Genomic DNA, 177,921 nt, shown 5'->3' with positions numbered 1-177,921 from the left:
CGGGTCTCGGCGAGTACGTGATCAATCAGCGCATCCGAGAACACCTCCCGGCGAAGCCCAGCAGCATCTGATACATCCGTAGCGTCGTGGTCGTCAACAGCCATAGCGTTCATGATTCCTCCTCCGGCTCAACTCACACAGACCATCTGACACGCCCCGTCCGCATCAGGCAGCCAGCCCCACCCCTCGTCGTCGCCGCGTCGTTTCGCCTAGATCCGCACCGGCGTCGCGTCGTCCAGTTCCGCGCCGAGTGCAACTAGGAAGGGGATCCGGGCAAACGCGAACACCGAAATATGCTGGACGGACTCGCTGGCGATTCGGGCACTCAGCAACCGAAGCCGGTCCTTGATCATCGCGACTCCAGCCAGCCAGTACACGTCTGCGGTCTCCGCCTCCCCGGGAAGCTGCCGCAGATCGACCTCCAGCTCGTCGATACCGATCAAACTGTAGTCGGGGTACCGCGAGTCGGACAGCAAAGTGGCCGCCACGGTCTGGGGATTGACGGTCACGCCTGCGCCCCGGATCGCTCCTACAACACGCAGGACGGCCGTTCGATCCTCATCACGTAGGGCGGTCAGCTGTCGGATCCGCAGTTCATGCTCACGCTTGATGCGGCGCAACATGTCGACGTCGTATCTGTCCCACATGCTGGCGTTGTCAATGACTCGATGCTGGTCGTAACAGAGCAACATTAGGTTGTCTTCGCTGTTGCGGTCATCGGCTGGCAAAGGATCGCCTCCTCGCGGCGAACCGGAGCTCGTGGACCAACCGACGATGTGAGCAAGCTGTCCGACCGAGACCCCTACACCGGTGTACTGATCGTCGAGCAACTGCTTATTGCACATAGCGCACCGGCCACCAGCGGCTACCCAAACGCGCAACCCGATCCTGTCGGGGATGGTTCGAGTCTCATTGTGGGGTCCAATCGCACGGTATGGCGAGCTAGACCGTGTTGCATCTGGATGGGGCGTCACGGATGGCCTTCCCTCGAACGGACTGAGCTAGCAGATCACACTGGTCCGACAACGCCGAGCCTCTGGTTGTTGGGATCTAATCAGAGGGGCCACTCAAGGACGCATTTAAGTGGCATTGATTAGGCACTTGAGCGCAGACGTGCCCCACGCGAAGTACTGCGTGATGAGTGACCTAACGGGACGTGTCGGTGCCACTCACTTCCACGCGCTGAAGTGCCCGGTACAGCGTAGATCGACCCACGCCGAGATCTCGTGCGATCGCTGACGGCCCCTCCCCCGCGTCGATGCGGGCGCGGGCATTGTCGACCTGCTCGTCGGTCAGGGCGCGTTTGCGCCCCTTGTACTTGCCTTTCGCCTTGGCGATGGCGATGCCCTCAGCCTGGCGTTCGCGAATGATGGCCCGCTCGAACTCGGCGAACGCCCCGAGCAGTGACAGCATCAGATCCGCTCGAGGATCCTGGGCGCCGGCGGCATACGTGGCCCGCTCGTGAACGAACTCCACTCTCGCACCCTTCGCGGTGATTTCACCAACGATCTGCTTGAGATCCACCAGGGAACGGGCAAGCCTGTCCATCGACGCGACAACCAGCTCGTCACCATCTCGTAGGTACCTGATGCACTCTTCGAGCTTCACGCGATCCGCTCGCGATCGAGCCGACTGTTTCTCGACGTAAACCCGGTCGCACTCCCCCACCGACTCGAGCTGACGCGCCTCATTCTGATCAGCGGCCGACACCCGCACATACGCCACCCGCTGCCCACGCGGACGCGACACCCGGCGAACCGGATCCGACTTCGGGTCCGTCCTTGGCTTTCGCTTCGGGTTCCGCTCGATGACGTTCTCCGAGTCCGTCGACTCCACCCGAAAGTTCCAACCCAACTCGTCCCGGCGACGGAACCGAGTCCGCACGCTCCCGCGGCTGACGATGAGCACCTCCTGGCCACCGTCACCAGAACGGTTGAGCAACGTCCCGATCCGTTCAGCCATCGGAAGACCCTTTCGCCCGGAATCTGTATCAATAGATACCAGACCCCACGGGACGACGATTCATAACTGACAAATCCGACCCTGCGACACAGCGGCGATGTCGGATCGCCCGTCGTCCCGCACGGGTGTACTTCATCGGAACAGATGCGCCCCCAGCCAGCCCGCGCTCACCAGCTGATGCGCTCCGGGCGGGCGTCGGCGAGAATCTCCGCGCGGTCGTCGGCCAGCAGGAAGCCCTCCGCGATGAGCCGGTCCGTGGCCTCCTCATAGGCGCGCAGGTACTCCTCGCGGCCCGACCACCGCTGACGCAACTGCTCCTCGGCCACCTCCTCCGTGCGACCGAGGAGCATGCAGAACGGCGCGGACTGCGGGTACGGCGCACCGACCAATCTCTCGACCGGCGCCTCCACGGCCGGGGTCCGCACGCCACCCCGGCCGATGCCCAGATCGCCGGGGACCACCTCCTCGTCGTCGAGCTCGACCGGCGGCGCGGCAGGCGGGCGCGCCCCGCCAGCCACCCACGACACCAGGTGACGCAACGCGGCCCGCACCACGAACACCTGCTGGCCACTGTTGATGGCGCCCCCGCAGTCGACCAGGCCCGCCAGCTCGCCCAACTGGTAGGCGTCCGCGTGCGCCTGGCCTGCGATCTCCCAGGTCACCACGTTCTCCGAATCGGGCTGGCGCGAGCGGGCCGAGTCGAGCAACCCGCCCAGGTCACCTTCGGCCTGGACGACCAGCACGGGGGTGTCGAGATCGTCGCGCAGGAGCATGGTGGACGAGCGGACGGCGGTGGCGATGCCGGCCGCGCAGCCCCGGTCGTCGAACGGCAGCGCGCCCCCACCACGGCTGTGCAGCAGGAACCCGTCGAACACGCCGACCAGCGGGTGCACACCGTCGATGTAGGAGGTCAGGGCGATCGCCGACTGCGACTCCCCGATCGCGAGCACCGTATCCGGCACCAGCCCGGCCAGCGGGCCGTCGTCGCGCGCCTCGCGGCAGAACCGGCCCACCTGGGTCACGATGTCGTACGAGTACGCGTCCCCCGGGTGGCGGAGCTCGCCGTAGCGCTCGGCCCGCTGCGCCCGCAGGCCGACGGTCTGCCCGCCCATCCCTACGGCGGCGTCGCCACCCTCCACGCCGATGAACTGCGCCGACACCCCGACCCACGCGTGGCCGGCGCGGACGATCTCGTCGGCGAGGTAGGTGTACTCCGGCGCGGCGTCCTGGCCGCCGCTGACATTGAGCCACTCCACCAGCACCACGCCGCTGAACCGGGCGGCGTCGGGGCGGCGGACCAGCACCCGGGTGGCGAACGGCTCCGAATCGGCCTGAGCCAGCTGGATGCGCCCGTCGGTGGGCAGTTCGCCGACCGAGTAGGACACCGCCTCACCGGCCGCCGCCCACTCCGACTCCGTGAACCCCGCCGCCGCGAGGTCCGGGCCCGGGCGGGCGGCCATGGGCGGGGCGATCCGCCCCTCGGTGAGTTCGGCGAACGTCGGCGTCTGGACTGGCTGCATGATCCAGATTCTCTCCCGACCGACGCCCGATCCGGATCCCTTTCGCGTCGCTACCCGCCGTCCGCGGCCGCGTCATTGCCCGGCGAGGTGGATGTCGGCACCTGGGTGGGCGTGGAGGACGCCGGCGTGGTGGCAGTGGTCCGCGTGGTGCTGGCCGGCGATGATGTGGACTCTTCCGACGGCGACGCGGTCCGCGTACTCGTGCGAGTCGGGGAGGTCGCGGCCGGGGACACGGTCGTCGCGCGAGGCGTGGGCGTGGACGCGACCGTCGCCGCCCCCAGCGCCGGCGGGGCGCTCCGGCCCCGTGACGAGCAGTCCCCCAGGTGCTTGCTCGCCATCCACGCCGGGGCGCCCCGGGCGATCGCCTCGTCCGAGCAGGTTCCCGCGTAGATCGATATCCTCCCGACCCTGCGCCACCTGCCGTCCGAGTACGCGACCCAGTAGGGGTCGCCCGACACCGCGCTGGCCATGACCGCCCACCCGGACCCGCAGTCGATGATCCGCGCGCCGCTGTTCGGGTACAACAGGTCGGAGTTGATCACCCCGGCATCGCACTCCGGCCCCGACACCTCGAGCATCCCGGTGACCTCCGGCGCCGAGGAGCGCGGCGCGAGCTGCGACATGCGGGGCGACGAGGGAGAGGTCTCGGGGGAGGACGTCGTGGCGTCGGTGGCCACCGGTTCCGAGCGGTCGCCTCCGGGACGGACCAGCGCCACCACGCCGAACGCCACCACGAGCACGGCGGCGAGCGCCGCCACGGCAGCGATCAGCGTTCTCGAGGCGGCGAACTTGGGCAGTCCGGTCATCGCGCGTCTCCTGCACGCTCGGAGCCACACCCATTGTGAGGTCATCTTTACTATATAAACGTCGTCAAGGGCGTCAACGGGTTTCACCCGCCCCACCTGCGCGGCCGCTGCCTCGTAACCCCGAGAAAAGCCGGACGATCCCCGGTGGCGGGCGTTCCTCGTCGTCGTCGCCCCTCTCCTCGGTACGGTGAGCCCGCGCCCATCCTCGCGCCCACCCCCGCGCCCATCCCCTCGCCCCACAGGAGGTCCCGTGACCGGTCAGGACGCCCCCACCCACGTGTTCGACGAGGCCGTCGCGCTGGAACCGATCGGCGAGAACCGCTTCCGCGGCCGCACCCACGCCGCGTGGGCCAACATGGTGGGGCCGTTCGGCGGCATCACCGCGGCCACCATGCTGGGCGCGATCCTGCAGCACCCCGACAAGCACGGCGACCCGCTCGCGCTGACCCTCAACTACGCCGGGCCCGTCGCCGAGGGCGAGTTCCAGATCGAGGCCCGCCCCGCCCGCACCAACCGCTCCAACCAGCACTGGTGGGTGGAGATGCGCCAGGGCGACGAGGTCGTCACCACCGCCACCGCGATCACCGGCCTGCGCCGCGAGACGTGGTCGGAGACCGAGACCGCCCCGCCGGCCGTCCCCGCGCCGGAGGAGCTCACCGCCGCGGCGTCGGACCGCGGCGTGCGGTGGGTCGACAACTACGACATGCGGTTCGTCACCGGCGGGTGGGACGACGTGGCCTCCGGTGAGGAGCAACCGGAGTCGACGACGACGATGTGGATCCGCGACGTCCAGCCCCGCGGACTCGACCATCTCGCACTGGCGTCCCTGTGTGATTCGTTCTTCCCGAGGTCGTTCCTCCGGCTCGGTCGGCCGGTCCCGGCGGGCACGGTGACGTTGACGATCCACTTCCTGGCCACCGCCGACGAGATCGCCGCCCAGGGCACGGACTTCCTGCTCGGCAGCGTGCACTCGCACCGGTTCCACGGCAACTACCACGACGAGGCCGCGCGCCTGTGGAGCCGCGACGGCACGCTGCTCGCCACGGGCACGCAGCTTATGTATTTCAAGAACTGAGTATTTCAAGAACTGAGCATCTCAAGAACTAGAGGGGAGCACCCATGTCCTCGACCCGACACCGCAGTACCCACGTGGTCCTCAACCAGGCGCCGCCCCGCGTGGACGTGGACGAGTACGCCCTCAACCCGGCACTGCAGGAGGCCGTCGCGGTGTTCTCGCCGCACGCCCGCGTCGAGAGGTTCCACGAGATCGGCCGCCACGTGGGCACCGAGCAGTACCAACACGACGCGGAGCTGGCCAACACCCTCACGCCGGTGCACCGCGCGCACGACCGGTGGGGCAACCGGGTCGACGAGATCGAGTTCCACCCCGCCTACCACCGGATCATGGAGTACTCGGTGTCCCGCGGGCTGCACACCTCGGCGTGGGCCGACCCGGGGCCGGGGGCGAACGTCGAGCGGGCCGTGGGGTTCATGCTGGTGTCGCAGATCGAGGCCGGCCACGGGTGCCCGCTGTCGATGACGCACGCGGTGGTCCCGTCGCTGCGGTTGAGCCCCGAGCTGGCCGCCGAGTGGGAGCCGGCGCTGCTGTCGACGGTGTACGACCCTGAGCTGCGCGACCCCGCCACCAAGTCGGGCGTGCTGTTCGGGATGGCCATGACCGAGAAGCAAGGCGGCTCGGACGTCCGCGCCAACACCACCACCGCCGAGCCCGTCGGTGACGGTGACTGCCACGTCCTGCGCGGGCACAAGTGGTTCTGCTCGGCCCCGCAGTCGGACGCGTTCCTCGTCCTGGCGCAGGCGCCGGCCGGCCTGAGCTGCTTCCTCGTCCCGCGGGTCCTGCCCGGCGGCGAGCAGAACCCGTTCCTCGTGCAGCGTCTCAAGGACAAGCTGGGCAACAAGTCCAACGCGTCCTCGGAGGTGGAGTTCGACGGCACGCTCGGCTGGATGGTCGGCGAACCCGGCCGCGGGGTGCGCACGATCATCGAGATGGTCGGCCGGACCCGCCTGGACTGCGTGCTCGGCGCGGCGGCGGGCATGCGCCAGGGCGTGGCCGAGGCGGCGTGGCACGCCCGGCACCGGGCCGCGTTCGGCGCGACGCTGGTGGACCAGCCCGCGATGGCCGCGGTCCTGGCGGACCTGCAGCTCGAGGCGGAGGCCGCGACGTGGACCGCGCTGCGTCTGGCCTCGGCCTACGACGACGAGGAGTTCGCCCCTTACCGCCGGCTCGCCACCGCGGTCGCCAAGTACTGGATCTGCAAGCGCGGGCCGAACCACGCCTACGAATCGCTGGAGTGCCTCGGCGGCAACGGGTACACCGAGTCGTTCCCGCTCGCCCGCCGCTACCGGGAGCAGCCGGTCCTCGCGGTGTGGGAGGGCTCGGGCAACGTCATCGCGCTCGACGTGCTGCGCGCGATGGCCCGCGAACCGGAGTCCGTGGCCGCGTTCGACGCCGAACTGGCCGCGCAGCTGGGCGGTCACGAGCTGTACGACCGGCACGTCGAGCGGGTGCGCGCGCTGATCGGCCGCGCGGCCGCCGACCCGGGCGCCGCCCCCGGGATCGCCCGCCGCCTGGTGGAGGCGATGGCGCTGGCCCAGCAGGGCGCGGTCCTGCTGGCCCACGCACCGGCCCCGGTCGCGGAGGCGTTCTGCCTGGCCCGGCTCGGCGACGACCGCTCGGCCGAGTACGGCGCTCTGCCCGACGGCGTGGACATCGACGCGCTGGTCGCCCGAGCCTGAGTCGGGGGGCGGCCGGCCGGCGGTGTCACGGCCGGCGGGACTGCCGGCTGGCCGGGCCGGGTGAAAGAAACGACACCGCCGGTTTCGGTAATCGAGTGACAACTAGTGACGGCTGTCACACACTGGGGTCACCCGACAACGAGGTGCCTGATGTCCATCCCTGGTGATCCGCGGGAGAGGGTCTACCGACCCGGCCCGGCCCCACTGCGCTCCAAGCTGCCGATCCTCGGCGGCACGCTCGAATACGTCCACAGCCCGCTGGCGACCATGGCCCGCCGCTATCGCGATCACGGCCCCGTCTCCGACCTGAACTTCCTCGGCGCCACGTGGACCGCCCTGATCGGCCCCGACGCCTGCCAGGCCGCCCTGCAGAACGCGGACAAGGCGTTCGCCAGCGGCCCCGGTTGGGGATACCTGGTGGGGCCGTTCTTCAACCGCGGGCTGATGCTGCTCGACTTCGAGGAGCACCACCACTACCGGCACATCATGCAGGAGGCGTTCACCCGTCCCCGGCTCGAGGGCTACACCCGCGGGCTCGCCCCGCTGGTCGACGAGGGCATCGGCGCCTGGGGCCCGGACCGGGCGTTCCAGATCTATCCCGCGCTCAAGACGCACACCCTCGACCTGGCGACCGAGGTGTTCATGGGTGGCGCCGAATACGCCGCGCCCGGGGAGCTCGACAAGGTCAACACAGCGTTCGTCGACTGCGTCCAGGCCGCGAACGGCTATGTCCGTTCCACCGCGGTGCCGTTCACCAAGTGGGGCCGAGCGGCGCGGGGGCGCCGGCTGCTCGAGGAGTTCCTGCGCCGCCACCTGCCGGCCCGGCGCGCCAACCCGGGAGAGGACCTGTTCTCCGCCCTGTGCCAGGTGGCGGACGCCTCCGGCGGGATCGACGACGACGACATCATCAACCAGATGATCTTCCTGCTCATGGCCGCGCACGACACCACCACGAGCACGGTGACGTCGATGGTCTACGAGCTCGGCCGCGACGTCCAGTGGCAGGAGCGGCTCCGCCGCCAGTGCCAGGACCTGGGTCCGAACCCCACCATGGCCGAGCTGGAGGAGCTGCCCGATCTGGCGTTGGTGATGAAGGAGTCGCTACGCCTGCACCCGCCGGTGCCGGTGATGGCGCGCAAGGCGGTCAAGGACACCGAGATCCTGGGCGTGGAGATCCCGGTCGGACGACTCACCTCGATCATGCCGCTGTACTCGCACCACATGCCCGAGTACTGGACGGACCCGGAGATCTTCGACCCCGAACGCTTCTCCGACGAGCGGCGGGAGGACAAGTCGCACCGCTTCGCGTGGGAGCCGTTCGGCGGCGGGGTGCACAAGTGCCTCGGCATAATCTTCGCCAACCTCGAGTCCAAGCTGGTGCTCAGCGCGCTGCTACGCCACTTCGAGTGGTCGGTCCCGCTGGCCTACGTGCCGCCCATGAAGAACGACTCGCTGCCCTACCCCGCGGACGGACTGCCCGTCTCGCTCCGGCCGCTGGCACGCGTCGCCGCGAACTGACCCGCCGCCCGCCCCGCCTCCGCCGTCCAGAGGATTTCGCCTGTATCGCCCGAGTGGGTCTGAGCGAAATCCTCTGCTCGGCGATGATGCCGCGACGGCGGGGGGGCGGGACGGCCAGCGTGTCGGCCGGCGGGACGGCCAGCGTGGCGGCGGCCAGCGTGGCGGCGGCCAGCGTGGCGGCCGGCGTGGCGGCCGGCGGGACGGTTGGCACCGAGCAGCCAGTAGCGCAGAAGCAGGGCCCGGGGGCGGTCATACCGCAATCCCGGGCCCTCCGCTGGCCGACGACGCGTTCCCGCGTTCGACCTTCCGCCTGCCTAGTTCTCCAGGGCGTTCACCACGGTGAGTTCGCCGTCGGAATGCGAGACGCGGATGCGCTTCTTGTCGAGCTTGCCGACGGAGGTCTTGGGGATCTCGTGGACGAACGCGAACTTCTCGGGCACCTGCCACTTGGCCATCCGTTCGGCCAGGTGATCGCGCAGCTCCTCGACGCTCGGGTCGGGCACACCGTCCTTGACGACGATGGTGGCCAGCGGCCGCTCGTCCCACTTGGGGTCGGGGACACCGATCACGGCGGCCTCCGCCACGGACGGGTGCTCGAGGAGGTAGTTCTCCACCTCGACGGACGAGATCCACTCGCCACCGGACTTGATGATGTCCTTCGCGCGGTCGGTGAGCTGCAGGAACGCCTCGGGCTTGATATACCCCACGTCGCCGGTGCGCAGCCAGCCGTCGTCGAAGGAGTCCGAGGCGTCCACCTTGTAGTAACTGCCGGTGATCCACGGGCCGCGGACCTCCAGCTCGCCGACGGACTCGCCGTCCCATGGCAGGGCCTGGCCGGAATCGTCGACGATACGGGCCTTCACGCCGGCGATGAGTCGGCCCTGCGTCATGCGGAGCTCGAACTGCTTCTCCTCCGGCAGGGAGGCCTTCGGGCGGGACAGGGTGCCGATGGGCGAGGTCTCGGTCATGCCCCACGCGTGGACGATGTTGATCCCGTATTTGTCCCGGAACTTGCGGATCAGCTCCGGCGGGCACGAGCTGCCGCCCACGACGACCGCACGGAAGCTCGACATGTCGATGGGGTGGTCCACGCTGTACGCGTCCACTGCCTGCCAGATCGTGGGGACGGCGGCGGCCAGCGTCGGACGCTCGGAGGCGATCATCGCGGCCAGCGGCTCGGGCTGTAGGAAACGCTCCGGCATGAGCAGCGAGGCGCCCACCATGAACGCGGCGTACGGCAGGCCCCACGACATGGCGTGGAACATCGGCACGATCGCCAGCACGTTGTCGTCGAGCGAGATGTCCATGCCGTCGGACATGCACACCTGCATCGAGTGGAGGTAGATCGACCGGTGCGAGTAGACGACGCCCTTCGGGTCGCCGGTGGTGCCCGAGGTGTAGGCCATCGCGGCGCCGGAGTTCTCGTCGACCTCCGGCCAATCGAACTCGGTGGGCTGGGCGGCGAGGAGCGCGTCGTAGTCGTGCACCTGGATGCCCTCGGGAGCCTCGAGGTTCGCGGCGCCCCCACCGGTGACGATGACGTGCTCGACCGTCGAGAACCGGGGCAGGAGCGGCTGCAGGAGCGGGACGAGGCTCGGGTCGACGATCACGACCTTGTCCTCTGCGTGGTTGGCCACGAACTCGAGCTGGTCCGGGAACAGCCGGATGTTCAGCGGATGCAGCACGGCGCCCATGGACGGGATCGCGAGGTAGGCCTCCAAGTGCTCGGAGTTGTTCCACTGGAATGTGGCGACCCGCTGGTCACCGTCGACCCCCAGGGAACGCAGCGCGTTGGCCAGCTGCGCGGCGTGCTTGCCCAGATCGCCGTAGGTGATCTTCCGTGGTCCCTGATCGGTCCAGGTGGTGACGACCGCATCGGAGTGGACGGTCGCACCGAACTGCAGGATCGTGCTGATGTTCAACTGCTCCGGCATCATCGTGCTCTTCATGAGGGGCTCCTTGATCGAGGGGTGGCGTCTGTCACTCTCGTGTCGAGACTACCTGACGTCCATGACGTCCTTGGGCCGTGTGGGCGATCACCCGTCGAGGTCGTCGAAGACGGTCTGGACGGTCCTCGTCGCCGCGAGGGCCGCCGGCGCGCCGCAGTACTCCGAGGCGTGTATGACCGCCTCGGTGATCTCCTCGCGGGTCAACCCGTTGGTCAACCCGCCGCGTACATGCCCCGCCGGCTCGGCGTCCGCGCGCAGTGCCACGAGCATCCCGATATTAAGCAGGCTGCGATCCCGTCGGTCCAACCCGGGCCGGTTCCAGATGTTGCCCCACACGTTCTCTGCGACCACGTGCTGGATCGCCTCCGACTCCGTCCCGACAGCCCGGTCCATGGCCCGGTCGACGAAGTCGTCGCTCATCACCTCGCGCCTGGTCGCGAAACCCTGCTCGCGCAGATCCGCGGCCGAAGGCCCCTCGCCTGCAGAACTCGTCGTCGTCGTCATCTCCACGGTCCTCTCCCACTGCCGACAGGTATCGCGATCCATCCTCCCCGACCGTCGTCACCAGCTCCGCGTGACCTCGCCCCGCCCCGGCCAGGCGCGGGGACGGCTCGGACAGGGGCGACAGCGGATGTATGGGATGGGCGGACGCGACGACGGGTGGGATACCCTCGACGGGTCCGGCCACCAGCGTCGGACCCCGCGGCAACTCGGCGGAAGTCGGTGCGAATCCGACGCTGTCCCGCAACTGTGATCCCGTCTCAGGACGGGCGAGCCAGGTCGGCCGGTTCCGCGGCAGCCGTACGTACTGACCTCGGACGAAGGACGGTCGCGTGCAGCGGCCCAGGCCGCGGCCCGAGCTGTTTTCTTCCTCCGAATCACGGAGGATGCCATGCACCATCCACGAGCCCGCTCGCTGCTGCTCGCCCCCCTGGCCGCCCTGGCGCTGGTCGCCACCGCGTGCAGCGGCAGCGGCACCGGCGGCGACGAGCCGGCCCCGGCCGACCAGACCTCCGCCGCGGCGGAGGAACCGCAGGCGATCGTGTCGCTGGCCCCCACCACCACCGAGATGCTCTACGCCGTCGGCGCCGGGGACAGCGTCGTGGCGGTCGACGAGCGGTCCGACTTCCCCTCCGACGCCCCGGTCACCGACCTGTCCGGGTACACGCCCAACCTCGAGGCGATCCTGGGATACGCGCCGGACCTCGTCGTGCTCACCGACGACACCGGGGACATCGTGGCCGGCCTCGAACGCTCCGGCGTCGAGGTGCTGCAGCTGCCCGCCGCGCAGACCCTCGACGACACCTACACCCAGCTCGAGCAGGTCGGGGCGGCCACCGGGCACATCGGCGAGGCCGCCGAACTCGTGTCGCGGATGCAGAGCGAGATCGACGAGATCGTCGCCTCCGTGCCGGAGCGCGAGACGCCGCTGACGTACTTCCACGAACTCGACGACACCTACTACACCGTCACCGACGACACCTACGTCGGCGAGATCTACTCCCTGCTCGGCCTGACCTCGATCGCCACGGGCGACAACCCCTACCCGCAGCTGTCCGAGGAACTCATCCTCGAGGCCGACCCGGACCTGGTGTTCCTCGCCGACGGCCAGTGCTGCGGCATCACGCCCGAGGTCGTGGCCGAGCGACCGGGCTGGGACGGGCTCACCGCCGTGCGCGAGGACCGGGTCCACGTGGTGGACGAGGACCTCGCCAGCCGCTGGGGCCCGCGCATCGTGGACTTCATGCGCGAGGTCGCCGCGATCGTCACCGCGGTGCCCGACGCCGCGCCGGAGACCGCGGAGAGCCCCGCGAACCAGCCCGCCTCGTGACCCGCCCGTCGCCCCGCCGCGCCCTCGTGCTGGGCGGGGCGACGCTGTTGCTGGCCGCGGCGGTCCTGCTCGGCACCCTCATCGGCCCGGCCGGCCTCACCCCGGGCGGCGTGGTGCTCGAACTGGTGGGCCGGCTGCCGCTCGTCGACATCAACTCGGGGTTCACCGAACGTCAGCAGGTCATCCTCTGGGAGATCCGCATCCCACGCGTGGTGCTGGGCGCGATCGTCGGCGCGATGCTCGCGATCGCCGGGGCCACCTACCAGGGCGTGTTCCGCAACCCGCTCGCCGACCCGTACCTGCTCGGGGTGTCCAGCGGGGCGGGGCTGGGCGCCACCCTGGCGATCGTCGTGGGCGGCGCGATGGGCTCGGCGATGGTGCCGCCCGCCGCGTTCGCCGGCGGCATGATCGCGGTGCTGGCCACCTACACGCTGGGCCGCAGTGTCGGCGGTGGACGCAGCGAGGTGGTCATCATCCTCGCCGGCGTCGCCGTGGCGGCGTTCGCCAGCGCCATCCAGACGTTCTTCATGCAGCGCCACGACGAGACCCTGCGGCAGGTGTACTCGTGGACGCTCGGCCGCCTCACGACCAGCGGCTGGACCGACGTGCGGACGGTGCTGCCGTACGTGCTCGTGGCGGTGGCCGTGATCGCCCTGTTCCGCCGCACCCTCGACGTGATGGCGGTCGGGGACGCCGAGGCCGCGACGCTGGGGATCGCCCCGGCGCGGGTGCGCCTGGTCCTCATCAGCGTGGCCACCCTCGGCACGGCGGCGGTGGTGTCCGTGTCGGGCCTGATCGGGTTCGTGGGCATCGTCATCCCGCACGCCGTGCGGATGCTCATCGGGCCGGGGCACCGCCTGCTGCTGCCGGTGTCGCTGCTGGTAGGCGCGGCGTTCCTCATCCTGGCCGACGTCGTCGCCCGCACCGCGATGAGCCCGGCCGAGCTGCCCATCGGAGTGGTCACCGCCGCGATCGGCGCCCCGTTCTTCCTCATCGTCCTGCGCCGCAGCCGGGGGCACATATGACCGCCACACCACCGGCGTCACCCGCGGCGGCCGCGTCACCCGCGCCGGTCGCCCTGGCCTGCCGCGACCTGCGCGTCACCCGGGACCGCACGGCCATCCTCCACGGCGTCGACCTCGCCGTGGACGCCGGCTCGTGGGTGTCCCTGGTGGGCCCCAACGGCTCCGGCAAGACGACCCTGCTGTTCGCGCTCGCCGGGCTCATCCCCGCCGCCGGTCACATCGAGGTCGACGGGCTGACCCCGCGCCGCGCGGGTCGCCGCAGGGTGGCACGGACCGTGGCGATGATGCCGCAGCGCCCGGTCGTCCCCGAGGGGGTCACGGCGCGCGAACTCATCGGGCTCGGCCGCACCCCGCACATCGGCCGGTTCGGCACCGAGAGCGCCGACGACCACGAGGTCGTCGACCGCGTCATCAATCGCCTGGACCTGCACGACCTGGCCTCGCGCACCGCCACGACGCTGTCCGGCGGTGAGCTGCAGCGGGTGGTGTTGGGCCGCTCGCTGGCCCAGGAACCGCGGGTCCTGCTGCTCGACGAGCCCACCAGCGCGCTGGACATCGGCCACCAGCAGCAGGTGCTCGACCTGGTGGACTCCATGCGCCGCGAGACCGGCCTGACCGTCGTGGCGGCGATGCACGACCTCACCTCCGCCGCCCACTACGGGCAGCGGCTGGTGTTGCTCGACCGGGGCCGTGTGGTGGCCGACGGCCGGCCCGAGGAGGTCCTCACCGTCGAGCGGGTGGCGCAGGTCTACGACGCGCGCGTGGAGGTCCTCGACCGCCGCGACGGCCGCGCCGTGTTGCCGCTGCGCGAGGCGGGCCCGGATCCCGCGCCCGGGTCGGCGCCCGGCGCGGCGCCGGGGGCGGGCGTCTGATGGAGGTCGTCCTGCTGGGGACCGGCGCCGCGGACGGCTGGCCCAACCCGTTCTGTCGGTGCCCGTCATGCGACGAGGCACGCCGGCTCGGCGTGGTGCGCGGCCAGACCTCCGCGCTTGTCGACGACGAGCTGCTGATCGACTGCGGACCGGAGGCGCCCGGCTCGGCCGTGCGGCTCGGACGGTCTCTGGCGGCGGTGGGACATCTGCTCGTCACGCATGCCCACGCCGACCATCTCGGACCCCAGGTCCTGCTCTTCCGCTCGTGGGTCCCCGACGCCGGCGAGCTGGAGGTGGTCGGCCCCCCGGACGCGCTCGATGCGTGTCGGCCCTGGGTGGGCCCCGACGACCCGGTGCGCTTCGTCCCCGTCACCGCCGGCGACCGGCTCAGGGTGGGCGCCTACGACGTACGCGTGTTGCCCGCCCGGCACCGCGTGTTCCGCGACGGCGACGCGGTGCTCTACGACGTGACCGGGCCCGGCGGCGCCCGCCTGCTGTGGGCGAGCGACACCGGGCCGTGGGACGACGAGTGGTTCACCGCGGTGCGCGGCGCCCGCTACGACGCGGTCTTCCTCGAGGAGACGCTGGGCGACCGCGAGGAGATCTCCCCCGCCCACCTGGGCCTGGACCGGTTCGGGGCGATGCTCCGGAGACTCCGGGACATCGGGGCGGTCGACGAGCGGACCGACGTGGTGGCCGTGCACCTGGGCCACCACAACCCGCCGCCCGACGAGCTGGCCGCGCGCCTGCGGGAGCACGGCGCGCGGGCCGGTGTCGACGGCGAACTCGTCCGCTGCGGGGAGGCTCCCCGGCTGTACTGACCCAGTCGCGCTGTTCGGTCGTGCTGCTCAGTCGCGCTCGAGGAACCTCGCGGCGCCGTGTTGGAGGAGATCGAACGCGTCGTCCAGGTAGGACTCGGCGGAGTCGGCGGGCCCGGCCCCACCCGGTCGGTGCCTGAGCACCGACGCCCCGGCGGCGAGGCTCAGGTCGACCATGACGCGGACCCGGAACCAGTTGAGCTGCGGTGCGCGGCGGCCGACCGCCTCGTAGAGCGGATCCAGGATGTTCTCGGCGATGCTGGTCCAGGCGTCCGGGCCCAGCATGAGGCCGATCTGCTCCCCGGCCACCAGCAGGTTCTCGGCGGCGTCGATATCGTCCGCCGAGCGCCCGTAGAGCTCGTGGAAGGTCGAGCGCAGGACATCCAGTGGCGACAGGTCTGCCGGCGCCTGCTCCACCTGCCGCACCCATTCGGCGATCTGTTCGCGCAGGAAGTGCACGAACGCGTCCTCGCGGTGGGCGAAGTAGTTGTGGAACGTCCGGGTCGAGACACCCGCCCTCCCGGCGATGGCCGAGACCGTCGCCCGCTCCGCCCCCTCGGCGACCAGCAGTTCCACTGCGGCCGCCGAGAGGCGGGTGCGGGTGTCGGCCTTCTTGCGCTCACGCAGGCTAGGCATCGACGCGGGCCTTCTCACCACCGTCGGCGGATGCCACAGCGGAGCTCTCCTGCTGCCCGGTCTCCAGGGCGGAGCCCTCCACGTCGACGGTGGGGAGGATCTTGTCCAACCACCGCGGCAGGCCCCAGGCGCGCTCGCCGAGGAGGAACATCACCGCGGGGATGATCGTCATGCGGACGACGAAGGCGTCGAACAGCACGGCGACCGCCAGGGCGAAGCCCATCACCTTGATGAACTGCTCGTCGATCAGCATGAACGCGGCGAAGACGCTGATCATGATCAGGGCCGCCGCGGTGACCACGCGGGCGCCGTGCTTGAAGCCGTTGGCCACCGCGTTGTGGGCGGTCTTGCCGTGGACCCAACCCTCACGCATGCGCGAGACCAGGAATACCTGGTAGTCCATGGCGAGGCCGAACACGATGCCGATGAGCATGATGGGCAGGAAGCTGATGACCGGCTGCGGATCGGAGATGATGCCCAGCCAGCCCTCCTGCCAGATCGCGACCGTGATGCCGAAGGTCGCCGCCACCGACAGGCCGAAGCCCAGGGCGGCGATCAGCGGCACCCAGATCGACCGGAACACCAGCATGAGCAGGACGAACGCGAGCGCGAGGACGATGCCGACATACGGCAGCAGCACCTCGGTCAGACGCTCGGAGATGTCCTCGTAGATCGGGGTGACGCCGGTGACGGAGTAGGTCCCCCCGGTCTCCTGCTCGAAGCCCTCGGCTCCGGACCGGATCTCCTCGAGGACGCTCGCGGCGCGCTCGTCGGTGGCACCGTACTCGGGGGTGATGAGCACCTGGGCGGCGTCACCGGCCTCGTTGGTTTCGATGATCTGCGCGTTCTCCACCCCGTCGAACGCCTGGATCTGATCCACCGCGGCGGCCCACGCCGCCGGACGCTCCTCCTCCGGCACCTGCAGGGTGTCGACGAGCGCGATCATCGGGGCGTTGCGGCCCGGGCCGAACGCTTCCTCCGTCATGTCGTACGCCATACGGTTCGGGGTGTCCGGGGCCATCGTGCCGTCGGACGGCATGGCCAGCCGCAGCTGCGCGGCCGGGATGGCCAGCAGGAGGAGCAGCAGGACACCGGCGCCCGCGAAGAGCACGGGACGGGCACGGATCCGGCGGACCCACGCCAGGCCCATCGTCGGCTTCTCGTCCTCCGGGTCGGGCGCCTTGACGCCCTTGATGCGGGCGGCGAAGAGCTTGGTGCCGACCGCGCCGAGGATGGCCGGCAGCAGCGTGATCGCGACCAGCACGGCGATCGCCACCGTCGCGGCGGCGGACAGCGCCATCGCGGTGAGGAACGGGATGTTGATGATCGACAGCGCCGCGAGGGCGATGAGCACAGTCAGTCCTGCGAAGACGACCGCGGATCCGGCCTTGCCGACCGCGAGCCCGGCGAGGTGTGCACGCTTGTGGGCGTCGATCGCCTTGAGTTTCTCCGCGAGTTCGGCGGGCTCGAGATCGTTGCCGCCGATGTGTTTGACCAGCTCGGTGCGGAAGCGCGACACGATGAACAGCGCGTAGTCGATACCCACGGCCAGGCCGATCATGGACGCCAGGGTCGGCGTCATGGTGTTGATCGTGTCGGTGAAGGCGGTGGCGGCGAAGATGCCGCCGATGCCGATCCCGACGCCGATGACGCCCGTGAGCAGCGGCATGCCGGCGGCGATGAGCGAACCGAAGGTGACCAGGAGGATCACGGCGGCGACCGCGATGCCGATGATCTCGCCGACGGCGCTGATCTCGGACATCTGGAAGGCGTTGCCGGAGTACGCGATCGTCAGGTCGCCCTCGTGCTCGGCGACGACCTCGGCGAAGGCCTCGCGGTCCTCGGCCTGCACGTCCATCGTGCTCTCGGCGTCGAACCGCACCTCGACCGTGCCGGTGCTCTCGTCCGGGCTGAGCGGGCTCAACGCGGCGATATCGGCCGCGATCTGCTCCTCGGTGATGCCCTGCTCGGCCTTGGCCGCGGTCAACTGCTCCGACAGCCCCTCGGCCGCGACCACCGGGCTGACCAGCGCGTCGGTCCCGGCGAGGAAGTCCAACTCGCGGAGATCGGCGAGGAAGGCGTCGACGTCCTCGGACACCGCCGGGTCGGTAAGAGTGCTGCCCTCGGGCGCCCCGATGACGACGGTCCCCGTCGGGGCGTCGAGCTGGCTGCCCGCGCCGGCGAACCTCTCCTGCATCTCCTCCTGGGTCTCGATCGACTCCAGTCCCGGGATCGAGAAGGTGGTGCTGGTCTGCTGGGTCAACGTGGCGGCGGCCGTGCCGACACCGACGATCAACAGCATCCAGGCTGCGATAAACCGCCATCTGAACAGATAGGCGGACCGCCCGATGCGGTAGAGGAATGACGCCATGCGCTGGCTCCTGGTGCGTAGGTGCGATTCGCGAACCCTCGAAGTCTTGCACGGTATCTGCACGATTGCACAACCCGTGCAATCTTTTGTGACACAGGACACCCCCGGGCGCCACGCGCGGCGGCAGAGCAGCTGCAACGGCATACCCCCCAGGGTGTCTTGCGCATACCCCTCGGGGTATGTATTGTCGTGGCACACCCCGAACAGGGAACCCGATCGACAAGGAGAGCAGCATGCTTCTCGAGCGCATCTACGACGAGGACCTCGCCCAGGCCGGTTACTTCATCGGCTGCCAGGCCAAGAACGAGGCGATGGTGGTGGACGCCCGCCGCGACGTCCGCGAGTACCTGGACCTGGCCGCGCGCCACGGCATGACGATCACAGGCGTCACCGAGACCCACATCCACGCCGACTACTTGTCCGGCACCCGCGAACTCGCGGAGGCCACCGGGGCGACCGTCTACGTCTCCGGTGAGGGCGGCGAGGACTGGCAGTACGGCTTCGAGGCCGAGCGGCTGCACCACGGTGACCAGATCAAGCTGGGCAACATCACCGTCGAGGCCGTGCACACGCCGGGCCACACCCCCGAGCACCTGTCGTTCCTCATCACCGACGGCGCATTCGCGGACGCCCCCGGGTACATGCTCACCGGCGACTTCGTCTTCTCCGGAGACCTCGGCCGACCGGATCTGCTCGACGAGGCCGCGGGCGGGGTCGACACCCGCTTCGAGGGCGCCAAGCAGATCTTCCGCAGCTTGAAGAACCAGTTCGTCACCCTGCCGGACCACGTCCAGGTCTTCCCCGGCCACGGTTCGGGCAGCGCCTGCGGCAAGGCCCTCGGCGCGCTGCCGTCGACCAGCGTCGGCTACGAGCGCCGGTACGCCTGGTGGGCCGGATACGTCGAGCGTGACGACGAGCAGGGCTTCGTCGACGAGATGCTCGAGGGCCAGCCTGACGCGCACGCCTACTTCGGCCGCATGAAGCGGCAGAACAAGGAGGGCCCGGCGGTCCTCGGTGCACTGGCCCCGCTCCGCGAGTTCGGCACCACCGAGCTGGCCGACGCCCTCGAAGCGAACGAGGTCGTCGTCGTCGACACCCGTGGCCAGGACGAGGTCCACGCCGGCACCGTCCCCGGGGCGCTCAACATCCCCGGCGTCGACAAGGCCGCGTCCTTCGGCGCCTGGGTCTACGACCCCGAGAAGGAGGACACGCCCCTGGTGGTCCTGGCCGAGGACGTCGAGATGGCCGAGGCGCTGCGCGATCACCTGCTGCGCGTCGGAATCGACACGGTCACCGGCTACACGACCAGCTTCGAGGGTCTGCCGATGACGACCCCCGAGATGATCGGGCCGGACGAGCTCGCCTCGTTCGACTCCGCGATGGTGCTGGACGTGCGCAACAAGACCGAGCACTCCGACGGCCACATCCCGGGCTCCGAGCAGCTCAGCGGCGGCCGGGCGCTGTGGAACCTCGACCGGCTCCCGACCGACGGACCGATCGTGACCTACTGCCAGAGCGGCGTCCGCAACTCGGTCGCGGCCAGCGCCCTGCGTCGCGCCGGTTACCGCGTGGTCGAGCTCGAGGGCAGCTACGCCGCCTGGTCCGAGCGCAACCTCGCGACCGTCTGACCGGTCGCGCCCACACCCGGGGGCCGGACACCCGTCCGGCCCCCGGGTCCGGTGGCGCCCGGCGCCACCACCCCGACACCCCCACACACCCCGAACAGTCAAAGGACATCGCTTCACCCATGCTCTCCACGCTGACGAACGCCCCGACCATCGCTCCCGCCGATCTGCGAGAGGCGATGGACTCTGACACCCCGCCCACCGTCATCGACGTGCGCTCCGGGGCCGAGTTCTCCTCGGTGCACATCCGCGGCTCCTACAACGTGCCGCTGCCCCTGCTCGCCGAGCACGGTGAGGAGTTCGCCACCCGCCTGCCCGGCCAGGTCGTCCTCATCTGCCAGTCCGGAAACCGAGCCCGCCAGGCGAACGAGCGGCTCGAGTCCGTGGGCGTCGACCCCGACTCGGTGACCGTGCTCGACGGCGGCATCGCCGGCTACGAGGCCGCCGGCGGCGAGGTCGTCCGCGGCAAGGGCGCCTGGGCGATGGACCGGCAGGTCCGCATGGTCGCCGGCTCGCTCGTCCTGGCCGGCGTCACCGCCTCCAAGGTCGTCTCCCCCAAGTTCGCCTACCTCGCCGGCGCCATCGGAGCCGGGCTGACCTACTCCGCGGCGAGCAACTCCTGCGCCATGGCCGCGGGCCTGTCGAAGATGCCGTGGAACCGTTTGGCCGACGAGCCGGGCCTCGGCGCCGTCCTGGACTCGCTGCCCGCCCGCTCCTGACCGATCCCACCCCGGCGCCCCCGCCGGAGAAAGGCACCTGACATGGAGATCACCACGATCATCGTCGTGGCCCTGGCCGTCCTGGTCGGACTGTCCCTGGGCCTGCTCGGCGGGGGCGGATCCATCCTGGTCGTCCCACTGCTCACCTACATCGGTGGGCTCGACCCCAAGGAGGCGATCGCGACCTCCCTGTTCGTCGTGGGCGCCACCTCACTGGTCAGCCTCTTCGGCCACGCCCGCAAGGGCAACGTCCAGTGGCGTACGGGACTAATCTTCGGCGCCGCCGGCATGGTGGGCGCGTTCCTCGGCGGACTGGCCGGCGGCTACATCCCCGGCACCGTCCTCATGGTCGCCTTCGCGATCATGATGATCGCCACCGCCGGCGCCATGATCAAGGGACGCAAGGACCGCGACGGGCAGAGCAACGATCACCACCACCCGCTGTGGCGGATCCTGCTCGACGGCCTCGTCGTGGGCGCCGCGACCGGTCTGGTCGGTGCGGGCGGCGGCTTCCTCGTCGTCCCGGCCCTCGTCCTCCTGGCGGGCCTGCCGATGACCGCCGCCGTGGGCACCTCGCTGCTGGTCATCGCCATGAAGTCCTTCGCCGGACTCGGCGGCTACCTCACCTCGGTGTCGCTGGACTGGCCGCTCGTCGCGGCGGTCACCGCCGCCGCCATCGCCGGCTCCTTCGTCGGCGTCCGCCTCACCTCCGTGGTCCCCGAGAAGGCGCTGCGCAAGGGCTTCGGGTTCTTCGTCCTGCTCATGGGCGCCTTCGTCCTGTCCCAGGAACTACCCTTCCCCGCCGCGCCGATCATCCTCGGCATCGTCGTGGTCGTGGCAGGCGCAGCCGCGATCTGCGCGTTCGGGTTCAGGGAACGCTGCCCTCTCCGGTCCCCGCAACCGGCCGCCGCCAGCGTGGCCTGACACCGGCCCGGCCCGACGCCGGAAGACGATCCACCCCGGCCGTGCGGTCGGGGTCGTTGGCCGAGGCGCCGCGGCGGTAGGTCCTGCGGTCGCAGCTGTTGGCCGTGCCGGCGCGGCGGTCGGCCGACGCGCCGGTTGCCCTCCCACCGACGAGCCCGTCGGCGAAGCGCTTCTCGTACTCGGCCCAGGTGGCCGGCCATCGCGCCCCGGGGACGTTGAGCGTCGTCCCCGGGGGTCGCGCCATCTCGATGATGCGGTCCAGCTCGGCCTCGGTGAGCGGGGCCCCCCTCGCAGCGCCCGGAAACATGCAAGGATAGGGTCACCTAACTAACCCAGGTCGAAGGAGAATGACGTGACTCGCCCCCAGACCCGCCCGCCGCTCACCCTCACGGTGCTGCGCACGGAGCCGGTGACCCCGCACCTCGTACGGGTCGTCCTCGGCGGGGACGGCTTCGACTCGTTCGCCGCCCGCGCGGAGACGGACAGCTACGTCAAGCTCGAACTGCCCCACGCCGGGGAGACGGTCGTGCGCACGTACACCGTCCGACGGGTCGACGCGGACGCGCGCGAGATCTGGATCGACTTCGTCGTCCACGGTGACGAGGGTGTCGCCGGTCCGTGGGCCCGGTCCGTCGCACCCGGCGCCCTGGTCGCGGTGCGCGGCCCCGGCGGCGGGTACCGGCCGGACCCGAAGGCGGATTTCCACCTGTTGGCAGGTGACGAGACCGCTGTGCCGGCGATTGCGGCGGCGTTGGAGTCGCTGCCGGAGAACGCTATGGGTGCCGTGTTCCTCGAGGTGCCCGACGACGACGACGAGATCCCGATCACCGCGCCGGCGGGCGTGGAGATCACCTGGGTGCACCGCGGAACCTCCTCGGCGGACGCCGGCCCCGGGATGATCGACGGCGAGGCACCGCTGATCGACGCGGTCCGGGGCATGCCGTGGCCGGACGGGGACGTGCAGGCGTTCGTCCACGGCGAGGCCGAGACGGTGATGAAGCACCTGCGCCCCTATCTGCGCACCGAGCGCGGCATCCCCGCCGCGCGGGCGTCGATCTCGGGATACTGGCGGCGCGGGCGCTCGGAGGAGAGCTTCCGCACCTGGAAGCGGCAACTGGCGGAATCGGAGGAGGCGCCGCAGCAGCCCGTGAGGTGAGTCCGGGCTCACCATGACCGGGCGACCCGGTAACCTCATGTGCCAGCACCGTTCGCATCCGGCCCCTCGCGTGAACACCGTGAGGCCCAGAAGGCACAGACAAGGGCATGGCATATGGCATTCTCACGCGCGAAGCTCATCACCGGACTGGTCGCCACCTCGGCACTCGTCCTCGCAGGTTGCTCGAGCGGTGGTGAGGACGACGCCGCCGGTGGTGGCGGCGAGTCCTACCGCATCGGCATCAACCAGCTCGTCCAGCACCCGGCCCTCGACTCCGCCACGGCCGGCTTCAAGGAGGCCTTCTCCGAGGCCGGCGTCGAGGTCGAGTTCGACGAGCAGAACGCCAACGGCGAGCAGGGCACCGCACTGACCATCGCCCAGCAGTTCGCCTCCGACGACCTGGACCTGGCCCTGGCCGTGGCCACCCCGGCCGCCCAGGCGATGGCTCAGAACATCACCGACGTGCCGCTGCTGTTCACCGCGGTGACCGACCCGGTTTCGGCGGAGCTGGTGGACTCGATGGAGGAGCCGGGCGCCAACGTCACGGGCACCTCGGACGCCGCCCCGATCGAGAAGCAGCTCGAGCTGCTCAAGGAGATCGTCCCGGACGCCGAGCGCATCGGCATCGTCTACGCCTCCGGCGAGGTCAACTCGCAGGTCCAGGTGGATCAGGCCCGTGAGGCCGCGGGCCCGCTCGGCCTGGAGATCGAGACCCAGACTGTCACCACGGTCAACGAGATCCAGCAGGCCGTCGAGGCCCTCGGTGACGTCGACGCGATCTACGTCCCCACGGACAACATGGTCGTCTCGGGCATCGCCTCGCTGGTCCAGGTCGCCGAGGGCAAGCAGATCCCGGTGATCGCCGCGGAGTCGGGCACGGTCGAGGGCGGCGCCGTCGCCACCCTCGGCATCGACTACACCGAGCTGGGCCGCCAGACCGGCGAGATGGCCCTGCGCATCCTGCGCGACGGTGAGGACCCGGCCACCATGCCCGTGGAGACCGCCACCGAGTTCACCTACGTGGTCAACGAGGACGCCGCCGAGCGTCAGGGCGTGACGATCCCCGAGGACATCCTCGCCGAGGCTGAGAAGAAGTGATCGGGACCGTCGAGGTAGGCCTCATCTACGGGGTCATGGCGCTGGGGGTCTACCTGACCTTCCGCGTGCTCAACTTCCCCGACCTCACCGTCGACGGCAGTTTCACCACGGGCGCCGCGACGGCGGCCATGGGCATTCTCGCCGGCTGGAACCCGGTGCTCGCGACCCTCGCGGGTTTCGGCACCGGGTTCCTCGCCGGCACGGTCACGGGATTGCTGCACACCAAGGGCAAGATCGACGGCCTCCTCGCCGGTATCCTCACCATGATCGCGCTGTGGTCCGTCAATCTGCGGATCATGGACGGCGCGAACATCCCGCTGCTGCGCAGCGACACCGTGTTCACGCCCCTGAAGGACGCCGACCTGCTGGGCGAGTGGCCCGGGGTGGCCATCCTCGCGGTCGTGGTCCTGCTGCTCGGGTTGGTCGTCCTGTGGTTCCTCACCACCGACCTCGGTTTGTCCATCCGTGCCACGGGTGACAACGGCCCCATGATCTCCTCGTTCGGCGTCTCGACCGACTTCACCAAGACCCTCACGTTGGCCCTGTCGAACGGGTTCGTGGGCATGTGCGGCGCGCTCATCGCCCAGTACCGCGGTTTCGCCGACATCTCGATGGGCATCGGCCTCATCCTCGTCGGCCTGGCCTCGGTGATCATCGGGCAGGCCATCCTCGGCCAGCGCAAGCTTCTGCTCGCGGTGCTCGCCGTGATCCTGGGCGCCCTGCTCTACCAGCTCATCATCTTCGCGGCCCTCCGCGTCGGCCTGGATCCCAACGACATGAAGGCCGTCACGGCCATCCTCGTCGTGGTCGCGCTGCTGCTGCCCCGCTGGAAGGGCGCGGGCGGACGCTTCGGACGCAAACCCACCGCCCCGGTCGCCGCCAACGAACGTGCTGCGGCGGGAACCGGGACCGCCGTCGGCGCGGGACCCGAGTCCGCCGGCGCCGCCGCGACCGGCACCAAGGAGGCGTGACGATGCTGACCGTCACGGGAGTGTCCAAGACGTTCTTCCCCGGCACCGTCAACGAGCGCCGGGCGCTGCACGACCTCAGTCTCACGCTCGCCGAGGGCGACTTCGTCACGGTGATCGGTTCCAACGGCGCCGGCAAGTCGACACTGCTCAACGCCGTCTCCGGGCGGTTGCTCGCCGACAGCGGGAACATCGAGATCGACGGCACCAACGTCAACCGCCTGCCGCAGCACCGGCGCGCCAAGTACGTCGGCCGCGTCTTCCAGGACCCGCTCGCCGGGACCGCGCCCAACCTCACGATCGAGGAGAACCTGTCGCTCGCGCTGCTGCGCGGCCGCCGGCGGGGGCTCGGCCCGGGTCTGAGCAAGAAGCGCCGTGGCCGGTTCGCCGAGCAGCTCTCCATGCTGGAGCTCGGTCTCGAGGACCGGCTCACCGCCAAGGTCGGCCTGCTCTCGGGCGGCCAGCGGCAGGCGCTGTCCCTGCTCATGGCCGGGTTCACCCAGCCGCGCATCATGCTGCTCGACGAGCACACGGCGGCTCTCGACCCGCAGCGTGCGGAGCTGGTCACCACGATCACCGAGCGCATCGTCCGCGAGGGCGGTCTGACCACCCTCATGGTCACGCACAACATGGAGCAGGCCATCCGCCTGGGAAACCGGCTCATCATGATGCACGAGGGCCGGATCGTCTACGAGGCCGACGCCGTGACCAAGTCCGCGCTCACCGTGCAGGACCTGCTGCGCGAGTTCACCAACATCAAGGGCGCGACCCTGTCGGACCAGGCCTTCCTCGGCTGACCCGCCCCACCCGCCGAGCGCGCCCGCGCCGGCGGCGGCCCGACCAGGCCCCGCTGGCCGCCACCCCGACCGGGCCCCGCCGCCGACCGCCCGGCCGCCCGTCGAGCAGAGGAATTCGCACACCCGCTTCTCGGGCGATACGCGCGAGATCCTCTTCTCGGCGCGCGTGGTGCTGTGGGCAGGGGTGCGACTCAGCGGTCGACGGGGGCAGCGGCCTCCCAGCCGTCGCCGCTGCGGCGCACGAGCCCCATCTGCTCGAACTCCTCGAACCAGCCCGGGGCCGGCCAGTCACCCCAGCGCTCGGCGTAGTGGGCGCCGTTGCGCAACAGGTCGGCAAGGTGGTCGACCGGCGGATCGGCGACCGGGTGCCACCGGTGGTAGGCATGGGCGCCGGCCACGAGCAGCACCGGCACGCGGCGGTACAGCAGCCTGCGCCCGAAGTCGGTGTCCTCTGCGCCGTAACCGGTGAAGGCCTCGTCGAACCCGCCGAAGTCCGCGCGTAGGCGCGCCCACAGCGCCGGGCGCAGAGCGAACGACAGGGACCAGAACATCCCGAACTCGTCCGGCTCCAGCGCGCGGGTGCCCCGGGCCGGGAACGGGCGTGCCGGGTGCGGGTCGGTGAAGGCCGGCAACTCGGCGGGGTCGGGGGCACCGGCGGACTCGGGCAGGTAGGTGACCGGGCCCAGGCCCACGGCGCCGTCGGGCAGTTCGGAGTAGTACCACCCCAGGTCGGGGCCCGGCATGCAGTCGACATCGAGGAAGACGATCAGCTTCGCGCCCAGCTCGGCCGCTCTGTCTCCGCCGAGATTGCGGCTCCGGGCGACGGGCAGGTCGGGGCCGGCCTCCAGCTCCACGACCTCGACACCGTCAGCGGCGAGTTCCTCGGCGAGGTCGGCACTGCCCGGCCGCTCGGGCAGGACCACGACGTGCCGGGCGCCGGGCAGGTTCTGGGCCATCGCCCGACGTTGTGAGCGGAGGTGCTCGGCGCGACCGGGCGTGCAGACGGTCACCACCGCGATCGACGCGGCGGCGGTCACAGCGCGGCCTCCGCCGCGTGACGGGCCCCCTGGCCCGCCGCGTGACGGGCCCCGTGACCGGCCCCCTGGCCCTCCGGCTCGTGACCCGAGGCGACCGCGGTGAGCACGCCGGCCAGGCGTGCGGCCGCACCGTCGACCTCCCACGCCTCCCGCAGGCCCGACCCGGCACCCGGGGTCGAGCGGGCGCGCCCGAGCGTGCGCCGGATCGAGTCGACCAGCTGCTCGACCGGGTCGTCGCGGCCCACGACCTCCGCCAGCCCCAGCGTCCGGAGGGTGTCAGCGGTGGCGTCCTGCTCGCCGAAGGGGCGCTCCTCGGGAGTCACGACGACGTGGGCGTCGGCGGCGGCGAGGTCGGCGATCGAACTCTGCCCGGCGGCGGTGATCACCACGTCGGCCCGGCACAACTCCTCCCACGGGTCGGCCACCCAGCGTCCGCCCGGCCCGCCGAGCGAGATCCACTCGACGTCGCCGAGTAGCCCGGGAACGGCGTCCCAGCGGGCGTCGTTGCCGGCACCACCGGAGCCCCGCAGATGCAGGATCCTCGGTCGGCCACCGCCCCGGGCGCCCGGGTCGGGAGCGCGGTCGGCGAAGCGCGAGACCCCGCCGACGGGCACCAGCGGGCGGTCCGCCCCTGCGGGGGCCGGCGCACCGGCGGCGCGCGGCCACCCGGCGACCAGGGCCGAACACACCCCGTGCGCGAGGACGTGCGGGGCGTCGTCGCGGCGCCCCGGCAGCACGGTGGCGACCACGGGAGTCCCGGTCAACCGCGCGGCCAGGGTCACCTCGACGGAGATGTCGCTCCAGAACACGTCCGGCGCGGTCCGGTCGATCCACCCGGCGATCATCGCCATGCGCTGACGGAGCCCGGTCTGCCCCAGCGGCACCCAGTGCAGCCTGCCCCCGGCGGTCGGGTCCGCCACCGGCCCGGCCTCGTCGTAGTCCAGTGGGAGCGGGAGGACCCGGATCCGCCCGGGGACGGGATTGGCGTCGTCGCGGATGCGGGCGGAGGTGAGGACGGTGACCTCGTCGTCCAGGTCGGCGGCGACCGAGAGCGCCCGCTGCACGTGACCGTTGCCCTGGTGGTGGGCGTAGATCCCGATCACGACGCGGCGCCCACCAGCAGCCCGCGCAGGCGGGCTTCGAGCAGGTCGATGCGGACGTCGTGGGAGAACGCGGCGGCGGCCGCGCGGGCGGTCGCGGCGCGGTCCAGCGTCAACGCGGCGGGGATGCCGGCCGCGAGGGCGGACGCGGGGTCACGGCCCGGTTCGACCAGCACCACGCCGGGTTGGCCGCTGAGGATCTCCCGGATGCCGCCACGCGCCAGGGCCACGACCGGGGTACCGCAGGCCAGCGCCTCGACGGCGGTGAGCCCGAACGGCTCCTCCCAGCACGGGGTCACCAGTGCGACCGCGGCCGAGGCGACGAGCGGGACGAGCGCGTCCCGACCGAGCGGACCGTGGTAGCGCACGCTGTCGCCAGCGTCGCGCAGCCGGGGCGCGAGCACCCGCTCCATGTACCGGTCGTCGCCGACCCGGCCGGCCAGGTCGAGCCGGAGCCCGGTGCGCCGGGCCGCCTCGACCGCCAGGTGCGGGCCCTTCTCCGGAACGATCCGGCCGGTCCACACGGCGCGGGGACGGTCGGTGGGCCGGAGGCCGACCCGGGAGGTGCGCCCGGCGACCGGTCGGGCCGCAGCGGCGGTAGCGGCGGTACCGGCGGTACCGGCGGCGGCGGGCCGGAAGGCGGAACGGGCGGCAGTCCGCCCGCCGGCGCCTGCCCGGGGGCGCCAGATCTGCAGGTCGACCCCGTTGGGCAGCACCTCGGCACCGTGGGGCACCCGCCAGGACCCCAGGACGGAGTGACTCACGGCGAGCACCCTGCCGGTCGCCGACCCCAGCCGGTCGAACGCCTCCTGCATGGGCGCCAGCTGCGGGCAGTGCAGGGTCGTGATCATGGGCGTGGCCATCTCGGCCGCGCGGACGAGCGGGACGTGCGACAGGCTGTGGTTGAGCACCACGTCGAACCCGGACACCGCCACGTGGTCCATGAGTCGCTCGAACTCCGCGGCGTCGGCCTCGTACCCGCCGGGCGGGTAGTAGCTGTCGCCGCGTCCGGTGGCGGCGGCCAGGGTGGTGAACTCGTGGCGCCGGTCGTGACCCTCACTGCCGGCGGCGGCGTAGAGCGTGACGCGGTGTCCCCGTGCACGCAGGGCCCGCACCTCCTTGGCCACCACGACCTCGAGCCCACCGGCGTACGGCTCCCGGATGGGGAACCGCGACGGGCCGATCACCGCGATGTCGAGTAGATCTTCGTTGCGGGCGTCCACGGGCCCCCTCTCGTCTCGTCGCCCCCGGCGGTTGCGGAGGATGTCGGAACCTCTGATAGTGGCCCCCCGGGGGGCCCTCCGCCACCGCTGGCCACCCCCGGCACTCACCAGCCGCCGAGCACCCTCTCGAGCCGCACCCCCGCGCCGTCGTCGTCGATGCCCCGGACGCCGGCGTGCGACGCCGTGACCGCGGTCGGCTCGGGTGGCTGCTCGCCCCAGTGGAGTTCGCGTGCGAGCGCCCGCGAGCTGCGGACCTCCGCGAGGCTGTAGCCCTCGTCGTCGTCCAGGGTCACGCTCCCCACGGGTGGGCACAGCGCGCGCAGGCGCCGCGGGTCGAGCGCCCCCAGCGCGCAGGGACGGAGGATGTCGACGAGGACGGGGGGACGACGACGAGGGCCCGCGCCCGGCGTCCCGGGCCGCCACCACCGACCGCGCGTCCCGAGGGTCACCCGGGGGTCGTCGGCGAAGAGTCGGGCGATCACGGCGGCGTCGGGTGTGGCGGGGTCGACGGTCACGGCCACGTCGGCCCAGGCGAGCAGGGAGAGGCAGGTCGCGGCGGTGGAGCCGGTCCCGGCGAACTCGGGGCTGCCGGCGTGGACGTGGACCGCGACCGACGGCAGGGCGAAGATCCCGGCGGCCGGCCGGGTGAGCGGTGAGGCGATGAGGCCGGCCAGGAGGGCGGACTCGGCGTTCTTCTGGGCGAGTTTCCGGGCGAGCCGGTCCGACTCGTCGCGGTGACCGTCCGCCTGACCGCCGTCGGTGTGGTCGGCGTCGGCGCGGCCGGCCCAGTCGGGGCCGTCGTGCCAGGCCACCGCGTCGGGCAGGTAGCGCAGGCGGCCGCCGGCCTGTTCGCAGCGCCACGCCAGGTCCCAGTCCTCGCCGCCGTAGCCGACGATGTCCGGGTCGAACCCGCCGGCGAGGTCGTAGAGGCGGCGGTGCAGGCCGCACGCCGCGGACAACACCCCCCGCCACAGGTCCTCGCCGCGGGTGAGGTCCGCCGTGTCCGCGTAGAACGCCGCAGGCCAGGCGGGGTCGGGGAGGATCTCGTCCGGTTCGACGGCCGGTTCGGCCCCGGTCCGGGTGACGGCGAACCGGCCGTACCGCCGGCGGCCCACCGCGAGCAGGTCCGGGTGGCCGTCCAGCGCAGCGCACATCGTCGCCACGAAGTCGGGCCCCGGGACGGTGTCGCCGTCGAGGAACAGCAGGAGGTCGCCCTCGCCCGCGCAGGCGCCGAGGTGGCGCGCTGCCGAGGCGCGGAAGCCGCGATCGTCCTGGCGCACGACCGTGACCTCGGGCGGGACCACCGGCGCGGTGCGAGAGCCGTCGTCGGCGACGATGACGCGCACGGTCCGTCGGGGGTCGCTCTGGTGGCGCAGCGCCGTGAGGATCCGGTCGAGCATCGGCTGGTCCTCGTAGAACGGGATCACCACGTCGACACTCTTGGGGACGTCACTGTTCGGGGTGCCTGTCATGCGAGCCATCCCTCCCACGCCCGGCGGTACGCCCGGCCGAGGTCGGCCATCCCCGACGGCGCCGCCTCGCGACGGGTGGGGGACGGGTCGTCGAGGAGTCGGCGCAGGTCGCCGGCGAGATCCGCCCCGTCGGTGATGAGCAGGGAGCCGGGATGCCGGCGCTCCATCTCGCGGGTGTAGTCCGAGTCGTAGACCAGGGGGCGTCGCCCGGCCGCGGCCCAGGTGTTGAGCGACCCCGACGCCGACACGTTCCGGAACAGGGCGACGGGCACGGTGACCTCGCCGAGGACGCGGGCGAGGTCGTCGTCGTCGATCCGTCCAGTCACCTCCACGCCGCCACCGGCGGCCCGGACGGTCTCCAGCGCGGCGTGGACGTAGTCGTCGTGCCCCTCGGCGGGCGTCCCCAACAGGCGTAGTGACACGGCCTCGTCGCCGGCGTCGGCGAGCGCGGCGACGGCGGCGGCCACCACGTCGACGGCCTTGCCCGGGTGCAGGAATCCGAACACCCCCACCGACCGGGCGTCGGGGGTCAGGTCGGCGGGCGGCGCCAGGTCGGGGACGGGCAGCGGGATCACCGCGTCGACGGCGATGTCGGCCACCGCGCAGAGGTGACGCTCGTGCTCGGAGCTCACCACGACGAGCCCCGCCGCCGCCGCGATGCGCTGGTAGGCCCGCGTGCGCCGCCGACACCGCTCAGCGCCCTCTGCAGGCTGGGGGACGTCATGCAGGGTGACCGCGATGCGGCGGCCGCGCGCCAGATCCTCCACGGTCATCGCGGCGTCGTCAGCGGTGGCGCCGAAGAGGGAATCGTTGATGTGCAGGTGGACCGGCGCGCCGGGTCGGGCGTCGAGTACCTCGCGTACCCCGGCGACGTCCGCGACCTCGAGCACCTCCGTCCCGGCCGCGCGGGCGCACTCCACCGCGAACCGGGTCACCCCGTGTTCGGGCGGCCCCAGGGCGAGTGTGATCGGTGCGATCGTCAGCGGCGCGCGCTGCTCGCCGGCATGCCCTCTGCTCACCTCAGCCCCAGCATCTCGATGCGGGCGGCGTGCCGACGCAGGCCCTCCTCCACCACTCCGGGCGTGGCCGCGTACCAGTCGAGGTGGGCGTCGACGATCTCGCGGCTGGGCACCGGGACGCCGTCGACCAACCACTCTCCCGAGCGGGCGCCCCCGGCGACATCACCGGTCTCCACGCCGAGCGCCCGTGCGACGGTCGACTCCACCGGCGCGCGCGTGCCGCCGAGGGGCTCGCGGTCGCCGATGCGGGGCGGGTCGGTGAGCAGGCCTGCGGGCAGGCGCTCGATGATGCGGTCGAACACCGTGGCCAACGTGTGCCGGTCGGGGTGGTTGATGGTGTGCCAGCGCGGGGCACCCTCGAGGAGGTCCGAGGCGACCAGCGTCCCGTGGGCCTGCTCGCGCACGCGCAGCGCCTCCACCGACTCGGTGGCCGAGGCCCGCGCCTGCTCGGGGGTCGGAGCGGCGTCGAGAACGCTCCGGTCGCCGGTCGCGGCGGCGACGATCGCCCGCAGGTCGTGGTACGGCGCGATCGGCGGGACCAGGGAGCGGTCATGGGGTGGGCGGACCAGCACCTGGTACGGATGCAGTCCGGCGTACCGCAGGACGGGGGTCAGCACGACCGTGGCCGAGGCCGGCAGGCGCGCGGCGAGCTGGCGGTGTCCGAGCGGCAGGTCGCGGTAGTCGTCGCGAACGGGTTGGACGATCAGCACGTCCGTGCGGGCGAGGTCCGTCTCCAGGCCCGGCAGGTCGTCGGCCGTCATCTCGTACACCGGCCGCACGTCCACCACCCGGACCTCCGCGGAGGTCCGGAGCAGGTCGCGGTAGACGTCCGCCTGGCAGTTGCCGATCACCATGACGGTCGGGAGGTCGGGGGTGCTCACCGGGCCGAGCGTATGCAGGGGCCCAGGTGGCGGCAACCGGCGGGCGTGGCACGGTGGCGGGGTGAACACTGGCTCCTCTCCGACCCGGCCGCCGGTCCGGGTGCGCTCCGTGCCGGCCGGGCACGACTACGTCCGCCACGCCATCTCGCCCGCGGCCGACGTCTCGGTGCTCGCGGACCCCGTGTTGGATCCGGCCGAGCCCGCCCGCTGGTGGCCGCACCCGGCGCTCGAGGCCGCCGACCGTCCCGAGGTCCTCGACGGGGCCGACGTCGTGCATGTGCACTTCGGTTACGAGCACCGCTCCCCCGGGCAGATCGCGGAGTTCGTGGCGGCGTTGCGGTCGCGGGGCCTGCCGCTGGTGGTCACCGTGCATGACCTGACCAACCCGCACGAGCCCGACCCCGCCGCCCATCTCGAGCGCACCGGCCACCTCGTGCGGGGCGCCGCCGCGGTGATCACGCTGACCCGCGGCGCCGCCGCGGAGATCCGCGAACGGTGGGGCGCCCGCGCGCAGGTCCTCCCGCATCCCCGGCTCATGGCCGCGGAGGTCACCGAGCCGTACCGGCTCGCGCGGCTCGATCGCTCCGGAGGCAGACGCATGGTCGGTGTGGTGCTGGGCTCGCTGCGCGCGGGAGTCGCCGGCGAGGAACTCCTGGCCCCGCTGGTCACCGCGCTGTCCGAGGGTGCCCACCTGACGGTGATGGTTCGCGCGGACGCCCTGGCCGCCGCGCGCGATCCGGAGCATCCCCGCCACGCGGCCGCGACCGCGCTCGACCGGCTCGACGCCCATCCGGACGTCGAGGTCCGTGCCCACGACCACCTGGCCGACGACGAACTGTGCGCGGCCCTGGCCGGATTCGACGCGCTCGTCCTGCCCCACCGCCACGGCACCCATTCCGGCTGGCTGGAGCTGTGCCGCGATCTGGGGCTGCCGCCGGTCATCCCGCGGATCGGGTACCTGGCCGAGCAGTGGGACCCCGGCGTGCTCGGATCGGGGTCGACCAGATCGGGGTCGGCCGGATCGGGCACGGCCGTCTACGGCCCGGGCCACCCCACCGCCGACGACCTGCGCCGGGCGCTGATGGCCGCCCTCGACGGCCCGCCGGTCCCGGCGCGCGCTCCCGCGTCCGAGGACGCCGCGGTCGCCGCCGCCCACGCCCGGATCTACCGACACGTGCTCTCCGCTGCGGCCGAGAGGTAGTGCAGCGGGGCGGACCCGGTCGGGTCGTCAGGCCTCCTGGCGACGGACCATCTCGCCGATCCACTCCGGCGCGTACGGCGAGGTGCAGTTCGGCGGCGTCGGGTAGTCACGCAGCACACCCAGGCGCTCGCCGATCTCCAGTGCGCGCGCCCGCAGATCCGGATGCTGGATCCCGATCTGGGCCAGGCACGTGTTCATCTCCCACTGCAGCCGTTCGTGGGCGCCGGCCATCTCGGCCTCGATCACGTCCAGCAGCGCGGGCAGGTCCAGCCCCTCGGGCTTCTTGACCACCCGGTCGGCGGTGAGCGCCCAGCCGGCGGAGGCGACCACCGGGTCGGCGTCGTCCACCCACGCCACGCGCAGGTCCTCGGCGTGCGGGCCCTTCATCACGACGTAGCCGACCAGCCAGTCGTGGACCTTCCGGGTGCGGGCCTCGCGCAGCATCGTGTCCAGCTCGGTGGCCGAGAACTCCTTGGGCCGGCAGACGAGCAACGCGAGCAGCCTCGCCGCCGAGTCGCCCGTGTCCCACAACTCCAGCGCCAGCGGATGGTTCTTCTTCACCCGCTTGGCGACCGCCCGGAGCGAGGTGAGGTTGACCGCGTGGTCGTCGCCGTGCCGCTCGTTGACCTCCAGGATCCGTGCGTCCTCGAGTTCCGCGAGTTCGGCCATCACCTCGTCGCGGGTCGGCGTTGTCGTCGTCGTCATCATCGTCTCCTCGTCCGCGCCTCCCGGCGGCGCCGTGCGCACCTATACTCGCCGGGTGCGCCTGTGGAGCATCGATCCCGTCCTGCTCGACCGCGCCGCGCTGGTCGCCGGGTGGCGCGAGGGGCTCCTGGCCCAGAAGGTACTCCGCGGGCTGACCAAGGGCTATCGCAGTCATCCGCAGCTCAAACGCTTCCGCATGCTCCCCGACCCGGTCGCGGGGGTCGCCACCTGGCTGCACGGGCTGGCCGACGCCGCCGAGGTGCGCGGCTACCGCTTCGACCGCACGCGCGTCGTCCTGCCGCCCGGGGCGGAGCGCCTGCCGCTCACCGACGGGCAGCTCGCGCTGGAGTGGGCGCACCTGCGGGCCAAGGTGGCCGAGCGCGACCCCGCGTGGTTGGACCGCCTCGTCGCACCGCGCCCGCACCCGATGTTCGACATGGTCCCGGGGCCGGTGGCCGCCTGGGAACGCGCACCCCTACCGGAGGCCTGACATGCCGAGACCGTCCGCCCGCGTGCCCTTGCCCGTGCTCGTCGCCCCCGCCGCGGTCTCCACGGCGCTGGCGTTGTGGCCGATCCGCCGACCGTTCGTCGCCGCGACCGCCGGCTGGGTGTGGAGCCTGCCCGCGCAGGAACTCCCGCTGCACGTCGGGGCGCTGGTCGGGGCCGCGACCGCGTCTGCGCTGGCCGGTCGGGGCGGTCGGGCCGCGCGTCCCTCCGATCACGTGGGGGTCGGCATCGCTGTGCTGACCTGGGCGGGTCTGGGTGTCGTGGTGTCGCGGCACGTCGCCGCGGCCGCCGTCCTCGACCGCGCGCTGGCCGAGGGGCTGGGCGCCGGGCTGGGCGACGGGCCGGGCGAGGGGCTGGGCGAGGGGGAGACGACGACGAGCCCGTCGGCCCTCCACCGCGCGCCGTGGCCGAGAGTGCTGTTCCGCCCGTGGCCGCTGCGGCCGCGCGGGGTGCGGGCCCGCCGGGGCATGGTCTACGGACCGGATCCGAAGACCAACCGCTTCGATCTCTACACCCGTACCGGCTCGTCGCGGGCCGGCGGTGGCAACGCCAGCGGCGGCAACAGCGGCAGCAGCGCCAACAGCGGCAACGGCGCCGGTGACGTGCGCGGGGTGCTCGTCCACATCCACGGCGGGCACTTCCGGGCGGGCGGCCCGAGCCGCGAGTCACGGGCGATGCTGTTCGACCACGCCGCGCGCGGGTGGGCGGCGATCAGCACCACCTACCACCTGTCGCCGACCCCGGAGTCGGGATTCCCGCAGCACCTGGTCGACGTCAAGCGGCTCCTGCGGTGGATCCGCACCGAGGGCCCGTCGCACGGCATCGGGGCCGACGCCCCGATCGTGGTGGCGGGCAGCTCCGCCGGCGCACATATCGCGATGATGACCGCCCTGACCGCGGGAGATCCCCGATTCCAGCCCGGCTTCGAGGACGCCGACACCGCGGTCGCCGGCGCGATCGGGTTGTACGGCTACTACGGTCGCCTGGGCCTCGAGACCCGGGACATCTCCGACCCCGTGCGCCACGCGGCCTCCGGCGCCCCGCCGGTGGCGATCATCCACGGCACGCACGACACCTACACGCCGGTGAAGGGGTCACGCCGACTCGTACGGCACCTGCGCGCCGGGTCGCCGAACCCCGTCGTCTACGCCGAGCTCCCCGGCGCCCAACACGGGTTCGACGCGGTGCGTTCGCCGCGCTACCTGGCGGTCGTCGACGCGGTCTCGAGATTCACCGACCGACTCGCCTGATGTCGGCAGCAAGCACGCCTCGGCGGGCGTAGTGTCGCCCTCAGCCGACGGAACCCCATCACCGAGGAGCCCCGATGCCACTGTCCGGCGAGTACGAACCCAGCCCGAGCGAGTGGGTGCGGACGCAGGTCGAGACGTACGAGCAGACCGACGGCGAGGAGGGCGGTGACCTCGCGGGCATCCCCGTGGTGATCGTGACCACCGTCGGCCGGAAGTCCGGCAAGCTGCGCAAGACCCCGCTGATGCGCGTCGAGCACGAGGGGTCGTACGCGGCCGTCGCCTCGCAGGGCGGCGCTCCCACCCACCCGGTCTGGTACTGGAACATGAAGGCCGATCCCCACGTGGAGGTCCGCGACAGGGACCGGGTCGGCGACTACACGGCCCGCGAGCTCAGCGGCGCCGAGCGCGACCGGTGGTGGGAGCGGTCCGTCGCCGTGTACCCCGATTATCGCGACTACCAGCAGAACACCGACCGGACCATCCCGGTGTTCGTCTTGGAGCCGCGCGATTAGGCTCAGCGCGGGGAATTCCAGAGCGGAACACTCCGCGATACACCAGGAGGGCGCCGGATGAGCCGAATCGCTCTCGTCCTCGGATGCGGGGGCACGATCGGCGGGGCCTGGATGATCGCCGCCCTCCACGCGCTCACCGAGCAGACGGGATTCGACCCCCGGGAGGCGGACGTCCTCCTGGGGACCTCGGCGGGCGCCGAGCTGGTGACCATGCTCGCCGGCGGCATCGGGGTCGACGAACTGGTCGACATGCAGCGCGGGCAGGCCTGCGACATGCGGCTGCGCGAACACATCGCCTCGACCCCGCCCGGGCGGCCGCCGCTGCCCCGGCTCCCACTGCTCAACCCCGGTCTGCTCCGCACACGGTCCGGGCTGGGCGCCCTCACCGGTATCGCCCCCACCGGTCGCGGCGACGCCAGCTGGTTGCAGCGGCTGGCCGAGGGCTTCGAGGTGGCCGCCTGGCTCCCCCACACCGGTGCCCGGATCGTCGCCTATGACGTCCTCGCCGGGGAGCGCGTCCTGTTCGGCGCCCCGGGCTCGCCGATGGCCACCGTCGGCGAGGCGTTGCGCGCCTCCTGGGCGACCCCCGGGTGGATGCCACCGGTGCCCGTCGGTGACCGGATCTTCGTCGACGGCGGCATGGGTTCCACCGCGTCCGTGGACCTGATCGGGCCGGAGGACGCCGACCTCGTGTTCGTCCTCGCCCCGATGGCCTCGGCGCCCGGCGTCCGCGTCCCCGGCCGGGGCGGCGGGATCGAGTACCGGCTGATCCGCCGCCCGATGTCCACCCAGCTGCACGACGAGGTCGCGAGCGTCCGCGCCCGGGGTACGACCGTCGTCCCGATCCTGCCCACCGTCGTCGACCTCGCCGGCCTGGGCGCCCACTTCATGAACGCCTCCCGACGGGAGGCGGCGTTCGAGTCGTCCATGGTGACCGCGCCGGAGACCGTCCGCGACGCGCTGGCGGACAACGCGGTCGACGTGTGAGTCCGGGTCGATCGCGCGAGCGGCGCGAACCACGCGTGGTGATCGTCGGGGCCGGGGTAGCCGGCATCACCGCCCTGCACGTCTTCCGCGAGCGGGGCTTCACCGACGTCACCGTGCTGGAGAAGGGCTCCGACGTCGGCGGGGTCTGGTACTGGAACCGCTACCCGGGCCTGACGTGCGACGTGCCCTCCCAGCTCTACCAGTTCCGGTTCGCGCCGAAGCTCGACTGGTCACACGTGTGGGCCGACGGTCCCCAGATCCAGCGCTACCACCGCCGGGTCGTCGACGACCTCGGCCTGGCCGGGCACATCCGGACCGACACCGAGGTGGCCGCCGCCCGCTGGGACGAGGGCACCGCGACGTGGGAGCTGACCCTCGCCGCCCGGGGCGACGGCGACGACGACGGCGACGACGACGAGACCATCACCGCGGACGTCGTCGTGTTCGCGACCGGGGTCCTGCACCACCCGACATCCCCGACATCCCCGGACTGGCGGAGTTCCGTGGCGGGGTCGTCCACACCGCACGCTGGCCCGACGGGTTCGACACGACCGGTCGCCGCGTCGCTGTCCTCGGCACCGGCTCGACCGGCGTCCAGGTGGTGTCCGCCCTCGTCGGTGAAGCGGGATCGGTCACGCACTACGCCCGCACGCCCCAGTGGATCCTGTGGGCCCCGATGCGGATGCGACAGCTCGTCGTCGTCGGCTCGGTACTGCGACGGTTCCCCACCGCGCGCTGTACGCCGCGCTGCAGTGGGGATCCGGCGTCCTCGCCGACATCACCACCAGACCGTCGTGGCGGCGGCGCGCGGTCCAGGCCTACGCGCGGCTCTCCCTCCGGGCGCAGGTCCGGGACCCCGACCTCCGCGCCCGGCTCACGCCGGAGGACGAGCCGCTGTGCAAGCGGCAGGTGGTCTCGGGGACGTACTACCGCGCCATCCAGCGCAGCGACGCCGAGCTCGTCACCGACGCCATCGCGCAGGTCACCCCGGACGGGATCCGCACCGCGGACGGCACCGAGCGGCCCGCCGACGTGATCGTGCTGGCGACCGGCTTCCGCGCGCACGACTACATGCGTCCCATGGAGGTCGTCGGACGCGACGGCCGCACCCTCGAGCGCGAGTGGGCCGACGGCCCGCGCGCCTATCGGATGACCGCCATCCCGGGCTTCCCCAATGCGTTCACCGTGCTGGGCCCCAACTCCCCCACCGGCTCGATCTCACTGCAGCACACCGCCGAGCTCACCGCCCGGTACATCGCCCACTGGATCGAACTCCTCCGCGAGGGCGCGATCCGGTCGGTGGAGGTGACCGAGGAGGCGACCGCCGAGTTCAACGACGACGTCGCCGGGGCGATGGGGCCGACGGTCTGGAACACCGGCTGCCACTCCTGGTACTTCCACGACGGCGGCACGATCGACCTGTTCCCCTTCGACCGGGCTCGACTGGCCGAGCTCATGAGGGAACCGGACCACTCGCACTTCCGGGTGGGCTGAGTGCCCGGTGCCGCTGGGTGCGCCGGGCTGGCGCGCCCGGGCTAGCTAGCGGGCCGCCCGCCGGTTGACCGGCCGGGTCCCGTCGCCCAGGTCCGGTCGGGGGAGGCGCCGGCCCGGGTCGGCCAGACCGACGACGTGGCCGTCCGCCGACAACCGCGTCATCGCCTCGAGCAGCATCCGGCGCGCGCTGGCGTTGACCGAGGACACGCGGCTGAGGTCCAGGGTCACCTCGCTCGGCCCCTCGGGGATCTCGGCGAGACGCCGCAGGACCTGCTCGGCGCTGGCGAACGTCATGGGGCCCTGCAACCGGAAGGTGCGGCGCCCGGAGATCTCGTCGAACCGCACCGAGCGAACGGCCTCCACGTCCGTGACGGTGGTATTCATCAGGTGTAACTCGAGATCGTGGGACAGCCGCTCGAAGGTGCGCACACCCTCCACACTGTGGCCGTGCTCGTCGAGCCGCGGGGAGAACACCCCGAGCCCGACCTGCCCGGGCAGGGCACCGAAGATCCCGCCCGACACCCCGCTCTTGGCGGGGATCCCCACGGTGGACATCCAGTCCCCGGCGGCGTCGTACATCCCGCAGGTGGCCATCACGGCGAGCACCTGCCGGGCGACCGGCGCCGACACCACCCGCTCCTTGGTGACCGGGTTGATGCCGCCCGTCGCCAGCGTCACCGCCATCACCGCCAGGTCGCGCACGGTCACCCGGTAGGCGCACTGCCGGGTGTAGCCGCGCACCACCTCGTCCGGGTCGTTCGCGATGATCCCGCCCGCGCGCACGAGGTTGGCCATGGCCCGGTTGCGGAACGCCGTGCGCAGCTCGGAGTCGAGCACGGCGTCGTCCACTCCGAGCTCGCGGCCCGCGAAGGCGGACAACCCCTGCCTCACCGCCTCGTCACGGTCGTCCTGGGTCGCGTCGGGCTCGCTCACCAGCGTGTGCGTGGTGATGGCCCCGATGTTGATCATCGGATTGCGCGGCCGGCCCGTCTCTCGGTCCAGGGAGATCTGGTTGAACGCGTCCCCGGACGGCTCCACCTCGACCTTCTCCAGGACCGCCTCGATTCCCCGGTCCCGCAGCGCGAGCGCGTAGACGAACGGCTTGCTCATCGACTGGATGGTGAACTCGGCGTCCGCGTCCCCGGCGGTGTAGACGATGCCGTCCATCGTGCAGGCGGCCACCGCGAACCGGTCGGGGTCCACGGCCGCGAGTTCGGGGATGTAGTCGGCGAGCCGGCCGGCGTCACCGTTCGAGCAGGCGTCGCGGATCTCGAGCAGATAGTCAGGTACCGGCGTCTTCACGCCACCAGCGTGTCATGCCGGAGGGCCCGGGGCGGCGTGTGCACCGCCCCGGGCCCTCCGGCACCGCGAACCGGTCGCGGCCATGATCGTCGTCAGCGCTCGTGGTAAGTGGTCGTCAGTGGTCGTGCTCAGTGATCGTGGTGGTCGTCCGCCTTGGTCGGGTGGACGGTCCCGTGCTCGTGCTCCGGCGGACCGTACAGCGAGTACACCTTGAGGTCCTCCTCGCCGGTGTTGGTGACGTTGTGCCAGCTCCCGGCGGGCACGAGGATGACCCAGTCGTCGGAGACCTCGCGCACGAAGTCGAGCTGATCCTTCGCGGGGCCCATCTCGACCCGGCCCTTCCCTGCCTCGACGCGCAGGAACTGGTCGTGGTCGTCGTGGACCTCGAGACCGATGTCGTCCCCGGGCTTGATGCTCATGACGGTGAGCTGCATGTGCGATCCCGTCCACAGCGTGGTGCGGTAGTTGTCGTTGGCGAGGGTGGCGTCCTCGATGTCGACGACGAACGGGTTCGGACCCTGATCGGTGGGACTCATCGATGCTCCTGCTTCTTCGTAGACGGGTGTACGCGGTGGCCGGCGGCCAGCGTTCCGTCTCGAGTTTCGACGACTCCCGGGACGCTCGCAAGCAAGGGCATCCTCCCGAGGCGCGGCCCGGGGGACCTGTCCCCATCCCGTCACGGGGCCACAACGATCAGGCCACGGGGGTTCACGTACCCCCTGTGCAGTGCGGACACTGACGAGCAACCCCGACGAAAGGAAGCTTGATGAAGCGGACGATCGCAGTGACGGGAGCCATCGGTCTCGCGGTGTTCATGGGAGCGTGCGGCACCGACGATGACGGTGGCACGACCACGGCCGACGAGACCACCACGGAGATGATGACGGAGGAGACCACCACCGACGAGACCACGACGGACCAGACCACCACCGAGGAGACCGGCGCTGCGGCCGAGGACGACATCGTCGACACGGCGAACGCCGCGGGCGACTTCACCACCCTCACCCAGGCCATCGAGGCCGCGGGCCTGACGGAGACCCTCAAGGGGCCCGGTCCGTTCACGGTCTTCGCCCCCACAGACGAGGCGTTTGACGCCCTGCCCGAGGGCACGCTGGACGAGCTGCTGGCCGACCCCACGGGCGACCTGGCGCAGATCCTGCAGTACCACGTGATCGAGGGTGAGGTCCCCGCGGCCGACGTCCTCGAGATGGACGGCCAGACGGTCGCGACCCTCCAGGGCGGGGAGCTCACGGTCGAGGTGGAGGGCGAGAACGCCGCCCTCGTCGACGGCAACGGCACCCGCATCAACGTCGTCCAGACCGACGTGGACGCCACCAACGGCGTCATCCACGTCCTCGACGGAGTCCTGATGCCGCCCGCCTGACCCGCCGGTGACACTCGCTGCGCCCCGACCCGGCCCTTCCCCGACCGGCCGGGGCGCGGCTCATGTCAGCCGGTCGTGTCAGCTGCGCGCGCCAGCCGGTCGGGTCAGCGGGGCGTGTCGTACCTCGTGAGGTCACTGGTGGCCGGGCCCTCGATGAGCTCGCCACACGCCGAGAAGCGGGACCCGTGCCAGGGGCAGTCCCACGACCGCTCCACGTCGTTCCACGTCAGCGCGGCTCCCATGTGGGGGCACAGCAGGCCGACGCGGCAGGTCTCGCCGTCGTCGCCCGTCGCCTCCCCCATCGGTCGGATACTCGGCCGTGGCTTGCGCACGATCGCCTGCGCCGCGGTCGCCGCGAGCTGGACGGGCACGTCCGCGAACAGGGGCACGGCGTTCTTCGCGATGCCCGTGATGCTGGGCTTGCCGAACGACACCCGCGGGTCCACGCCCTCGAGCCGGTCCACCATGATCCCGGCCGCCGCCGGCGCGCCCGTGAGGCCCCACTTGCTGTAGCCGCCCGCGAAGTGCACGCGCCCCTTGCCCCACGGCAGGGGCCCGGACTTGGGCAGCATCGTCACCGGGTGGAAATCCTGCGCGGACCAGCCGTGGGTCATCGTCGCGCCGGGGAAGTACTTCTCCGCGTACTCCCGCAGCGAGTCGATCTTGGACGCGGTCCCCGTGGCGGTGCCGGTGCGGTGCCCGTTGCCGCCGACGAACAGCACCTCACCGCCGGGCGAGGGCACCGTCCGCAGCGAGCGGACCGGGCTCTCGACCGAGCCGTACATCCCCTCCGGCAGACCTCCGGAGTAGTCGAACGCGCAGAGGTAGGACCGCTCGGGTTCCATCGTCGCCACGGTCGGGCCGCGGTCCAGGGCCGGGGACGCGGTCGCCAGCACGACGTCGCGGGCGGTCATCGTGCCCGGATGCGCGGTGACCTTGACGAACGCGTCCTCCCCGGTCCCCTGCGCTGTGAGTCCGGTGACACGGGCGTGCTCCACGATCCGCACGCCGAGGGCCGTGGCCGCGCGGGCCAGCGCCGCGAGCGCCTCCACCGGGTCGATCTGCATCTGATCCGGCAGTTCCACGGCGGCCCGGGCCGGGAACGGGACGTCCACGCGGTCGTACCAGCGGGCGGGCAGACCCAGGTCGACGAGGGTCTTCATCTCCTTGCGCAGGGTCGACGTGCCCATCCGTCCCTTGGAGAACGTCACCGCACGCCGACGCTGGGAGTCGACGCCGTGGGTCTCGCAGAACTCGGCCCACCAGTCGAGTCCGTACCGGTTGGCGTCGGCGTACGCGCGCGCCGTTTCCAACCCGTGCTTGGAGCGGATGCTCGACAGTCGGGTGCCCTGCAGGACCGAGACCTTGGCCGTGGTCGCGCCGCTGGCCCCCGCGCCCACCGTGTGCGCCTCCAGGACCACGACCGCCTTGCCGCGCGCGGCGGCCATCAGCGCCGTGATCAGGCCGGTGAACCCGGCCCCCGCGATCACCAGGTCGACGTGCTCGCCGTCCGGGAACTCGGCCGCCGGGGAATCGATCGTCGTGCGTCGCCAGAATGAAGTGCCCATCGTGCGCCTCCTGGAGGGTGCTCACCGCGGATGTCGCTGGCGCTCACTGTAAGACCGGTCACGTCCCCCCGCATCCGCTCCTCCGGCCGCCGGTCTCCCCACCGGCGGCCGGCCGGCTACTTCGCGGTGAACCCCGCGTCGACGGGCATCGTCACCCCGGTGACGTGGCGGCCGGACTCCTCCACCAGGTAGAGAACCGCCCGCGAGATGTCGATGGGCTCGAGCATCGGCACGGGCAGGGCGTTGCCCATCGTGTGGCCCTCGGGGTTGTTCGCGAACCACCTGGCCATCTCGTCGTGCGCCACCATCGCCGTCAGGACGCCGGCCGGGTGGATCGTGTTGATGCGGATGTTGTGCGGCGCGAGCCAGATCATGAAGCTGCGCATGAGCCCCACCACCCCGTGCTTGCTGGCGGTGTACCCCGTGACCGCGCCTGACCCGTCGCCTCCCCGCCCGGACAAGCCGTTGGTCGACGAGATGAGGACGATCGACCCGCCCTCGCCGCGCTCGATCATCAGAGGCGCGATCGCGTGGACCGTGTTCCACACCCCCACGAGGTTCACCATGATGGTGTCCACGAACGCCTGCTGGGCATCCGGCTCCTCGCCGCGCTGGGAGTTGATCCCCGCGTTGGCCACCACGATGTCCGGGACGCCGAACCGCTCCCGGCAGGCGTCGACCGCCGCCGCGACGTCCGCCGGCTCGCGCACGTCGCCCGTCACCGCGACGATGTCCCCGCCGACCGCCTCGACCTCGGCGACCGTCTGCTGCAGGTCGTCGGCGGTTGCCAGCCCGTAGGGGACGCTGTCGATGTCCTCGCAGATGTCCATCGCGAGGATCCGCGCCCCCCGCCGGGCGAGTTCCACGGCGTGACTGCGCCCCTGCCCCCTCGCCGCGCCGGTGATGAAGGCGACCTTGCCCGCCAGTGGCTGTTCCTGACCCATGTGTGTACCGCTTTCCGATGCGATGAGTTGACTACCGTCAGGATTCGAGCACCGGCCGGGCGTCCGCGGACGGAGATCATCCGGATCCGAGCCGCTCCAGTACCCGTCGGAGCTCCACCGCGAAGTCGGCCGCGTCGCGCGAGGAGAGCCGCGCATAGCTCAGCACCAGGCCGGACACCGCGTGCTGCGCAGCCTGCCCGCCCAGCGATCGCGTGCGCCACCCGGCCCGCTCGAGCGCGCGCACCACCTCGTCGTCGTCATATCCGGGCAGCGCCACGCACAGGTGCAGGCCCGCCTCCACGCCCGTGACCTCGAGGTCCGGGCGCTCCCGGCGCAGCGCCGCCACCAGCCGCGAACGGCGATCGCTGTACACGCGGGCCGCCCGCGCCAGGTGCCGGTCCATCGCGCCCGAGGTGATGAACGCGGCCAGCGCCTCCGCCGGCAGTGAGGACGGACCCCGGCGGTGGACCGCGAGCCAGCGCTCGACCTCGCGGCGCATCGCCGTCGGCGGCAGGCACCACGCCACGCGCAGGTCCGGGGCCACGGATTTGGAGGAGGTGCCCACGTAGGCGACGTGGTCGGTGGCCGCGGGGAGGCCGACCAGCGCGGGCAGCGGGGCGACGCCGTAGCGGAACTCGCCGTCGTAGTCGTCCTCGATCACCAGCGACCCCGTCCGCCCCGCCCACTCCACGAGCGCGACCCGGCGGTCCACACTCATGCGGTGGCCGAGCGGGAACTGGTGCGCGGGCGTGGTGAAGACGATCGCCGGCTCCGACCCCAGCCGCGCCGCGTCGAGGCCGCCGGGCTCCGCCGGATGAAACCGCACCTCCAGGCCCTGCTCGCGGGCCATGAGCACCGCACCGCGGTACCCGGGGTCCTCGGTGTGGAACCGCACGGTCCCGGACCCGGTCCGCCCCTGCTGCCCGGCGACGAACGCCGCGCACAGGGCCGCGATCGCCGACCGCGAGCTGTCGAACAGCAGCGGGTCGCCCGCGGCGATCCCCCGATGCCGGCGGAGGTGATCGGCCACCGCGACGCGCAACGCCGGGCTCGGTTCCTCCCACGGGTTCAGGCCCGCCAGACCCTGCGCCGCGGCGGCGCGCACCGCCGAGCGCCAGGCACGATCGTCGACGAGGGAGGCATCGGGGATCCCGGGACGGAGATCGCGCGGCGACCGGCCGCGGCGCGGTGCGGGTGGGACCGGCGCCGGGGGCGCGGGCGCGGGCGCGGGTGACGCAGTGGTCGCCGCCGGAACCTCCGGTGACGAGGTGCGGGCGCCCTGCCGCATGAGTGGCGACGACGACGAGGTTCGGCTGACTCCGCGCGTCCGCGCCCCGGCCCGTGCAGCCTGACCGGCTCCGGCGACGACCCGGGTCCCCGACCCCTGGGTGGAGACGACGAAGCCGGCCGCCGACAGTTCATCGAACGCGCGAACCACGGTCCCACGGGAGAGTCCGGTCTGCTCGGCGAGCGCGCGCGTGGAGGGCAGCCGGTCGCCGTCGGCCACGGATCCGCCGGCGACCAGGTCGATGATCGCGTCGGCCAGCTCCGCAGCCCCCGACACCTGCCCCACCGCCAGGGATCCGGGGCGTGCGGTACGGGCCATGGGGTGAGCGTAGGCCACGACACCGCAAAGTGGTCTCACGCATCTGCGCAAAATGGACCTCCCGGGGGCGCCACTTTCGGGGTGGGATGGGTCCCATGACGACCTACCGCCAGTCCCGACGACTCCGCGACGTGCGCTACGACGTGCGTGGCCCGATCCTCACCGAGGCGATGCGCCTCGAGGCCGAGGGGCACGACATCCTGCGGCTCAACCTGGGCAACATGCACCCCTTCGGGCTCACCGCCCGGCCGGAGCTCGTCGACGCGGTGGCGGCGGGACTCGCCGCCGGGCAGGCCTACTCCGACTCCCGCGGCATCCCCACCGCCCGCGAGGCCGTGGCGGACTACTACCGCCGACACGGGATCGGTGGCGTCTCGACCGAGAACGTCTTCCTCGGCAACGGCGTGAGCGAACTCATCACGCTGGTCCTGCAGGCCATGGTCGACCCCGGCGACGAGATCCTGGTCCCCGCCCCCGACTACCCGACCTGGACGGGCGCCGTGAACCTCACCGGAGGCGTGCCCGTACACTACCTCGCCGACGAGACCGACGGCTGGAACCCGTCGCAGGAGGACATCGAATCCAGGGTCACCCCACGCACCACCGCCCTGGTGATGATCAACCCCAGCAACCCCACGGGCGCGGTGTACAGCGAGGACACCGTCCGGGGGATGGCCGACATCGCGCGCCGCCACGGGCTCGTCCTGCTGTCCGACGAGATCTACGAGAAGGTCCTCTTCGGCGACGCCCGCCACCACCACGCCGCGTGGGCGGCCGGCGACGACGTACTGTGCCTGACCTTCGGCGGGCTGTCCAAGGCGTACAGGGTGTGCGGCTACCGGGCCGGCTGGGTGGTCGCGACCGGCCCGATCGCCGACGCCACCGACCTACTGGAGGGACTGACCCTGTTGTCCAACATGCGGGTCTGCCCCGGCGTCCCCGCGCAGCACGCGATCCCCGTCGCCCTGGCCGAGGACTCACCGTGGGGCCACGACGTGGTGGACCCGGACGGCCGACTCGAGCGGCAGCTGGCCCGGACCGCCGAGCGCCTCAACGCCATCCCCGGCGTGAGCTGCGTGGCGCCGCGGGGCGCGCTGTACTGCTTCCCGCGCCTCGACCGCGAGATGTTCGGCATCTCCAGCGACGAGCAGTTCGCCCTGGACCTCCTTCGCTCCGAGCACGTGCTGGTCACCCACGGCACCGGCTTCAACTGGCCCGAACCCGACCACTTCCGCATCGTGTGCCTGCCGGAGGCGCCGGTGCTCGACCGCGCGCTCGACGCGATCGCCCGGCACCTCGACCGCCTTCGGCTGGCCGCGGCCTGACCAGCCGCCACATCGACTCCGTCGACTCCATCGAAAAGACAGTTCCGCACACGTCGCGCGAGAGGCGGGTGTGCCGAACTGTCTTCTCGACGGGCGTGCGCGGGGGATTCCCGCCGTCGCTCAGTTCTGCAGCGCAGGCTTGATGTGGTTCCAACCGGGCGTGATGTAGTCGACGAACGTCTGCCACCCGTGGAGGCCCTCGTCGCCGTAGTCCACGCGATGCGCGATGCCGTGGCGGTCGAGTTCGCGGGAGAAGCTCCTGGCCCCCTCGATGACCCCCTTTTCCAGCACCAGGCCCTGCAGCATGGCGAAGTAGTCGTCGCCGTAGTTCCGGAGATCCCCTTCGGACACCGCCGTGCCCCCGGTCGCGAAGTACACCGCGGTGCCCTCGAGACCCTCCGGGTGGGAGATCGTGTCGTGGTACTTCCACAGATCGCTTCCGCGCGGGCCCCACATGTTGGCGGAATCGCCGCCGCGCCCATCCACCGAGCCACGGACCGACTGGTAGCCCAGCTCGTCGGTGGTCGAGTAGTAGCCGGAGAGCGCCATGACGCCGTCGTACAGCTCCGGGTAGGTGGCCGCCAGGTGCATTGCGGCCTGCGCACCCATCGACGCGCCGGCGATTCCGTTCTTGCCGTTGTGCTTCGTGCCCCGGGTCGCCAGTTCCGCCTCGACGAGGTCGGGCAGCTCCTCGGTGAGGAACGTCTCCCACTTGTTGTAGCCGAAGACCTCGTCCTCGCTCAGCCAGTCGGACCAGTACGAGGAGGGGCCTCCCGTGGGTGTCACCAGGTGGACGTTCTCCTCGGCCATGCGCGCGGGCATGTTTCCGGCCCGCTTCCAGCCCGAGTTTCCTTCGACCGAGTCGACCCCGTCGAGGAGATACAACACGGGCGCCGACCCCTTGTCCGTCACGCGGGACGGGAGCACCTCGAGCACGATCTCGCGCTGCATGGCGGCGGAGGTGACGAGCCAGTGCTCGTACTCTCCGTGCTGGGTGATGGCGCGGAGCTCGACCGAGTCGATCGAGTCGTCGCGCGGTCGCGGCGGGTTGGGAAGCTCCACGTATGACCCGGTGCCGCCGAGCGGGATGTTGGTGGAACCGGCCGACCCGAGCGACCCGAGTGTCGAGCCCAGCGGAAGGGAACCGGCCGCAGACCCGATCAGCTCCACCTCCTCGAGTCCCAGGGACGAGGTGTCGATATCGCCGCCGATCTGGGCAGAGGCGGGCGCGGCGAATCCCAGGGACAGGATGGCCGCGAGGACGGTGGCGGTGACGGTTGCGCGGCGACGGACGCGGGTGTTCATCGGGGTCCCCTCATTGTGAGTGTGGCCGAGGTGGGTGCGGCCGAGCGATACAGAAGCGGTCCCGCGCCCCGGTGTGGGAGCGCAGGACCGCTTCTCGAGAAGGTCGATCAGGAACCGGTGGACCCGGAGGAGCCCAGGGATCCGGCTGAGCCGGATGCACCCGGGGTGCCCGTTCCGGGCTCGACGTCTCCGCCGTACAAGGCGGGCTTGATGTAGTCCCATCCGGACTCGAAGTTCTTGAGGAAGTTCGGCCAGTTGTGCAGGCCGGTGTCGGCGAAGTCCACCTTGTGCTCGATCCCGGCACGATCGAGTGCCTTCTCGAAGGCCTTCGAGTTCTCGTACACGCCCATCTCCAGCACCAACCCGATTATCAGGTCCTGGTAGTTGGCACCGTACTGCTTGACGTCATCGGGACCGATCTCGGCGTTTCCGGCCGAGAAGTACACAGCCTTGCCGCGCAGACCCTCCGGGTGAGAGATGGTGTCGTTCTCCGCCCACCGCGCGCTACGGTGCGGGCCCCACATGTTCTCGACGTCTCCACCGCGAGTCTCAACGGAGAGCCGCACGGTCTGGTACCCCAGGGCGTCCATGGTCGAGTAGAAGCCACTGAACGACATCACGGCGTCGTAGACATCGGGGTGTGTAGCCGCAAGATGCATGGCCGCCTGAGCGCCCATGGAGATGCCGCCGACGGCTGCCTTGTCATTCGTGTTGAGCCGCTCATCGACGATCGCCGGCAGTTCCTCGGTGAGGAACGTCTCCCACTTGTTGTTGCCCAAGACCGGGTCGATCTCCTCCCAGTCGGTGTAGTACGAGGCGTAGGCACCCGCCGGGTTCACCACGTGAACGTTCTCGTCCTCCATCCGATCAGCGATGTACGCCTGGTGAGCCCAGCCGGTGCTGCTGATCGGCGCACCCACGCCGTCGAGCATGTAGAGGACGGGCGCCTCGCCCGTGCCGCGCGAGGGGACGACCTCGACGGTGATCTCACGCTGCATTGCCTTCGAGGCGATGGTCCAGTACTCGTACGCCTGATCGTTCCCGGCCTTATCGGCGCGGTAGCGCTCGATTCCACGAAACTCCGTCTTGGTGATCGACTCGTCGACCGGAGTGGGCGTGCCGACGGTTTCCGAGGACCCTTCCCCGAGTGGGACGTCGGCCGAGCCGACCGATCCGAGAATCCCTGCGGCCGAGCCGATCGGCACGGAGCCGACGGCGTCGATGATCGCCTCGAAGTCCTCCTGGCCGAGCGCCGACGGGTCGATGAGCGTCGAGGGGTCGATGCTGGCGGTCTGGGCGAAAGCGGGAGTGGCCGACCCGAGGGTCAGGGCGACGGCGAGTGCGCCGGCGGTCGCAGCCGCGGCGCGGCGGAGTCCGAAGGACATGAAGCTCCAAATGTTGTAAGTAGTGACTTACGAAGCTTAATCCGTTCTCAGCTCAAATCGTTACTCACGCCGTGCGAGTCGCTACCCCCGCAGTGCCGCCTCGACCGCCTCGCGCAGGTCCTCGGGCTTCCGGTTGGGTCCGAACCTGTCGATCACGTGGCCGTCGCGACCCACGAGGAACTTGGTGAAGTTCCATTTGATTCGCCCACCCAGCACCCCGGACTTCTCGGACTTGAGCCACTCGTAGAGCGGGTGGGCGCTCGATCCGTTGACCTCGATCTTGGAGAACAGCGGGAACTCCACGCCGAAGTTGCGCTCGCAGAACGCACCGATCTCCTCGTCGGAGCCCGGCTCCTGGTGCGCGAACTGGTCACACGGGAACCCGAGCACTACAAAGCCCTCGTCGCGGAACTCCTCGTACAGCTTCTGCAGCCCCTTGTACTGGGGTGTGAACCCGCACTTGCTCGCGGTGTTGACCACCAGGACGACCTGCCCGGCGTAGTCGGACAAGTCCTTCCCGCTCCCGTCGAGCAGGCTCGCCCGGAAATCCGCGAGAGTGGTCTGGTCGTGGCGCATGGGCACTCCTCGTCGTCGTCCCGACCCCGGTCGGCCGGCCCTCGACGCCATTGTGACCGTTTTCAGGCGCCGCGTGCGGGCGTACTCTGGCAGACCCGCGCGTGAGGAGCCCGCCCGTGAGCCGATTGATCTACACCGCCTTCGTCTCGCTCGATGGCGTAGTCGAGGCCCCCGGCGGCGAGCCCGGGTACCGCAACACCGGCTGGACGTTCGCGGTCGACTTCGACGAGGACGTCTACTCGATCAAGGCCCGCGAACAGGACGAGGCCGGCGCGATGATGCTCGGCCGCGTCAGTTACCAGGCGTTCTCCGCCGTGTGGCCGCAGATGGACGACGAGTTCCCCCGCTACAACGCCATGCCCAAGTACGTGGTGTCCACGACGTTGGCCGAGAGTGACCTCGTCGAGGGATGGGGGACGACGACGATCCTGCGCACGCTCGACGAGGTGGCCGCGGTGAAGGAGGCCGAACCGGCGCCGATCCTCGTGCACGGGTCGGCGACGCTGGCTCGGACCCTCTCCGACGCCGGGCTCATCGACCGTTATCACCTGCTGGTGTTCCCGTTCGTCCTCGGCGCCGGCAAGCGCATGTGGAGCGAGACCGACAAGCCCCGGCAGAAGCTGGAGTTGGTCGAGAGCGAGGCGTACCCCAACGGTGTGCAGAAGCTGATCTACGACGTCGGCGGATTCGACCCGGGCGTCTGAGATCTAGCGGGCCGCGCCGCGGGAGACCTCGGGCATCGTCACCGCCGACACCGCGCCGATCACCCCGAGCACCGCGAGGAAGATCAGCGACCACTGCACGCCCAGCACCGCGAGCGCCGAGCTGATCCCGCCCACCACCAGCAGGATGATCCCCATGGCCGTGTTGCCCACTGCCACGTAGGTGGTCCGGAGATCGCCCTCGGCCACGTCCACCACGTAGGTCTTGCGGCCGACGCGGACGCCGGAGTGCAGCAGCGTGAGCAGGAAGTAGGCCCCGACGAACACCGTGGCCCCGAGTGCCGACCCGCCGTCGAAGCCCGGGATCGAGACCGCGAGCACCAACGCGACCGCCACCGCCGACGCGGCCGTGGCTGCGCCCGCCATGAGCAGTCGGCTCGATCGGTCGGCCAGCCGCCCGAAGACTCGCCCCCCGATGAGGGACGCCACGCCCGAGGCGAGGATGAACCCACCCAACCCGGCCAGCGCCCCGGTGCCCGAGGCGACCGACATCGACACGATGAACGGCGGGCTGAGCGAGGACACCAGCAGCAGGCCGCGGACGGTCACGAACTTGCGGAACGTGGCGTCGTCCCGGAACAGTCGCGCCGCGTCCGCGAACCACGTCGACGACTCCTCCGACGCACCGCCAGTGGCCGCGCCGTGGCCCTTCGTCGCGCCGTGATCCTCCGTCGCGCCGTGGTCCTTCGCTCCCCGGCGGGCGCGCCCGTCGCCGGCCGGCTCGACCACGCGGGAGTACGTCGACGCCGAGAGCAACCACAGCACCGCGCCCGCCACCAGCAGGAACGCCAGTTCGGTGCTGTCGAGGTCGCCGCCGCCTAGGATCCGGATGGCCAGGCCGAGCGTGATCGCGACCAACCCCGCCGCCGACGTGGCCAACCCGATGATCTGGCCGCGCTCCCCCGACGGGATGGTGCGGCCCTGCACGTCCTTCGACGCGATCGAACACAGGCAGCGGCCCAGCGAGAACACCACGAGCGCGACCAGGATGCCGACGCCCGCTGCCGTCCCGTGCCCGAGGGCGGCGATCGCGGCCATTGCCGCCACCGATGCCGCCTGCACCAGCGCGCCCGTGACGAACACCCACTTGCGGCGGCGCACCCGCACCACCAGCGGCGTGAGGAAGGCCTGCGGCAGCATCGACCCGGACTCCCGGATCGGCACCAGCAGACCGACCAGCGCCGCCGGCACCCCGAGCACGTGGAACAGCCACGGCAGCACGGTCGATGCGTTGACCGTCTGGTCACCCGAGGACTGCAGCGTGTTGGCGGCCACGAGCCTCAGCCCGTTGCGCGGAAGCTCGCGGCGGACGACGTCGGGGAGGTCGCGCTCGGCGTCGGCATCGCGGGTGACGAGGCGAGAATAGAAGCGTTCGGCGGTGGTCACCATTCAAGAGAATAGCGGCCCGCCCGCCGGGGCATCCGGGCCCCTTCGCGGCCGCGCGCAGATCAGGCGAGCGGGCCGCCGCAGTTCGGCCACGCGCCCGGGCCCTGGCCCGCGAGCACGCGTTCGCCGATCTGGATCTGCTGCTCGCGCGTGGCCTGGTCGGCCGTCGCGGCGAACTCGCCGCCGCCGTAGCCGCTCCACGTCTGGGCCGCGAACTGCAGGCCGCCGTAGTAGCCGTTGCCGGTGTTGATGTGCCAGTCGCCACCGGACTCACACTGCGCGACCTGGTCCCACGTGCTCGGCGGGGCCGCGTTCGCCGCCGGAGCGGCCAGTGACGCGCCCCCGGCGGCGATACCGCCGGCCATGATCGCGCCGGTCAGGGTTCGTACGAGCTTCTTCTGCATCCCTCGTGACCTCCTGTGGGTCTCGTATCGTGAGTCGATCTCTTGTCGTGCGTCGATCTACTGTCGTGGCGGCCGACACTACGAACCGACCGGCGGGCCCCCCGCAACCCCCTCCGCGGGTCCGGGGCCGGGGCCGAGCAGCACACGGGGGCACGGCGGGGACGGATCATTGCTGGTCACCGCACCGGTTCGGCGGGATCGACGCCAGGCGGGACCGGTCGCGTGAGAAGGCTCACCTCGTCGTCGTCGACCCGCCGGATGTCCAGGCACCCCTAGGCTCGTCGACATGACCGAACACCGGGTGGACATCGACGGCCGCACGGTGGCCGTGCACGAGTGCGGAGATCCCGCGGGGGCGCCGCTCATCCACTTCCACGGCACGCCGGGATCACGGCTCGAGGCGGACTTCGGGGCTAGGCTCGCCGAACGGGCCGGCGTCCGCGTGATCGGATTCGACCGACCCGGGTACGGCCGGTCGGACGCAGGGCCGATCAGCCTGGCCGGCGTCACACGTGATGTAGAGGCGATCGCCGACGCCCTGGGCCTCGGGCGGTTCGCGGTGTCGGCGTGGTCGGGGGGTGGGGCGTTCGCGCTGGCCACCGCCGCGGCGCTGCCCGGGCGGGTGCTGCGGGTCGGGGTCTGCGGTGGTCTCGCGCCGTACGAGGGCAGGCCGGGCGCGCGGGAATCACTCACGCCGAACGACCTCGACGCGCTGTCGCACCTGCCCGACGACCCGGCCCGGGCGGCGGAGGTGTTCCGCACCGGCAACTCCGACTTCCTCGACGCGATGCTCTCGGTCCGCGACGACGAGGCGACGCCCTGGGTCGACTGGATGTTCGCGGCCAGCGACCCGGCCGTGGTCGCGGACCCCGACGCCCGACACGCCCTGTTCGTCAACTTCCGCGAGGCGCTGCACCGGGGCGCCGACGCGATCGCGTGGGACAACGTCGCGTTTGTGGGGCCCTGGGGTTTCCGGGTCGAGGACATCGCCGCGCCGGTGCTGCTCTGGTACGGCGACGACGACGAGATCGCCCCACCCGACCACGGGCGATGGCTCGCCGCGCATCTGGCCTCGGCCCACCTGACGGTCTACGAGGGCCAGGGGCACCTGCTGCCGCTGGCCCACTGGGACGAGATGCTGCGCGCGCTGACCGCGCCGGCGTGAGGTCGCCCGTGTGAGTTCGCCCGTGTGAGCTCGCCCGCTCGAGCCGGCGGGAGAGATGGCCGTGCACTCCCGCCGCCCGGCGCACATACTGGCCGCATGAGTGACTACACGAAGGGCGACCACGTCGAGTGGAACTCCGAGGCCGGGATGGTGCGCGGCGTGATCCGCGAGATCCACACCGAGGACGTCGAGTTCAAGGGGCGCATGCGGCGCTGCAGCACGGACGAACCGCAGTACGAGATCGAGAGCGACAAGACCGGCCACCAGGCCATGCACAAGGGCTCGGCGCTACGGAAGATCGACTAGCCGGGGCCGGCGCGCGCGGGGGGCCGGCTCGCGCACAGGCAGGAGCAGCCCGCGCTGCGGCGGGGGCTGCGGCGGGAGCAACCCGCCACGATTGGCACATCCACGTGCGATCCACCGACGGAGGCCCATCGGTGGATCGCACTCGGATAGGTGGATTTCGGCTGTTACGGACGCGGGCCGGCGGTCACGCCCGAGCTCAGCCGGAGACGGCGGAGGCGAGGTTGGACAGCGAATCCTCCATCTGCTGCTCCGACACCAGTGGGAACGACACCTTCTTGAGCACGTCCTTGTCCGTGACCTTGGACCAGTCGTAGGTGTGACGCACCAGCGTGGAGTCCGGGCCCTGCGCCTCGAGCTCCCAGACCCACTCCCAGCCCTTGGGGTCGGTACCGGCGGGCGCGGGCTGCCACGCCAGGATCTTGTCCTTGCCGAATCCGGTCACGTGGTTGTCCATGCGGTACTCACCGCCCATGTGCTCGCCCTCCATGTCCATGGAGAAGACGTCGCCGACCTGCTGGATGCGGTCGGACTTGTAGTCGCCCCGGACGAAGCCCGACCCGTCGAGACGGGCGTGGTTCTCCGGGTTGGAGAGGAACTCGAAGATCTCGGCCGCCGAGTGGTCGATCACGCGCTCGACGGTGATGGCAGTGGAATTACTCATGACCCCACCGTGCACCCCGGGGCAGCGGAACGCATCCGGTCGGTCGTCCGCTCCCAATTCACCGTGGATTCACCCCGATAGCCCTAGCCCGACCGATGCGGGTGCCAGGATGGGATATCGATTCGAAGGTCCTAGATTGGGAGTGGTCGCTGTGTCGAGGTCTGTTGGTCGCCGGGCGGTTCTGGCGTCGGTCGCGGTGTTCGCGGCCGGCGCCCTCGGATTGGCGGGCTGTTCCGAGCCCGCCACCACGGGCTCCGGCGCGACGTCCGACTCCGCGGCCGCGTCCGGGGAGGTCACCCTGTACACCTCGGAACCCCAGGCCAAGATCGACGAGATCATCTCCGCGTTCAACGAGGAGCAGCCGGACATCGAGGTGAAGGTCTTCCGTGCGGGCACCGGCGACCTCAAGGCCCGCATCGAGGCGGAGCGGAGCACCGGCGCGGTGGCCGCCGACATCCTGCTCGCGGCCGACGTCCCGACGTTCGAGCAGTACAAGGACCAGGACCTCTTCCAGGAGTTCGAGCCGAGCGAGGCCGACGCCATCGAGGATGTCGCCGTCGACCCGGACGGGTTCTACGTCGGCACCCGCATCATCCCCACCGTGATCGCCTACAACACAGGCGACGTCACGGACCCGCCCACGTCCTGGGCCGAGCTGGCCGAACCGGAGTACCTCGACCGGATCATCCTGCCCAACCCGGACGTCTCCGGTGCGGCCGCCTTCAACGCAGCGGCGTGGAGCCTGCAGCCCGACCTCGGCGAGGAGTGGATCAACCGGCTCGGCGCCAACAACCCGCAGGTCGCCGAGTCGAACGGCCCCGTCTCCCAGGCCGTCGCCGAGGGATCCAAGCCCGTCGGCATCGTGGTGGACTACCTGGTCCGCGATCTCGCCGCGCAGGGCTCGCCCATCGCCGTGAGCTACCCGAGCGAGGGCGTCCCCTACATCACCCAGCCCGGCGCGGTCTTCGCCGACGCCCCGAACCCCGAGGCCGCCAAGCTCTTCCTCGACTTCATCGTGTCCCAGAAGGGCCAGCAGATCGCGGTCGAGCAGAACTACCTGCCCGTCCGCGACGACGCCGGAACCCCCGAGGGCGCCCCGGCGCTCACCGACATCACGCTGTTCGACCAGGACCTCGAGGCGATCGCCGCCTCCCAGGACGAGGCCGTGGCCGCCTTCAACGCCGCCGTCCGGTAGGTGACGCTCCCCCTCCGGCTGGCACTGTGGGCGTCCCTCGCGGGCGTCATGGTGCTGCCCCTGGCCCTGGTCATCTCCCTGGGGCTGGGGGCGAACCACCTCCCTGAACTCATCGACCAGGGCCTGCTCCGCGCCACCGCCAACAGTCTCGTCAGCTCACTGCTCTCGGCGATCGGGGCGGTCATCATCGGCACGCTGATGGCGTTCCTGCTCGACCGCACCGACCTGCCCGGTCGCGGCGCGCTCCGACTGTTGCTGCTCACCCCGCTGTTCATCCCGCCGTTCATCGGCGCCATCGCGTGGAGCGGCCTGCTCACCGACGGCGGCCTGGTGGACCGGGTGCTGGGATTCTCCCCGTGGAACTTCTACGGCGGGCCCGGGGTGGTCTTCCTCCTCACCCTGCACGCCTACCCGATGGCCTACTTCGTGGTGGCCGCGGCGCTGCGCAGGATCCCCGCCGAACTGGAGGAGGCGAGCCGCCTCTCCGGTGCCCGGCCGTCGCGGACGCAGGTCGACATCACGCTGCCGCTGATCCGCCCGGCCATGGCAGCGGCGTTCACCCTGACCTTCGTCAGCGGGATCGGCGACTTCGGCATCCCCGTCATCGTCGGCCTCCCGGCCGGGTACGAGACGCTCTCCACCATGGTCTACCGGTTCCTCGAGTCGGGTTCCGTGGCCTCACCGCTGCAGACCGTCTCCCAGATCGGGGTGGTGCTGCTCCTGCTCGGCGTCCTGGGCACGCTGCTGGACCGGCAGGTCACCAAGGGGTCCGTGGAGTTCGGCGGCACCGGACGTCCCGCCGACCCCCAGGCCCTCGGCCGTGCGCGCGTCCCGCTCGGGGTGATCGCGTGGGTCGTCAGCGTCGTGGTGACCCTCGCCCCGCTCGTCGGGCTGGCCGTCCGGGCGCTCCTGCCCGCCCCGGGGGTCCCGCTCACCCTCGAGACCGCGACCCTGGACAACTTCCGCCGCGCGCTCACCGCCTCGACCACCATCGACGGCGTGACCAACTCCGTGGTGCTCGCCCTCGGCGCCGCCGTGGTCTGTGGCGTCCTCGGCCTGCTCGTCGCGCTGTTCACCACGCGGTTGGCCGGTCGTGACCGGGAGCCGATGCTCCTGTCGGTGCTGCTCCCGCAGGCCGTGCCGGGCCTCGTGATCGCCACCGGGTGGCTCATCCTCGGCCGCTACACCGGGCTGTTCAACACCCGCTGGGTCATCCTCGGCGCGTACGTCACGGCGTTCACGGCGATCGTCGTCCAGACCGTCCGCGGACCGCTCGCGGGGATCCACTCGTCGATGGAGGAGGCCGCGCGGATCGGCGGGGCGAAGGCGCTGCGCTCCCGCCTCGACACCAGCGTGCGCCTGGCGTTGCCGTCGGTCGGGATCGGCATGATCATGGTCGCGGTGACGGCGGTCCGCGAACTCACGCTCTCGGTCCTGCTCGTCGCGCCCGGCACCCAGACCCTCGGCGTGGTGATCTTCCAGTACCAGCGGGCGGGGGACTACAACGCCTCCTCCGCCCTGTCCGTGGTCCTCATGGTGGTGGGCCTGCTGGTCCTGGCCGCCTTCGGCGCCCGCTACAGCCGACCCGCCACCGGGTCCGAATCCGCACCCAGGAGTATCCGTGCCTGAACTCGTCGCCCACGGCGTCGGCGTCCGCTTCGGCGAGACCGTCGCCCTCGACAACCTCGACGTGCGGGTGGACTCCGGCCGGATCCTCGCGCTCGTGGGGCCGTCCGGGTCCGGCAAGTCCACCTTCCTGCGCGCCATCGCCGGATTCGAACGCCCCTCCGCGGGAACGATCCGGGTCGGCGACAGGACCCTGGTCGGTGACGGCATCCACCTCCCGCCCGAGGAACGGGGTCTCGGTATGGTCTTCCAGCACCACGCCGTGTGGCCGCACCTCAGCGTGGAGGACAACGTCGCCTACCCCCTGCGGCGTGCGAAGGTCCCGGCCGCCCGGCGGCGTCGACTCGTCGCGGAGGCACTCGAGACCGTCGAACTGGGCGACTTCGCCCGTCGTCGCCCCGACACCCTGTCCGGCGGCCAGCGGCAGCGGGTCTCGCTCGCCCGGGCGATCGTCGCGCGGCCGGGGGTGCTGCTCCTCGACGAGGCCCTGTCCGCACTCGACGAACCCCTCCGCGCGTCCCTCCGACTCATGCTCCGCCGGCTGGCCGCCGAGCACGACCTCACGATGGTCCACGTCACCCACGATCGCGGTGAGGCACTGGCGATCGGGGACGAGGTGGCCGTTCTCCACCGGGGCCGGCTGGTGCAGTGCGACGTGCCCGACCAGCTCGACGCCGCGCCGAACAGTGCGTTCGTCGCGGGCTTCCTGCACGACGCCACGCTCGTCGACGGGACCGTCTCCGGTGACGGGTTCCGGTCCGACTCCGGCGGGATGACCCTCCGCCCCGAGGCGCTGACCGGCCCGGCCGGGTCCGTGACGGGCCCGGCGACGCTCGCCCTCCTGCCGGCAGGGCTCGCCCTGAGCACTCCCGGCGCCGGGGTCGAGACCGCGGCCGGATCAGAATTCGGGCCGGGGGTCGGGGCCGGTCCGGGGGTCGGGGCCGGGCCCGACCGGATCGGCGCGGAGTTCGTCACCTCGCTGTACGGCCGTAGCGGTCGGACCGTCATCTGTCGGCACGGGGACATCGAGCTGCGGGTCCTCGTGCCGACGGGCACCGCCGTGCCGACGCGGGTGGGCGAGGCCGTGGGGATCGACGTACGTCGCGGGTTCGTCTACCCCCGCGACTGACACGCGGACCCGGGCCAGGTCAGCGGCCGCGCGCCACGACTCTGCCGATGAGGCGCGTCGAGCCCAGGAAGGGCACGCGGGTGAAGCGCTTGGAGTACCAGAAGAACGTCGCCAGGGCGTCGGGCGTGATCACCACTCGCCGGGCCTCGATGCCACGCACCGATCGCCGCGCGATGATCTCCGACGTCAACCGCGTCCGCGACAGCAGCTTGCGTGCCATCTCGTCCGCCCGCGCGTCCTCACCGGACAGGGAGTCCGCCAACCCGGACCGGAAGAACTGCGGGCAGATCACCGACGTCGACACCCCGCGGGGCCGCAGCTCGGCGTCCAGGGTCTCCCCCAACGCCACCGCCGCGGCCTTGGTCGCGTTGTAGGCGCCCATCTGGGGTGCATGCACGAGCCCGGCGGCGGAGGCGGTGATGACCAGGCGGCCACCCCGACCCAGCTTGGGGGCGAGCGCCCGGCAGCCGCGCACCACCCCGAGCAGGTTGATGTCCACGATCCGCTGCCACGCCTCCATCGAGGTGGAGCCGAGCGCACCGCCGATCGCGATCCCCGCGTTGTTGACGAGGATGTCCAGCGACTCGATCTCCTCCGCGGCGGCCCGCCAGTCGTCATCCGAGGTGACGTCGACCCGGCGGTACGTCCACCGCCCCACCAGTTCCTGCACGGCGGGCGGGGGCTGGGCGTGGACGTCCGTGAGGATCACCTCGTCCCCGAGTGCCAGGTACTCCCTGGCCAGCGCCAACCCCAACCCCGACGCGGCACCGGTGATGAACACCCGCCTGCCACCACCGTCGGCGACCGTCCGCCCGGACCGTTCGGCACTCTTCCGTGGGAGCAATCGGCTCATGCGGTGGCCACCTCGTCGTCGTAGTCGTCTTCGTGATCCCGTGCGTCCTCGACCTGCCCACCGTCGGGGCCGACGCCGGCGGCCCCGGGTCCACGGCGGGCGCCGGTGAGCTCCACGCGGTCCCCGAACGCCATCTCGCGGCGCTGGTCGCCGAAGGCCAGCTCGGGGATCTCCACCAGGAAGTTCTGGACGTAACGCCACGGCCGGGTCGTGCCCTGCTTGGGGAACTTGTGGCCGTCGCGCTGGATGTACCCGGCGTCGAAGTCCAGCAGGAGCTGGTCGGCCGGCCCGGCAGGAAGGCGCGGCGCGTACACCGACTCGCCCGCCTTCCACAGCTTGACCATGTACCGGGAGACCAGGTCCGCGCGCAGTGTCCAGGACGAGTTGATGTAGCCGACCGTGAAGCTGAAGTTGGGCACGCCCGCCAGCATCATGCCGCGGTAGGTCGCCAACCTCGGGACGTCCAGCGCCTCGCCGTCGATACTCAGCGTGCCGCCGCCGAACGCCTCGAGCCGCAGGCCGGTCGCGGAGATGATGACGTCGGCCTCGATCTCCTCGCCCGACCGCAGGCGGATCCCGGCGGGCGTGAACCGGTCGATGTGCCCGGTCACCACCCGTGCGCCACCACGCCGGATCGCACGGAAGATGTCGCCGTCGGGAGCCTTGCATACGCGCTGGTCCCACGGCCGGTACGGCGGGGTGAAGTGCTCGTCGATCTGCTCGGTCGAGATGTAGCGCCTCTGCATGAGCCGCAGCCCCGCCTTGAACAGCCAGGGCAGCCGCTGTGCGATGACGAACTGGGCCGTGTCCCGCGCACCGTGGTTGAGGCGCGCCGCCCGGTAGCTCCACGGAGCGGGCAGCAGTCGGCGCCACACCGCGCTGATGAGGTCCTTCTCCGGCAGCGGGCCGACATAGCTGGGGGTGCGCTGGAGCATGGTCACGTCCGCGCCCAGCTCGGCGAGCGCCGGCACCAGCGTCACGGCCGTCGCGCCCGACCCGATCACCACGAACTTCCGGCCGGTGTAGTCGAGGTCAGCGGGCCACTGCTGGGGGTGGATGATCTCGCCGCGGAAATCCGCCTCGCCGGGGAACTCGGGGCGGAACCCCTCGGCGTGCGAGTAGTAGCCGGAGCCGAAGTGCACGCGCCGCGCCCACACGATGCGTTCGCCGTCATCGGTGACGCAGGTGATCCGGTAGAGCTGGTGATCACTGCGCCAGTCCGCGTCGGCGACCCACGAGCGCAGGTGCAGGCGGTCCAGCGCGCCGGCCTCGCGGGCCGTGTCGCGGAGGTACTCCTTGATCTCCGCGCCGCTGCCGAGGGTCGAGGCGTGTGGCCAGGGCCGGAACGGGAACCCGAAGGTCGCCATGTCCGAGTCCGAGCGGATGCCGGGGTAGCGGAACGTGTGCCACGTGCCCCCCAGGTCGTCATGGGCGTCGTGCATCTCCCATCGCCAGTCGGGGAACGCCTCGTGCACGTGGTGGGCCAGGTCGATGCCGGACAGGCCCGCCCCGACGATCAGCAGGTCCAGCGGGTCTCCGGGCGCTGCGCCCGGGCCGTCCGGACGCTCGGTGGAATTGATCATGACCGGTACGGTATCCGCTGACGGCACCGCAGGCTTGCCGGAATGCGCCAATAAGTTGCTCGATCGCGCCAAGTGCCGCAGGGTGGTCCCATGGCGTTCATCCGATCGGCCGGCCTGCGCGGGGTCCGGCAGGTGGTCACCGAACTCGGCGGCGACCCCGACGACCTGGCCCGCCGGTCCGGGCTCCCCGCCGGCGCGCTCGACAGTGACGAGATCCTGGTGGAGGACCTGTCGATCGCCCTCCTGCTGGAGACCGCTGCCGCGGAGCTCCGGTGCCCCGACCTGGGACTGCGCGTCGCCGGGCACCAGGATCTCGACATGCTCGGCCCGGTCGCCGTGGCCGTGAAGAACGCCCGGACCACCACGCAGGCGCTCGAGGTGACCTCCAAGTACCTGTTCTTCCACTCCCGCTCGATCGAGATCACCGTGGTGCCCGATCCGCGCGACGAGGCCGACATCCTGGGGGTGCGGTTCGGCTACCGGGACCCCGGGCAGCTCATCCCGCCGCAGACGGTGGATCTCGTCCTGCTCTTCCTTCACCGCGCCATGCGCAGTGTGCTCGGCGGGGACTACGGCCTGGTGTCCGTCGACCTGCCCAACCCGCTCAACACCGACGCCGCGCGGTACGAATCGCTCTTCGGCGCGCCGGTCACGCCGTCCTCCCCGGCCGCGGTACTGCGCGTACCGTCCGCCCTCTTGGGCCGCACCATCTCCGGCGGCGACGAGGCGGTCCAGCAGCTCGCCCTGCGGTACCTGGATCAGCACATCCCCGAGGACCGGCGGAGCATGACCGAACGGACGCGCGCGGTCCTGCACCAGTCCCTCGACACCGGCACCTCGTCGCTGCCCCGGGTCGCAAGATTGCTCTCGGTCTCCCCACGCACGCTGCAACGCGGGCTGGCCGGGGAGGGCACGAGTTTCGCGACCCTGCGGGACGAGGTCCGCCGCGACATCGCAGTGCGCCTGCTCACCACGACGGAGATCCCGCTGGCCCAGATCGCCTCGGCGCTGGCCCTCGGCGACGCCACGACGTTCAGCCAGTACGCGAGGCGCTGGTGGGGGATGACCGCACGCGAGTTCAGGCACGGGCACACGACCCCGCCCGGAGTGGGACAATCGCGCACATGAGCGACACCCCCGCGTCCGACCCGTTGGCGATGTTGCGTTCCGGGCGAAGCCTCCCGGACGGCACCTCGATGGACGACCCCATCCGGGAGCAGATCCTCGACGCGGCGTCCGCACAGTTCGAGAGCGTGGGGATCGCCCGGTGCACGATGAACGACATCACCCGGCGGGCCGGGCTGGCGCGGATGACGCTGTACCGGCGCTTCGCCAACAAGCAGGAACTGGTCGAGGCGACGCTGCTGCGCGAAGCCGCCTGGTTCCTCGCCGACCTGCAGCGGGAGATCGACGCCCACGCCACGGTGGAGGACAAGCTCACCGAGGGCTTCGCGTTCACCGTCGAGACGCTCCGCGACCACGACCTGCTCAACCGCCTGCTGGAGACCGAGCCGGAGGCGACCGTCCCGCACTTCACGGTGCAGGGGGCGCCGCTCATCACCGCCGCCGCACACTTCCTGGCCGCCGAGATCTCGCGGACCGTCCCCGACTCCCGCCCCTACGAGGAACTGCTCGTCGGGGCCGAGCTCACGGTTCGCCTCGTCATCTCGTTCGTCCTCACGCCGTCGACCGCCATCGATCTGGACGACCCCGAGGTCTCCCGGGCGTTCGCACGCACCCACCTGGGCCCGCTGCTCGGCGGTGGACTCGCCGAGGGCTGACCCGCACCGCCGTGCAGAGCCCCGCCGTGCAGAGCCCCGCCGTGCAGAGCCCCGCCGCGCAGAGTCTCGCCGCGAGGATCCCCGCCGCGCAGATCTGAACCGAACCTCATGAATGGTTGACGAATCGCCTCTGCGTGTCTAGCGTCAGGTACAAATAGATCGCGGATGTCACTCTGTCACCGTCGATCTGCAGTCCACGCTCCCGATCCACGAGTCGGGAACCGGAAGGATGAGCCATGACCGCTGTCGCCCCCTCCCCGTCGGCCACCACCGAGGAGTACGAGGACACGCTCCGGCGCCTGTCGCACGCCTCGGTCCACCGCAGCTTCGACGCCTTCAAGGACATCCCGTGGGACGACCCGGACTTCGCGGTGGACCCCACCGACGAGCGCTGGATCCTGCCCGCCGGGATCGACCCGCTCGGCGGCCACCCGTGGTACCTGGGGCTGCCCCGGGAGAAGCAGATCGCGATCGGCCTGTGGCGTCAGGCCAACATCATGAAGGTCGGCCTGCAGTTCGAGAACATCCTCATCCGCGGGATCATGCAGTACGTCTTCAAGAGCCAGAACGGCGCCGCGGAGTTCCGGTACCTCACCCACGAGGCCACCGAGGAATGCCACCACACCCAGATGTTCCAGCAGGGCGTGAACCGCATCGGCGCCGACGTGCCCGGCATGGCGCGGTGGATCCGGCGGCTGTCCCCGATCATCCCGCTCGCCGCGGGCCCGTTCCCGGTGGCGTTCTTCATCGGCGTCCTGGCCGGTGAGGAACCCATCGACCACACCCAGAAGCAGGTCCTGCGCAACTCGGACACCCTGCCGCCGGTCCTGTCCCGGATCATGGAGATCCACGTGGCCGAGGAGGCCCGGCACATCTCGTTCGCGCACACCTACGTGGCCCGCAACGCCCCGCGGATGTCGCGCAACGAGTCGTTCCTCGTGTCGCTGGCCTTCCCCGTGATCATGCGGGTGCTGTGCGACGCGATCCTCAAGCCCACCAAGGAGTTCCGCGAGACGTTCGACATCCCGGACGAGGTCGTCCGCGAGCTGTACTGGGACAGCCCCGAGTCGCAGCGGTTCCTGTCGGACCTCTTCGGCGACGTCCGCAAGCTCGCCGAGGACTCGGGCCTGATGAACCCGGCCGCGCGGCGGGTGTGGAAGGCCCTGAAGATCGACGGGCGCCCCTCCCGGTACCGCGGCGAGCCGCCCGTGGCGTTCCGCGACTAGGCCGCCGACATGCCCCACGTCGTCACACAGGCCTGCTGCGCGGACGCCTCATGCGTCCACGCCTGCCCGGTCAACTGCATCCACCCGACCCCCGACGAGCCGGACTTCGCCACCGCCGAGATGCTCTACATCGACCCGGTGTCCTGCGTGGACTGCGGGGCGTGCGTGGGGGCGTGCCCGGTCGGGGCGATCGTCCCGCACACCGCGCTGGCCCCCGAGCAGCAGGACTTCCTCGGGATCAACGAGGCACTGACCGGGGACGACCGGCCGAGAAGGCCCCAGGCCCGCGTCCCCACGATCGTCCGCCTCGGTCCCACCCGGACAACCCTGCGGGTCGCGGTCGTGGGAGCCGGCCCCGCCGCGCTGTACGCGGCCGACGACCTCCTCCGCCAGCCCGGCGTGGAGGTGACGGTGTTCGATCGGCTCCCCGTCCCCCACGGGCTCGCCCGGCACGGGGTGGCGCCCGACCACACCAGCACCCGCGCGGTCGCGGACCTGTTCACCGCGATCGAGGAGCAGCCCGGGTTCGGCTACCGGCTCGGCGTGCACGTCGGCGAGGACATCACCGCCGAGGAGTTGGCGGCCCACCACCATGCGGTGGTGTACGCGACCGGGGCCGGCACGGACCGCCCCCTGGACATCCCGGGGGTCGACCTGCCGGGGAGCACGTCGGCCACGCGGGTCGTCGGGTGGTACAACGACCATCCCGACCACGCCGACGCCGACGTCCCGCTGGATCACGAGCGGGCGGTGATCGTCGGCAACGGCAACGTGGCACTGGACGTCGCCCGGATCCTGGCCACCGACCCGGAGCGGCTCGCGGGCACCTCCATCGCCCGCCATTCCCTCGAGGCGCTGCGGGGAAGCCGGGTCCGCGAGGTCGTGGTTCTCGGCCGTCGCGGCCCCGAGCACGCGGCGTTCACCCTGCCCGAGCTGGTCGGACTCGACGCACGTGAGGACATCGACCTGCGCGTCGACGCCCCCGACGGCATCGACCCGGACGCCGCGACCACCAGACAGGGCCGCCTGAAGCTGGAACTCCTTGCCCGGATCGCCGACCGGCCGAGCCGCGGGACCGCGGAGACGACCCCTCGTCGCCGGATCATCCTGCGTTTCGCGACCGCGCCCGTGGAGGTCGTGGGCACCGCGCGGACCGAGGGCCTGCGGGTCGTGCGCACGGAACCGGTCACCGACCCCGACGGCCGGGTGCGCGCCGTGCCCCGCCCGGGCTCCGAGGAGACCCTCGCGGCGGGCCTGGTCCTGGGCTCGGTGGGCTACCGCGGCGTGGCGGTGCCCGGGGTGCCGTTCGACCCCGCGTCCGCGACCATCCCCAGCCGCGAGGGCCGCGTCCTCGACGCCGCCGACGGCCGCGAGGTGCCCGGGCTCTACGTGGTCGGGTGGATCAAGCGGGGTCCGCGCGGGTTCATCGGCTCCAACAAGACGTGTGCGCGCGAGACGGTCAACTCTCTGCTCGCCGACGCGAACGAGGGTCGCCTACCCACTCCGGGCCCGGCCGCGCGGTTCGAGGAGTTGCTCCGGAGCCGCCGTCCGGTCCCGGCGACCGTCTAGCCGTACCGAACCGTCTGGCTGTACCGAACCGTCCAGCTGTACCGAACCGCCTGGGTGTACCGAACCGCTCAGGCGGCCTGGTCGGCCGCGACCTGATCCGCGATGACCCTCGCGAGCCGCGCCAGCGGGGAGGCACCGTCGACGTCGGCTTCGTACAGAGCGGCGTACCCCGCGTCGCGATAGGTCAGCAGGGTGTCGGTGACGTCGTCGAGCTGACGGAGCAGATGGGGCGACCACAGTCCGGGATGCTCCACGACGTGCAGACGCAGGGCGACCCGGGTGCGGGAGTCGGGGAGGTTCTCGATCAGCTCGTCGTAGACCTGTACGGGCGTCAGGTCCGAGTCCCTCACGGCGCCGCGGAGCAGGTTCGACGGTTGCACGCCGCTCAGCGGATCGCCCGGCACGGACACCCAGTGGGTGCGCTCGGGGATCGGTCCGCGGCGCGGTCCCGCCACGCCCTGCCCGCCCGGATCGGGCGTGCCGACGAGCCAGCGGTCGCGCGGCCGGAACGGGTCGGCGATCAACCCCACGGCGGCGACCCGGTCGAGATCCTCCGGGTGGGCGTCCATCCAGTCGTGGATCACCCGGGTGCCGCAGCACGCCCCGATGAGCACGAGGTCGTCGGACGGGTGGAGATGGACGAGGCGGTTGAGGTCGGCCACCCCGGCCGCGGACGCCGATTCCCAGGTGTGCGACCGCCGGAGCCGACCCGACCCGGGCGCCGGCCACTGCACCCGAACGGCCTCCCGGGCGCCTGTCCATTCAACGAGGTCGTCGACGAACCGTCCGAGAATGGCCGAGGGCTGGCGGTACCCGCCGTCGCTGTCCGCGATGAGTAGTCGCACGTGGTGGCCTCCCGCCCGTCTCACGGCCCGGCCGTAAGATTGATGTGACAACCTCATTGTCGTACGAACGGCTGACAAACAGCACCCACGGAAGATAAATGTTTCGTATCAATACGCGCGTACTGCTGTGGGCGGCGCGTCAGGTGCCGCAGTAGGTGACGTGTGGCGCGGCCTCGGGAGGGGCGGGACGTTCATAGCGCTCGTAACCGGCGCGCCGGGTGTAGGGGTCGGTGACGACGACGAGGAGTTCGGACAGCGGCCCCAGGTCCCCTGCCGTGGCCGCGTCGAGGGCCTCCTCGACGAGATGGTTGCGCGGGATGTAGATCGGATTGACCCGGTCCATCGACCCCCGGTCGGGTCGACGCGCCCGCCATGTCGCCAGCCAGCCCTCCGCGAGGGCTCCGATAAGCTCGCGCACCGGCTCGTCGTCCCCGTCCGCGGCCGCCCCGAGAGCGCGGAAGAAGCCGGTGTAGTCGGCCCGCGTCGCACTGAGCAGCCGGGACAGCTCGTCGATGAGGTCGGTCGCCTCGGCGTCCCCGACCTCGTCCGACAGGCCGATCTTGGTGCGCATCCCGGCCGTCCACGCCCGCTGGTAGTGCTCCGGGAACGTGCCCAGCACCTCGGTGAGGAGCCGGACCGCCTCGTCCTGGTCCGGGTCGACCAGCGGGACGAGGGTCTCGGCGAACCGGGCGAGGTTCCACTGCAGAACCGGCGGCTGGTTGGCGTAGGCGTAGCGGCCACCGGTGTCGATGGAGCTGAAGACCGTGGCCGGGTCGAACTCATCCATGAAGGCGCACGGCCCGTAGTCGATGGTCTCGCCCGAGACGGTGGTGTTGTCCGTGTTCATGACGCCGTGGATGAACCCGAGGAGCATCCAGCGGGCCACGAGCTCCGCCTGGCCGCGGAGCACGGACGCGAACAGCTCCAGGTACGGGTTCTCCGCGTCGGCGGCGTGCGGGTGATGCCGGGCGATGGCGTGGTCGGCCAGCCGACGCAGCAGCTCGTCGTCGTCGACCGATCGCGCGAACTGGAACGTCCCCACCCTCAGGTGGCTCGCGGCGACGCGGGCCAGCACCGCGCCCGGCAGCGGCGACTCGCGGTACACGGTGTTCCCGGTGGCCACCACGGCGAGCGAGCGGGTGGTGGGGACGCCGAGCGCGTGCATCGCCTCGCTGATGACGTACTCGCGGAGCATGGGGCCGACCGCGGCCAGACCGTCGCCACCGCGGGCGAACGGGGTGCGCCCCGAACCCTTGAGGTGCAGGTCACGGCCATCGGGCAGCTCCCCCATCAGCAGGGCCCGCCCGTCGCCGAGCCGGGGCGAGTACCCGCCGAACTGGTGTCCGGCATAGGCCTGGGCGACCGGCGTGGCCCCGTCCGGCACGTGAGTGCCCGTCAGCACCCGCACGCCCTCCTCGCCACGCAGGTAGTCGGCGTCCAGGCCGAGCTCGTCGACCAGCGCGTCGTTGAGCACGAGCAGCCGCGGCCCGGACGCCTCCGCGGCCTTCCACGGCACGCCCAGTTCCGGGAACTCGCTCGCGTACCGGGTTCCGAGAGTGAGGGGACGTGCGGTGTCCGTGGTCATGGCCCCGACGATACGGACGAGCCGCCGGGCGGGTCGGCGCGTGGACCGGGCTCACCGGGTCCGTCCCCGTCCTCTCCCGCACCATCGCGTTCGGCGATCCTCTCCAGGAGCCAGGCGGCGAGCGTCGCCGTCACCACGCCCAGCAGGGCGATCCCGCCGAACATGAGCCCCACCGCGATCGTGCGTCCCACCGGGGTCACCGGCGAGTAGTCGCCGTACCCCACGGACGTCGCCGTCACGGTCGCCCACCACAGGGACTCACCCCATGTCTGGATCGACGCCCCCGGTGCCCCACGTTCCGCGTTCAACACCGCGAGCGAGGACACCACGAGCAGGACCACCGTCCACCCCGCGGCGTAGGTGATCGCCTTACCGCGCACCACCGTGCCCGCCGACCGCCTCATCCCCCCGAGCAGGGTCATTAGCCGGAGCAGTCGCAGCGGTCGCAGGACCGGCAGAGCGACGACCGCGAGGTCGTACCAGTGCCTGAGCAACCACGGTCCGCGACGCTCCGCCAACGCCAACCTGACCACGAAGTCCACGGCGAACAGAACCCAGGTCCCCGCCATCACGATCCGGGTGACCACTCCCACCGGACCCACGGGTTGTCCGACCACCATCACCGCGTAGGCGACCAGGAACGCCAGAGCCGCACCGATCAGGGGCCACTCCTCCAGCTCCTTCCACCGCGTCTCCGTCACCCGTCGATGATCCCCCCGGGCGCGGCGCGGTGGCCTCGGACACGCGTGATGGCCTCAGAAGTACTGCGACCCGCCGTCGATGCTGATGTGCTCGGCGGTGATGAACGTCGTGCCCATGAGGTTGAGCGGGGGGTTCGACTCGCCGACCGCCTCCAACGTGCTCACCATGTCTCCACCGCCCATCGGGGTGGCCACGCCGCCGGGGTGGATGCTGTTGACCCGGACATTCTTCGGGCCGAGTTCCACCACTGCGTCGTCGACGATCTTCCTCATGCCCTCGAGGTCGCGAACGTCTCCGACGGACAGTAGCGCGCGTCGCCCCTGGGCCTCGACCAACCGGCGGGTCTCGTCCGGGTCCTCCGGGGCGGCCAGGCGGACGGCGTGCGTCCTGCCCTGCCCGCGGGCGACCCCCGTGACGAACGTGACCTCGCCGTCGAGTTGTGCCGCCATGCCGAACTCCAGTCCTCGCCACGGTCTGCCACTGACGATGGGCGCGACTGTCCCGAGAAGTGGGCGGATCGGGGCCTATTCGCGCGCCCGGCGGATAGGTTCGGGAGGACACCGCAAGCCGCACATCCGGAACCGAGGTCACCCAATGTCCGCAAATGCTGTGGGATTCGCCCTTCTCATCCTCGGACTGGCGTTGTTGATCGGGAAGATCATCCGCGTCAAGGTCGGGATCGTGCAGTCCCTGTTCCTCCCCAGCTCCATCGTCGGTGGTGCACTGCTCCTCCTGCTCGGGCCGGAGGTCCTGGGCAGGTTCAACGGACCGTGGGGCGAGAACGGGCTCTTCACCGAACCGATGGTGGAGGTGTGGTCCTCCCTCCCGGGCCTGCTCATCAGCGTCATCTTCGCCACGATGTTCCTCGGCCAGGACCTGCCGCGCCCCTCCCGGGCCGTCAAGCTCGTCGGTCCGCAGCTCTCCCTCGGCGTGGCCCTGGGCTCCGGGCAGTACGTCGTCGGACTGTTGCTGGCCGCCCTGATCCTCGTGCCCCTGCTCGGCGCCTCACCCATGACGGGCGCCCTCATCGAGATCGGCTTCGAGGGCGGGCACGGAACCGCGGCCGGCATGCGGGGCGTGTTCGAGGAACTCGGGTTCACGGTGGGGGCCGACCTCGCCGTCGGCATGGCCACGGTGGGCATCGTCGGTGGCATCGTGCTCGGCATCGCCCTGATCAACTGGGGCGCCCGCACCGGCAAGACCGAACTCATCAGCGGCAGCGCCAAGATGTCCATCAGTGAGCAGAAGGGCCTCTTCCGCGAGGACGAGTACTACTCGGCGGGCAAGATGACCTCCCGCCCCTCCTCGGTGGAGCCGCTGTCCCTCCACGTCGCGCTGGTGACCCTGGCGATCCTCATCGGTCTGGGAATCCTCGAGGGGCTGCGTTGGATCGAGCAGGCCACCTACGCGTCGGTCATGCTCGACGAGAACACCCCGCTGGAGATCTTCGCCTACGTGCCACTGTTCCCCATCGCCCTGCTCGGCGGCGTCGTCGTCCAGGTCATCGCCACCAAGCTGGGCGTGGCACACGTGATCGACCCGCAGATCATGCTGCGGATCCAGGGGTGGGCGCTCGACTTCCTCATCGTCGCCGCCATCGGCACCCTGTCGCTGCAGGCGATCGGCGAGAACATCGGCGCCTTCACGATTCTCGCCGTGGCCGGCATCCTGTTCAACGTCGGGATCTTCCTCTGGCTGGCACCGCGCATCATCGGCCGCTACTGGTTCGAGCGCGGCATCGGAGACTTCGGCCAGTCGATGGGCGTCACCGCCACCGGCCTCATCCTCATGCGCATCGTCGACCCCGATACCCAGAGCCCCGCGTTCGAGGCGTTCGGGTACAAGCAACTCGTCTTCGAACCGTTCTTCGGCGGCGGCCTCGTCACCGCGATGGCCGTGCCGATCATCTTCCTCACCGGTGTCTGGCCGCTGTTCATCACCATGCTCGTTGTCTTCCTCGTCGCCGTCCTGTCCGGACTGCTCTACTTCCGACCCAGGGAGATGAAGGAGCGGGCCGAGTGGAAGAAGGCCGGGAAACCGGAAGACGAATCCGACACCGCCACCGCGAGCTGACCACGGCGACCGCCCATGCCCACGCCGTCGACGCCCGCCCCCGCCGCCGGGCCCAGACCGGACCCCGCACCCGATCCGACCGCCGGGCGACGCCTGGTGCTCTCGGGATTCCTCTTCGGGTGCGGGATCGCCGGCTCGGTCATCGACCTGTTCGTCTTCCACCTGCTCCTGCAGTGGCATCACTTCTACGACCTGTCCACCACGACGACGGCGCTGGTCGCCGACGGCCTGTTCCACGGGGCGACCTGGCTGATCACCGTGTGGGGGCTGTTCATGTTCGCGGACGTCCGCCAGCAGATCGTCGTCCCGTGGACGCGCTGGGCCGGGGCGGTCCTCACCGGCATCGGGTTCTTCCAACTGGTCGACGGGATCGTGTTCCACAAGCTCCTCGGCATCCACCAGATCCGCTACGGCGTGGACCTGCTCGTCTACGACCTGGTGTGGATCCTCTCCGCGATCATCCTGCTGACGATCGGCCTGGTCATGTTGCGCCGGACCAGGAACGCGCCGCTCACATCCCCCGTGGTTCGGCGGCCCCGGAGCTGATCGACGGTGGGCACCGGACACGCGCACGACGGTCGCGACGCCACGCCGGGGGGCGCCGGCGCGGTCGGCACCACGCCGGGAGACCACGCGACCTCCGTCGCCGCCGAGTGGTGGATCCTCGAGTCCGTCGGACCGGCCGTCCTCGTCCTGGCCCTGACCGCGTACCTCCTCGGTGTGTACCGGCACCGTGGCCGCGGACCGTGGGCCTGGTGGCGCACCACCGTCTGGATCGCCGGGCTGACCAGTGTGGGCGTCGGCTGGGCCGGTCCGCTCGCGGAGGCGGCCCGCCACGACTTCACGGCCCACATGGCCACCCACCTGCTCGTGGGCATGATCGGGCCGCTGCTCCTCGTGCTGGCGGCCCCGGTCACCCTGGCCCTGCGGACGCTTCCGACGTCGGGCGCACGCACCGTGTCCGCCGTCCTGCGCTCTCGGCCCGCACGGGTGGTCACCCACCCGGTCGTCGCCGCCGTCCTCAACGGCGGCGGGGTGTGGCTCCTCTACGCGACCGAACTCTTCGAGCTCATGCACCGGTCGATGGCCCTGCACCTGCTGGTCCACGTCCACGTCCTGCTCGCCGGGATCGCGTTCACCGTGGCGATGATCGGCCCGGACCCCAACCCGCACCGCGCCTCCCTGCGCGTCCGCGCGACCGTGCTGGTGGTGTTCATCGCCGCCCACTCGATCCTCGCCAAGTGGCTCTACGCGCACCCGCCCGCCGGCGTGGACCCGGTCGACGCCCGCGCCGGCGCGCAGCTCATGTACTACGGGGGCGACGTCGTGGACCTGGCGATCCTCATCCTGTTGTTCGCCGGGTGGTACCCCGGCTCGCGCCTCCGACCCCGGCTGCTGCCCGGTCACCCGCGCGAACGCCGCGAACGGCGTATCCCTCGCGCCGGGCAGCGCCTAGGATAAGAAAAATCCGATCCGGGAGGTACGCCGTGGCCACGAAGAAGCGCTGGAACGACCTGACCGACACGCAGAAGACGGTCCTGCTCACGCTCATCTCGGTGCAGGTGTCACTCGCCGCGACCGCGTGGGCGGACCTCGCCTCCCGTCCCGCGGCGAAGGTGCAGGGCTCCAAGGGCAAATGGGCCGCGATCATCGCGATCAACTTCATCGGGCCGATCCTCTACTTCACCCGCGGGCGGCGGTAGTGACCACCCGGTCACGGGCCGGCCTGGCCACCGGTGTCCTCCTCGTCGTCGTCCTCGCCCTGGGCGCGTGCGCGGCCGGACCCAACGTCGACGTCGCCCCCACCGGCGCCGGGTTCCTCCTCGGCCTGTGGCACGGGATCATCCTCCCCGTCACCTTCGTCATCTCCCTCTTCACCGACACCGTGACGATCTACGAGGTGAACAACAACGGCAACTGGTACGACTTCGGCTTCGTCGTGGGACTGGCCCTGTTCTCTGGCCCGGCCCTCGCCGGCGGCCGGGGGCGGCGGGGATGACGCGCGTCCTGGTGACCGGCGGCGTCCGATCCGGCAAGTCCCGGCACGCGGTGCGACTGCTCGGCGACACCGACACGGTGACGTTCGTCGCGCCGGGCCGCCCCGCCGACGAGCTCGACGACCCCGACTGGGCCGCGCGCGTCGACCACCACCGGGCACACCGGCCCGCGGGGTGGCGCACCCTGGAATCCCCCGATGTGGCCTCCGCGCTGCGCCACGCCCCCGGCCCGGTCCTCATCGACTGCCTGGGCACCTGGCTCACCGCCACCGTCGACGACCTGGGCCTGTGGGACGCCCCCGCCGACGAGGCGCGCGCCGCCGTCGACGAACGGACCGACGCCCTCTGCGCCGCCCTCACCGCCCGCGACGACGTGGTGCTGGTGACCAACGAGGTCGGATCCGGGGTCGTGCCCCCGTACCGCTCGGGCGGCGTGTTCCGGGACCTGCTGGGCGCGCTCAACCAGTCCGTCGCCGAATGCTGCGACGAGGTGCACCTGGTCGTGTGCGGGCGGGTCCTCACGCTGTGACCGACGGCGCGAGACGGGTCCGCGGAACGCGCCCGTGAGACCTCGGTCACAGCGGGTCTGCTGCCGGAATAACAGCGCGCTCACTCCCGGGGGTCCCATACTTGGACCGACCCCGCCCCTCACCGTGAGCCGCCCCCGGAGGACCTCGTGAGCACCGACCAGTTGACCGAGAAGTCCGACGAGCCCGCCGCACCCTCGCCCGTGGCCGCCGTCGCCCGCGCGGTCGCCACGGCGGCGCGACGGCTCCCCGTCACGGCGGTGATCGTCGCCGCGCTGCTCGTCACCGGGGTGGTGTTCGAGGCCCTGTGGCGCAGCGCCCGCGACGCCACCTGGTTCCCCGACGTCGCCTACGGTGTGCCCGCGCTGGAGGGCGGCCGCTGGTGGACACTCGTGACCGGGCCCTGGCTCGGGCTCACCCCGCTGCAGCACGTGTCCCTGCTGGTGCTGGTGGCGGCGGGCATCGGGATGGGCGAGTGGCGCCTGGGCCCGGTGCGGACTGCGCTGACCGCGGCCGGCGGGCAGCTCATCGGCGTGCTCGGGGCGGTCGCCGTGATCGTCCCCGGCGACGCGGTCGGCTGGGAGTGGGCCACGGAGCTGTCGGTGGTGCTGGATGTCGGCTGCTCGACCGCGGTGATCGCCGTGCTCGCCGCCGCCACGGCCACCCTCGTCTCGCCCTGGCGACTGCGCGCGCGGGCGCTGCTCTACGGCTATGTGATCGTGTCGTTCCTGTTCGTCGGGAGCCTGGCCGACCTCACCCACCTCGTCGCGTTCGTGGTGTTCCTCGCCGTCGGCGAGCGGTTCTTCTCCGGCACCGAACACGGCCTGCGGCCGCGGACGCGACGGGAGACCCGGCTCGTGGTGTCGGCGGGCATGTGGTTCATCGCCGCGGTCCACGTGGTGGTGTATTTCCTGCCCTCCGACGGCCCCCTCGGGCCCACCGAGGCCGAGGACGTGAACCTGATCGGCATGCTCCTGTCCGTCCTCATCGCCGCGGCCACGGCGGAGCTGCTGCGCCGTGGCTACCGGGCAGCGTGGGGCGTGGCCCTCGCCTATGCCCTGGTCACCGCGGTGGTCACCCTCGTCGTCACGGTCCTGGTCGTCGCCGCGGACTTCGAGTCCCTCGGCGCCGTCAGCCTCGGTACCGGTCTGCTCTGGGTGGGCGAGGCCGTGCTGCTGGTGGTGGGCCGGGGCGCGTTCGGCGTGCGGGTGCGGCGACGGGTGACCGGGTCGCGCGTCCATTCCGACGACGTCGTGGAGCGCGTCCGTGAGCTCATCCGGCGCCACGGCGGCAGCACGATGTCGTGGATGATCACGTGGCAGCCGATGAACTACTTCTTCGGCGCGGGCACCAGCACCGCGGGCCCCGACTCGGCGGGGGTCGTGGGGTACCGGGTGCACGTCGGCACCATCATCGCGCTGGCCGACCCCGTCGCCGACCCCGCCGACCGCGACGTGCTGCTGAGCTCGTTCGTCGACTTCGCCGAGGCGCAGGCCGCCGTCCCGTGCCTGTTCTCGGTGTCCGGCGAGACGGCGGATCGGATGCGGGTGCACGGGTGGCGGGCACTGCAGATCGCCGAGGACACCATCATGGATCTGCCCGACCTGGCCTTCGCGGGCAAGAAGTGGCAGAAGATCCGGTCCGCGATGAACAAGGCGGACAAGAGCGGCACCACCTACGTCTCCGGGCTACTGCGCGAGCAGCCCGCCGCGGTGCTGGCGCAGGTGCGGGAGATCTCCGAGCAGTGGGTCGGCGACAAGGAGCTGCCGGAGATGGGCTTCACGCTCGGCACGGTCGAGGAGGCGCTCGACGACGACGTCCGCATCGCGCTGGCCGTGGACTCCGGCGGGGTGGTCCAGGCGGCGCTGTCCTGGCTGCCGGTCTACCGCGGCGAGCCCGACGGTGGCGTACGCGGCTGGACCCTGGATCTCATGCGCAAGCGCAACGGCCCCGGCGCGAACAACATGGTCGAGTTCCTCATCGCCCGCTCCGCGCTGGAGTTCAAGGACGAGGGCGCCGACTACGTCTCGTTGTCCGGTGCGCCGTTGGCGCGAAGTGGCGACGACGACGAGGTGGCCGTCCTCGACCGCGGACTCGATCTGCTGGGTCAGGCACTCGAGCCCTACTACGGGTTCCGGTCGCTCCACCAGTTCAAGTCGAAGTTCAATCCGAGGATCGAGCCCGTCTACCTGTGTTTCCGCGACGAGGCGGACCTGCCGCGGATCGGGGTGGCGATCGGCCGGGCGTACCTGCCGGGAGCGACGACCCGCCAGCTCGCGGCCCTGGCCCGCTCGGGCCCCTCGGAGACCGTCGACGTCTGACGTCCCCGGGCGGGACGCACCGCTTCGCCCCGGACCTCCCGGCAGCCGCTCCCGCGCCTGGCGTCTCGCTCCCGAGCCTGGCGCCTCGCCCACCGGCCCGCCCTGCATCCGCTCCCGTGCCTGGCGTCTCGCTCCCCCGCCTGACCGCCCACCGGCCCGCCCTGCATCCGCCCCCGCGCCTGGCGTCTCGCTCCCCCGCCTGGCGTCTCGCCCACCGGCCCGCCCTGCATCCGCTCCCGCGCCTGGCGTCTCGCTCCCCCGCCTGACCGTCCACCACGCAGCCGCTCCCGCGCCTGGCGTCTCGCGTGCCCCGGCGGGCAGGCGAGAGTTCATCGTGACGGGCGGGAGCACTCGAGCGGGAGTGACCGGGCAGGAGTGACCGGGGGGCCGCGAGGGCCGCAGTGGGCCGGGGGTCTCCGTCCGGGCTCAGCTCACTCGCCGTGGCGCACGAGGCGGCGAGCCAGATGCTCGCGCAGGTCCTCGAAGTGCCGTTCGGCGGCAGCGTCGTCGTACATCGACGTGTCGGCCATCGAGTACCCGTGCGGGGCACCCGGGTACACGGACTGATCCAGCGGCACTCCGGATTTCCGTGCGAGAGCGGAGATGGTGTCCATACCCTCCTGTGGCATCGACGGGTCATCGTCGGCGTGCCGCAGGAGGACGGCAGCCCGGGTCGTCGCGAGACTCAGGTGCGGGCTGTCGCTCTCGTCCGTCGCCAACCCGCCGCCGTGGAAACCCCCGACGGCGGCCACGCGGTCCGGGTGGTCGCCGCCGGCGCGCAACGCCAGTCGCGCCCCCATGCAGTAGCCGATGACCCCGGCGTCAGCCGTGACCCCGGGCAGTGCCAGCAGCGCGTCCAGGTACGCGGCGGTGTCCGGTCGCGACAGGTCGGAGGTGAGCCCCTCCATCAGCGGGAAGACGGTCGCGATATAGCTGTCCCGCCCTCCCGGCTCGCGCAGGTCGACGGTCGGCGCCAGGTCGTCGACGGTGCCGGACCGGTAGAAGACGTTCGGCGCCAGGACGACGTAGCCCCAGCTCGCGATGCGGTCCATCATCGTCCGGATCTGCGGCCTCAGGCCGAAGATGTCGGGGAACAGCAGCACACCCGGCAGGTCATGCCCAGCGGTGTCGGGTCGCGAGACGAACGCCTCCGCTGTGCCGTCCGCCGTCTCGATGGACAGGTCCACGGTCATGTCGCCACTTCGGTCCACAGTCGAATCCTCCCGTCGTCACCGACGGTACCGCCGTGATCCGTGGGCCACGCCCTGGCCGCGCCGAACTGGCCGGTCAGCCGCTCGCGCTCCTGCTCAGCCCCGGGCCGCCAGCACCGCGTCCCTGGCGTCGAGGGCCGTGTCGCTGTCCAGCGCCAGGGCCGCGAGCTCCCGGCACTGTGCGAGTGTCACCCCGGCCAGGGCTGCTCCGACGAACGGCAGTGCGGCGGTGGCCACCGAGAGCGAGCTGACTCCGAGCCCCAGTAGGACGCACGCCAGGTTGGGGTCCGCCGCCGCCTCGCCGCACACCCCGACCGGGATCGTGCGGCCGTCCGGCGACCGCTCCGCGGCCTCGGCCACCGCCCGGATGAGCCGGAGCACGGCGGGTTGCCAGGGGTCGGTGAGGGCGGCCAGGTCGGACGACATCCGGTCGGCGGCCATGACGTACTGCGTGAGGTCGTTGGTCCCGATCGACAGGAAGTCCACGTGCGGGAGGAACCTGTCGACGGCCACCGCGACCGACGGCACCTCGACCATGATCCCGGGCGTCAGGCCGCGCCGACGGCACCGGTCGGCGAAGTCGCGGGCCTCGTCGACGGTGGCGACCATGGGGGCCATGACCCACGGTGAGGACTGCGCCCCGCCCACCCGGCTGCCGGCCGCGGCGAGGGCGTCGAGTTGCCGGTCCAGCAGCCCGGGGTCGATGAGGTCCACGCGGATGCCGCGGACGCCCAGAGCGGGGTTGTCCTCCTCGGTCATGCCCGCGAACGCCAGCGGTTTGTCCGAGCCCGCATCGAGGGTCCTTGTGACGACCCGGCCGTCCGGGAATGCGCCGAGCACCCGGGCGTAGAGGTCGACCTGCTCGTCGTGGGTCGGTTCGGCGGCCCGGTCGAGGAACGCCAGCTCGGTACGGAACAGGCCGATCCCGCCGGCCGGGCCCGACGCCGCATTCTCGGCCCCCTCGCCGTCCTGGACGTTGGCCAGCAGGCGCACGGCGTGCCCGTCGGCCAGCACGGCGGGGCCGCTCCAGTCGGCGGCGGCGGCCCGGGTGCGGCGGTCCGCCTCGGCCGCCGCTCGGGCCGGGCCCTCCTCGGGATCGACGGTGACCGTGCCCGCGGCGGCGTCCACCAGCACGTCGGCGCCGTCGGCGATCGCGGCGAGTCCCCCGGCGGCGACCATGCACGGGATGCCGAGCTGCCGCGCGATGATCGCCGTGTGTGAGGTGGGCCCGCCGTGCTCGCAGACGATCGCCAGCACCATGGCCGGGTCGAGCCCGGCGGTGTCCGCCGGGGCGAGGTCGTCGGCCATGAGCACGCCCGGCGCGTCGAAGTCGGGGACGCCCGGTTCGGGCAGGCCGCGCAGCTCGGCCACGACGCGCGCACAGATGTCGCGGAGGTCGGTGATGCGTTCGGCCTGCCGACCGCCGACACGCGCGAACATCGCGGCGAAGGTCTCCGTGGCCGCCACCGCCGCGGCCTCGACCGCCACGCCCTTCTTCAGTTCCTTGACCACCGCCTTGGCCCAGCCACGGTCCCGGGCGAGGACGGCGTTGGCGGACAGGACCTCTGCACTGACGCCGGTGGCGAGGGCGGCCCGTTGATCCAGTCGGTCGGCCACGGTCCGGGCCGCTGCGACGAAGCGTTCGCGGCCCTTCTCGACCTGCGCCTCGTCCGGCGCACCCGCTGCCTCGGCTCCCGTCGCCGTCCCGGTTCCCGCCGCGCCCGCGGCCCCCGGGTCGACCGCCGCGCCCGCGGCCCCCGGGTCGAGGACATCCTGCCTGACGACCCACCGGGCGGGCCCGTAGGCCAGTCCGGCGACCACGCCGGTGCCGCGGATGACCGTCCCGGACTTCGACTGCTGCGTCATGGGAACTCCTAGCGGACCGGACGCCCTCGTCCGGCTCATCGATCGGTTATGTGACGAGAATAACTAAGTCGGCTTGACTTTCCAACCGTATCGGGCAGAATCCAACACAATCGGTCACCACAGCGGAGAGGTCGGAGCCCATGTACGGGAGCGAACGACGGCGACACATCACGGAGGCGCTGGCCGCCTCCGGGCGGGTGACCGTCGCCGAACTCGCGGCCGGCCTCGACGTGAGTGCCGAGACGATCCGCCGAGACCTGTCGCTCCTGGAATCCGAGGGGCACCTCGAACGCACCCACGGCGGGGCGGTCCCGGCGGTGCCCGGTGGCCGCGTCGAACGCACCCTGGCCGCGCGGCGGTCGGAGAACGTGGACGCGAAGTCCGCGATCGGCCGGGCTGCGTTGCGGCTGCTCCCCGCCGTGGGGGGCGCGGCCCTGCTCGATGCCGGCTCCACCACGGACCGCCTGGCCGAATCGCTGCCCGCCGACCACGGCCTCACCCTCATCACGAACTCGGTCCCCATCGCCGACGGCCTGCACCGCGCGGCGTCGGAGGACCTCCACGTCCTCGGCGGGACGGTCCGCGGCCTCACGGGGGCGTGCGTGGGTCCGTCGGTGCTCCGGGCGCTGGAGTCGATCCGGGTCGACGTCGCCTTCGTGGGCACGAACGGCCTCCACCCCGAGCGCGGCCTCACCACCCAGGACCCGGACGAGGCGGCGGTCAAGAACGCCATGTGCCGGGCGGCCCGCCGGGTGGTGGTGCTCGCGGACTCGAGCAAGTTCGGTCACGAGTTCCTGGTCTCGTTCGCTCCGCTGGACCGGGTCGACGTCCTGGTCACCGACGCTCCCCCGCCGGGCCCGCTGGCTACAGCGCTGGACACCTACGGAATCGAGGTCGTGCTGCCATGATCGTCACGCTCACCATGAACCCGTCGGTGGACCGGACCGCGCAGCTGCCCGCGCAGCTCACCGTGGGCGGGGTCAACCGCATCGCGGCCGTCGACGACTCCCCGGGCGGGAAGGGCGTCAACGTCGCCCGCGTCCTCGCCGGCGGAGGGGTCCGGGCGGAGGCGGTGTTCCCGGCCCCGGCGGACGACCCGTTCGTGGCGATGTGCGCCGGGGCCGGCGTCGCGACGTCCGTCGTCCCCGCGCACGGCGCGGTGCGGATCAACCTCACCCTCGCAGACCCCGCCGGAACCACCACCAAGATCAACGCCCCCGGCCCCGAGCTCGACAGCGCCGCGATCGACCGGGCCCGCTCCACGGTCGCCGCCCTCGCCGGTGACGCGGCGTGGGTGGTGCTGTGCGGGTCCCTGCCGCGCGGCGTACCGGACGACTTCTATGCGGACCTGGTCGGTGCGCTCCGTCCCGGGGGGGCCCGCCTCGCCGTCGACACCTCCGACGCACCACTGGCCGCCCTCGCGGAACGCCTGCCCGACGCGGCGCCCGACCTGGTCAAACCCAACGGCGAGGAGCTCGGGCAGCTGGCCGGCGTCGACGGCTCCGAGCTGGAGCGTCGCGCCGCCGCCGGTGACACGACCCCCGTGGTGGACGCCGCGCGGGCGTTGCGCGCCCGCGGCGTGGGCGCAGCCCTGGTCACCCTGGGCGGCGCCGGTGCCGTCCTGGTCGACGACGACGAGGCGTGGTACGCGAACACCCCACCCGTGCAGGTCAGATCCACGGTCGGGGCCGGAGACTCCGCGCTCGCGGGCTACCTGCTGGCCGAGTCCCGCGGACTCCCGCCGCGGGACCGGCTGGTCTGGGCGGTCAACCACGGCAGTGTCGCCGCCTCGCTGCCCGGTACCGGACTGCCGCTGGGCCTCGACCCGACCACGTTCCGCGCCACCGTGCGGCGGCTCGACTGACCCGCCGCACCAGCGCGTCGCACCCGCGGACCGCGACCCCCACCCGGCGGCCTCCCACCCAGCACCCTCCCAACCCAGCACCCTCCCAACCCAGCACCTCTCAAACCAGCACCCTCGGAAGAACACGGAGCACGGCAATGAACCAGCCGATCATCGAGACCGCCGCGGTGCGGCTCGACGCCGACCTCGGCGGCACCAAGCAGGAGGTGATCCGGGCGCTGGCCCGGACCCTCGTCGACGCCGGCCGGGCCGACGATCACGACGCGCTCGTACGCGATCTGTTCGCCCGCGAGGACAAGGCGGCCACCGGCATGAAGGGCGGGATAGCGATCCCGCACTGCAAGTCCGAGGCGGTGTCCGCGCCGAGCCTGGCCTTCGCGCGGCTCGACCCGCCCGTCGACTTTGGCGCCAAGGACGGCCCCGCCGACCTCGTGCTGATGATCGGCGCCCCCGCCGGCGGCGGCAAGGACCACCTGAAGATCCTGGCCACGCTCGCCCGCAATCTCGTGCGGGCCGAGTTCGTGGACTCCCTCCGATCGGCCACCACGCCGGACGAGGCGGTCGCGGTCATCGAGGGCGTGCTCAGGCCGGAGGAGAAGACCTCGTCGTCGTCCTCGACCCCCGGTTCGGCAGCGGGCGCGGCATCGGGCGCGACGCCGGCCCGGGTGGTCGCGGTGACCGCCTGCCCCACCGGCATCGCCCACACCTACATGGCCGCCGACTCGCTCGCCCAGGCCGCGGAGGCGCGCGGCGTCGAACTGCACGTGGAGACCCAGGGCTCGGCCGGGGCGACCCCCCTCGATGCGGCGGTGATCGAGGCCGCGGACGCGGTCGTGTTCGCCACGGACGTCGGGGTGCGCGACCGCGGCCGGTTCGCTGGCAAACCCGTCGTCGAGTACGGGGTCAAGAAGGCCATCGACGCGCCCGACCAGGTCCTCGACGAGGCGCTGGCCGCGGCCCAGGACCCCCGGGCGCGGCGCGTGTCGGCGGACTCCGGCGCCGCCGACGGCGGCTCCGGCTCGGGCGGGTCCGGCTCCGACGAGCACTGGGCTCGCGGTCTGCAGCGCGCCGTCATGACCGGTGTGTCGTACATGATCCCCTTCGTCGCCGCCGGCGGGCTCCTGCTCGCGCTGGGGTTCCTGTTCGCCGGGTACGACGTGGCGTTCGTGTGGGAGGAGCTCGCCACCGGGTTCTCACTCACCGACCTGCCCGGGGAGGTGTGGTACCTCGACGGTGAGATCGTGTCCGCCGGGACCGCCGGGGCCGAGGTCCTCACCCACTCCGGGCTGCGGCTCTACATGGGAGCCGTGCTGTTCGCGATCGGCCAGGCCGCGATGGGCTTCATGATCGCCGTCCTGTCGGGCTACATCGCCTACGGCCTGGCCGACCGTCCCGGCATCGCACCGGGCTTCGTAGGCGGCGCGCTGTCGGCGACCCTCGGCGCCGGGTTCATCGGCGCGCTCGTCACCGGCATCCTCGCCGGCTACCTCGTGCGGTGGATGACCACCTGGAAGACGCCGCGCTGGCTCGCCGGTCTCATGCCGGTGGTCCTCATCCCGCTCATCGGCTCGCTGGCGATCGGCCTGCTGATGTTCCTGCTGCTCGGCCGTCCGCTGGCCTCACTGACCTCCGCCATGGAGTCGTGGCTAGGCGGCATGACCGGCTCCTCGGTGATCCTGCTGGGCGTCATCCTGGGCCTGATGATGTGCTTCGACCTGGGCGGGCCGATCAACAAGGCGGCGTACACGTTCGCCACGGCCGGGCTGGTCGCCGACAACCCGGCGACGCTGCGGATCATGGCCGCGGTGATGGCCGCCGGCATGGTTCCGCCACTGGCGATGGGCCTGGCGACCGTCGTGCGCAAGCGCCTGTTCAGCCCGGTGGAGCAGGAGAACGGCCGCGCCGCGTTCCTGCTGGGCGCCAGCTTCATCACCGAGGGGGCGATCCCGTTCGCCGCCGCCGACCCGCTCCGCGTCATCCCGTCGATGATGGCCGGTGGTGCTGTGACCGGTGCGCTCATCATGGCGTTCTCGGTCGAGTCGTACGCGCCCCACGGCGGGCTGTTCGTGGTGTTCGCCATCAACCCGGTCTGGGGCTACCTCCTGGCGATCCTCGCCGGCACCCTCGTCGCGTGCGCGGCCGTGGTGGTCGCCAAAACCACCCGCCGCGAGCCCACCCCGGCCCCGGCCGCGGCGGCACAGCCGGTCGCGGCCTGAGGCGCGAACCTGCACGATGACGGGGGAACCCCCCGGGCCACCCGAATACAACAGAGGAGTCACCATGCCCAGCACCACCGTCACCGTCGGATCGGCCGAGGGCCTCCACGCCCGCCCCGCGGGGATCATCGCCGAGGCCGCCGAGAAGTACGAGACCGACATCGAGATCGCCTACGACGACGAGGAGGCCGACGCCGCGTCCGCGATGCTCATCATGGCGCTCGGCGCCGAGAAGGGCGCCACGGTGACCGTCAGCGGAGAGGACGCCGACGCGGTGGCCGAGATCGCCGCGCTCATCGAGCAGGATCTCGACGCGGAATGACCGTCCTGGTCGTGGGATCCGGCGGGAATCTCGGTTCGCGCCTGGTACCCGCCCTGCTCGACCGCGGTCACCGCGTCCGGGCCGGCGTCACGGACCTCGGCCGTGCCGCGACGCACCCCTGGTCCGATCGGGTCGAGAAGGTGCGGTGCGACGTCCTCGACCCGGCGAGTCTCGCGGCGGCCCTCGACGGGGTCGACGAGGTGGTCTACCTGGTCCACCGGATGGGCGGCGGTGCCGACTTCCGCCGCGAGGACGCCGAGGGCGCGGAGGCGATGCGCCGGGCGATGGCCGCCGCCGGCACGGAGCGGTGTGTCTACGTCTCCGGATTGGCCCCCTCGGGGGACGACCGCCTGCCGCTGTCCAGGCACATGGCGTCCCGGCTCGAGGTGGAATCGTTGGTCTCCGCCGGGCCCACGCCCGTGTTCACGCTCCGTGCCGGGGTGATCCTGGGCGCGGGCTCGACGAGTTTCGAGGTCCTGCGCACGCTGTGCGAACTGCTCCCCGTCCAGCCGGTGCCCCGGTGGATGCGGCACCGGAGGGTCGAGCCCGTCGCCGAACGGGACGTCGTGGAGGCGGTGTGTCATGCCCTTGCGGGTGAGCCCCGCACCGGGCACGCCGACCTCGGCTGCGGCGAGACCCTGACCTACCCCGAACTGCTCGCGCGCTACTCCCGCATCGCCGGGTTGCCGACGGTGCGCCTCCCCGTGCCCGGGGTGCCGTGGGACCTCGTCGCCGCCGGACTGGCACCCCTGGTGGATCAGGACGGTGCGACGGTCAGCGCGCTGATCGAGAGCCTGCAGCACGACATGGTGGTCGGCGGTTCCTCGGCGGGGTTGTTCCCCGGCGACTGGGAGCTGACGGGGATCGACGAGGCGATCCGGCTCGCGCTCGATGACGCGGCCGGCTAGGGACGCGGCCGGCCAGGTGTGATGTCCGGGGCGGCCACCGCCGATGCGACATCCAACGACCCGCTTAGGTAACCTCGATCACAACTGACACTCGTCAATCCGCGAGAGTCTCGAGATCGAGGCCCGAGACGACCGCCCGAGGAAACAAAGAGGTCGCGCATCATGACGTCGCGTATCGCCACCCCGCCGGTCGCCCCGGGCCGTGAGGCCCTGTTCCGTCCCCTCGAGGTCCGGTCACTCCACCTGGCCAATCGCCTCGTCATGTCCCCCATGACGCGCATGGGATGCCCCGACGGCCTGCCGGACGAGGTCAATCGCGACTACTACGCCGACCGGGCCGCAGGCGGAACGGGACTCGTGGTGACCGAGGGCATCGGCGTCGACCACCCGACCTCGGTCGACCATTCGTGGATCCCCCGCCTCGACACGCCGGAATCTGTATCGGCCTGGCGTGTGGTGACCGACGCCGTCCACGCCGCCGGCGGCCGGATCATCGCCCAGCTCTGGCACGTCGGCCCGCTCTGGGGCGCGAACGCCCGCTTCGACCGGGCCCACCGCGACCGGCTAATGGAGATGCACCCCATGCGCCCGTCCGGCCGGTGGGGAACCCCGGGTGTCACCACGTACTCCGAGCGCAGCGTCGCCCGCTGGTCGCCCGAGGTGCCGCCGATGACCGACTCCGACATCTCCGAGGTCATCGACGCGTTCGCCCGCTCCGCGCGCCTGGCGATGGAGGCCGGTTTCGACGGCGTGACGCTGCACGGCGGCCACGGGTACCTGCTCGACGCGTTCGTCTGGGCCGACACCAACCGTCGCACCGACGACTGGGGCGGTGACCTGGCCGCACGCAGTCGCTTCCCCGCCGCGGTCGTGTCCGCCGTCCGCGCCGCGATCGGCCCCGACGCGCCGCTGTTCTACCGCTTCTCCCAGCACACCCAGCAGGACTACACGGTCCGCAAGGCGACCACTCCCGACGAACTGGGCGTCTACCTGGGCGCACTCGCCGAGGCCGGGGTCGATCTGCTCGACGCCTCGACCAGGCGGTTCAGCGACGCGGCATTCCCCGACCTGGGAGGTGACGACGGCGAGGTGACCCTGGCCGGATGGGCCCGCAGGCTCACCGGCCTGCCGTCCGGCGCCGTGGGCGGGGTGGGGATCGGGACGTCCCTGCGCGAGCAGAAGTCGGGCAAGCCGGCCATCGCCGCGGACAACATCGATGCGGTCGTGGAGTGCATGGAGCGCGGCCAGTTCGACCTCATCTCCGTGGGTCGTCTGCATTTGGCGGATCCGTCGATCGCCGAGGTCCTGCGCACGGCCGGGCCACTGCCCGAGTTCGTGCGCGAGGTGCACGAGATGCCGCTGCGCTCCCCCGCCTGACCTGCCGCGCCGGGTTTCCGGCAGCGCCAGACGAACCCTGGCCGGGCCGCCGAAACGGGACTAGCCTTCGGCCATGACCGTCACCGACGAACTGCTCGAGGCCGCCAAGGCCTACCAGGCCGACTTCGACAAGGGCGACCTGCCCATGCCGCCCGGGCGGAAGATCGCCGTGGTGGCCTGCATGGACGCCCGTCTCAACCCGTACGGCCTGCTGGGCCTGACCGAGGGCGACGCGCACGTCATCCGCAACGCCGGCGGGGTCGTCACCGACGACGTCCTGCGCTCGCTGACGATCAGCCAGCGTCTGTTGGGTACCGAGGAGATCGTCCTGATCCACCACACGGACTGCGGGATGCTCACCTTCCGCGACGACGACCTCAAGGACCGGATCGAGTCCGACACCGGCCTGCGGCCCCGCTGGGCGCCGGAGTCGTTCCCCGAGCCGGAGGCCGACGTGCGCCAGTCGATCGCCCGCGTCGAGTCCGATCCGTTCCTGCTGCACAGCACCGCTGTCCGCGGTTTCGTCTACGACGTCGGCACCGGGGAGTTGCGCGAGGTCGCCCGCGCGTGACGCGGACCTGCTGATGCCCCTTCCCGGGGAAGGGCGATCGCGCTAAGTTGGAGGTTCCTTCATCCCGCGCCGAACTGTCCCGGCGATCCCGCACGGAGCCCCGCAGTGTCCACACACACTCACTCAGCCGAGACCACTCGTTCCGTCAACCCGTTTCGGGTCGCCCTGCTAGTCGGCGGCCTCATAGCCGTGGGCTTCGGCGTCGCTGTCCTCTTCTGGCCCGCGAAGACGGCAGTTGCCGTGACCGGGGTGCTGGCCGTCTACGCGATCGCGGCCGGCGTCGTCTACATCGCCGTGGCGGCCGTCGCCAGGTGGCAGAGCACGGGCAGCAGGATCGGCCACGCCCTCCTCGGAGTGCTGTTCATCCTCGCCGGCGCCTATGCATTCGCCTCTCTCCAGGAGTCGGCGGCGTTCCTCGCTCTCTTCGTCACGGTCATGATCGGCGTCATGTGGATCGTCGAGGGCTTCACCGCACTGTTCACCCTCGGCGAGACCGGTTCCACCGCGGTGACGATCCTCTTCGCGATCATCTCCGTCCTCGCCGGGTTCGCGCTGCTCAGCACCCCGGTGTGGGGCGCGGGGTTCCTCTGGTGGCTCTTCGCGATCTCCCTCGTCGTCCTCGGCGTCCTCAACGTGGCCCGCGCTTTCCCGCTGAGGGGCTGAGCGGCGACCGCGCTCTCGGCCCCGCCGGGCGCCGTCGGTGAAAACCTCGTCGTCGCCCCCCACCCATCCGCGACCGCAACCATCCAGACGACACGAGACCCCGGGACCACATCGGTCCCGGGGTCTCGTGTCGCGGGGTCGTGCCTTCCCGGGGTCTTGCCGTCGCGGTCGGGTCGGCCCCGCGGGGTCAGACCGACCGGGTACTCAGTTCGTCCGGATGCCCGACTCGTCCGAGTACATGGACGTCTTGCTGGTCTCGGGGGCGAGGATCAGCGAGATGATGGTGAGCACGCTCAGGCCGACCAGGTAGTAGCCGACGTAGGCGACCGAGTAGTTCTGCACCAGCCACACCGCGACGAACGGGGTCAGCGCCGCGCCCAGGATCGCGGAGAAGTTGTACGACACTCCCGAGCCCGTGTAGCGGGTGTGGGTGGGGAACAACTCGGGAAGCACCGCGGACATCGGCCCGAACGTCAGCCCCATGAGGGTCATGCCGACGCACAGGAAGAGCAGCATCCGCACCACGTCAAGGTTCTCGCCCGTACCCATCGCGTCCGGGTCGAGCCACCAGCCGAAGCTCAGGCCGAACAGGATGATGGCGGCGGTGACGCCGATGAGCATCCGACGGCGGCCCAGCCTGTCGGCCAGCAGGCCGGCCACCGGGACGAACGCGGCGAACAGGACGATCGCGATCACCTGGATGATGAGGAACGACCGGTACCCGTATCCGAGCCCGCCGGCGTCCGCGCCGCCGATCGCGAACGACAGGATCCATGTGGTCATGAGGTAGAACAGGCCATACGTGGCCAACATGATGAACGTGCCGAGGATGATCTCCCACCAGTTGCGGCGGAAGACCTCGGAGACCGGGGTCTTGACCCGCTCGTTGTTGGCGATCGCCCGGGCGAAGACCGGCGTCTCCTCGATGCGGAGCCGGACGTAGAGGCCGACGGCGACCATCACGATCGACAACAGGAACGGCAGGCGCCACCCCCACACCAGGAACGGGTCGCCCAGTTCCGCAGCGGTGGAATCGTAGGAGAACCAGATCGTGAGCAGCAGGAAGATGCCGTTGGCCAGGATGAAGCCGAACGGGGCGCCGAGCTGCGGCCACATGGCGGCGAACGCACGCTTGCCCGGCTGCGCCGTCTCGGAGGCCAGGAGCGCCGCACCCGACCACTCGCCACCCAGGCCGATGCCCTGGAAGAAGCGCAGGATCGTCAGCATCGCCGGCGCCCAGAGACCGATCTGGTGGATCGTCGGCAGCAGGCCGATGAGGAACGTCGCGATACCCATGGTCAGCAGCGCGCCGACGAGGGTGACCTTCCGGCCGAGACGGTCCCCGTAGTGACCGAAGACGATGGACCCGAGCGGCCGCGCGATGAACGCCGTACCGAAGGTGGCCATCGAGGCCAGCAGAGCGGTGCCGGAGTCACCGCCTGCGAAGAACAGCAGCGGGAAGACCGACACCGCGGCCGTCGCGAAGATGTAGAAGTCGTAGAACTCGATCGTGGTCCCGATGAGCGAGGCGAGGATGATCCGGCGCCGGGGCACCGGCTCGGCCGAGATCGTCTCGGGGACCGCGGTACCCGTCCCGTGGGGCCCTGTGGACCCGTCCGGCGTTGCCATGTTCCTCCTAGGACGTCTGAACAGCGCATCTACTGTCGACCACCGACCGGCGACCGCGACAAGCGTAGGCGGCCAGGTGATGTAGGTCACCCTGCCCGGTGGTGGCTGTGCACGTGGCACAGATCAGCCCGTCGATTTTCGCGATCGTTGCGCACGGTGTCCAATCCTTCCCCCGCCGCCGGGGCGCGCAGGGGTGGTGCTGGTGATGCCGTGCGCCGGGTCAGCGCGTCCGGTAGTGGGAGTACGCGGTCCCGCCGGCGAAGACGCGATGGGCGGCGAGCTCCAGGTCCAGCGTCGTGTCCGGGGGCAGCGCGCGCAGTCCGCCGCCCACGACCCTGGGGACGACGAACAACCGGAGATCCGAGACCAGCCCCGCGCGGATCGCCGCGCCGGCCGTGGTGGGTCCGAAGATCTCCACCTCGCCCGGCGCCTCATCGACGATGCGGCGCAGAGTGTCCAGGTCGAGGCGCGGGACCAGGCGATCACGATCGGACAGGAGGTCGTTCGCGGTCAATGTCGAGGACACCACGGTGCGCGGTATCGCCTTCCACCGCTCCGCGAACTCGTGCTCGTCGGGGCTCCACGAGTCGTCCTCGGGTGGGGACTGCCAGTACTCCATCAGTTCGTACGTCCGCCGGCCGAGTACCTCGTGGACGACGGGCCCCAGGCGTTCCACGTGGAACCGGAACACCTCGCCGCTCGGGGCGGACCAGTTGAAGTCGCCACTCGCGTCCGCGGCGTACCCGTCGACGGAGACGGTAGCGGTGTAGGTCAGTGTGCCCATGGCCGTCCTCCAGCCCTCGTCCGTGATGTGGACGGTCGTGATGAGGGCAGTGTAGTGCCGTGCGCAGGCTCCAGACTGAGCGTTTCCCGCGATTCGGTGTCCGGGACCCGCACCGGCGTCGGGTCAGTCGGACACCGCTCGGTCGGCGTCGCGGCGCTCCCGCTCCTGCGCCTCGGCGATGGCCTGACGTGCGTAGACCCACCGGGCGGTGGTGTTGAGGTGCGAGCGGTGGTCACCGATGTGCAGTCCCCAGGACAGCAGGGTGATGACGCGGTTCCGGAAGCCGATGAGGAAGGCCAGGTGCACCACCAGCCACAGGACCCAGGCGACGAAGCCGTGGAGCTCGAGCGGCCCGATCTTGGCCACAGCGCTGTAGCGCGACACCGTCGCCATCGACCCCTTGTCGAAGTACTTGAACGGCGGGCGCCCGGACGGGGACCGTCCCCCCTCGACCTCGCGGACGATCTGCTTGGCGACGTACTTGCCGCCCTGGATGGCGACGGGGGAGACGCCCGGCAGATTATCGAGGTTGATCATGTCGCCGATCACGAAGATCTCCGGGTGCCCGGGCAACGAGAGATCGGGATTCACCAGGACGCGGCCCGCCCGGTCCACCTCGGCGCTGGTCTGGTCGGCGAGCATCCGGCCCAGAGGGCTCGCCTGGACACCGGCCGACCAGATCTTGCAGGTCGCGTCGATCCTGCGGAGTGATCCGTCCGGGTCCTTGACCTCGATGCCGTTGTAGTCCACGTCGGTCACCATGGCGTTGAGCTGGATCTCCACTCCCAGTTCCTCCAGCCGCCTGCGGGCGGCGTTGCCGAGTCTGGCTCCGAAGGGCGGCAGGACGGCAGGGGCGGCGTCGATGAGGATGATGCGGGCCCGACCCGGGTCGATCCGGCGGAAGCTGTTCTTCAGGGTCCGCTGAGCCAGCTCCGCGATCTGCCCGGCCATCTCCACGCCCGTGGGGCCGGCGCCCACCACCACGAACGTGAGGAGACGACGACGCTCCGCCTCGTCCTCGGTCACCTCGGCCTGTTCGAAGCAGCCCATGATCCTGCTCCGCAGCTCCAGGGCGTCGTCGATGGACTTCATGCCGGGAGCCCAGCGCTCGAAGTGATCGTTCCCGAAGTAGGACTGGTTGGCACCGGCGGCGACGACGAGACTGTCGTACTCGAGCTCGAAGTCCACGTGCCCGGCGGTCGCGTGGACGGTCCGCGCGGTCACGTCGATCCGGTCCACCTCCCCCAGTGCGACGGTGGCGTTCTCCTGATCGCGGAGGACCAACCGGGTGGAGGGAGCGATCTCCCCGACGGACAGGATCCCGGTCGCCACCTGGTACAGCAGGGGCTGGAAGAGATGGTGGCCGGTCCTGGCGACCAGGGTGACGTCCACGTCCGCCTTGTCGAGGGCGCGGGCGGCGGCGAGGCCCCCGAAGCCCGACCCGATGATGACGACGCGGTGGCGACGATCCACAGGGGCCTGGGCACCCGTCACCGGATGAGAGTTCATGGTCATGGCGCCTCCTCGACCCACTACTGTCCGGGTTCCGAGCCCCGCGGGGCCCACTCCCGCCGATCCTAGACCGCCCGACCGGGCCGGGGTCCCGAGCCGCCGAACCGTGCCGGACCGGAGTCAGACCCAGTCCGCGAGCGTCGGCGCGTATCGGCGGAGCACGCGGGTCACGACTAGCAGGATCACCACGAGGATCCCGACCCACAGGACGGTCAGACACCAGCCCGCGAGGACGTCGCTGGGGAAGTGGACCCCCAGGTAGACGCGGGACGCGCCAACCGCGAGGACGTAGACCACCGCCACCGCGAGCGCGGCCCACCGGTACCGACTGCCCCAGGTCAGGACGACCAGCGGCGCCGCGAGCGACATCGACCCCATCGCGTGCCCACTGGGGAAGGAGAAGGTGTTCTCCGCCGACAGGTGCTCCCAGAAATCCGGGCGCGATCGCTCGAAGGCCGGCTTGAGGGCGACGTTGAGCCTGGACGACCCGTACACCGCGGCCAGCACGAGGAAGGCGCCCCCGAACCTGCGCAGGAAGCACAGCAGCAGCGCGATCACGACGGAGGCCGCGAGCACGAACTGGCCACCGAGGTAACTCGCGGTCTCCGCCGCGGCCGTGAGCCAGGGGGTCGTCGCCCCGTGCACCCACATCATCACCGGCCGGTCCAGGGAGACGGTCTCGTCGTCGGAGACGGCGAACGCCAGCCCGGCGAAGACCGCCAGGAGGACCAGGAGGAACCCGACCCCCGCCGCCGGTGCCCGCCACCCGGACACCCCCGGGGAGGGCCGAGCGTCGCCGTCGTCGATGGTCATCGCCCCAGCGTAGGGACGCGGACCGGGAAAATCAGGAAAAACTACTGCCGGGCGCCGCGGTGGTGATCGCTCCGTCGACCAGGTGGACCTGCGCGTCGCACCGAGCCGCCATCGTGGCGTCGTGCGTGACGAGCATCAGCGCCACGTCGAGCTCACGCGCGGTACCGAGCAGGAGGTCCATGACGACCCGACCGGACGCGGAGTCGAGCGCGCTCGTCGGCTCGTCGGCGAGCAGGAGCGACGGCCCGCTCATCAGCGCGCGCGCCACGGCCACCCGCTGCCGCTGCCCGCCGGACAGCGCCCCGACCGACCGGTCCGCGGCATCACCCAGGCCCACCACGCCGAGCAGCTCGTCGGCGCGCTCGCGGGCGTGGAGCCGTCGGGCGCGGGACGGCCGCGACCCCAGCCACACCATGGCCTCGAGCTGTTCCCGGGCAGTGAGTGACTCGATGAGGTTGGCCTGTTGGAACACGATGCCGATCTCGCGTCGGCGCAGCTCGGCCCCCCGGCGCGCGTCCACCGCGGCCAGGTCCACCGCCCCGTCCCCGGTCTCCAGCCACACGTGCCCGGAGTCCGGTCGGGCGAGCGTGGCGGCGACGGCGAGCAGGCTCGACTTCCCCGATCCCGAGGGCCCGGTCACCGCGAGGCTGCGGCCCCGCCCGATCGAGAGCGAGACGTCGTCGACGGCGGTGACCGTGCCGTGGCCGTCGGGGAAGGTCAGGACGACGTTCTCCATCCGCAGTGCGGTCGGGACGGGCGCGGTGGTCACGGGGGCATCGTGGAGGGCGGTACGGGTCAGGGCGGTTCTCCTGGTGGTGGGTCGCGGTGAGGACGCGGGGGTCGACGACGACGACGACGAGGTGAAGCAGGTGCCGGACTCGGAGCCGTTCATCGGGCCGCCCCCAGTGCCGAGTTGGGGTCGGCGGTCAGCACGGGCCGCAGCGAGACGGCGGCGCCCGCGAGGCCGAGCACGGCGAGCAGTGCGGCCGGCACGAGGGTGGTCGCGGCCGAGACGACGAACGGCACGGTGCCGCCGACGGCCAGGCCGACCAGGGCGGCGATCCCGACCCCGCCCGCGACGCCCACGGCCAGGACGACCGCGGCCTGGCCGACCGAGTCGCGGACGAGCGCGGCGGTGGACGCCCCGAGCGCCTTGAGCACGGCGACGTCACGTCGGCGCTGCATCCCCCAGACGGCGAAGAACGCGCCCACGACCAGCGCGGTGACGGCGAGGAGCATGGTGGTCATCGTGCTCAGCGAGGTGTTCTCGGCCCGGTGCGAGGGCAGTGCCCCGACGAGTCCGTCGGCCTCGACCAGCGTGAGGCCGGCGTCGGCGGCGACGGCCTCCGGGTCGGCGTCCGCCGCCACGGCCACGGTGGTGGCGGCCCCGCCGCGCGGAGCGAGCGAGTGCCAGGTGTCGAGGTCGGTGACGACGACGGGGGTGTGCGAATGCCAGAGATCACCGGTGTGTCCGGCGACCGCCAACGCGCTGCCCCCGAGGCTGATAACGCCGACGTCGGCGCCCACCTCGTCGTCGACACCGTCGGAGACCAGGACCTCCCCCGGCGCCGGTGGCGCCACCGATCCCACCTCGTCGGCCAGTCCCACGGCGACGACGGAGACGCCGGTTTCGGTGCCGTCGTCCAGGGTGATCCGGGCGAGTCCCACCGGGACGGCCGACGGGTCCCCGGTGGCAACGGTGGCCACCTGGTCGGCGGTGAGTGCGGCGCGGTCGAGGTCGACGGCGCCGGAGTCGTCGGCGGGGAGGACGAAGCCGGAGCCGTCCGAACCGAGCGCGCGGAGCGCGGACACGCTCTGGTGCGCCAGCCCGGCGGTCAGGCCGAGTAGGCCCGCCACCAGGATGGACAGCATCAGCACGACGCCCGTGATGAGGGCGAAGCGCCACCGCGCCGTGCGGAGCTCGCGGAGTGCGAAGAACATTGGGTCCCTTTCGTGGGGTCTGCCTGTCGTGGAGGTCTGCCTCCAGGCTCGTCCCGCCGACGCCGCACCGGATCGGCCACGAGGGTGGTTCCGCGGCGACGAACGGTGGGGCCGGCCTCCATCGTTCGATGGATGCCGGGTGCCCCACCGGGGACTAGCGTCGACCGGGTGATCCCCGCGCCCGCGTCCGCCGCCGCGCCTGCCCCTGCGCCGACCACCGCCGCCGAGCTCCCGCCGGAGTCGGCGGGGGTGCGTGCGGTGTTCGCGCAGCTCGAGGTGGCACTGCACACGTTGGTGGCCGCGCTGCTGGCCCTCACGTTGGTCAGCGCGCACCGGGACACCTCCGGCGTGCCCGATCCGCCGGCGGTCGCCGCCGCGGTGGGGTTCACGGTCGTGTACGTCGCGGGGACGGTGTGGGCGCGCCGCCGCCCGACGACCACTGCCGTCCGGGTCGGTTGGCTGGTCGCGGTCCTGGCGTTGTGGGCGTGCCTGGTGGTCCGGGTTCCCGAGGCCGCCTACCTGGCGTTTCCTCTGTTCTTCCTGGTCCAGTTCCTGCTCGGCGTGTGGGCGGGCACCGCGGCGGTGGCGGCGCTGGCCGCCGTGGCGGTCGTCGCCCTGGGCCTGCATCACGGGTTCACTCCCGCCGGGGTCATCGGCCCGACGGTGGGAGCGCTCGTGGCCCTCGGTCTGGGCGCCGGTGTGCGGGCACTGCACCGCGAGTCCCAGGCCCGGCGGGAGGTGATCGCCGAGCTCGTGGCCACCCGCTCGGCGCTCGCCGCGCGGGAACGGGAGGTGGGCCGGGAGGCCGAGCGCGCACGGTTGGCCGGGGAGATCCACGACACCGTCGCGCAGGGGCTCGCGAGCATCGGGATGCTGCTGCACGCGGCCGAGCGCACCGCGCCCTCGAGCCCCGCCGTCGACCAGATCCGTCTGGCCCGCGAGGTGGCGGGTGAGAACCTCACCGAGACGCGCAGGCTCATCGCCGCCCTGCGGCCCACGCCGCTCGACGGCGTGTCGCTGGCCGGGGCGCTGGGCCGTGTGGCTGCGAGGTGCCGGGCCGAGAATCCCGGGCTCGAGGTGTCCGTCACCATGGAGTACGCGGGCGAGAACGCCGGCGAGCACGCCACCGAGCCCTCCAGCGAGCCCTCCACCGAGCCGCCGGCGGAGCTCGCCGCGGTGCTCGTCCGGGTGGCGCAGGAGGCCCTGACGAACGCGGTGCGGCACGGTGCGCCGCAGCGGATCACACTGACCCTGTCCGGCTCCCCCACCGCCGTGGTCCTGGAGATCGCCGACGACGGCCACGGCTTCGACGTCGCCGCCCCGCGCACCGCTGCCTCGTTCGGACTCGACGGCATGGCGCGGCGGGTGGGCGACCTGGGCGGGCGGTTCCAGGTCGACTCCGAGCCGGGGTCGGGCACGGTGGTCCGTGCCGAGCTGCCGGTGCAGGAGACGGCGCCGGGGACCCGGTCGGGGGACGAGAGATGACGACGACGAGGACGCGTGTCCTGATCGCGGACGATCACGCGGTGGTGCGAACCGGGCTGCGTGCACTGCTCGCCGCCGATCCCGCGATCGAGGTGGTCGCCGAGGCGGCGGCGGCCGGCGCTGCCGTGGAGCGGTGCCGGATCGGGGACGTGGACGTGGTGTTGATGGACCTGCGGTTCGCGGGGGATGCCACCGCCGGTGTGCTGGCCACCGCCGCGATCCGCGACCTGGCCGACCCCCCGCAGGTGTTGGTGCTGACGAGCCACGACACTGACGCGGACATTATCGGCGCCATCGAGGCCGGGGCCTGCGGTTATCTGCTCAAGGACGCCGGCCCTGACGAGCTGTTGGGCGCGGTGCGCGCTGCCGCTGCCGGCGAGAGCGCGCTGTCCCCCACTGTCGCCGCGCGGCTGATCAGCCGGATGCGCGACCCGCGGCCGGTGCTGACCGAGCGGGAGGCGGAGGTCCTGCGCGCCGTCGCCACCGGGGCGACCAATCGGCAGGCCGCCGCGTCACTCCACGTATCGGAGGCGACGGTCAAGACCCACCTCGTCCACGTCTTCGACAAGCTCGGCGTCACCTCCCGGACCGCGGCGGTGGCGCGGGCGCGTGAACTAGGACTGGTGTGAGGGTCTCGTACATGCGGATCGCCACGGCGGCCGCCGACACCGCGCTGACCGCGGCGGCGGCCCACACCGCGGCGTGCATTCCCATGGCGTCGGCGACGATCCCCCCGAACACCGCGCCGACCGCGTATCCCAGATCGCGCCACACGCGGTAGACCCCGACGGCTCGTCCCCGCCACACGGGGTGGGCCACGTCGCCGATCGCCGCCAACAGCGTGGGATAGACCATCGCGGTCCCGGCTCCCAGGATCACGGTCCCGACCGCCCACGTGCTGAATCCACTGCCGAGCGCGATGACGACCAGGGCGACCGCCTGGGTGGCCATCCCCATCGAGATCAGGTGCTTGCGGCCGATCCGGTCCGAGAGCGCGCCGGTGAACAGCTGTCCCACGCCCCAGACGGCGGGGTAGAGCGCGAACAGGAGTCCGATCTGTCCCACGGACAGACCCGCGGTGGCGAACAACAGGGGGAACAGTCCCCAGGACAGTCCGAAGTTGAGGTTGTTGACGAGCCCGGCCTGGCTGGCCGAGGACAGAGCCGGTTCTGTGAAGCTGGTCTGGATCGCGATCTCGCGGTCCGTCATGTCGGCGTGGAGATGGTCGTGCAGTCCGTCGGGGCGGGCGGTGTGCCGCCCCGCGTCCACCAGGGCGTGATCGCGGGTCTCGCGGACGAAGATCCCGGACAGCACAAGGGCCAGGGCCGTATAGGCCACTCCGACCAGGAACGGCGCCGGTCGCAGACCGTACTGCCCGGCCAGGTAGCCGGCGAGCAGCGAGGTCACCGCGACCGCGCCGTATCCTGCCGCCTCGTTGAGCCCCATCGCCAGACCACGCTGTCGCGGCCCGACGAGGTCGATCTTCATGACCACGGTCGTGGACCAGGTCAGGCCCTGGTTGATGCCCAGCAGGATGTTCGCGGCCACCACCCAGCCCCAATCGGGCGCCCAGATGAGCATGAGCGGGACCGGGATGGCGAAGAGCCACCCGACCAACAGGACGGGTTTGCGTCCGTATCGATCGGAAAACGTCCCGGCGAAGTAGTTCGCGATCGCCTTGGTGACACCGAAGGCCGCGACGTAGGTGAAGATGAAGGTGTAGCCGGTCAGGCCGAAGACGTCCGTCGCCAGCAGGGGCAGCACGGTCTGCTGCTGTCCCACCATGCCGCCGACCAGCGCATTGATCGCCACCAGCAGCGTGAACTGGGCGGCGTTGGCCTTGAGGCCGAGTACGGGTGCGCGTTCGGTGGGCATGCTCCCCTTTCATGACTGAGTCCGCCGTGGCGGCTAGTTCACGGCGGACTATACCCCATCGGGTATCTAACTTGCCGGTTTCGTTAACAGTACACAGTTGACTACGGTCAGGCTGTACACACTTGACTACAGCGGCGAGGTCAGCGATTGTCCCGCCTCACCCCGCACCCACATCGGAGGACCACATGACCGGAACCCGTCCCGAGATCGCGGCCACACCCGGCACGGATCGCGCGAACCGCCTGGCCGGAAAGACCGCGATCGTCACCGGTGGCGGGCAGGGCGTGGGCCGCGGGATCTCGCTCGGCCTGGCCGAATCAGGTGCCTCGGTCCTGCTGGTCGGGCGGACGCCCGAGAAACTCGAGAAAGTCGCCGAGGAGATTCGCGCGAGCGGCGGCTCGGCCGAATGCCTGCCGGTCAACATCACCGCGGAGGGCGCACCCGAGGCGATCGTGGACGCAGCGGTCACGCATTTCGGAGGGGTCGACATCCTCGTCAACAACGCGAACATGGCCCGGCCCCTGCCACTGTCCGACTACCCCGACGACGGTTTTCGCAAGGCCTTCGAGTCCGGCCCCCGCGTGTCGCTCACGCTGATGAAGCTGACCCGCCCTCTCATGGCGCAGAGGGGCGGTGGGGTGATCATCAACCTGGTGACCTCGGCAGCCGTCCGGTGGGATCCCTCCAACTACGGCATCTACGGAGCCGTGAAGGAGAGCATGCGCGCCCTCACACGGGCCGCCACGTACGAATGGGCCGGCGACGGAATCCGCGCTCTCAACGTTGCTCCACACGCCCACAGTCCCGGGCTGGACTGGTGGATGGACAACAACCCCGAGGAAGCCGCCGAGTTCCTCTCCGCCATCCCCGCCGGCCGCGTGGGTGACCCGGTGACCGACATCGGCCGCCCGGTCGCCTGGCTCTGCTCGGCGGAGGCCTCGTACCTGAGCGGAGCGACGATTCCGCTCGACGGGGGCCAATCCCGCTGGGGCTGACCACTGCCCTCCCCCAGCCGCACCACCAGACCACCGCACCACCGACCGCCGCACCAACGGAACACCAACTGTCAGTTCGATCAGGAGCACAAACGATGTCCCAGAATGCGCAACTTGCCGAGCTGTCACGAGCCGGGGTGTCGGTCTGGCTCGACGACCTGTCCCGGGACCTGATCTCCTCCGGTCGCCTCGCGGAACTGGTGGAGACCCGGTCCGTGGTCGGGGTGACGACGAACCCGGCGATCTTCCACGCCGCGCTGACGAGCGGGACGGCGTACGACCAGCAGGTCAGCCACCTCCGAGGCCGAGGTCATGAGGTGGACGCCGTGATCCAGGCCGTCACCACCGACGATGTCCGTGCCGCCTGCGACATCCTGGCGCCGGTGTACGAGCGAACCGGGACAGTAGACGGGCGAATATCGATCGAGGTCGATCCGCGACTGGCTCACGATGCCGAGGCCACGGTGGCACAGGCAAAGGAGCTGTGGCAGATCGTGAACCGACCCAACCTGCTGATCAAGATTCCGGCCACCGCGGCCGGGCTGGAGGCGATCAGTCGGGTGCTGGCCGAAGGCATCAGCGTGAACGTCACACTGATCTTCTCCGTCGAGCGCTACACACAGGTCGTTCAGTCCTACCTGGACGGTCTGGACGCCGCCGCCCTGGCCGGCCACGACCTGTCGTCCATCCACTCCGTGGCGTCGTTCTTCGTCTCGCGGGTCGATACCGAGGTCGATGCCAGACTCGAGGCCATCGGCACACCGGCCGCGCTGGCCCTGAAGGGCCAGGCCGCGCTGGCCAATGCCTGGCTGGCCTACGCCGAGTATCAGCAGCACTTCGAGAGCTCCGACCGGTTCCGGAGCCTGGCCGGCCGTGGCGCCCGACCGCAGCGGCCGCTGTGGACGTCCACCGGCGTGAAGGACACGCGGTACAGCGACACCCTCTATGTCAGTGAGTTGGTCGCACCGGCGACGGTCAACACGATGCCGGCGGCGACCATGGAGTCGTTCGCCGACCACGGAGTCATTTCTTCGGAATCGAGCACCACAAGGTTTGCCGAGCCTGCAGCGCTGTTCGAGGCGCTCGGCGAGGTCGGGATCGACATGAGTGACGTCTTCGCTCAGCTGGAGCGCGAGGGCGTCGCCAAGTTCGACACGGCCTGGAACGAACTGATCACAGCGATGGGCGCACAACTGGCGTCCGGGTGAGCGCACGCCTTGGTTCCACCGTCTGCGAAATCGGCACGCCGCCGCGACGGGCCCCTCAGGAGAAGGACTCGTGGACGACGCCGCTTGTTCGCTACCGGACCCCGTCTCAGTGGAAGGTGCCGGCCACCCAGGGTGCGCCGATCAGGTGTGGCGCCCGCACCACGCAGTAGGCCAAAACAACTGTGACGCCGGTACAGGCAGCGGCCAACATTCTGTCCATGCCGGCGCCCGCACGGATTCGCAGTGGTCCGGTAGGCGGAAGTTCCACCATCGCTCGCCTCCGATACTGACGACGCCGCCGAGTAGAGGCACGCCCCGCTTGGTGATCACGTCGCCGAGGAGGTGCATCGCGACACCGGAAGTGACCGCTGCGCCGAGCGCGGCGCTGCCGACCGAAGCCGGCAGCGCAAACCACACCGTTACTGCAAGCGCCAACGAGAGCCCGGTGACGTAGATCCAATCCTGCTTCTTGGCCCAGTTCGGTGCCAGGCCGCGTATGGCCAGGCCAAGCATGAAGAAGAGCACCCCGATAGCGCCGTTCTTACCGAACGCCGAGACGAGGGCGGCCGTGCCGGCGCCCGCAAGAAGTGCGAACCACAACGTGTGGGTCGCGGTGCGGTGCCCGTTGCTGATCCGGGCGTCCTTGCGCGTCATCGTCAGGTCGTAGATGGTCTTCGAGACCCGCTCCGTGATGTGAGCGAGGGCCCTCGAGGCCAGCCCGAAGCTGCGAGCAAGGGTGCTCTGTGGTGTGTCGAGGTCCGGGAGAAGCGCCGCTCCGGCGGTGACACCCGCAAACACGAGCACCTCCGTGGGTGAGGTGGCCCCACCCCATTCGACTGGGAGGAAGGCCCCGATAGCCAACCCCGCGCCGGCGCCGCTCATCGCGTGCGTAGGTCCCATCACCATGTGCAGCGCACCTTGCTGTCCACCGAGGCTCGCCCCCGGATACGGACCGGGCCCCCTGGCCCAGAGCGACCGCACCGACGATGGAATCGATCTTTAGTCGACCCGATAACCAGTGACCCGTGAACACCGACTGATCTCACGACGCCACCTACCGGTCCTCCTGGCCAACCGAGCGTTGAACGCCCCGCGGAAATTCACTGACACCGTAGCGTCGGGCTGACAACCTGTTTCCACAACCGACGACGACGGCAGCTACAGCCCCCGCGCCATGTCCACGAAACGCGAGTAATGCAGCTGATGCGCCACCGTGATCGTGGACGTGGGACCACCACGGTGCTTACCCAGGATCAGGTCGGCCTCTCCGGCCCGCGGGTCATCGCGCTCGGAGGCGTCCGGGCGGTGCAGCAGCATGACGATGTCGGCGTCCTGCTCCAGTGAGCCGGACTCACGGAGGTCGGACACCTGGGGCCGCTTGTCGGTCCGCTGCTCGGGGCCACGGTTCAGCTGGGAGATCGCGATCAATGGGACGTCGATCTCCTTGGCCAACAGCTTGAGCTGACGAGAGAACTCGGAGACCTCCTGCTGACGGGATTCCACCTTCTTGCCCGAGGACATCAGCTGCAGGTAGTCCACCACGATCAGCCGCAGGTCGTGCTTTTGCTTGAGCCGGCGGGCCTTGGCGCGGATCTCCATCATCGTCATATTGGGCGAGTCATCGATGAACAGCGGAGCCTCGGAGATCTCCCCCATGCGCCGGGCCATCCGGGTCCAGTCCTCATCGCTCATCTTGCCCGACTTCATATCGGACAACTTCACGCGCGCCTCCGCGCTCATGAGGCGCATGACGATCTCGGTACGGCTCATCTCCAGCGAGAACACCACCGAGGAGAGCCCGTGCTTGATGGAGCAGGACCGCATGATGTCCAGGCCGATTGTCGAGTTGTGCGTGGGGATCGCGGTGGGGCCGGCCAGATACAGGTGATCGGCGGCGGCGACCTCGATGCACCTGACCGGGACGCTCTCCGCGCTGCGCACGTCGGTGACGAGCCGGGCCGCCCGACCGGAGCCGGGATTCTCGGGGACGACGATGCCGAAGTCGCAGACCAGCATGAGGGTGTCGAGTGACTTGGTGGTGACGACCTGCTCGGTGCCGCCCATCTCGATACGCCACTCGTGCTCGGCGTCGGCGACCAGCTCGGTGCCGTCGTTGAACCGCACCGTGAAGCATGGACGGTCCTGCCACACCTCCGTCACGGCGACGACCTCGGTGGGCTGCCCGTCGGCATCCAGCACCCGGTCCCCCACGGCGACCTCGCCCATGGTGGTCTGCCCGTCGGGCGTGGGCAGGACGGTGTCGAGGGCCAGGGCCTTACCCACGCCGGGGCGGGCGGCGATGATGATCATCTGGCCACCGTGCAGGCCGTTGGTCACGGCGTCCAGGTCGGCGAATCCGGTGGGCACACCCTGGGCGAGCCCGCCCGCGGTGTGGATCGCGTCGATCTCGTCCATCGTGGGCTGCAGCAGCTCCTCGATGATCACGAAGTCCTCGGTGGTGCGCCGCTCTGTGACCTCGAAGATCTCCGCCTGCGCGCGGTCCACCACCTCGGCGACGTCCGCGCCCTCGGAACCCGAGTAGCCGAACTGCACGATCCGGGTGCCGGCGTCGACCAGGCGGCGCAGCACCGCCTTCTCCGCGACGATCTGCGCGTAATACCCGGCATTGGCCGCGGTGGGGACGGTGGAGATGAGCGTGTGCAGGTACGGGGCACCGCCGGCACGACGGAGATCACCCCGGCGGTCGAGCTCGGCGGCCACGGTGACGGCGTCGGCCGGCTCACCGCGTGCGTACAGGTCGAGGATGACATCGTAGATCGCCTGGTGCGCGGGCTTGTAGAAGTCGCCCGGCTGGATCTCCTCCACCACGTCCGCGATGGCGTCCTTGCTCAACAGCATCCCGCCGAGCACGGACTGCTCGGCGGTGAGGTCCTGCGGCGGGGTGCGGCCGAACTCTCCGCCGCCGCCCTCGTCCGGCGGAGGCGGCATCTCGCCGGGACCGCTGAATCCCCCCTGCGCCATGACCGATCCTCTCCGCCGTAGAACTCGTACCGTCACCGAACCCGATCGGGCGCCAACCCGAATGCGCACCGACCCTGAACAGACGCCGAGCGACCTCTCCACTGTAGGTCACCCCGCCGACACGCCCGGCGCCCTGCCCACCCGGTTATCCACAGGTCTATCCACATTTGCGAGAGAGCACCTGTGGACAACTGTGAATGGATGTGGCTTACGCAGGGCCGATGGGCGTATCACTGTGGACAACCGGTGGAAACCGATGGCCACTTTCAGCAAACCCGCAGGTCACCATCATCGTTGCAGGTCGTGGCGCCGGTGGAGAACGGTACTTACCACGTCACAAACAGGGACACAATGGATAACGAAAGATGAACGGCACCGATCCGAGAACCGTCCGGACCCTAGGCATTACAACTAGTTATCCACAGGCCGTCCACAAAAGCGAGGGCCCCGACCGTCACTGTGACGACCGGGGCCCTTCGCGGTGAATCAGGCGGGGACGACCTCGACCGCGACGCGCGCGGTGGTGTCGTGACCCAGGTCGACGACGACGCTGTGGGCGCCGGTCGACTTGATGTGCTCCTTGGGCATCTCGACGGCACGCTTGTCGAGGGTCGGTCCACCCGCGGCCTTGATGGCGGAGGCGACATCGCCCGCGGTGACCGAACCGAACAGCTTGCCGGTGTCCGAGGTCTTGACCGCGACCTTGACGTCGGCCAGCGACTCGAGCTTCTGCTTGAGCTCGTTGGCGTGGTCCGAGTCGCGCACCTCACGAGCCTCCTGGGCCCGCTTGATGGAGTCGACCTGGCGCTCGGCGCCACGGGTGGCCACGATGGCCAGCCCGCGCGGGAGCAGGAAGTTACGACCGTATCCGCCCTTGACCTCGACGATGTCGCCCGGCGCACCGAGCTTGTCGACGTCGGCGGTGAGGATCAGCTTCATGATCCGTCTACCTTTCTTTCCTCCGACGGACCCGACCGGGGCCGGGATGTCGCGAGGTCATGTCTCATGCTTATGGGGTGGGACGCGGGTGGCGCCCCGGGGAAATCGACGCGCTCTAGAACGGGGGCTCGTCGTCCATGCCACCGAAGCCACCGGAACCGCCGGCCTGCGGGGCGCTGCCCCACGGGTCGTCGTTCTGCTGACCACGGCCCTGGCCGCCGCCGTAACCGCCCTGCGGCTGACCGCCACCCTGGAAGCCGCCGCCCTGCTGGCCGCCACCCTGGAAGCCGCCGCCCTGCTGGCCTCCGCCCCCGCCGCCTTCACGGTTGGTGCGGGTCACCTTGGCGGTGGCGTACTTGAGCGACGGACCGACCTCGTCGACCTCCACCTCGTAGACGGTGCGCTTCTCGCCCTCACGGGTTTCGTACGACCGCTGGCGCAGCCGACCGTTGACGATGACGCGCATGCCCTTCTGCAGCGACTCGGCGACGTTCTCCGCCGCCTGCCGCCAGACGTTGCAGGTGAGGAACAGGCCTTCGCCGTCCTCCCACTGGTTGGTCTGCGAATTGAAGCGACGTGGCGTGGAGGCGATCCGGAAGTTCGCCACCGCGGCGCCCGACGGCGTGAACCGCAGCTCGGGGTCCGCGACGATGTTCCCGACCACTGTGATAGGGGTGTCGCCCTGTGCCATGCGCTTGTCCTCCGTGTTGAAGCCGGCGTATTACAGCCTGAGGTGGATGGTGATCGAAGGCCGACCGACCGCGCCCAGATTACCGGTGCGGTCGGACACTCCGGGTCACTTGTCGGCGCGGAGCACCTTGGTGCGGAGAACGTTCTCGTTCAGACCGAGCTGACGATCCAGCTCCTTGACCGCGTCCGGCTCGGACTTGATCTGCGCGACGGCGTAGATGCCCTCGGTCTGCTTGTTGATCTCGTAGGCGAAGCGGCGCTTCCCCCAGACATCGACCTTGTCGACCGATCCGCCCTCTTGCCGGATCACGTTGAGGAACGTGTCCAGCGACGGCGCCACGGTGCGCTCGTCGAGACTCGGATCGAGGATGACCATCACTTCGTATTGACGCATGGGACCTCATCACCTCCTGTGGACTACAGATTCGGCCACGGTGTCTCCGTGGCAGGAGGGTCGTTGCGTCAGCAACCGCTCAAGGCTACCCCGGTGACCTCGGCAGACGAAATCCCCGTCGGCGGTGGCAGCGCCGCCGTGCGGGCGTGCAACCCCCTCACAGGTCGTCGAGTCTGACGTAACCGTCCTCCACCGCCCGCAGCAGCAACCGGACCTTGGTCCGCGCGGGCCGGCCGACGGCGTCGTACTTGGAACGCACCCGCTGGATGTACGTGCTGACGGTGGAGTCGGCCAGGAACAGCCGCTCGGTGACCTCGCGCTTGCTGTCCGAGGCGAGCCAGGCGATGAGGACCTCGACCTCCCGGTCACTGAGGTCCGGACGGGCCGCGGCGGGGCGAAAAGGGATCGTGGCGGTCATGGCGCCCTCTCGTTCGATGAGTTCCGACTCATTCTGGCGACGCCCGGTCACGGCGTGAACTTCCCCCGAAATGTCAGTACAAGTCCGTACGGATGCGTCCTACGATCGTATGAAACCCCAGCACATGACCTCCGAATCCCTTCCGTACGCCGGTCGCCCGGCCGTACGATGTTGACCGTGCACACCCCCCGCGAGCCCGTCGAGGGCGCAGTTGGACGATCAGCTCCTTCTCAGATTCAGACTCGGGAGGAGCTCGGAACCGCGCTCACCGCTCTCCGGGTGACGGCCGGTCTCTCGGTCCGCGACGTCGTGCGGCTGGTCCCCTCCCTGACCCTCGGGACCGCCTCCGGCTGGTTCTCGGGCCAGCACGTGCCGACCCGCGCGAGCGAGGTGACGCTCGTGGAGCTGCTCCGCCTGCTCGGGGTCGGCGGGGACGCGGGCTCGGATACGGACCCCGCCGGCACGGGCCCTGCCGGCACGGGCTCTGCCGGCGCAGACTCCGCCGGCACGGACCCCGCCCGCGCAGACTCCGCCACCGCGGCCACCATCGACGAGTGGCGGGCGGCCGTCGAGCGGGTCCGGATGCGTCCGGGGCCCCGACGCACCACCCGCCGCACGCAGAACGGCGCCCGCCCCGGGGAGACCGGATCGTCGACGGACCCCGCTGCTCCGGCCGGGACCGACCCGACCGACGCCCGACCGACGCCCCGCTCGGCCGTGCCCCAGCCCGATGACACCGGCAGCCCGTATGTCGGCCTGCGCTCGTACCTCAGTGACGACGCCGCCCTCTTCCACGGTCGCGGGGCCGAGATCGACCAGGTCCTGGCCCGCGTGACCGCCTCACGGACGCGGCCGCTCGTCGTGGTGGGCGCCTCCGGGTCGGGCAAGTCGTCACTGCTCGCCGCCGGACTCGCCCCGCGGTGGGTCGCCGAGGGTTCGACCGTGGCGATCGTGCGCCCGGCCGGGATCACCGGCGAACTCGCGAGCGCCACCGGCCACCTCGTCGTCGACCAACTCGAGGAGCTCTGGGCGGATGAGGTGGGCCCCGCGCGCCGCGCGGAGGTGCTCGACGTGCTCGCCACCCGCGCCGCCGAGGGCCGGCCGACGATCCTCGCCCTGCGCGCGGACTTCTTCCAGCCCGCCCTCGCCGAGCCCGTCCTGCGCGACGCCCTGGACGACCCGGTGGTGATCGGCCCGCCCAGCCGCGAGCAGCTCGCCGAGATCATCGTCGAGCCCGCACGCTCCCTCGGCTACACGGTCGAGCCGTCGCTGGTGAACCTGCTGCTCGACGCGGTCGCCCCCGCCGACGGCGGCGCCGACGAGCGCTCCCTCCTGCCGCTGCTGTCCCACGTGCTGCTGGTGTGCTGGGAGCGCAGCCGCCGCCGTCGCATCACCGTGGACGACTACTACTCCTCCGGCGGGGTGGAAGGCGCCGTCCGCGCGTCGGCGGAATCGGTCTACCAGGAACTGGATCCGGCGGGCCGGGCCGCGTGCAGGACCCTGTTCCTCCGGCTGGTCGACGTCCGTTCCGCCCGTCCCGTCCGCCGCCACGCCCCGCTCGCCGAGCTGTCCGAGGACCTCCTCGTCGTCGCCACCCCCTTCGCCCACGCGGGCCTGCTCACCGTCGACGGCGAGGCGGTGACCCCCACCCACGAGGTGCTCTTCTCCTCGTGGCCGCGCCTGGTCGACTGGATCGACGCGGACCGGGAGGGCCTGCGCACCCTGGCGCGCGTGCGCTCCGCCGCCGCCGACTGGGAGGGGTCGGGGCGCGACGAGTCCGCGTTGCCTCCCGCGTCGGCGACCGCGGACTACCTGAGGTGGAGGGACGACGACGACGGCCCCAGCGCCCACCTGGCGGAATCGGAGCGGCAGTTCCTCGCCGCCGCCGAATCCCATCACCGATCCGTCGCCCGGAGGGACCGCAGGCGCATCCGTACGCTGACCGTGCTGGCGGCGTCGTTGGCGGTGGTGACCGTCCTGGCCCTGGTCGCGAGCGGTGTCGCACTCCGCGCCGGCGCGGACGCCCGCCACACCCGCGACGTGGCCCTGTCCCGCTCCGGATCGGTCTCCTCCACCACCGCCTTCTCCCGCGACCCCGGCCTGGGCCGCGCGTTGGCCCTGGCCGCCTACCGGATCCACCCCACCACCGAGGCGCGCTCGGCGCTGCTCAACACCAGCCGCGCCGACGTGCCACTGCGGTTCGAGGCCGCCCCCGGCAGTGGACGGGTCATCGCGCTGCCGGACGACGGCGGTGTCGCCGCCGTCAGCTCGGACGGCGTCCTGCGCATCTTCCGCGCGGGCGACCCCGCCGCGGTCGCGACCCTCGCCCTGGGCGCCGGGGAGCGCCACGAGCTGTACGCCGCCGCCCTGTCGCCGGGCGGCTCGGTCCTCGGGGTCGCCGGACAGGGCGCGGTGCACCTGGTCGACCTGCGCGATCCCACGGGGCCCACGATCCTGGCCGCCCTCGAGGAGGGCGCCGGGCCGTTCCACTCCGTCGCCTTCTCCCCCGACGGCACCACCCTCGCGGCCGGCACCGGTGACGGCCGTGTCCTGCGGTGGCCGCTGGGTATGCGCGGCGGGGCGCTGGCCGTCACCGACCAGCGCGCGCGGGTCGCCGTCCCCGATCCCGGGGCCGAGGTCGCCAAGCCCGTCGAGGCACTGGCATGGCTGCCCGACTCCCAGACCCTGCTGGCGGCCAACCGCACCGCGGGCGTCAAGACGCTGCTCGACGCCGATGCGTCCGGCCGGGGTCGCCGCGGGCCGGACCTCGACACCGGGCCGGTCGCGATCCCGCTCGCCCTCGCGGTGAGCCCCGACGGGACCCGGATCGCGGCCGGGACCACCGACCGGTCGGTGCAGCGCTGGCAGCTGGACGGCGCCGGTGGTGCTGACGGTGCCGCGGCCCTCGAGGGTGCCCGCCCGCTGCCCGAACTGACCGGATGGAACGCCTACGTCCACGACGTCACCTACGACGACCGGGGGCGGCTCGCCGCCGCCGGGTCGGACGAGCGGGTCCGCGTCTACGACCCCGTCGGGCGGATGCTCACCGAATTGCCGGCCTCGCAGGTCGCGACCGGGGTCCGCTTCACCGACTCCGACCACCTCGTGACGTATTCGGTCGACGGCCTGGTCCGGCTCTGGCCGCTGGGGCGCCTAGGGGCGGCCTCGGAGTCCAACTCGATCTTCCAGACCGCGTCCTCGGCGGATCGGACCACCGGGGTCCTCGGCGTCACCGCCGCGGAACTGCACCACACCGTCGTCGACACCACCGGCCCGGTCCCGCGCGAGACCGGCCGCGTCATCCCCGACGCCGGGACCCGGTTCTCCGGCTCCGTGGCCATGTCCCCCGACGGCCGCGTCGTCTACGCGGGGCTCGCCGACGGGGGCCTGCAGGTGTTCACCGCGCCGTTCGGGCCGGCCACCCGATCGGTGGCGGCCCTGCCCGTGACCTCCGGCGTGGTGGTGGCCAGCCCGCTCAGCCCCGACGGGCGGACCCTCGCCGTGTGTAGCGACACCAGCCCGGACCTGGGACTGGTCGACGTCACCGATCCCGCCGAGCCCACGCTCCGGGTCACGGTGCCGCTGCCCGACCCGTGCGTCGTCGCCGAGTTCTCGGCCGACTCCGGGCAACTCGTCGTGCCGACCCTCGGGCCCGAGACGGTCATCCTCGACACCGCCGACCCCGACCGGCCGACCGTCGCCCACCGGCTCACCACCGGGATCGGGGCCTCGCCGTCCGCCGGGTACGCGCACGGCTCGCCACTGCTGGCCACCTCCGGCGGGGACAAGACGATCCGACTGTGGGACATGGCCGACGCGACCGCGCCCCGCGAACTGTCCTCGTTCACCGCGCCGCCCGGGGAGATCTACTGGACCGCGTTCTCCGCGGACGACGACCTGGTCATGCTCACCTCGAGCACCGGCCAGGTCACCGTGGTGGACGTGTCCGACCCTGCCGGGCCGCAACCGTGGGCGGTTCTGGGATCGACCACCGATCCCCTGCTCTACCAGGGCCGCAGCGCCTCGCCCACGGGCGGCCTGCTCGCGGTGGGCGTCGAGGGCGCCATGTGGATGTGGCAGCTCGACCCGGACCGGGTGGTGAGCGAGGCCTGCGCCGGTGGCGTGCAGCTCACCGCCGAGGAGTGGGATCGGCACTTCCCGGACACCGAGCCGTTCGACCTGTGCGGCTGAGCGGGTCGCGCAGTGGGAGCGCCGGGCCGCTGACCGGGGGCGGGGGCGGTGCGGGGGCGGTCAGCCGTGTTGGAGGCCGATCGTCAACGCCTGCGTGACCGGGATGACGGTGAGGAACAGGAAGGCCGCCACCGTCCAGCCGATCCACACGGGCTGGCGCCACCCGGCCCGGTAGCCGCCGGCAGCGGTGACCATGCAGATGAAGCCGATCAGGATGCAGACGAACATCCAGATCATGGAGTTGGTGCTCATGGGGCAGCGTCCTCTTTCCGGGGGGCGTCGGCGGGGTCGCGCCTCGCGGGCGGGGCGACGACGAGGGGTTCGTCCGGGTCGGCGAGCACCCCGGCCAGCGGGTCCGGACCCTCGGGTGTGCCCTGGTGCGTCATGCGGACGCGGTCCAGGTGGGGGCGGTAGATCTCGAGGATGACCACTGCGCAGATCGCCACGACCAGCAGGTCGCGGACCAGGACGAGTGGGTGGAACACGTCCGCGCCGATCCCCTTGTTGTCGACGCCGTGGAAGTACGACATGTGCGCCACCCAGAGCAGGGCGTCGAACGCCATCCACGGCAGCAGGAGCCGCACGCGGGGGACGGCGAGCACCGCGAGGGGCACCAGCCAGAGCGAGTACTGCGGACTCCACACCTTGTTCGTGAGCAGGAAGAAGGCCACGATGAGGAACGCCAACTGCGCGACCCGGGGGGTGACGGGCGCAGTGAGTCCGATGACGAGCACCGCGATGCAGCCGAGCGCGAACAGCACCAACGACACCAGGTTGAGGGTCGCAGGGGCCTCCCCCGCCGCGCGGGCCGCGTCGAAGCCCTGCCACCCGGTGAGGGTCTGGATGACCGCGTAGATGCTCTCGGGATTGGCGGGCCTGTCCGAGTTGAGTCGGTAGAACTCCCGCCAGCCCTCGGGGAACGGGATCATGATCGGCAGGTTCACGGCCAGCCAGGCCACCACCGCCGCCGCGGCCGCCTTACCCAGCTCGGCGAAGCGCCGACGGCGCAGGGCCACCACCAGAAGTGCGCCGAACAGGAACAGCGGGTACAGCTTCGCCGCCACGCCCAGGCCCAGCACGACCCCGGCCCAGACCGGGCGCGAACGGGCCCACAGCAACAGCGCGACGGAGGCGAACGCGATCGCCATCAGGTCGTAGTTGGTGAAGGCCTGGAAGATGATGAGCGGGCTGGCCGCCATGAGCAGCGTGTCCCAGGGCCTGCGCCCCGCGGACTGGTAGGTGGCCCATACGGCGATCATCCACGCCAGCGCGAGCAGGACGCTGCCCAGGACGAAGTACTTGGCCACCTCGATGAGCCCGCCGGGGAAGACCGCGTGCCAGGCCTGGGCCGCCTGGGCCGTGACGTACTGGAACATCCCGGACAACACCGGGTACTCCATGTAGCGGACCTCGCCGTTGTCGGCGATCCACATGTACTTGTACGGGAAGGCGCCGGTGTCCAACCCCTCGGCCGAGTACAGCGGCAGCGGGTCCGCGTAACACGCCTTGTAGTACTGGCGGCCGTCCCAGTTGAGGCCCGGCTGCGAACCGTCGGTGGGGTGGGTGGTCTCCAGGCAGGCGGACTTGGAGAAGAACCCGAACGCCAGGAAGATCACGGCGAACAGCATGATCACGCGCAGCGGCGTCCAGAACCGTTGACGACCGACCACCGCGTGACGACCGACCGGCCCACCCCACGCCGCGATGGCCTCCGCGCCGACCCCGTCACCGGGGCGGACCCGCTCGTGCGGCTCCAGGGAGCGGAGGTCGTCGACGAGCGGCAGCGGGGAGATACGGCCGTTGCTCTGCACGATCACACCCTAGCGGCGGGGGCGGGGGCCGGTTGCCCGGGATCAGGCCCCGTCGTCCCCGCCGCCGTCTGCGCCACCTGTGCCTCCGTCTCCGCCGGTGCCGCCACCGGCATCAGCACCACCGCCGCCGGGGACAGGGGCGGGCTCGGGTGCGGGTGCCGGGGCGGGTGCGGGTGCCGGTGCGCCGGCCCCCGGGATGACGATCTCCGGCAGGCCGGGGACCTGGAGCGTGAGCGGGCCGGGGGCCTGGGGCGCCGGCGCGGGCTGGGCCGGGGCCGGGGCCTGACTGGGCTGGGGGACGTAGTCATCGGTGCCGGCACCGGTGCCGGTCCCGCCCGTGGTGCCCGAGCCGCTACCGTAGGACTGCCCCTGGGACGCGCCGGCCTGGCCGCCGATGTACCCGGGTTCGGGGAAACTCTCCCACTCCGTGCCGGACAGGGCGCCGTCCATCGCGGACTTCCAGATGTCGGCGGGCAGCGACGCGCCGTACATGGTGCCGCCCCAGGCGTTGAGCAGCGGCTGGTTGTCATCGGTCCCCACCCAGACGGCCGTCGCGATCGACGGGGTGTAGCCGACGAACCAGGCGTCCTTGTTGTAGCCGGTCTCGCCGAGCTGGGTGGTGCCGGACTTCGAGGCCGAGGGCCGCCCGCCGGCCAGCGAGTGACCGTTCGAGTAGGCGGCGATGGGCTCCATCGCGGAGGTGAGGTTGTTGGCGACGTCGGGATCGACAACCTCTTCGCCCTCGACCGAGGAGTTGTCCAGCAGCACCTCGCCGTCGGCGGTCTCGACCCGCTCGATGAAGTGGGTCGGTCGGTGGACGCCCTCTGCGGCGAAGGTCGCCAGGCCGGTCGCCATGTCCCGCACGCGGATCGGGTACTGGCCCAGGATGAGGCCGTCGTAGGGATCCTCGCCCTGCTCGCTCAGCGTCTCCCACGGCAGACCCGGGATCTGCTTGGGGATGCCGGTGCGGTGGGCCATGTCGCGGACGTCGTTGGCCCCGTTGTCCAGCATGCGCTGGAGCCGGATGAACGAGGTGTTGAGCGACAGCAGCAACGCCTGGGAGATGGAGCACGAGCCACAGGACCGGCCGTCGACGTTGGTGACCGTGACGTTGCCGGTGGTCACCGGTGCGGACGAGATCTGGGTCCCCAGGCCGATGCCCTGATCGAGAGCGGCGGCGACGCCGAAGATCTTGAACGTCGAACCGGTCTGCAGGGGGGCGTTGGCGTAGTCCCAGCCCTCGGCCTCCTCGCCGCCGTAGTACCCGATCACGCCGCCCGTCTTGGGATTGATCGAGACGATGGCGGTCCGGTTCTCCGGCCTCTCGCCCTGCATGTTCGACCGGGCGGCGTCGACGACCGCCGACTGGGTCTGGGGGTCGATCGTCGTGGTGATCTTCAGGCCCCGCGTGTTGAGCATCTGCTCGTCGATCCCGGCGGCCGCGAGCTCGCCCAGCACCTGACGGCGGATGGGTCCGTTGCTCGGGTCGCCGACGTTCTGCTCGATCGCCTGCGGGTCTTCGACGACCTGAGGGAACGCCGCGTTGCCGCGCTGCTGGGCGTCGATCGCGCCCATCTCCCGCATCCCGTCCATGACGTAGTTCCAGCGGCCCTCGGCCGCGGCCCGGTTGTTGAGCGGGTCGAGGGCCGACGGGGACTGGATGACGCCGGCGAGCAGCGCGCCCTCCTCGATCGTGAGCGCCTCGACCGGCTTGTTGAAGTAGGCGGTGGACGCGGCGGCGATGCCGTAGGCGCCGCGGCCGAAGTAGATGGTGTTGAGGTACGCCTCGAGGATCTGGTCCTTGGACCACTCGTTCGTCATCTTGGCCGCGATGACGATCTCCTTGGCCTTGCGTTGGTACGTGGGGGCGTCGCCGACCATCGTGTTCTTGACGTACTGCTGGGTGATGGTCGAGCCACCGCCCGCACCGGCCTCGCCGGTGATCTGCCCGATCACCGCGCGACCGATGCCGGTGGGGTCGTACCCCTCGTTGGTGTAGAAACTGCGGTCCTCGGCGGCGATCACCGCGTTGCGCACGTGCACGGGGATCGCGTCGAGCTCGATGAGCGTGCGGTTGCCCTCCGGGGGCACGATACGACCGATCATCGTGGTGCCGTCGCTGGAGTAGATCTCGGAGATCTGTTCGGTGCGGACGCTGCCGGGGCTGGGGATCTCGGTGCGGTTGTACATCACCCCCGCGATGGCCAGGGGGATCACGAGGACGACGACGGCGAGGAGGATCACCGTCGTCCAGATCGGATGGCGACGGGCCCAGCCGCGCCGGTCCGAGCTGGTGCTCCGGCCCTCGTCGGCGGACCGGTTCGTCCTGCCATTCTGCGACATGTTCTACCCTCCTGCGAGCCGACCCGTCTGGCCCGGGAGTCCCCCGGTTGCGGTGCTCTGGCGACCATTGTGTACGAAATCGCGACCGATTCTGTACTCCTGAACCCGCGTCGGGCACTCCGGGCGGGCGTCAGCTGTGTCGGCGGAGCTCTCGCGCCGCTCGTCGCACGCGCTTTCCGGCACCCGGGGTGAGCCCCACCTCGTAGGAGAGGATGAGGTGGTTCCAGGAGCAGCTGCGGCACACCTCCACCACGTGGACGGTGAACCCGTCGTAGGTCAACGCGAGGTGTTCTATCTCGTCCTGACCGCGGGCCGACCCGGACGCCGGCCCCAGGTCGTCACCGAACACCCAGGAGACCTCCGTGAGGTTCTCCTTGCGGCACACCGGGCAGACCGTCTCCGTCTCCACGCCGTGGAAACCGGCGGCCCGTAGGAGGTAGACGTCCGCGTCGCACACCTCGCGCAGCGAGAGCGCGCCCTCGCGCAGGCCCCCCAGGACACCGCGGCGGCGCAGGGCGAAGTCCACCACCCGTCGACGCTGGAGCGCCGCACGGCCGGTGGGGTCCTCGGGCCCCGGCGCGGGGCCGGGTCGCGGGGAGCGGGAGTCGGCCTGGTCCACGTCCTCCAGCCTACGGCCCCCGCCGCGGGCCCGAGCCCGAGCGAGCCGCAGAGCGCGCCGACACGTCGGGCCGATGTCACCGCTCGGTATATCGGCTCGATACATCAGCAGGTGTACAGTGTGAATCCGTCGCATGACGCACGGCGCGCGACGCGCACAGGCACGATTCGCGGGAAGGGGGAGGTGGAGTGCTCGAACTGGCAATCCTGGGTCTGCTCGACGAGCGGCCGATGCACGGCTACGAGCTGCGCAAGCGACTCTCCGAGATGCTCGGGACGGTCCGGACCGTGTCCTTCGGCTCCCTCTACCCCACTCTGCGCCGCCTCCAGCAGCAGGGCGACATCGTCGAGGACTCCTCGGCCGCCACCGCCACCAGGCCGCCCGCCACCACGCGGCGCGGGCGCAAGACCTACCGCATCACCACCCGCGGCAAGGGGACGTTGGCGGCCCTGCTCGACGAGCCGGTGACGGCGTCGTTCGCCGACGACGGTTTCGGCGTCCACCTCGCGTTCTTCGACCGCACTCCCGGGCCCGCCCGGGTGCGCCTTCTCGAGGGTCGGCGTCGGGTGCTGGAGGAGCGTCGCGAGAGCCAACGCGACGCCGCCACCCGCGCCGGACCCACCGAACTGCGCTACGCCCGGCAACTCACGTTGCTCGGGCTGGAGACCAGCGAGCGCGAGCTGCGCTGGATCAATGAACTCATCCGGACAGAGAACCCATCACAAGGAGATCCCCAATGACCGACAAGAAGGTGCGCGTCGCGATCGTCGGCGTCGGCAACTGCGCGTCCTCGCTCGTGCAGGGCGTCGAGTTCTACGCCGGCGCCGCGATCGACCAGACCGTCCCCGGACTCATGCACGTCAAGTTCGGCGACTACCACGTGGGCGACGTCGAGTTCGTCGCCGCGTTCGACGTGGACGGCAAGAAGGTCGGCATGGACCTCGCCGAGGCGATCAACGCCTCCGAGAACAACACCCTGAAGCTCTGCGACGTGCCGCCGACCGGCGTCACCGTGCAGCGCGGACCCACCCTCGACGGCCTGGGCAAGTACTACCGCGAGACCATCGAGGAGTCCGCCGCCGAGCCCGTCGACATCGTGCAGGCCCTGCGTGACGCCGAGGTCGACGTCGTGGTCAGCTACCTGCCCGTCGGTTCGGAAGAGGCCGACAAGTTCTACGCGCAGTGCTGCATCGACGCGGGCGTCGCGTTCGTCAACGCCCTGCCCGTGTTCATCGCCTCCGACCCGGAGTGGGCCGAGAAGTTCCGCAGCGCCGGCGTCCCGATCGTCGGCGACGACATCAAGAGCCAGGTCGGTGCCACCATCACCCACCGCGTCATGGCCAAGCTCTTCGAGGACCGCGGCGTCGCGCTGGACCGCACGTACCAGCTCAACGTCGGCGGCAACATGGACTTCAAGAACATGCTCGAGCGTGACCGCCTGGAGTCCAAGAAGGTCTCCAAGACCCAGGCCGTGACCTCCAACCTGGAGGGGTCGCTCAAGGACAAGATCCACGACCGCAACGTCCACATCGGCCCCTCCGACTACGTGGAGTGGCTCGACGACCGCAAGTGGGCGTACGTTCGTCTCGAGGGACGCGCGTTCGGTGACGCCCCGATCAACCTCGAGTACAAGCTCGAGGTGTGGGACTCCCCCAACTCGGCGGGCATCATCATCGACGCCGTCCGCGCGGCCAAGATCGCCAAGGACCGCGGCATCGGGGGACCGATCCTGCCCGCCTCGGCGTACCTGATGAAGTCGCCGCCGGAGCAGATGGCGGACGACAAGGCCCGCGCCGAGCTCGAGGCCTTCATCATCGGGGCCTGACCAGCGCAGCAGAAGGATCGTATGAACACAGCGACGAACCACCCGCACACCACCCCGGGGCGTCGTCGTGTCCCGGCCGTCATCGCACTCGCGATGGCGGCCGGTGTCGCACTCTCGGCCTGTTCCGCCGACACCGCGGACGACTCCGCCACCTCGCCGACGACGCGGCCCGACACCTCGTCGTCGTCGTCATCCTCGACTCCCGCCCCCACCACCACGGCCCCCGACACCGCGCAGCCCGTCTCCGTGCCCCCCGCGCCGGCACCGCCGGTCTCCCCCGCCCCCGCGCCCCGACTGCCCGCCAACGTCGTCGGCACCGGTGGGCCCTGCCAGATGCTCGGCGAGGTCGCCCAGGCCGAGGACGGTTCGGCCCTGTTCTGCACCGAGGACCCCGGGGGCGCCGGCCCCCTGTGGCTGCCGCAGGGCGGCACGGGTGGGACCGGCGGGGCCGCGGTCGCGGACGCCACCGGACAGGCACGACCCGGCGGACCGTGCGCCCAGGAGGGCCTCGCGGTCACCTCCGCCGACGGCGACGTGCTCACCTGCCGTCTCACCGGCGGCGGCGACGTCCCCGGCGGCCTCTACTGGCAGTAGGCCCCCCGGGGCGCCGGCCGGGCCCGATGGGACCGCATCCGGTTGCAGGTGGGGCGCTTCGCCGATTGACTGGACAACATCTGTCCCGAAGATCAACCGGAGGCCCCGATGACCCAGACCCGGTTCACCCATATCGAGGTCGACGACGGTGTCTACGCGCCCCAGGACGACTCCTGGCTCATCTGTGAGGCGCTCGACCAGTGCGATCTGGTCGCCGGGCGGCGTGTCCTCGACATCTGTACAGGCAGCGGCATCCTCGCCATCGAGACCGCGCTCAAGGGCGCACGGGAAGTACTCGCCTACGACATCTCCCCCGCCGCCGTCGCGTGCGCGTCCCGCAACGCCGACCGGGCCGGAGTGCAGGTGGACGTCCGGCTCGGCACCCTCGACGACGCCCGCCGGGCCGGCCCCTACGACGTGGTGGTCTCCAACCCACCGTACGTCCCGTCCGACGCCCCGCTCGAGGGCACCGGACCCAACCGGGCGTGGGACGCCGGCGCCAACGGCCGCGTGGTGCTGGACCAGCTGTGCGACCTCGCCCCGGACCTGGTCTCGCCCGGCGGGAGCATGATGATCGTGCACTCGGAGTTCTCGGACCCCCCGCAGACCATCCGCAAGCTCGAGCAGTCGGGATTCACCGCGCGGACCGTCGCCACCCGCGTCGTGGACTTCGGTCCCGTCATGACCTCGTACGCCGAGCGACTCGAGGCCGCCGGCCTGCTCGAGCCCGGTCGCCGCGAGGAGGAGCTGGTGGTGATCCGCGTTGACCGCGTCTGACGCCCGGCGGGTGCGGATCGTGCCCGGGGGACCGATGCTCATCGAGGGCCCTGTCGACATGACGACGCCCGACGGCGAGCGCGTGTGCTCGGACCGCTTCATGGTGGCCGTGTGCACGTGTCGGCGCAGCAAGACCTACCCGTTGTGCGACACGAGCCACCGCCGCAAGGTCCGGGCAACCGCCCCGGCCCGCGACGACGACTGAGCGCGGCCCCGGGGCGGCGGCGGACCCCTTCCCGCGAATCCGCTACCCGGAATCGGGATCTGCTACCCCGATGCGCATAGCGAATCCCGATTCGGAGTAGCGGATCTTCCCGGGGCGGTGGGACGGGCGGCTCGCCGGGAGAGTGGCCGGGAGAGTGTCAGGGCAGGAGCGAGGACTCGCCGCGCTTCCACGCGGCGAGCATCTTCTCCGCGGCCAGGTCGTCGAGATAGTCCAGCGCGCGCATACCGAACACCACGTCGGCGGCCAGTTCCGGCTCACGGCGCACCAGATCGCCCACGACGTCGTGCCGCATGACCTGCTCATGGACCGCATCGGCCTCCACGTGCTCGGCGTAGAAGTGGACGCACTCCTCGGGAGCGCCCAGCCGACGCAGTCCGGCCACCAGGCGGGCCGATCCCGGCGACGAGGTGATCTCGATGGCCGCGAAATGGCCGATCGCCGCGCCCCGCAGTGACCGGTGCAGGCCGAACATCGACATGAGGTTGACCGTCGCCAGCGTCTCTGCCGACACCCGGTCGAGGTAACCGAGGTAGGTCGGGTCCAGCTCGGCGGCGCTCATGAGGTCGGCCCACAACCGCTGGTGCACGCGCTCACCCCGCCCACCACCGAACTCGTCGAACTCCACCGCGACGAACGAGGCCTTGGCCTGACCCTGCAGACGCGGGATCGTGAACGCGTGCGGGTCACCCTCCTTGAGGTGGTACAGGGACCGGTGGGCGAAGTACTCGCGCAGCTGGTCCCACGACCCCTCGTCCTTGAAGTACCAGGACGGTCCGGTGCCGGAGGTCGCCTCGACCGACAGTGCGTCCATCTCGGCCACGGGGTCGTCGCCGGGCTCGACGGCCGACCGCAGGTGCCCGAGGAAGACCCGCTCGAGGTCCCGCCGCAGCCGCAGCACCTCCGGCTCCCACTCCAGCTCCGCGTCGACCCCGTCGAAGCCCCGGTAGTGCAGCTCGTACAACGTGTACAGGGCGAGCTGAAGGTCCCGGCCCAGCGGATCGGTGTCCGCCGGTACCGGCGGCAGGTCCTGCACGGCGCCAGACGACAACGCCGCGACGACCGCCTCGGACAGCGGACCACAGGCGACGGGAAGCGACGGCGCGGTCGTGGCGGAGTCCTGCGCGGGGGCGGCGTCGATCGGTGCAGCTGTCATATCCCTTGTCTACCCCCTCGGCCGGTCGTCCTCCACCTCGCGCGGCCCCCCGTCGCGGGAGCTCCGGTTCCCGTTGCCGCTCTCGCCGTCGTCGTCGTTGTTCTCGCTGTCGCTGTTGTTCTCGCTGCTGTCGTTCTCGCCGTCGTGGTCGTTGTCGTCCTCGCCGTCGTGGTCGTTGTCGTCCTCGCCGTGTTCGCGCTCGATCCGCTCCTGCTCCTCCTGCTCCTCGCTGTCGCCGTCGCCGCTCTGGTAGCTGTCGAACATCTTGCGGCGCTCGTGCCAGCGCAGGCTGTAGGTGGCTTCGCGGACGGCGTCCTCGTCGTCGAAGTTCGACCCGAGCGCCCCGGCGAAGGCGCCCAGACAACTGGACAGCCAGGCCAGGTGGACGTAGTCCCAGACTGAGACGGGCCGCTCGAGCTGCGTCTCGAGGTATCCGGCGTCCATCACGGCGATCGCCAGCACGAACATGGCGACCAGCAGGCCGAGGTACATGATGCCGACGCCGGTACCGACCGTCAGGACCGTGGCCGCGTTGTCCATCCGCCGGCTGCTCGCCGTGAGCCCGTCATCCGGGCGGGTCCACAGGCCGTTGCGGAGGATGAGCCACACCACCAGGGTGAGCACGCCCATCACGCTGATCAGCAGCAGCCGGAGCGGATGCAACGCCACCGCGAGCGAGGCGATACTCCCGTAGAAGATGCCGAAGGCGCCGGTCCCCGCTCCGGCGGCCACGACACCGGTCAGCGCCGTCATCATCCGGGTCGGCCGGTTGTTGCGCACCATCCCCGTCAGCAACCGGGCCTTGTTGAGGAAGCCTCGGCAGCGCTCGGGGGGCAGGTCGTCCGTCGCGGGTGCGCCCAGCCCACTCTGGTGGGTGCCCGCGCGCACCAGCTTGAGGGCGAGCTTGCGTACCTTCGAACGCACTCTGACGACGCCGAAAACCGGGATACACACCAGTGCCGCGGTGGTCGAACCGCTCACGTCGTAGAGCAGCGGGTCCCCGTCGGAACGGGTGGCGAGGTCCGTCAGATAGAGCACGAAGTCCCAGTCGTGTTCCTGCAGCAGCCGGGGGGCGTGCTCGGTGAGCCGGATCTCGCCGTCCGGTCCGAGCGGGAGGGTCTCCTGGTCGACCTCCACCCGCCACCGACCCCCGAGTTCGCTGGACAGGTCGTCCGCGAGATCGTCCGCGATCGCCACCGCGACCCTCCGGGGCACGCCCGGATCGGCCATGAGACCGACGGTCGCCCACACCTCGTCCTCGTTCCAAGTCTGCTCGTCCACCCCACCATCATGGACCCGGGAGAGGATTCGCCAAATCGGTTGCGAAGGGCATTGTGCTGGCGTTACATGGGACGGAACCCACGTGGTGCGGACAGGAGAACGGGAGGTGACGATGTCGGAACAGGCGAGGTCGGAACACCAGCCCGACCCCGGCCGGCCGCGCGCGTCGCGGCCGGAACTGGGCCGACGCGGTTCACCGCTGAACTGGCCCGTCTGGCGGCAGTTCAGCGGAAACGATCTGCTCGGTCGCGGCTCCGCGACCCGTTCCCGGCGTTCACTCGAGATCACCCCCCGCACCACCACCGCCGACAAGGTGGTCAAGAGCGTCTGCCCGTTCTGTGCGGTCGGGTGCGCCCAGGACGTCTACGTCTCCGATGGCAAGGTCACCCAGATCGAGGGTGACGACGACAGCCCCATCTCCCGCGGCCGTCTGTGCCCGAAGGGTTCGGCGAGCAAGCAGCTCGTGACCAACCCGGACCGCATCACCACGGTGCTCCACCGCAAGCCGCACGCGACCGAGTGGGAGGAACTCGACCTCGACACGGCACTGGAGATGGTCGCCGACCGCGTGCTGGAGTCGCGGAAGGAGTTCTGGGAGGAGACGGACTCGAACGGTGACACCGTCCAGCGTACCCGGGGTCTCGCCAGCCTGGGCGGGGCGACGCTGGACAACGAGGAAAACTACCTCATGAAGAAGCTGTACACGGCGCTCGGCGCCATCGAGGTGGAGAACCAGGCGCGCATTTGACACTCCTCCACCGTTCCCGGTCTGGGAACCTCATTCGGGCGTGGTGGTGCCACGAACTACCAGCAGGACCTCGCGAACGCCGACTGCATCGTCATCCAGGGTTCCAACATGGCCGAGGCGCACCCGGTGGGGTTCCAGTGGGTCATGGAGGCCAAGCGCCGTGGCGCCACGATCATCCACGTCGACCCCCGGTTCACGCGCACCAGTGCGCTCGCTGACCAGCACGTACCCATCCGTGCGGGGTCGGATATCGCGTTCCTCGGCGGGCTGATCAACTACGTCCTGACCAACGACGCCTGGTTCTCGGAGTACGTGCTGGCCTACACCAACGCGTCGACGATCATCGGCGAGGACTTCGAGGACACCGAGGACCTCGCGGGCCTGTTCTCCGGCTTCGACGCCGATGACCGGACCTACGACCTGGAGTCCTGGCAGTACGCGGGTGCCCAGAACGACATGCCCGACGAGGGCCGCGACGACGACGATGCCGAGGACGAGGCCTCCGAGACCCCCGGCGCCGCCGGCGCCCGCGCGTCGGACACGACCGAGGATCCCCTGCGCGACGAGACCCTGCAGCACCCGCACTGCGTCTTCCAGATCCTCAAACGGCACTTCAGTCGCTACACGCCGGAAATGGTCGAGCGGACCTGCGGCGTCGCTGCCGACGACTTCCTCCGCGTCGCCCGTGCGCTGACCGAGAACTCGGGACGGGAACGCACCACCGCGTTCTGTTACGCCGTCGGCTGGACCCAGCACACCGTGGGAGTGCAGTACATTCGCACGGCCGCGATCCTCCAGCTGTTGCTCGGCAACATCGGGCGCCCCGGTGGCGGAATCATGGCGCTGCGCGGCCACGCCAGCATCCAGGGCTCCACCGACATCCCGACGCTGTACGACCTCATGCCCGGGTACCTACCCACGCCGAACGCCGGCGAGCAACCGGACCTGGACAGTTACATCGGCACTGACGACGTGGCGCAGGGTTTCTGGGGCCACATGCGCTCGTACACCGTCAGCCTGCTCAAGGCCTGGTGGGGCGACGCCGCCACCGCGGACAACGACTTCGCCTACGACTACCTGCCCAAGCTCACGGGCAAGCACGACTCGACCGTCACGGTGCAGCGGCAGATCAACGAAGGCGGCGGCGGGTACTTCCTCGTAGGCGAGAACCCCGCCGTGGGCACCGCCAACGGGCGGATGCAGCGCGCCGGGCTGGCCAACCTCGACTGGCTGGTCGTCCGCGACCTCGTGATGATCGAGAGCGCCGACTTCTGGCGCAGGGGCCCGGAGATCGAGACCGGCGAGATGCGCCCGGAGGACATCGGCACCGAGGTCTTCTTCTTCCCGGCCGCCAACCACGTGGAGAAGAAGGGCACGTTCACCAACACGCAGCGGTTGCTGCAGTGGCGACACCAGGCCGTCGAGCCACCGGGGGACGCGCGCAGTGAACTGTGGTTCTACTACCACCTCGGACGCCGTCTGAAGGAGAAGCTGGCCGACTCCACCGACCCCCGAGACCGGCCGCTACTGGATTTGACCTGGGACTACCCGATGGAGCCGGGCTCGGACGACGAACCCGACGCCGAGGCCGTGCTGGCCGAGATCAACGGCCGCGGCGAGGACGGCGAACCCCTGTCGACGTTCACCCAGCTCAAGCCGGACGGCTCGACCTCGTGCGGGTGTTGGATCTACTGCGGCGTCTACGCCGACGGCGTCAACCAGGCCGCGCGGCGCAGGTCCCGCCACGAGCAGGGCCCGGTGGCCCCGGAGTGGGGTTGGGCCTGGCCGGCGAACCGTCGCATCCTCTACAACCGTGCCTCCGCCGACCCGGAGGGGCGGCCCTGGAGCGAACGCAAGGCACTCATCAGCTGGGATCCGGACGCCGCCGACGGCGCCGGCCGATGGGTGGGCGAGGACGTGCCCGACTTCGAGGCCGACAAGGCGCCCGATTACACCCCGCCCGAGGGGGCGGTGGCGCAGGACGCCATCGGTGGGGCGCAGCCGTTCATCATGCAGGACGACGGCCGCGGGTGGCTCTATGCGCCGCGCGGACTGGCCGACGGTCCGCTGCCGGCGCACTACGAGCCGCCGGAGTCGCCCGTGGCGAACCCGATCTACCCGGGTCACGACGCCAATCCCGCCCGCGCGATACGCCCCGGTCGGTACAACGAGACCCAGCCGGGCCACGGGGAGCCGGGCAGCGAGGTGTTCCCGTTCGTGTTCACCACCTACCGCCTGACCGAGCACCACACGGCGGGCGCGATGAGTCGGACGTTGCCCTACCTGTCGGAACTGCAGCCGGAGTTCTTCTGCGAGATCAGCCCCGAGCTGGCGCGGGAGCGGGGCCTGGTCAACGGGGGCTGGGCGACGATCGTCACCTCCCGCTCCGCGATCGAGGCGCGGGTCCTCGTGACCAGGCGGATGACGCCGCTGCTCATCGACGGTCGCACCCTGCACCAGATCGGGCTGCCCTATCACTGGGGCGGCAACGGCGTGAGCATCGGCGACCCGGCGAACGACCTGCTCGCCCAGTCCCTCGATCCCAACGTGTCCATTCCCGCGACCAAGGCCACGAGCTGTGACATCGTCGCGGGACGACGGCCGCGTGGACCGGCACTGCTGGAGTTCGTCGAGGGCTACCGCCGGCGCGCGGGAGTCATCACCGAACCGGGAACGGAGAGCTGAATCATGTCCGCCTTCCTGTCCGATCTCGGGCGGTCCTTCTTCGGGGACATCGACCCCGCCGAGGACAACGGCTACGCCGACCCGCCGCCGCGCAAGGGCTTCTTCACCGACACCAGCGTGTGCATCGGCTGCAAGGCCTGCGAGGTGGCGTGCAAGGAGTGGAACCTCATCCCCTCCGACGGCCTCGAGCTCACCGGCATGTCCTACGACAACACCCAGGCGCTGGGCGCCTCGACGTGGCGGCACGTCGCGTTCATCGAGCAGGAGGTGCCGGCCCGGTCCGGGGCGCACGCCGCGCCGGCCCCCGCGGCGCCCGCGCCCGTCGATCTGGGCATGCCGGCCCCGACGTTGCCCGGTGAGTCCCCCGACGCCGGCGAGCCCACGGACTTCCGGTGGCTCATGGAGTCGGACGTGTGCAAGCACTGCACGCACGCCGCCTGCGTGGACGTCTGCCCAACGGGGGCGCTCATGCACACCGAGTTCGGCACCGTCGTGGTGCAGAGCGACATCTGCAACGGCTGTGGCTACTGCGTGAGCGCGTGCCCGTACGGCGTGATCGAGCGCCGCTCGGGCCCCGCGGGCGACCCCGCCGTGGGCATCGCCCAGAAGTGCACGCTCTGCTACGACCGACTGACTGAGGGCCAGACCCCCGCCTGCGCCAAGGCGTGCCCCACGGATTCGATCCAGTTCGGTGACCTCGACGAGCTTCGCGAGCGCGCGGCCGGGCGCCTGGACCAGCTGGTCGAGGCGGGCGAGCCGAACGCCCAGCTCTACGGGCACGACTCGAACAACGGCGTCGGCGGCACGGGCGCGTTCTTCCTGCTCTTGGACGACCCGGAGGTGTACGGGCTGCCGCCGGACCCCGTGGTGACGACCCGCTTCGTGGGGACGATGTGGCGGCAGGCCGCCCTGGCCGCGGTGACGCTGCTCGGCGGCGCGGTGGCCGCCTTCGCCGCGGGGGGCGGGTCCTGATGGGCAACGGCGACGGGGCCGACCACAACCGAGCCGACCACAACCGGGCCTACGACGACAAGGCGGGCATCACCCCGGGGCCGGGGCAGAAAACGCGGACCCGCCGAAAGGGCAAGGGGGGCCGCGAGCAACTCGTGGTGCCCCCCGCGGAATTCCGCTCCTACTACGGCAAACCGATCGTCAAGGCCCCGCCGTGGGAGTACGACATCGCGGCCTACCTCTTCCTCGGCGGGTTGGCCGGTGGCTCGTCCCTTCTCGCCGCGGGTGCGGATCTGGCTGGCCTGCCGAGCCAGCGGCGCTCGGCGCGGATCGTCGCGCTCGGCGGGATCACCGGAAGCCTCTACTACCTGGTCCGCGACCTGGGACGCCCGGAGCGGTTCCACCACATGCTGCGAGTGTTCAAGCTGACCTCCCCGATGAGCGTGGGCACCTGGCTCCTGTCGGCGTACGGCCCGTTCGTGGGGCTGGCCCTGGGGCAGGAGGTCGTCCCGGTGCTGCCGGCCAAGATCGCGCGCCGACTGCCCACCGATCTCATCACCCGCGCCTCGCGCCCGGCCGGGATCGTTGCCGCCCTCGTGGCGCCGGCGGTCGCGTCCTACACGGCGGTGCTGCTCACTGACACGTCCCTCCCGAGCTGGAGTGCGGCGCGCCGGGAGCTGCCGTTCGTGTTCGTGGGCAGCGCCGCGGCCGCGTCCGGCGGGGTCGGGCTGCTGCTCAACCCGCTCCACGAGACGGGCCCCGCCCGACGGCTGGCCGTGGGCGGCGCGACGCTCGAGCTCGCCGCCGACCGGATCATGCAGCAGTCGATGGGCATCACCGCCGAACCGCTCCACGAGGGCCGGGCCGGGGCGTACCACCGCGCCGCCCAGATCCTCACCACCGCCGGCGCGGTGGGCGCCGTGCTCGGGCGACGCAACCGCGCGCTGTCCGCGGTCGCGGGGATCGCGCTGGCGGCGGGGTCGGCGTGCACCCGCTGGGCGGTGTTCCACGCCGGTATGGCGTCGACGCAGGACCCGAAGTACGTGGTCATCCCCCAGCGTGAGCGGCGCGACGCCCGCGGTGGCGGCGAGGCCTACGCGAGCGAGCGGTAACCGGACCTACCCGCGGACGCGTCCGGCCGGCGCGGTCCGACGGGGCGGCTGGCGCGGCGGCTGGCGCGGCGGCTGGCGCGGCCCCACACGCTCTCCGGCCCGGTAACCGACCGCCCGGTCAGAGGACGACGTGGCCGTCGTCGCCCTCGCGGCGGGTGAGCCCCCGCTCGGTGAGCACCTCGAGCAGTGGCATCACCACACGCCTCGAGGTGTCGAGGTGGGTGCGCGCGCCGCTCGGGGTGAACGGCTGCGGTAGTTCGCGGAGCCGTCGCACCGCCTCGTCGACCGCGCCCGGGCCCAGCCACACCCCGGGTCCGACGCCCGTGAGGAGCCCGGCCCGTTCGCAGGCGGCGAGCTCACGCGGTCCGAGGCCCAGCTCGGCCAACTCCCCGGCGGTCGGGGCGTCGAACGGCCCGACCCGGAACCGCTCGGCCAGGGTGTCCGCTGCCGCGCGGACCGCCGGGGGCAGGCCCGGCCCGTCCCCGGCGACCACCCGGCCCCCCTCCACCCGCAGCGAGGCCGCGGCCGGGTGATCGAGGACGGCCATGAGCAGGGATGCGTCGGGCAGCCCGAGCGCGCGGCGGGCGGCCTCGGTGGGCAGGCCCGGATCGAGCGGATCGGCGCGGTCGTGCTCGCGCACGGCCTCGACGAGGGTCTCGGCGAGGACGGCGACGCGCCCGGGGTCGATCAGCCACCCGCGGTGGGACTGGTCGCGGACCGGGATGGCGATCCCCCATGCGCGCAGGTCATCGACGTGGGCCACGCCGCGCCGACGCAGCTCCGAGGGCTGGTCGGGGCGCTCCGGTGTCGCCGCCAACTCCTCGGCGCGGTGGCGGGCCGCACCGCGGCGACGCAGCGCCGGCGGGGCGGGATCCAGCACGACGGCGCCCGCCGGGATGCGGTCGGCTCCCGGCTCGCGCAGGATGAGCCGGTCCCCCACCCGCAGCGGCAGCGGGTCCGCGAGCGCGAGGCGGGCATGACCCTCGTCGAGGGGCCGCACGCGAGCGGCTGTCGAGGCGGATCCGATGTGCACCATCACCTGCTCCGGCAGCACGTCCGTCCGCCCGTCGACGCGCACGTCGAGGGTCCCGACCGAGCGCCACCGTCGCGGGGTGACCAGAGTGCTACCCCGCGGGATCTCGTCCGCGGCGACCCCGCGCAGATTCACGGCGACCCGCGCCACCGCCGCCACCTCGTCGCGCCAGTGCCCGAGCGACTGCAGACCACGGACGGTGACCTGCGGCCCACCCGGCCCCAGCTCCAGCGTGTCACCCGCCCGTATGGTGCCCGCGGGCAGCGTGCCGGTGACGACGGTGCCGGCTCCGCCGATGCTGAACGACCGGTCCACCCACAGCCGCACGTCGGCGCCGCGATCGGCCTCCGGCAGCAGCGTGCCCAGCCGGGCGAGCTCCCCGCGCAGCGCGTCCATCCCGGCGCCGGTGACGGCCGAGACGCACACCGCCGGTATGTCCGCCAGGGGTGTCCCGGCCATCGCGTCACGGGCCTCCGCCAGCGCGAGGTCCGGGTCCAACAGGTCGCTGCGCGTGATGACGAGGACGCCGTGCTCGACGCGCAGCGCGGTGAGCGCGTCGAGGTGTTCGGCGGACTGCGGCATCCACCCGTCGTCGGCGGCCACGACGAACATCACCGCGGGCACCGGCCCGACCCCGGCCAGCATGGTGGGGACGAACCGCCGGTGGCCGGGCACGTCGACGAACGCGACCGTGCGGCCGTCGTCGAGGGTGGTCGAGGCGTACCCCAGACCGATGGTCAGGCCGCGGCGGCGTTCCTCGTCCCACCGGTCGGGCTCCTCGCCGGTGAGCGCGCGGACGAGCGTCGACTTCCCGTGATCGACGTGGCCGGCGGTGGCGACGACGAACATCAGGCGGGCGCCTCCGCCCGGAGCACGAGCCGCGCCAGCTCGTCGTCGTCCCCCGGCGGCACTGCACGCAGATCCAGGAGGCACCGGCCGTCGGTCACGCGCCCCAGGACGGCGGGGCGTCCCGCGCGCAACGTCTCGGCACAGCGCTCCGGCAGGGACACCGCAGCGCTCGAAAGGTCGACACCGGGCGCGCCCCCACCGCCGACGGCGGCGACGGACCGGACGGCCTCCGCATCCAGCCCCGCCGCGCGCAGTCGTGCGGCGATCCGCTCGGCCCGCTCCCACAGTTCGGCGGGGTCGGCCTCGAGACCGGCGACGACGGGCGGACGCGGACCGCGCAGCGTCGCCTCGAGAGCGGCCAGCGTGAGCTTGTCGACGCGCAGCGCGCGGGCGAGCGGATGGCGGCGCAGGCGCTGCACGAGGGCGGCGTCGCCGGCCATGATCCCGGCCTGCGGGCCCCCGAGGAGCTTGTCGCCGCTGGACGTCACGAGGTCGACGCCCGCCGCCAGCGTCGTGGTCATGTCCGGTTCATCCGGAAGCGTGGGATGGGGCGCGAGCAGCCCCGAGCCGATGTCCACCACCAGCGGCACCCCGAGGTCCCGCAGCTCGGCGGGCGGGACGGACGAGGTGAAGCCGCTCACCACGAAGTTGGAGGGGTGGACCTTGAGGACGAAGGCCGTGGTGTCGTCGATCGCACGCGAGTAGTCCTCGGCGTTGACCCGGTTGGTCGTGCCGACCTCCCGCAACCGGGTCCCCGTGGATTCCAGGAGCTCCGGCAGGCGGAACCCGTCGCCGATCTCCACCATCTCACCGCGCGCGATGACGATCGTCCGCCCCGGCCCGCCCAGCGCGGTCGCGGCGAGGGCCAGGGCGGCCGCGCCGTTGTTCACCACGTGGACGTCGCCCGCCGTGGGCACGGCGGCCCGCAGGGCGTCGAGGGCGCCGCGACCCCGCCTGCCCCGGCGACCCGTCGCCAGGTCCAGCTCCACGTCATTGGTGCCCGCGGCCTCGGCGAGCGCGCGCACGGCGGCATCCGACAGCGGCGCCCGACCGAGGTTGGTGTGCAGCAGGACGCCACTGGCGTTGAGGACGGGCGTCAGTGTCACAGGCGCGCCGGGCAGCGCGTCGAGCACCGCGTCGACGATCTCGTCCGCCCGGAGCACTCCCGCGCGGGCGCGGTCCTGCGCGCCCCGGATCTCGCCCTTGACCAGCTCGCGGCCCAGCCCGTCGACCGCCCCGGTGAGGCGCGGATCGCGGAGCAGGACGTCGGTGGACGGGATGAGGCGACGCGGATCGGGCGACGACGGCCCCGACCCCTCGTGCGGCTGCTCGGTGATCGTCCGTTCCCCTTTTCGGATCGGTGCCGGTGACGGTGAGGTTGTGGCGGAGGCGGACGGGAATCGAACCCGCCTGACCGAGATACTCGGCCACGTCGGTTTTGAAGACCGCGGGGACCACCAGGTGCCCGGACGCCTCCCTGCCCCACGAGACTAGGCGGTGTTCCCCGGCCGCGCCCACCGATCGGCGCCGCCTCGTTAGGGTCGGACCATGACCACCGAACCCATCTCGCCCGCAGCCCGGCTCACCTCGTACGCGCACGGGGGCGGGTGTGCCTGCAAGATCCCGCCCGGTGCTCTGGAGAACGTCGTTGCCGACCTCATCGGGGCCCCGGTCCGCGATCCGGCCGCGGAACTCATCGTGGGCCTCGACGACGGCGACGACGCGGCGGCGGTGCGGATCACCGGTGGCCGGGCCGTCATCAGCACCGCCGACTTCTTCACCCCCGTCGTCGACGACCCGTACGACTGGGGGCGCATCGCCGCGGCCAACGCGCTGTCCGACGTCTACGCGATGGGCGGGACGCCGATCATGGCGATCAACCTGCTGTGCTGGCCGATGGACGTCCTGCCGTACGAGATGGCCGGAGAGGTGCTGCGTGGCGCCCAGGAGGTGGCCGGCGCCGCCGGATGCCACGTGGCCGGCGGGCACAGCGTCGACGACCCCGAGCCCAAGTACGGCATGGCCGTCACCGGGCTGGCGGACCCGGACCGGCTGCTGCGCAATGACGCGGGCCGGGCCGGGATGCCGCTGTCGCTCACCAAGCCGCTGGGGATCGGGATGCTCAACTGTCGGCACAAGAACACCGGGGAGGTGAGCCGCGAGGCGATCGAGACGATGACCACCCTCAACGACGTCGCCTCCCGGGACGCCCTGGCCGCCGGGGTCGAGTGCGCCACGGACGTCACCGGGTTCGGCCTGCTCGGCCACCTGTACAAGATGGCCCGGGCCAGCGGCGTCTCGGCCGTGATCGACCCCGCCGCGGTGCCCTACCTCGAGGGCGCCCGTCAGGCGCTCGCCGACGGATACGTCAGCGGCGGGACGCGCCGCAACCTCGACTGGGTACGTCCGCACCTCGCGGCCGACGTGGACGAGGACGAGCTGCTCCTGCTCGCCGACGCCCAGACCTCCGGCGGGCTGCTCGTGGCCGGGGAGATCCCGGGGGGCACCGTGATCGGCGAACTCGTCCCCGCCGGAGACGCGGCGATCACCGTGCGCTGACGGGGCCGGTTTCCCCGCACCTCGCCGAGCAGAGGGTTTCGCACACCCGCTCTCGGGCGATACCGGCGAAATCCTCTGCTCGGCGGGAGGGTGAGCGCACGCGGCCGGGAGGGTGAGCGCCCAAAGGCGGGAGGGTGAGCGCGCGCGGCCGGGATCCGCCCCGCCAGCTCAGGCGGGGCGGTCGAGGCGGGCGAACGCGTCGAAGATGCGGGCACCGTGGGCCAGCGCCCGCTCGTCCAGCACGAAGCCCGGATGGTGGAGGTCCGTCTCCTCGGACTCGCCGTCCCACACCCCCAACCGCAGGTAGACGCCGGGGATCTCCTCGGTGTACCAGGCGAAGTCCTCGCCGCCGCTGGACTGGTCAGCGGTGCCCACCCCGTCGGTTCCGAGCACCGATTCGACGGCCTTCGCCGCGAGGTCGGCGCACTCGTCGTCGTTCACCACGGGCGGCACACCCTGGATGTACTCGACCTCAGTGCGCGCCCCGTACAGGGCACCGATCCGCTCGACCGTCTCGCGGACCAGCGGCTCGACGGTCGCCCACACATCCCGGTCCGCACTGCGCAGCGTGCCCCAGATCTCGCCCGAGTCGGGGATGACGTTGGGCGCGGAACCGCCGGCCTTGATCGAGGCCCACGTGAGCACGGTGCCCGACCGCGGGTCGATCCGCCGGTCGATCACGCCCGTGACGCCCGTGACGATCTGGGCGAGGGTGAAGACGGTGTCCTGGGTCTCGTGCGGACGCGCGGTGTGCCCGCCGTCCGAGTGGACGGTGATGCCGATCTTGGCGTTGGACGAGGTGATGGCCCCGCCGGTCACGCCCACCTCGCCGACCGGGCGGTGCGGGTCGCAGTGCAGCGCGAGGATGCGGTCGACGCCCTTGACCACGCCCTCCTCGACGCAGTCCTTGGCACCGCCGGGCATCGTCTCCTCGGCCGGCTGGAAAATCAGGCGCACCGGGCGGGGCGGCGGGTCGGCGACCAGCATCTCGGCGGCGCCCAGCAGCATCGCCGTGTGGCCGTCGTGCCCGCAGGAGTGGCTGACGCCCTCGACCTCGGAGGAGAAGGACTCGCCGGACTCCTCGCTCATGGCCAGCGCGTCGATGTCCGCGCGCAGCGCCACCACGTCGGTCGACGTGGCCCCGTCGGCGGCCGCGACGTCGCACCACAGCCCGGTGCCCACCTCGAACCGCTCGGGCTTGAGCCCCATCGATCGGAGCTCGCCCTCGATGTACTCGGTCGTCTCCCGCTCCTCGTAGGACAGCTCGGGGTGGGCGTGGATGTGCCGCCGCCACCCGACGAGCCGGCCCTCGAACCCGGTCGGGTCGGGGGTCTCATTCTTCGTGCGTCCGAACATCGAACACCTCCTGGCAGAACTGGACCACCCGGTCGCCGAGACGCTGCCGGTTGGCCAATTTCACGAATTCATGACCTTCGTCCTCGAACAGCAGGACGTCCACCGGTACGCCGCGCCGGCGCAGGAACTCCACGGCCTGATCGGTCTCGCTGAGCGGCACATTGGTGTCGTGCGCGCCGTGGACGAAGAGCATCGGGACGTCCACGTGGTGGTACCGCCGTAGGGGCGAGGCCTCCCGCAGTAGCTCACGTTCCTGGAGCGGGTTGCCGTACTTGGGGTAGGCGGCCGCGGCGATCCACGGCTCGGTGGTGCGGTAGAAGGTCTGCAGGTCGCTCATCCCGCACGCGGCGATTCCGCCTCGCCACCTGCCGGGGTGGCGGACCAGGGTGGCGTTGACCAGGTAGCCGCCGTAGGACCGGCCCGAGACCACCGCCCGGCCGGGATCGGCGATGCCCTCGTCGATCAGGTGCAGCAGGGCGTCCTCGACGTCGTCGATCGCCGAGAACCGCCCGTAGCGGTCGTCGGCGTGACTGTAGAAGCGCCCGGCGCCGGTGGAGCCGCGCACGTTGGGCAGGAAGTAGTTCACGCCGATGTCGAGGTAGCGGCGGGCGATGTCGTTGTACCCGGGGCGCGACTGCCCCTCGGGACCGCCGTGGAGGTGGACCACGGTCGGGCCCGGTTCGTCACCGATGTCGGGCCGGTAGAGCCAGCCGCTGAGCTGGAGCCCGTCACGCGCGGTGAACTCGACCAGCGTCGGCGCGGGGTCGGGTTGCTCGGGCGGCCGCCCGGTCCACCTGCGGTTGTCCACGTCGTACATGACGGTGCGGGGAGGCTGGTCGAGGCTCTGGACGGTGAGCGCGAGCAACCGGCCGTCGGCGGTGAGCGTGGGAGACGACGCCACGACCTCGGGCAGCGGCGGCCGGACGATGACCCGGGGGCGTTCCGGCCGCAGGTCGAGGACCTCGATCTCCGACAGGCCGCCGCGCACGTTCCACAACAGGACCGCGGTCGAGCGGTCCAGGCTCACCTCGACCTTGTCGAGATCGGCGTCCCTGCGGAACGCCACCGGCCAGGACTCGGTGGAGTCCTCGTCCGCCTCGACCGCGAGCAGGCCCATCCGGTCGGCCGAGTGGTCGCTGCGCACGATCATCCGCATGGGGCGGTCGGCATCCCCCGCGTCGAGGATGACCCCGGCGTCCGTGGTGGAGCCGGTGTCGACGGGCAGCAGTGGCCACCACCGGCCGTCGGGGACGATGCGCAGCAGCTCGCGGTTCCCGCGGGCACCCACCCGGAACAGCGCGGCACCGTCCCACGCGTGGACCAGTGCGCCGCCCATCCGTCGATCGACGACGGTGTGCTCCCCGGTCTCGGGGTCCACGAGCCGGCCCTCGGCCAGGCCCTCGGAGTCGAACGCCGTCACCGCTAGCAGGTCGCCGTCCCAGCCGACGATCTGGATGGTGGCGTCGCCCACGGTGTCGACGGGGTAGACGTCGTGATCGTCGGGGTCGGTGGTGACCAGCCAGATCCGTTCGCGCTCGCCGCCGTCCGGGGCGACCTCGCAGGCGAGCCACCTGCCGTTGGGCGAGTAGGCCACGCGGCGCACGGGGCCGTCGACGGGCAGCACGACGTCGCGCTCCGGCCCGGCCCCGTCCAGCCCGCCCGGCCCCAGCGGCCTCTGCACGGCGCGCGGGTAGCCGGTGCGCTCGGTGACCACGCACGCCAACATCGACCCGTCGGGCGACAGGTTGGGGGACGTGGTGTGGCGGATCTGGGTGGGCCCCCCGGCGGCGTCGTCGGGGGGTCCCGCGACGTCGCGGGACTCGGCCTCCTCGGTGACCTCGACTTCGACCTCGGTGGTGTCAGGCACGGTGAATCCAGGTGTCCTTTCCGCCGCCTCCGCTCGAGGCGTTGACGACCATGGTGCCCGCCGGGGCCACGCGCGTCAGTGCGACAGGCGGGGCCGTGGCGGCGATCTCTCCCCCCTCACCGTGCCGCAACATGACGAACGCCCGCATGTCGACGTGGCGTCGCTGCAGTTCGCGGCCGTCGAACGTCGGCAGGGTGGACAGTGACTGCACCTCCTGCGCGACGAACCGGTCCCCGTGGCGGCGCAGCTCGTCCCGACGCTCGTCGAGCTCCCGGGGCGAGCATTCCGGGCCCACGGTGATGTCGGACCCGCCGTAGCCGTCGATCGGCTTGACGACCAGCTCGCCGAGCCGGTCGAGGACCTGTCGACGCTGGTCCGGGTCGGCGCACAGGTACGTGTCGACCTGGCCGATGAGGGGCTTCTCGCCCAGGTAGAAATCGATGATCTTGGGGACCATCGCGTAGATCGCCTTGTCGTCGGCGGCCCCGTTCCCGGGCGCGTTGACCACGGCGACGCCGTGCTCCGCCATCGCGTTCAGCAGCCCACTGCGCAGCGCGGTGCCATCTGCGCCCGTAGAGGACAGGAGCATCTCCTCGTCCATACGGACGTAGAGCACGTCGATCTTCTGCCGCTCCCCGCCCTCGACCCGCCATAGGGCGGAGTCCTCGCACATCAGGTCCGAGGGCGTCACCAGGGTGCCACCGACCGCCTCGGTGACGCTGCTGAGGTCGTACGCCTCGAGTTCGTCCTCGGCGACCACCACGCCGATGGCGGGATCGTCGACGCCCTCGGGCGCGGCCGCCCGCAGGGTGTCGGTCAGCATCGCCAGCGCCTCGCGGGGGTCGTGGACCTCCGACCGCGCACCGAACTCGGGGAAACCCTCGGCGATCCGGTCGCGCAGTGCGACCGCCATCGCCATCCCCCCGGGCATCCGCAGGTTGTCCTCGAGCACGATCCACTCGCCCGGCGCCGTGGAGACCAGGTCCACGCCACACACCGGGGCGTGGAGGACGCCCTCGGGCACCGCGCGTCCGGTGGGACGGAACCCCGGTGCGCGCTGGAGCGCCTCGGCGGGGACCACGCCGGCCCGGCTGATCTCGCCCGCCCCGTAGATGTCGCGCAGGAACATCTCCATCGCGCGCGCCCGCTGCTCGATGCCCGCAGAGATCCGCGCCCATTGGTCAGCCGGGACGATCCGCGGGACGGAGTCCAGCGGGAAGACCTGCGGCTCGTCCTTGCCGTACACCTTGAGCGTGATGCCCATGGAGCGCAGTCTGTCGTCCACCTGCTCCTTGCGCTCGCACAGGACCTCGGGGCCCATGTCGGACACGGCCTTGAGCAGGTCCACGTACTCGGGCCGCGGGTTGCCGTCCTCGGAGATGGCCTCGTCGTGCACCTCCTCGGTGACCGCCTCCCCGAGCGGCGAGTAGGAGGCGAGCATGTGTCGCATCCCGCGGTCGTCGGCGGTGTCCCGGGGGCGGATCCGCTCGACGGTCTCAGCCAGCAGGACGGCGATCACGTCGCTGCGGCGTCCCCGTCGGCGGTGCGCCGCGCGTTGGCGGGTCGCCGAGGTCGCGGAACCGCGGACCCCGTCGAGCAGGTTCAGCACCAGGTCGAGTTCGCCTCCGGCCCGGAGGTGGTCGACGTGGTCGTCGACCAGTCCGGTGAGCACCTCGGTGGCGGGGCGGGGGCGCCCGGTCGCCACGTCCACGAGGTCCCCCTCGAGTCCGGAGCGTGCGGCGCGCCAGAACGCCGCGGCCAGCACGGCGTCGGAGGGTCCGTCCCACCCAACGGATCCGGCGCCCTGCGCGGCGTCCCGTTCGGCGAGGACGCGGTCGACCGCCGCGCGGAACAGGGCGGCGACGACGACGAGGGTGTCGATCGTGCTGCACGAATCGCAGGCCACGAGTTCGATCCCGTCCCCGTCCCGGGAGGGGCGGACGTCGACCGCGATCCCCTCCCGTCCCGCGACCACGCCGGTGGCGACGATCTCGTCCTCGCAGGCCAGCGCCTCGTCGGCGGTGTCGGCGGCATAGGCGGGCAGGTGTGCGGGCGACCACTGGCTCTCGAAGTAGCGGGTGGAGGCGTACCCGGAGTCGGTGCCGTCGGCCCAGTAGGGGGAACTCGCCGACAGTGCCAGCAGCACCGGCGCGAGGGCGGCGACCCGTCGGGCCGCGTACTGGGCCTCGTCGGCGTCGGCGGTCTCGATCACCACCCGGAAGCCGGCCGAGGCGCGGGTCTGCGACTCGCGGCCCGGCGCGGGGTGGGGGTCCTGCGGCGCTGGGTCGAACTCCACTTCGGGCGAGGCCAGCGACCCTGCCGCGACCACCCCGGTCCGCAGTCCGTTGGCGGCCTCCGCCAGGCGGGTCCGGTTACGGCGGAGGGCGTCCCCGAGCTCGCCGAGCCCGGTGTGGGCGCCCGCGTCCGCGACCACGATCGCGCCGTGTTGCTCCGGCCGGACGTGGCCCTCCTGTCCCCGTTGCCCGGTGTCGCCGAGAGCGGCGAGCACGTCCGTTGCCCGCCGAACCGGTCGCCGGGTCCTCGTGTCGACGAGGTGGAGTTCCTCTTCGACTCTGATCCATCGCTGTGCGTCGGTCATCATTCCCACGCTAAGGGAACGCGGGCGCACCCGCACCCGCAGCAGCTCCCCGCGCCCGGCGCGGGGGTCACCGCATGATCCACGTGTCCTTGCCGCCGCCGCCCCGCGAGGAGTTGACGATCATCGATCCCGCCGGCGCGACCCGGGTGAGCCCGGCCGGGACCGCGTGCGCGGTGGTCCTGCCCCCTTCGCGTCGGACGTGGGCGAACGCGCGGAGGTCCACGTGCCGGCGCTGCATCCGGGTCCCGTCGAAGGTCGGCAACGTGGACAGGGGCACGACCTCCTGGGCGATGAACCCCTCCGGCCGGGTGAGCAGGTCCTCCCGGCGGGCGGCCAGCTCCGCCTCCGAGCACTCCGGCCCGATGGTGATCCCGAGTCCGCCGTACCCGTCGATCGGCTTGACCACCAGCTCGCCGAGGCGGTCCAACACGAGGTCCCGCTGCGTCCGGTCGGCACACAGGTAGGTGGGGACCTGCTCGAGGATCGGGGTCTCCCCCAGGTAGAAGTCGATCATGGCGGGGACGGAGGCGTAGACGGCCTTGTCGTCGGCCACCCCGTTGCCGAGAGCGTTGGCGATGGTCAGGCGTCCGGCCCCGAGCGCGTCGAGCAGCCCGTCGCGCAGCGGGATGCCGTCGTCGCCCGGCGAGCTGAGGAGCATGTCCTCGTCTATCCGGGCGTACATGACGTCCACCCGGTGCAGATCGCGGCCCGCACGATAGTGCAGCACCCCGTCCCGGAAGGTGAGCCGGTCGGGCGTGACCAGCGGCAGTCCGGTGCGCTGCGCGATGAGTCGGTGCTCGAACCAGGCCGAGTCGGTCGGCCCGGAGGAGACGACCGCGAGCTGCGGCTCGTCCCCGGCGGCCGGCGGCGCGGCCGCCTCGAGCGTCTCGCGGATCATGCCGAACGCCTCGTCCGGCGCGTGGAGATCGAACCCGCCCGTGAGGTCGCCGAACAGGGAGGTGGTCATCTGTCGCAGGGCGTGGGAGAAGGCGATCCCGGAGGGCACCCGGACGTTGTCCTCCAGCACGAACCACGTGCCGTCGTCCCCGCACACCAGGTCGATCCCGCAGATGTGCGCCCGCGTCCGACCCGGCCGCTGTACGCGTCCCGTGCTGCGGTGACCGGGGGCGCGGTCCAGGGACTCGGGCGTCATGTGCCCCGCGCGCACGAACTCGCGCTGGCCGTAGATGTCGTCGAGGAAGGCGTCCAGGGCGCGGGCGCGCTGCTCCGTGCCGGCGGCCAGCACCCGCCACACTTCGGGCGAGACGATGCGGGGTACGAAGTCCATGGGGAACGCCTGGGGCCGCTCCTGTCCGGTGACCCGGAACGTCACCCCGGCCACCGAGGCCTCCTTCTCCGCCGTCACCTGTCGCGACCGGAGCCGCACGGTGCCCGCCCGGTCCAGGGCCGACATCACGGGAGCGTAGGCCTCACGGGGGGCACCCCCCTCCTCGACCGCCTCGTCCCAGCTCGGGTCGGCGTCGAGGCCCTCGATCGGTTCGTAGACGCCGAACAGTCGTGAGTGGGCATCGGGGACCGCCGACCGGGGACCGCTGATCCCGGCGGTCTCCGCCGCGAGCAGGTCGACCACGTCGTGGGGGTGCCCCCGCCGGCGGAGGGCCTGGCGCTGCCGGAACGCACTGCTGCCGTTGTAGAGCGCGTTGTCGAGCAGGGTGCGCACGGTGTCGAGGTCACCCGACCGGTTCAACTCGCCGGTCAGGGACTCCACCAGATCCGAGACGACGTCGGTGGCGGGCCGGGCCCGGAAGGTGACGGGGTCCACGAGATCACCCTCGAGGCCCGACCGGGCCGCGCGCCACAGGGCCGCCCTCAGCCTCGTCTCGGCGGGGGCCGCCGACCCGGCGCCGTCGGCGACGGCGGTCGCCTCGCGCTCGACGAGGGCCCGGAACAGAGCGGCGGCCAGAACGGTGGCGTCGGCGGAGGGACAGGCGTCACCCACCTGCAGCTCCACGGACCGCCGGTCGGCCCCGGGCTGCACGCCGAAGCCGACCATCGACGCATCGACGACCACCCCGCTGGCCACGAGGTCGGCCACCAGCTCGTCGTACTCGGCGGCCGAGCACACGCCCGCCACGGGCGCCGCCGTGGGCCACTGCGAGGCCGCCACCGAGCGGCAACTCGCGTAGCCGGAGTCCGACCCGTCCCTCAGGAACGGCGAACTCGCCGTGAGCGCGAGGAACACCGGCAGGTACGGCGCGATCCGGCAGGACACCGCGACAGCCTCGTCTGCGCCATGGGCCTCGACCCGGATCCGGACGCCACAGTAGATCTGATCCCGGGCCAGGTACTCGTAGTCGGCCAGGAGTCGACGAGTCCTCGGCGTCTCGTCGACGAGGGCGGATCCGGGGGGCACGAGCGGGACGGCCCCGGCGGCGACCACCGCCAGCCCGAGCTCGGCCCCCGCCCCGTTGAGCCCCGCCCGCTCCGCGCGGAGGGCCGACCGCAGCTCCGTCGCGGACCCGGCAGGGGCGGTCGCGGCGCGGATGACGCAGTTGCGCAGTTCCTCTCCCGAGCCACCTCCACCCCGCAGGGCCAGCAACTCCGCCGCCCGGGGCGTCAACTCCCTGCTCGCGGTGTCGAGGACGTGCAGGTCCTCTTCGACGACCATCGACCTCAACACTGCTTCCATAAAGGAAATGTAGGGCCGGGGGGCGGAGTTCACATCCGGTCGGGCTGGGGGATGGGTCTCATCGGATCCGGGTTCAGCGCGCCTTCCACACCGGGGCACGCTTCTCCGCGAACGCCCTCGGGCCCTCGGCCGCGTCCTCGGAGGTCATGACGGTGATCATCTCCGTGTCATTGACCTTCCACTGGTCGACCTCCGCCGGACGCCCGCCGTCGGTGATCCCGAGCGCGACCCGCTTGGTCCCCTGGACCGCCAGCGGCGCGTTGGCGGCGATGGTCCCGGCGAGCTCGAGCGCGGTGTCGAGCAGCCGGTCGGCCGGGACGACGTGGTTGATCAGGTGCAGGTCGAGCGCCCGCCCGGCGGTGATCGGCTCGCCGGTGAGCATCATCTCCATGGCCACCCGGTGGGGCAGCTGGGCCGGCAGCCGGAACGCGCCACCGGCGGCGGCGATGAGCCCACGCCGCACCTCCGGCAGACCGAACACCGCGTGGTCGGCGGCCACCACGAGGTCGCAGGCCAGGGCGATCTCGCAGCCCCCACCCAGTGCGGTGCCGTTGACCGCGCCGATCACGGGGACCGAGACGTACTGCTGCATCATCCCCGCGAATCCCCACTGCCGGTTCTCGGCCGGGAAGATGTCCTCACCCCGGGAGATGGCCTTGAGGTCGGCGCCCGCACAGAACGACCGCTCTCCCGCGCCGGTGATCACCACGACCCGGATCTCGGGATCGGTGTCCGCCTCGTGCAGCGCGTTGCCCAGCAGCGTGCTGACCTCGCCGTTGACGGCGTTGCGGGCCTCCGGGCGGTCGAGGGTGACGAGTAGGACGTGGTCCCGGCGCTCGGTACGGACGGCGGGACGGTTCTCGGTTGACGTCATGGGCCCAGTCTCGCCCGGCTGTGGCCGCCCCGCAGCCCCTCCGCGCTATTCGGCCCTCTCCGCAGGAAAGTTCGTGCGGATGTCCGCGCATCGCACGCTCGAGTGGCACGGCCGACGTCGCTGCGCGTAAACGCATCCTTCCCCTCGGCCGGTCCCGGTGCGGGGCAGGTCCAGGCGCCCCGCCGGTCGGACACCGTGCCCCGCCGGTCGGGCTCCATGTCGCGGGTCGGGGGCGCCACTCGCGGGTCGCCGACGGTCGCCGCGGGGCCACCGCCGAACTGTCGCCGATTCCGACCCGCGCTGCAGCGCCCCGAGGAGACGGGCCGGTCGAGGGTTGTCATAACCGAAACGAAGGCGAGCGAGAGATGTTTCACGTGAACCCTTCTCGGCGGTGGGTGGATGCCCCGCCCCCGGCGAGGTAGTGTGAGCCACTACAGATATATTTTATTTCGATCATCGGTCTCGGCGCTCCGGGTGGGTGCCCTTCTCTCGTGGAATGAGGTGGCGGACGTGGCCCCCACACGACTCGGCCAGCGCCCGCAGCTCTCCGAGGAGGTCGCCGACCACGTGCGAACTCGGATCATGAGCGGCGATGTCCGCCCGGGGTCCTTCATCCGGCTCGACGAGACCGCCTCCGCACTCGGGGTGAGCGTGACCCCGGTCCGGGAGGCACTACTCACCCTGCGCGGCGAGGGCCTCGTCGATCTGGTGCCGCGGCGCGGCTACCTGGTCTCGCCGATGAGCCGCCAGGACATCGAGGACATCTTCTGGCTCCAAGCGGAACTTTCCAAGCGCATCGTCGACCGGGCCATCACCCGCTACGACGCGGAAACTCTCGAGTTCCACGGTCGTCTGATCGACGAATTCGAGAAGGCATCCGCGTCAGATGACACCGACGGCGTGGTGCACGCCCAGTACGCGATCCACCGGTGCCTCAACCGGGCTTCCCGCTCGGACAAGCTGTCCCGGTTCCTGTCCAACGCCGCCCGCTACATGCCCTACCGGCTGTACGCGGACGACCCCGAGTGGCGTGCGGGCGCACTGACGGACAACCGCCGCATGCTCGAGGCGCTGCGTGACGGCGACGTCGAGACGGCCCACGAAGTGGTGGACGCCGAGTTCACCGGTGGCGCGAGTCTGCTCATCGCCCATCTCGAGCGAGCGGGCGTGTGGGACGACGAGCGCGCACCGGAACTCGACCCCGAGCACTGAGTCCCACTTCAGTGATCGGTCCGTCCGCACTCTCCACCTCAGATCGGTGAACAGGATGCGGTAGGTGGCCGTCCGAACCGTCCGGGGGAGTTCGTCGGGCCGCGTGCGAACTCCACGGGATTCCGAGTTCATCCCGGAACGGTCGCTGCAGGAAGCCGGTGGTCGCGCACCTGTGGATCCGGCCCGACGATAGAGCTGGTGAGCACTTCCCTGCTCTCCCGGAGTGGTCGGACGGGAGCCGGGACACCAGCTCAGACGCCCACGGTGCCGTGCTCGGAACGCAGTGTGCCCTTGACGACCTTGCCGCTGGCGTTGCGGGGGAGTTCGTCGACGTGGACCAGATGCTTGGGGAGCTTGAAGCCGGCGAGCTTGTCCCGCAGCCACTCGCTGATCTCCTCGAGGGTGAGATCGGCAACGCCGTCCTCCACGTTCTGGGCGACCACTGCGACGGGGACCTCGCCCCACCTGTCGTCCTTGCGGCCGATCACCGCGACCTCGCGGATCCTCGGGTGCCCGGCGATGATGTTCTCCACCTCGGCGCAGTAGATGTTCTCGCCGCCGGAGATGATCATGTCCTTCTTGCGGTCCACCACGTAGACGAAGCCCTCGTCGTCCATGCGGACCAGGTCGCCGGAATGGAACCACCCGCCCTCGAAGGCCTCCGCCGTCTCCTTGGGCTTGTTCCAGTAACCGGACATCGTGGTGGGACCACGGTAGACGATCTCGCCGACCTCACCCGGGCCGACGGGCTCGCCGAAGCCGTCGACGACGCGCGCCTGGAGGGTGGGGATGACCTTGCCGACGGAACCGATCTTGCGGATCGCGTCATCGCCGTCGAGGGCACAGGTGATGGGGCTCATCTCGGTCTGGCCGAACACCGCGCAGTTCAGGGCGTCCGGGAAGGTCTCGGCCATGGCGCGCAGGATCGTGTCGGTGGACGGGGCCGCGCCCCAGGAGATGTTGCGCAGCACCAGGCTGCGCGGGCGGGCCTGCTGCTCGGCACAGACGGCCTGCCACTGCACGGGGACGAGGAAGATGCTGGTGATGTGCTCGGCCTCGAGGGTGTCTAGGACCGCTGCGGGGTCGAAGGCCTGCAGCGGGTGGACCACCGTGACGCCGCCGAGTTGGAGGCTCGGCGCGATCGAGCCGAGCGCCGCGATGTGGAACATCGGGGCGGCGCACAGTGCGCGCCCGTCCTCGTCGAACAGTCGGAAGACCCGGATGCAGGTCAGGGACTGCGCAGTGAGGTTTTCGTAGGAGAGCATGGCGCCCTTGGGCCGCCCCGTGGTGCCCGAGGTATACGTAATGAGCGCGGTGGAGTCCTCGGGCACGTCGACGGGCTCATGCGGCTGGCCCTGCTCCGCTATCGCGTCCGCGTATGTGATCTGGTCGGGCGCCCCCGGTTCACCGCCGATGACGATGTGGTGGCCCGGCTCCTCGCCCTGGGCGCGGATCGCGCCGACGAGCGGCGCGAGCATCGCGTCGGTGACGACGACCTTCGGCGTGCAGTCGCTGACCAGGTAGGCGAGCTCACCGGGGGTGAGCCGGAAGTTCACCGGTACCGCGATGGCGCCCAGCTCGTTGATGCCCAGCACGGCCTCGACGAACTCCGGGTTGTTGAGCGTGATGAGCATGACCCGGTCGCCCCTGCCCACACCGCGGCGGGCCAACGCGTCGGCGAAGCGGTTGCTGCGATGGTGCAGCTGGGACCACGTGGTGGTCTGACCGAGGTAGCGCAGTGCCTCCGCGTCGGGCTGCATCTCGGCGTGGGTGGCGACCCACGTGTTCCAGTTGTTGCGACGTGCCGCGTGGAGTTCGGCGATGGGATCCGTGGCGGTGGTCATGATCTCGGCCTTTCGTCGGGCGGTGGGTGACGGGAGGGGCAGGTGACAGGAGGGACGGTTCAGGAGAAGTTCGGGCGCCGTTTCTCGAGGATCGAGGACACGCCCTCGGCGAAGTCGGGGGAGATCAGCAGCTCGCACTGGCCCTCGTGTTCCCTGGCCAGGGCCGCGTCCAGCTCGGCGAGCGTGACCCCGGTGACGGCCCTCTTGGTCAGTTCCAGGGCGCGGCGCGGACCCCGGGCCAGTCGGCGGGCGAGCTTCGCGGCGGCGGGCTCGAGGTCCGCGGTCGGGTGGACCTCCATGGCCAGTCCGACGTCGTGGGCCTCCGCGGCGGAGACGGCGTCGCCACGCAGCAGCATGCGCGAGGCGATCGACCGTCCGACGGCCGCGGGCAGCAGCACGCTGGCGCCGCCGTCGGGCATGAGTCCGATGTTGGTGAACGCGAACAGTAGGTAGGCGTCCTCCGACATGAGGACGAGGTCGGAGGCCAGCGCGAGCGAGACGCCCACCCCGGCCGCCGGGCCGGTGACGGCGGCGATTACCGGGACCGGGACCGTGAGGACCGCGCGGACCAGTGCGGCGGCCCCGGCCATGGTCGCGTCGGGGCTGGGCGCGTCCGCGCCGGCGTCCGTGATCGCCTGCAGGTCAGCTCCGGTGGTGAACGCCCCGCCCTCCCCTGAAAGCACGATGACCCGGGTGCCCGGATCGCTGCCGTGTTCGATGATGAGCTCGGTCAGCGCGGTGACGGTGGGGTGGTCGAGCGCGTTCATCCGGTCGGGCCGGTTGATACTGATCGTGGTCACGCCCAGGTCGTCATGGTCGACCTTGATGGCGTCACGTCCGGTCGCGGTCATCGGACCTTCTCCCCCGCCTCGACCATCCCGGCCAGCCTGCCGGTGATGATCTCCTCAGCCTCGGCCATCATCCGGTCGACGAGCTCCGCCGCGGTGGGCACGTCGTGGATCAGACCCTGACACTGGCCGGCGCTCCAGATGCCCGCGTCCAGGTCGCCGTCCTCGAAGACCTTGCGTCCGCGGGCTCCGGCGACGAGGTGCTGGATGTCGGAGAACTCGGCACTCTCGGCCTCTTTCGACACGACCTCGGCGGAGACGGCGTTGGCGGCCACCCGCGCGGTGTTGTGCAGTGTCCGGAAGATCAGCTTCGTGTCGAGCTCGGTGTTGGCCACGATCTGTTGTTTGACCTGCTCGGCCACCGGCGACTCGGCCGTGCACATGAAGCGGGTGCCCATGTTGGCGCCGTCGGCTCCCAGCGCCAGTGCTGCCACCATGCCGCGGGCGTCGGCGATCCCGCCGGAGGCGAGGATCGGGATGGACAGCCTCGCCGCCGCGGCAGGGATGAGCACCAGGCCGGGGACGTCGTCCTCCCCCGGGTGGCCCGCGCACTCGAAGCCGTCGATCGATACCGCGTCCACACCGAGCTGCTCGGCCTTGATCGCGTGGCGGACCGAGGTGCACTTGTGGATCACCTTGATGCCGGCCTCGTGGAACACCGGTAGGTGGTCCTTGGGATTGGACCCGGCCGTCTCGACGATCTTCACGCCCGACTCGACGATCGCCTGCCGGTACTCGGCGTACGGGGGCGGAGAGATCGCGGGAAGGATCGTGAGGTTGACGCCGAACGGCTGGTCGGTCATCTCCCGGCAGCGCGCGATCTCCTTGACCAGGTCCTCGGGCGTGGGTTGGGTGAGTCCGGTGATGATCCCCAGCGCGCCGGCCTCGGACACGGCGGCGGCGAGTTCGGCGCGGCCGACCCACATCATGCCGCCCTGGACGATGGGATGATGGACGCCGAACTCCTCGGTGAATCGGGTGCGGATCACGGCTGGACCTCCTCGTAGGTGCCACCGGAGGTGGCCTCAGGACTTGGCATCGGCGACTGATCCCTTCTGCAACCGACCGCGATGACGTCGTCCCTCCAGAACGACCATGGATCCGATCACATATATGTGTAAGTGTCGCTACGCGATGCCCACTGTAGCCGGTGTTGTCAAGATCACACCGTGTTCCACCTAACCCGGAAAGCGCACCCATGTGCCCCTCACGCCCTCGTGGGTCACGCACCCTCTCCGGGCATCGGGTTCGGCGTCCCGACGTGCGGAAATCGCGGGGCGCGGCGGCGGTTCCGCCGGGTCAGGCGGCTCCGGTGGAGCCGGCGGCTGGAGCGTGCACGACCGGGCAGGCGCCCACCCGGTCGCGCGGCTGGATGGGGCAGGCCCCCAGGTCGGCGGGACGGTAACCCTCCGGGTATCCCGGGTACGTCCGGTTCTCGGTCCCACGGGACCCGAGCTCGCGGCGGCGGACCGGCAGCCACCGCACCACCTTCGACCGCATCCGCAGCGCCGCGTAGGCGGCCTCGCGGAACGCCCGAGGTTGCCACGGGAAGCCGAAGGCGCGGGTCATGTCGTCGTCGATCAGCGCCTGCACGACCTTGCGGACCACCGGCCGGGCCGGCTCCGGGTACCAGGAACACATGAGATCGATCGTGTACGTCCCGATGAGCTCGTTGGTCCGGGCGTAGCGCATGGTGCGCGCCTCGTAGTCGTCCCGCCAGCGCCGGAACTCCCCCAAGGTCCTGCGGGATCCCCTTGATCTTCATCCGCTCCCCGACTGCGCGGTAGAAGTGGAACGCCGCGAGCCGCTCGTTCGGATGCAGACGCCGCCAGCCGTTCGCATCGATCCACTCGAGCGGTTCGTAGATGAACGTCGACAACACATAGAGCATGTCGTCATTGGTGATCTCGTACATCGCGTGTTGGCGGTTGATCACCCGCAGCGCCTCCTTGCCGCGGGGCGAGTCGTACCCGTGCTCGACCAGCTCCACCATGAGCAGCGCGGTGTCGTCGTACCGCTTCTGCGGGTGATCGCGGAAGTTGCCCGCCTGCTCCAGGACCGCCGACACCGAAGGGATGCAGTAGGTCCGGTACAGCGCCAGCTCGAGCGCTCGCTGATAGTCCCACGGGAACTCGTACGCGGAGGTGATGCGGTGGATCTCCGCCGCGTCCGCCACCGGATCGAGAGTCGCGATGAGATCACGCCAGTACCAGCGCCCGGGCTTGAACGGGACCCCTGCCGTGAGCGGGTGGTCGACGGCGGCGTCGGCGACGAGGTCGGCCGGGATCATGGTCCGAACACCCCGGGCACGGCGGACCGCTCGGTGGCCGCGGCCCTCGTCGTCGTCGTCACCTCCTCGGTTCTCTCGGAGGTGGCGGTCATCTCACCTCACATCCTTCCCTGGACGTTCGCGAGCATCCACTTGACGATCTTGATGTCACGCGGCTTGCGGGTCATGGTCATGAGGTTCAGCGGGGCCGCGAACTTCTGCGCGGTGATGGCCTTGGGGCGGGCGAACTCGCGCAACCCGTCGGCGCCGTGGATACGGCCGAAACCCGAGTCACCCGAACCGCCGAACGGCAACGCCGGGATGCCGGCGAACGCGAGGAACGAGTTGACCGACACCATGCCCACGTCCAACTTCTCCGCGAGGGCCAGCCCCCGCTTCTTGTTGCCGGTGAAGATCGAACCGCCGAGGCCGTAGCTGCTGGCGTTCGCCTTCTCGATGGCCTCCTCCAGGTCCGCGACAGGGTTGATCACGACGGTGGGGCCGAAGGTCTCCTCGGTGATCGCGGACGAGTTCTCGGGGACGTCGACGAGGACGACCGGCTCGATGATCTTCTCGCCGACCGAGTCCTCGCCGCCGAGTACGGCCCTGCCGCCCTTGGCGATCGCGTCCTTGACGTGCCTGCGGACGATGTCGACCTGCGCCGGCAGCGTCATGGGCCCGTAGCTGGAGGAGATCGAGTTGCCCGGGGTGAGCGCGCGGACCTTGGCCGTGAACTTCTGGACGAACGCGTCGTGGACGTCCGAGTGGACGTAGATCCGCTCCACGCCCGCGCAGGTCTGGCCCGCGTTGCCCATGGCGCCGAAGACCGCCTGGTCGGCGGCCGCGTCGAGATCCGCGTCCGAGTCGACGAGCAGGGCGTCCTTGCCACCGCCCTCGATGACGACCGGCGTGAGCGTCTCCGCGCAGGCGGCCATGACCTTCCGGCCCGTCGCGGCGGAGCCGGTGAACGCGAGCTTGTCGACGCCCGCCCTGCACAACGCCGCGCCCGTCGAGCCGTCGCCGGTGATCGTCTGGATGAGCGGCTGGGAGGCGCCCAGGGAATCCCACACCTCCGCCAGCCACACGCCCACACCCGGCGTGAGCTCGCTGGGCTTGAACACCACCGCGTTGCCCGCGGCCATGGCGTAGGACAGCGTGCCCATCGGGGTGAACGCGGGGTAGTTCCACGGGCCGATCGCGCCGACCACGCCGTAGGGCTGATATTCCACGTAGGCGGCCTGGTTGCTCATGAGCAGCCCGGCCGAGACGGAGCGCCGTCGCAGGACCTTGTCCGCGTTCTTGGCCGCCCACTCCAGATGGCTGACGGTGAGCATGACCTCGAGGGTCGCGTCCTCGTCCGGCTTCCCGGTCTCGGCGGAGATCAGGGACGCCAACTCCTCGGCCCTGGACGAGATCGCCCGCTTGTACTCCAGCAGCCACTCACGGCGACCCCGCGGACCCTGGTTCGCCCACCAGCGAGCCGCGGCACGCGCACGCTCCACGGCGAGGGCGACCTCCTCGGGACCGGCGACGGGGTACTCCGCGAGGACGGTGCCGTCGCGGGGGTCCAGGCTCGCGAACGTGGGGCCGGTCTTGCTGGGCTCGGTGGTCGTCATCTGAGGTCCTCTCGTTTCCGATCACATATATTTGATGTAGCGTACCGTGATACGACCCACTGTAGTCCAGTGTGCACCCAACCGGCACCCCGTGCCAGATACCGGGGCAACCACACAGAAAAACGAGGCGAGAAGTGGTCGACATCCTCACCGAAGAGCGTCGACATCCTCACCGAAGAGCAGCGTGAATTCGCCAAGTCGATCGATGACTTCTGCGCGCGCGAGGTCGGCGGCGTCGAGAAGCGACGCGAGCTCACCACCGAGGGCGGCACCCACTCGCCGCACATCTACTCCAAGATGGCCGAGCTCGGATGGCTGGGGCTGACCGTCCCCGAGGAGTACGGCGGCTCCGACGCCGGCGCCGTCGAACTGTGCCTCCTGCTCGAGCACTCCCTGCGCGGCCTCGCCCCGATCGGCGGCATCGGCCCCACCCTCATCACGGCCGCCGCGTACCAGAAGTTCGGGACCGAGGAGCAGCGTAAACGCGCGCTCGAGCTGGTCGTGAACGGCGGGACCCTGTGCATCTCAATGTCCGAGCCCGGCGCCGGGTCCGACGTCGCCGCCCTGCGCTGCAAGGCCGAGCGCGACGGCGACAACTGGGTGATCAACGGGCAGAAGACCTGGTGTTCCAACGCCCACTTCGCCGACCGCATCCTGCTCGTCGCCCGCACCGACTCGTCGGGCAAGAAGCACGAAGGCATCACGATGTTCGACGTGCCCGCGGACATCGAGGGCCTGCAGATCACCGGGATCGAGACCATGGGCGGCATGGAGGTCAACGACCTCTACTTCACCGACGTCCGCCTGCCCGCCGACTCCGTGATCGGAGAGGTCGGCGGCGGTTGGGCGCAGCTCATGACCGGGCTCAATACCGAGCGCCTCATCCTCGCCGCCATGCAGCTCGGCGTGGCCCAGCGGGCGTTCGACGACTGCCTGACCTTCATCAAGGAGCGCGAGCAGTTCGGCCGCCCCGTCGGCTCCTTCCAGGTGCTCCGCCACCGTATGGCCGACCTCGCCACCGAGATCGAGGCCACGCGCCTGCTCGTCTACGCGGTCGCCAGGAAGGTCGACGAGGCCGACCCCACGGCCCTGTTCCCCCGCGAGGCCTCCATGGCCAAGCTCAAGGCGTCCGAGCTGAGCAAGCGGGTCACGCTCGAGTGCATGCAGTCCATGGGCGGATACGGGTACGCCACCGAGTACGGGATGGAACGTCTGGTCCGCCAGGCGGTGGTCTCCACCATCTACGGCGGCACCAACGAGGTCCAGCGGGACATCATCGGCAAGACGCTCGGCCTGTGAGCACCGCCGGGGCGGCCGGCACCGCCGGGACCGCGGGCGCCGCCGCGCGCGAGTTCGAGCTCATCCTCGCGCTCGACACGGTCCCCTCGGACCGCGTCTCCGCGCTGTGGGACTCCCTCGAGCCCGCGCGGGTCGACGACATCGCGGGCAGCCGCTGGAAGGGCACCGGCCTGGACACCGGGCACCCCATGTTCGGCATGCTCGGGCAGATGCGCTGGTGGGGCAAGGACTTCACCGAGGCCCGCAAGGTGGACCCGATCCTCGTCACCGACGACTCCGGTGAGGTCGTGCCGGACACCTCGGCGACCGGCGGGGGCGGGGCGTCCCTGTGGGAGGTCTCCTTCCGCGGCCGCCCGACCGCCTCCATGGTGTACGACCGCCTGCCGGTGATCGACCACTTCGCCGTCGTCGGACCCGACACCCTCCTCGCGGTGATGAACGGGCGAGGCACCGTGCACGAGGGAGAGCACTTCTGGTTCGTCCTGGAGCGCGAGCGCTGAGACGCACGGGCCGGGTGCGCGGGGCGGGAGCCTGGCCCGGGTGCGCGGGGCGGGTGCACGGGGCGGCGCCACGCCCCACAATGGGGCGCATGACCCCGAACCCCACGCGCCCGGTCCGCATCGCCGTCCAGCTCCAGCCGCAGCACTCGCCGGACTACGGACTGATCCGGGACGCCGTCCGACGCTCCGAAGACGCGGGCGTGGACGTGGTCTTCAACTGGGACCACTTCTTCCCGCTCTACGGTGATCCCGACGGCGCCCACTTCGAGTGTTGGACGATGCTGGCCGCGTGGGCCGAGCAGACCGAACGCGTCGAGATCGGCGCCCTGGTCACCTGCAACACCTATCGCAACCCCGACCTGCTCGCCGACATGGCCCGGACCGTCGACCACATCTCCGGCGGCCGCCTCATCCTGGGCCTGGGCAGCGGATGGTTCGAGCGGGACTACGCCGAGTACGGCTACGAGTTCGGCACCAAGGGCTCGCGGCTCGACGACCTCGGGCACTCCCTCGAGCGGATTGAGCAGCGCTTCGCCACGCTCACCCCCGCCCCGACGAGGGACATCCCCGTGCTGCTCGGTGGCGGCGGTGAGAAGAAGACCCTGCGACACGTGGCCCGCCACGCCGACATCTGGCACTCGTTCGTGGACGTGGAGACCTACCGCCACAAGTCGGAGGTGCTCGCCGGGCACTGCGCGGACGTGGGGCGCGATCCGGGCGAGATCGAGCGGTCGACGGAGATCGGCGGGGCCAGCTCGCCCGACGAGGCGAAGCGGCTCGCCGAGAACCTGCACGCCGAGGGCGTCACCCTCTTCACGGTCGGGCTCAACGGCCCCGACTACCCGCTGGACCTGGTCGAGTCGCTGGTGGCCTGGCGCGACGGGCGATAAGCCGGCGCGCCGGCGCTGAACCTGCCCGTCGGCGCCGGAAATCCGCTACTCCGAATCCGGATCCGCTATCCCGATCGGCGTAGCGAATCCGCATTCCGAGTAGCGGATTTCGGGCTGGATTGGAACCGGGGCGGGCCGGGCGGGCTGGGGCGGGCGCGTGTCGGCGCGGGCCGCGGCGGGTCAGCCCCGCTTGACCGCCCGGTCGACCCGGCGCCACGTCCGGTAGGTGTACCACGACGCCACCAGCATGAGCACCAGCACGAGCGAGGCGAAGATCGACGGTCGCCCGGTGAGGATCAAGCCCACCGCGTTGACCAACGCCAGCACGGTGAAGAACCCGACGAACCCGCCGATGACCTCCAGCCGCTGCCGGGCGCCCAGGGCGTCACCGCCGCTCCGAGCCACCGCCGATCAGCTCTTCAGGCCGCCGGCGGTGAGGCCGGAGATGATCCGTCGCTGGAAGATCAGCACCATGATCACCAGCGGCACGGTGACGAGCGCGCCGGCGGCCATGATCGCCGCGTGCGGCGGCAGGTACGGGTTGACCCCGGAGAACCGGGCGATCGCCACCGTCACGGGCTCGGTCGCGGTCGTGGACAGCTGCTGCGAGAGCACGAACTCGTTCCACGTGATGATGAACGCCAGGATCGCGGTGGTGAACAGGGCCGGCGCGGCGAGCGGGAGGATGATCTTGATGAACGCCTGGCCGCGGGTCGCACCATCGACGCGGGCAGCCTCCTCCAGCTCCCACGGCAGGTCGTTGAAGAACGACGTGAGCGTGTAGATGGTCAGCGGGAGCGCGAACGAGATGTTGGGGATGATGAGCGCCTGGTAGGTGCCGATCCAGCCGATGTCCGTGAACAGCTGGAACAGCGGCGTGACCAGGGCGACGCCGGGGAACATCGACGCGGCGAGGATGATCCCGGTGACGAGGAACTTGCCCCGGAAGTCGACCCTGGCGAGGGCGTAGGCGGTGAACACGCCGAACGTCAGCGCGAGGGCGGTGGTGATCGAGCTGATGAGCACGGAGTTGATGATCGCGCCCAGGAAGTTGTTGCCGCCGTCCGTGGCCAGCGCCTCGCGGAAGTTGTCGAGCGTGAGGTGCGAGGGCACCGGGCTGGCGGAGAAGATGAACCGGTTGTCGCGGAACGCGGTCACCAGCATCCAGTAGAACGGTGCGAGTCCCCAGATGAGGATGAGTAGCGCGCCGACGTAGGTGCTGATGGTGGGGCCGAGCGGTTTGCGTGGTGGCTTGATGTCCTCGTCGTCGCGGCGCCGGTCGGAGCCGGGGGTCGACGACGACGACGGGGTGGTCGTCGGCATGGTCGGCGAGGTGCTCGGTTCAGACGCTCGGTGACTCACCGGATCTCCCCCTTCTTGCCCGTGCGATCCTCCACGACGTTCGCGCCGAGGAATTTGACCATGATGTACGCGACGGCGAAGACCAGCAGGAACACCAGTGTCGATATCGCGGAGGCACTGTTGAAGTTGCCCATTCTCATCTCGTTGACCACCAGCATCGACACGGTCGCGGTGGGCGAGTTGGAGTTGGCCGACACGAGGATGACGGGCAGGTCGTACATGCGCAGCGCGTCGAGGGTGCGGAACAGGATCGCCACCATGAGGGCGGGACGCACCAGCGGAAGGGTGATGCGGACGAATTGCTGCCAGCGGGACGCGCCGTCCACGCGGGCCGCCTCGTAGACGTCACCGGGGATCATCTGTAACCCGGCGAGGATGAGCAGCGCCATGAACGGCGCGGTCTTCCACACGTCGGCGATGATGATGGCCATACGGGCGTAGAACGGGTCGGTGGTCCAGGCGATGTTCGTGCCCAGGAGGGTGTTGGCGATCCCGTTGGGGGCGAAGATGAACGCCCACAGTTTCGCCGTGACGGCGGTGGGGATCGCCCACGGGACCAGGACGGCGGCGCGCAGCAGGGAGCGTCCCCAGATGCTCTTGCCCATGACCACGGCCATGGCGAAACCGAGCACCGTCTCGAGGGAGACGGTGGTGACGGTGAAGAACAGCGTGTTGCCCATGGCGGGCCAGAAGTCCACGGACGAGACGCCCGGCGGACAGGTGACGGTGCCGTCGCCGCCGGGAGCGGGGCAGGCCTGCGTCAGCCAGTAGAGGTAGTGCTGGAAACCGGCGAACCCGCCCTCCGAGAACATGCCCGTGGCCGGGTCCAGGCCGCGGTCGGCCATGAACGACAGGTACACCGCGCGAATGACCGGGTACCCGATCACCACCGCGAGGATGGCCAGGGCCGGACCCACCATCCACACCGGACGCCAGTCGAACTTCTTCTCGACCAGTGGCGCCGGGGACTTCTCGCTCGTCGTCATCGCCTTGCTCCTCGCCGGGTTCGCGCCCGCCCCATCAGGGAGAGGAGGTGGGCCCCGGGAACGTTACCCGGGGCCCACCTGCCCTGGTCCGACAGCCGTCTGCCGCCGGACCGTGTGCCGATCACCCGGACCGCGGTGATCGTTGACCTCGTTCGATCACCGTGCTCGGTGGATCACTGTGCGTTGTGAATCACCGTGCTCGGTGAATCACTGTGCCTGTTCGATCGCGGCCGACATGTCGTTGAGGGCCTGCTCGACGTCCTTCTCCCCGTGAAGCGCCGCGAAGGTGTTGTCCTGGATCGCCTTGGACACGGAGGGATAGAACGGGGTGACCGGGCGCGGCTCGGCGTTGTCGAGCGCCGCCTTCAGGGCCGGCATGTAGGGGAACTCCTGCTGGAGCGCCTCGTCGTCGTAGATCGAGGACAGCACCGGCGGGAACGACTGCTCGGCGAAGCCCATCTGGACGTCCTCGGAGATGATGAACTCGAGGAAGGCCCGTGCCGTCTCCTTGTTCTCGGAGAACACGTTGATCGCGTTGTTGTAGCCACCGAGCGTGGACTGACCGGGGCCGTCCTCGCCGACGATCGGGGCGACCTGGAAGTCACCCTGGACCTGGGACGTGGGGTCGGACTGGCCCGACTCGTACATGTACGGCCAGTTGTAGGAGTACATGGTCTCGCCGGCGAGGAAGGCCTGCGCGGTCTCCTCCTCCGTGAACGCGTCGGTCTTCTGGGGGATGACGCCGCCCTTGTAGGCGTCGACGAGGGCGGTCAGGCCCGCACGCGCCTCCTCGGTGTCGAGCTCGGGCGTATTCCCGTCCTCACCGACGACCTGTCCGCCCCAGCTGTGGATGAACTGGGTGGCGGCGACGGTCAGACCCTCGTACTGGCTGAGCTGGGTCTGCAGGCAGTCGACGTCCGCACCCTCCGCGGCCTCGCAGGAGGAGACGAGCTCCTCCCAGTTGGCGGGCGCCTCCGGCTGGAGGTCGGTGCGGTAGTACAGGAGCTGGGCGTTGGTGTTCTGCGGCACGCCGTAGAGGGTGCCGTTGTAGGTCGCCGAGTCGACGGCGGCCTCGATCAGCCCGGAGGTGTCGACCTCGGTCTCGTTCTCGATCGGCTGCAGCCACCCGTTGGCCGCGAAGTACGCGGTGTCGGTGACGTCGAGGGCGAACACGTCGTACTCGCCGCTCTCGGTCTGGAGCGACTGCGTCAGGGTGTCGCGTTGCCCGTCCTGCTCGGCCGGCAGCTCGCGGAGGGTGACCTCCTGGTCGGGGTTCTCCGCGTTCCACTGCTCGATGACGGGACGGAGCTTGTCGGTGTCGTTGCTGCCCATCGCGAAGGTGATGGGGCCGACGCCCGAGGTGCCGGCCTGCGCCTGCTCGTCGGATTCATCGCCACCCGATCCACACGCCGTGGATACCAGGGCGACTACGGAGGCGGCCGCCGCCGCCTTGAGGAACCTGCCGTGAACGGCCATGCGCTCTCTCCTACTGTCGTGTCTCGACTCCCCTCGGCGAGTGCCGACGGGGCAGTGGACCGGTGCCGCCTGTGACGCGGGTCTCACTGAGGACCTGCTGAGCGTAACCCACGAGACGGCGGTGGCGCGGGACCACGTGCGGACACGCGACCGACGCGCCGTCGCTCCCGCCACCAGGATGGTCACGGGAGCGAGGTCACAGGAGTCACTCTAGCAACACCCGATCGGGGCGGACGCCGGCGTGCATCGCCGTTGGCACGGGCCCCGGCCCACGGGGTCAGCGCAGTCTCAGACCGGATTCCACGTCGAAGAACCGCACCTCGTCGTCGAGCGCCTCGAGGTACATGGTGTCGCCCTTGCGGGGGTGGTCACCCGACTCCGCCCGGTACACCACGGGGTGGTTGTCGCGGGTCGAGCAATGCAGGTAGCTGTCCGCCCCGAGCTCCTCCACCAGGTCCACCGTCACCTCCAGCCCGTGGCCTTCCGCGGCCATCCGCAGGTGCTCGGGCCGCACGCCGACGGTGACCCTCGACCCCGAGCCGGCGGGCACGGGCTCGCGGAACCCCTCGAGGTCCACCGCCCCGTCGGCGACCGGGGCGTCGAAAAGGTTCATGGACGGTGACCCGATGAAGCCGGCCACGAAGGCGTTGACCGGGTTGTTGTAGAGCTCGCGCGGGGCGTCGACCTGCTGGAGCGCCCCGTCCTTGAGCACCGCGACGCGGTCGCCCATCGTCATGGCCTCGACCTGGTCGTGCGTCACGTAGATCATCGTGGTGTGCAGGTCCCGCTGCAGCTTGGCGATCTGGGCGCGCGTGGCCACCCGGAGCTTGGCGTCGAGGTTGGACAGCGGCTCGTCCATGAGGAAGACCTGCGGGTTGCGCACGATCGCCCGCCCCATGGCCACGCGCTGACGCTGGCCGCCGGACAGCTCCTTGGGCTTGCGGTCGAGATACGGCACCAGGTCGAGCATCTCCGCCGCGCGGTCGACGCGCTCCGTGATCTCCGACTTGGACGCCTTGGCCAGCTTCAGTGCGAAACCCATATTCTCGCGGACCGTGTAATGCGGGTACAGCGCGTAGTTCTGGAACACCATCGCGATGTCGCGGTCCTTGGGCTCGGTGCCCGTCACGTCCCTGTCACCGATGAGGATCCGTCCCGCCGCCACGTCCTCCAGACCGGCCAGGGCGCGCAGGGTCGTCGATTTTCCGCAGCCGGAGGGTCCGACCAGGACGAGGAACTCGCCGTCGGCGATCTCCAGATCCAGACGGTCGACACTGCGTCGCGCGGCCCCCGGATAGATGATGGACACGTTCTCGAAGGTTACCGAGGCCATGAGAAATAATTCCCTTCACCGGCAGGAACGTGCCGGACGATCCGAGATAGAGGGCGAACACGGGTGACTGTAGCGGCCCGGGGCGGAGTTCACCCGCACTGCGCACACAGTTCACGCGGGCGTGGCCCGCGCGCGGCCGCCCGGTCGTCCCGCGCGCCTAGCGTGCATGCGTCCACTACGACTGTTGACGCCTCCAGGAGACCCGAATGTCCGTCCGCCGCCTGCTCCCGCTCGCCACCGCCCCGACGCCGGGGACCTCCAACCGACAGCACGTGACCTGTGTCTACAAGTGCGGGGACCAGTGCGCCGCGCCGGTGCCCAACACCACCGACAACCCGTACTTCGGGGATATCGCCACCGAGATCAGCCGCCGCGGTGCACTCAAGGCCGCGGGGGTCGTGGCGCTGGCGGTGGGCGCCACCCAGGTGCTGCCCGCGACCGCTGCGGCGCAGGGCTCGTCCGCCGCGGGCTCGCTCGGCCCCGCCGGATCCACCGGCGGCGCGACGATCGACACGGGGTTCGCCCCGGTAGCGCCCAACACCGCCGACGCCGTCACCGTCCCGGCGGGATACTCGAGCGAGGTGGTGATCCGGTGGGGCGACCCCGTGCTGCCGGGCGCCCCGGAGTTCGACTTCGAGAACCAGACCGCCGCCGCGCAGGCCATGCAGTACGGCTACAACTGCGACCTCGCGGTGATGTTCCCGATGGACGACCGCGACGAGCGCTTCCTGCTCACCGTCAACCACGAGTACACGACCGAGCCCTCGATGTTCCGCGGGTACGATTCCTCGGCCCCGACCCGCGAGCAGGTGGAGATCGCCTGGGCGGCCCACGGGCTGACTGTGGTCGAGCTGGCCAGCCGCGCCGGCGACGGCGGGCTCGACCCCGTCATGGGGTCCTACAACCGGCGCATCACCGCCACCACCCCGTTCGAGCTGCGCGGACCCGCCGTCGGCCCCCTTACCCGGACCACGGCCGACCCGACCGGCACCCGCGTGCTCGGCACACTGAACAACTGCGCCGGCGGGCACACTCCGTGGGGCACCGTCCTGTCCGGCGAGGAGAACTTCAACCAGTACTTCGGCACCACCGGGACGGTCAGCGACCCGGAGCGTCTCGAGGCCCTGCGCCGCTACGGCGTGTCCGTCTCCCGCTCGGGGCGCCGGTGGGAGGAGTTCGACGCCCGCTTCGACCCGGCCGCCGAGCCCAACGAGGTCAACCGCTTCGGCTACGTCGTCGAGGTGGATCCCTGGGATCCGACCTCGACCCCGGTCAAGCACTCCGCGATGGGCCGGTTCAAGCACGAGGGCGCCTCGGTCCACGTCACCGGTGACGGCACCGTCGTCGCCTATTCCGGTGACGACGAGCGCTTCGACTACCTCTACAAGTTCGTCTCCAGCCGCCGGATCACACCCGGTACCGGTTCGGCCGCGCGGGCCGAGAACATGAAGATCCTCGACGAGGGCACCCTCTACGTGGCGACGTTCGCCGGCAACTCCCCCGCCGCGCAGATCGACGGCTCCGGGACGCTGCCCGCCGACGGCGCGTTCGACGGCACCGGCACCTGGATCCCGCTGATGACCGTCGCGCCCGGCAGGAACGCCGTCTCACACGTGCCGGACATGACGCCGGAGCAGGTCGCGGTGTACACCCGCATGGCAGGCGACCGCGTAGGCGCCACCAAGATGGACCGCCCCGAGGACGTCGAGCCCAGTCCGACCACCGGCAAGGTCTACATGGCGCTGACCAACAACACCCGCCGCACGACCGCGAACGTGGACGAGGCCAACCCGCGGCACAACAACAAGCACGGTCAGGTCGTGGAGATCACCGACGACCACGCCGGCACCACCTTCGGCTGGAACCTGCTGCTGGTGTGTGGCGACCCGGCCGAGGCGGACTCCTACTTCGGCGGCTTCGACAAGTCGAAGGTCAGCCCCATCTCCTGCCCGGACAACGTCGCCTTCGACACGGCCGGGGGACTGTGGGTGTCCACCGACGGCAACGCCCTCGGCTTCAACGACGGCCTCTACTCGGTGGCGACCGAAGGCCCGAACCGCGGCGAGACCAAGCTGTTCCTCACGGTCCCTGTCGGGGCCGAGACCTGCGGACCGCTGGTGTTCGACAACCGGGCGATCGTCAACGTCCAGCACCCCGGCGAGAAGGACGGCGCGTCGATCGAGAACCCCGCCTCGCACTGGCCCGACGGCGGCACCTCGCAGCCGCGGCCGTCGACCGTGGTCGCGTGGCGCAACGGGTTCTCCGGTGGCGCCGGCTCTCTCGGTTCGGGCTCCCTGCCGACGGGCCTGATCGGCTCCTGACGGCGGACGGCCGGGGCGGGTAGGCGGACTGCCGGGCCGGCGGGTCGGGTCGGTCAGGCCCGGCTGCCGGGCCGGCAGGCGGGCCGGTCAGACCCGACTGCCGGCCCGCGCGTACGCCAGGCCGCGCTCGGCGCAGGCGGCGATCGACGCGGCGACGCCCTCCGGGTCGTCGGACATCGGCACGTGCCCGTCGGCGCTGACCTCGACCCTCGCCTGCGGGAACAACCGCGTGGCGAGTGAGACCTGCCGCACCGGCAGGACCATGTCGAACCGGCCCCACCGGATGGTGATCGGCAAATCCTCGTCGACGGGGGCGGAGAACACGAACGCCCGCCGGTCGGCCCGGTCGAGCACGGTGTTGGACACGATCGCCTCGCTGTCGATGGCCGCGGCCTCCGCCGGGTACCGCCACGGGCGGGCGCAGAACACTGCCATCATCACCGCGCGTCCGGCGGCCCGCTCGGTCAGGGCCGGGGTGTGGCGGCCGATCCGGCCCGCCGCCCGGCGGAGACTCCGGAACACGGTGACCGTGTAGCGCCACTCGGCGTGCGAGCGGAAGAACCCGGCGGGCGACAGCGCGGTGACGCTGCTCGCCAGTCCGCGGGCGCCGAGCTCCAGCGCGAGGAAGCCCCCCAGGGAGTTGCCGGCGATGTGGGGGCGCTCCCCGGCCGGGACGACCTCCTCCAGGAGGCCGACGAGCTCGGAGACGACGTAGTCGAGCACGTCGCCGGTGTCCGGCAGATCCGCGGACCTGCCGTGGCCGGGCAGGTCCACGACCACCACGCGGAAACGGTCCGCGAGCAGCGGCACGACCGGATCCCAGGCGTGCGCCCGGTGGCACACGCCGTGCAGTAGGACGATGGTCGGGCCGGCCCCGGTGATCTGGTGATACAAACCCATGCGATCAGTATCCACCCCGGGACGAGGTGGCGCCCCATGACGGGAGAAGTTCGGCCTAGATTCGGTGCCGCGAGGCTTCCGGGGCGGAAGCCGGTGTCGAGGGAGCAGGGTCATGGAGACGACGACGAGCGATCCGGCGATACGGGAAGGTGAGCCCGGGCGGGGACTCGCCGAGAAGTTCCGACCCATCCTGTTGCGCCTGGACCTGCTTGTCCGCCGGCAGAGCACCCAGTACGCGCTGAGTCGCGCGCAGACCTCGATCCTGCACACCCTGGCCTGCCACGGGAGGCTGCGGATGTCGGACCTCGCCCGACTCGAGAACGTCCGCGTACCGACCACCAGCAATTCGGTGAGCGTCATCGAGGCCATGGGGTACGTCGAGCGCGAACCCGACGCCTCCGACCGACGCGGGGTCTGTGTCCGCCTCACCGACCTCGGTCGGGCCCGCATCGAACAGGTCCTCGCCGATCGTGACCGGGACTTCGCCGAGCGGATGTCCTATCTGAGCCCCGAACACCGCGATCTGCTCTCCTCGGCGGTGCCCGCCCTCACCGCCCTCCTCGACGCCTTCGACGGCGATGTCGACGCCCTTCCCGACTCTCAGCAGTCCGACCCGCAGCACTCCGACGCCCCCCGGTCCGTCTAGCCTCGGGGCATGAGCACGGTTCTCGTCACCGGCGCCTCCCGCGGGATCGGGGCGGCGACCGCCCGCACGCTGTCCGCCCACCACGACCTGGTCCTCGTGGGCAGGGACGTCGATGCGCTGCAGGCCGTGGCCGCTGATTGCCGCTCAGCCCGGGTGGTGGAGGCCGACCTCACCACCGGCGACGGGGTCGCGCGCGCCGCCCGCGACATCAGCACCCTCGACGGCCTCGTCCACTGCGCCGGCGTCGCCGAACTCGGCCGGATCGACGAGTCCGAGGCCGGCCAGTGGCGCCGGGCGTTCGAGGTCAACGTGCTGGCCGTCGTCGAGCTGACCCGGGCACTGCTCCCGGCGCTGCGCGCGGCACGGGGCCACCTCGTCGTCGTCAACTCCGGCGCGGGGACCACCGCCAAACCGGGCTGGGGCTCCTACAGCGCCTCCAAGTTCGCCCTCCGCGCCGTCACCGACACCCTTCGCGGCGAGGAACCCGACCTGCGCGTCACGTCCATCCACCCCGGCCGCGTGGACACCGACATGCAGCGCGCGATCGTCGCCGCCGAGGGGCGCGACTACGACCCGGGCGCCTTCCTCCGCCCGGACTCGGTGGCCACCGCCGTCCGGCAGGCGTTGGGGTCCACTCCGGATACGCACCCCACCGAGGTCGTCCTGCGGCCGCGCCCGCACTGATTCCCCCGTCCGGCGGACAGGTACGTCGAACGGCTCCCCCGCCGGCGCGCGTGTCGTATCCTCTGCACCACCATGACCAGCCCGAACCCTCCTCTTCGGATCACCGTGATCGGCGCGGGCGTGATCGGCTGCTACCTGGGCGGCCGGCTCGCCCGCCACGCCGACGTGACCCTGGTCGGGCGCCCCCACGTGCTCGACCCGATCCGGGCGGTGGGACTGACCGTCGAGTCCGGAGACGGCGAGGACGCCCGGCTCCACATCCCCGCCGACGCCCTCACCCTGGCCACCGGGCCCGAGAGCGTCCGCCGCTCGGACGTCGTGCTGGTGTGCACCAAGGCCGGACAGACGGCCGCCGCCACCGCCGAGTTCTCTCCCTACCTTCGGCCGGACACGCTGGTCGTGGGCCTGCAGAACGGTCTGCACTCGGCGGACCTCATCCGGGAACTGGTCGACAGGACCACGGTGATCCCCGGCGTCATACCGTTCAATGTCGCGCGCACCGGACCCGCCACCTATCGGCGGACCTCCACCGGGGTGATCCGGCTCGCCGAACACCCCATGGCCGTCCCGCTGATCCGCACCATGGCGGCGGCCGAGCTGCCGGTGAGGCCCACCGACGACATCCAGGCGGTCCTCCACGGCAAGGTCCTGCTCAACCTCAACAACGCCGTCCAGGCGCTGTCCGGACTCCCGCTGCGCACGGAGCTGCTGGACCGGGACCTGCGGCGCTGTGTCGCCCTGTGTCAGGCGGAGGCCAACCGCGTGTTCACCGCGGCCGGGGTGGTGCCGCGGGTGCCGCTGGCCATCCCCGCCGGCGCCCTCCCGGTGGTGATGCGGCTGCCCAACCCGCTGTTCCGCCGCCTCGCCCGGGCCGCGGTCCGCGTCGACGCGGACGGCACCTCGTCCATGACGGACGATCTCGTGCGCGGCCGGCCCACCGAGGTCGAGTACCTGCAGGGCAAGGTCGTGAAGATGGCCGGTCAGCTCGGACTGGGGGCTCCGGCCTGCGCGCGGATGGTGGAGCTGGTGCACGAGGCCGAGGCGGCCGGCGAGGACCGGCGGCAATGGACCGGCAGGGAGCTCCTCACCGAGCTTCAGCGGGCCCGACGCCGGGCCCGCCGCCTGGCCCGGATACAGCAGATGACCGGCCAGCCGACCTGACTCCCGGTCCCCGTAGCCGGTGCGGCCCCCGTAGCCGGTTCGGTCCCCGTACCCGGTTCAGTCCTCGTACCCGATCGAGAACGCGGCCTCGAGATCGTGCTTGGACTGGGTGCGGAACGCGATGTGGGTCTCGGTGTCCACCACGCCGGGGACCTTGTTGAGGCGGTCCGAGACAATGTCGGCGATCTCGTCGTTGCGCCGGGCCCGCACCAGCACGATGAGGTCGATGGTGCCGGTGACCGAGTAGACCTCGGAGACTCCGTCGATATCGGCGATGGCCCCGGCGACCTCGGGGATCCGCGCCGTCTCGGCGTGGACGAAGACGATTGCGGTGATCATGACCCCAAGGCTAGTGGAGCGGGCGTACCGTTCGCGCCATGATCCACGGGGACCTCTTCCAGTCGGCGCGCGAGACGGAGACGAACCGCCCGTTCGCCCTCCAGAACTCCAAGATGCTCAAGGTGACGCTCGCCGACCAGCCGATCCTCGCGCGGACCGGATCGATGGTCGCCTACCAGGGGCAGGTCGGGTTCGAGAACGTCGGCAGCGGCGGGATCGGCAGGATGTTCAAGGCGGCGGCGACGGGGGAGGGTGTGCCCCTCATGCGCTGCACCGGGCGGGGTGAGCTGTTCCTCGCCGACCAGGCCTCCGAGGTCCAGGTCCTCTACCTGGAGGACGACATGATCTCGGTCAACGGTGCGAGCGTGCTGGCGTTCTCCGAGGGGATCGCGTGGGACATCCACCGCATCGCCGCCAAGGGCGCCGTGATGACCGGCGGGTTGTTCAACGTCTCCCTGCGGGGGACCGGGTTCGTGGCGGTGACCACCAAGGGCCAGCCGGTCGCGCTCGACGTGACCTCCGCGCCGACGTTCGCCGATCCCCAGGCCGTGGTCCTGTGGACCGCCGGCGTGACGATGGACATCCGGGTGGACACGGGCGGGGTGAAGTCCCTGCTCCGGGGCGGGTCCGGGGAGACGTTCCAGTTGGCGTTCGGCGGCGCGGGACTGGTAGTCGTGCAGCCGTCGGAGAACGTGCCCCAGGGGGCCGGGAGCCAGGGCGGCGCGTAGTCCGCGCGCCCCGGCGACCCCGGCCGGCGCGGGGTTCAGGGGCGCGGGGTCAGCGCATGTTCTCCGGGGTCCAGTAGGCGCGCATCGAGGTGACTTTGCCCTGCTCGTCGTGGGTCATGAGGTCCCACACGTTGATGGTGGCCTTGGAGTCCGCGTCGAAGTGCGTGGTGATCTCGAAGTTGAACAGCAGGTCGTTTCCGCATACGCGGGCCTCGAGCACCTCGCCCTCGATCTTCATCGCCACGACGCTGGCGTAGAACTCGCGGATGGCGGCCTTGCCCTCGTGGACGGTGCCGTTGCCCACCGGGTCCTCGACGGTGGCGCCCTCGGCGTAGAGGTTCATCACGGCCTCGAGGTCGCCCGCGGTCAGTGCCGCGATGTAGGAGTCGGCGGTGGAACGGATCTGGTCGGGTGAGGCGCTCAAGGCGGTGGCCCTTTCGGTGACGACGACGAGGTGACCCCGAGCCTAGAACGTGTTCTCGTCCCGCGGGGGCGGGCCGGGCGGAACAACGGTTTCCTTTATCGCTTGCGTCACTTGCACCGCGTGCCTACGCTCCCTTCACCACCTGGAGCAGGTGCGTCGGACAACAGAGCGGGGTACGTCATGTCCACGCAGCAGACCTCACCCACACCCGCCGAGGAGGAGACGTTCAACACCGGCCGGGTGGTGCTCATCTCCCTGGTCGCAGCGTTGGGCGGCTTCCTGTTCGGCTTCGACACCGCGGTGATCAACGGTGCCGTGGACGCCGTGCAGGAGACCTTCGAGATGAACGCCGGGCTGACCGGCTTCGCCGTGTCCTCCGCCCTGCTCGGGTGCATGGTCGGCGCTTACGTCGCCGGTCGTCTGGCCGACCACTGGGGTCGCACCCGCGTGATGATCCTCGCGTCGGTGCTGTTCACCGCGAGCGCCCTGGGGACCGGGTTCGCCTTCGGCCCCGTCGACCTCATCATCTGGCGGCTGGTCGGCGGGCTCGGGGTGGGCGCGGCGTCCGTCATCGCACCGGCCTACATCGCCGAGGTCGCCCCACCGGCGATCCGCGGTCGGCTGGGATCGCTGCAGCAGCTCGCGATCGTCTCCGGCATCTTCGTCGCACTGCTCTCCGACGCCTGGCTGGCCGGCATCGCGGGCGGCGCGATCGAGGAACTGTGGTTCGGCGCCGAGGCGTGGCGGTGGATGTTCTGGGCGGAGGTGATCCCCGCCGTGACCTACGGCGTGCTCGCGCTCACCATCCCGGAATCACCGCGCTACCTGGTGGGCAAGGGCATGGTCGACCGGGCTCGCGAGGTCCTCCGCTCCATTCAGCAGGGCGGTGTCGACTCCCGGATCAGGGAGATCCGCGCGACGGTCCGCGACGACCGCAAGCGTTCGTGGCGCGACCTCGTCAAGCCGGGCGGGGTCAATTTGCTGCCCATCGTGTGGATCGGCATCGTCCTGTCGGTCTTCCAGCAGGCCGTGGGCATCAACGTGATCTTCTACTACTCCACCTCGCTCTGGCAGTCGGTCGGCTTCACCGAGTCCGACGCGCTCACCCAGACGGTCATCACGTCCGTGACGAACATCGTGGTGACGATCGTGGCGATCGCGCTCATCGACAAGATCGGCCGCCGCAAGCTCCTCATCACCGGGTCCGTGGGCATGACGATCTCGCTGGCCGTGATGGCGGCGATGTTCAGCACCGCCACCATGGGCCCGGGGCCGGACGGCGAGCTCGCCCCGCAGCTCGCCGACACGCAGGGCCTGATCGCGCTTATCGCCGCGAACGGGTTCGTCGTGTTCTTCGGCATGTCGTGGGGCCCGGCCGTGTGGGTGCTGCTCGGCGAGATGTTCAACAACCGCATCCGCTCCGCGGCCCTCGGCCTGGCGGCCGCCGCGCAGTGGCTGGCGAACTTCGCCGTGTCCACCGCGTTCCCGCCGATGGCCGAGTTCAGCCTGACGTTCACCTATGGCTTCTACGCGGTCTCCGCGCTGCTGTCGCTGCTGTTCGTGGCGAAGTTCATCCCGGAGACAAACGGTCGGTCGCTGGAGGACATGTAGCGGCGCGGCCTACCCTGCCGCCCGGCCCGTCGCCCGCAGCGACGGCGCTGGGCGGCGATGGCCTGTGAGCGCTCGCCGAGAAGAGGAATTCGCGCACTGCTTCTCGAGAGATACAGGCGAAATCCTCTGCTCGGCGACGGGCGACGGGCGGCGGGCGGCGGGCGGCGGGCGACGGGCGATGAACCCGGGTCAGGCGGCGTCGTCCGGGGTGGGGGCGGGGCAGAACAGGTCGGTCCGCAGGGTGGCTGGATCCATGTCCGGGCTCGGCTCGGTCACGTAGACCTCCCAGAACGGGCTGCCCGGCGCGCGCCCCATCGCGCCGATCGCGCCCATGAACTCGCCCCAGGCCTGCCCGAGCCCGTCGTAGGAGCCGAGATGACTGGTCACCGCCACGTCCCCGGCCGGGAGCTCGGACGCGATGACCTGCATCCCGTCGATCTCGGACGGCTCGTCGGGGTGCAGCTCGGCCAGCGGTCGCGCCAGGGGGAACCCGATCTCCAGGTCCGCGGCGGGTTCGGGTTCCTCGGTGGTGCGCGTGTAGAGCGCGAACGCCGGCCCGGCCGGGGTGACGCCGGCGGCGAACAGGGCAGGAAAGGCCGTGCCGAAGGCCGAATCGAAGAACCCGGCGATCGTGGCCATGGGCACGCCGGTGGCGCGGACGACGGCGGTCGGCACGGCCGGTGCGCGCAGCAGCCGCACCCCCTCCACCGGCTCGGGCCCGAGGTCGGGGTACCCGGGCGGCGGGTCGGCCGGCGCGGCGTCGCGTGGGTCGTGGGACGGGGAGGATGACGACGACATGGTGTGCCCTCTCGCTGCGGCGGCGGTCTGTCCAGTGTGCGCCGCGGACGCGCACCGGGGAAGACCCGCCGGGCAGCCGGGACCGTCGCGCGTCGGTCATCGGTGGTCGTCGGTCTCCTGTCGACGGCGGGGGCCACCGGCCTGTCGGTCGGATGCGACCCGGGCGTACGGCAGGAACAATCGTGGCATGCCCCACTACCGCCTCCACACCCCCGACCAGACGATCGACCTCGGCGACTTCGACAACGCCCAGGAGGCACTTGAGTCCGCCGTCTCCAGCCAGTCCGAGAAGATCCCCGTCGACGGGTCGCTCGAGCTGCAGATAGGCGACGACTGGCATGCCGTCGACATCGAGGGGGACATGCCGTGAGCCCCGGTCGCGGTGCGGACGCGGGCGGCGCACCCGTGGGCTCGGTGACCCAGTGCGCGACCTGCGGGGTCGAGCGCGCGCAGCCGCTACCGGAGGTGTGCCCGATCTGCGCGGACGAGCGCCAGTACGTGCCGTCCGGTGGGCAGCGGTGGACCGACCCGGAGGAGTCCCGGGCCCGTGGCGCGTCGATCGAGTTCGCCGAGCGCGAGACCGACGTCATCAACCTCGTGCAGATCAACTCCCCCGGCATCGGGCAGAAGCCGGCGCTCATCCGCACCGAGCACGGCAATGTGCTGGTCGAGGCGCCGAACTACATCAGCGACGAGGCGGTCGCCGCGGTGCGCGGGTGGGGCGGCCTCGCCGCGATCATCGCCTCGCATCCGCACATGTACGGGGTGCAATCACTGTGGTCGTCGGCGTTCGACGACTGCCCGGTCTACGTCTCCGCGCCGGACGAGAAGTGGCTGGGCCTGCGGCCGGGCAACACGGTGGTGTGGGGCGGGGGCCACGCCGCGGACCCGGCGGACGGCGGCGAGATCGAGATCGTGCCGGGCGTGCGCGCGTCCCAGCCCGGCGGGCATTTCCCGGGCAGCGTGGTGGTGCACTGGACCGCCCCCGACGGTCGCGGCGTGTTGTTCACCGGTGACACGATCGGTTCGGTCGCGGATCCGGGGTGGGTGACCTTCATGCGCTCGTTCCCCAACTGGATGCCGCTGTCCGGCGCCGTCGTCCGCCGGATCGCCGACCACGTCTCGCGTTACGACTTCGACCGCATCTACAGCAACTTCGGGGGCTGCGTGCCGCAGGACGCCCGCGGTGCCGTCCAGCGCTCGGCGGAACGCTACGCCGCCTGGGTTGACGGCGAGTTCGACCACCTCACCTGACCGGCGGTCACTCAGCGGGCTCGGCGCGCTCGGCGTGTTCGGCGTGTTCCGCGTGCTCCTTGACCAGGGCGAGCCTGCGATCCCAACCCCGGGACACCGCGCCGAGCAGATCGGAGATCTCGCGGATCCGATCGGGCCGGACCGCATGAACCTGCCGTCGCTGCTGTGGGCTCGCGATGACGAGCCCGGAGTCCACCAGTATTCGCAGGTGTTTGGCCACCGCCTGCCTGCTGATCCCGAGGTCGGCGGCCACCGCGCCGGCGTCGTCCGGCCGATCGGCCAACCGGACGAGGATGCGGCGGCGGGTCCGGTCGGCGAGAGCGGCGAAGACGCCGTCCGCCTCGGGCGCGAGCAGGTCCGACAGCCCCTCCCCCTCGGCCGCGCGGGAGTCGGTGGGGGCGTCGCTCACGCCCGATCCTCCGCCCGGCGCCGGGCGAGGTCGAGTTCGGTCGCCCACCCGGCGGAGTTATCCTCGAACCGCTGGCGGCGCACCACTGCGTCGCTGCTCAGGCCGGCGAATCCGGTCTCCCGCACCGTGAGCACCACGCCGGAACCCTGCGGCTCGACCGTGAACTCGATCGTGTTGGACGGGAACTCGTCGACGCTGCCGACCTGCCCGCCCAGCCAGCGGAACACCGCCCGGCGGGGCGGGTCCAGCTCGACGGTGCGGATGCTGAACTCGCCGTGCACCGGGTCCACCACGCGCGAGACGTCCCCCTCGGTGGTGATCTCGTGCTCGGTCCACTCGCCGTCGTTGATGAACCACCCCGGTTCCGAGATGATGCCCCACACGGTCTGCGCCTCGGCGTCGATGCGGATGCTGCGGACGATCTCGTCCGGCACGTCGTCGGTCGTAGCGGCGGGGCTGGTTCCGGCCGTTCGGTTCTCGCTCATCGGGCTTCCTTCCCTCACGGTGCGTTCCGCTCGGTGGATGCTGGGTCGCGGGGTGCACCTGTGCTTCCAAGTTGGCACGCGCAGAGCCGTAGTGCAACCCCTCGGTTGCACTAACCCTCGGACGAGCCCGCGGGCTGCCCGCGGCGGCCTCAGTCCGTCGCCGTCTCCGCCGCGGCGAACTCCCAGAAGCGCTCCGCGATCGCCGGGTCCGACGCCTCGGCGCTGCGGCCGATGAGCGTCGGCATCCCCCGCAGGTGCCGCATCGCGTCCGGCCCGGTGTAGCTGCACGGCGGCAGCGGACGGGTCGCGGCGAACATCGTCGTGAGCGCGGCCTGCGCGGCGGGCTGGGCGAAGATCGAACAGACGCCGGTCACCACCCGGTCGATCGCCGCGTTGCCGGTGGCGTTCGAGATCCCCGTGGCCGCCCAGCCGGGGTGGGTGAGCTGCACGTCCACCCCCGCCGCCGCCGCCTCGGCCCTCCCGTCCCGCAGCCGCTGGTCCAGCGCCAGGCCCCACAGCATGTCGCCGAACTTGGACTGGGCGTAGGCCGCGGCGGGGGTCCACCGTCGACGGCGACAATGCGGGTCATCGACATCGAAGGATCCACTCTTGTGCGCGTTGGACGCGACGATCACCACCCGTCGCCGCACCAGCGGCAACAGCAGGTTCGTCAGCAGGAACGGGCCCAGCACGTTGACGCCGAGAAGCATCTCGAACCCGTCGGCGGTCTCGCACCGGCGCGGGCTTATGGCGCCGGCGTTGTTGACCAGCACGTCGATCTGCTCGACCTCCCCGTCGGCTTTCTCGCCGGCCACCCTGCCGATCTGCCCGCCGATCTGCCCGCCGACCCGCCCTTCCGCGTCGCCACCACCGACGCCGGTCAGCTCGCCCGCCGCCCGACGGACGCTCTCGAGCGAGGCGAGGTCGACCTCCACCACCCGGGTTTCACCGGGCAACCGCGCCGCCACCTGCCGCCCGCGCTCGGTGTCACGGACGGCGAGGATCACCCGCGCTCCCGCCCGGGACGCCGCCCTGGCCGTCTCCAACCCGACCCCGCTCGTCGCGCCGGTGATGAGCCAGGTCTGTCCGGCGAGGTCAGGGATGTCGATCGTCTCCTCAGGCACCGTCGCAGCCCACGACGCTCCCGCGTGGAATTCGGCCGTCGCCACGGACAGGCCGGCCGTAGCCGCGGGGGCGGATCGGCCGACGGGGCTCCCGCCGAGCTCTCGCCGGGGCATCGTCAACAGCCCCGAAGCGGGGCGAGGAACCGACTACCCTCCGGGTATGAACTCCCTCACTCCTCGGCGCTCCCCGCGGACGCTCACGGTGGCGGCAGCGGCCCTCGTCGTCGTCGCTTCCCTCACCGCTCCGACCGCGAACGCGCAGCCCGCGCCCAACCCCGAGCCCACCTGGTCCGGGCTCGACACCCGCGAATGGAACCTACCCGTCCCCTCCCCCGGCGTCGCCGCGGCGACGGTCCCGCTCGACCCGGCCCTCTCGCTGCCGCAGGCCGGGCGGGCGGTGCGGCAGGCGTACGGGACGGTCGACCAGCACGGCCGCACCGCGATCGCCACGTCCGCCGTGTTCCTCCCGCACGGAACCCCGCCCCCCGGCGGCTGGCCCGTCGTGGCGTGGGCGCACGGCACGACCGGCCTCGGCGACGACTGCGCTCCGTCCACCCAGCCACGCTCCGAGCGCGACGCCGACTACCTCGGCCACTGGCTGGACCGCGGATACGCCGTGGTGGCCGCGGATTACGTGGGACTCGGCACCCCCGGGCTGCTCAGCTACCTCAACGGGCAGGCGGCCGCAAGCGGGATCGTCGACTCGATCACCGCGGCGCGAGCAGACGGACTGCCGCTGTCCGCCAGGTGGGGACTCGTCGGGCAGTCGCAGGGCGCCGGCGCCGCACTCGTCACCGCGACCCGTGCCACCGCACTGGGCGCGCCGGCGGGCCTCGACTACCGGGGCGTCGTGGCGACCGGCGCGCCGGCGAACATAGAGCACTTGTTCCAGTGGGGCGGCCCCGGATTCCCGCCGGTGAACCTCCCGACCGGGCTCAACCTGTACGCGATGTACATCCTCGCCGGGTTCCGCGACCAGCACCCGGAGCTCGACATCAACGGGCTCCTCACACCGCAGGGTCGCGAGATGGTCGACGCCGCCGAGACGCTCTGCTACTCCGCGATGCGGGAGAAGGTCGGCGGCTTCCAGGTTTCGCAGGCGCTGGCGCGGCCACTGCAGGAGATCCCCGACGTCTTCGGACACCTCCGCCGCTACATGGGCACGCCGGCAATGGGCTACGACCGGCCCGTGTTCCTCGGCCAGGGGCTGCTCGACATGGACGTGCCCGCCCCCTCGGCGCTGTCACTGGCTGCGGAGATGTCCCTCAACGCGCAGCCGCTCGAGCTGCACGTCTACCCGGACCGGGACCACAGCGGGACCGTTTACGCCGCCATCCCGGACGCCACCGCGTTCCTCGACCGGGTCATGAGGTGACGCCGGGGTGACGAGCCCGGGGTGGCCAAGCGGTCATCGCCACCCACATCTACACCGACCGTCCATATGTGGCACTTCATAAATGCTGGCCAGCGTCAACGGCGTTAGTGCAGCCGGCGTGACACCCGTCATAATTGTTACCGACTTGTCACCCAGCGCGATTTCAGGTTAGAGTTTCGCCATCGCCGCGCGGGGATGTTTCAGGGACTCCCCGCGCGGCTGACTTAATTTCGGACGACGGTGGGATTCCTAGAACGTGTTCTAGTAGCGTGGGGGGCATGAGCGCCCTCGACTTCGAGTCCACCAGCAAGACCATCACCGCCGGCCGCTTCGAGCTGCACTACCACGAGGCGGGCGAGCAGAGCGTCGCCGAGCCCGAGAGCGCGGTCCCCGTCCTCTTCCTGCACGGATCCGGCCCCGGCGTGACCGCGTGGTCCAACTTCGCCGGCAACTTCCCCGTCTTCGCCGAGCGTTTCCACACCATCCTGCTGGACATGCCGGGATTCGGGAAGAGCTCCGACCTGGAGTGGGAGAAGGCCTACCCGCTCATCGCCGCCGAGGCTATCGACGCGTTCTGCGAGGCCAAGGGCATCGAGAAGGTCGACATCATCGGTAACTCCATGGGCGGCAACGTCGCCTGCGAGACCGCTCTGGCCTACCCGCACCGGGTCCGCAAGATGGCGCTCATGGGCCCCGGCGGCCTGGCTGCTCCCCTGTTCACGCCCGAGCCGAGCGAGGGATCGCGTCGGCTGTTCGAATTCCTCGCGGAGCCGTCCGACAAGGCCATGGCGGCCTGGGTCGACACGATGGTCGGCAACAAGAAGGTCGTGGACGAGGACCTAATCCGCGCCCGAACCGAGGCCGCCACCGCCCCGGGCGCCGTCGAGCGGATGTACTCCGTGTTCGGCTCGATCCTCAAGCCCGAAAACGCCTACACGCCGCTGTACGCCCGCGCCTCGCAGATCCGGCAGGAGACCATGCTCATCTGGGGCCGCGACGACCGCATGCTCCCCTACGAGCAGGCCCACTTCGCCTTCCGCCAGCTCCCGCGCGCCGAGCTCCACGCCTTCTCCCGCTGTGGCCACTGGGCGATGATCGAGCAGAAGGACAAGTTCGAGCGCCTGGTGATCGACTTCCTGCTCAACTGACCCGGCGGCATCGCGGGCTGGGCGGCGGTGCGGGCGCGGTGGCCGGTCGCGGCAGTGCTGCGGCAGGGGCGAGGCGTTAGCCTCGGGCCATGACCGACACGCCGCAGCCCGACCAGCCCGCCGTCGACCCGCAGACCGGCGAGGACCTGTCGTGGAAGCAGACCCCGGTGGCGATCGTCCTGCTCGACCGGCCCGCCCCCGGCCACGACGAGGTCGGTGAACTCCTCACCGAGATCTTCGAGGGGTCGTACGAGGTCGAGCGGGGCACCGACGACGACCCCGCCACCGCCGTCTACGTCGAGGACGCGACGGTCATCGTGTCCGCGGTCGACGCGCCGGTGCCGGAAGCCATCGAGTACACGCGTGACCTGGCCGCCTGGAACGGCGGTGAGGCCGTGGTGGAGTCGCACCGGTCCCAGGTCGTCGTGGCCGCGTTCCGGTGGGGACCGATCGGGGACGACGGCGAGCCGGGCGAACCCGAGTACCTGGACCCCCGGCTCGACACGCTCCGTTGCGAGCTGGCGGTTGCGAACGTCACGGCGGCCCTGACCGCGCTGCCCGGCGCGGTGGCCGTGAGCGTGGGCGGCGCCGCGGCGACCCTGCCGGCCGGCCCGTACCGCGATCTCGTGACGGGCAACCCCGTGCCGGCACCGGCGCTCGTCGGGGTGCGGGCCGGGATGCAGACCGAGACCACCTCGTGCGTCTACACCAGTGGGATGGGCCGATTCGGTCGCATGGACCTCGAGCGACTCGACGTGGACGCTCCGCCCGCGGCCGTCTACGCCGAGATGTGCAACCTCGTGGCCTACTCGCTGGCCACCGGGACGATTTTCCAGCCCGGCCTGACCCTCGAGGTGGGCGGCCCACAGCCGCTCGTCGCCACCGCCGGGGTCTCACCGTTCACCGGGCAGGAGATCCTCCGGTTGGCACCCGCCGACCAACCGTGAACCCCGCCGGCCGGCCGTGAACCCTAGGGGCGCTGGCGGCCGTTCCGCTCGACGACCAACCGCGTGGTGGCGGCCAGCTGGAACGGCCGGATCACCGGCTCGATGCGGCTGATCAGCCGCTCCTTCTTGAGCTTGGCGATCACACAGCGCACCAGTTCCGGCAACGGGTTCCCGGCGTGGTCGACCAGCGGGTAGATCCGCACCTCCGGCGCGACGCGGGCCATCTCCACGATCGCGTCGACATGGTCGGCCAGATCCATGCGGTCGGCGTAGGTGAACAGCAGGTGCGAGCACAGCACCAGGTCGGCCGAGTCGTCGGCGAGAGGGAGCGAGGGAAGAGCCCCGGCCACATACCGCTCGGGGGCGGTGGCCAGGTGGCCCAGCATCCGGTCGGCCGCCGAGCGGCGGATGACCTCGTGCCCCACGACCCCGCCGCGGACGTCCCAGTCATAGTCGAACTCACGCGCGTGCTTCTGCGCCAGGGACCGCTCGACGTCCTCGAGGATCCGGCCGCGGAGGTCGTCCGCGCCGAGCGCGTACTGCGGGTCCACCGCGACGGCGTCGCCACCCGCCGCACAGATCTCGGCCACCGCGCTGGCCGCGCCACCGGGGCAGTCAACGATGCGCCCCTTCAGGTCGGCCTCGTCCAGGCCGAACATATCGGTGTACTCGTCCAGCGACCGTGCACTGACGAGGACGTCGGTGTCCTCGAGCGCGTGGAAGGTGGTGTGGGGACTTGCGGTCACCTGGGGACTCTCCTGAAGTCGGCTGGCCCGGTCCTGTTCCGGGCCGTGGGGTCTGAATCGTTAACCCGGGTTCCGTCGGAGACCGCCTCGCATGGCGGATGCGGCCCGACCGATCCCGGCGGGCCCTCGCATCGTCGGTACTACGCCAAGACGGCGTGGGCGATGCGGGACCACGTCGGTCCGCCTCGCCAGCACATCAGCACGTCTTTGGGCACGCTCTCACCGTAACAGCGGGGTCGGACACCGGCCACCGGGAAGTTCACGGTGTTCAGAAGAGGCTGCCACACGAGGGTCCGGACGGCCGTGAGGTGGACCACACCGGCGACTCGACACGCGTTAGGGTTCTGTCCCATCGGCGTGGGTCCTCTGCCGCGCGGTCTCGACCCCGGGAGCATTCGTGAGAACACCGTCCAGCCGGCGCACATCATCCGGACCGTCCACCGTCGCCGGAGCACTCGCGCTGGGCGTCGCGGTCGCCCTGGCCCCCGCCACGGGCCCGCTCGGCGCACCCGAGGCCGCCGCCCAGGGGTCGTCCACCGCGCCGGATCGCACCGCGTTCTACGTCCCGCCGGCCGAGCTCCCCGCCGACCCGGGCGCGATCATCCGCACCCAGCCGATGACCATCACGCCGAGCCTGCCCGATGTGATGAACGGCGGTGCGCTGCCCGCCGACGCCCAGCGGATCATGTACCGCTCCACCGGCGCCGCGGGCGCTCCGATCGCCGTCACCGGCACGTTCCTGCAGCCCAAGGCGCCCTGGACCGGCCCCGGGCCGCGCCCGCTCGCGGTGGTCACGCCCGGCACGCAGGGGCAGGGCGACCAGTGCGCGGCGTCGCGCTCCATGGAGGTGGGCCTGGGTATCCAGACCGCGCCCCCGTCGATGGCCGCCGGGTACGCGATCATCGACGCGCTCACGATGGTGATGGAAGGCTTCGCCGTCGTCGTCACCGACTACGAGGGGCTCGGCACGCCCGGCCACCACCCGTACGTCAACCGCGACTCCCAGGGCCGGTCGGCCCTCGACGCCGCCCGCGCGGCGGTGCGGCTTCCCGGCACGGACCTCGCGCCCGACTCCAAGACCGTGGTCAGCGGCTACTCGCAGGGCGGTGGCGCCGCCGCCGCGGCCGGGGAGATGCAGCCGGACTACGCACCCGACGTGAACCTGGTCGGCATCGCGGCGGGAGCGCCGCCGTCCGACATGCTCGGCACGCTCGACCGCGTGGACGGCGGCCTGCTCACCGGCGCGGTGGGATACGCGATCAACGGCATCCTGCAGGTCCACCCCGAGTTGCGTCCGGCGTTCGACCGGCATCTCAACGCCGAGGGGCAGCGCATGCTCGAGGTGACCGCCGGGCAGTGCGTCGCCGAGACCGCGTTCGCCTACGGCCTGAAGCGCACGAACGAGTTCACCGTGGACGGCCGCTCGCTCGGCGACGCCGCGCGGTCGGAGCCGGAGATCGTCCGGGTGCTCGAGGGCTACAACCTGGGCAGGGTCGCGCCTGCGGTGCCGGCGCTGGTCATGATCGGCAGGAACGACGACGTCGTGCCGCACCACACGGCCGTGGACCTCGTCCGCGACTGGTGCGAACAGGGCACCACCGTGGAGCTGCGGACGGCCGAGGTGCCGTCGATCGCCCCCGGCCTGGTGATCGACCACGCCATCCCGATGCTCTCCGAGCGGTCCACGAACGCCCGCTACCTCCTGGACCGCGTCCTCGACCGCCCGGCGCCGAGTTCCTGCGGGACCGTCTGAGGCGGCCGGCGCGAACCGGGCCGGGCCGGGGCGGGCCCGCCCCGGCTCAGGGCAGGTTGTGGTGGAACGCCTGCTGCTGGCTGAGGCGGGAAATCCGCCAGCCGTCGCCCGTGCGGACGAAGTCGAGGAGGTACCAGAGCCCGTAGAAGAACACCTGCTGGTCCTTCTCCTCCACCGGCTTCAGCGCCATCGGGTTGAAACACATGCAGCGCCCGGTGGCCGAGTCGCCGTCCAGGCCCACCTCGAGGTTGCCCATGAGGTGCTGTGTGGCGGCGAAGATCGGCAGCATCTCGGCCAGCCAGGCCCGCACCGCCGGGTAGTCGTCCTCCGGGCCGCCGGACGCGGCGTAACTCACGCGGGCGTCCGGCGTGAACACCCGGTCCAACCCGTTGAAGTCGCGCGAATCGATGCAGGTCGCGTACCTGGTCATGAGGTCCTGCAGGTCCCAGCGATCGGATAGTTCGACCAGTGTTCGGCTCATGCTCCCTACGCTAACGTGAGCCCTATGCAGTACGAGGAGGAAGTCCGCGCCCGCGAGGCGATCGAACAGCTCAAGTACCGCTACTGGCGGGCCTGTGACGCCAAGGATCCCGAGGGCTTCCGGTCCTGCTTCGTGGCCTCCGGCGGCGTGCTGGACTTCGGCCCCCTCGGGCGGACCGACCCGGACACGATGGTCGGGGTCTTCCGTCAGATCGCACTCGCGACCGCCTCCGACGGCGGCCCGCGGATCCTCGACATGCACCACGGCTTCATGCCGTCGATCGTCGTGGAGGGCGACGGACCGAGCAGCCCACCGCAGCGCGCCACGGGGACCTGGACCCTGCAATTCCGCCAGGTGGACCGGGACAAGGGCACCGAGACGCTCTCCACCGACGAGTACTCGGATGCGTATGTCATCGAGGACGGCCGCTGGGTGATGGCCGAATGCCTGTTCACCCCGGGCTGGTCGGTCACCCGCACCCTCGACGACGCCACCGTGACCTACCCCGAGGTCCACACCGTCCCGGGTGCCGCCACCGCCGGAGCGGACTCGTGAGCGCCCGCGTCGCCCTGGTGACCGGTGGCAGCCGCGGAGTCGGACGCGGTGTGGCCACCGCACTCGCGCAGGCCGGGTGGACGGTCTACGTGACCGGCCGGTCCGCCGAGAGCCTGCAGGGCACGATCGACGCGGCCTCCGGCGCCCCGGGCGAGATCCGCGCACTCGAATGCGACCACTCCCGGGATGACGAGATCGTCGCCGTCGTCGCCCGGATCGCAGACGAGACCGGACGCCTGGACCTGCTGGTCAACAACGTGTGGACCAACCCCAAGGGCTTCATGGGGTTCAACGGCAAGTTCTGGGAGCGGCCCGCTGGCGACTGGGACGCCCTCATGGGCGTCGGACTGCGCGCGCACTACGTCGCCAGCTGCGAGGCCGCCAAGGTGATGGTGCCGCAGGGCTCCGGGCTGATGGTGAACATCTCGTCGTTCGGTTCTTGCGCACCGTTCCACACCGTGCTCTACGGGATGAGCAAGACCGCCCTCGACAAGATGGCCTCCGATATGGCGCACGAACTCGCCGGCACCGGGGTCTCCACCCTCTCGCTGTGGTTGGGCCTCATCCGCACGGAACTGCTGCTGTCGCTGGGGATGGACGACTTCAACGGCTTCCCGCTGGACCGCGCCGAGGACCCCACCTTCGTCGGACGGGTCATCGCCGCCCTCGCCGACGACCCCGACCTGGCCCGGATGAGCGGCTCGACCGTCATCACCGCCGAGTACGGGCGCGAGAAGGGGATAAGGAACGACGACGGCGAGGTCCCCCTGTCGCACCGCGGAGCGTTCGGCGGGGGTCCGCTCTTCCCGCCGGTGACGGACGAGCAGCTGGGTCTGGACACGGTGGACGAGGTGGCCGCGGCGGGCGGTCACAACGGGTTCGGCGGGCGGTAGGGATGACATCCGGCGACCACGGGGACCACAGCGCCCACGGAGACCACAGCGCCCACGGGGACTTCGACGACCCGCTCGAACGCCTCGAGCGGAACGAGCGGCAGGCCAACCAGGCCTTCCGGTACGTGCTGCTGTCGATCGTCGCGATCGTGGTCATGGCGACCGTGATCGTGATGCTGGAGGGCGGCATTGACGAGGAGTGCACGGACGAGGGGGCGCTGTGTATGACCGCCGACCGCGTCGAGGTGGTCGTCCTGCCGCTGCTGCTGTCGGTCATCCTGGCGGTGACGGCGGGCGTGACGACCTACCGGCGGTGGAAGCAGCGCATCCGGTGGCGGCCGTGGCTGTACGCGACCTATGCGATGTGGATGGTCACCACGGCGTACCTGATCGTCTCGTCCTCGGCGGTGTTCGTCCGGGCCGGCTGAGGGCGGCCACCTCCCCGGAGACCCCGCCCACCACGACATCCGCTACCCGGATTCCGGATCGGCTACCCGCACGGGAGTAGCGGATCCGGAATCCGGGTAGCGGATTCGAGGCCGGGGCCGGATCTGGGGCCGGGGCCAGAACAGGGGCCGGATCTGGGGCCGGACTCAGGGGACGATGTTGACCATCTTGCCCGGCACCACGATGACCTTCTTCGGCGCCGCCCCGGCGAGGTTCTCCTGCACCTTGGCATCTGCCAGGGCCGCGGCCTCGACATCAGCGGGCGTGGCGTCGGCGGGAACGGTGATGCGCGAGCGCACCTTGCCCTTGATCTGCACCGGGTACTCGACGGAGTCCTCGACCAGGTAGGACTCGTCGTGCTCGGGGAACGGCCCGTGGGCGAGCGACCCGGTGTGCCCGAGCCGCGACCACAGTTCCTCGGCCAGGTGCGGGGCGACGGGCGCCACCATGAGCACCAGCGGCTCGACGACCGAGCGCGGCGCGCCCGGCCCCTCGGTCGGGTACGTCTTGGTCAGGGTGTTGACGTACTCGATGAGCTTGGCGATCGCGGTGTTGTCGCGCAGGCCGGCGAAGTCGTCGCGGACCCCGGCGATGGTCTTGTGCAGCGCCTTGAGCACGTGCTCGCCCGGCGCGCCGCCCGCCGACTCGGTGTCGGTGACGCGGACCTCGCCGGTGTTCTCGTCGATCACCACGCGCCACAGCCGCTGCAGGAAGCGGTGCGCGCCCACGACGTCCTTGGTGGCCCAGGGCCGGGAGGTGTCGAGCGGGCCCATGGACATCTCGTACACACGCAGGGTGTCGGCGCCGTAGGAGTCGCAGATCTCGTCCGGGGAGACGGAGTTCTTGAGCGACTTGCCCATCTTCCCGTACTCCTGGAACACCTCGATCTCGGCGGCGTCGGCGCCGGCGGAGGTGTCGGTCCAGTAGAACTTCCCGTCGCGCTCGGTCACCTCGGCCGCCGGCACGTAGACGCCACGGGCGTCGGTGTAGGCGAAGGCCTGGATGTAGCCCTGGTTGTACAGGCGGCGGTAGGGCTCCTCACTGGTGACGTGGCCCAGGTCGAACAGCACCTTGTGCCAGAAGCGGGAGTAGAGCAGGTGCAGCACGGCGTGCTCGACGCCGCCGACGTAGAGGTCGACGCCGCCCGGGTCGTTCGCGCCGTGGGTCTCGGGCCGGGGCCCGGTCCAGTAGCGCTCGTTCTCCAGTGCGCACAGCTGCTCGGAGTTGGTGGGGTCGATGTAGCGCAGCTGGTACCAGCTCGAGCCGGCCCAGTTGGGCATGACGTTGGCGTCGCGGGTGTAGGTCTGCAGGCCGTCGCCAAGGTCGAGTTCGACGGTCATCCAGTCGGTGGCCTTGGCCAGCGGCGGGGAGGGCACGGAGTCGGCGTCGTCGGGGTCGAACGAGACGGGCTTGTAGTCCTCGACCTCGGGCAGCTCGACGGGCAGCAGCTCGTCGGGCAGGGCGTGGGGCACGCCGTCGGAGTCGTAGACCACCGGGAACGGCTCGCCCCAGTAGCGCTGGCGGGCGAACAGCCAGTCGCGCAGCTTGTACTGGATGGTGCCCTCGCCGGTGCCCTGGCCCTCGAGCCAGTCGATGGTGGCGGCCTTTGCCTCGTCCACGGCCAGCCCGTCGAGCACCAGCCCGCCGGAGTTGGTGGAGTTCACGGCGACGCCGTCGCCGGTGAAGGCCTCGGCCTGCACGTCGATCCCGGCACCGTCCGCCGGCTCCACGACCTGCACGATGGGCAGGCCGAAGGCTCCTGCGAACTCGTGGTCGCGGGCGTCGTGGCCGGGCACGGCCATGATCGCGCCGGTGCCGTAGCCCATGAGCACGTAGTCGGCGACGAACACGGGGATCTGCTCGCCGTTGACCGGGTTGATGGCGTGGACGCCGAGGAAGACGCCGGTCTTCTCCTTGTTCTCCTGGCGTTCCAGGTCGGTCTTCTGCGCTGCGCGCCGGCGGTACTCCACCACGGCCTCGGCGGGCGAGGAGTGGCCGCCGGTCCAGCGCTCGTCGAGCGCGCCCCCGGCGCCCGCACCGGTCGCACCGGTCGCACCGGTCGCACCGCCCGCGCCGGTCTCCGGCCAGAACGGGCCGGCCAGCTCGTCGACCAGCGGGTGCTCGGGCGACAGGACCATGTAGGTGGCGCCGAAGAGGGTATCGGGGCGGGTGGTGAACACCTCGATGGACTGGTCAGCCACGGCGAAGCGGACGCGGGCGCCCTGCGAGCGGCCGATCCAGTTGCGCTGCATGGACTTGACCTTGTCGGTCCAGTCGAGGCGGTCGAGATCGTCGACCAGCCGGTCGGCGTAGGCGGTGATCCGCATCATCCACTGGCTCAGGTTCTTGCGGAAGACGGGGAAGTTGCCGCGCTCGGAGCGGCCCTCGGCGGTGACCTCCTCGTTGGCCAGGACGGTGCCCAGCCCGGGGCACCAGTTGACCGTGGAGTCGGAGAGGTACACCAGCCGGTGGGCGTCGAGGACCTTCTCCTGCTCGGCGC

At 71.2% G+C, this 177,921-nt stretch carries 159 protein-coding genes, 1 tRNA gene, 2 pseudogenes and 1 riboswitch (1 of these 163 cut by a window edge); of the genes and pseudogenes, 80 read left to right on the top strand and 82 right to left on the bottom strand.

The window, feature by feature from the left end:
- Positions 1-209: 209 nt before the first annotated feature.
- The 4 genes from Q2K20_RS16860 to Q2K20_RS16845 form a co-directional block, all read right to left on the bottom strand.
- Positions 210-845, bottom strand: coding sequence for an HNH endonuclease (locus Q2K20_RS16860; RefSeq protein ID WP_410494231.1), 636 nt, complete (start codon positions 843-845; stop codon positions 210-212).
- A gap of 301 nt (positions 846-1,146) precedes the next feature.
- On the bottom strand, positions 1,147-1,962 hold the full coding sequence (locus tag Q2K20_RS16855) for a recombinase family protein (protein WP_083249803.1): 816 nt from the start codon (positions 1,960-1,962) through the stop codon (positions 1,147-1,149).
- Positions 1,963-2,129: 167 nt separating this feature from the next.
- Entirely contained in the window at positions 2,130-3,482 is a 1,353-nt protein-coding gene (locus tag Q2K20_RS16850) for an alpha/beta hydrolase domain-containing protein (RefSeq protein WP_069390056.1), read from the bottom strand.
- Between the two features lie 50 nt (positions 3,483-3,532).
- Entirely contained in the window at positions 3,533-4,288 is a 756-nt protein-coding gene (locus Q2K20_RS16845; protein WP_317176989.1) for a hypothetical protein, read from the bottom strand.
- A gap of 250 nt (positions 4,289-4,538) precedes the next feature.
- On the opposite strand from Q2K20_RS16845, the gene Q2K20_RS16840 reads away from it, so the two are divergent.
- From Q2K20_RS16840 to Q2K20_RS16830, 3 genes are all read left to right on the top strand, one after another.
- Positions 4,539-5,363, top strand: coding sequence for an acyl-CoA thioesterase (locus tag Q2K20_RS16840; RefSeq protein WP_069390058.1), 825 nt, complete (start codon positions 4,539-4,541; stop codon positions 5,361-5,363).
- 44 nt (positions 5,364-5,407) lie between these two features.
- A complete protein-coding gene (locus Q2K20_RS16835) occupies positions 5,408-7,045 on the top strand; it encodes an acyl-CoA dehydrogenase family protein (protein ID WP_096906537.1) in 1,638 nt (545 codons plus the stop codon).
- Positions 7,046-7,195: 150 nt separating this feature from the next.
- The gene (locus Q2K20_RS16830) at positions 7,196-8,563 is read left to right on the top strand and encodes a cytochrome P450 (RefSeq protein WP_063972481.1); all 1,368 of its coding nucleotides are present in this window, start codon (positions 7,196-7,198) and stop codon (positions 8,561-8,563) included.
- A gap of 314 nt (positions 8,564-8,877) precedes the next feature.
- Here Q2K20_RS16830 and Q2K20_RS16825 read toward each other — a convergent pair whose 3' ends face one another.
- Positions 8,878-10,512: a long-chain fatty acid--CoA ligase gene (locus tag Q2K20_RS16825; protein WP_007631572.1), complete on the bottom strand. Its 1,635-nt coding sequence runs from the start codon at positions 10,510-10,512 to the stop codon at positions 8,878-8,880.
- 87 nt (positions 10,513-10,599) lie between these two features.
- On the bottom strand, positions 10,600-11,016 hold the full coding sequence (locus tag Q2K20_RS16820) for a carboxymuconolactone decarboxylase family protein (protein WP_063972530.1): 417 nt from the start codon (positions 11,014-11,016) through the stop codon (positions 10,600-10,602).
- A gap of 155 nt (positions 11,017-11,171) precedes the next feature.
- A riboswitch (cobalamin riboswitch) is annotated at positions 11,172-11,316 on the top strand.
- Between the two features lie 88 nt (positions 11,317-11,404).
- Here Q2K20_RS16820 and Q2K20_RS16815 point away from each other — a divergent pair.
- From Q2K20_RS16815 to Q2K20_RS16800, 4 genes are read left to right on the top strand one after another with little or no spacing between them, the layout of a single operon-like run.
- Entirely contained in the window at positions 11,405-12,343 is a 939-nt protein-coding gene (locus Q2K20_RS16815) for an ABC transporter substrate-binding protein (protein ID WP_269503819.1), read from the top strand.
- Complete coding sequence (locus Q2K20_RS16810; RefSeq protein ID WP_069389191.1) at positions 12,340-13,368, top strand: FecCD family ABC transporter permease; 1,029 nt, start codon at positions 12,340-12,342, stop codon at positions 13,366-13,368. The genes Q2K20_RS16815 and Q2K20_RS16810 overlap by 4 nt, the downstream gene beginning before the upstream one ends.
- Positions 13,365-14,240 (top strand): ABC transporter ATP-binding protein, encoded by an 876-nt coding sequence (locus Q2K20_RS16805; protein WP_096906534.1) that lies wholly within the window; start codon positions 13,365-13,367, stop codon positions 14,238-14,240. The genes Q2K20_RS16810 and Q2K20_RS16805 overlap by 4 nt, the downstream gene beginning before the upstream one ends.
- Positions 14,240-15,061 carry an MBL fold metallo-hydrolase gene (locus tag Q2K20_RS16800; RefSeq protein ID WP_067717439.1) on the top strand — a complete coding sequence of 274 codons (822 nt, stop codon included), beginning with the start codon at positions 14,240-14,242 and terminating at the stop codon, positions 15,059-15,061. Before Q2K20_RS16805 ends, Q2K20_RS16800 begins: the two co-directional genes overlap by 1 nt.
- A 27-nt stretch (positions 15,062-15,088) precedes the next feature.
- Here the strand turns inward: Q2K20_RS16800 and Q2K20_RS16795 are convergent, their stop codons facing one another.
- Positions 15,089-15,694: a TetR/AcrR family transcriptional regulator gene (locus Q2K20_RS16795; RefSeq protein WP_067717435.1), complete on the bottom strand. Its 606-nt coding sequence runs from the start codon at positions 15,692-15,694 to the stop codon at positions 15,089-15,091.
- The gene (locus Q2K20_RS16790) at positions 15,687-18,065 is read right to left on the bottom strand and encodes an MMPL family transporter (RefSeq protein ID WP_269503826.1); all 2,379 of its coding nucleotides are present in this window, start codon (positions 18,063-18,065) and stop codon (positions 15,687-15,689) included. The genes Q2K20_RS16795 and Q2K20_RS16790 overlap by 8 nt, the downstream gene beginning before the upstream one ends.
- Positions 18,066-18,298: 233 nt before the next feature.
- Here Q2K20_RS16790 and Q2K20_RS16785 point away from each other — a divergent pair, with 233 nt between their 5' ends.
- The 3 genes from Q2K20_RS16785 to Q2K20_RS16775 all read left to right on the top strand — a co-directional run bounded on the left by Q2K20_RS16785 (position 18,299) and on the right by Q2K20_RS16775 (position 21,333).
- A complete protein-coding gene (locus Q2K20_RS16785; RefSeq protein ID WP_269529328.1) occupies positions 18,299-19,693 on the top strand; it encodes a rhodanese-like domain-containing protein in 1,395 nt (464 codons plus the stop codon).
- A 119-nt stretch (positions 19,694-19,812) separates the two neighbouring features.
- Entirely contained in the window at positions 19,813-20,409 is a 597-nt protein-coding gene (locus tag Q2K20_RS16780) for a rhodanese-like domain-containing protein (RefSeq protein ID WP_132063849.1), read from the top strand.
- Between the two features lie 42 nt (positions 20,410-20,451).
- A complete protein-coding gene (locus Q2K20_RS16775) occupies positions 20,452-21,333 on the top strand; it encodes a sulfite exporter TauE/SafE family protein (RefSeq protein WP_119192107.1) in 882 nt (293 codons plus the stop codon).
- On the opposite strand, the gene Q2K20_RS16770 is transcribed toward Q2K20_RS16775, so the two are convergent.
- On the bottom strand, positions 21,278-21,640 hold the full coding sequence (locus tag Q2K20_RS16770; RefSeq protein WP_268098906.1) for an oxygenase MpaB family protein: 363 nt from the start codon (positions 21,638-21,640) through the stop codon (positions 21,278-21,280). The genes Q2K20_RS16775 and Q2K20_RS16770 overlap by 56 nt on opposite strands.
- Before the next feature lie 45 nt (positions 21,641-21,685).
- Here Q2K20_RS16770 and Q2K20_RS16765 point away from each other — a divergent pair, with 45 nt between their 5' ends.
- The 4 genes from Q2K20_RS16765 to Q2K20_RS16750 all read left to right on the top strand — a co-directional run bounded on the left by Q2K20_RS16765 (position 21,686) and on the right by Q2K20_RS16750 (position 25,352).
- The gene (locus tag Q2K20_RS16765; protein ID WP_268098907.1) at positions 21,686-22,489 is read left to right on the top strand and encodes a siderophore-interacting protein; all 804 of its coding nucleotides are present in this window, start codon (positions 21,686-21,688) and stop codon (positions 22,487-22,489) included.
- A 114-nt stretch (positions 22,490-22,603) separates the two neighbouring features.
- Positions 22,604-23,587, top strand: a complete 984-nt coding sequence (locus Q2K20_RS16760) for an ABC transporter substrate-binding protein (protein ID WP_096906529.1) — start codon at positions 22,604-22,606, stop codon at positions 23,585-23,587.
- A complete protein-coding gene (locus tag Q2K20_RS16755) occupies positions 23,584-24,558 on the top strand; it encodes an ABC transporter permease (protein ID WP_317176988.1) in 975 nt (324 codons plus the stop codon). Before Q2K20_RS16760 ends, Q2K20_RS16755 begins: the two co-directional genes overlap by 4 nt.
- A 2-nt stretch (positions 24,559-24,560) precedes the next feature.
- Complete coding sequence (locus Q2K20_RS16750; RefSeq protein WP_119192105.1) at positions 24,561-25,352, top strand: ABC transporter ATP-binding protein; 792 nt, start codon at positions 24,561-24,563, stop codon at positions 25,350-25,352.
- A 191-nt stretch (positions 25,353-25,543) separates the two neighbouring features.
- Here the strand turns inward: Q2K20_RS16750 and Q2K20_RS16745 are convergent, their stop codons facing one another.
- From Q2K20_RS16745 to Q2K20_RS16720, 6 genes are all read right to left on the bottom strand, one after another.
- Entirely contained in the window at positions 25,544-26,389 is an 846-nt protein-coding gene (locus Q2K20_RS16745; RefSeq protein ID WP_096906527.1) for a glycosyltransferase family 2 protein, read from the bottom strand.
- Entirely contained in the window at positions 26,386-27,492 is a 1,107-nt protein-coding gene (locus Q2K20_RS16740; protein ID WP_317176987.1) for a glycosyltransferase, read from the bottom strand. The genes Q2K20_RS16745 and Q2K20_RS16740 overlap by 4 nt, the downstream gene beginning before the upstream one ends.
- Entirely contained in the window at positions 27,489-28,712 is a 1,224-nt protein-coding gene (locus Q2K20_RS16735; RefSeq protein ID WP_132063854.1) for a glycosyltransferase, read from the bottom strand. Before Q2K20_RS16735 ends, Q2K20_RS16740 begins: the two co-directional genes overlap by 4 nt.
- Positions 28,713-28,816: 104 nt before the next feature.
- Positions 28,817-30,184, bottom strand: a complete 1,368-nt coding sequence (locus Q2K20_RS16730; RefSeq protein WP_317176986.1) for a glycosyltransferase family 2 protein — start codon at positions 30,182-30,184, stop codon at positions 28,817-28,819.
- The gene (locus Q2K20_RS16725) at positions 30,181-31,203 is read right to left on the bottom strand and encodes a hypothetical protein (protein WP_317176985.1); all 1,023 of its coding nucleotides are present in this window, start codon (positions 31,201-31,203) and stop codon (positions 30,181-30,183) included. The genes Q2K20_RS16730 and Q2K20_RS16725 overlap by 4 nt, the downstream gene beginning before the upstream one ends.
- Positions 31,200-32,084, bottom strand: coding sequence for a WcbI family polysaccharide biosynthesis putative acetyltransferase (locus Q2K20_RS16720; RefSeq protein ID WP_069389054.1), 885 nt, complete (start codon positions 32,082-32,084; stop codon positions 31,200-31,202). The genes Q2K20_RS16725 and Q2K20_RS16720 overlap by 4 nt, the downstream gene beginning before the upstream one ends.
- Before the next feature lie 61 nt (positions 32,085-32,145).
- Between Q2K20_RS16720 and Q2K20_RS16715 the strand changes: the two genes are divergently transcribed.
- Positions 32,146-33,285 (top strand): glycosyltransferase, encoded by a 1,140-nt coding sequence (locus tag Q2K20_RS16715; protein ID WP_268092921.1) that lies wholly within the window; start codon positions 32,146-32,148, stop codon positions 33,283-33,285.
- Positions 33,286-33,312: 27 nt separating this feature from the next.
- Here Q2K20_RS16715 and Q2K20_RS16710 read toward each other — a convergent pair whose 3' ends face one another.
- Positions 33,313-33,990, bottom strand: coding sequence for a DNA alkylation repair protein (locus tag Q2K20_RS16710; protein WP_096907421.1), 678 nt, complete (start codon positions 33,988-33,990; stop codon positions 33,313-33,315).
- Between the two features lie 55 nt (positions 33,991-34,045).
- Between Q2K20_RS16710 and Q2K20_RS16705 the strand changes: the two genes are divergently transcribed.
- The 5 genes and pseudogenes from Q2K20_RS16705 to Q2K20_RS16685 all read left to right on the top strand — a co-directional run bounded on the left by Q2K20_RS16705 (position 34,046) and on the right by Q2K20_RS16685 (position 38,740).
- A complete protein-coding gene (locus Q2K20_RS16705; protein ID WP_096907420.1) occupies positions 34,046-34,480 on the top strand; it encodes a pyrimidine dimer DNA glycosylase/endonuclease V in 435 nt (144 codons plus the stop codon).
- Between the two features lies 1 nt (position 34,481).
- Entirely contained in the window at positions 34,482-35,747 is a 1,266-nt protein-coding gene (locus tag Q2K20_RS16700) for an alpha/beta hydrolase (protein ID WP_317176984.1), read from the top strand.
- Positions 35,748-35,821: 74 nt separating this feature from the next.
- Positions 35,822-36,259, top strand: a complete 438-nt coding sequence (locus Q2K20_RS16695) for a nitroreductase family deazaflavin-dependent oxidoreductase (RefSeq protein WP_067712984.1) — start codon at positions 35,822-35,824, stop codon at positions 36,257-36,259.
- Between the two features lie 57 nt (positions 36,260-36,316).
- The gene (locus Q2K20_RS16690) at positions 36,317-37,246 is read left to right on the top strand and encodes a patatin-like phospholipase family protein (RefSeq protein WP_132063859.1); all 930 of its coding nucleotides are present in this window, start codon (positions 36,317-36,319) and stop codon (positions 37,244-37,246) included.
- Positions 37,243-38,740: pseudogene (locus tag Q2K20_RS16685) on the top strand (flavin-containing monooxygenase). The gene Q2K20_RS16690 and the pseudogene Q2K20_RS16685 overlap by 4 nt, the downstream one beginning before the upstream one ends.
- 45 nt (positions 38,741-38,785) lie before the next feature.
- Here the strand turns inward: Q2K20_RS16685 and Q2K20_RS16680 are convergent.
- Both Q2K20_RS16680 and Q2K20_RS16675 read right to left on the bottom strand, forming a co-directional pair.
- Positions 38,786-40,042 (bottom strand): glutaminase, encoded by a 1,257-nt coding sequence (locus tag Q2K20_RS16680; protein ID WP_069388600.1) that lies wholly within the window; start codon positions 40,040-40,042, stop codon positions 38,786-38,788.
- Positions 40,043-40,170: 128 nt separating this feature from the next.
- A complete protein-coding gene (locus tag Q2K20_RS16675) occupies positions 40,171-40,578 on the bottom strand; it encodes a cupin domain-containing protein (RefSeq protein WP_120285521.1) in 408 nt (135 codons plus the stop codon).
- A 230-nt stretch (positions 40,579-40,808) separates the two neighbouring features.
- Between Q2K20_RS16675 and Q2K20_RS16670 the strand changes: the two genes are divergently transcribed.
- Positions 40,809-41,426, top strand: a complete 618-nt coding sequence (locus Q2K20_RS16670) for a fasciclin domain-containing protein (protein ID WP_317176983.1) — start codon at positions 40,809-40,811, stop codon at positions 41,424-41,426.
- A 104-nt stretch (positions 41,427-41,530) separates the two neighbouring features.
- Here the strand turns inward: Q2K20_RS16670 and Q2K20_RS16665 are convergent, their stop codons facing one another.
- The 3 genes from Q2K20_RS16665 to Q2K20_RS16655 all read right to left on the bottom strand — a co-directional run bounded on the left by Q2K20_RS16665 (position 41,531) and on the right by Q2K20_RS16655 (position 45,544).
- On the bottom strand, positions 41,531-42,994 hold the full coding sequence (locus Q2K20_RS16665; protein WP_283467660.1) for an FAD-dependent oxidoreductase: 1,464 nt from the start codon (positions 42,992-42,994) through the stop codon (positions 41,531-41,533).
- Between the two features lie 116 nt (positions 42,995-43,110).
- Complete coding sequence (locus tag Q2K20_RS16660; protein ID WP_069388597.1) at positions 43,111-43,938, bottom strand: mycofactocin-coupled SDR family oxidoreductase; 828 nt, start codon at positions 43,936-43,938, stop codon at positions 43,111-43,113.
- Positions 43,939-44,014: 76 nt separating this feature from the next.
- Positions 44,015-45,544: a PLP-dependent aminotransferase family protein gene (locus Q2K20_RS16655; RefSeq protein ID WP_317176982.1), complete on the bottom strand. Its 1,530-nt coding sequence runs from the start codon at positions 45,542-45,544 to the stop codon at positions 44,015-44,017.
- 95 nt (positions 45,545-45,639) lie between these two features.
- On the opposite strand from Q2K20_RS16655, the gene Q2K20_RS16650 reads away from it, so the two are divergent.
- Positions 45,640-46,869 (top strand): aminotransferase class I/II-fold pyridoxal phosphate-dependent enzyme, encoded by a 1,230-nt coding sequence (locus Q2K20_RS16650; protein ID WP_317176981.1) that lies wholly within the window; start codon positions 45,640-45,642, stop codon positions 46,867-46,869.
- Positions 46,870-46,989: 120 nt separating this feature from the next.
- Here Q2K20_RS16650 and Q2K20_RS16645 read toward each other — a convergent pair whose 3' ends face one another.
- The 3 genes from Q2K20_RS16645 to Q2K20_RS16635 form a co-directional block, all read right to left on the bottom strand.
- The gene (locus Q2K20_RS16645; RefSeq protein WP_182636107.1) at positions 46,990-48,174 is read right to left on the bottom strand and encodes an alpha/beta hydrolase; all 1,185 of its coding nucleotides are present in this window, start codon (positions 48,172-48,174) and stop codon (positions 46,990-46,992) included.
- 107 nt (positions 48,175-48,281) lie between these two features.
- Complete coding sequence (locus tag Q2K20_RS16640) at positions 48,282-49,559, bottom strand: alpha/beta hydrolase (RefSeq protein WP_182636105.1); 1,278 nt, start codon at positions 49,557-49,559, stop codon at positions 48,282-48,284.
- An 81-nt stretch (positions 49,560-49,640) separates the two neighbouring features.
- On the bottom strand, positions 49,641-50,135 hold the full coding sequence (locus tag Q2K20_RS16635) for a glutathione peroxidase (RefSeq protein WP_119192097.1): 495 nt from the start codon (positions 50,133-50,135) through the stop codon (positions 49,641-49,643).
- Between the two features lie 116 nt (positions 50,136-50,251).
- Between Q2K20_RS16635 and Q2K20_RS16630 the strand changes: the two genes are divergently transcribed.
- Entirely contained in the window at positions 50,252-50,839 is a 588-nt protein-coding gene (locus Q2K20_RS16630) for a dihydrofolate reductase family protein (RefSeq protein WP_182636103.1), read from the top strand.
- A gap of 3 nt (positions 50,840-50,842) precedes the next feature.
- Here Q2K20_RS16630 and Q2K20_RS16625 read toward each other — a convergent pair whose 3' ends face one another.
- The gene (locus tag Q2K20_RS16625; RefSeq protein ID WP_159148353.1) at positions 50,843-52,243 is read right to left on the bottom strand and encodes an MFS transporter; all 1,401 of its coding nucleotides are present in this window, start codon (positions 52,241-52,243) and stop codon (positions 50,843-50,845) included.
- 62 nt (positions 52,244-52,305) lie between these two features.
- A complete protein-coding gene (locus tag Q2K20_RS16620; protein ID WP_096906511.1) occupies positions 52,306-52,647 on the bottom strand; it encodes a transglycosylase family protein in 342 nt (113 codons plus the stop codon).
- Positions 52,648-52,933: 286 nt separating this feature from the next.
- Here Q2K20_RS16620 and Q2K20_RS16615 point away from each other — a divergent pair, with 286 nt between their 5' ends.
- Together Q2K20_RS16615 and Q2K20_RS16610 are read left to right on the top strand one after the other, a co-directional pair.
- Positions 52,934-53,812 carry an alpha/beta fold hydrolase gene (locus tag Q2K20_RS16615; protein ID WP_163376903.1) on the top strand — a complete coding sequence of 293 codons (879 nt, stop codon included), beginning with the start codon at positions 52,934-52,936 and terminating at the stop codon, positions 53,810-53,812.
- Positions 53,813-53,908: 96 nt separating this feature from the next.
- Positions 53,909-54,118, top strand: a complete 210-nt coding sequence (locus Q2K20_RS16610) for a DUF2945 domain-containing protein (RefSeq protein WP_069389840.1) — start codon at positions 53,909-53,911, stop codon at positions 54,116-54,118.
- Positions 54,119-54,314: 196 nt separating this feature from the next.
- On the opposite strand, the gene Q2K20_RS16605 is transcribed toward Q2K20_RS16610, so the two are convergent.
- A complete protein-coding gene (locus Q2K20_RS16605) occupies positions 54,315-54,779 on the bottom strand; it encodes an SRPBCC family protein (RefSeq protein WP_069389847.1) in 465 nt (154 codons plus the stop codon).
- A gap of 151 nt (positions 54,780-54,930) precedes the next feature.
- Between Q2K20_RS16605 and Q2K20_RS16600 the strand changes: the two genes are divergently transcribed.
- The 3 genes from Q2K20_RS16600 to Q2K20_RS16590 are packed head-to-tail and all read left to right on the top strand — an operon-like array spanning position 54,931 to position 58,729.
- The gene (locus tag Q2K20_RS16600; RefSeq protein WP_069389848.1) at positions 54,931-55,974 is read left to right on the top strand and encodes an ABC transporter substrate-binding protein; all 1,044 of its coding nucleotides are present in this window, start codon (positions 54,931-54,933) and stop codon (positions 55,972-55,974) included.
- Positions 55,975-56,022: 48 nt separating this feature from the next.
- Positions 56,023-57,603 (top strand): ABC transporter permease, encoded by a 1,581-nt coding sequence (locus Q2K20_RS16595; RefSeq protein WP_187699948.1) that lies wholly within the window; start codon positions 56,023-56,025, stop codon positions 57,601-57,603.
- Positions 57,596-58,729, top strand: coding sequence for an ABC transporter ATP-binding protein (locus Q2K20_RS16590; protein ID WP_067713032.1), 1,134 nt, complete (start codon positions 57,596-57,598; stop codon positions 58,727-58,729). Before Q2K20_RS16595 ends, Q2K20_RS16590 begins: the two co-directional genes overlap by 8 nt.
- A gap of 19 nt (positions 58,730-58,748) precedes the next feature.
- On the opposite strand, the gene Q2K20_RS16585 is transcribed toward Q2K20_RS16590, so the two are convergent.
- Both Q2K20_RS16585 and Q2K20_RS16580 read right to left on the bottom strand, forming a co-directional pair.
- Positions 58,749-59,582: an SDR family NAD(P)-dependent oxidoreductase gene (locus Q2K20_RS16585; RefSeq protein WP_083249768.1), complete on the bottom strand. Its 834-nt coding sequence runs from the start codon at positions 59,580-59,582 to the stop codon at positions 58,749-58,751.
- A complete protein-coding gene (locus Q2K20_RS16580) occupies positions 59,579-61,165 on the bottom strand; it encodes a flavin-containing monooxygenase (protein ID WP_067713035.1) in 1,587 nt (528 codons plus the stop codon). Before Q2K20_RS16580 ends, Q2K20_RS16585 begins: the two co-directional genes overlap by 4 nt.
- A 90-nt stretch (positions 61,166-61,255) precedes the next feature.
- On the opposite strand from Q2K20_RS16580, the gene Q2K20_RS16575 reads away from it, so the two are divergent.
- The 4 genes from Q2K20_RS16575 to Q2K20_RS16560 all read left to right on the top strand — a co-directional run bounded on the left by Q2K20_RS16575 (position 61,256) and on the right by Q2K20_RS16560 (position 65,741).
- Positions 61,256-62,293, top strand: a complete 1,038-nt coding sequence (locus Q2K20_RS16575) for an AraC family transcriptional regulator (protein ID WP_067713037.1) — start codon at positions 61,256-61,258, stop codon at positions 62,291-62,293.
- Positions 62,290-62,946 carry a TetR/AcrR family transcriptional regulator gene (locus Q2K20_RS16570; RefSeq protein ID WP_083249769.1) on the top strand — a complete coding sequence of 219 codons (657 nt, stop codon included), beginning with the start codon at positions 62,290-62,292 and terminating at the stop codon, positions 62,944-62,946. The genes Q2K20_RS16575 and Q2K20_RS16570 overlap by 4 nt, the downstream gene beginning before the upstream one ends.
- A gap of 236 nt (positions 62,947-63,182) precedes the next feature.
- Positions 63,183-64,172 carry an AurF N-oxygenase family protein gene (locus Q2K20_RS16565; protein ID WP_069389843.1) on the top strand — a complete coding sequence of 330 codons (990 nt, stop codon included), beginning with the start codon at positions 63,183-63,185 and terminating at the stop codon, positions 64,170-64,172.
- Positions 64,173-64,181: 9 nt separating this feature from the next.
- Positions 64,182-65,741: an FAD-dependent oxidoreductase gene (locus Q2K20_RS16560; RefSeq protein ID WP_096906507.1), complete on the top strand. Its 1,560-nt coding sequence runs from the start codon at positions 64,182-64,184 to the stop codon at positions 65,739-65,741.
- A gap of 68 nt (positions 65,742-65,809) precedes the next feature.
- Here Q2K20_RS16560 and Q2K20_RS16555 read toward each other — a convergent pair whose 3' ends face one another.
- From Q2K20_RS16555 to Q2K20_RS18235, 4 genes are all read right to left on the bottom strand, one after another.
- Positions 65,810-66,610: a hypothetical protein gene (locus Q2K20_RS16555; RefSeq protein WP_317176980.1), complete on the bottom strand. Its 801-nt coding sequence runs from the start codon at positions 66,608-66,610 to the stop codon at positions 65,810-65,812.
- Between the two features lie 115 nt (positions 66,611-66,725).
- On the bottom strand, positions 66,726-68,171 hold the full coding sequence (locus Q2K20_RS16550; RefSeq protein WP_268092902.1) for a protein adenylyltransferase SelO: 1,446 nt from the start codon (positions 68,169-68,171) through the stop codon (positions 66,726-66,728).
- Positions 68,168-68,872 carry a potassium channel family protein gene (locus Q2K20_RS16545; RefSeq protein WP_268092901.1) on the bottom strand — a complete coding sequence of 235 codons (705 nt, stop codon included), beginning with the start codon at positions 68,870-68,872 and terminating at the stop codon, positions 68,168-68,170. The genes Q2K20_RS16550 and Q2K20_RS16545 overlap by 4 nt, the downstream gene beginning before the upstream one ends.
- Before the next feature lie 54 nt (positions 68,873-68,926).
- Entirely contained in the window at positions 68,927-69,322 is a 396-nt protein-coding gene (locus Q2K20_RS18235; protein ID WP_132063871.1) for a hypothetical protein, read from the bottom strand.
- Positions 69,323-69,467: 145 nt separating this feature from the next.
- On the opposite strand from Q2K20_RS18235, the gene Q2K20_RS16535 reads away from it, so the two are divergent.
- The 7 genes from Q2K20_RS16535 to Q2K20_RS16505 all read left to right on the top strand — a co-directional run bounded on the left by Q2K20_RS16535 (position 69,468) and on the right by Q2K20_RS16505 (position 75,791).
- Positions 69,468-70,946 carry a sodium/glutamate symporter gene (locus Q2K20_RS16535; protein ID WP_132063872.1) on the top strand — a complete coding sequence of 493 codons (1,479 nt, stop codon included), beginning with the start codon at positions 69,468-69,470 and terminating at the stop codon, positions 70,944-70,946.
- Positions 70,947-70,961: 15 nt separating this feature from the next.
- Complete coding sequence (locus Q2K20_RS16530) at positions 70,962-71,492, top strand: DUF2243 domain-containing protein (protein WP_067713055.1); 531 nt, start codon at positions 70,962-70,964, stop codon at positions 71,490-71,492.
- 6 nt (positions 71,493-71,498) lie between these two features.
- Positions 71,499-72,407 carry a cytochrome c oxidase assembly protein gene (locus Q2K20_RS16525; protein ID WP_241504405.1) on the top strand — a complete coding sequence of 303 codons (909 nt, stop codon included), beginning with the start codon at positions 71,499-71,501 and terminating at the stop codon, positions 72,405-72,407.
- Positions 72,408-72,433: 26 nt separating this feature from the next.
- Positions 72,434-72,649 carry a hypothetical protein gene (locus Q2K20_RS16520; protein WP_067713058.1) on the top strand — a complete coding sequence of 72 codons (216 nt, stop codon included), beginning with the start codon at positions 72,434-72,436 and terminating at the stop codon, positions 72,647-72,649.
- Positions 72,649-72,945: a hypothetical protein gene (locus tag Q2K20_RS16515; protein ID WP_067713061.1), complete on the top strand. Its 297-nt coding sequence runs from the start codon at positions 72,649-72,651 to the stop codon at positions 72,943-72,945. The genes Q2K20_RS16520 and Q2K20_RS16515 overlap by 1 nt, the downstream gene beginning before the upstream one ends.
- Entirely contained in the window at positions 72,942-73,472 is a 531-nt protein-coding gene (locus Q2K20_RS16510; protein WP_067713064.1) for a bifunctional adenosylcobinamide kinase/adenosylcobinamide-phosphate guanylyltransferase, read from the top strand. The genes Q2K20_RS16515 and Q2K20_RS16510 overlap by 4 nt, the downstream gene beginning before the upstream one ends.
- A 147-nt stretch (positions 73,473-73,619) precedes the next feature.
- Positions 73,620-75,791 carry a DUF2156 domain-containing protein gene (locus Q2K20_RS16505; RefSeq protein WP_317176979.1) on the top strand — a complete coding sequence of 724 codons (2,172 nt, stop codon included), beginning with the start codon at positions 73,620-73,622 and terminating at the stop codon, positions 75,789-75,791.
- A 431-nt stretch (positions 75,792-76,222) separates the two neighbouring features.
- Here Q2K20_RS16505 and Q2K20_RS16500 read toward each other — a convergent pair whose 3' ends face one another.
- Positions 76,223-77,002, bottom strand: coding sequence for a dienelactone hydrolase family protein (locus Q2K20_RS16500; RefSeq protein WP_410494230.1), 780 nt, complete (start codon positions 77,000-77,002; stop codon positions 76,223-76,225).
- Between the two features lie 96 nt (positions 77,003-77,098).
- Entirely contained in the window at positions 77,099-78,868 is a 1,770-nt protein-coding gene (locus Q2K20_RS16495) for a phosphoenolpyruvate--protein phosphotransferase (RefSeq protein ID WP_317176978.1), read from the bottom strand.
- 140 nt (positions 78,869-79,008) lie between these two features.
- Here Q2K20_RS16495 and Q2K20_RS16490 point away from each other — a divergent pair, with 140 nt between their 5' ends.
- The 8 genes from Q2K20_RS16490 to Q2K20_RS16455 all read left to right on the top strand — a co-directional run bounded on the left by Q2K20_RS16490 (position 79,009) and on the right by Q2K20_RS16455 (position 86,789).
- Entirely contained in the window at positions 79,009-79,776 is a 768-nt protein-coding gene (locus tag Q2K20_RS16490; protein ID WP_067713073.1) for a DeoR/GlpR family DNA-binding transcription regulator, read from the top strand.
- Positions 79,773-80,732 carry a 1-phosphofructokinase family hexose kinase gene (locus tag Q2K20_RS16485; protein WP_317176977.1) on the top strand — a complete coding sequence of 320 codons (960 nt, stop codon included), beginning with the start codon at positions 79,773-79,775 and terminating at the stop codon, positions 80,730-80,732. The genes Q2K20_RS16490 and Q2K20_RS16485 overlap by 4 nt, the downstream gene beginning before the upstream one ends.
- A 137-nt stretch (positions 80,733-80,869) precedes the next feature.
- Complete coding sequence (locus tag Q2K20_RS16480; RefSeq protein ID WP_317176976.1) at positions 80,870-82,948, top strand: fructose-specific PTS transporter subunit EIIC; 2,079 nt, start codon at positions 80,870-80,872, stop codon at positions 82,946-82,948.
- A gap of 64 nt (positions 82,949-83,012) precedes the next feature.
- On the top strand, positions 83,013-83,270 hold the full coding sequence (locus Q2K20_RS16475; protein WP_096906493.1) for an HPr family phosphocarrier protein: 258 nt from the start codon (positions 83,013-83,015) through the stop codon (positions 83,268-83,270).
- Positions 83,267-84,178 carry an NAD(P)H-binding protein gene (locus Q2K20_RS16470; RefSeq protein ID WP_317176975.1) on the top strand — a complete coding sequence of 304 codons (912 nt, stop codon included), beginning with the start codon at positions 83,267-83,269 and terminating at the stop codon, positions 84,176-84,178. Before Q2K20_RS16475 ends, Q2K20_RS16470 begins: the two co-directional genes overlap by 4 nt.
- A 162-nt stretch (positions 84,179-84,340) precedes the next feature.
- Positions 84,341-85,555: a 12-oxophytodienoate reductase gene (locus Q2K20_RS16465; protein WP_317176974.1), complete on the top strand. Its 1,215-nt coding sequence runs from the start codon at positions 84,341-84,343 to the stop codon at positions 85,553-85,555.
- Positions 85,556-85,628: 73 nt separating this feature from the next.
- Positions 85,629-86,126: a beta-class carbonic anhydrase gene (locus tag Q2K20_RS16460; protein ID WP_069388391.1), complete on the top strand. Its 498-nt coding sequence runs from the start codon at positions 85,629-85,631 to the stop codon at positions 86,124-86,126.
- A gap of 105 nt (positions 86,127-86,231) precedes the next feature.
- Positions 86,232-86,789 (top strand): HdeD family acid-resistance protein, encoded by a 558-nt coding sequence (locus Q2K20_RS16455; RefSeq protein ID WP_069388390.1) that lies wholly within the window; start codon positions 86,232-86,234, stop codon positions 86,787-86,789.
- A gap of 204 nt (positions 86,790-86,993) precedes the next feature.
- Here the strand turns inward: Q2K20_RS16455 and Q2K20_RS16450 are convergent, their stop codons facing one another.
- The 6 genes from Q2K20_RS16450 to Q2K20_RS16425 form a co-directional block, all read right to left on the bottom strand.
- A complete protein-coding gene (locus tag Q2K20_RS16450; RefSeq protein WP_069388389.1) occupies positions 86,994-88,418 on the bottom strand; it encodes an MFS transporter in 1,425 nt (474 codons plus the stop codon).
- Between the two features lie 220 nt (positions 88,419-88,638).
- Complete coding sequence (locus Q2K20_RS16445; RefSeq protein ID WP_317176973.1) at positions 88,639-89,202, bottom strand: dihydrofolate reductase family protein; 564 nt, start codon at positions 89,200-89,202, stop codon at positions 88,639-88,641.
- Between the two features lie 123 nt (positions 89,203-89,325).
- A complete protein-coding gene (locus Q2K20_RS16440; RefSeq protein WP_317176972.1) occupies positions 89,326-90,717 on the bottom strand; it encodes an NAD(P)/FAD-dependent oxidoreductase in 1,392 nt (463 codons plus the stop codon).
- A 117-nt stretch (positions 90,718-90,834) separates the two neighbouring features.
- Positions 90,835-91,527, bottom strand: a complete 693-nt coding sequence (locus tag Q2K20_RS16435; RefSeq protein WP_317176971.1) for a phosphatase PAP2 family protein — start codon at positions 91,525-91,527, stop codon at positions 90,835-90,837.
- A 31-nt stretch (positions 91,528-91,558) separates the two neighbouring features.
- On the bottom strand, positions 91,559-92,263 hold the full coding sequence (locus Q2K20_RS16430) for an ABC transporter ATP-binding protein (protein ID WP_317176993.1): 705 nt from the start codon (positions 92,261-92,263) through the stop codon (positions 91,559-91,561).
- A 152-nt stretch (positions 92,264-92,415) separates the two neighbouring features.
- Positions 92,416-93,468 (bottom strand): FtsX-like permease family protein, encoded by a 1,053-nt coding sequence (locus Q2K20_RS16425; RefSeq protein ID WP_317176970.1) that lies wholly within the window; start codon positions 93,466-93,468, stop codon positions 92,416-92,418.
- Positions 93,469-93,636: 168 nt separating this feature from the next.
- Here Q2K20_RS16425 and Q2K20_RS16420 point away from each other — a divergent pair, with 168 nt between their 5' ends.
- Positions 93,637-94,953 carry a sensor histidine kinase gene (locus Q2K20_RS16420; RefSeq protein WP_317176969.1) on the top strand — a complete coding sequence of 439 codons (1,317 nt, stop codon included), beginning with the start codon at positions 93,637-93,639 and terminating at the stop codon, positions 94,951-94,953.
- A complete protein-coding gene (locus Q2K20_RS16415; protein ID WP_067713118.1) occupies positions 94,950-95,582 on the top strand; it encodes a response regulator transcription factor in 633 nt (210 codons plus the stop codon). The genes Q2K20_RS16420 and Q2K20_RS16415 overlap by 4 nt, the downstream gene beginning before the upstream one ends.
- Here Q2K20_RS16415 and Q2K20_RS16410 read toward each other — a convergent pair.
- Positions 95,530-96,828, bottom strand: coding sequence for an MFS transporter (locus Q2K20_RS16410; protein ID WP_317176968.1), 1,299 nt, complete (start codon positions 96,826-96,828; stop codon positions 95,530-95,532). The two genes, Q2K20_RS16415 and Q2K20_RS16410, sit on opposite strands and share 53 nt — an antisense overlap.
- Before the next feature lie 185 nt (positions 96,829-97,013).
- Between Q2K20_RS16410 and Q2K20_RS16405 the strand changes: the two genes are divergently transcribed.
- Together Q2K20_RS16405 and tal are read left to right on the top strand one after the other, a co-directional pair.
- The gene (locus Q2K20_RS16405; protein WP_317176967.1) at positions 97,014-97,823 is read left to right on the top strand and encodes an SDR family NAD(P)-dependent oxidoreductase; all 810 of its coding nucleotides are present in this window, start codon (positions 97,014-97,016) and stop codon (positions 97,821-97,823) included.
- Between the two features lie 95 nt (positions 97,824-97,918).
- On the top strand, positions 97,919-99,031 hold the full coding sequence (tal, locus tag Q2K20_RS16400; RefSeq protein WP_317176966.1) for a transaldolase: 1,113 nt from the start codon (positions 97,919-97,921) through the stop codon (positions 99,029-99,031).
- 141 nt (positions 99,032-99,172) lie between these two features.
- Here tal and Q2K20_RS16395 read toward each other — a convergent pair whose 3' ends face one another.
- The 6 genes from Q2K20_RS16395 to Q2K20_RS16370 form a co-directional block, all read right to left on the bottom strand.
- Positions 99,173-99,913 (bottom strand): metal-dependent hydrolase, encoded by a 741-nt coding sequence (locus Q2K20_RS16395; protein WP_317176965.1) that lies wholly within the window; start codon positions 99,911-99,913, stop codon positions 99,173-99,175.
- Positions 99,914-100,189: 276 nt separating this feature from the next.
- Positions 100,190-101,980, bottom strand: a complete 1,791-nt coding sequence (gene dnaB / locus Q2K20_RS16390; protein WP_317176992.1) for a replicative DNA helicase — start codon at positions 101,978-101,980, stop codon at positions 100,190-100,192.
- A gap of 519 nt (positions 101,981-102,499) precedes the next feature.
- Entirely contained in the window at positions 102,500-102,952 is a 453-nt protein-coding gene (gene rplI, locus Q2K20_RS16385; protein WP_067720010.1) for a 50S ribosomal protein L9, read from the bottom strand.
- A gap of 115 nt (positions 102,953-103,067) precedes the next feature.
- Positions 103,068-103,643: a single-stranded DNA-binding protein gene (locus tag Q2K20_RS16380; RefSeq protein ID WP_067720013.1), complete on the bottom strand. Its 576-nt coding sequence runs from the start codon at positions 103,641-103,643 to the stop codon at positions 103,068-103,070.
- A gap of 105 nt (positions 103,644-103,748) precedes the next feature.
- Positions 103,749-104,036 (bottom strand): 30S ribosomal protein S6, encoded by a 288-nt coding sequence (rpsF, locus tag Q2K20_RS16375; RefSeq protein WP_067720016.1) that lies wholly within the window; start codon positions 104,034-104,036, stop codon positions 103,749-103,751.
- 157 nt (positions 104,037-104,193) lie between these two features.
- Positions 104,194-104,454 (bottom strand): LuxR C-terminal-related transcriptional regulator, encoded by a 261-nt coding sequence (locus Q2K20_RS16370; RefSeq protein WP_067720216.1) that lies wholly within the window; start codon positions 104,452-104,454, stop codon positions 104,194-104,196.
- A 279-nt stretch (positions 104,455-104,733) separates the two neighbouring features.
- On the opposite strand from Q2K20_RS16370, the gene Q2K20_RS16365 reads away from it, so the two are divergent.
- Positions 104,734-108,645, top strand: coding sequence for an NACHT and WD repeat domain-containing protein (locus tag Q2K20_RS16365; RefSeq protein ID WP_268092879.1), 3,912 nt, complete (start codon positions 104,734-104,736; stop codon positions 108,643-108,645).
- Between the two features lie 60 nt (positions 108,646-108,705).
- Here the strand turns inward: Q2K20_RS16365 and Q2K20_RS16360 are convergent, their stop codons facing one another.
- The 4 genes from Q2K20_RS16360 to Q2K20_RS16345 form a co-directional block, all read right to left on the bottom strand.
- Positions 108,706-108,897, bottom strand: coding sequence for a hypothetical protein (locus tag Q2K20_RS16360; protein WP_119192320.1), 192 nt, complete (start codon positions 108,895-108,897; stop codon positions 108,706-108,708).
- Positions 108,894-110,462 (bottom strand): glycosyltransferase family 87 protein, encoded by a 1,569-nt coding sequence (locus Q2K20_RS16355; RefSeq protein ID WP_410494229.1) that lies wholly within the window; start codon positions 110,460-110,462, stop codon positions 108,894-108,896. The genes Q2K20_RS16360 and Q2K20_RS16355 overlap by 4 nt, the downstream gene beginning before the upstream one ends.
- 36 nt (positions 110,463-110,498) lie before the next feature.
- On the bottom strand, positions 110,499-112,799 hold the full coding sequence (locus tag Q2K20_RS16350; protein ID WP_119192302.1) for a transglycosylase domain-containing protein: 2,301 nt from the start codon (positions 112,797-112,799) through the stop codon (positions 110,499-110,501).
- Positions 112,800-112,929: 130 nt separating this feature from the next.
- Positions 112,930-113,418: a DUF5318 family protein gene (locus Q2K20_RS16345; RefSeq protein WP_119192303.1), complete on the bottom strand. Its 489-nt coding sequence runs from the start codon at positions 113,416-113,418 to the stop codon at positions 112,930-112,932.
- 188 nt (positions 113,419-113,606) lie between these two features.
- Here Q2K20_RS16345 and Q2K20_RS16340 point away from each other — a divergent pair, with 188 nt between their 5' ends.
- From Q2K20_RS16340 to Q2K20_RS16320, 5 genes are all read left to right on the top strand, one after another.
- Complete coding sequence (locus Q2K20_RS16340; protein ID WP_096906350.1) at positions 113,607-114,158, top strand: PadR family transcriptional regulator; 552 nt, start codon at positions 113,607-113,609, stop codon at positions 114,156-114,158.
- Positions 114,155-115,243 carry an inositol-3-phosphate synthase gene (locus Q2K20_RS16335; protein ID WP_067720034.1) on the top strand — a complete coding sequence of 363 codons (1,089 nt, stop codon included), beginning with the start codon at positions 114,155-114,157 and terminating at the stop codon, positions 115,241-115,243. The genes Q2K20_RS16340 and Q2K20_RS16335 overlap by 4 nt, the downstream gene beginning before the upstream one ends.
- Before the next feature lie 21 nt (positions 115,244-115,264).
- Positions 115,265-115,837, top strand: coding sequence for a hypothetical protein (locus Q2K20_RS16330; RefSeq protein ID WP_132063498.1), 573 nt, complete (start codon positions 115,265-115,267; stop codon positions 115,835-115,837).
- A 108-nt stretch (positions 115,838-115,945) separates the two neighbouring features.
- Positions 115,946-116,614 (top strand): HemK2/MTQ2 family protein methyltransferase, encoded by a 669-nt coding sequence (locus Q2K20_RS16325; RefSeq protein WP_096906353.1) that lies wholly within the window; start codon positions 115,946-115,948, stop codon positions 116,612-116,614.
- 34 nt (positions 116,615-116,648) lie between these two features.
- Entirely contained in the window at positions 116,649-116,819 is a 171-nt protein-coding gene (locus Q2K20_RS16320) for a CDGSH iron-sulfur domain-containing protein (RefSeq protein ID WP_119192321.1), read from the top strand.
- Positions 116,820-116,976: 157 nt separating this feature from the next.
- Here the strand turns inward: Q2K20_RS16320 and Q2K20_RS16315 are convergent, their stop codons facing one another.
- Both Q2K20_RS16315 and Q2K20_RS16310 read right to left on the bottom strand, forming a co-directional pair.
- Entirely contained in the window at positions 116,977-117,993 is a 1,017-nt protein-coding gene (locus Q2K20_RS16315) for an iron-containing redox enzyme family protein (RefSeq protein WP_067720039.1), read from the bottom strand.
- Between the two features lie 9 nt (positions 117,994-118,002).
- Positions 118,003-119,274, bottom strand: a complete 1,272-nt coding sequence (locus Q2K20_RS16310) for a hypothetical protein (protein WP_268098950.1) — start codon at positions 119,272-119,274, stop codon at positions 118,003-118,005.
- Positions 119,275-119,452: 178 nt separating this feature from the next.
- Here Q2K20_RS16310 and fdh point away from each other — a divergent pair, with 178 nt between their 5' ends.
- From fdh to nrfD, 3 genes are read left to right on the top strand one after another with little or no spacing between them, the layout of a single operon-like run.
- Positions 119,453-122,707 (top strand): formate dehydrogenase, encoded by a 3,255-nt coding sequence (fdh, locus tag Q2K20_RS16305; protein WP_268093178.1) that lies wholly within the window; start codon positions 119,453-119,455, stop codon positions 122,705-122,707.
- 3 nt (positions 122,708-122,710) lie between these two features.
- Entirely contained in the window at positions 122,711-123,679 is a 969-nt protein-coding gene (locus Q2K20_RS16300) for a 4Fe-4S dicluster domain-containing protein (RefSeq protein ID WP_317176964.1), read from the top strand.
- Complete coding sequence (nrfD, locus tag Q2K20_RS16295; RefSeq protein ID WP_268098951.1) at positions 123,679-124,770, top strand: NrfD/PsrC family molybdoenzyme membrane anchor subunit; 1,092 nt, start codon at positions 123,679-123,681, stop codon at positions 124,768-124,770. The genes Q2K20_RS16300 and nrfD overlap by 1 nt, the downstream gene beginning before the upstream one ends.
- A gap of 118 nt (positions 124,771-124,888) precedes the next feature.
- On the opposite strand, the gene selB is transcribed toward nrfD, so the two are convergent.
- From selB to Q2K20_RS16280, 3 genes are all read right to left on the bottom strand, one after another.
- Positions 124,889-126,652 carry a selenocysteine-specific translation elongation factor gene (gene selB, locus Q2K20_RS16290; protein WP_313312894.1) on the bottom strand — a complete coding sequence of 588 codons (1,764 nt, stop codon included), beginning with the start codon at positions 126,650-126,652 and terminating at the stop codon, positions 124,889-124,891.
- Positions 126,652-127,914 carry an L-seryl-tRNA(Sec) selenium transferase gene (selA, locus tag Q2K20_RS16285; RefSeq protein WP_253003829.1) on the bottom strand — a complete coding sequence of 421 codons (1,263 nt, stop codon included), beginning with the start codon at positions 127,912-127,914 and terminating at the stop codon, positions 126,652-126,654. The genes selB and selA overlap by 1 nt, the downstream gene beginning before the upstream one ends.
- A 119-nt stretch (positions 127,915-128,033) precedes the next feature.
- A tRNA-Sec gene (locus tag Q2K20_RS16280) sits at positions 128,034-128,129 on the bottom strand.
- A gap of 71 nt (positions 128,130-128,200) precedes the next feature.
- Between Q2K20_RS16280 and selD the strand changes: the two genes are divergently transcribed.
- Entirely contained in the window at positions 128,201-129,211 is a 1,011-nt protein-coding gene (gene selD, locus Q2K20_RS16275) for a selenide, water dikinase SelD (RefSeq protein WP_096906360.1), read from the top strand.
- A 168-nt stretch (positions 129,212-129,379) separates the two neighbouring features.
- Here the strand turns inward: selD and Q2K20_RS16270 are convergent, their stop codons facing one another.
- The 5 genes from Q2K20_RS16270 to Q2K20_RS16250 all read right to left on the bottom strand — a co-directional run bounded on the left by Q2K20_RS16270 (position 129,380) and on the right by Q2K20_RS16250 (position 138,557).
- Entirely contained in the window at positions 129,380-130,567 is a 1,188-nt protein-coding gene (locus tag Q2K20_RS16270; protein ID WP_269529514.1) for a M20 family metallopeptidase, read from the bottom strand.
- The gene (locus Q2K20_RS16265) at positions 130,545-132,434 is read right to left on the bottom strand and encodes a prolyl oligopeptidase family serine peptidase (RefSeq protein ID WP_317176963.1); all 1,890 of its coding nucleotides are present in this window, start codon (positions 132,432-132,434) and stop codon (positions 130,545-130,547) included. Before Q2K20_RS16265 ends, Q2K20_RS16270 begins: the two co-directional genes overlap by 23 nt.
- Positions 132,427-135,033 (bottom strand): carboxylate--amine ligase/circularly permuted type 2 ATP-grasp protein, encoded by a 2,607-nt coding sequence (locus Q2K20_RS16260; RefSeq protein ID WP_317176962.1) that lies wholly within the window; start codon positions 135,031-135,033, stop codon positions 132,427-132,429. Before Q2K20_RS16260 ends, Q2K20_RS16265 begins: the two co-directional genes overlap by 8 nt.
- A 67-nt stretch (positions 135,034-135,100) precedes the next feature.
- A complete protein-coding gene (locus tag Q2K20_RS16255) occupies positions 135,101-137,683 on the bottom strand; it encodes a carboxylate--amine ligase/circularly permuted type 2 ATP-grasp protein (RefSeq protein WP_317176961.1) in 2,583 nt (860 codons plus the stop codon).
- A gap of 73 nt (positions 137,684-137,756) precedes the next feature.
- Complete coding sequence (locus Q2K20_RS16250; protein WP_067720055.1) at positions 137,757-138,557, bottom strand: crotonase/enoyl-CoA hydratase family protein; 801 nt, start codon at positions 138,555-138,557, stop codon at positions 137,757-137,759.
- A 501-nt stretch (positions 138,558-139,058) separates the two neighbouring features.
- On the opposite strand from Q2K20_RS16250, the gene Q2K20_RS16245 reads away from it, so the two are divergent.
- The gene (locus Q2K20_RS16245) at positions 139,059-139,769 is read left to right on the top strand and encodes a GntR family transcriptional regulator (RefSeq protein WP_007627198.1); all 711 of its coding nucleotides are present in this window, start codon (positions 139,059-139,061) and stop codon (positions 139,767-139,769) included.
- 251 nt (positions 139,770-140,020) lie between these two features.
- Here Q2K20_RS16245 and fadD5 read toward each other — a convergent pair whose 3' ends face one another.
- The 5 genes and pseudogenes from fadD5 to Q2K20_RS16220 form a co-directional block, all read right to left on the bottom strand.
- Entirely contained in the window at positions 140,021-141,613 is a 1,593-nt protein-coding gene (gene fadD5 / locus Q2K20_RS16240; protein WP_119192310.1) for a fatty-acid--CoA ligase FadD5, read from the bottom strand.
- A gap of 59 nt (positions 141,614-141,672) precedes the next feature.
- A complete protein-coding gene (locus Q2K20_RS16235; RefSeq protein ID WP_119192311.1) occupies positions 141,673-142,464 on the bottom strand; it encodes an enoyl-CoA hydratase-related protein in 792 nt (263 codons plus the stop codon).
- The gene (locus Q2K20_RS16230) at positions 142,461-143,447 is read right to left on the bottom strand and encodes an NAD(P)H-dependent flavin oxidoreductase (RefSeq protein ID WP_181694312.1); all 987 of its coding nucleotides are present in this window, start codon (positions 143,445-143,447) and stop codon (positions 142,461-142,463) included. Before Q2K20_RS16230 ends, Q2K20_RS16235 begins: the two co-directional genes overlap by 4 nt.
- Positions 143,448-143,760: 313 nt before the next feature.
- Positions 143,761-144,715: pseudogene (locus Q2K20_RS16225) on the bottom strand (oxygenase MpaB family protein); the annotation flags it as partial.
- A gap of 134 nt (positions 144,716-144,849) precedes the next feature.
- Entirely contained in the window at positions 144,850-146,346 is a 1,497-nt protein-coding gene (locus Q2K20_RS16220; protein WP_067720070.1) for an aldehyde dehydrogenase family protein, read from the bottom strand.
- Between the two features lie 165 nt (positions 146,347-146,511).
- Here Q2K20_RS16220 and Q2K20_RS16215 point away from each other — a divergent pair, with 165 nt between their 5' ends.
- The 3 genes from Q2K20_RS16215 to Q2K20_RS16205 all read left to right on the top strand — a co-directional run bounded on the left by Q2K20_RS16215 (position 146,512) and on the right by Q2K20_RS16205 (position 149,035).
- On the top strand, positions 146,512-147,645 hold the full coding sequence (locus Q2K20_RS16215; protein ID WP_317176991.1) for an acyl-CoA dehydrogenase family protein: 1,134 nt from the start codon (positions 146,512-146,514) through the stop codon (positions 147,643-147,645).
- A complete protein-coding gene (locus Q2K20_RS16210; RefSeq protein WP_241504473.1) occupies positions 147,642-148,145 on the top strand; it encodes a DUF4334 domain-containing protein in 504 nt (167 codons plus the stop codon). The genes Q2K20_RS16215 and Q2K20_RS16210 overlap by 4 nt, the downstream gene beginning before the upstream one ends.
- 89 nt (positions 148,146-148,234) lie before the next feature.
- On the top strand, positions 148,235-149,035 hold the full coding sequence (locus tag Q2K20_RS16205) for an LLM class F420-dependent oxidoreductase (protein WP_067720072.1): 801 nt from the start codon (positions 148,235-148,237) through the stop codon (positions 149,033-149,035).
- 180 nt (positions 149,036-149,215) lie between these two features.
- Here Q2K20_RS16205 and Q2K20_RS16200 read toward each other — a convergent pair whose 3' ends face one another.
- The 5 genes from Q2K20_RS16200 to Q2K20_RS16180 form a co-directional block, all read right to left on the bottom strand.
- Positions 149,216-149,440, bottom strand: coding sequence for a hypothetical protein (locus Q2K20_RS16200; RefSeq protein ID WP_007627187.1), 225 nt, complete (start codon positions 149,438-149,440; stop codon positions 149,216-149,218).
- Positions 149,441-149,446: 6 nt separating this feature from the next.
- Positions 149,447-150,358, bottom strand: coding sequence for a carbohydrate ABC transporter permease (locus tag Q2K20_RS16195; protein ID WP_268092866.1), 912 nt, complete (start codon positions 150,356-150,358; stop codon positions 149,447-149,449).
- A gap of 35 nt (positions 150,359-150,393) precedes the next feature.
- On the bottom strand, positions 150,394-151,383 hold the full coding sequence (locus Q2K20_RS16190) for a carbohydrate ABC transporter permease (RefSeq protein WP_067720075.1): 990 nt from the start codon (positions 151,381-151,383) through the stop codon (positions 150,394-150,396).
- Between the two features lie 207 nt (positions 151,384-151,590).
- Positions 151,591-152,859: an ABC transporter substrate-binding protein gene (locus Q2K20_RS16185; RefSeq protein ID WP_069390330.1), complete on the bottom strand. Its 1,269-nt coding sequence runs from the start codon at positions 152,857-152,859 to the stop codon at positions 151,591-151,593.
- Between the two features lie 277 nt (positions 152,860-153,136).
- Positions 153,137-154,192, bottom strand: coding sequence for an ABC transporter ATP-binding protein (locus Q2K20_RS16180; protein WP_268098960.1), 1,056 nt, complete (start codon positions 154,190-154,192; stop codon positions 153,137-153,139).
- A 206-nt stretch (positions 154,193-154,398) separates the two neighbouring features.
- Between Q2K20_RS16180 and Q2K20_RS16175 the strand changes: the two genes are divergently transcribed.
- A complete protein-coding gene (locus Q2K20_RS16175; protein ID WP_268098961.1) occupies positions 154,399-156,513 on the top strand; it encodes a PhoX family protein in 2,115 nt (704 codons plus the stop codon).
- An 87-nt stretch (positions 156,514-156,600) separates the two neighbouring features.
- On the opposite strand, the gene Q2K20_RS16170 is transcribed toward Q2K20_RS16175, so the two are convergent.
- Positions 156,601-157,413 carry an alpha/beta fold hydrolase gene (locus Q2K20_RS16170; protein ID WP_096906376.1) on the bottom strand — a complete coding sequence of 271 codons (813 nt, stop codon included), beginning with the start codon at positions 157,411-157,413 and terminating at the stop codon, positions 156,601-156,603.
- Between the two features lie 112 nt (positions 157,414-157,525).
- On the opposite strand from Q2K20_RS16170, the gene Q2K20_RS16165 reads away from it, so the two are divergent.
- The 3 genes from Q2K20_RS16165 to Q2K20_RS16155 all read left to right on the top strand — a co-directional run bounded on the left by Q2K20_RS16165 (position 157,526) and on the right by Q2K20_RS16155 (position 159,904).
- On the top strand, positions 157,526-158,059 hold the full coding sequence (locus Q2K20_RS16165; RefSeq protein WP_069389855.1) for a MarR family winged helix-turn-helix transcriptional regulator: 534 nt from the start codon (positions 157,526-157,528) through the stop codon (positions 158,057-158,059).
- A gap of 9 nt (positions 158,060-158,068) precedes the next feature.
- Positions 158,069-158,743, top strand: a complete 675-nt coding sequence (locus Q2K20_RS16160; protein WP_119192315.1) for an SDR family oxidoreductase — start codon at positions 158,069-158,071, stop codon at positions 158,741-158,743.
- 72 nt (positions 158,744-158,815) lie between these two features.
- Positions 158,816-159,904 (top strand): 2-dehydropantoate 2-reductase, encoded by a 1,089-nt coding sequence (locus Q2K20_RS16155; RefSeq protein WP_096906378.1) that lies wholly within the window; start codon positions 158,816-158,818, stop codon positions 159,902-159,904.
- 57 nt (positions 159,905-159,961) lie between these two features.
- On the opposite strand, the gene Q2K20_RS16150 is transcribed toward Q2K20_RS16155, so the two are convergent.
- A complete protein-coding gene (locus Q2K20_RS16150; RefSeq protein ID WP_067720093.1) occupies positions 159,962-160,243 on the bottom strand; it encodes an Lrp/AsnC family transcriptional regulator in 282 nt (93 codons plus the stop codon).
- Between the two features lie 38 nt (positions 160,244-160,281).
- Between Q2K20_RS16150 and Q2K20_RS16145 the strand changes: the two genes are divergently transcribed.
- Entirely contained in the window at positions 160,282-160,971 is a 690-nt protein-coding gene (locus Q2K20_RS16145) for an AIM24 family protein (RefSeq protein ID WP_096906379.1), read from the top strand.
- 49 nt (positions 160,972-161,020) lie between these two features.
- Here Q2K20_RS16145 and Q2K20_RS16140 read toward each other — a convergent pair whose 3' ends face one another.
- Positions 161,021-161,395 carry an SgcJ/EcaC family oxidoreductase gene (locus Q2K20_RS16140; RefSeq protein WP_119192317.1) on the bottom strand — a complete coding sequence of 125 codons (375 nt, stop codon included), beginning with the start codon at positions 161,393-161,395 and terminating at the stop codon, positions 161,021-161,023.
- 180 nt (positions 161,396-161,575) lie between these two features.
- Between Q2K20_RS16140 and Q2K20_RS16135 the strand changes: the two genes are divergently transcribed.
- A complete protein-coding gene (locus Q2K20_RS16135; RefSeq protein WP_268098962.1) occupies positions 161,576-163,006 on the top strand; it encodes a sugar porter family MFS transporter in 1,431 nt (476 codons plus the stop codon).
- A 189-nt stretch (positions 163,007-163,195) separates the two neighbouring features.
- Here the strand turns inward: Q2K20_RS16135 and Q2K20_RS16130 are convergent, their stop codons facing one another.
- Positions 163,196-163,804, bottom strand: coding sequence for a GyrI-like domain-containing protein (locus Q2K20_RS16130; RefSeq protein WP_132063487.1), 609 nt, complete (start codon positions 163,802-163,804; stop codon positions 163,196-163,198).
- A 187-nt stretch (positions 163,805-163,991) separates the two neighbouring features.
- Between Q2K20_RS16130 and Q2K20_RS16125 the strand changes: the two genes are divergently transcribed.
- Together Q2K20_RS16125 and Q2K20_RS16120 are read left to right on the top strand one after the other, a co-directional pair.
- On the top strand, positions 163,992-164,174 hold the full coding sequence (locus tag Q2K20_RS16125) for a hypothetical protein (RefSeq protein ID WP_069389860.1): 183 nt from the start codon (positions 163,992-163,994) through the stop codon (positions 164,172-164,174).
- Entirely contained in the window at positions 164,171-165,058 is an 888-nt protein-coding gene (locus Q2K20_RS16120) for a hydrolase (protein WP_096906383.1), read from the top strand. The genes Q2K20_RS16125 and Q2K20_RS16120 overlap by 4 nt, the downstream gene beginning before the upstream one ends.
- A gap of 7 nt (positions 165,059-165,065) precedes the next feature.
- Here Q2K20_RS16120 and Q2K20_RS16115 read toward each other — a convergent pair whose 3' ends face one another.
- From Q2K20_RS16115 to Q2K20_RS16105, 3 genes are all read right to left on the bottom strand, one after another.
- Positions 165,066-165,467 carry an ArsR/SmtB family transcription factor gene (locus Q2K20_RS16115; protein WP_254050548.1) on the bottom strand — a complete coding sequence of 134 codons (402 nt, stop codon included), beginning with the start codon at positions 165,465-165,467 and terminating at the stop codon, positions 165,066-165,068.
- Positions 165,464-165,952: an SRPBCC domain-containing protein gene (locus tag Q2K20_RS16110; protein ID WP_096906384.1), complete on the bottom strand. Its 489-nt coding sequence runs from the start codon at positions 165,950-165,952 to the stop codon at positions 165,464-165,466. The genes Q2K20_RS16115 and Q2K20_RS16110 overlap by 4 nt, the downstream gene beginning before the upstream one ends.
- 149 nt (positions 165,953-166,101) lie before the next feature.
- Positions 166,102-167,076: an SDR family NAD(P)-dependent oxidoreductase gene (locus Q2K20_RS16105; RefSeq protein ID WP_096907403.1), complete on the bottom strand. Its 975-nt coding sequence runs from the start codon at positions 167,074-167,076 to the stop codon at positions 166,102-166,104.
- Between the two features lie 160 nt (positions 167,077-167,236).
- Here Q2K20_RS16105 and Q2K20_RS16100 point away from each other — a divergent pair, with 160 nt between their 5' ends.
- The 3 genes from Q2K20_RS16100 (at position 167,237) to Q2K20_RS16090 (ending at position 170,546) form a co-directional block, all read left to right on the top strand.
- The gene (locus Q2K20_RS16100) at positions 167,237-168,451 is read left to right on the top strand and encodes a lipase family protein (RefSeq protein WP_096906385.1); all 1,215 of its coding nucleotides are present in this window, start codon (positions 167,237-167,239) and stop codon (positions 168,449-168,451) included.
- Between the two features lie 278 nt (positions 168,452-168,729).
- Entirely contained in the window at positions 168,730-169,599 is an 870-nt protein-coding gene (locus Q2K20_RS16095) for an alpha/beta fold hydrolase (RefSeq protein ID WP_120285743.1), read from the top strand.
- Positions 169,600-169,688: 89 nt separating this feature from the next.
- Entirely contained in the window at positions 169,689-170,546 is an 858-nt protein-coding gene (locus Q2K20_RS16090; protein WP_268092859.1) for a hypothetical protein, read from the top strand.
- A gap of 23 nt (positions 170,547-170,569) precedes the next feature.
- Here the strand turns inward: Q2K20_RS16090 and Q2K20_RS16085 are convergent, their stop codons facing one another.
- Positions 170,570-171,292 (bottom strand): methyltransferase domain-containing protein, encoded by a 723-nt coding sequence (locus tag Q2K20_RS16085; RefSeq protein WP_268092858.1) that lies wholly within the window; start codon positions 171,290-171,292, stop codon positions 170,570-170,572.
- A 397-nt stretch (positions 171,293-171,689) separates the two neighbouring features.
- Here Q2K20_RS16085 and Q2K20_RS16080 point away from each other — a divergent pair, with 397 nt between their 5' ends.
- Entirely contained in the window at positions 171,690-173,045 is a 1,356-nt protein-coding gene (locus Q2K20_RS16080; RefSeq protein ID WP_317176960.1) for a lipase family protein, read from the top strand.
- 46 nt (positions 173,046-173,091) lie between these two features.
- Here Q2K20_RS16080 and Q2K20_RS16075 read toward each other — a convergent pair whose 3' ends face one another.
- Positions 173,092-173,526, bottom strand: a complete 435-nt coding sequence (locus tag Q2K20_RS16075) for a nuclear transport factor 2 family protein (RefSeq protein ID WP_159149007.1) — start codon at positions 173,524-173,526, stop codon at positions 173,092-173,094.
- Between the two features lie 24 nt (positions 173,527-173,550).
- On the opposite strand from Q2K20_RS16075, the gene Q2K20_RS16070 reads away from it, so the two are divergent.
- The 3 genes from Q2K20_RS16070 to Q2K20_RS16060 are packed head-to-tail and all read left to right on the top strand — an operon-like array spanning position 173,551 to position 175,402.
- Positions 173,551-174,081 (top strand): nuclear transport factor 2 family protein, encoded by a 531-nt coding sequence (locus Q2K20_RS16070; protein WP_317176959.1) that lies wholly within the window; start codon positions 173,551-173,553, stop codon positions 174,079-174,081.
- Positions 174,078-174,974: an SDR family NAD(P)-dependent oxidoreductase gene (locus Q2K20_RS16065; RefSeq protein ID WP_067720121.1), complete on the top strand. Its 897-nt coding sequence runs from the start codon at positions 174,078-174,080 to the stop codon at positions 174,972-174,974. Before Q2K20_RS16070 ends, Q2K20_RS16065 begins: the two co-directional genes overlap by 4 nt.
- A gap of 2 nt (positions 174,975-174,976) precedes the next feature.
- Positions 174,977-175,402: a hypothetical protein gene (locus Q2K20_RS16060; RefSeq protein ID WP_067720124.1), complete on the top strand. Its 426-nt coding sequence runs from the start codon at positions 174,977-174,979 to the stop codon at positions 175,400-175,402.
- Between the two features lie 165 nt (positions 175,403-175,567).
- Here Q2K20_RS16060 and Q2K20_RS16055 read toward each other — a convergent pair whose 3' ends face one another.
- Positions 175,568-177,921, bottom strand: partial view of a leucine--tRNA ligase gene (locus Q2K20_RS16055; protein WP_269503335.1) — the 3' portion only. It continues 709 nt past the right edge of the window; the window shows 2,354 of its 3,063 coding nt (coding positions 710-3,063); the start codon falls outside the window, past its right edge; it ends in the stop codon at positions 175,568-175,570.

This window comes from Dietzia sp. IN118, assembly GCF_032905965.1.
Classification (GTDB): domain Bacteria; phylum Actinomycetota; class Actinomycetes; order Mycobacteriales; family Mycobacteriaceae; genus Dietzia; species Dietzia kunjamensis.
This window is presented reverse-complemented; position numbering and strand designations above follow the sequence as displayed.

Bases quoted from the DNA above. Each gene is read 5' to 3' on its own strand.
- Q2K20_RS16380 (WP_067720013.1), bottom strand. From the start codon at position 103,643: ATGGCACAGGGCGACACCCCTATCACAGTGGTCGGGAACATCGTCGCG.
- Q2K20_RS16620 (WP_096906511.1), bottom strand. From the start codon at position 52,647: ATGCAGAAGAAGCTCGTACGAACCCTGACCGGCGCGATCATGGCCGGC.
- Q2K20_RS16060 (WP_067720124.1), top strand. From the start codon at position 174,977: ATGACATCCGGCGACCACGGGGACCACAGCGCCCACGGAGACCACAGC.
- Q2K20_RS16090 (WP_268092859.1), top strand. From the start codon at position 169,689: ATGACCGACACGCCGCAGCCCGACCAGCCCGCCGTCGACCCGCAGACC.
- Q2K20_RS16260 (WP_317176962.1), bottom strand. From the start codon at position 135,033: ATGACCGACGCACAGCGATGGATCAGAGTCGAAGAGGAACTCCACCTC.
- Q2K20_RS16335 (WP_067720034.1), top strand. From the start codon at position 114,155: ATGACCGACAAGAAGGTGCGCGTCGCGATCGTCGGCGTCGGCAACTGC.
- Q2K20_RS16220 (WP_067720070.1), bottom strand. From the start codon at position 146,346: ATGACGACCACCGAGCCCAGCAAGACCGGCCCCACGTTCGCGAGCCTG.
- dnaB (WP_317176992.1), bottom strand. From the start codon at position 101,980: ATGCCGCCTCCGCCGGACGAGGGCGGCGGCGGAGAGTTCGGCCGCACC.
- Q2K20_RS16160 (WP_119192315.1), top strand. From the start codon at position 158,069: ATGAGCACGGTTCTCGTCACCGGCGCCTCCCGCGGGATCGGGGCGGCG.
- Q2K20_RS16205 (WP_067720072.1), top strand. From the start codon at position 148,235: ATGACCCCGAACCCCACGCGCCCGGTCCGCATCGCCGTCCAGCTCCAG.
- Q2K20_RS16190 (WP_067720075.1), bottom strand. From the start codon at position 151,383: ATGACGACGAGCGAGAAGTCCCCGGCGCCACTGGTCGAGAAGAAGTTC.
- Q2K20_RS16490 (WP_067713073.1), top strand. From the start codon at position 79,009: ATGTACGGGAGCGAACGACGGCGACACATCACGGAGGCGCTGGCCGCC.
- Q2K20_RS16370 (WP_067720216.1), bottom strand. From the start codon at position 104,454: ATGACCGCCACGATCCCTTTTCGCCCCGCCGCGGCCCGTCCGGACCTC.
- Q2K20_RS16485 (WP_317176977.1), top strand. From the start codon at position 79,773: ATGATCGTCACGCTCACCATGAACCCGTCGGTGGACCGGACCGCGCAG.
- Q2K20_RS16570 (WP_083249769.1), top strand. From the start codon at position 62,290: ATGAGCGACACCCCCGCGTCCGACCCGTTGGCGATGTTGCGTTCCGGG.
- Q2K20_RS16635 (WP_119192097.1), bottom strand. From the start codon at position 50,135: ATGCGCCACGACCAGACCACTCTCGCGGATTTCCGGGCGAGCCTGCTC.
- nrfD (WP_268098951.1), top strand. From the start codon at position 123,679: ATGGGCAACGGCGACGGGGCCGACCACAACCGAGCCGACCACAACCGG.
- Q2K20_RS16835 (WP_096906537.1), top strand. From the start codon at position 5,408: ATGTCCTCGACCCGACACCGCAGTACCCACGTGGTCCTCAACCAGGCG.
- Q2K20_RS16235 (WP_119192311.1), bottom strand. From the start codon at position 142,464: ATGACCGCGACCGGACGTGACGCCATCAAGGTCGACCATGACGACCTG.
- Q2K20_RS16300 (WP_317176964.1), top strand. From the start codon at position 122,711: ATGTCCGCCTTCCTGTCCGATCTCGGGCGGTCCTTCTTCGGGGACATC.
- Q2K20_RS16445 (WP_317176973.1), bottom strand. From the start codon at position 89,202: ATGGGCACACTGACCTACACCGCTACCGTCTCCGTCGACGGGTACGCC.
- Q2K20_RS16850 (WP_069390056.1), bottom strand. From the start codon at position 3,482: ATGCAGCCAGTCCAGACGCCGACGTTCGCCGAACTCACCGAGGGGCGG.
- rplI (WP_067720010.1), bottom strand. From the start codon at position 102,952: ATGAAGCTGATCCTCACCGCCGACGTCGACAAGCTCGGTGCGCCGGGC.
- Q2K20_RS16645 (WP_182636107.1), bottom strand. From the start codon at position 48,174: ATGAACACCCGCGTCCGTCGCCGCGCAACCGTCACCGCCACCGTCCTC.
- Q2K20_RS16845 (WP_317176989.1), bottom strand. From the start codon at position 4,288: ATGACCGGACTGCCCAAGTTCGCCGCCTCGAGAACGCTGATCGCTGCC.
- Q2K20_RS16325 (WP_096906353.1), top strand. From the start codon at position 115,946: ATGACCCAGACCCGGTTCACCCATATCGAGGTCGACGACGGTGTCTAC.
- Q2K20_RS16575 (WP_067713037.1), top strand. From the start codon at position 61,256: ATGGCGTTCATCCGATCGGCCGGCCTGCGCGGGGTCCGGCAGGTGGTC.
- Q2K20_RS16130 (WP_132063487.1), bottom strand. From the start codon at position 163,804: ATGTCGTCGTCATCCTCCCCGTCCCACGACCCACGCGACGCCGCGCCG.
- fadD5 (WP_119192310.1), bottom strand. From the start codon at position 141,613: ATGACCACCGCCACGGATCCCATCGCCGAACTCCACGCGGCACGTCGC.
- Q2K20_RS16605 (WP_069389847.1), bottom strand. From the start codon at position 54,779: ATGAGTAATTCCACTGCCATCACCGTCGAGCGCGTGATCGACCACTCG.
- Q2K20_RS16450 (WP_069388389.1), bottom strand. From the start codon at position 88,418: ATGGCAACGCCGGACGGGTCCACAGGGCCCCACGGGACGGGTACCGCG.
- Q2K20_RS16195 (WP_268092866.1), bottom strand. From the start codon at position 150,358: ATGCCGACGACCACCCCGTCGTCGTCGTCGACCCCCGGCTCCGACCGG.
- Q2K20_RS16075 (WP_159149007.1), bottom strand. From the start codon at position 173,526: ATGAGCCGAACACTGGTCGAACTATCCGATCGCTGGGACCTGCAGGAC.
- Q2K20_RS16475 (WP_096906493.1), top strand. From the start codon at position 83,013: ATGCCCAGCACCACCGTCACCGTCGGATCGGCCGAGGGCCTCCACGCC.
- Q2K20_RS16110 (WP_096906384.1), bottom strand. From the start codon at position 165,952: ATGAGCGAGAACCGAACGGCCGGAACCAGCCCCGCCGCTACGACCGAC.
- Q2K20_RS16610 (WP_069389840.1), top strand. From the start codon at position 53,909: ATGAGTGACTACACGAAGGGCGACCACGTCGAGTGGAACTCCGAGGCC.
- rpsF (WP_067720016.1), bottom strand. From the start codon at position 104,036: ATGCGTCAATACGAAGTGATGGTCATCCTCGATCCGAGTCTCGACGAG.
- Q2K20_RS16565 (WP_069389843.1), top strand. From the start codon at position 63,183: ATGACCGCTGTCGCCCCCTCCCCGTCGGCCACCACCGAGGAGTACGAG.
- Q2K20_RS16700 (WP_317176984.1), top strand. From the start codon at position 34,482: ATGCCGAGACCGTCCGCCCGCGTGCCCTTGCCCGTGCTCGTCGCCCCC.
- Q2K20_RS16460 (WP_069388391.1), top strand. From the start codon at position 85,629: ATGACCGTCACCGACGAACTGCTCGAGGCCGCCAAGGCCTACCAGGCC.
- Q2K20_RS16770 (WP_268098906.1), bottom strand. From the start codon at position 21,640: ATGTTTCCGGGCGCTGCGAGGGGGGCCCCGCTCACCGAGGCCGAGCTG.
- Q2K20_RS16135 (WP_268098962.1), top strand. From the start codon at position 161,576: ATGTCCACGCAGCAGACCTCACCCACACCCGCCGAGGAGGAGACGTTC.
- Q2K20_RS16465 (WP_317176974.1), top strand. From the start codon at position 84,341: ATGACGTCGCGTATCGCCACCCCGCCGGTCGCCCCGGGCCGTGAGGCC.
- Q2K20_RS16315 (WP_067720039.1), bottom strand. From the start codon at position 117,993: ATGACAGCTGCACCGATCGACGCCGCCCCCGCGCAGGACTCCGCCACG.
- Q2K20_RS16320 (WP_119192321.1), top strand. From the start codon at position 116,649: ATGCTCATCGAGGGCCCTGTCGACATGACGACGCCCGACGGCGAGCGC.
- Q2K20_RS16695 (WP_067712984.1), top strand. From the start codon at position 35,822: ATGCCACTGTCCGGCGAGTACGAACCCAGCCCGAGCGAGTGGGTGCGG.
- Q2K20_RS16650 (WP_317176981.1), top strand. From the start codon at position 45,640: ATGACGACCTACCGCCAGTCCCGACGACTCCGCGACGTGCGCTACGAC.
- Q2K20_RS16815 (WP_269503819.1), top strand. From the start codon at position 11,405: ATGCACCATCCACGAGCCCGCTCGCTGCTGCTCGCCCCCCTGGCCGCC.
- Q2K20_RS16855 (WP_083249803.1), bottom strand. From the start codon at position 1,962: ATGGCTGAACGGATCGGGACGTTGCTCAACCGTTCTGGTGACGGTGGC.
- Q2K20_RS16155 (WP_096906378.1), top strand. From the start codon at position 158,816: ATGACCAGCCCGAACCCTCCTCTTCGGATCACCGTGATCGGCGCGGGC.
- selB (WP_313312894.1), bottom strand. From the start codon at position 126,652: ATGTTCGTCGTCGCCACCGCCGGCCACGTCGATCACGGGAAGTCGACG.
- Q2K20_RS16830 (WP_063972481.1), top strand. From the start codon at position 7,196: ATGTCCATCCCTGGTGATCCGCGGGAGAGGGTCTACCGACCCGGCCCG.
- Q2K20_RS16125 (WP_069389860.1), top strand. From the start codon at position 163,992: ATGCCCCACTACCGCCTCCACACCCCCGACCAGACGATCGACCTCGGC.
- Q2K20_RS16405 (WP_317176967.1), top strand. From the start codon at position 97,014: ATGACCGGAACCCGTCCCGAGATCGCGGCCACACCCGGCACGGATCGC.
- Q2K20_RS18235 (WP_132063871.1), bottom strand. From the start codon at position 69,322: ATGGCGGCACAACTCGACGGCGAGGTCACGTTCGTCACGGGGGTCGCC.
- Q2K20_RS16360 (WP_119192320.1), bottom strand. From the start codon at position 108,897: ATGAGCACCAACTCCATGATCTGGATGTTCGTCTGCATCCTGATCGGC.
- Q2K20_RS16330 (WP_132063498.1), top strand. From the start codon at position 115,265: ATGAACACAGCGACGAACCACCCGCACACCACCCCGGGGCGTCGTCGT.
- Q2K20_RS16795 (WP_067717435.1), bottom strand. From the start codon at position 15,694: ATGCCTAGCCTGCGTGAGCGCAAGAAGGCCGACACCCGCACCCGCCTC.
- Q2K20_RS16410 (WP_317176968.1), bottom strand. From the start codon at position 96,828: ATGCCCACCGAACGCGCACCCGTACTCGGCCTCAAGGCCAACGCCGCC.
- Q2K20_RS16175 (WP_268098961.1), top strand. From the start codon at position 154,399: ATGTCCGTCCGCCGCCTGCTCCCGCTCGCCACCGCCCCGACGCCGGGG.
- Q2K20_RS16560 (WP_096906507.1), top strand. From the start codon at position 64,182: ATGCCCCACGTCGTCACACAGGCCTGCTGCGCGGACGCCTCATGCGTC.
- Q2K20_RS16690 (WP_132063859.1), top strand. From the start codon at position 36,317: ATGAGCCGAATCGCTCTCGTCCTCGGATGCGGGGGCACGATCGGCGGG.
- Q2K20_RS16665 (WP_283467660.1), bottom strand. From the start codon at position 42,994: ATGGGCACTTCATTCTGGCGACGCACGACGATCGATTCCCCGGCGGCC.
- Q2K20_RS16150 (WP_067720093.1), bottom strand. From the start codon at position 160,243: ATGATCACCGCAATCGTCTTCGTCCACGCCGAGACGGCGCGGATCCCC.
- tal (WP_317176966.1), top strand. From the start codon at position 97,919: ATGTCCCAGAATGCGCAACTTGCCGAGCTGTCACGAGCCGGGGTGTCG.
- Q2K20_RS16730 (WP_317176986.1), bottom strand. From the start codon at position 30,184: ATGACAGGCACCCCGAACAGTGACGTCCCCAAGAGTGTCGACGTGGTG.
- Q2K20_RS16780 (WP_132063849.1), top strand. From the start codon at position 19,813: ATGCTCTCCACGCTGACGAACGCCCCGACCATCGCTCCCGCCGATCTG.
- Q2K20_RS16595 (WP_187699948.1), top strand. From the start codon at position 56,023: ATGGTGCTGCCCCTGGCCCTGGTCATCTCCCTGGGGCTGGGGGCGAAC.
- selD (WP_096906360.1), top strand. From the start codon at position 128,201: ATGACCACCGAACCCATCTCGCCCGCAGCCCGGCTCACCTCGTACGCG.
- Q2K20_RS16070 (WP_317176959.1), top strand. From the start codon at position 173,551: ATGCAGTACGAGGAGGAAGTCCGCGCCCGCGAGGCGATCGAACAGCTC.
- Q2K20_RS16495 (WP_317176978.1), bottom strand. From the start codon at position 78,868: ATGACGCAGCAGTCGAAGTCCGGGACGGTCATCCGCGGCACCGGCGTG.
- Q2K20_RS16550 (WP_268092902.1), bottom strand. From the start codon at position 68,171: ATGACCACGGACACCGCACGTCCCCTCACTCTCGGAACCCGGTACGCG.
- Q2K20_RS16750 (WP_119192105.1), top strand. From the start codon at position 24,561: ATGCTGACCGTCACGGGAGTGTCCAAGACGTTCTTCCCCGGCACCGTC.
- Q2K20_RS16180 (WP_268098960.1), bottom strand. From the start codon at position 154,192: ATGGCCTCGGTAACCTTCGAGAACGTGTCCATCATCTATCCGGGGGCC.
- Q2K20_RS16480 (WP_317176976.1), top strand. From the start codon at position 80,870: ATGAACCAGCCGATCATCGAGACCGCCGCGGTGCGGCTCGACGCCGAC.
- Q2K20_RS16145 (WP_096906379.1), top strand. From the start codon at position 160,282: ATGATCCACGGGGACCTCTTCCAGTCGGCGCGCGAGACGGAGACGAAC.
- Q2K20_RS16760 (WP_096906529.1), top strand. From the start codon at position 22,604: ATGGCATTCTCACGCGCGAAGCTCATCACCGGACTGGTCGCCACCTCG.
- Q2K20_RS16425 (WP_317176970.1), bottom strand. From the start codon at position 93,468: ATGTTCTTCGCACTCCGCGAGCTCCGCACGGCGCGGTGGCGCTTCGCC.
- Q2K20_RS16825 (WP_007631572.1), bottom strand. From the start codon at position 10,512: ATGAAGAGCACGATGATGCCGGAGCAGTTGAACATCAGCACGATCCTG.
- Q2K20_RS16800 (WP_067717439.1), top strand. From the start codon at position 14,240: ATGGAGGTCGTCCTGCTGGGGACCGGCGCCGCGGACGGCTGGCCCAAC.
- Q2K20_RS16430 (WP_317176993.1), bottom strand. From the start codon at position 92,263: ATGGAGAACGTCGTCCTGACCTTCCCCGACGGCCACGGCACGGTCACC.
- Q2K20_RS16170 (WP_096906376.1), bottom strand. From the start codon at position 157,413: ATGGGTTTGTATCACCAGATCACCGGGGCCGGCCCGACCATCGTCCTA.
- Q2K20_RS16250 (WP_067720055.1), bottom strand. From the start codon at position 138,557: ATGACGTCAACCGAGAACCGTCCCGCCGTCCGTACCGAGCGCCGGGAC.
- Q2K20_RS16775 (WP_119192107.1), top strand. From the start codon at position 20,452: ATGGAGATCACCACGATCATCGTCGTGGCCCTGGCCGTCCTGGTCGGA.
- Q2K20_RS16510 (WP_067713064.1), top strand. From the start codon at position 72,942: ATGACGCGCGTCCTGGTGACCGGCGGCGTCCGATCCGGCAAGTCCCGG.
- Q2K20_RS16255 (WP_317176961.1), bottom strand. From the start codon at position 137,683: ATGGAAGCAGTGTTGAGGTCGATGGTCGTCGAAGAGGACCTGCACGTC.
- Q2K20_RS16165 (WP_069389855.1), top strand. From the start codon at position 157,526: ATGGAGACGACGACGAGCGATCCGGCGATACGGGAAGGTGAGCCCGGG.
- Q2K20_RS16535 (WP_132063872.1), top strand. From the start codon at position 69,468: ATGTCCGCAAATGCTGTGGGATTCGCCCTTCTCATCCTCGGACTGGCG.
- Q2K20_RS16270 (WP_269529514.1), bottom strand. From the start codon at position 130,567: ATGTTCGGACGCACGAAGAATGAGACCCCCGACCCGACCGGGTTCGAG.
- Q2K20_RS16785 (WP_269529328.1), top strand. From the start codon at position 18,299: ATGCTTCTCGAGCGCATCTACGACGAGGACCTCGCCCAGGCCGGTTAC.
- Q2K20_RS16710 (WP_096907421.1), bottom strand. From the start codon at position 33,990: ATGACGACGACGACAACGCCGACCCGCGACGAGGTGATGGCCGAACTC.
- Q2K20_RS16350 (WP_119192302.1), bottom strand. From the start codon at position 112,799: ATGTCGCAGAATGGCAGGACGAACCGGTCCGCCGACGAGGGCCGGAGC.
- Q2K20_RS16790 (WP_269503826.1), bottom strand. From the start codon at position 18,065: ATGGCGTCATTCCTCTACCGCATCGGGCGGTCCGCCTATCTGTTCAGA.
- Q2K20_RS16640 (WP_182636105.1), bottom strand. From the start codon at position 49,559: ATGTCCTTCGGACTCCGCCGCGCCGCGGCTGCGACCGCCGGCGCACTC.
- Q2K20_RS16395 (WP_317176965.1), bottom strand. From the start codon at position 99,913: ATGAGCGGCGCCGGCGCGGGGTTGGCTATCGGGGCCTTCCTCCCAGTC.
- Q2K20_RS16615 (WP_163376903.1), top strand. From the start codon at position 52,934: ATGACCGAACACCGGGTGGACATCGACGGCCGCACGGTGGCCGTGCAC.
- Q2K20_RS16655 (WP_317176982.1), bottom strand. From the start codon at position 45,544: ATGGCCCGTACCGCACGCCCCGGATCCCTGGCGGTGGGGCAGGTGTCG.
- Q2K20_RS16415 (WP_067713118.1), top strand. From the start codon at position 94,950: ATGACGACGACGAGGACGCGTGTCCTGATCGCGGACGATCACGCGGTG.
- Q2K20_RS16095 (WP_120285743.1), top strand. From the start codon at position 168,730: ATGAGCGCCCTCGACTTCGAGTCCACCAGCAAGACCATCACCGCCGGC.
- Q2K20_RS16670 (WP_317176983.1), top strand. From the start codon at position 40,809: ATGAAGCGGACGATCGCAGTGACGGGAGCCATCGGTCTCGCGGTGTTC.
- Q2K20_RS16660 (WP_069388597.1), bottom strand. From the start codon at position 43,938: ATGGGTCAGGAACAGCCACTGGCGGGCAAGGTCGCCTTCATCACCGGC.
- Q2K20_RS16675 (WP_120285521.1), bottom strand. From the start codon at position 40,578: ATGAGTCCCACCGATCAGGGTCCGAACCCGTTCGTCGTCGACATCGAG.
- Q2K20_RS16100 (WP_096906385.1), top strand. From the start codon at position 167,237: ATGAACTCCCTCACTCCTCGGCGCTCCCCGCGGACGCTCACGGTGGCG.
- Q2K20_RS16440 (WP_317176972.1), bottom strand. From the start codon at position 90,717: ATGACCATGAACTCTCATCCGGTGACGGGTGCCCAGGCCCCTGTGGAT.
- Q2K20_RS16820 (WP_063972530.1), bottom strand. From the start codon at position 11,016: ATGACGACGACGACGAGTTCTGCAGGCGAGGGGCCTTCGGCCGCGGAT.
- Q2K20_RS16530 (WP_067713055.1), top strand. From the start codon at position 70,962: ATGCCCACGCCGTCGACGCCCGCCCCCGCCGCCGGGCCCAGACCGGAC.
- Q2K20_RS16585 (WP_083249768.1), bottom strand. From the start codon at position 59,582: ATGAGCCGATTGCTCCCACGGAAGAGTGCCGAACGGTCCGGGCGGACG.
- Q2K20_RS16860 (WP_410494231.1), bottom strand. From the start codon at position 845: ATGTGCAATAAGCAGTTGCTCGACGATCAGTACACCGGTGTAGGGGTC.
- Q2K20_RS16185 (WP_069390330.1), bottom strand. From the start codon at position 152,859: ATGGCCGTTCACGGCAGGTTCCTCAAGGCGGCGGCGGCCGCCTCCGTA.
- Q2K20_RS16435 (WP_317176971.1), bottom strand. From the start codon at position 91,527: ATGACCATCGACGACGGCGACGCTCGGCCCTCCCCGGGGGTGTCCGGG.
- Q2K20_RS16805 (WP_096906534.1), top strand. From the start codon at position 13,365: ATGACCGCCACACCACCGGCGTCACCCGCGGCGGCCGCGTCACCCGCG.
- Q2K20_RS16470 (WP_317176975.1), top strand. From the start codon at position 83,267: ATGACCGTCCTGGTCGTGGGATCCGGCGGGAATCTCGGTTCGCGCCTG.
- Q2K20_RS16580 (WP_067713035.1), bottom strand. From the start codon at position 61,165: ATGATCAATTCCACCGAGCGTCCGGACGGCCCGGGCGCAGCGCCCGGA.